Origin of the sequence: Bradyrhizobium sp. SEMIA, assembly GCF_014844175.1 — a bacterium.
GTDB classification, from domain to species: Bacteria; Pseudomonadota; Alphaproteobacteria; order Rhizobiales; family Xanthobacteraceae; genus Bradyrhizobium; species Bradyrhizobium arachidis.
This window is the reverse complement of the sequence record NZ_CP046601.1, coordinates 6365493-6596178: the sequence shown is the minus strand read 5'-3', so window position 1 is coordinate 6596178 and position 230686 is coordinate 6365493. Positions and strand designations below refer to the sequence as shown.

The window sequence follows — 230686 nt, the reverse complement described above, 5'->3', positions numbered from 1 at the left end:
ATTAAGCTTCAAACCGGTCAGAAAGACCCAGGCCGGCGCAGGCCGGTCCGCGAGCAATGCCGCCTTTTCCTCGGGCAGGCGGTAGCGCGCCAGGGCCCTGGCGGCGGGCGAGGCGAGGGCACGAAAACTCTTCGGCGGACGATCGATCACTGCCATCGGCACCTGGGCAGCGATGCGCCGCCAGTCCTGCCAACGATGGAATTGAGCGAGATTATCGGCGCCCATAATCCAGACAAAGCGCAGGCCCGAGAAGCGGCGGCGCAAGGTGTTGATCGTGTCGATAGTATAGCGGGTACGAATGACGGATTCGAGACAGCTCACCTCGATCCGCGGGTCATCAGCGACGTCGCGCGCGGCCTGCATGCGCTCGCCGAGCTCATGCAGATTGCCGTTCTCCTTGAGCGGATTGCCGGGGGTCACCAGCCACCAGACACGATCGAGTTGCAATCGCGTCAACGCGAAGCGGCTGATTGCGCGATGGGCCTGATGCGGCGGATTGAACGAGCCGCCGAGCAGGCCGATGCGCATGCCCTCGGTGTGGGGCGGGACCGCTTGCGCCACGAAACGCGGCACGACGAAATTGTTGCTCAATGCCCGCCCTGCGACTTTACGGCCGCGTCTGCCCGGTGCCGTGAACGCGATACTTGAAGCTCGTGAGTTGCTCGGCGCCGACCGGGCCACGGGCATGGAAGCGACCGGTGGCGATGCCGATCTCGGCGCCGAAGCCGAACTCGCCGCCATCGGCGAACTGCGTCGAGGCGTTGTGCAGCACGATCGCGGAATCGACCTCGCTGAGGAATTTTTTCGCAGCAACCTCATCCGCGCTCACGATCGCGTCGGTGTGGTGCGAGCCGTGATTCTGGATATGTGCGATCGCGCCGTCGACGCCGTCCACGACCTTCGCCGCGATGATCGCGTCGAGATACTCCGTATCCCAATCGTCATCGCTGGCAGGCTTGACACGCGCGTCGGCTTTTTGAACGGCATCGTCGCCGCGCACTTCACAGCCGGCCTCGAGCAGCATCTCGACCAGCGGCTTCAGATTTGTGCCGGCAGCGGCGCGATCGACCAGCAGCGTTTCGGCCGCACCGCAGACGCCGGTGCGGCGCATCTTGGCGTTGAGCACGATCGACTTCGCCATGGCGAGGTCGGCGCTGGCATCGATATAGACGTGGTTGACGCCTTCGAGATGCGCGAATACCGGCACGCGCGCTTCCTGCTCGACGCGCGCGACGAGGCTCTTGCCGCCGCGCGGCACGATCACGTCGATGGCGCCGTTCAATCCTGACAGCATCATGCCGACCGCCGCGCGGTCGCGCGTCGGCACCAGCGTGATCGCAGCTTCGGGCAGGCCGGCGTCGCGCAGGCCCTGCACCAGGCAGTCATGGATCGCGCGGCAGGAACGGAAACTGTCGGAGCCGCCGCGCAGGATCACGGCATTGCCGGACTTCAGGCACAGCACGCCGGCATCCGCCGCAACGTTCGGCCGGCTTTCGAAGATCACGCCGACGACGCCGAGCGGCACGCGCACGCGCTCGATGGTCATGCCGTTCGGCCGCTGCCAGCTCTCGGTGACGATCCCGATCGGATCGGCGATGCCGCGCACGATGCCGATGCCCTCGGCCATCGACTCCACGCGCGCCGGCGTCAGCGTCAGGCGATCGATGAAGGAGGCGGTCATGTTGCTCGACGCGCGGGCTTCGGCGACGTCCTCGGCGTTGGCGGCGAGGATCGCGGCGGAGTTCGCGCGGATCGCCCGCTCCATGGCTTCCAGAGCCCGGTTCTTCTGCTCCGGCGGCGCCAGCGCCAGCACGCGCGCGGCGGTGCGGGCACGGGTGGCGAGATCGGACATCAGCGCCTGGAGGTCGGCATTGCCGTCAACGGCTTTGAGGGGGGCGGCCATGGGGGTCAAAACCTTCTGCTAAGGCGGTGTCCTAGCACGGAAATCCCGCTTTTGCGAAGGGCGGGGAGGGTATGGCTGGGCTTCGGAACGCGGGTTCGGGCCTCGGCCACTGGCCCAGCCGCGGCGTCATGGCCGGGCTTGACCCGGCCATCCACGCACCACCTACGCCGTCATTCCGGGATGGTCCGAAGGACCAGGACCTCAGATGCGCAATTGCGCACCGGGGAATCTCGAGATTCCGGGTTCGGTGCTAGCGCACCGCCCCGGAATGACGGAGGCGGCCTTACCCGCCCACCACCAGATCGTCGCGGTGGATCATCTCCGACCGTCCGCTGATGCCGAGGATGGCCATCACGTCCGGAGAGGAGCGGCCCTTGATCCGCTCGGCATCGTCGGCGTCATAGGCGATCAGGCCGCGGCCGACCTCGCTGGTATCGGGGCCACGCACGATCACGGCGTCGCGCGGGCGACTGGCCCTCGACCTTGATCACGCCGGCCGGCAGCAGGCTGGCGCCGGCACGCAGCGCCGCGACCGCGCCGGCGTCGATGGTCAGCGTACCCTTCGGCTCCAGCGAGCCCGCGATCCAGCGCTTTCGCGAGGTGATGGGATTGGCCGGCGTCAGGAACCAGGTGCAGCGGCCGCCATTGGCGATCGCCTGCAAGGGATGCTCGATCTTGCCGGAGGCGATCAGCATATGCGTGCCGCCGGTGGTCGCGATCTTGGCGGCCTCGACCTTGGTGCGCATGCCGCCGCGCGACAGCTCGGACTCGGCGTCTCCCGCCACCGCCTCGATCTCGGAGGAGATGCTTTCCACCACTGGAATCAGTTTTGCGTTCGGATTGTTCTTCGGCGGGGCGTCGTAGAGCCCGTCGATGTCGGACAGCAGCACCAGGAGGTCCGCGCTCGCCATGGTGGCGACGCGCGCGGCGAGGCGGTCGTTGTCGCCGTAGCGGATCTCGTTGGTGGCGACGGTGTCGTTCTCGTTGATGACAGGGATCGCGCGCCATTCCAGCAGCTTGCCGATGGTGGAGCGGGCGTTGAGATAGCGGCGGCGCTCCTCGGTGTCCTGCAGCGTCACCAAAATCTGCCCGGCCCCGATGCCATGCGCCCCGAGCACCTCCGACCAGATCCGCGCCAGCGCGATCTGGCCGACGGCGGCTGCGGCCTGGCTCTCCTCCAGCTTCAGCGTGCCGCGCGGCAGCTTGAGCCGGCTGCGGCCGAGCGCGATCGAGCCCGAGGACACCACGAGCACGTCGCGGCCCTCGCGGTGCAGCTTGGCCATGTCGTCGGCGAGCGCGGCGAGCCACGAGGCCCGCACCTCGCCCTTGTCGGAATCGACCAGCAGCGCGGAGCCGACCTTGACGACGATGCGGCGGAATTGACTGAGTTCGGGGCTGGCCATGTGGGTATGTGCTGGCGCGTGTAACGAATTGCTCGGGAAACGGCGGAGCGACGGGCGGCGCCGATGAGCCCTGCTTTTGCAGCAGGATGGTGACCGGCGCAAGGCGGCCAGAATGGTAAACGGCGAAGGTCCGCGCTGTCCTTGGGCCTTGTCTTGAGCGCCGGCCCGGCTCTAATGCCGCCAACCAATAATGGGCTGGGGAGGACACGTATGGATCGCCGCAAATTCATCGCCGGATGTATGGGCCTGCCGCTGCTGGCGCAGGCGGGCGAGGTGCAGGCGCAGGCCGGGCTGAGCAAGATCATCTTTCCCTTCGCGGCGGGAGCCGGCGGCGACACGCTGTGCCGGCTGATCGCGCAGGAGATGGCGCCGGTGTTGCAACGGACCATCGTGGTCGAGAACCGCACCGGCGGCGATGGCCTGATCGGCATCAAGGCGGTGAAGGGCGCAAGCCCCGACGGCAGCATGGTGCTGGTGACGACGGGGCCGACCATGTACCTGCTGCCGATGGTGGAGACGACACCGAGCTTCGACACGGCCAAGGATTTCATGCCGGTGTCGCTCCTGGCGCGGTTCGAATTCGCACTGGTGGTCAGTCCGGCGATGGACGTCGCCGATTTCAAGGGATTTGTCGCCTGGCTGAAGGCGCATCCGGACAAGGCCTCGTTCGGCGTGCCCAGCAACGGCACCATTCCGCATTTCATGGGCTCCAAGCTCGAGAAGGATCTCGGCATTCCGCTCACGCGCGTGCCCTATCGCGGCAGTGCGCCGATCCTCAACGATCTCGTCGGCGGCCACATTTCTTTTGGGATCACCACGCTGGCGGATGCGCTGCCGCAGCATCGCGCCAAGGGCGTGAAGATCATCGCGGTCTCGAGCGCCGAGCGTTCGCCATTCGCGCCTGACGTTCCGACGCTGAAGGAAAGCGGCATCGATCTCGTTGCCGACGCCTGGTACGGCATGTGGCTCCCCGCCGGCAGCCGCCCGACTTCGCCAGCAAGCTCAGCGCGGCCGCAAGCGCCGCGCTCGCCAAGCCCGAGGTGAAGGAGAAGCTCACCGCGATCGGGCTGATCCCGGTCGGGAGCAGCGCGGATGGGCTATCGAAGGAGCTGGCCGCCAACACGGCCTTCTGGCAGCCGATCGTGAAGGCGACGGGGTACAAGATCGAGAATTAGAGCCCGATTTTAACTGAGGTGCTGCACATGACTCGGCGCTTGCTCGGTGCTGCCCGGTTATTTGCCAGCAATTATCAGATCGTCGTGTGCGACGATCCATTGAGCTCGCTTGGCAGCGAGGATGACTGGAACTGGGATGCTGCTAAATCCAAATGCGGCTTTGCCGGCGTTCCCGCGTTCCGGATGATCGGCACGGAAGCGGACCTCAACGATCATTGGATTGAGCTGATATCAAGCGATCAGCCGCCTTCGCCGGACGAATGGCAGCGGATTACCTGTGTGCATTTTCATTCCGGAAGCGGACGGATGCATGTCATGTCGGTGATCGACAATAATGCGGCAATCACTGCGGATGTCGAGCTGGGCGATTACGCAATCTATGTGGCCGGGCGAAATCTTGGAATCGATCAGTTGAATCTCGGCGAGAAGACGAAACTCTCGGACGCCGAAATCGCCGAGCGAAAGGATATCGAGTGGTACCGACTCTTTCTGATGCGGGGTAAGCCGGAATTTGAAGGGCACGTGGTTGATCGCTAGCTAGCCGGTGCTCTATTCCTTATCCCGAGGAGCGCGCTCCTGCGCGCGTCTCGAAGGATGGAAGGCCCGGCTGTCGCAGCGGGGTCTGCACGGTTCGAGACGGCGCTGTAGCGCCTCCTCACCATGAAGTCTACATCTTCGCGCGCTGGGCGATGCCGTCCTTGATCGCGGCGAGTTCGGCTTCGTCCCAGATGCCGATCAAGACCCCGCCCTTCACCTGCAGCTGGTTGTCCGCATAGTTCGCGATCTTCTCGCGCGGCGTGGTGATGTGGTCGTTCGGATGCAGCGCCCAGTCGAACAGCTCGGCCTGGAGCCGCGCGATGATCGCGGCGCATTCCGGATCGTCGCCGCGATCGACATATTCTTCTGGATCGGTTTCGAGGTCGTACAGCATCGGGCGGAAGCCGGAGGCGTGGATGTATTTCCAGCGGCCATCGAACACCATGAAAAGGCGGCAGCGCTCGATCGGCTGGTTCAGCTTCAACCGCACGTCCTGCATGGCGTAGTCGTATTCGGAGAACGCCACCTTGCGCCAATCCGTCGGCGTTGGCCCGCGCAGCAGCGGCAGCAGCGAGCGTCCCTCGAGGATGTGGCCCGGCACCTTACCGCCGAAATAATCGACGAAGGTCGGCGCGAGATCGATGCCTTCCACCAGCGCGTCGCTGCGAGTGCCGCGCGTGGCATCCGCCTCCTGCGAGGGATCGATGATGATCAGCGGAATCTTGGCCGACTGTTCGTGGAACAGATCCTTCTCGCCCATCCAGTGATCGCCGAGATAATCGCCGTGATCGGACGTGAACACGATCATGGTGGTGTCCAAGAGGCCGCGCGCCTCCAAAAACTTCATCAGCACGCCCATCTGGTCGTCGATCTGGGTGATCAGGCCCATATAGGTCGGGATCACCTTCTCTCTCGCCTCATCGCGCGCCATGTTGCGGGAGTAGCGCATGTCCATATAGGCGCCGAACACCGGATGCGGATTCTGCCGCTCGCGCTCGGAGCGGATCACTGGGATCATGTCATCGGTCGAATACATGCTGGCGTAAGGCTCGGGCGCGATGTAGGGCCAGTGCGGCTTGATGTAGGACAGATGCAGGCACCACGGCCGGCGTCGGTCTCGGCTTCGGCGATGAAGTCCATCGCGCGCCGCGTCATGTAGGGCGTCTCGGAATGCTCGTCCGGCACGCGGGCGGCCTTGTCGGCGTGCACCAGCAGCCAGCCGTTCTGCAAGGAGCCGTCTTCCGCGGCGCCGGAATTGGCCCAGTGCTCCCAGGGATTTGTCGCCTCGAATCCTTGGCTGCGAAGATATTCGTCATATTTGGGCCGCGGCCGTCCGGTCGGATGCAGGCCGTCGTCGCGCTCATAGGGCTCGAAGCCGCATTCGGCGACGTGCACGCCGATGACCGATTCCGGGGGGATGCCGAGCGCCTTCATGCCTTCGAGGTCGGGCGCCATGTGGGTCTTGCCGACCAGCACGTTGCGGACGCCGATCTTCTTGAGATGATCGCCGAGCGTGGGCTCGCCGACCCGCAAGGGCCAGCCGTTCCAGTGCGAGCCATGCGAGCGCATGTAGCGGCCGGTGTAGAATGACATCCGCGACGGGCCGCAGATCGGCGACTGCACATAGGCCTTTGAGAACAGGACGCCGCGCCTGGCCATGGCGTCGATGTTCGGCGTCTTCAGCGTGGGATGGCCGGTGCAGCCGAGATAGTCATAGCGAAGCTGGTCGCACATGATCCAGAGAACGTTCTTCGCGCGCGCCATGCCTCGCCCCTGCATTTTCTTGATTGTTGGATGCTGCGCTATCGCAGGCGCGATGACAAGCCAGTGATGCGCGTGCCTGTGGCCATAAAACTCCACTGTCGTCCCTGCGAAAGCAGGGACCCATAATCCCAGGGAGTGGTTTGGCGAAGACTCGTCGAGCGGGACTAAAACCGTCCGCAACCGATGGATCACGCGGTATGGGTCCCCGCGCCCCGTGCGCAATTGCGCACTAGGCGGGGACGACGAGAAAAATCAAGCCGACCACGGCTCCGCTTCGGCCGCGCTCTTGGCCTTGGCCGACACCGGGGCCTCGCCGATCACCTCGACGAGCGCGCGCAGCGCTTCCTTGACGCCGTCGCCGGTGACGCCGGAGAGCAGCAGTGGCGTCTTCTTGGCGGCGCGCTTCAGCCGGTCCTTCTGCTTCTTCAGCTCGTCCGGCTCGACTGCGTCGATCTTGTTCAGCGCGACGATCTCGATCTTGTCGGTGAGCTGCCCGCCATAGGCATCGAGCTCCTTGCGCACGGTCTTGTAGGCTTTGCCGGCATGCTCGCAGGTCGCATCGATCAGATGCAGCAACACGCGGCAGCGCTCGACATAGCCGAGGAAGCGGTCGCCGAGGCCGGTGCCTTCATGCGCGCCTTCGATCAGGCCGGGGATGTCGGCAAGCACGAACTCGCGGCCGTCGGCGTTCACGACGCCGAGCTGCGGATGCAGCGTGGTGAAGGGATAGTCGGCGATCTTCGGCCGCGCCGCGCTGACCTTGGACAGGAAGGTCGACTTGCCGGCATTGGGCATGCCGACGAGACCGGCATCGGCGATCAGCTTCAGCCGCAGCCAGATCCAGCGCTCCTCGCCCACCTGGCCGGGATTGGCGTTGCGCGGCGCGCGGTTGGTCGACGATTTGAAATGCGCGTTGCCGAAGCCGCCATTGCCGCCCTCGGCCAGCACGAATTTCTCGCCGACCTTGGTGAAGTCGTGGATCAGCGTCTCGCGGTCCTCGTCGAAGATCTGCGTGCCCATGGGGACCTTCAGCACGATGTTCTTGCCGTTGGCGCCGTGACGGTCCGAGCCCATGCCGTTCTCGCCCTTCTGGGCCTTGAAGTGCTGCTGGTAGCGGTAGTCGATCAGCGTGTTGAGGCCGTCGGCGACCTCGATGATGACATTGCCGCCGCGGCCGCCATTGCCGCCGGAGGGACCGCCGAACTCGATGAACTTCTCGCGGCGGAACGCCACGCAGCCGTTCCCGCCGTCACCGGAGCGGATATAGACCTTTGCTTCGTCGAGGAATTTCATGGGCCATAGGTAGGCCAGAGGCGGGGAAGCGGCAACCCGGACTTGTCCGTGAAAACCAGGAAATTCGGCAAATTTCGGTGCTTGCTTAACCCCAGATCCCGCTCTTGCCTCAATTTGGCGACGGCCGGTCCCGGGCCGGCGCGCCGCCAGCCGGCAGCAGGACGCAGCGAAGTGGGTGCTGACGGGCCGCCGCAAGGTTCTGGATTTTTTCGCGGAAGGCCGCGGCCTCGGTGCGGGGAAAGATCCCGCATGAGCCGCGCTTGCGCGCATGGGTGGAAAATACGATCGCGATGGCGCGCTCGCGGCTCATCCCCAGCACGTTTTCGAGAACGAAGGTCACGAACTCCGATGGCGTATAGGGCTCATTGAGCAGAACGAGCTCCAGATAAGCCGCCTCGCCGCGATCGGCTTCGACATCGGCCGCGACGCCCTTGGCGATACCATGGCTCAGATAAACCAGGGCGTCGTAGCGGGTTGCGCCCTGTGCCGAAAGAAAGCGACCGACCGGCTCGGCGAACAGCTCGACGAGCATGTCGGCACCCGTCACGACCGTCCGTTCGGACAGCTGCGCCTCGTTGAAGGCAAGCTGGAGCAGATGACCGAGGCCCGTCGTTGGCTCCGTCGCGCTCGCAGCCTCGACATCCCTCCGCAGGCGCGTGAGGTCGATGCCGCAGGCCTTCAGCACAGGCGATGCGTCTTCGCCCTCGATCAATGCGATGAGCAAATCCTGCGGGCCCGGATGCGTGCGGCCTTGCGCCCGTGCGGCTGAAGTCGCGCGCTGGAGCGAACGCTTGAATGTCTCGGAGCAGGGCGGAAGCAGTGCCATCGCGGACCATCAGGATGCGGAGTGTGCACGGGGTTTGTCGGCACCTTCTCCGTCGTGGTTCACGCGGTCCCGCTTGCTTCGCTCGCGCCGTGAGACGTGTCCGCTAGCCCGGCCGGCGCCGGATCAGGAATTTCTGCACGCCCTCCAGCACCAGCTCCTTGCGCTGGTTGAACACGGTGCTCTTCAGCGTCACCGCGCCGGTCGTGCGGCCCGGCACCAGTTCGGTGACCTCCAGCGCGGGATAGATCGTGTCGTCGGCGAAAACCGGTTTGAGGAACCGGCTCGACTGCTCGAGGAAGCCGACCAGGGATTCCTCGACCATGAACGGAAACAGGCCGGCGCCGGGCGCGGTGTGGATCAGGGTCTGGAAGCCGTGCGCCAGCAGATGCGGCATGCCGCGGCTGCGGCAATATTCCACATCATAGTGCACGGGATGGGTGTCGCCGCTCGCGGTCTGGAATGCCGCGAACACCGCGGTGGTCTGGGTCCGGCTCGGCAGCACGAAGCGCTCGCCGACCACGAAATCCTCAAACCAGCGTTGCGTGGGGATCATGCGATGCTGGGCTGGATCGAAGTCGGTCATGTCGATGCTCTTTCGTTCGTGGGCGGCCTATCGCTACCGCGCCGCGAAGAGTGCGACAATCCGTTCAATTCGGCGCAAGCGGGCTTGTCGCGGGTGCTCACGTCATTAAAACGACCGCAAGCGACTCTAGTCGCCGGTTTCCGCCGCTGTCTCAGCCGTCATTGCGAGGAGCGAAGCGACGAAGCAATCCAGACTGCCGCTGCGGAGACAGTCTAGATTGCTTCGCTTCCGCCTTCGCTCTTCGAGCTTCGGCGGACAAGCCGCTCGCGACGACGAACTTTCACACTCCGACCAATAGCGATGCCCTTCTTCAAAAACCTCTCCGCCTATGACGACCGCTCCGCGCGCCTGGCCGGCATCGCGCTGATGGTGCTGTCGATCTTCATGTTCTCGTTCGGCGACGCCATGGGCAAATTCCTGGTCGGGACGTATTCGGTGGGGCAGCTCCTGTTCCTGCGCGCCTGCGCGGCGCTGCTGCTGCTGACGCCGCTGATCTGGAAGCAGCGCCACCAGTTCCTGGATCTGGAGCGGCCGGGTCTGCAGCTGTTTCGCGTCGTGCTCTCGACGCTCGAGGTCGCCGCCTTCTTCCTCGCGACGGTCTATCTGCCGCTCGCCGACGTCATCACCTATTATCTCGCCGGCCCCATCTTCGTCACCGCGATGTCGGCGATCTTCTTGGGGGAGAAAGTCGGCTGGCGGCGCTGGACCGCGATTCTGATCGGCTTCTGCGGCGTCCTGATCGCGCTGCGGCCGTCGGCGCAGACGGTGAGCCTGCCGGCGCTGATCGCGCTCGGCGGCAGCCTGTCCTTCGCAACGTTGATGCTGATCACGCGGAGCCTGCGCAAGACGCCCGACATCGTGATGGCATCCTCGCAATTCATCGGCACCTTCTCGCTGGGTGCGGTGCTGTCGGCATTCCATTGGGTGCCGCCGACGCCGGGGAGCCTCGTCTTCTTTGCGCTGGCCGGGCTCATCTCGGTCACTGCGCTGTTCTGCGTCAACCGCTCGCTGAAGCTCGCGCCGGCGAGCGTGGTGGTGCCGTACCAATATTCGATGATCGTCTGGGCCGTGATCTTCGGCTTCGTCGTATTCGGGGATGTGCCACAGGTCGCCACCATCGTCGGCGCGGCCATCATCATCGGCGCGGGGTTCTACATCTATCTGCGGGAGCGCGATTTGGGGCGCGCCAGTGAAGAGGTCAATCCACCGGTGTAGCCACAACGTCGTCCCGGGGCGCGCAAAGCGCGAACCCGGGACCCATACCCCCAGGGCGTGGTTTGACGAAGACTCGGAGTGGGCGCCGCGTCCCGCACTCCTTCCTGTGGTTATGGGTCCCCGCGTGCGCGGGGACGACAGTTGTGAATGTGGTTGCGCTTCTGCCTGCCTCACGGTGATTGCGGCAGCGCCTCCGCCTACCTCATCCGTCTCGCGCTGCTCCAGCTCTTCAGCGACGACCACACGCCGCGCGAGAGACGGAAGCAGTCGACCGGCGTCGAGGAGCCCAGCGCCAGGAAGCGGTGCAGCTGCACGCCGCTCCACTGGAAGCCGCACTTCTCCAGCACCTTGCGCGAGGCCGGGTTGGTGACGCGTGCGCCGGCGTAGAGGTGGTCGTCCTCGAACTCCTCGAAGAAGAAGTCGATCGCGCCGCGCGCGGCCTCGGTGGCAAAGCCCTGGCCCCAATGCTCGACGCCGAGCCAATAGCCGAGCTCGGCATTGCCAGGCGTGGAGCAGTCGATCCCGACCATGCCGACCGGCCCGCTGTCCTGCTCGATCAGGAATACGGTCTCGCTGCCGAGCTCGGACGTGGCCCGGATGAATTCGACGGCGTCGTCCTGCGAATAGGGATGGGGGAGGCGGCGGGTGTTCTCCGCGATGCGGAGGTCGTTGGCGAGCTGGGCGATGGTCCTGACATCGGCGAGGGTCGGCCGCCGCAAGGTCAGCCGCTCGGTGGCGACGACGCTCGGTCTCGCCTCCCGCAAGGTCACGCTCGAGAAATCCTGCAACATGTCCGGCTCCGTGAAAGTCACTAAGTGAAAAGTGAGCAAGTCAAAGAAAAGGGGAGGCCGGTTTCCCGCCTCCCCTTGGAGCCTTCGATCTTTTGATCTCTGGACTCCGCCGGTTTGGTAGGACCCGGCGGACTCCAAATGATCCACCGTCTATTCAGCCGCCTCTGCGATCGGGAGTACCGATACGAAGGTGCGGCCGTTGGCTTTGGCCTGGAACGCAACACGACCTTCGACCTTGGCGAACAAGGTATGGTCCGTGCCCATGCCAACGTTAAGGCCCGGGTGCCAGGTGGTGCCGCGCTGACGCGCAATGATGTTGCCGGGAGTGACGATCTCCCCGCCGAACGCCTTGATGCCGAGGCGCTTACCCTTCGAATCGCGTCCGTTGCGCGATGAACCGCCTGCTTTTTTGTGAGCCATGGCTCGTCTCCGAAATCCTGCGTAGTTCTAGGTCAATTCCTTGACGGAATCATTTCAAAACGTCGCACGCATCAATTCGTGAATTGGCGTGATCGGTTTTCGTTACTCGGCGGCTTCCTTTGCCACCTTCTCCTTCTTCGGCCGCGGGCCCTTGGTGGGCTTGGCGTTATCCGTCAGGATCTCGCTGATGCGCAGCACCGTGATCTCGTCACGGTAGCCGCGCTTGCGGCGCGAGTTCTTGCGGCGGCGCTTCTTGAACGCGATGACCTTCGGGCCGCGCTTGTGGTCGAGCACCTCGACCGCAACGGACGCGCCTGCGACCGTCGGAACGCCCAGCACCGGCGTGTCGCCGCCGAGCACCAGAACTTCATTCAACTGCACGATCGAGCCGACTTCGCCTTCGATCTTGCCTACTTCGAGAACATCATCCGGCACGACGCGGTATTGCTTGCCGCCGGTTTTGATGACTGCGAACATCGTTTTTTTCTCCGTGTTCAATCCCGGCCTCGCGACGAGAATCGTCCGGGCCGGCTTTTTGTCAGTCGCTATGGGTTTATCTGCGTTTTGTGCGGGTGGGAGTTATCCCTTTGAAAACCCACGCAAAAACAAGCGGCGCGAGAAACGCCCCGCGCCGGCTGTGGGACTTATAGCCGCTGGTCTCCGCAAGTCAAGGAAAAGCGGGCGAAACGGCCCGGATTTGAAGGATTTGGGCCCCATCCACGGCCCCAGCGAATCTCGGTCCGCGCTGCAACCATCGGGTTCCCGGGCAGTTAGTCCGCCGGACGGTTAAGCGGGCAAGGGCTCTCATGGCAACAGACGAACTGGTGAATACGACGGGCATCGCCCAGCACGGGGCGGAGCGGCTGCCGTCGGTGGACGTCGACAGCTTCAACCTCGAGATCAAGGACGAGGACGGTTTCCTCGGCGACCGCGCCAGCAAGAGCGCGTTCCGCGAGATCCTCGACCGCTGGCGCAAGCCGCTGCGCAAGACCGGCGAGGACCCGTTCGGCAAGGAGCCGTCGGAGAACATCAGCAAGAAGACGCTGGATGCCATCCTGATCGGCGACGACACCGAGGCCTCCGCAGTGGTGCACAGCGCGATCGAGGATTTTGCCCAGGAGCTCGCCTACGTCACCCGTCGTTTCCTCAAGACTAAGGCCTGGGCCAAGACCGAGCGCATCGTGGTCGGCGGCGGTTTTCGCGATTCCCGGCTCGGCGAGCTCGCGATCGCGCGCACCGAGATCATCCTGAAATCCGAGGATTTCAAGATCGACATGATGCCGATCCGCCATCACCCCGATGAAGCCGGCCTGATCGGCGCGCTGCACCTCGCGCCATCCTGGATCTTCGAGGCCCATGACAGCATCCTCGCGGTCGACATCGGCGGCACCAACATCCGCTGCGGCCTGGTCGAGACCGGCTGGAAAAAAGCCAAGGACCTGTCGAGGGCCAAGGTCGTGGACTCCGAGCTGTGGCGTCATGCCGACGATGAGCCGACGCGCGAAGGCGCGGTGAAGCGGCTGACGAAGATGCTGAAGGCACTGATCACCGGGGCCGAAGCCGAAGGCTTCAAGCTCGCGCCCTTCATCGGCATCGCATGTCCCGGCGTGATCAACGCGGACGGTTCGATCGAGAAGGGCGCGCAGAACCTGCCGGGCAATTGGGAGAGCAGCAAGTTCAACCTGCCGGCGAGCCTGATCGAGGGTATCCCAGAGATCGGCGGGCACGACACCGCGATCGTGATGCACAATGACGGCGTGGTTCAGGGCCTCTCCGAGGTGCCGTTCATGCAGGATGTCTCGCGCTGGGGCGTGCTCACCATTGGCACCGGGCTCGGCAATGCCCGGTTCACCAACCGCCGCAAGGAGGGCAACGGCAAGGACCGGGATTCTACGGAGAACGGCAAGAAAAAGGGCAAGTCGGACTAACCAGCGTTTTCGAGCGAAGTGGATTCCGGTTCGCTCAAGAAAACGCGCAAAAAATGGATTCGGCGCCCCGTTCCGACGTCGTCGGAACAGATGCGGCGCCGGAGTAACCTTGACTGGTTAGGTTAAGGACCGCTTTGCGTTGCGGCGCACCGGCTGCACGCTAGGGTCGCATCGTCGCCTCACCCTGGCCGGCGAAGCCGCCCTTCCTGGCCAGCATTTCAATGAGCGGCACCGGGACCGCCAGTGTTTACCGCGTCTGGCGGTCCCACCCGTTTTTGGGTTTCCGCGAGCCCCAAAGCGCGATGAGATCAGGATGAATCGTCATCGCGCTTTAGGTTATTGTTTGAGCAGGATCTTTTCGGAAAACCGCTGCGCACTTTTCCGGATCATGCTCTAGCTCCAGCCGATGCGCTGAAAGAACGCCGCGATCTCCGCGGCCGCGCGATCGGGGTCTTCCCGGTGCGGGAAGTGGCCGACGCCGGGAAACATCGCGAGATCAAGCGCGCCAAACGTCTCGCCCAGCCGGTCGGTCCAGGCATAGGGAAACAGCGGATCGTGCTCGGCCCAGCGCACGCAGGTCGGCACGATGATCGGCGGGAGAAGCGGTGCTTCGCCCTTCATCATCGCGACGCGCCCGGCATGCGAGGCGCGATAATGCGCAAAGCCGCCGGCGAGGTTGCCGTCCTTGAAGAAGTTGTCGCCGAACGCGTCGAGGACATCGTCGAAGGCATCTTTCCGATGCGCCCAGCCCTTGAGGAAGTGGCTGATGTAAAGCCGGCAGGTCTCGCGGCTCGCACCAACCAGCGCCGGCGCCATCTCCATCTGGTGGAAGGACTGGTACCAGATGTGGTTGAGCCGATCAGGCGCCGCCATGCGCGGCCCGATGCCGGGATAGACGAAATCGAAGAAAAACAGCCCTGCCAGCCGCTCCGCCGCCTGCCGGGCCAGCGGCTGCATCACGGCGCCGCCGACATCATGGCCGACCACGCCGAATCGGTCGATGCCGAGGCGGTCCATCAGCGCCAGCATGTCGGCGGCGTGGCCGTCCGGACCGTACGCCCCGTCCGGCTTGTCGCTGTCGCCGAAGCCGCGCAAATCGGGCGCGATCAGCATGAAGCGGTCCGCCAGGCGGGCCATCACCGGCTTCCAGGTCAGCCAGAATTCCGGCCAACCATGCAGCAAAAGCAGCGGTTTTCGCCTCCGGCGCGGACCACGTGGAAATTGGCCCCGTTAGCCTTGACCGTGAGATGCTCCATGGCGGTTCCTCCAGGGCTGAAGAACGGCGGGCGAAAGAGGCAGCGGATTTTCCCCTTTCGCGCCTTGTCTGGCCAGCCATCCTCGCCTATTAACGCCCCCAACCACAGGGGCCGCAGCTCCTATATGGCGCCTTCAGGAGAGGTGGCAGAGTGGTTGAATGCACCGCACTCGAAATGCGGCATAGGTGCAAGCCTATCGGGGGTTCGAATCCCTCCCTCTCCGCCAGCAGAATCGAGAACAGCCGAAACAGTGAGCCTTTTGATCCGAAAGGACTTTTTGGGCCTCGTTCCGGATCACCGTTGGTACACGGACCAGGGTCAACGCGCTGTTCATGCCGGAGGAGCGTCCGGAAAGCGGAATCTATCTCCGGTCTGGACGCCAAGTTCGCGTGAACGGCCGCGGTCGCCATCGAGGCGGCGCCGACATCCCTCGCGCCTCCAGATTCGAATACGACTTCAGGTTCGAATTCGAGCTCGCCAGCCGCTCCTTCGAGTGCACGATGCCCACCGCCGTGCGCGTGAGCTAATGCGCGGCGATGCCCGCGCTCTCGATAACCCGCTTGTAGCGTGCGGTCTCCTCGACGATGAACGGTCCCATCTCGGCCGGCCCCTTGTCGGCGATCGACACCTGGCCGTTGGTGGCGAGATCGGCAGCGATGCCGGGATCAGCGAGCACGGCGGCCAGCGCCTCAGAGAGCTTGCCCACGATTCTCGGGTCGGTTCCGGCCGGGACCGAGACCCAGGTCGAGCCGACACTGACGGCGTCCGGGTAGCCGGCCTCGAGCACCGTCGGCGCGTCGGGCAGCGCGGCCAGCCGCGCCGCGCCGGTGGTGCCGAGCACCTTGACCTTACCGGTGTCGATCAGCGGCCTGAGCACGGCGAGGTAATCGAAGGAAACGTCCAGGATGCCCGACATCATGTCGGTCATCTGGCTCGAGCCCGACTTGTAGGGCACGTGGGTCAGCTTGATGCCGGCGGCCGCCTGGAACATCTCGCCGGCAAGGTGCTGGGCGGTGCCGGGGCCGGGTGAGCCGAAATTGACCTTGCCCGGGTTGGCCTTCGCGTAGGCGACGAACTCAGCCAGCGTGCTGTAGGGCGCTGCTGCGGTCGCGACGAGGATCTGGTTCGCCGAGCTCACGCCGCGGATATGGACGTAGCTCTTGAGCGGGTCGTAGTTGAGCTTCGCCATCCCCAGGTTCGGCTGGATCGTCATCGGTCCGCCGGAGGCGTAGAGCACGGTGTAGCCGTCCGGCTGGGCCCGGGCAACGAACTCCGTCCCGATGGTCCCGCCAGCGCCGGGTCGGTTCTCCACCACCACGGGCTGCCCAAGCCGCGTCCGCAGCAGCTCCGCGATCTTGCGCGAGACGAGATCGGTGACGCCGCCGGCCCCGAACGGCACCACCCAGGTGATCGCGCGGTTCGGCCAGGATTCCGCGGCCGTCTGGGCCGCCGCGTTGCCCGCCTGAAGCACCAGCGTCGTCGCGGCGACGAGGCAGAGGAGCGCTCTCGTCACCGTCCCTGCGGGACGCCCGCTCAGGCCTGCAGCCGTACACTCGACAATCATTCGCTCATCCCATTCTTAACGATCAAAATTGCGGCAGCGTCCGCAACGAGCCCTGGAAATTGACTGGGGGATCGCCGTCGCCGCTGCGCGTCGCCGAGGTCACGTTGATGCCGACCAGCAGGCCTGGGTGGATCCATGCACAGCGAGATGACGGACCTGACCGTCAACCCGCGTCGCGCCTCGCCAACGCCGGTCGCCTCGATGGCGACGCTCGCCAGTGAGGCCGGCGCGGTGCGCCACCATCAGCAGCGGCGGCACACGCTGCAATTGTTGAAGGGATGTTCGGCATACCAGGCCGTATCGAAACCGGCGGCTTCCGCGGGGCGGTCTGCGCGACCGCGTTGTCGATCACCTGTCGCGAGGTCTCATGATAACCGCGCTGCTGCGCCAGGACGAAGACGCCGAACTCCATGGATGCAGTCCTCCCTCGTTGCAGTGTGGCCGTTTATGGCCATGTTGAGCGAAGGCTACAGTCTCGAGTCTCTTCCAACCATTGGCGCAGTTTGAGCATCTCTTTTGCAGAATATGAAAAGATCGATGGATCGCCTTCGGGCCATAAGCTGCGATCCCTTGGCTCGTTTTGCTCTTGAACTTTTGCCCGACGCGTCACCAATTCCGGCTCGCGCGTAAGTCATTGATCTTGCAGCCGCCGGCTACTGTGCATGGGGTTGTTTTCGGCATTTTTATTTGATCGGCTACGGAAGCGGCGCGCGAGCTGGTCCATCAGTCGCCGGCTGCGGTTGAAGAAGGCTATAATCGCCCCGTCTGCCCGAGGATTCCCCGATGACGGCTAAAATCGACCTCCTCACGCTGCAGTTGTTCGTCGCGATCGTCGAGGAGCAGAGCATCGCGAAGGCGGCGGAGAAAAAGAACATCGCCGCGTCCGCGGTCAGCCGCCGCATCTCTGACATCGAGGACCGCTTCCAGGTCGAGCTGCTGCATCGCCATTCCAAGGGGATCGAGCCGACGCCGGCCGGGTTCGCCCTGCTCGAGCATGCCCGCATCATCCTGGGAAACCTCTCTAGGCTCGAGAGCGAGCTGACCGGATACCGACAGGGCAAGCGCGGGCTGATCCGGGTCTGCGCCAACAAGTCCGCGATCCTCGAAGCGCTCGCCGACGAGCTCAGCCTGTTCCTGGAACGGCATCCGCTGGTCCACATCGACATCGAGGAGGACTTGAGCCCCGCGATCGTCCGCGCCGTGGTGGAGAACCGGGCCGACATCGGCATTTTCGGCGGCAACATCGACGGACAGGATCTGGAGCTGCTGTCCTATCGCAGCGACAGCCTGGTCGCGCTCGTCACGCGCGACCATCCGCTGGCGGGCCGGAGCAGCGTTCGTTTCCGCGAGCTGGTCGATTTCGACTTCGTCAGCCTCGAGAAAGGCAGCTCGATCGAGACGCTGTGCGTCAGGGCCGCTGCGGCGCTCGGGCAGCACCTCAAGGTGCGCATCCGCGTCAGCAGTTTCGATGCGCTGTTCCGCGTCATCGATGCCAAGATGGGAGTGGGGGTCGTGCCGCTCGAGATCGTTCGCGGCCGCTACGGCGTCGACAGCCTCGTCACCATCCCGCTCGATGAGTCCTGGGCGCGGCGCGAGCTGGTCATGGGCGTGCGCGATTACAAATCGCTGCCACCGGTCACGAAACTGCTGGTGGACCATTTGCGCAACCCGGATGGTGCGCGTCTCGCCGCGAGCAGCGGCTCCGACCGCCTGACGGTCGTCCGCAGCAGGAGCTGACCTCGCCCGTGCCGACGGCCAGCCATCGCCGGCCGCGATGGCCGACTGCCCAACCGTCACTGCACATTTGCGGAACGCTCTTTTATCCTCCTTCCCAACATCTCTGCCGGTCGGCATGATCGGCAGCAATACGGCACATCAGATGCCGGATAGGGAGGACGGATCGTGGACACGCACGGTCGTACGCTGCTGGCCAAAATCTGGGACCAGCATGTCGTCGCGCAGCTCAGCGACGATACCGATCTGCTTCACGTGGATCGCCATCTGCTGCACGATCTCGGCGGCTCCCGCGGCCTGATCGACCTGAAAAGCCGCAACATTCCGGTCCACAATCCCGAGCTGACCTTCGCGACGCCCGATCATGCGATTTCGACCGCGTCCGGGCGGGCCGGCACCATCAAGACCGGGTGGGAGCTGCTGGCGGCGTTGCGGACCGAGACAGCAGCCAGCAACATCCAGCTGTTCGACATCGACCAGCCGGGGCAGGGCATCGTCCATGTCATCGGGCCTGAGCTCGGTCTCAGCCTGCCCGGCTGCCTGATCGTCTGCGGCGACAGCCATACCTGCACCCATGGCGGGCTCGGCGCTCTCGCCTTCGGCATCGGCTCCAGCGAGCTAACCCACGTGCTGGCGACCCAGACCATCATCCAGCGCCGGCCCAAAACCATGCGCGTGACGTTCGACGGCAAATTGCCGTTCGGTGTCACGGCGAAGGATCTCATCCTCGCGCTGATCGGCCATGTCGGCGCCGCCGGCGGCACCGGTTATGCCGTCGAATATGCCGGCAGTGCCATCAGGGACATGCCGATCGAAGGGCGGCTCACCATCTGCAATCTGTCGGTCGAGCTCGGTGCCAAGATGGGGTTGATCGCACCTGACGACAAAACCTTCGACTACATCCGCGGCCGTCCCTATGCCCCGAAGGGCGAGATGTGGGAGCGGGCGATTGCGGCGTGGCGGGCGCTTCGGAGCGACAGCGATGCGGTGTTCGATTGCGAGGTGTCGATCGATGTCGGAGCCATCATCCCCCAGATCACCTGGGGCACCAGTCCGGAGCATGTCCTTGGTGTCGATGGCCGCATCCCGGATCCCGCTGATATCGCCGACCCGGCCCGCCGCGGCGCGATCGAGATCGCGCTCGACTATATGGGCCTGACGCCGGGCGCGCCGATCGCCGGCACGCCGGTCGACTGGGTCTTCATCGGCTCCTGCACCAACAGCCGACTCAGCGATCTGCGCGCGGCAGCCGAAGTCGCGCGCGGCCGCAAGGTTGCACCTGGCGTGCGCGCCTGGGTCGTGCCGGGTTCGGAGACCGTCAAGCGCGATGCGGTGGCCGAGGGGCTCGACAAGGTCTTCATCGACGCCGGCTTCGAATGGCGCGAGCCCGGCTGCTCGATGTGCCTTGCCGCCAACGGCGAAACCGTGCCGCCCGGTCAGCGCTCGGTGTCGACGTCGAACCGGAACTTCATCGGCCGGCAGGGGCCGCGTGCCCGCACCCATCTGGCGAGCCCGGCCATGGCCGTCGCGGCGGCGATCTCCGGCGCCATTGCCGACGTCCGGACCATGGAGCGATAGATGGCGCAAGCTTTCACCAAGCTGACCGCGACAGCGGCGCCGATCATGCGCACGAATGTCGATACGGATGTCATCATCAGCATCAACCGCATGATCGGAAATTCCGTTCGCGGCAGTCTCGGCAAATGGGCGTTCGGCTCGCTCCGCTATCTGCCTGACGGCTCTGATAATCCGGAGTTCATCCTCAATCGCGAGCCGTATCGCCAGGCGGAAATCCTGGTCACGGGTCCGAATTTCGGCTGCGGCTCCTCGCGCGAGGCGGCGGTGTGGTCGCTTCAGGAAATGGGCATCCGCGCCATCATCGGATCCGGCTTCGGCGACATCTTCTTCGCCAATTGCTTCCAGAACGGCATCCTGCCGGTGGTGCTGGACAAAGCCATCATCGACAGCCTCGCCGCGGAGATCGAAGCGAGCCAGGGCGCGGGACGCCTCAGCGTCGATCTGGTGGAGCAGACGGTCACCTCGCCGTCGGGGTCACGGCACGTCTTCGAGATCGATCCGCGCCGGCGCGCGGGTCTGCTCGAAGGCTTAGATGAGATCTCGCTGACACTGCGGCGCGACCAGGAGATTCGCGCTTTCCAGGCATCGGACCGCGACGCGCGGCCGTGGATTCACTTTGCAGGACATCAAGCATGAACACGCTCTCGAACATGATCAAGGTCGCCGTGGTCGGCGGCGAAGGCATCGGCCCTGAGGTAACCGACCAGTCGCATCGCATCCTCAAATGGTTTTCGGCGCGGCGCGGCATTCCGGTGGCGCTGCGCGAAGCGCAATATGGTCTCATCCCCTATCTGGCGACAGGCAAGGTATTGCCGGACGATACCGCCGAAGCGATGGAGGAGGCCGACGCGATCCTCTGGGGCGCGACTGGTGGCCCGGAGACCACTGAGGTCCCTGCCGCGGCGCGCAAGGCGGGAAGCCTGCTGTCGTTGCGCAGCAAATACGACCTCTATGCCAATCTCCGGCCCATCGTCGCCAGTCCCGCGCTGGCGGATTCCGCGCCGCTCAAGGCTTCGGTGCTGAAGGATGTCGATTTCATCATCATCCGCGAGCTCACCAGCGGCATCTATTTCGGCGAGCCGCGCGGCATCGAAACGCTGTCCGATGGCCAGCGCCGCGGCTTCAACACCCAGCAATACACCACCAGCCAGGTCCGCCGGGTGGCGCGAACCGCGTTCGAGCTGGCGCGGACGCGCAAGGGCCGGGTCTGCTCCGTCGACAAGGCCAATGTGCTCGAGACCAGCGTATTGTGGCGCGAGGAGGTGACGGCGCTGCATCAAGCGGAATTTACCGATGTGGAGCTGACGCATCTCTATGTCGACAACGCCGCGATGCAGATCGTGCGGGCGCCGTCGCAGTTCGACGTCATGGTGACCTGCAACATCTTCGGCGACATTCTCTCCGATTGCGCCGCGATGGCGTCGGGCTCACTCGGCATGCTGCCGTCGGTCTCGCTCGGGCCGCCGGACCGGCTGGGCCGCCGCAAGGCGCTCTATGAGCCGGTCCACGGCAGCGCGCCCGACATTGCGGGCAAGGGCATCGCCAACCCGCTCGGCTCGATCCTCAGCGTCGCAATGATGTTGCGCATCACCCTCAATCGGCCTGATGATGCGGTGCTGCTGGAGAAGGCCGTGGATACGGCCCTCGCCGCCGGCGCAAGAACGGCCGATATCGCCGAACCCGGCACAAAAAGACTTTCGACCCAGGAGATGGGCGATGCGGTGCTGAACGCGCTCGACAAGGTGGCCGGCAAGGAGAGGGAGCACGCGTGATGAGGACCAGGATCACCAGACGGTCTGCGCTGACGATTGTCGCCGGCGCAGGTGCCTCCATGGCGGCGGGGCGGGCGTGGGCGGATAATCCATCGGGCCGCGTGATCTATCCGGTGGCCATTCCCGTTTATCAATCCCAATTCGTCGCCGACCGGATCGGCTTCTTCAAGGAGGCCGGTCTCGACTGCAAGCTGATCCAGGGCGGCAGCGGCGTGAAGACACGCGAGATCATCGCCTCGTCCCAGGGCGATATCGGCATCGGCGACATCACCCACCCGATGCAGCTCAGCAATCACGGCCGCAGCGCGCGGGTCCTGATGCCGGTCGATACCCGCAGCAACGCCGCGATCTTCATCATCCGCAAGGATCTGTTCGATCAGGGCATCACCACGCTCGACGCGCTGGCGAAGTGGAAGCGGCCCGACGGACGAAAGCCGATCGTCTCGGTGTCGTCGCTGGGCGGCACCAACCACGTCTGGGCCTCCTATTACTTGGAAACCATGGGCCTGGACGACAAGGTGACCTGGATCGGCACCGGCAATGTCGACACCATGATGGGTACGCTGAAAACGAAGCAGGTCGACGTCCTCATCAACTCGCCGTCGATCCTGAAGGATTCGGTCGAGCAGGGCTGGGGCGCATTGTTGTTCGACGGAACGGACGAGGCGGTCTGGACCAAATATATCGGCGGCAAGGTCCCGGTGACGTCGCATTTCTGCCTGCAGTCGAGCATCGACAAGGATCCTCAGAAGATGCAGGCGTTCGTCACCGCGCTGTGGCGCGCGACGCAGTGGATCAAGGGGCACTCTCCCGAAGAGATCTATGACGCGATCGAGCCCTATGTCGGGAGCACGTCGCGCGACGCGAATATTTTCGACTGCGGGGTCATGAAAAAGGTCACCGACTACGATTGCATCATCGATGCGGCCAGCTTCGAACGTGGCCAGAAGGTCTGGTTCCGCGAGATGACCGGCATCAAGCCGCTCGCGATGGCTGATGTCGTCAACACGACCTTCATCGAAGCCGCACGCAAGGCCTATCCGGCTTGAGCGTCCAGGCCTTACAAGCGCCGCAGCTCGATGCGCCGCCAGACATGCGGCGCATCGACGTGCGCGGATTGTGCAAGACCTTCCAATTGGCGGGCACGTCCATCGAGGCGGTGCGCGACGTCTCCTTCAACGTCCGACGCGGCGAATTCGTTGCTCTCCTGGGACCGTCCGGCTCGGGCAAGAGCACCGTCCTCAACATGATCGCGACGCTGCTCAAGCCGACCAGCGGTCAGATCCTGATCGACGGAACGCCCGTCATTCACGGGCAGGCGACGCCGAATGTCGGCTATGTGTTCCAGCGCGATACCCTGTTCCCCTGGCGCACTGTCGCCGACAATATCGGCTACGGCCTCGAGCTCGCAGGTGTCCCGGTGGCGGAGCGGAAGGATCGTGTCAATGCGTGCCTGAAGCAGGCCGGGCTCGAGGGCTTTGGCAACGCCTACCCGTCCGCATTGTCGGGCGGCATGCGCCAGCGCGCCGCCCTGATGCGAACGCTGGTGGTCGAGCCGCAGGTGCTGCTGATGGACGAGCCGTTCGGCGCGCTCGACACCCACACCAAGATCGACATGCACGATGTGCTGCTTCGGATCTGGGAGCGCGAGCAGCAGACCGTGCTGTTCGTCACCCACGATCTCGGCGAAGCGCTGACGCTCGCCGACCGCATCATCCTGTTCTCCGCGCGGCCGGGCCGGATCAAGGAGAGTTTCGAGGTGGACTTTGCCCGTCCGCGCAACGCGGTGAAGATCCGGGAGACGCCGCGCTATGCCGAGCTGTTCCAACTGATCTGGCACTCGCTCGGCGAGGAGTTCATCAAGGGCCGCAAGCCATGAGACGATCGCGCCACGCGGGCAGGACGTTGGCATGGCAGGCGCTGATCTGCGTCGCGCTGCTGTCGATCTGGCAATGGGGCTACGACCTGCACGGCCGCCTTCCCTGGCTGGTGCCGGATCTGCTCGATCCCTATTTCATCTCCAAGCCTTCAGAGATATTCGAGCATTTCCTGATCCTGAGCTGTCTCAAATCCAAGCTCGGTGTCTTCAACGGCTGGTTCAATGGCGAATTCGCCCGCTGCATGGCGCGATCCGAGAACAATCTCTGGATCGCGACCGCCGTGACGCTGAAGAACACCTTCTTCGGCTTCGTGACCGGCGTCAGCAGCGGCTTTGCCGCAGGCCTCGTGCTGGGTCGCTCGGACCGGCTGAGCGCGATTTTCCAGCCGTTCATCACGGCGGTGAATTCGATCCCGCGCATCGCGCTGGCGCCGATCATCGTGCTCGCCTTCGGCATCGGCGATACCTCGAAGGTCGTGACGTCGTGGATCGTGGTCGTCTTCCTCGTGTTCTTCAACACGTTCGAAGGCGCCCGCTCGATCGATGAAGGCTTCATCAATGCGGCGCGGCTGCTCGGCGCCAGCGAATGGCAGATCACCCGCACGGTGGTCATCCCCTCGACCATGGCCTGGGTGTTCGCCTCGCTGACGCCGGCGATCTCCTTCGCCCTGATCGGGGTGATCGTCGGTGAGTTCATCGGCGCGGAACGGGGAATCGGGCGCCTGATCATCGAGTCCGAGGCGCGTGCAGAGGCCTCGGGAATGATGGTCGCAGTCGTCGTGCTGATGCTGGTCGGGGTTGCGCTGTCCGCGCTGATCTGGCGATTGCAGGCCTACCTGCTGCGCTGGCAGCAGCACAATCTCGCCGAATAGCCGGACCGCGGCGGCAAGTCCTTGTCACGGTCTCGCCAACACCGTCCGCGCGGTCGCGACAAACGCGTGCGCCGCCGGCGAAAGCGTGCGGCCCTGCCGCTGGAGCAGCGACACCGGACGGGTGATGGCCGGGCGCACCAGCGGCCGCGCGATCAGTGTCGGAAACTGGTCGGCCGGCAGCATGGTCGCGGGAAGGATCGCAAGTCCCAGCCCCTGAGCGGTCATGGCGAGGGCGGTGTTGATCAGTGTCACTTCATAGGTCGGATCGAGGTGCTTGCCCTGCGCGCCGAGCGCTTGGTCGATCTGGATGCGGATCCGCGTCTCGCGGCGCATCGCGATTGTCGGCATCTGCGCCAGCTCGTCCCATGTGAGAGAACGCCGCGCGGCAAAGTCGGCGGTGCGGCGGCCGATCGCGCTGAGGCGCCCGCTTGTCAACGTCTCGATCGTCATGTCGGCGAATTCGCCTTCGACGCTGCCGATCGCGAACTCCGCATCGGTCGCGGTCAGGCGCGGAACGAGATCGTCGGCGGCAACATCCCGCATGTCGATCTCGATGTCGGGATGGGCTGCGCGGAATATCGCCAGCACCTGAGGCAGCAGCGCCGAGGCGGCGCCGGCCGAGGCGAGGAAGGCGGCTCGGCGGCAGCCCCCTCCTGGCCGCTCACCCCTTTCAGAGGGCTGTCGAGGTGCGTGATGCTGCGCGTCCGGTACACGCCGGTGAAGGCCCGCAGCTGCCGCAAGGTGACATTCATAGGCAACGCTCATGAATTGATGAGTTCTTTCTGGCTTATCTTATAAGCGAGCCTGCAATAAAATGCATGCTGTGCGGACGGTGAAGCCGCTGGGCAAGAGGAAACGAGCATGAGGACACAGGTGCTGGTCGTGGGCGCCGGGCCCGTGGGATTGACCGCGGCGATGGACCTGGCCTCGCGCGGGATCGACGTTATCGTCGCGGAGATCCGCCATGCCGGCGATCCGCCCAGCGTCAAATGCAATCACGTCTCGGCGCGCTCGATGGAGATCTTCCGCCGGCTGGGCGTCGCCGCCAAGCTGCGCGACGCCGGGCTTCCCGCCGACTTCCCGAACGATTGCTCGTACCGGACCACGGCGACCGGCATCGAACTCTGCCGCATCGACATTCCCTCGCGCGCGCGCCGTTACAGCGCCACCGGCGGCCCCGACACCTGGTGGCCGACGCCCGAGCCGCCGCACCGGATCAACCAGCTCTATCTCGAGCCGATCCTGTTCGGCCATGCCGCCGCACAGCCGCGCATCACCATTCTGGCCCGCACCGAGATCACCGACATCGAACAGGATGCCGACCATGTCGTCGCGCAGGCGCGCAATCTCGACAGCGGAGAGACACTTCGCATCGAAGCCAGCTTCGTGATCGGCTGCGATGGCAGCCGTTCCCTCGTCCGCAAATCGATCGGTGCGAGCCTGTCCGGCACGCCGGTGATCCAGCGCGTGCAATCGACCTTCATCGAGGCACCGCAACTGAAGGAGCTGATGGGCGCGCACAAGCCGGCCTGGATGGTGCTCTCGCTCAACCCACGGCGCTCAGGCACGACGGTTGCGATCGACGGCCACGACCGCTGGCTGATCCACAACCATCTGAGGCCCGACGAGCCTGAATTCGATTCTGTCGATCGCGACTGGTCGATCCGCGCCATTCTCGGTGTGGACGAGCGCTTCGAGTACAAAATCCTCAGCAAGGAGGACTGGGTCGGACGCCGCCTCGTGGCCGATCGCTTCCGCGATCGCCGGGTGTTCATCTGCGGCGACGCTGCGCATCTGTGGATGCCCTATGCCGGCTACGGCATGAATGCGGGCATTGCGGACGCCGTCGATCTCTGCTGGCAATTGGCGGCGCATCTCAACGGCTGGGCGCCGGCCGCGATTCTCGATGCCTACGAGGCGGAGCGTCAGCCCATCACCGAGCAGGTGTCGCGCTTTGCGATGGATCACGCGATGAAGATGATGGCGCAGCGCGGCGGCGTCTCAGTGGAGATTGAGGACGACACCCCGCGCGGCCACGCGGCGCGCGCGGCGTTGGCCAGAGCCGCCTACGATCTCAACGTGCAGCAATACTGCTGTGCCGGCCTCAACTTCGGTTACTATTACGATGCCTCGCCGATCATCGCCTATGACGGCGAAACTCCGCCAGCTTATACGATGGGCAGTTTTACCCCCTCCACCGTGCCGGGCGCCCGCGCGCCGCATCTGTTCCTGCGCGATGGGCGGTCGCTCTACGACGCGTTCGGGCCGGGCTACACCTTGCTGCGGCTCGACCCGGCGATCGACGTGGCTCCGCTGAAATCCGCCGCGGCGGAGCGCGGCATGCCGCTCGCGCTGGTCGACATCGCCGCAGACGAAGCCAATGGCGCTTATGCTGAAAACTGGTGCTGGTGCGGCCCGACCAGCACATTGCCTGGCGCGGGCAGCTCGCGCCGGAAAATCCATTGGGCTTGCTGGCGCGCATCACCGCCGCGGCGGCGTAACGAGAACGCATCGAGGAGGGGAACGTGTATCACGTTGCAAGGCGCCGCATCCTGGCCATGCTGACGGCCGCGACTTTCGCCGTGCTGCCGTTTGAGGCCAGCGAGGCGGCCTATCCGGAGCAATTGATCAAGATCATCGTGACCTTCCCGCCCGGCGGCAGCGCCGACACTGTCATCCGTGCGCTCGAGCCGGTGGTCACCGCCGAGCTCAAGCAAGGCCTGGTGATCGAGAACCGCGCTGGCGCCGGAGGCAACATCGGCATGGCCGCGGTCGCACAGGCCGCGCCGGACGGCTACACGCTCGGCGTCGCGCCGGCAGGCGCGCTGACGGTGAACCCGCACCTCAATTCGTCGATGCCGTTCGATCCGAAGCAGCTCGCGCCCATCACGCTGCTTGCGGAAATCCCCTTCGTGCTCGTTGCATCCGCCAACGTGCCGGCGCATTCGGCGGCGGAGACGATCGCGCTTGCCAAGGCAAAGCCGGGTGCGCTGTCGATCGGACATGGCGGCAATTCGACGGCGATGCACCTGACGGCGGCGCTGTTCACGCAGAAGACCGGCATCGCGATGGAGCTGGTGCCGTATCGCGGGACCGCGCCGGCGACGGTCGATGTCCTTGCCGGCCACGTCCCCTTCGCGGTGCTGGATATTCCCGCATCGAAACAGCTGATCCTCGAAGGCAAGCTCAACGCGATCGGCGTGTCCTCGGCGCGCCGTCTGTCATCTCTGCCCGATGTGCCGACGCTGGCCGAGAGCGGCATCGCAGGTTTCGAATCCGTAGGCTGGTTCGGGCTCGTTGCACCGGCCGGCACTCCGCCCGACATCGTCCGCAAGCTGAACGAAGCTTTCGTGAAGGCGCTGAAGGACCCGTCGGTTGCCGAGAAGATCCGGACCCTCGGCGCAGAGCCCGCGCCGACTTCGCCGGAGCAGTTTGGCCGCTTCATCGAGAATGAAAGCACGAAATGGGGCAAGCTGATCAGCGAGGCCGGCATCAAGGCGAACTGAATGTCGTCCGCGGCGCCTTCTCGTCGGCCATCATGCCGGCGCCGCCATCAACGCGCGCCGCAGCACGTCCCAGATCCGCGGCTCGTTCATGTGCGTCACGTTGAACCGCATGAAGTTTTGCGAGGTCTGCGACACGCTGAAGACGTTGCCGGGCGCGAGCACGACATCCTCATTCAGCGCCGCGCGGGCGACCTGCGTGGCATCCTGCCCGCCCGCGAGGCGGCACCACAGGAAGAAGCCGCCGCGCGGCATCAGCCAGGGCTCGATGCTAAGGGCCTGAAGCTTTCGCGCGATGTCGCGGCGCGTGCGCGTGAGCCTTTGCCGGAGCTCGTCCATGTGCTTGCGATAGCTGCCGCCGGCCAGGACATTCGCGATGATCTCGGACGCGACCGGGCTCGGGCCGCCAAAGCTGGTTGCGACCTGGAGATCGACGAGATGCTCGATCCAGTCGGGCCGCGCGGCGATGTAGCCGCAGCGCACCGAGGCCGACAGCGTCTTGGAAAAGCTGCCGATGCGGATCACGCGGTTCAAGCCATCCAGCGCGGTCAGGCGCGGCGAGCGCTCCGGCTCGAAGTCGCCGAAGATGTCGTCCTCGATGATGGTGAGGTCGTGGCTCGCGGCCGCGGTCAGGAGCCGGTGCGCGCTCTGGAGCGAGATCGTCGCGCCGGTCGGGTTGTGCAGCGCTGAATTGGTGATGTAGAGCCGCGGCTTCTCACTGCCGAGGATCTGCTCGAAGCGCGCGATGTCAGGGCCCGACGGCGTGTAGGACACGCTGACGATCCTGACCTGATGCGCGCGCAGCAGCGCGCGAAAATTGAAGTAGCAGGGATCGTCGACCAGCACGGTGTCGCCGGGCCGCAGCAGGAAGCGGCAGATCAGGTCGGTCGCCTGCGTGCCCGAGCCCGTCAGCATCAGCTGGTTGATCGCGGCTTCGATCCCGTCCTCGGCGAGGCGCGCGAGCAGCAGACGGCGCAGCGTGAGCGAGCCGGACGTCGAGCCATAATTGGTCAGCACGCTCGCCTCGGTCCGCGCCAGTGCGCGGGTGGCGCGGCGCAGGGCTTCTTCGGGCATCCAGTCCGGCGGCAACCAGCCGCAGCCGGGTTTGGGCACGGCCGTGTCGGTATCGAGCGATTGCCTGGAGACCCAGAACGGGTCGACCTCGCGGTCGCGGCGCGGCTCGGCCTCGGCAAGTGCCAGCGGCGGCGCAGCCGTCGGCGAAACGTAAAAGCCCGAGCCGCGGCGGGCGCGGATCAGGCCTTCGGCGGCGAGCCGGTCATAGGCTTCGACCACTGTGGACGGCGAGACGCTCATCGTCGCGGCAAGGCTGCGGATCGAGGGCAGGCGATCGCCGGCACTGAGCGCGCGGCCCGCGACCTTGGCGCGGATCGCGCTCATCACATCAAGGGTGCGCGTTCCGCCGCGTCCCTTCGTCTGCGCCGTGCCGTCCAAGGTGTATTGCCTTCCATATCCATACAGTTTTGCCAGATTGTACTGGATTGTCGCTGGTCTCGCCAGCGCAGAACGCCGAGGATGGCGACCCAACAAGCGAGACGAAAATGCAATCTGCGGGCAGTGGCTGGGGCAGCGGAATTGTCGGCGTCATCATCTTCAGCGGCTCGCTGCCGGCGACGCGCGTCGCGGTCGGCGGCTTCTCCGCGCTGTTCCTGACCTCCGCGCGCGCGATCATTGCCGCGCTGATCGGTGCGGCCGTGCTCTTCCTGCTTCGTCAGGCGCGGCCGGAGCGCAAGGATCTCGCCTCGCTCGCGATCGTCTCCATCGGTGTCGTGGTCGGCTTCCCCCTTCTGACCGCACTCGCGCTCCAGCACATCACCTCGGCACATTCGATCGTCTTCATCGGTCTCCTTCCGCTGTCGACTGCCATCTTCGCCGTGCTGCGCGGCGGCGAGCGGCCGCAGCCGCTGTTCTGGCTGTTCGCCGTGCTCGGCAGCGCGACGGTGGCGGGCTTTGCCATGTCCAGCGACGGCTCGGCTTCGCTCATCGGCGATCTCTTGATGGTCGCCGCGATCGTGCTGTGCGGCCTCGGCTATGCGGAAGGCGCCGCGCTGTCGCGCCGCCTCGGCGGCTGGCAGGTGATCTCCTGGGCACTGCTGCTTGCGTTGCCGCTGATGCTGCCGGTCGCGATCTGGGCATGGCCGCCGACGTGGAGCGGCGTCGGTGCGCCGGCCTGGATCGGGCTCGCCTATGTCTCGGTCTTCAGCATGTTCGTCGGCTTCATCTTCTGGTACCGGGGCCTTGCGATCGGCGGTATCGCGCGCGTCGGTCAGTTGCAGCAGCTCCAGCCGTTCTTCGGCCTCGCGCTCGCGGGTCTGCTGCTGCACGAGCCGGTCGCCTGGAGCATGATCGCCGCGACCGCGCTCGTGGTCGCCTGCGTGTTCTTCGCACGGCGGTACGCGTGAGCTCGATACGGCGCAATTTCGGACCAGGCATTGCGAGCACCAACGTTGATCTAGATCAACGTCCGTGCCAGCGCGCGATATCTCATTGCACGAGGAGAGTGACCTCCCCGATGCATCGCGTGCCTTCTTCGCAATGACGTAACAGCACATGGCCGGTAACACCCTGCAGGTTTGCTGATGGGGCTGTGATCGGCATCCTCGCTCGACTGACAGAAATCCGCCTATCGCTGCGGGGGTGTCCATGGTCAGTTTGAGCTTTCGAGATCAGACCAGGTTTGGGAGTAGCGTCATGAACATGACTCGTCGGAATCTCTTGTCTGGCAGTTTGGGAAGCGCGATCTCGGCACTTGCACTCTCGGTCGGCCGAGCGGATTACGACGGTCCTTTGTTGAGCGCGGTCGAAGGTGGCGAAGATTTCTGGCTTGCCACTGATGCCTACGTCTTCGGCTATCCACTCGTGACAATGGAGGTAACGCGACGGGTCATGACCAATGTGGCCTCCGTCGAGGGCACGCGCGGGCCTATGGGGCAATTCATCAAGCTGCGGACCTATCCCGACGCAAGCTTCAGGGATGTGACGGCTCCGAACGCGGATACGCTCTACACCAGTGCGTGGATCGACGTGGGAGACGAGCCCTGGGTCGTCGGGATTCCCGACATGAAGGACCGCTATTTTCTGTTTCCAATGCTTGATGGCTGGACAAACGTATTCCAGGTCCCGGGCAAGCGCACGACGGGTACCAGGGCGCAGACTTATGCGATCACAGGCCCGGGGTGGAAAGGCAAGCTGCCTGCCGGCGTGAAGGAATACAAGTCGCCCACGAGCATCGTATGGATTCTGGGTCGCATCTACTGTACCGGCACACCTGAGGACTACGCGGCGGTGCACGCCGCCCAGGATGAGTGCAAGCTCTTCCCCCTGAGCGCCTACGGGAAACCCTACACGCCTCCAGCTGGCAAAGTCGATTCGGCGATCGACATGACCACCGCGGTGCGCGAGCAGGTCAATCGTATGGACGCCGTGGCCTATTTCAGCCTTCTGGCTCAACTGATGAAGCGGAATCCGCCGGCGGCCGCCGACGCTCCTGAGCTGGCCAAATTCGCGAAGATCGGTCTCGTTCCGGGCAAGGATTTTGACGCCAGCAAACTCGACGCCGATTTTGCGAAGCGCATCCCGCAAGTCGGTTTCGACCGCATCATGATCCAGTTCAAGGTCAACAAGGCCATCAGGAACACGAACGGCTGGGCATTCGACACGGAGACCGGCGTCTACGGCACCGACTACCTCAATCGCGCCCTGGTCACAGCCATCGGGCTCGGTGCCAACCGGATCCAGGATGCCTGCTATCCGACGTCGCAGAAGGACATCGATGGCAAAGATTACGTCGGCAGCAACAAGTATGTGATGCGCTTCCCGAAGGGGCAGCTTCCTCCTGTCGGCGGCTTCTGGTCGCTGACGATGTACGACGAGAAGTATTTCTTCGTCGCCAATCCGATCAACCGCTATTCGATCAGTGCTCGTCAGAATCTCAAGTCGAATCCGGACGGAACGATCGACCTCTATATCCAGAAGGACTCGCCCGGAGCGGACAAGGAATCGAACTGGCTCCCCGCACCCGCCGGCAAGTTCGTGCTGATGCTGCGGATGTATTGGCCGAACGAGAAGGCGCCTTCGATCATCAACGGCAGCTGGTCTCCGCCGGCCGTCAGGAGGGTTGCGAGCAGCTGATCGCAAGGGGCCAGCAGGGCGGAGCCACGCCGGCAGCAGCTCCAGCTTAAGGTCTGGCAGAACCTGAGGAGCTCAGGATGAAGGTTGCGCTTTTGTCGGCGGCACTTCTCGCAGGCCAACCGGTCACGCCTGTTTCTGACCGCGTCCCCCATTTGAATGTGGAGGTGCTGTGCAAGGCGACGGTGGCTGATGACAAGGCAAATGGAGTCGTTCTGGGTCAGAGCCTCCAGGAATGCATGAGCGATGAAACAGACGCGCAGCAACAGCTGAGCGCCCTTTGGACCGCAAATGCCGGTCCTGTCCGGGATCGCTGCGAAGCCGAGGCAACTTCAGTCCCCTACGCTCAAAGCTACGTTGATCTTCTGTCTTGTATTCAGGCTGCTGAATCGGCGAACCCGCGGCCCTCGGCGCCTCTCAAGGGCGCAAGCAAGAACCGAAATGCGAAATAGCTCTGTCAGAAACCTGAAGCGAAGGAGGGCGTCATGCGACACGGAACTCATTTCTGGTTGGCCGGTGCCATTATCGTCTGCGCAGCCATGGGCGCGGTGCAGTGGTCGGAAGACGGTGGCCTTTCATTCTCGATCCAGAGCGCAGAGGCCCGCGTCGGGCGACCGGCGACTCCAGCGAGTGTCGCCGGCGTCGCGCGTCGAACGACGCGCCGTGCCGTCGTCGGTGGAGCAGCGGTGGGCGCAGCGGCCGCGGGAGCCGCTGTCGCGGCGCCAGCTTGTGCCCGCGTGCTGGTCAATGGCGTCTGGGTCTGCCGCTAGGGCATGATCCGGAAAAGTGTGCAGCGGTCTTCCGAAAGATCAGGCTCAAACAACCAGCCGAGCTGTCCTTGAGAGTTGATCGCCGCGACCGCGCGCGCCGCCCTCTGCGTCGCGCGGCGGTTTGAATGAGGCGATAGCCTCACTCCCCTCCCATCACGGTCCGCGTCAGCGCGCTCCGTGCAAACTTCTTCAGTGGCATCGGCTTGCCGAACAGGTAGCCCTGCACGTGGTCGAAGCCGAGCTCGTTCGCGGCGACGAGGTCGGCGCGGCTCTCGACGCCTTCGGCGATGGTGCCCGCGCCGTAGCCGTGCGCGAGCTCGACAATGTGGCGGCACACCGTGCGCTTGAGGCGATCATTGCCGCTGCCGGTAACGAAGTGCCGGTCGGCCTTCAGCTTGATGAAGGGAATCTTGTCGAGGTCCATCAGCGACGGCCAGTTGGCGCCGAGATTGTCGATCGACAGGCCGATATTGTGCAGGCGCACCTCGCGCGCGACCTCGGCGAGAAGATCGAGGTCGCGGATCGCTTCCTCGCTGTCGATCTCGATCGTCAATCCGCCGAAGGCCGGATGCGTCGGCATGCGACGGCAGAGGTCGCGCGCGGCTTGCGGCTCCTTCAGATATGATGCCGGCAGGTTGATCGAGAGATCGACCGGGCTCTGCTGCTCCAGCAGATAGTGCCAGTCCTGCACGGCGCGCTCGATCACGAATTCCGACAGGTCGCGCAGATGCGGATCGTGGGGCTCGGGAATGAAATAGGCGGGCGGTACGACGCCCCAGGTTGGATGCCGCATCCGCACCAGTGCCTCGGCGCCGCTGCGGATCAGCGTGCGCGCGTCGATCTTGGGCTGGTACCAGAGCTCGAGCCAGCCGGCATGCAGGGCCTCGCCGACATATACGGCCGGGCTCGGCGCCGGCTCCTCCGGCAGCAGCATCGCGATGCGCTCGCGCAGCGTCTCCGCGGCAAAGGGCGTCGTCAGCGGCGGCAGCATCGCAAGGCCATATTCCTCGCCGACCTGCTGCACCGCCTTGACGATGATCGACTCGCGGCGCCCACGGCAAGAACCTTGCCGTCGAAGGCCTCGCGCACCAGCGTCTCCAGGAATTTCCCGGGCTCGATGCCGTCGGCGGCGATGCCGAGCAGGATCAGGTCCGGCAAGTCGGCGGTCAGCACGGCTTGCAGCTCTTCGGCGTTGGCGCATTCGCTGGTGACGAAGCCGAGATCCTCCAGCACCTCGGCGAGGAAAGCGCGCAGATGGCGCTTGCTGTCGGCGACGCATGCGCGCGGCATCATTTTTCGCCGCCCGAAGGTTTTGGGCCTTCGTCCGGCGAGCTCTACAAGTTCATCGTTCATCGCAACCACTCCCGTTCCGCGACCGGTGTTAGCGATGGGAGCAGTTTCAAATATGGAGAGCTTCAGCCGATTGTTGAATTATCTGGGTAACGTTAAAGCGCTCAGCACGTCTAAAATTGTACGGATGTCGCTAGAGAAGTTTTTACGTCTGAGCGTGCGTGACGGTTGCGTGACACCGTCATCGCCGAAGATTCCCGCGCGTCGCGGTCCGTGCGCAGGAAGCATCGGTGTCCTGCAATAGGACGAAGCCGTTTGCGTTTCGCCCAATTGAATAATGGACGCCTCAATTGCTTGTGGCCTTGTCGTGTTGCGCCATCCCGACCGCCTTGTAATCGTAGGTCGGATAGAACTCGGTGCGGTAGGGACCCCACGCGGTGTCCTCGATGACGCGATTGACCTCGCGTAAGCGCGAGGCCGGCAGGCGCAGCGTGATCACCTGGCCGATCCCCATCATCACGTACCAGCTCACGACTTCGACGCCGGGCGGCGGGAAGGATTTGTAGTAGCCTTGCTTCTCGAGCTGTGCGTTCAGCTCGTTCAGCGGGCGGGACTGGTCGTGTTTGAAGAAGACGGTGAGCAGCACAGCGTTGTCCGCGGTCGGCGCCGCATTGCCCTGCGGCGGCGACGTCTGCGCCGTCGTCGCCGATGTGAGCGCCAGCGCGCCCGTGAGCAGCGCCACCATCGTCAATGTCAATCGAGCCGGTCTCATCGCGACCTCCTTCTCAATGCTTCTGCGGAGCATCGGAGGATAGTTGCAGCGGCCGTGAGCGACGAACTCATTTTCGCGCGATGCGCGCATGTTCCGTCTGCGCTCGTGACAGTTCTGCGACAATGCGTCCGGCCGCGACGGCCGAAGTGTGAAATACCTCACATGCGCCTTGCTGCACCTGCGCTATTGCTCCGCACAGCCGGTGGTGGGCTGTCGAGGATTACAGCTATGTCGATGCGGCGAATGGTCTATTGGTGGTTCAGATTCGTGCTGTCAGGGCGATTTATGGATCGCTTCCTGTGCCTGCCGCGTTAGCTGCGCGCCTTATCGTTTGAGCATGATCTCGTCGGAAAACCGCTGCACACTTTTCCGGATCATGCTCTAGGTCTGCCCGATCAATTTGCGAAACGCCGCCGCGCCGTCCTGCACGGCGTCGCGTCCCTTCCAGGCCAGATAGGAGAGCTTGCCGCCGAGCGTGTCGTGGCTGCGTAGCCGTCGTGAGCCGAGGATGTGACCGACATTGGAGGGGAAGCGGCTCACCTCGGCGGACACCAGTGCCGCGATCGCGTCCATCAATTGCTGAAGGCGGACGCCCCATTCGCTGGTCTCGATGCCGTCGATGCGGATCTTGAGCGCATGCTCGGTGTCGTAGATCTCGGCAAGCAGGTCGCGCGCGACCAGCACGCGGTTGTGCCGGAGCGCGACCCGCAGGGCGAGGCGCTTGTCGTCGAGCCTGTCGAGCACCATCGGCACAACGCAAGCATAGGGCGTCGCGGCGACGTCGGCGGCGCTCTTGCTGGCGGCCGCCTTGGTGGCGAGGCGCACCAATTGCCAGGACGTCTTCAGGCGCCGTGCCACCAGCGTCAGTGCGTAGGGCAGCGCTTCGGGATGGGCCTTCTTGAAGGCGTCGAGCTGCGCGGTAATCTGCGCGACCTGGCCATCGTCGAATTTCGCGATCTTCTCGGGCAGCTTCTCGTTGAACTTCGGCAGCGCGTCGCCGGCGCGCAGCACATGCTGCATCTTTCTTACGTCGTCGAAGGCGGCGCGCGAGGCGGTGTACTGCGCGAGCTTGCCGCGCGCGAACTCGGTGCTCTCGGCTGAAGCCAGCGTGTTCTCGAGCACCTTGATGACCTTTGTCTGGAAGATCGAGGCCGTCTTCAGCACTTCCTTCGGGTTGTTGGCGGCGACCTGGTCGTTGATCGCCTTGATGTAGTCGCGCGCCATGGTCGGCAGCAGGTCGCGGCAGATCCACTCCCAGATCGGGGTGAGGGTGTTGCGCGAGATCCGCCCGATATTGGCATGCTCGGGCGCGCCGTCGATCAGCAGCAGCTCGAGCGGCGCGAAGAAATAACGCGACGGGCTGGTGGCGCGCGCCTGGTTGGATCCGTCCTTGCGAAACTCGGCGCGCAGGCGCGCCTGGATCTCGGCCGAGCCCGGCATGTCGATGCCGCAGAGCTCGAGCCGCTCGAGCTCGCTGAGCAGGCAGCTGCGCGACAGCGGCGTCAGCCTCTGCAAGAACTCGGACAGCCGATTGATCTCGTTCATGGCACGCAATTCTTTCGCAGCGTTTCCCGCAAGAACCCTGCAGGCCCGAGGCGGGGAGGCATTTGCGCGCTCTCAATCCTGCCAAGAGAAGCAAGTCATTGTTAATTAATCCGTAAAAACCAGGAGCCGCGCGGTCCGGCCGGGACGCCGTGGTTAAGGCGGTTGCCGCGCGCCGGTTCGGGCTTTGACCGGAAATCTCAACTCTGGCGCGGTGAACAGCGGCGACCCGCAAGCACAAATTGTGCCGATGTCGACATTTCAGCACAAAACGGTCAAAATCACCGTAGTCTTACGGAGCAAAAAGTTAACCACAGACCGGGGTGGGTTCCGGTAAACGGATCACATGGGGTCACAGAATGATACGGCCACTGATTCGCGGCCGTCGGAATGGTATGAGAGCGGCGCTGCTCCAACTGATGAGCTCGATTTCGTCCGCCTGCACGCGGCTCGGGCCAAGGCCGCCGACGAAATGGCCGCCGCCATCGCCCGCGAGCTCAACGGGCCCCTGACTGCGCTGCTGCTCTACATGGGCGAGATCAAGCATCACAGCGATCAGCTCGCGCCTGTCACCAGCGACCGCGCCTATTTGCAGCGGGTGGTGGAGAATGCGCTGGCGCAGACCGAGCGCGTTTGCGGCCTCGTCAAGCAGCTTGCCGGTCCTCACAAGGGCGTCCTGCCGGCCCCTTCCAGCACCGAAGACGCCGAATTGAAGCCCGCCCGCGCCGCGCAGCCGCAGCGCCTGCCCAGCGCCGAGCTTATCGGCCTGTCCGGTCAGAAGCGGCTGACCAAGCGCGAGCGCGAAGTTCTGCGGCTGATCAGCGAGGGCTATTCGAACAAGCAGGGCGCGCTGCGGATGCAGATCAGCCCGCGCACGTTCGAGAGCCATCGCGCCGAGGCGATGCGCAAGCTCGGCGCGCGCAACACCGCGGACCTCGTCCGTGCGGCGCTGCTGCATTCGATCGATTGAGATCCTTGTATTGCCCGGGCCTGAGACAGGCCGGAAACCCCGACCGCGCTCAGAAATAGTCTTCCGCGAAGGGACGCGCGCGCGAGCCGGACCGCAGCGGCTTGGGCTCTTCCTTCGGCGCGTTGGGGATGATCGTGATGGTCCAGCGCGGCGGCATGCTCGATTCCTGCTCCAGCACCGAACGGACGAAACCAGTCACCGTCGCCTCGCCAGACTTCACCGTCGCCATGCGGCCGTTGAACTGCGCGATGCGGAAGCGACGGACCTCTTTCTGGTCCGCGGTCTCATAGGTGAACATGGAAACCCTCCTGGTTTCCGGCGACTATCACCACCTATGATTAGCCATCTCTAAAAATCCCAAACCGTAGAAGTACGGCGGGCTTTGCACGCAGTTTTCTACCTCTGCGTCTCCTGCGCGCGCGCCGCGTCAAAGGCGGCATCCATCCGGTCCAGCAGATCGTGGAATTCGCTCTCCTCAAGCGTCTCCGCCGTTTTCTCCAGTCGCAGCGCCAGCGCCGCGAGCCTGATATAGCCGAACGTCCCGGCCGCGCTCTTCAGCGAATGCGCTTCGCGCGCGATCCTGGCGTGCTGCTGCGCGAGCGCGAGCGTGCGGAACGATTGCAGGCGTGCGCAGGTCTCGCTCCAGAACACGGTGCGCACTTCCTGGGCACCGTCCTCGCCGATCTCCGCCACCAGCGCCTCATACGCTCCTGGCTCGCGCGCGGGCTCGGCATCGACCGCTTTCCGAACAGGCGCGACGGTCACTTCAAACATGGCTTTGCCTGTCCTGATTGCGGTTCATCGATCGCGCGGCGCGTGCGGCGCGAGCCCCGTGTCTACGGCATTCGCATTTCAGTTCCGGTAGCAGGACGGAGCGTGTTTGCGCGCCGGCGTTAGCCTGGGGTTTACCATGCGCGGGCGCCGGTCAGTGCGGGCCGAGCAGCCGGTCGTACTGGGCCTTCACGGTGGCGTAGCATTCGCACGCGGTCTGGCGCAGCCCGTCCAGATTGAGGATCTGGATGTGCCCGCGGCTGTAATGAATGAAATTGGCCTGCTGGAGGGTGTTGGCGACCAGCGACACGCTGTTGCGCCGAGCCCCGATCATGTGCGCCATCGCCTCCTGGGTCAGCAGCAGCCGGTAGTCGCCCGACAAATCGTGGGTGTGCAGCAGGCAGCGCGACAGCCGCGACTCCACCGGATGGGCGACGTTGCAGCCCGCGGTCTGCTGCACCTGGGCGTAGACCGCCAGCCCGTGGCGCGTGAGCAGCGTTCGCAGGCTGTTGCTCTGCTCGGCCGCGCCGCGCAACCGGTCGAGATCCATTACCGAGGCGACGCCGGGAACCAGCACGATGGCGGTGTTCAGCGCGCAGGCATCGCCCATGGTCGAGAGCGTCCCGAGCAGGCTGTCGCGGCCGATCATGGCGACCTGCACATGCTCGCCCTTGGCGAGCTTCACCACCAGCGAGATGACGCCGCGGTGCGGGAAGAAGGCGTGCCTGAGCGTCTCGCCGGTCTCGACCAGCACCGCGTCATGCGGCAGGTCCACGGTGCGCAGATGCGGGCGGATCAATTCGTAATCGTCTGCCGACAGCGCGGACAAGAAACCGTTGGATGGGCGCACCATCGTTTCCAAAGCTGTCTCCCGTCTCCCGCACCAGCAAAGTCGGGGCAAGCGAAATCGCTCCCCGCACAGGTAGTTTCATCATCTGCCCGTCGGGATATATTGGCAATTGGGACAAGACGTCCGGTCGCGCCGATCGCCGCGACGCTGTGTGCATCACGGCATGCAGCCGGCGCCATCGTCACGGCAGGGCGCCGACCAGGCGCATATGCTGGGCTTTCACCGCCGAATAGCAGCCGCAGGAGGTCGTCTCCAGCGCCTGCAGGTCGACGATTTCGATCTGGCCGCGGGTGTAGTGGATGATGCCGGCCTGCTGGAGCGCATGTGCGACCAGCGAAATGGCGTTGCGCCTGACGCCCATCATTTGCGCCAGCGCTTCCTGCGTCAGCGGAAGCATCTCGCTGTTGGAGAGGTCGCGGGCCCGCAACAGCCAGCGCGCCAGCCGCGCCTCGACAGGGTGGAGCGTGTTGCAAAGCAAAGATTGCTGGGCGTGCGCGAGGATGGCCTGCTCATGGCGGACCATGAGGCTGCGAAACGGCGCGCTCGCGGCCGCCACCGCCCGGAATGCCGCGATCTCCAGCATGGAGGCAGTTCCAGGGAATAAGACCACCGCGTGCGCCGGCGCGATGCCGTCGGCCAGCGCCGCGCCGGCGCCGACGACGCTGTCGCGGCCCAGCATCGCGACCTCGATCCTCTGTCCTTCGGACAGACCCACCGTGATGGAGACGGAACCGTCATGCGGGAAGTAGACGTGTTTCAGCGCGACGCCCGCCTCGCCCAAGACAGACTCCCTGACCATTGCCACCGTCGCCAGATGAGGACGCAGCAGATCGAAATCGGCCGCGTCGAGCCTTTCCAGCAATTGATTGGGTGGGCGGCTGCTCGCGGTCATGCAGGTCAATCCGGCACATGCGACGGATGATTGGCGCCGCGCACGTTCGTCATCCAGTTGCACGGCGATAAATTCTATTGCAAAGGTTGTGTATCGTCCATATCGCCGTTAGGGGCAGACAGCCTGCCGCATTCGCGGCGAAACAAGAACGGGCGCTGATTCGCTCAAGGGTCTTGCGCACCGCTTCCTGCAGCCATCGCAGGAAAAAGCGGCAAGGGGCTTTCATGCGCCGGGATTACTGCCCGGCGGCGGCGTTGCCACGGCGCGCGGCTGGGTTAGCGCGGGAATGGGCGCCGCGGCCGCGGGGTAACCGTCCGTTTACCGCAAACGCGAACTTCGCAAATCCAGGCAAGCGGGGAACCGATGGCCGCGAGAGCGCTGCCGCTTGCGGGCCGCGCGATCCGGTGTCGCGCGCCTCACGCGTATCGCCCTTCAGAGGCACGGCTTTCTCGCGCGGCTCAGCCCGCCATTGTCATTGCGTTTACCTCACGCGCTTTGCCGCCGCAGCGCGGCGCCGGTTTTGTCGAAAAACGTTTTCGCATCCGGCCGAACGGCAAACTTCTCTTCAATATCCGTATTAGGACGGAGGCTGAAATTAACGGGACCGTGAAAGGGGATGTCTAACGATCCAGAAGCGGACTTCCGTCGATTGCCAGGCGCGACGGCTCGGGCGTCCAGGTGCAGGTCCAGGTCAGTAAGGCGTAGCTCATGGATGATCTGTTGCGGGAGTTTTTGACGGAGACCAGCGAGAGCCTGGACACTACGGCCTGGTCGCCGACCTCTACCAGGCGGTTCCGGAGCTGACGGCCGAACTCGAGAGATAGGAAGGTTATCGTAGGGAATAGCCATCTCAGAGTCTTTTGGCCACTCCTCGGGAGGATAGGTGCCGCTTACCAGTGTATGAGGCGCGCAACAAATTGGTTGATCGGGCCTTACTGATCGCAAAAGTGGTCCTCGATGTGCCCTGAGTTCGACGGTCGGCCGCGCGTAACTTTCATGGAAGCAGCCGAGCTCCTGAACGAGCGAACCGAGCCGTTGGCGGTTCTATTCAGGCGCGGTGACTTCGAGCTGTTCGCGCCGCGCGGGACCGGCACCGAGCCACACGAAAAGGGCGAGATCTATATTGTAGTGCAGGCACCGCCGTGTTCCGCCGCCGTATGGACCCCGTGCCGTTTGGCCCGGGCGACTTCCTATCCGTACGGGCGCGCGTATCCCGCGACGTTTAGCGCGGAATTCAAGACTTCGATCTTCTTTTTCGGCCCTCAGGGCGGCCATTCAACGGCCGCCCTGCGGTTGGAGGCACGCTCGGAAGAGCCAGTCCTCATCCCGGCGTACCCCCGGCCGGCTCCTCGCGGCCAAGCTTTCGCTCACGTAGAAAAATGTAGAGCCCTGCCGCGGTGATGATGGCAGCGCCCGCAAGCGTTGCTACCGACGGCACATCGCCGAAAACGGCAAAACCGAAGATCACGGCCCAGAAGATCTGGGAATACTGATAAGGCACCACAGCGCTCGCCGGCGCGAGCTTCAGCGAGCGGCTCACGCACAAGAGCGCGCAGACTGAGATCATCCCTGCCGCGGCGAATAGAAGCAGGCTTCGCGGCGTCGGAGTTACCCAGCCGATTGGAGCGAGCACCGCGCCCAGGAGGAACGTCCCGACAAACTGCGAGGTGACGATCACGACATCGGGCGTCCCTCGCAACCGCCGTGTGATCAGCATCAAGCCGGCAAAAGAAAGGCTTCCGCAGAGAGCGATCAGTCCCGACCAGCTGAAGCTCTGTGCTGACGGCGCGAGTGCAATCAGGACGCCGGCAAAGCCAACTAGAATAGCACTCCAGCGCCGCCAACCGACCTGCTCTCGCAGCACGATCGCTGACAAGGCGGTGACGAAAATCGGACACGCGAGATAATAGGTCACGACGTCGGCTAGCGGAAGATACACAGTTGCGAGAAAGAACGAGGCGACTTCGGTCGTTGAAAGTGCAACACGAAGAAATTGAAGGCCCGGCCGCTCGAGCTTTGTGAAGTTCTCCTTATTGCGCCAGATCATGGGAGCGAGCACGAGGAGTGCGGCGCATGCTCGCAACCACAGCAACTGACCAACCGAATAGGTTGAGACGATCAGTTTTCCGATCGCATCGCCACAGGAGAACACGAATACTGCCAGGAGCATCAGGCCGATGCCAGCCAAACGCCCGGATTGTTCGTCGCTATGGGGCGAGAGTCTCGTAACCACAAGCATGATGCGCCCGTTCTTCCATTTTCTGTTTGATCGCGCTTCGTCCGCCTACAGCCCGACGCCGCTCCGGCGATCGTTCGTTGGTTCGGTGCCTGGCCGGCCCGCGGTCAGGTAAGCTGATCCAGGCTTAATGCAGCGGGAGACGCGCGATGGCATCTCGCAAGGCTCCGAATAGCTGGCGTATCGAATCGGATCCGACTAATCTGGCAGCCCGGCTCGCAGGGACGCTGCGTCCTCTCCGGCGGTTGCGAAGCTTTACTGCGATCCACGACCTCGGCTTAAATGGACAGAGTGGCGCACCGGAAGTTGGCGGGTCAGGTTCATACTGGCATATGAACCCGCGTACCCCTAGCTAATGCGAGAGATGAGGGCGATCGAAGTGACGGCGAAGGCGTTGAAGGCGATCTCCGATCGCCACATGTGCTTGGTCAATGACGCTAAAAGCATCGCGCTTTGCGCGCCAAGCGCAGGATTACTGCTGGCTTGCCCATCATATTGGTCAAATTCGGATCTGACGCTCGGTAAAACTTACACGGGATCGCCACTTTCCATTAAACGAGCAACAAACCGCGCGAAAGACAAGCAGGGTAGGCGCGGGCATCTTGCCGTCGCGTGGACTGTAGCTCATGGCTACCGCGTTTGCGTTGCTCTCGATGGGAAGCAGTTCAAACATCTAATGCGAAGCGAGTGCCTGCTGGCTAGATTTACGCAGGGCAAGCGCGCTCTATTTTGGGAATGGGAGGTCGGCAGTCTATGCACAGCGTTGAAGTGTTCCGGGAATTGCAGAGCGAGGCAACCGCGTGGCGGCGCTATCTCCATCAGAACCCCGAGCTCGACTACCGGCTACACAACACGGCGGGGTTCGTAGCCGAGAGGCTGGCGTCATTTGGTATTAATCACATCGAAACCGGGATAGCTGAGACCGGTATCGTAGCGTTGATACAGGGCGCGGGCGGAGAAGGCCCGACTATCGGCTTGAGAGCGGACATGGACGCTCTCGCGCTTCTCGAAGAGTCAAACAAGCCATGGTCGTCGAAAAAGCCTGGCAAAATGCACGGCTGCGGCCATGACGGCCACACAGCAATGCTGCTGGGTGCCGCAAAATATCTTGCTTCTACGCGCAAGTTCAAGGGATCTGTTGCCCTGATCTTTCAGCCGGCGGAGGAGGTGCTGCCATCCGGGGCCCTCAGGATGGTCCAAGAAGGAATCATGGACCGTTTCGACATCGCCCGAGTGTTTGGCATGCACAATACTCCCGGCATCGAGGTCGGCAAGTTCGGTATTTGCCATGGGCCAATTCTGGCATCGCTTGACGAGTTCGATCTGGCTGTGATCGGCAAGGGGGGCCATGCAGCCAGGCCGCACGAGACAGTCGATCCAATTGTCATTGCGGGACAGATCATAGTCGGGCTGCAAACCTTGGTCTCGCGCAATACGAACCCGCTGGAGTCGCTTGTTGTTTCCATCACCAAGTTAAATGCAGGCACGTCCTATAACATTGTTCCCGGTCATGCTGGACTGGGAGGGACTGTCAGGACGTTTTCACCCGCTCTGCGAGATTTCGCCGAACGACAGATCTTGGCGTTAACTCAAGGAATCGCGCGCGGATTTGGTGGCGATATCGAATTCAAGTACCGGCGAGATTGCCCGGTTACCTTCAACCACTCGGATGAGACCGATCTCGCGATTAAGGCCGCACGCGATCTCGTAGGGCGCACCTCCGTTAATGACAAGATGACGCCCCGGATTTCGTCAGAGGACTTCGCCTACATGCTTGAGGCGAGGCCAGGAGCCATCATCTACATTGGCAACGGATCGACGGCCGCCCTGCACAATCCCGCATATGATTTCAACGACGAAGCTTTGCCTTACGGCATCGGCTATTGGGTAAACTTGGTAGAGACAGTGCTGGCCCCCTGAAATCAGGGGAGCCTTGCGATGACGAAGCCATTCGGGATTTTGTCAGGTGTAATTCCGCTGCGGAGTGCGCTGATTCATCGAACTGCTTCTGCGCCAGCGCAGAGGCAGCAATTAATGAAAGCTTCAGGTTTCGCCGCTTCGATGCAGAAACTCTGCAGGCGCATTCCTGGGAATTGCATTTGAGGGTGCCGAAAGAGTTGCTCTTAGCTGGCAAGGTGCTCGATTCGTTCGGCCGAAAAAAATGGGACGTTGCTATTCTACAACGCGCCGAGAAGTAAGCGAGCCGCAATCTTCACTGAACAGAACGGAGAGCATCGAGAAAATGAAAAGGCGAACATTTCTAAGGTTTACGACAACGGCTGTGGCCAGCGCCCTGGCTGCACCTTACGTGTGCGCACAATCAAAGAAGTTTGCTGGCATTACGCTGCGAGTAAACGGATTCGGCGGGCTTTACGACGAAACTCTCAAAAAGTGCGTTGGCGCACCGCTCGAGGAGAAATACGGGCTAAAGATCCAGTTTATTGCCGGCAGTCAATCGGCGGACCTCGTCAAATTGATCGCTAACAAGGACAATCCGCCCTTCGATCTTTTTCAAGCCGATAGTGCTTACATGGTCGAGCTCCTCAAAGCCGGCGTCATCGAAGAAATTAAGGCACCGGACGTTCCCAACATCAAGCGAATCCTTCCCGAGTTCCGCGAATACGGTGATCGCGGTGTGCCATACAGCGTCGCGAGCTCGATCCCCGTCTACAATTCAAGATACATCAAGCAGCCACTTATCTCGTACTCTGATATCGCCCGTCCCGACTTAGCGGGCCGCGCCGTGATCCCGACCCCGGTACAGGACAGTATCAGCCTTTATCTTCTGGGCATCGCCGACGAAAATGGTGGCTCGATCTCAAACATGGAGCCGGCATTCCAGGTAATGGCGGCGGCGAAGCCGAATATCGTCGCGCTTGCGCAGACAACCGTGGCCGAGTTGCAGATGTTTGAATCAGAAGAGGTCTATGCGGGCATCTTCTGGGACAGCCGCGCGCACGAACTGCGCACCAAGGGCTTTCCCATTGTCACTGTTATTCCGCCCAAGGGCATCTACTCCATCTGCAGCTACTTCAATGTTGTCAAGGGCATGAAGTATCCGGAAGCCGCACACGCGTTTGCGGAGCAATTGCTCTCCGACGAGGGCATGAGCGGTCTACCTCGGGCCCTGGGAATTGGAGTGACCACAGATGTTAAGTTGCCCGAAGATATTCAGAAAAACCTAGTATACAACTCGCCGGAGCGCATTGCTCTTAAAAAGAAAGTTGATTGGGAAAAGTGGATGGCGGATCGAGGCGCCCGGATTGAGCGGGTCAATAAAATAATTCGAACTTAGGCTTTCCAACAGATTTAGTCCACGCGCCAGTCGGCGCGTGGGAAGTCTAAATTTTGCGCAGCGTTGGAGGTCTCGAGGTTCATCGATTCTCTATTCGTTTGTGGAGGTCGGTAACCTCGAACTGAAAATGATTGGGGACGAGGAAGATGACGACCGCGTTAGCGAGCGTCCTCCGTCCACCCGGCGAGAGGCCGGTAACGCTCCTCCAGTTCTGCCATCACAGCACGGCGGGCACAGGGAGCCTCACTGGTCATTGAGAGCTCGTCAGACTAATTGACCCGTGAAAAAGGGTTGCTTGGTGACGATGTTCCCCTTAACCGGATTTGTCCTCATGACATTCCAAGTAGCGGATCAATGGGCGCCCGAAGACCTGGCGGGCTTGGACACTTAGCGGGCTCGACTTGCAAACATCATCAGCACCCCAATTCGTGACCAGCACAGTTACGCCTCAGTGAAGGGTGTGCGGGAAGACCGGCAATATTTCGCTAACGACGAAACGATAATGGCTGGAGTCGGTCTCAGTGTGGCGCGGGAGACGGCCGCATCGCTTCTAACGCCGGGGCGCCTGAACTCGACAAGAAAGCTTCCAGCCGGACACCGTTTCTGCACGTTCAACTAAGATATTGCCGGAATCCAGCGCGCTTTCTTGTCTATGTGCGTGTAGAGTGCGACGCAGTGCGATAACATGCAGGAGCTTTCCGCCGCTCTCGCGTGACGAGATCGGAAGCGCTGCCGAGGCTTCAGCGGCAACTCGTTGGTGAGCTCACGACAGACGCTGTGATGTTTCCGCCCTAATGTCGCTCGGGGTGATGCGGCTTAGAATCAATGTGGTGAATATCCGGAGATACATCGTATGGAAAAGATGCTGAACTTTGAGCGGGCCGAATTCGATACGCGCCTTGGGGCTGTGAAACGGGAGATGACCAAGCGGGGAATCGACATTTTGCTCGTTTCTGAGCCCCCGAACCAGAACTACCTAACCGGCTACAATGCTTATTCCTTCTATACTCCCCAGATGGCGATCGTGGCGCTTAAGCCCGCTGAACCCATTTTCATCACGCGGGGCATAGACACTACATCAGCTAAACTAACTACTTATCTGGCAGACGAAAACATCAGAGGCATTCCGGATGAGTACATGAACTCGACCACCTTGTCTGCGTACGATTTTATGGCGAGCGTTGTTAAGGAGCTTGGGGGTGAAAAGGCGCAAATCGGCGTTGAGATGGGCGGCTATTATTATTCCGCGCGCGCACATGCTGATCTCGTTCGAGCACTACCGCTGGCGAGCTTTGTAGATGCTGACCTACTGGTCAACTGGATCCGTCTTGTAAAGAGTCCCGCCGAACTGTCTTTCATGCGTCAGGCTGGTCGCGTCGCTGACGCAATGGTGAAGCGGGCCGTGGATATCGCAGAGCCGGGTGTACGTGAATGCGACCTGGCTGCGGCTGTCTATCACCAGCAGATCTCCGGCACGCCTGAATTCGGAGGAAGTTATGACTCTTCATGCCTGCATTTCTGCGTCGGTGAACGCGCTCTCGCGCCCCACTCCACGTGGTCAGACAAGCCGCTGCCTGCTTCAACGACAATCAATTTCGAAGTCCATGGGCTTCGGCATCGCTATCAAGTCAATCTGAGTCGTACGATTTCCATCGGCAAGCCGTCTCCAGCATACCAGAAATTTTCTGAGATCGCTGTCGAAGCTCTGAATGCGGGCCTTGAGAGCGTTCGTCCCGGGCGCACCTGTTCGGAAGTTTTCGGTGCCTTTGCAAAAGTACTTGCCCGCCACGGTATCGATAAGAACGAGAGGATCGGCTACCCCACCGGAATCGGTTATCCGCCATCAGTAGCAGAGCGCACTGCGAGTCTGCGCAAGGGAGACGAGACGGTGCTTGAGCCAGGCATGTGCTTCCATATGATGACTGGTCTTTGGTTGGACGATAAGAGCATCACCATCACGCAACCTTTTGCCGTCACTGAAAGTGGTCATGAAGACTTGACAACGACGCCGCGTAAACTGTTCGTTAAATAGTCGAAAAAAGGTTTGAGACCGCTTCGGTCAACACCGGCAGCAATCGTGCTGCCGGTGCCGCAACGGTTCACCTTCCCCCCCCAATTTACGTCCAATACCAAGTATTGTTCAGAAACAAACCCATCCGGAAGTACATCGGCTGTCCGCTCGGCCGCAGCTTTCTGAGCGCGTTGCGAGCGGTCCTTTCGAGCATGAAAAAGCTCTGGGCGTTTTCTGAGGGGAGCAACACCGCTTCGAGCAGGGCATGCGTCAGCTCTGAAGATGGACCCGCAAACATGTCGCAGGTCTTGCTGGTGCCCTTGGTAGCTCGTTATATAGCTCCGGTGAACAGCTATTGCGCTGTGGCTTTCCGCGCTTAAGCGTCGCCGGTTGAGGGCCCCGTGGTCACAGGGCGGCGAAGAGACGCCTTGTTCAGCTAAATAACTTCGCAATCACGTCGATCGTCGGCGTGAGGTGCCGCCCACGCGCGGAGTTCACGCCTTCTAGGTTTGCGCTGCTACCGATCCCGAGTAGGATCGAGAGGCGGACGGAAAGGGCACAGGCGGCATGCGTCGGGTGGAGCATGCCTTTCAGTGTGGCCGCGACGAACGGCTGACCATTGAAGAACGGTTCACCGCGTTGCCGCGTACCTCCCCGTTTGCTGCTGGAAAGTCGCTCTTGGTCAAAACACGGGGCCGTAGTGGCAAGTCATCCCGCAGAGCCGGTGTCCTGTACGGCACACCGGCCTGCTGGGCCGGCATCATATCGCCTCGCCATCGGGCTTCGAGCTAGGCCTCTCGGCTGGACTTCCGTGTCTGTTTTGATGTGCTCCGTTTGAACGCAGGGCCGATCGGCTGAACAGGGTCTGCTGACTGCGTGCGATACCTCGTCGTCGCCTGAACCCTGTCGAGGCGTGAGCGCGCCCGACCAGCAGTTGGCTATTGAAATCATCATAATTCGCGCCTATGGCGCAGGATTTCTGCTGCTTCAGGCGCTATATCAGTTAAATTCAGATCCAAGGTTCGGTATTTTTTTGCGTCAATAAAACGTTCCGGTTGGCCGAGCTCACGGAAAGGGGGAGATCGGATCGGCAAGTTCACGAACAGGTACGACACGCCTGGGTTGTGGCTCAACGTTGATCGCGGCGGCGTTCTTGAGTGTTCTGTTGGGCTCGCCTGGGGTCATAGTGCTGAATGCTGCGCTTCGAGGCGCGCAACGAGGCGACTTTTGATTGCTCACTTGCCGGGGCAAAGCAGGGTTCAATCCAAGGGCCCTGTCTGGACTATGCGCAGGCCCGAAATTTCTGCTCGAAGCGTGCGGCGAAGGCCGGGCTCGGGAGTGGCCTTACCCTCTGCGGCTTGCAGCGGCGAGTGGCGCCAGCGTGTACCGCCTCTCTGCCCTAAGAGCTGATCCTTCAGCTCGACAGCGGCTTGGCTCGCTTGACGATATGGAAGGTGGCAGCAGAAGGAGGCTACCATCGTCTTCGATGATGCGAATGGAACAGAGGAGATCGGAAATGAAAAGGCGACGGTTTTTAACGTCCGCGGCAGCGGCTGCCGCCTTCGCAGTGGCCGCGCCTTACGTTCGCGCTCAGTCAAAAAAATTTTCCGGCATTACACTGCGTGTAAACGGATTCGGTGGCGTCTGGGACGAAACCCTTAGCAAGAGAGTGGTCGCGCCGCTTGAAGAGAAGTATGGGCTGAAGGTTCAATTCATTGCCGGCACTCAAGCCGCGGACCTGGTCAAATTGATCGCGAATAAGGGCAATCCGCCGTTCGACATGTTTGAGGCCGATAGCGCCTACATGGTCGAGCTCCTCAAGGCCGACGTCATCGAAGAGATCAAGGTCACAGACGTTCCCAGCATCAAGCGCATTCTTCCGGGGTTCCGCGAATATGGCGACTATGGTGTGCCATTCAGCGTTTCGACCGTCGTTCCGGTGTATAATTCAAAATACATCAAGCAGCCGCTCACGTCGTATTCAGATCTCGCCCGGCCGGATCTTAAGGGTCGCGGAGTCATTCTGGCCCCGACGCTGGACACCAGCAGCCTTTACCTTCTTGGCATGGCCGAGGAAAATGGCGGCTCGATCTCGGACATGGAGCCGGCATACAAGGTTCTGGAGGCGGCAAAGCCGAACATTGTCGCGATCGCGCAGACAACGGTTGCAGAACTGCAGATGTTTCAAGCCGAGGAGGTCTATGCAGGCATATTCTGGGATGGCCGCGCCCACGAACTGCGCAGCAGAGGCGTTCCCATCGTGACCGTTGTACCACCTAAAGGCGTTTACTCGATCGCCAGCTACATGAATGTCGTCAAGGGCACGAAGTACCCGGAAGCAGTATACGCGTTTGCAGAGCAGCTGCTCTCAGATCAAGGGATGCTCGGAATTCCTGGAGCGATGCGCTATGGCGTGACCACCGACGTCAAGTTGCCGGAAGAGATGCACAAGGACCTTCTATTCAACTCGCCTGAGCGCAACACTTTGAAAAAGAAGGTTGATTGGCAAAAGTGGATGGCAGAGCGCGGCGCTCGAATCGAGCGGGTCAATAAAATAATGCGAAGCTAGGCTGTGGTCGCTTAGTCGCACTTTGGTAGTTACGCGGATCTTCCGGGATGCGCATACTGCCGCTGCTTACCCAACGGATCCGTACGAACTGTGAAAGGTCGACTCGTGAAGGAGCCTCTCCTCAAACGCCGTATCATAACTGCGGCACTCTTGCTGGCCCCGATGGTCATGCTTCTCGTCGGCTTTATGGTGGTGCCGGTGCTGCAATTGCTGCGATCGAGCTTTCTGCCCTCTAGCCATCTGCTCGACGGCTCCGGTTTTAGCCCAATCCAGTACGTCCGCTTCTTCTCCGACTCATATTATTCCTCTGTGTTATGGGAGACGTTCGTTGATGGGCTCATCGTTAGCGTGATCTGTTTAGTCCTCGGCTTCCCCATGGGATACTCTCTCGCTCGTCTTCCGCCTCTGGCGCGGCGATGGCGAACGATTATCGTGATCATGCCGCTGACGCTCAGTCTTGTGGTTATTGTATTCGGCTGGTTGATCATCCTTGGCCGGAACGGTCTCCTCAATTCAGTGCTCACAAGCGTTGGCATTGTTTCTTCGCCGAAACAACTTCTCTTCACCCGACCTGCCGTATTAGTCGTCCTGGTGCAGCAATTTCTTCCATTCATGATCTTATCCATCATGAGCGTGGTTACCCAGATAAATCCTGTGCTTGAGCAGGCGGCTGCCAATCTGCGCGCCAATCGCTTCGTCACTTTTCGCAAGGTCATCGTCCCACTCGCAGTGCCCGGCATTCTCGTCGGCTTCAATCTCGTCTTTGTACTCTCGATTTCGGCATTCATCACGCCCCGTCTGATCGGCGGAAGTCGCGTTGCCATGCTGGGAAGCCTTATCTATGAACGCATGATGTCGGAACTGAACTGGCCCTCCGGCGCAGCAATGGCTTTTGTCCTTTTTGTGAGCGGACTAGGTTTCACAGCCGCCTTCAATGCTTTGGCTGCATCACGTCTCATTATTGGAGGACGGCGTTATGCGGTCTGATCTCTCTGACTATGCAATGGCTGCTTCCGGCGCTTTCATTCGCGCGGTCGTCTATGCCATGCTCGCGCTGCCAGCAATTCTGGTGATTGTGTCCTCGTTCACCAGCGGCGACACGATGAATTTTCCGCCCAGGGGCTTTTCGCTGCGCTGGTATCAGAAGGCCTTCGAGAATGAACTGTTCATGAGCGCGCTCTGGACCAGCACGTACGTTGCCGTGCTGGTCGCCATCATCGCACTGGTGATTGGTTTTGCAGGCGCATTCGCAATCAACCGATTCTCCTTCCCAGGAAAAGCATTTTTCCAGGGACTGGCCTTCTCGCCACTGATCGTCCCTGCCGTGGTGCTCGGCATTGGACTGTTGCAGCTCTTCGCGTGGCTGGATCTCACTCAGACAATTTATCCGTTGCTGCTGGGGCATCTGGTCCTTGCGATCCCGTACGTCGTACGGACGATTCTCGCGAGTCTTACCCTGCACGACCGAGTACTCGAAGAGGCGGCAATGAACCTCCGGGCCACACAATTGCAAGTCATTCGGCGTATCACCCTGCCGCTCATTCTGCCTGGCTTGCTGTCAGCGGCGATTTTTGCCTTTGTGACGTCGTTTGGGAACGCCACGGTTTCGGTGTTTCTCACGTACGGCGGCAACGTGACCCTGCCGGTACAAATCTTCGCGTATGTCGATACTAGCTATGATCCACTCGTCGCGGCGATATCAAGCATCATGATCGTGGTGACACTGGTCGTTATCTTGGCCATTGAGCGCCTCATCGGCGCGGAAAGACTGGCGCAGTGAGGACAACAGATGCTGGCTTTATCTAAAGAGTATGAGAACATGGTGTCTAAAGGGCATGAAAATGCGGTGCAAGATGTCGGCGATCTTGTCGTTCAATTGCGCTCCGTCTCCAAGCATTACGGTGAAACCGTCGCAGTCGCAGACGTTTCATTGAATGCGCGTCGTGGCGAACTGGTGTGCCTGCTTGGCCCTTCGGGCTGTGGCAAGACTACGACCTTGCGCATGGTCGCCGGCTTTGTAGAGCCGACCTCGGGTACCATAAGCATCAATAACATCGACATGACACATCAACCGCCTTATCGGCGGGATACCGGAATGGTGTTTCAGAGCTACGCGCTGTTTCCGCACATGACTGTTGCCGAAAACATCGCATTTGGCTTGGAAAACTTGAAATGGCCTCGGGCGGAACGGGAAAGCCGCGTCAAGGAGATGCTCAAGCTGGTCGAACTGTCACACCTCGCCCAGCGACTTCCGAGCCAGCTTTCGGGCGGGCAGCAACAGCGAATCGCGCTAGCGCGCGCGCTTGCGATGCGACCAGCAGTGCTGCTTCTAGACGAGCCGTTCTCAAATCTGGATGCGCAATTGCGGGTTCGCATGCGGGAAGAGCTGCGAGAGGTGATCCGAGGCGTCAATGTTACCACCTTGTTTGTCACACATGACCAGGAAGAGGCCCTGACAATGTCAGATCGCATTGTGGTCATGAACGCGGGTCAGGTCGAGCAGGTTGGTACGCCTGGCGAGATCTATGAGGCACCGGCGACGCCTTTCGTTGCGAAATTCATCGGCTGGTGTTCTCTGCTGCAGGGAACGGTTGGATCTGATGGCACCTTTACGTCAACAGTCGGCCTGCGCCTCGCGGGCAATTGGGGCGTTGGGCCTGGGACCGCGGTGATCCGACCGGAGCAGATAAAGCTGGCAACGGATGGAGCTGATGGGCAATCGTTGTCGGGCCGCGTGGTCCAATCTCATTATTACGGCGGGGCAACGCGGCTCGTGCTTGATGTCGGTGGTGAACAACTGACGATGCAGGAGCGGTTTCCGTTTGGGCGCCATCCGACGCCCGGCGATCTCCTCAGCATTACGATCAACACGAACGAGATCCGCATTCTACCATCCACTCCAGTCAAATCTTGAGCGACGCCGTTCGACGAGGCCGGCAGGAACGGCGTGTGCGGCCAGCAGCTATCGGTTATGGACGCGCTGGCCACGCCTATCTTCGTGCGTCCGACGAGGACGCATCTCGTCGGCGGCGACACCGGGTAGCCGTTGCTGCCAGCGATCATTCGCCGGAGACGAGAGATCGGTTGCGCAACCGCTTCGTCCAGCAAAAAGTCTCATGCTCGATGCCTGCGGCGACCCGTGATCCGCTAGTGGTGTGATCGGGCGGAGCACGAACTCGGGATCGCCGGCACGGTGTCAACATAAGCGACACTCTGCGCAGTTATGGTGGCGCTGGTGGGTCGATTAAGCGATCAATTCGACATTTGTTGCCTTCGTGATGAGCCCGGGACGTTGCTGAGTGGCGAACCCTCAAGTCACTCGCCCTGGTGGCGCCACTGCTCTGGGCTCAGGCGATACGCTTCCGACACTCCCTATTGAAGCTTTGCATAAAAAGACCGGTTTGGCGGAAGCTATGCGCAATTTGTGCGCGCTGCCGGACGCCTCTGAGGAAAAGGAGCCCAAATGCGAGCTATCATTTCCAGATGATTTCGCAGATGGCATGCATGGCGAGGAGGCATCTCCTGCCAAATTGCTCGCGCAAACTGCCACGTCGAACGCTGAGAGGTTTGTGATGGAAAGCGGTTCGCTCAAAGGAGGACAAAACGTTTACGGTCATCGGATTGGGATACTGATGATCGAAACGCATATCCCGCGGCCTCCCGGTGCGATTGGAAATGCGTCATCATTCGCTTTTCCAGTTCTGCACCATGTCGTCAAAGGGACTTCGGGGAATGGCACCGTACGCGATCTCGGTGCCCTAGATGCAGAAAGTACGGAGTTCCGGCAAGCCATCGAGCCTTGGATCGACGGTGCTCGTTACCTGGAGCACCAGGGCTGCCATGCCATTACTACGTCGTGCGGCTTCTCCGTCTTGTTTCAGCATCATTTGCTTGAGGCGGTTAGCATCCCCGTATTTTCGTCATCACTCATGCTGATCCCGTTTATCGTTGCCACTTTACAAAGAGAGCGTCGTGTCGGTGTTATTACCGCCGATGCGGCGAGCCTATCCGCACGACATCTCTTAGCGGCGCACATCGACCCCAAGAGAATTCATGTGGTGGGGATGGATGGATGTCCGGAGTTCGCCGCAACGGCATGGGACAATAAGACGACCCTAGACTTTCATCGTATTAGGAATGAGGTGGTTACAGTGGCGAAGCGACTCGTCGATGAGGCTCCTGATACAGGAGCTCTCCTCCTAGAATGCGCGTTACTGCCACCCTATGCTGCAGCAATCCAGGCGGAAATCGACCTGCCAGTGTTTGATTTCACGCACTTGGTGTCTCTCGTTCATAATGCGTGTGCGCGCAATACTTTTTCGGGTCTGATCTGACATCAGACGCCGATGTCGCGAGTCTTGTTCACCATGGCGAAATGCGCGGCGAACCTCCCATTTGTCGTCTCCTCATCTGGTGGAGTGATCAGGCGAAGCTGGATCAGGATCTACATCAGAGTGGTGGCTCTTGTCGGTTCATCATCGCTGTGACTCTCGAAATCGCTCCGTTACAGAAGGGATAGTGAAATGCGCGCTGTCGCAGAGGTGTTCTGGTGCTGAAATTGACGTGGTGCTGGACTGTGTGACTCGAATCCTCGAGCAGCTAGGCATGCGCTGATGCATCCGCGTCTCATGCAGCATCATCTTCGTCTCTGACGTCCAAACGCGGCCTAAGGCCGACAGACACGTACGTGTCGGTGAACAAATTCGGATTCTGGAGAAAATATTCATGACAGCTCAAGGGGAGGTCTTTAGATCGCATCTCCCCGTCATTATGGGGGATCGCGGGATGGTCGTGGCTGGTCATCCCAAGGCCGCGGAAGCCGGAGCCGCAATGCTGCGAAGCGGCGGTAACGCGATGGATGCGGCAATTGCTGCCGCCGCCACACTTGCCATTGCCGTTCCGTTCATGAACGGTCTTGGAGGCGACGCTATCGCGCTGTACGCGACATCAGACGGCGACGTCACGGCAATCAATGGATCTGGTGCAACGCCACGCGCTGCATCACCTGACGAGCTGCGCAAGCGCGGTCTGACTGCAATGCCACAGCGCGGACCTCTCCCGGTCACAGTACCTGGCGTTGTTGCGGCCTGGGGTGAGGCACTTGATCGGTTCGGAACTCGCTCGTTAGCGGAAGTGCTAGAACCGGCCATCGAGCTCGCCGAGCAGGGCGTCGCTCTCGACACATCGTCGATTCAGTTCTTCAACGGAGCCGAATACGCAGACCTCGTGAAACAATTCCCAGCGTTGGCTCTCGGTTTCGGTCCGGCCGGGGGCCGCCGCCTCGGAGAGCGTTTGAAGCAACCCGCTGCTGCCGAAACCATGCGGGTCCTATCAACTCAGGGTTGGCGATCGTTCTATTCTGGTGATCTTGCTCGGAAATGGCTCGCCGAAGCCCGCGATAGCGGCGTGCTGATAGATTGCGAGGACTTGGAGGAGCACGCGACAGTGTTCCAGGGCGGACTGTCAATTTCCTGGCGAGGGCGGGAGGTGCATGTGGCGCCGCCAAACTCGCAAGGACTTGCATTGCTCACGATGCTCGCCCTATCGGAAGTCCAGCCAGCGCCGCCGCCCCCTGACAGGTCGGATCCGCTCATCGATCCTGTTGCCTATCTGGCACGGAAAACCGCAGCATTTTCTATGCGCGACGCTTACTGCGCTGACCAGCGTAGGATCTGTCTGCCGCCGAACCTGCTCTCGCCCGACCGCCTTAGGAAACTGGCGCTTCAAGCAGGACCCGCCATGAGCGTCGCGGGCGGTGGCGACACGTCGACGTTGGTCGTCATAGATGCGGCGGGACGCGCAGTGTCGTGGGTCCAATCCCTGTTCGAATCTTTCGGATCGGGAGTTGTCTGCCCCATTCACGGACTCGTATTGCACAATCGCGCTATGCTCGAGCGCCTCGATAACGACCCGGTTCGCGGCCTCCGTGCCGGGTTTCGTACCTTCCACACGCTCTGCCCGGCTCTGGTGACCGGGAAAAAGGGCGTCGAACTCGCCATAGCCACGCCGGGAGACCATGGCCAGCCGCAGGCACTTTTTCAGGTCATACGACGCCACTTCGAGCAAGGACTCGATATCCAGTCCGCTATTGAGTGGCCGCGCTTGCGTCACGACGACGGACGGGAAGTTATGCTGGAGAGCAGATGCCCCTCCAAGTGGAACGATGCGCTAGCCAAAGCCGGCTGGACCGTGAAGCGAGTTGACAGCTGGTCTCGCTTCATGGGTGGAGTGAATGCAATCCGAAAGAGAGACGGTCTGGTAATGGGCGGCGCAGATCCGCGACGATCCTCATACGCGATTGCGGAGTGATTGTTGCCGGAAGGATCGCACGGGCTGACGCCTATCCGCGAGGGAGCTGTATCATATGCATCGCAACGCTAACACTCCGGCAGCTCGATCCCGGTAGAGCAGCCAACGGCAGCTCGTGGGGGCCGCGCTGCGAGTTCAGGCAATTGGGTAACCCTTTACAACCTCAACTGACTATTGGTACCTATGATGCGTGGGCGAGCGCAGATGTCGAGCCACCCGCGGTCCACGCCAACGACGGTCTAGCTCAGATCTCGGTCGGTGGGATTTCCGTCGTGTACAATATTCGCCGAAGATCACAAATGCGACTTCAGCGCGTCGTCGGGCTTTCGGAGTGTGAAGCGGTTCACCGTGTGATTTAGCCGAGTGATCGCCCGGCCGGCACTAGTGAGTGATGCTTGGCGATTCGCTCGGGCTCGGCTCCCGATCCGTGACGGAGTGCAGGCGAGGCCAATGCGTTCTTCAGGCCTGCCTGGCCAGATGATACGCGGCAGATGACAAAAGCATCGCACCAAGTATCTGTTCACCGCTGGTCACGGCGGCTATCGAGTGCTCCTCGACGCCGTGCCGGCCGCTCACCAAGTTAGCCGAACCAAATCGATCCGGCACTCAATATTCGTCCTCCCGGCGGCGGACTCACTGCCCATCAAACCGGGCGATTTGACCCCTGACGATGAAATTGAGTGTCAGCGGGAAGCGTCGGTCACGCTCGTTGCGCACGCGTATAAAGCTTCATACCGACTGATTGCGCCGATTTTCTTCGACCCAAGCCTGATAATGACTAAAACCAGACTCCGCCACTATTAGTCTTCGAGATAGGTGCAAGCATCTCCTGGGGAGACAAGCGTTTGCAACGAGCAGTTGGGCGTGATCGGGAAGCGGTGCTTGTCCAGCCATCGCAGCGAATTGATAAAATGGCCAGCTAGGAGCTATCCGGGCTGGACGGCAAGCTCAACGGCGCGCGTAGAGTCGAGCACCCCGAGTACCCATTCACAACGACGTCAGCGCCTTAGCACGAGAGCGAACGCCACACCTTTCGAGCGGCGCTCCGTTTCCACGAAACCTGCAATAATTGCTCCATCTAGCAGCGGGTGCAGTTCGTGGAAGGAGTAACGCCTAGCCGGCATCTTCAGAGAGGGAATCGAAGAAAGGAGATTGCAGAAATGAAAAGGCGAACATTCTTGAAGTTCGGGACAGCGGCTGCTGTCGGCGCTCTGGATGCTCCGTTCGTCCATGCTCAATCGAAGAAGTTTGCCGGTATTACACTGCGCATAAACGGATACGGTGGACTTTACGATGAAACATTTATGAAGAGCGTGGGCGCGCCGCTCGAAGAGAGATACGGATTAAAGATACAATTCAATTCCGGTGCGACGGGGTCTGACCTAATCAAACTTATTGCGAATAAAGACAATCCTCCCTACGACATGTACATGGCCGATAGCGCCGTCATGGTCGAGCTACTTAAAGCCGGCGTGATCGAAGAGATCAAGCAGGCAGACGTTCCCAACATCAAGCGTATCCTTCCTGGGTTCCGCGAGTATGGCGATTACGGCGTGCCATTCAACGTCGCGTCGGTGATTCCGGTTTACAATTCGAAATTCATCAAGCAGCCGTTGACCTCGTATTCAGTTCTCGCCAGGCCGGATCTGAAAAGTCGCGTGGTCATTCCAGCTCCGACACAAGACACCGCCAGCCTGTATCTTCTTGGCCTGGCTGAGGAGAATGGTGGTTCAGTCACGAACATGGAGCCGGCATTCCAATTATTGACGGCCGCGAAGCCGAATATAGTCGCGCTCGCACAGACCAACGTCGCCGAGGTGCAGATCTTTCAAAGCGAAGAGGCTCACGCAGGCAGCTTCTGGGATGGTCGCGCGCACGAACTGCGTACCAAGGGGCTTCCCATTGTGACCGTCGTCCCGACCAAAGGCATCTACTCCGTCGTCATCTACATAAATATTGTCAAAGGGATGAAGCATCCTGAAGCTGCATATGCCCTGGCCCAGCAGTTACTTTCCGATCAAGGCATGCTCGGTATACCCCAGGCGCTTCGGTATGGTGTAACGACGGACGTCAACTTGCCGGAGGACCTTCGCAAAGACCTCCTGTTCAACTCCTCCGAGCGAAACGCCCTGAAGAAGAAAGTCGATTGGCAACGGTGGATGGCAGACCGCGGCGATCGGATCGAACGCGTGAACAAAATAATTCGAGGCTAGGTCTTATGCAGTAGTGTGCAGCCACTTCAGGGGCGGACGGGCGCTGCCGCGCTAAGCTCAGTTGGAGTTGGTTCGTTCAAAACAAAGTGCGACGAAACGGCAACGCCGATCGCAGAGCGTCCAGGCCCGAACAAGCAACTTCGCACGCGAGGTCGGGAGCAGCGCTCCTCTGTTCCAAAACGCCCGGCTCAGCACGAGCCAAGGGTCCCATTTCCAGCAACCGCCCGAGGGAGGGCTACATGAACGAACCGAAAAGACCGTTTTCAAATGCCGAAATGACTCAGCGAGTCAGCAACACGAAGCATAGAATGCAAGCGTCAGGAATTGACCTCCTGCTTGTCAGTTGTCCTGCCAACATCTTTTACCTCTCGGGATACGATGCCTGCTCATACTATACTCATCAGATGCTGATCGTTTCTCTCACCGAAGATGAGCCGATCTTGGTGGTGCGAAATATCGATGAGCTTGGTGCACTACTGACGGTTTACATGAAACCGGAGAACGTGCTTTCCTACGGAGACGAATTTGTGGGGTCCAAATCATCGCATCCCATGGAGTTTATCGCGTCTACCATTCGCTCAAGAAAGTTGAGCGCGAAAATAGTCGCGGTCGAGATGGACAACTACTATTATTCGGCCCGCTCTCACGAAGTGCTCACAGCTCAATTGCCGAATTCGCAGCTCAAGGACGCTGATCGGCTCGTCAATTGGGTCAGAGCCGTCAAGTCGTCCACTGAGCTCGAATACATGATGCAAGCGGGAAAGATCTCAAGCCAGGCAATGTATGATGCGGTAAATGAAATCGCTCCTGGCGTAAGGCAAAGCCAGGTCGCAGCGAAGATCTACTATAGAGAGATCTACGGAGACGATGATCATTCTGGAGAGTACATGTGTAAGCCGCCATTGCTCCCGGCGGGTCGGTTATCGGCAACGCCTCATTTGACGTGGATAGATGCTGCACACAAGCAAGGCGAATTGACCAGTATTGAGTTAGGTGCGTGCCGGCATCGTTACCATGCTCCTTTAGCAAGGGCGGTTCACCTAGGCGCGCCACCCAAACAACTGAAGGACACGGCAAATATATTGATTGAAGGTCTCACGACTGTTGTTGAGTCTGTCCGTCCGGGTATGACGTGCGGCGAGGTTGAGGGAATCTGGCGCCGGGTCATCAACCGTTATGGGTTGCTCAAAGAGTGTCGGATTGGTTATCCCATCGGAATTGGATATCCGCCAACCTGGGGTGAGCTCACATATAGTCTACGGCCATCAGACCGGACTGTGCTCGAGCCAAATATGACGTTCCATTGCATACCCGGAATCTGGACGAATGAATGGGGTTTGATGATCAGTGAATCGGTTCGGATGACTGAGAGCGGAGCCCAATGCCTTTGCGAGTTCCCACGAGAACTCATTGTGAAGTAGGGAATCGACCTCGTCAGGATCACGTTCCGCTTCTGTATACCCCGTCCCGACACACCAGCTCTTGCATGACGCCGGGATCGGGGCGGAGCAATTGAAGATCGAGACAAGGCGCGGTGCGCTCGAGGCTGGTCGTTACTCATCTTCTCGACTGCGCACGTGGCTTGAGTAGCCTTCTTGAGGAGTGTTGACATGAAAGCGCCGGATTCGGCCTCTCCGGCGCAGAATTTCTGCTAAATAGAGTGTCCTATCGGATAAATGTAGCTCAGTTGGCGAGCTACTCTCGCGGCGGAATATACCGTCGGATCACGAAGTGTGTGCTGTCTGGTGCACTTCCAGCTCTCGAGATCTGGCGTGGAGACGAGCGAGTACCGCCGGGTAGATCGCGGGGGGGCGAGTGCGCGTATCTCAATCACCTCCCCGCCAGCCGCTGGCCGCTTACAGACCATGGCGCTGACGCTCGATTTCGCCAGCTCCGAGCGAACCGACTATCGATGATGCGTTGTCGAAGAATCAGGCGATCGTCTTCATCAAGGGGAAAAAGGAGGGATCGGAAATGGAAAGGCGAACATTTTTGAAGCTCGCGACGGCTGCCACGGCCGTTCTGGCCACGCCCTACGTTCAAGCTCAGTCGAAAAAGTTTGCTGGCGTTACGCTGCGTTTAAACGGATTTGGGGGCGCCTGGGACGAAGCCCTAATGAAAAGCGTAGCTGCGCCACTCGACGAGAAGTACGGGCTCAAGATTCAAATCATCGCTGGCAATCAATCGGCAGACGTCGTCAAACTAATCGCGAACAAGGATAATCCGCCATATGACCTGTTCCAGGCGGATAGCGCCCTCATGGTCGAACTGCTCAAGGCCGGCATCATCCAGGAGATCGGGCCGAAAGATGTTCCCAACATTCGACGTATCCTTCCGAACTTTCGCGAGTACGATAACTACGGTGTTCCATTCAGTGTTTACACCGTTGTGCCGGTTTACAATTCAAAATACATTAAGCAGCCGCTCACCTCGTATTCGGATATTGCGCGGGCGGACCTGCAGGGTCGCGTGGTCATTCCAGCGCCAACTTTCGACGCTGGCAACCTCTATCTTCTCGGCTTAGCTGAAGAAAACGGGGGCTCAGTCTCGGACATGGAGCCGGCGTATAAGGTTCTGGAGGCCGCGAAGCAGAACATCGTTGCTCTAGCGCAGAGTAGCGTCGCCGAAATACAGATGTTCCAGAACGAAGAAGTGCATGCGGGCATCTTCTTTGACGGTCGTGCGTACGAATTGCGCAGCAAGGGTGCTCCAATTGAGACCGTCGTTCCCGCTAAAGGCCTCTACTCCGTGAGCACGTACATGAACCTGGTTAAGGGCATGAGGCATCCGGAAGCCGCACACGCGTTTGCTGAGCAGTTGCTCTCTGACGAAGGCATGCTTGGACTGCCGCGGGCAATTCGGTATGGCGTAACTACCGACGTCAAGTTACCCGAAGAGATCCGCAAAGATCTGTTGCTCGACTCGCCTGAGCGCAATGCCTTGAAGAAGAAAATTGATTGGGAAAAGTGGATCGCTGGCCGCAGCGCTCGACTCGAGCGGGTCAACAAAATCGTGCGAACGTAGGGGAGGGGCCCCGCGGAGCGCTTTGTTTGGGCACATGGCATTGAAGTTCGCATTTCGATTGAATTGAGTGTGAACAACTGCCGCGCCGGAGGTTTCCGTCTCGGGGGCAGTCGGACGCCCGGCGATCTTTCTGCAATACATGCTCGACGAGAGTCGCGTCTTCCCTCGTTTCTCTAGATACGCTCCGGCGCCAAAGAAGTAGGACAAGCTGAGTATGACATTCTCCACGCCTGCGGTAGCAGATGGCATCACCATTCTCATCCATGATCCCGCCGCCGATCATTATGTGCCGTTGATCCGTGGTCGCTTTCCCGAAATTCGCGTCTTGTGCGCCAAAGATGCGCAGGCTCTTGAATGTCATGTGCCAGAGGCCGACATTATTTTGACCAGCCCCTCGAGTTTTCCTGTTCGGCTCTTTGAGAAGGCGAGTAGACTGCGCTGGATCCAGACCACCGTCGCAGGCGTTGAAGCGTTCCTACCGGTCCGCGACCGTATCAGTGACCTCAACCTCATCATTACGAATGCTCGGGGCATTCATGGCGAACTCATCGCCGATTTTGTAATGACGGGTATCGGCATGATGCAGTGGGATTTCCCGGGGCTCATGCGGGAGCAGTCTCGAAAGGAGTGGCGTCCGCGATGTGTCGCGCCGCTGGCCGAGCGGACGCTCGGCGTGGTCGGGCTCGGTTCAGTTGGTGCCGCAATCGCTCGCCGCGGCAAAAGTGCGGGGATGACGGTAATCGGCTCCAAACGAGACGTGAGCGAGGCTATCGCGGGCGTTGACAAGCTCGTTCCTCCGGATGGCCTTCCTGAACTCCTGCAGCTCTCTGACTTCGTGGTCCTTGCCGTTCCCCGCCTTCCAGAAACAACCAAGCTAATCGGCCGCGATCAGCTTCAACTCATGCGCCGCAGCGCGTTCCTGATTAATATCGCCAGGGGCTCGGTGGTTGTCGAAAGTGAGCTCGTCGCGGCGCTCCACGCAGGCACGATCGCCGGAGCCCTCCTCGACGTATTTGAGCGAGAACCACTTCCGATAGATAGCCCACTCTGGACGATGCCTAATGTCATCGTTGCTCCCCATATTTCTGGTTACCCGAGCGATTACAACACACGTGTATTCGAGATATTCGGCGATAACCTGCAGCGTTTCATTGAGAAGAGACCCCTACTTAATGTTGTCGATCTGAAGCGGGGTTACTGACGGGTCCATTTGCGAGAACTTAACGTCGCGAGAAACCGTCGTTTGGCTCAAGGAGGAGAACAAGCACGTGCGGCGAAATCCTCGCCGCGAACCCAAGGCGGCCCAACGTGAAGCGCTTATCGAGCTATCATAATCGGTGGATGGCTCCCGGCGATACCTGCGCCTCGATAAAGAGCATCAAACCGAAAGGCTACTCGAGTGGGCCGGCAGCCGCAATGCGTTGGCGCAGCGCCGAACCAGACCTTCTATCGCCAGAGACCTCCGAGCAGCAATGCGTCACCAGCGATCCTGTATCAAGCTCTACCGGGAGGGAAAAGGCGAGCGCGTGAAGCTGTGGTTCACCGTGTTTGGACGGATGAAGCAACGACGAGACTTACTCATCGACGCACGGGCGACGCTGGTGGGCAGGCCTACCGAGTGGCGCCCTGCTCTCAAAACAACTGATGCTCGCGACTGAGCGGATCGATTGCGAGCACGCACGCCGCAAGCCTATTAATGCAGACGGCCTCTCAAGCCGGTAGGCTCGAATTTAATCAAACATCGCGTATTGCGCGGAATAGCCGCCGGCAGCGCGGTGGTTAGCGGACCCACGATCCGGAGCGACTGTTACACTCAGCAAGCCTATCCATGAGGTAGTCAGACTTGCCTGGCGATTTGCTTCTTGACGGACTTAGCCGCGGCGCTGAGCGCGACCTGCCAGGGGTACGATCAGCACACCTCCTGGCCTGTCAGCAATCATGAAGTGAGGATGGCGAACGGCGCCAACTGACCGCGCTTTGATAAAGAGCTGAACGGCAGCGCACGCGCGTAAACCCCGTGGCCGTTGAAACTGTGCCAGCGGAAATCAGAGTCATAGTTCGGATCCCAAATTGAACTTCAGCGGCGCAACGCGCTTTCGAGGGATCTCGCGGCGGCGAGTGCCTTGGCATCCTCGCCGAGGCGTGCGATGATTTGCACTCCGACAGGCAAGTGGTTCTCTGCAATATGAGCAGGCACGTTGACGCATGGCGAGCCTAAGACTGTCCAGAGACTGTTGAAGCGCGCGCCACCGGTCGAATCCAAACCCTTCGGTGCCGTGCCAGGCGCGGAATAGGTCAGGATCACGTCGAGATCGGATAGTGCATTGTCGAATGCGGCGCGCGCGTTGTTTGCGATGTGCAACGCCGCACTGTAAGCCGTTCGCGGAATGTCCGTGGTCTCATCCATCCTGGCACGTAGGTTCGGCGCAATCGCGTCGTGAATGCGTCTGGTATTCCCAGGCGAGGGCGCGGTGCAGCTCGAAATCCTAGATGTTAGAACGAACCTGCCAAGTTTCCGCAAAGATAGCGGGTAGCTCGAGGATCTGGACGTCGGCGCCGGCGCGCTGCGCCGCTGAAGTCGCTTTCCGTAATGCCGTTTCGGAGTCTGATTCCGCTAGGCCGGCAAAATCCTGCGTAACTACGCCAATGCGTAGCCGATTGGTCAACTCATAGCCTGCAAGCTCCGGCTGCTTTGTTATCGCTGCAAGCGCGAACCCAAGGTCCTCCGCGGTGGCCGCAAACAGCCCAATTGTATCAAGCGTCCAGGAACAACATTTTACATCGACGGTCGGCAGCAGCCGATAAGACGGCTTGATTGTAGCCACGCCGCAGAACGAGGCGGGGCGGATAACCGAGCCAGCGGTTTGCGTGCCTACCGCGAGTGGAATCATGCCAGCAGCCACTGCTGCTGCTGAGCCTGCCGACGAGCCGCCCGGCGTATGGGCACGATTGCGCGGATTGAGTGTGACGGTGGGATTGTGCCCGGCGAATGCGCTCGTTGTGGTTCTGCCGACGATGGTTGCACCGGCGCGCTTAAGCAGCATCACCACTGACGCATCCGCACGCGGCTGCCAGCCTTTGTAGATCGGCGACCCCATCTCCGTCGGAAGATCTGAGGTATCGCAACAGCAATGCCGCGCAGAGGTCCCTCATTGCTCATTTCTGGAAGCACGTCGGCTAGCACGCGATCCGCGCGCTCAGAATTCGCAGGGAAGAGGTAAAAGCACCGGGCCCTTCAACAAGGCGCCTCAGTAGAGAAGCGCAGGTATGCGCAACGAGGGGACGACGAAATGATTCGATGGAAGCCACTCCCTCGCAGGATTTACTCTCCGAGCGCCACCTCATTGCACAAATTGGTGGCGACGTGTTGCTAATCTAGGAATCAACAGTTCGTGAAGGGGTTGACCTAAATAAAGTTTCTTAACGAGAGAGACGCCTGCAGCATGACCGACCACGTACCCGCCGTCCGCGAAGCACTTGAAATCCCGGGCGCTGCAGCTCTCGCTCGGACCTCCGATGCACATCGGATGCTCCATTGGTCCGGCGCGGTCCGCTCTCCTGCGCGGCGCTTTATTAAAAACGAAATTCTGGCGAAGATTTCCCTTCAAGGGCTCGCTGCGATGGCGGAATTCCTCGAGCCGATCGTTCTAAAAGAACGCATGGTCCTGCAAGAGCCGAAAAAGCCGCTTGACTACGTCTACTTTGTAGAGTCGGGACTTGTTTCGCTCAGGATTGTCGCCGCAGGAAGCGTTCTTGAAACAGCGGTTATAGGACACGGCGGAGCTATCGGCGCTCCGCTCTTATTCGGGCCGCATCTTGCGACACATCAATCTGTTGTGCTCTTTGCGGGAAGCGCACACAGGATACGTGTTGAAGATCTGCGACTCGCGATGCGCGAGCACTCCGAAATCCAAGAACATCTTCTTCGGTACGTCCATGCGCTGAGCTTGCATTGCGCTCAGACCGGGTTGTGCGGCGTAAGACATGATCGCGAAAGGCGGCTCGCGTGCTGGCTATGTTTAGCGAGCGATGCTCTTGATGCTGATGTGCTTCCGGTTACGCATGACTACCTCTCTTCCGTTCTAGCATTGCGCCGGGCTGGGGTAACGGAAACCTTAATCCGATTCGAAGAGCGAGGGTTGATTAGCAAAACTCGCGGCGTGTTGCGGATTGAGGAACGCACGAGCCTCGAGCAAAAGGCGTGCAGCTGTTACAAGCTTATTTCGGGCGCTTATGCCACAAGCGAGCCCGCGATATCGGCCATCGATCCATAGCCCCAGGCGCGAGCCGCGCGCTCGGGTGCGTGCTGCCGTTCATTATGGCAGAGCATCGCAGACGGACGTGTCGCATGTTCGGTTCGCCATGGAGATCGCGCGGCACTGCCGGTGCTGCGGGCAGGGTAATAGTTCCTCGATTAAAAAGCCTTGAGGCGTGACGCTGTGGCATCTGAAATGCGCGATCAACGCACGCGGGCTGACAGGTCATCATGATCAGTGGCAGATTACATCCGACTGAATTTTCCGCGAACAATACCTGACGAGGCCATTCGTTGCTCTCGGCATGCGCGTCACAGCTCGATCTCTGACAGCCGAGTGCCTTTCTTTCGTTCGTCAGCCCCGACGATCAAACGAAGTTCAATTTGAAATGAGGAGTCCACGCTATCGCAAGATCCTCTGTTATTCGCAGAGATCAGTCAAGTCGCGCGCGGAAAGGTCGCGCGGATTGCGCGAGACGCGGCTCTATTCTGCATTCCGCACAAGCTCCTGGACTCTATCGTACCGTCAAGTGCCTTCTAGGCGATGGTGTTTTTTCGATCTTCCGTCGGGGGTTTTCTTAACCTCAGGGTGATCGGCTCACAAAGCGTTGTTCTTACGCCGAGCAAAAGCATAGACCAATGTCCTTGCTGATTGCCCGCCAATCTTCAAACAAAATAGCACGCGAGGCGATCGAACCCAGAGTCCCGATCATTCGTGTGGTGCGCCCGATGTCTTGAGGCGATGTTAGGCCTGGCTCGATAACTCTACCGCAAGCCGGAGACAGTGTGCGTCAGGTGGAAGGCGAAGAAAGCAGGACGTAGATTGTCGTGCCAGCCCCCTCAATTCGGTGCTCAGCGTCCGCGAGCTGTGCGAATTCGACAAGCGGCGGGCGCGGGGTGGTCAGCGCATGGGCGGTTCATACGCATCGGCTCTTGGATGTTCGCCCCCGCAATTCCGATCATCCATAATAGTTCCCGACGCTTCGCACTTCCTCTCGAGTTGTTCTGCCCAAAGCCAACTGTTCGTACTCATTCGCATCGGCGTCGAGACTTGCCTTCTGCGGGCCGCGCGGAGCGGTCTGACCAGATTTGCATATCTCAGCGCGCGGCTCTCGAATTCTCAATGCGAGTGCGAACATTCCCAGCGTGCAGTTAAACTGGGGTAACTGAAACGACGTGCGTACGTAACGTACGTCCATTCGCATGTTTGGTACTAACCGTACGTTTGTGACGCGATTAGAGCACTGTGGTCGAGCGCGGCCATGCGTTTGTGCGTTTCGTACAAAGTTTTCACGCCGATGTCGAACGCAATCTGTCAACGTAACCTTGCGAGCGGCGGAATGGTCCGCACCGCGACGCCAGTGGTTCTTCTAGCAGCGGGCGTTCGAGGAAGGCCCTGTCGGTCGAGAATGATCGGGGGGCGAAGATGGCCAAACTCTGGGGTGAGCGGCCACTCTTCAAGCGATACATCTGGAGGTCTTTTATGAAAATGGCAAAGAGCCTTTTTCTAGGTTCGGCGGCGGCTCTAATCTCGTTGGGCGGGGCACACGCGGCCGATCTTCCGGTCAAGGCTAAAGCGATTGAATACGTTAAAGTCTGCTCCCTGTACGGCGCTGGGTTCTACTACATTCCCGGCACTGACACGTGTATCAAATTGGGTGGCTATCTGCGAGCTGAAACGGCATTCAACACGAGTTACCATTATGCTCCGCCGGACAGCGGTGTGGGTGGCGCGCACAACCGTCTGAGCGAATATTACAGCGCGCGCGTCCGTCAAGACCTCTTGGTCGACACGCGTACAGCCACCGAGTACGGCGTGCTCCGTACGTTCGGTGAGATGGCCTGGACGTATACCGGAGGCGCCTATAGCGGCAACGGGGCGGGCGGCACGACTTATACGACCGGGATTGGCAATCAGGTCGCTCAGGGTACACCCGGTCTCTATTACGCGTTCATTCAATTCGCTGGCTTCACGTTCGGCAAGGCGACGTCTCAGTTCAGCACTCCTTGGGGCCAATATGTGGCGCAATCTTTCGAGCTAACGGGTTCTGGCGGTTGGGATCCCGTGAACCAGGTCGCCTATACGTTTGACTTCGGGCAAGGCATCTCGGCCTCGTTGTCGGCCGAGGATCAGGTTTCGCGCAACCAGCTCGCTGTCTGGAACGTGAGCGCCGCATCAGTTGGAGGACTTGCCGCCGGTGCGTACGGCGCTAACGATTTCGGGGGCGCGAGGGCTCCTGACCTCATCGGATCCGTTACCGTCGACCAGAGCTGGGGCTATTTCAAAGCCTCGGTCGCAGCGCATAATAACCATGTTGCGTACTATGGCGCGACCGAACTCACCGGCCATCCGGATGACAAGTGGGGCGGGGCCGGTCAGCTGGCATTGTCGATCAAGAACATCCCTACCGGTGCGGGGGATACGATCAACCTGACAGCCGTGTATACGAAGGGCGCAAGCCGTTATAACTTCCAAGACTATACGAATGCCCCCAGCTACGCGATGTACGGAAGCACGGGCCTCGCCGGCGCTTACCAGAGCGTCGGGCTCGCTGGTGTGTCTGACTCGGTATTCGTGACGGGCTCGGGCCAGGAGCTGACTACGACATTCGGCTTCAACGGCGGCTATACTCACAACTGGAACCCGCAATGGGCCAGCAGCGTCTTCGGCGCCTGGTCTGCAGTGCGCTACAACGGTACAGCCAAGGGGTATATCTGCGGCGCTGTCGTTCCAGGTCTCGCGCTCTCGACTGGCCTTGCTGGCTGCAACCCTGATTTCAACTACGCGGTCGTCGGTACGAGGACGGGTTGGACTCCGGTCAAGGGGCTGACCTTCTCGGCCGAACTCGCATACACGATGCTGGACCAGAAGTACGCGAGCGGAAGCACGGTCGTTTTGCCGGTGCAGAATTCGATTGCCAAGCCGGGTACTACGTATGAGCTGAAGGACCAGAATGCGCTCACGCTGCTGGTCCGAGCTCAGCGCAATTTCTAATTCTCTAATAACTAGCGGAAGGAGAAAGGAAGCGCTTCTACTCATCTAAGTGTCAACCTCCAAGAAGGCCTTCGGCATGCCCGCCGGAGGCCTTTTCGAACTTAGAGAGATCGTGTCCCATTGGGTGGTGTAGCTGGCGGCGGGGCACCGCGTTCACCGGCAGGAGCCGGGCAGATCCGCTGGCGATTGCCGGAAGGCTGACGGTGGATCATCGCTCAAAGGCGCGATGGTTTCCAGCCTCGTGTAACGGGCGCGTTGGACGGCCCATTCATCGTTCTGTTCGAGCAGGATCGCCCCGACGAGGCGAACGATGGCATCTTCGTTCGGGAAGATGCCGACCACCTCGGTGCGCCGCTTGATCTCACCGTTAAGCTCGATCGGATTGGTAACCAGAATGAGACTTCTCGGTGCCAACGTTCCGCTGCGGTATTCTACATCGTAGCGTATGACCATCGGGACAGAGGCACCGGGAGCACGATGTGCGGGCAGGCCGATACATTCAATGAGCCGAGAGCTCGAGTTAGTAGCTGGTCGCCTCTGCGACTCGCCCGGTTGCGCCGAGAGCGCGAATCCGTAGTTGTCGTGTCGCCCGAAGTTCCCCTCATATGTCTGTCAGGAGGTGCGAGTGCGACGGGTGATTGGCATCGACGTCCACCGAACTTTCGGAGAGGTCGTATTTAGGGAGGACGGCAGGCTCCGACATGCGGGCCGCATTGATATCACGCGGACTGCGCTGGAAGGGTTTGGCAAGACGCTGCTGGCCAGTGATGAGGTGGTGCTCGAGGCGACCGGCAACAGCATGACGGACTCGCGAGGCGCGCCATTCGCCGAACTACACCATCACTGGGGAGTACGTCATGCCAAGCTGATGATTGCTTGTGGGGGCAAGTCCCATCCGGCCAAAGCCGAAGCAGGCAAGCCGGGACCGAGTCTTGCGGGCGTCGTGGTAACGCGGGGTCCGAAGTGTAGACAGGAGCCATGCGGGGTGCGGGAATGAGCCTCGAAAGGTGGAAGTTCGCGGAGGCCGAGTGTGTTCCCTAAGCACGAAGGCAGCACGAGCACCGTCGATAGGCGAGACGATGCCGCTCCGTCGGGGTCGATGGCCGGATCACGCATGGAAGGTAATCATCGGAACATGAGAGGCCCGACCGGGTCCATTGGATTGGTCTCCAGTGGGGGACAGCGGCAAGGCATTGCCAGAGCCGCGGTCCGAGCCGAGGTCGGGAGTCGGACTGGTTCGTAGTACCTGTGAAGTCGTCGAAGGTAACGAGACGCATGGAGGGAAGGGACCAGCCCGAGGGGAGCTTGCACGAGGAGGCCAGGGTCCGGACGCAGAGCCGGGTTACCTTGCTGCCAAACCTCGAGCGGGTGAACGCGGCGGCCAAGCAGGCTGCCCAAACCCGGTTCACGGCCCTGCTGCACCACATCGATGAAGTCGCTCTGCTTCGGGCGTTTTGGCGACAAAAGCGGCAGGCCAGCGCGGGGGTCGATGGGGTGACGGTGGCAAAATACGAAGAAGGGCTCACGGATAACATCCGCGACCTCTGCGCACCGGTCCACACTGCTCGTTACCGGCCACAGCCGGTGCGGCGCGTCTACATTCCCAAAGCCGACGGCGACAAGCGGCCTCTCGGTGTGCCGGCGCTCGAGGACAAGATCGTCCAAAGCGCGGTGGCCGAGGTGTTGAGCGCGGTCTACGAGGTCGACTTCCTCGGATTCTCCTACGGCTTCCGGCCGGGGCGGAATCCTCATATGGCGCTTGATGCCCTGCATACGACGATCATGAGCCAGCGCGTAAACTGGGTGCTCGATGCCGACATTCGCAGCTTCTTCGACTCCGTCGACCACGAGTGGCTGCTGCGGATGGTGGCGCACAGGATCGCCGATCCTCGTATCCTACGGCTCATCGAGCTGTGGCTGCGAGCTGGCGTTCTTGAAAGCGGCGAGAAGCAAGAGACGGACAGGGGCACGCCGCAAGGGGCAGGCATCAGCCCGCTCCTTGCCAACATCTTCCTGCACTACATCCTCGATCTCTGGATCCACCAATGGCGTCGTCGCCACGCACGCGGTCGCATCGTGACCGTGCGCTATGCGGACGACTTCGTCATGGGCTTCGAGAGCAAGGCCGATGCGCAGGAAATGCTCTTGGCCCTCAAGGCGCGGCTGGCCAGCTTCGGCCTGACGCTCCATGAGGACAAGACGCGGTTGATCGAGTTTGGCCGGTTCGCGGCCCTCTCGCGTCAGCGGCGCGGCGAGCGGCGGCCAGAAACCTTCGCCTTCCTGGGCTTCACCCACTACTGCGTGCGGACCCGGGATGGCCGGTTCATCGTGAAGCACAAGACGGAAGGAAACGCCTGACGCGGAAGCTGACGGCGTTGCGCCAGGACGCCTGGCGGCTCATGCACGCGCCACTGGCCAAGCAGCACGAGTGGTTCGCCGCCGTGCTGCGCGGGCACTATGGCTACTATGGCAGGCCGCACAATTATCCAGCGCTCAACGGCTTCTACCGCGAAGTGCGTCGAATCTGGCTGCGTTGTCTGAGACGGCGCAGCCAGAAAAGTCGGCGCATGGGCTGGCCGGAGTTCGAGACCCTGACGGCACGCTTCCGCCTGCCAACTCCACGCATCACTCGCACATGGGCGCAGGCGCGGATATGACGCGGGTTACTCTCGGGAAGAGCCGGGTGCGGGAAATCCGCCCGCCCGGATCTGTGAGGGCAAAGCCTAATGGCCGAGCTACTCGACCACGACCCTCAGAGATCCGATGGGTGAGATGCGGACATACCGGCAGCTCCGTGATTGGTCGTGGCAATACTCGCGTGTCAGCATCACCATCCGATTAACTTTTTGCGCGAATTGGAATCTGCGACTTGGAGCGGAGCCGGCTCTCGCGGGTTTGTAGAACTGCACAGCATGTGTAGCTTATGTCGGATTCGACGTATCTACAGCGGCGTTTGTTCGACGTTGCCCAGGACAGTCCTGCCCTAAAGCGCTCGAGCGTATCGCCGCTCTCTATGCCATCGATAAGTCGATCCGCGTCCGCGGCGCCGATGAGCGCCGTGCCGTCCGGCAGGGCGCAGCAAGCCGCTGGTCGTGGCGTGCAAGGCCTGGTTCAAGCAGTAACTCACCCGCGTCTAGGACAAAGCGATTTTCGCCGAGCACGTCCCTCAAGCCTTGAAATAATGGGCTGCGCGCTTTCTTGAACGACGGCCGCATCGAGCTCGATACCAGTGTTGAAGCATCCGTCCTCTTACTCTCAACCGCAAGAATGCGCTGTTCGCGCGGCATGATGAGCTGGACTTGCCTCGCTTCGCTGATCGAGACACCCAAGCTCCACAGCTTCGAGCCGCAGACCTATCCGGCCGATTCCTCACCAGACCCCTAACCATTGGCAGAGCGCGCGTTTGGATGCCTGGACGTGGAGCGCGAGCAAGCTAACTGCCTCTGCGCTTGATGATCTCGCTTCCTGCATCGTGACCGCTCCAGCGGGCCTCGTGGCCAACCGCTACGCGTTTCGGCAGCTTCAACACCCCGTCGCGTACCGCCAAGCGCCCAACCGAAAAAATACTGCGGTGACGCGGCGTCGCTCGACGTCCGAGAGATGGCGCCCGAAATATAGGATTTCGCAACGATGCGTCCTTGACCTCGCCGCTCCAGCGCTGCCGACTGCTGCGCGTCGACGGCACGCTCGATCATCTTGCAAACTGTCCCTCTTCAAGACGGAAGCGCATATTGCCGGCCTGCTCAACAGCAACAAGGTGCGGGAGACACGCCGCGGATTGTCGCGGAGTGTTGGACATCGTACCACAACTGCTCTTGGTCGCCGCAGAGCACAACCACTCTGGAGACATTCCTCCTACTAGGGTCCAGATCAACTCTGGTGGCTACGTGAGCGCGAAAGCCGACGAAACGCAAAATCGTTGCGTTTGGAGGAGGGCGCGCAGAATTTCTGCTCTGCGACCAGCTTTATTAGCTAAATTCAGGCCCCGTGGCCCAGTAGCATCAAACTTGTAAGGAGTTTCGCCGAACGTTCGTTATCTCGGCATCGCGGGGCTAAAAGTGGCGGTGGTTTAAGCCCGGCGCGCTCCAGGTGCGTTGGGATGCAGTGGAAAGAAGTGGAGTCGCCGATGACACGAAACCCTAGCTTGCTTGATGATCTTCGCCGCAATCTCACACCTGTCGAAAACCATTTGGTCGATGGCTACGTCGATGGCCGCGTGTGTCGGCGCGAGTTCTTGCGGCACGGCAGTCTGCTTGGTCTGTCATTGCCGTTTCTTGGGCGGATTGCATTGGCCGCCGGCTTCGGCGCTGCACCTTCTGTTGCGAGGGCCAACGTTCAGCCAGGTGCCACTATTCGGGTTGCATGCCCTGCGCCGGACCGTGCGATTGACCCCATCTTGTCGGGGGGCTACGGCCCAATATTGATGCTCCAGCAGGTCGGCGAGTTCCTTTGCGTGGACGGTCCGGACCTCCTGCTAAAGCCTGGCCTCGCGACAAGCTGGAAGCCCAATCAGGACGGGACTGTCTGGACCTTCGCGTTGCGCAAAGGCGTCAAGTTCCATTCTGGTGGAGAGATGAAGGCTGATGATGTTGTTGCCACCATAGACCGGCTGGCCGATCCGAAAAATTCCTCGAATGCGCTCTCGGTTTTCAAGGGCATTTTGCAGAAGGGTGCAACCAGGAAGGTGGATGACTACACCGTCGAATTCCATCTCGATAGTCCGAACGGCAACTTCCCCTATTTGGTATCATCTGACAACTACAATGCCATCATCCTGTCGGCGAACTACTCCGGTGACTTCGAAAAAACCTGGGACGGGACCGGTCCTTTCAAGATCGAGAAGTACACTCGGAACGTCGGGGCAAGCTTTGTCCGCAACGAAGACTACTGGGGGGCTAAGGCGCTGCCGGCGAAGACGGTGTTCACCTTCTACCAGGATATCCAGCCGCAAATCCTCGCGCTTCAGGCTGGGGAGGTGGATATTATCGACAAGCTGCCCGCGCTTGCTGGCGTGGCGCTGCTAAGCGACCCGAGTGTCGCCATTATCAGCATTAGGTCGACCGCCAATCAGGCGGTTCATATGCATTGCGACGCAGGCCCCTTCAAAGATGCGCGTGTCCGTCAAGCGGTGGCGCTGACTCTCGATCGCGAAAAACTGGTAAATGGCCTGATGAAGGGCCGAGCTGTTGCCGGTAACGACAGCCCCTTCGCCTCGATCTACCCCTCGACCGATTCATCCGTGCCACAGCGCAAGCGGGACATCCATAAGGCAAAGGAGCTGATGAGTGCGGCGGGCGTCGAGAAGGGGTTCCAGGCGACGCTTACTGCTCCTCATACTCAGGAAATTCCGGCCTTTGCGCAGCTCATCCAGGGCTGGGCGAAAGAAATTGGGATCGACCTTAGGCTTAACATGATGGACCGCGCCTCCTATTTTGGCGACGCGGTTCCGAGAAAGTCGCCTTGGCTAGACGCGGAAATGGGCATCGCTGATTGGGGGCATCGGGGAGTGCCTAATGTCTTACTCAGATCACTTTTGACGAGCGCCGGCAGTTGGAATGCGTCCAAGTTCCGGAGCGAGGAATATGACGCCCTCGTCAAAAGTTACATTGCCTCGTTCGACCTGGATACGCAGCGGGAGGGTGCAAATAAGATACAGCGTCTTCTGCTTCAAGAAACGCCCATGCTCTTCAGCTACTTCTTCGACCACCTGACCGCGACCAAAAAGGGCGTCGTCGGCGTCCAGCCAACTGCTATGGGGCAACTGTTTCTTCATGCTGCGGGATTCGTATGATGTCGGTTCGGCGGACCGGTGAGAGCGGTCCACTTTCCAACCACGCGAGCCATTCAAATGAGCCATTCAAGTGGACGTAATGAACCGCTTCCTTGCCCGGCGTTCCGCCTATTCGTTGGTGACACTCTTCGCGCTAAGTCTGCTCGTGTTCTTTTTCGGGCAGATTCTGCCCGGCGATGTCGGTCGAGCTATACTTGGCCCTTTTGCCGATCAGCAGGCGGTAGATGCGCTGAATCACCAGCTTGGCCTCGATCGGTCGCTCCTCGTGCAATATTACACTTGGATCTGGGATTTTATCCATGGCGACATGGGCCAGTCCTACTTATACCGCGCGCCCGTCGCTGACCTCGTAATTCCTGCGCTCGGCCATTCGCTAAAGCTAGCGGCTGTGGCCTCACTCGTCGTCGTGCCGCTCGGAATCGTTGGTGGTGTAGTGGCCGCGCTGAACGTCAACCGCCCAACTGACCGCATTATCAGTCTCGGCGGTCTGTCAGCGGCCGCTATGCCGGAATTCGTCAGCGGAATCGTGATGATCCTGATCTTTGGCATTTGGCTGCGCTGGCTGCCAATCTCCGCCGCATGGCCGGATGGCGCCGGACCCTTAACGCAGCTCTATTATCTAATCTTACCCGCAATGCCGCTCGTGCTCGTCCTGTTCGGCTATATTGCTCGCATGGCACGTGCGGGCATGATCGAGGCGCTCGATTCTGACTATACCCGCACTGCGGTCCTGAAGGGTTTGCCCTGGCGCAAGGTCATTTGTCGGCACGTACTCAGGAACGCGCTGCTACCGACGATTACCGTAATCGCTAGCCAGACGGGCTACCTAATTGGCGGCCTTCTGGTGGTGGAGACGTTATTCCGCTACCAGGGGATCGGCTCGTTGATCTACAACGCAGCCAAAGGGAAAGATTTCCCCATGCTGGAAGCCTGCGTGCTAATCATCGGAATCACCTATGCCTTGGCGACGCTACTTGCCGATCTGCTGTACTCCCTGCTTAACCCGCGCATTCGGATGGGCGCTGGCCAATGACCGGTATTGCAAGTTCTGCAACGCGTAACGCGCGCCATGAGTTTTTTGCAGCGCTGTTGCGGTCCGGCTCCTTTCTGGCCGGAATGTCGATTGTGATTTTCTGGGTTTTTTGTAGCCTGTTCGGGCACCATCTAGTGCCTTACGATCCGCTAGCCGAGGACGTCCTGAATGCGCTTGGTCCGCCTTCCGCAGTGCACTGGTTCGGGACTGACCAACTCGGCCGCGATATTTTTTCCAGGGTGATCATCGGCTCGCGCGACATTCTCCTCATCGCACCTCTCGCGACGATCCTGGCGACGGCCATTGGCACCGTGCTCGGGCTCCTTACTGGATATTTCCGAGGCATCCTCGATGACGTTATCTCGCGCCTGATAGAGGCCAAGATGGCAATGCCAGGGGTGATCGTATCACTTCTCGCAATCGTGGCGCTCGGTACGTCCGAGAGCACTGTCATCGTCGTCATTGGCCTGTCCTTCGGCCCAATCATCTCTCGCACTGTCCGATCGGCAGTCCTTGTCGAGCGGGAGCTCGACTATGTCGCTGCCGCCACACTGCGCCGGGAGAATTCAGCTCATATCATGTTCATCGAAATTTTGCCCAACATACTACCGCCCATCCTAGTCGAATCCACAGTGCGGTTGGGTTATGCGATCTTCGCCGTCGCCACCCTGAGCTTTCTCGGCTTCGGCCTGCAGCCACCCTCGCCCGATTGGGGACTATCGATCTCAACAAATTATTCCATGATCAGCGGCGGCTGCTGGTGGACGGTGCTTTTCGATGCGGCGGCCATTGCTAGCTTGGTGGTCGGGGTAAATTTGACTGTCGAGGGGCTACACGGGGCGCTCGATGACTGAGCCGACGCTGCGCCTAGACCGTCTCTCTGTCGCCTATCGCGCCGGCCGTCGAAATCGCGCGGTGCTGCGCGAGGTAAGCTTCGAGATTGCCCGTGGTGAGGCGTACGGCCTTGTCGGGGAGTCGGGCTGCGGCAAGTCCACCGTGGCGCTGACGGCGGTGCGGTATCTGCCACGGAACGGCAGCGTCACCGGCGGCTCGGTTATACTCGACGGGGCGGATGTGATGCGGCTCGGGCCCGAAACGCTTAGGAAAGTGCGGGCGAAGACGATCTCGATGGTTTATCAGGACCCCGGGAAAGCGCTAAATCCCTCGCTGACGGTGGCCCGGCAGTTGTGCGAGGTGCTCGAGTTGGCTGGTATTCGGCCGGCCAAGCGCGAAGCTAGTGCGCTCGAGATGTTGAAAAAGGTGCGGATTGCCGACCCCGGTTCTGTGATGCAGCGCTATCCGCATCAGCTATCAGGCGGGATGCAGCAGCGGGTTGCGATCTCCATGGCGCTCGCGAGCGACCCGACGATGCTGATCCTCGACGAACCCACGACCGGCCTTGACGCGACCGTGGAGGCCGAGGTCCTTGACCTCATCACTGATTTACGGCTCGAGCTTGGCACCTCGATCCTGTTCATCAGTCACAACCTTGCCGTAGTGGCGAAAATGTGCGACCGCGTCGGCGTCCTTTATGCTGGAATGCTGATGGAGGAAGGGCTGACGCAGGAGATTTTGCGTGCACCTTGCCATCCCTACACTGTGGCGCTTCTGCGATGCCTGCCGCGGGGCGGCCTCCGAAAGGATCACGGACGGCTTGACACCATTCCGGGCTTCCTGCCAGTGCCCGGAGCGCTGGTGCCGGGTTGCCCCTTCGCCGAGCGCTGTGCATTAGCAGACGACCGGTGCCGAACGGAAATTCCGGAGCTGCGTGATACTGGCGGGCGGCTCGTGCGGTGCCATTACCCGGATCGGGCTGCTGCCCTTCCCAGCAGCACCCCGTCCGGCCCGGTTGTACGGAAGCCTGCAGCGGGCGGCACTCCGGTACTGCGGGTAAGCAATCTTTCGAAGACTTACGGCCAGGGCAGCCACGCGATCCGTGCAGTCGCCGACGTTTCGCTAAGCTTGCAGCGCGGTGAAACACTCGGTCTGGTCGGCGAGTCCGGCTCCGGCAAGACCACGTTAGGCCGAATGCTCCTTGGCTTGGTCCAGCCCGATCGCGGCGGAGCTATCGAGCTGGACGGCAGGCCCCTTGCCGCCACTCTCGAGCGGCGCCGGGATGAAGAGGTGAAGGCAATACAGATCATCTTCCAAAATCCCGATTCAGCTCTAAACCGCGCTCATTCAGTTGCCCGCATAATCGGCCGCGCCCTGCATAGGCTCGGCGGATTTCGAGGCACCAACTTGTCGAGCCAACTCGACGCACTTGTCGAGGCGGTCCGCTTAACGCCCCGTCACCTAAGGCTCCGGCCACGCCAGCTTTCCGGCGGGCTCAAGCAGCGCGTGGCCGTAGCGCGCAGCTTCGCCGGCGACCCACGTGTTGTGGTTTGCGACGAACCTACCTCGGCGCTCGACGTCTCGGTCCAAGCCGCGATCTTAAATCTTCTCGCCGACCTCCAGGTGAAGCGGAATGTCAGTTACGTCTTCATCTCTCATGATCTTGGAGTCGTACGCTATCTGTCCGACCGAATTGCGGTTCTCTACCTCGGACGGATCTTGGAGATGGGACCGTCTGAACGCGTATTTAAAGGACCTAACCACCCCTATACCGAGGCGCTGCTTTCCGCGATCCCTAATTTCGACGACACGCGGGATCTCCGCATTCGGCTCCCCGGGGAAATTCCATCCGCGGCCAATCCGCCCCCTGGGTGCGTGTTCCAAAACCGATGCCCACGCAAGTTTGGCGCCATCTGCGAGACATTGGAGCCACCGCTGACTGAATTGGAGCCCGGTCATGTCATCTCTTGCCATATCCGGGGAGAAGACCTTGAACGCCTCCAGCGGCAATCCAAAGCTAGCATCAAAATGGTTGAAGCCAATCTGGACGGTGTCAGTCTGAGTCAGCTCTCCAAACAAAGAGAACTAAGATGAGATTGAGCGAGTATGTTGATTACGATGCCACGGGTCTGGCCGCTCTCGTGACAAGCGGACAAGTGACGCCCTCCGAGTTAGCGCAGCTCGCCCGTGAGGCTCACGAAAAGGTCAATCCTCGCATCAACGCCGTCCTGGAGTTCTACGAAGATAGCGATGGCGTTGCTGGCGCGAGCGGAGGGCGTTTCCACGGCGTTCCCTTCCTTCGCAAGGATTTCGGGGTCACCGAAGCTGGCCGCCTCCAGGAGAAAGGAAGCCGTCTGTTCAAAGGCTGTCGCTCTGACACTGACAGCTTTTTTTTTCGACGCGCCCGGGAGGGTGGGCTCCGGACACTAGGAAGAACAGCCACCCCAGAGCTTGCGATGTCGTTAATGAGTGAAAGCATTCTTAATGGCATCACTCGCAATCCGTGGAACTTGGAACGGTCGACGGGGGGCTCGTCTGCTGGAGCTGCAGCGGCGGTCGCCGCGGGCATAACTCCTCTGGCTCATGGCAACGATGGCGGCGGGTCAATTCGCATCCCAGCCGCCTGGTGCGGCCTTGTCGGGCTGAATCCGTCTCGCGGACGTATTTCCGGCGGTCCAAATAGGCAGGACGCATCATTTGGCCTACAGCGCGAGTTTGTTTTGTGTCGGTCAGTGCGCGACATGGCCGCCGCGCTCGACGTCTTTTCTGGTCCCCATCCTGGTGATCCGTTTATCATCGTTCAGCCGAACCGTCCCTTTGTAGACGAACTTTCACAACCCACCGCCAGGCTGATAGTGGGGGTGGCAAGGACCAAGTGGGGTGCAATCGATATTGAGCCGGAAGTCCTGAACGCCGTTGAGTCGACCGCCCTGCTTCTTGAGGAGATGGGGCACATCGTGAGGGACATCGACCCGCCATATGAGTCAACCGAGTACACGCGAATTATGCTCGGCAGATCATGTTTCAGTGCGAATTTGCTTAAAGACGAGGCGCGCGAAATGGGACGCACGATCTCTGCGGACACGTTGGAGCCCATCAATCTCAAACTTTACGAATATGGTCGGAATTCGCAGGGACATGCAGGGGAATTAGAAGAACTGTTGCGGAGAATGCGGTTCCGGGTGGGTGAAGCGATTCATTCCTTTGACGTCCTGCTGACCCCCACGATGCCGATGGTGGCTCTACCGCATGGCGGCATCAACAGTACGATCAACGCCACGCTGTCCGCGGAAGAATTCAAGGCGGCGGATGCTGCGAATATCCAGTACACTGGCGTATTCAATGTCTCTGGTCACCCTTCTGTGTCCCTGCCGTTGACGCAAAACGCCGGCGGCCTGCCCATCGGGATTCAGATCGTCGGCCGCTTTGGCGACGAGGCCACACTAGTCCGTATCGCACGCGATCTTGAGGAGGCTAGACCTTGGAGCGATCGGCGACCACCAGTTTGGGCAGGGGACAAATGACGATCACATCAAACAGGTGGGGCTGACAACGGCCTCTGTACCTTTCTCAAAAATGCTTTTCGAGGTCGTTCCCGAAAGGCGTCAGTGTAGCCATCCATGACGGCGGTTGCCAGCCCGATATCTACCGTCGCGCGCGGTCTGGAAGTGACTGCCCACCATCCAGCCCTATCCCAGACCGGCTTCGAAGATGCTCGTCTACACTTCGCGGGTCCCGTCTTTACGGTCGTCGTACAGGACATCCGCGGACGCTTCTGGTCCGAGGGGGCTTCCATGCAGCTGAGGCGATGCGGACGAGCGCCTACAGAGGCACGTGAAGCGCTCGCAGTCTTGGTCCACGGCAAAGGTCCGTGGCTATGGCTGCTCTGTGCTCGGCAGAAACCAGGGTGACGATGTCGCACCGCGAGCCGTCGGCGCTGAAGGCCATTCTAAGAAGTCGCGGGAAGCAATCGGCGTGGTGTCCAGGATGCCAACCAGCGCTCGCAGCTCTACGAGCCGCTGAAGGCCTCCCGCTTGTCGGCGCGGCGGATCGTGCTGGAAGCCCGCCCACCGATTGGCGCGACTCGATCGCACATGATATCAGTGCCCCACCAGCGTACCCGGTCGGCTAGGTGTCGCCGGGACGCCGACCACAAACGGTTTGCAAGTTGCTCGAGCTCAATTGATCGCGTCGTGGCCATGCGCAAGCCTGTTGGCGGAGAACGTCTCTGTAGCAGAGCGAACAGAAGACAGCTCTAGAGCGATAGGTGCGCGACCGCAAGTAGAGCCGGGATAGCGGTGATCTGGAGGGCGACAATAATCTGCTTACTCTGCACCCTGCGTCTCTACCCGACCCGGCGTTGCTTCGCATCAGACCGCGAAATCTGACGCTGGCGAAAGAATGTCTATCCGGACGGCACAGGAGAGTCGGTTCCGACCATCTCCCGAGCCGGGCGCCCTCCCAATTTCGCGCAAAGGATCTCGAAAATACTGACGAGCCGACGACGAAGCTCTGCCGGATCTGTTCTCGGTCCCTTAGGACGAGGCTGGCTGCCTTCTGATGAAGCGGAGACATTACTGCGATTGATAGCAAGGAAGGCATTCGACGACTTCCCGTACCTCTGAGTGCCCGTGATATAAGAGTCATCATTCCTCTTGGAGTCCAGGCAATGATGACGTCAACGTCATGCTGGTTTCAGGTCGGGAAGGACATCGATGTCATGGCTCAACAGCAGCTCGCGCTTGCGAACCGCCACGGACTGACGAAGCATCCCTCCGGCTAAGTCCGGCGGAGCCGCGTAGACATGGACACCAGTATGGACGCTCATGGTCCTCCGAACGCCACAGGCAGTTTTGTAAGTAAGCCTAACGTACCGAGCAATCAATCAAATGACCATGTAGAGTGGGCTCGTAAACACCTGGAAGTCGCCGCGCGCGACTGTGGTGTCCCTAGGCCGGTCCCGTGTACGAGCGGCCAGCTGGAGCTGATTCTGGCCGACGGCCATCATTTGGATTCGAGGCTTCCGATCGGCCGAGCGCTCCCACCTCAGGTGCGCGCCTAAAGCGGTTCCCGACGCTCGCCCCAAGACATGAATGTCGAGACGGCTCTGATCGACAAGGAGGCGATCTACTAGCGCCGCGGCATGGGCCACCGTTTACGCCTTTTTCCTAGCCGACCGGCGCGAAGCCTGGCTCAGAATATTGAGCTCGTACTATGCCTCTCTCCACCGGACGATTGAGAATTCCCGTCTAGGCGGCGCCTATGCCGATAGTAAGGACCACATAATGAACTACCTTGCCGCCGGCATTGAGGTGAAGATGCAACGCAAGCCGATTATCTCATGCGAGAGCGAGCAGCATTTCCCGCGCGCATGATCGGTGGCTTTGACGCCTCGTAATCGGTTTGGGCGATTGAGGCGGTGTCAAGAACTTGATTGCGGCCCGTTCTTCTTTCGCATGCTTTATCTGGCGAGCTGTAGGAGCTGAGTGAACGACGCGATCCCGGACGGCATCGCCGTGCCAATGTTCGCTGGCCGATGCCTCATCAATGATCTCCAGAATGTCGCGCGCGTGCATTGAGCACTGAAAGCTCCCAATCCTCGAAGATGAGTAGTTGAATGCGCCCGAGAGTGTAGATTCCGTTCGATGTCGCCCACCGTTCCGAGAAATTTCGCCCACCATTCCTGGACAATGTCGCTCGGGATGAGGAGGCCTCTTCTAGCTCTGATAGGTCCGCTCGCGAAGGAGTGGACCTGGTTGCCGACGGAGACGATTGCGATGCGCAATGTGCGTGATATGATCAGATTGAAGTCGGCCGAAATTCGATGCGCGAGATCGCGCGGCGGATCGGGGCTGCGCCTTCAATGATGCGGCTGACGATCCGCCGGCGCGAGGCGGCAGGCCTCATCTGGCCGCAACCGAAGGACGTGCTGGAGGCCGGCTGTTTGCCGGTGCCGATACCAAGGAGGGGCATCGGCGCCGCGTCGAGCCCGACTGGGCGACAGTACACCGCCAGCTCAAGCGCAAGCATGTGACGCGGTCGATCCCGTTGGGGATACATCGCAGCCACGCCCGATGGTTACCGTTGCAGCCGGTACTGTGAGTTCTACCGTGCCTGGAAGGCCACTTCTCGGTAACGATGAGCCAGGCTCACGCGGCCGGATTATGCTGGCGACGGCATTCCGGTGGTCATCGACGGCGTACCGGGAAGCGGCGCAACGCCAGATCTTCGTTGCCGTCCTAAATTAAGCGCCTCGAACTTCACCTAATCGCAGGCGACCTTGACCAGGGCTCGCCGACTGGATCAGCGATCGCGTCGACGCTGTCGAGACGGTCGGCGGCGCGCCAGCGCCGGACAACACCAAACGTTGCGGTCATCAAGGCGTGCTTCTACGATCCGCGAATCAATCGCAGCTACGCCGACATACCATCGCATTACGGCACCGCGATTCTGCCGGCACGGCCACGCCGCCCGCGCGAAGGCCAAGGTCGAGCAGGCGGGTTAATCTTCGAGCGCTCGCTTATCGGCCGTCTTCGTCATCGCGACTTCTACAGCTTGGCGGAGGTTAACGCAGCCATCGGCGATGTGCTCGGGAGGCTCAACGACGAACGGCCGAGCCGGCGCCTCGGCGTGACGCGCCGGCAACTGCTTGAACAAATCGATCGGCCAGCTCTCAGGGCTTGCCAGGGCCCCTTACGTCTTCACCAAATGGCGCATGGGATTCGTCAGCATCGACTTCCACGTCGAAGTCGAGGCTCACCACTACAGCGTCCCGCAATCGGTTCGCCCGTGCCGAATTCGAAGAGCCGCTTACGGGCCCCCCCTGTCGAGATCTTCCACAAGGGCGAGCGGATCGCCACTCATCGGCGCAGGAGCGGCAATGCAAGCTGCGTCGGCAGGCCTGTATCGAGAACGTCGACTACCGGACGCCGCGCAGTCTTGGCCGTGCGCTCTTTGCCAGGCTGGCCGAAGGCCTGCATCGATGCCAATCTCCCGATCTGCCGCCCGGCCGGCGTCGGCAAGAGCTGGCGCTCCGCAACAAGGCTTGCCGCAACAATCGTTCCGGGTACACAAGCGCGTACCGCGACTGTTCGCCGCGCTCGCCCTGGCGCGCGGCGACGGTCGCCATCAATGCCTGTTGCGTGGGCTCGGCCGCGTCGAGCTTCTGCTCCTCGATGATTTGGGTCTGAACCGTTCGATGCTGGCGCCCGTCACGACCTCCTGGAAGTCCTCGAAGACCGCTACGGCCGCCGCTCCACCTTGGTCACCAGCCAGCTGCCGGTCGACCAATTGCACGTCCTCATTGGTGACTTCATGATGCTTCACCCTTCGAACGATTGGTGCGTCGTGCCCGATTGGCTGACTATGGTTCGTCTGAGAGCCTCAAATCTCGCCAAGGATTGCCGGTTCGGGCGATCCACAGCACGGCCTCGACAAATTGTCGGTCGTCCTTGTCGCGTCGGCCAGGATCACCGGTCTTGCCAAGACAAAGCCGCTCCATCCTCGCCCATTGGGCGTCAGTCAAAAACGAACGGTCCATCTGCAGCTTGAATCACAGCCAAGCCCGGTTGAAAATCCCGAGTCCCAACAGATCCTACTCGAGCAGGCGCTCGCTTAAGCGGAATGTCAGCGGACCACGTAAATCGTTTGTTGATTGGCTCAGTGGCCACCCCACTTAGCCGCGGAGCGTCACGTTTGAACTCAGCGGAAGAGCGGTGACGCGCATACCGGTGATGCGTAGCTTCGGTAGCTGCGGATGCCGACATCGATAAAGCGAGAGTGCAGCTATGAGATCCGGAAGTTGAAAGCGCCAATTCCGAGTCCACGTGCTGTCAGCCAGATGACGCCGTCGCAAGTTTCATCGCCACTGGGCACGCATAGCGTCCTGTACCGTCTCGCCGACCTGAAGGCAGTAGCCCAGATGCTGCTTTTCCGCGAGGTGCTCCTAATCCAAGCAGAATTTCTGCGTCACGATTGGAAGATCGCCGCAAACCTTCTTCGTGTGGCGCCTTTAATTCCCAAAGGACGCGCTGCTTGCTTTGCGAAGGACTACGCTCGGATGTGGTCGTACAACAACACCGCCTTATACCCCCTCGGGCGGATACTAGAGCTGCTGCAAGGCTATCCCTACGGAGACGTGCTCGATGAGGCGCTGCTCGCACCTCTTGGCATGGACGGCGTCTGCTTCTTCGCCCGCGACCTGCGCCACCGCAATTGCGCCGTCGGGCACGCTGGACGCGGCGAGGAGACATTGATCGCACGGCCGTGGCCGCAGCCCCGCTGCGTCGATCCGTCCGGCGGCGTGGTCACCAGCGCCGCGCATGGAGGCCCAACCGACTGGTTTGGACGCGATGCTCATCGCGCCAGGCGAGCCTGCGCAGCGGATCGGAACCATGCCGCGCGATGCGCATGGCGAGATCAGTTGACTGCGAGTCGACCGGCGGGCCGCGCTCCGTTCAGAAGCTGTCAATTGAGTTGCAACAAATAGAACCGGAGGAAGTGGACCGTGACAATTTCTCGACGCAATCTTGTAACGGCGAGTATGGCCGCTGGAACAGCTGTATTGGTTCCCTCGATTCTGCGGGCGCAAACGATTCCGTCCGCCGCGCGGACAGTGCGCATGGTCAATGGCAACATTACCAACTTCGATCCATACGTTGCGACCTCCTATAGTACTGTCGATCATGCCTTGGCGATTTACGACATGTTGTTTGCGCTCGATTCTAAGTTTGCGCCGCAGCCGCAAATGGTAGGAAAGTGGAGCCGTTCCGACGACAAGAGGACTTATACATTCGAACTGCGTGACGGCTTGGGCTTTCACGACGGCGCCCCCGTCACGGCGGCAGATTGTGTGGCATCGATCCGTCGCTGGTTCCAGACACCTGGCGGACAATTGGTCAACGAACGGGCCAAGGACGTCTCGAAAAATGACGATAAAACTTTCACGATCTCGCTTAAGGAACCGCTGGCGCTATTAATCGACCAGTTGGCGCAGCCCATAAATTACCAATTGTTCGTCATGCGCGAGAAGAACGCGGACCGCCCGCCGACGGAGCCGGTGACCGCGCATATCGGATCGGGGCCGTTTAGGTTCAACGAAGCGCTTTTCAAGCCGGGCGCAAGCGTCGTCTACGACCGCAATGAAAGATACGTCCCGCGCCAGGAGCCGCCTAATGGACTGGCCGGCGGCAAGGTCGTTAAGGTCGACCGCGCCGTCTGGCATGTGATCGCCGATCAGCAGACCGCCTTGGCAGCCCTACAAGCGGGCGAGATCGATCTCCATACCTGGCCGGAGGCCAGTCTTCTTCCGATGATCGACAGCGATCCTAACCTCGTGGTCGAAGATCTCCACAAATCGGGTAGTGATTATATTGTGCGCATGAACTGCTTGCAGAAGCCATTCGACAACGTGAAGGCCCGCCAAGCGTTGCTTCATCTGGTCCACCAGGACGCGTTCCTGCGGGTTATTGATCCGAATCCAAATCCAAAATATAATCGCCCCATTACGTCGTTGTTCGGAACCGATACGCCCTATGTCAATGACGTAAATACCGGATGGTACAAAAAGGGCGGCGATCCGGAAAAGGCCAAGCAACTCTTCAAGGAAGCCGGCTATGCCGGCGAGAAGGTCCTTATACTGCAACCCACCGACTGGCTCTCGGGTAGCAACGTTTCGCAGCTGCTGGCGGCTACGCTAAACAAGATCGGGATCAATGCCGAACTTGCGCCGGCCACTTGGGCTGCGCTAGGCCCGCGCCGAGCCAAAAAGGATTCCGTTGAGAATGGCGGCTGGAGCATTTTCGTCACGACTCCCACCGATCTTAGCTTCAGCGACCCGCTCTCATCATCGTGGATGTTCTTGAATGGCGAAAAGGGCTGGTACGGCTGGCCGAAGAACGACGAATACGAGGCTCTTCGGGCTAAGTGGGTGGACACCGAAACAGTCGAGGAACGCAAGGCGCTGGCCCGCAAGATGCAGGAAATTTGGTGGGACACCGTCGGCTTCGTTTTCATTGGGCAAAATATTCAGCCCATCGCCCGCCGCAAGACTCTGACCGGTCTCATCGGCGTGCCAGCGTTCAACCCGATGTGGAACATGCAGAAGGTCTGAGGCCGCCGTGGGCGTTTACCTCCTTCACAGACTGATCTCAGCCGTCGCCGTCATGGCAATGGTCGGGGTCTTCGTCTTCCTGCTTCTCAGGCTGGCACCCGGCGACCCGGCGGCCATGATCGCCGGCGATATGGCCCCGCAACAGATGATTGACGGCATCCGCGAACAATTGGGACTGAACCAACCGCTGCCGGTTCAGTTCCTCCATTGGGCGCGGGATATCCTGAGCGGCAATCTCGGCACTTCGATTTTTGCCGGGCTACCGGTTCTCAAGTTGATCTCACAACGGCTCGAGCGACCATTTCGCTTTCGATCCTGACGATGGTCCTTTCCGTCGCGGCTGGGGTTTCCTTCGGCATCTTTGCCGCGTGGCGCGCCGGCGGCTTTGTCGATCGTGTGCTGACCGTGTTCTCGGCCTTCGGCTATTCCGTTCCCGTCTTCGTCGTCGGCTTTTTTCTCATATACTTTTTCGCTATCAAAGCTCGTTGGCTGCCGGTCCAGGGATATGTATCCATAGATCATGGCCTCGGTCCTTGGTTCGTGCAGCTGATTTTGCCGACCGTGGCTTTGAGTTTGTCCTATATCGCTTTCATCGCCCGGATCACGCGGGCCAGTATGCTTGAAGTCCTGTCGGCGGACTATATGCGGACGGCCGCGGCTAAGGGCGTCTCGACCTATTCCATGCTTTTTCATCATGCTTTGAAGAATGCGGGCGCCCCGATCCTCACCGTGATCGGGATAAGCTTCGCCTACCTGATCGGAGGCGTCGTCATCACAGAAACGGTGTTCAACATACCAGGTGTCGGTCGTTTAGTCGTCGATGCGATCAACAACCGCGACTATCCTGTTATTCAGAGCGTGCTGATCCTCGTTTCTGGTCTTTGCGTCCTTATCAATCTCGGGGTCGATCTTGCCTACACCTTGGTCGATCCGCGTATCCGGTATTAATATGGCCCTTCTTTTCGCATTGATTGATGCCGCGCCAACGAATTGGCCGCATATATCCGATCTTCCCCGTCTGGCGAGGCGGCACCCTTTGGTCCTTACCGGTGGCGGTCTGTTGGCTCTGGTGATCGTTGTGGCGATTGGCGCCCCGTTTTATGCCGGCGACCCAATGAACATGGACCCGTTCAAACTCCTCCAATCTCCTTCGGCCGCGCTATGGTTCGGAGCCGACAATCTGGGCCGCGATGTCTTTGCGCGAACCATGTTCGGCGCCCGGATCTCCCTTGTGGTGGGATTGGCGTCGACCACGGTGGCGGCTTCGGCGGGTCTACTGATTGGGCTCATCGCCGGCTACAGTCGCAGCTTCGACAACATCATGATGCGAGTCATGGACGGCCTAATGTCGATCCCAACCATTCTGCTGGCCATCGCGCTTGTTTCTCTGACGGGCCCCGGGATCGGCATTCTTATCGTCGCTATCGCGGTTCCCAGCACCCCGACTACCGCTCGGCTGGTCCGTTCCTTGGTGCTGAGCGTCCGGGAACGTCCCTATGTCGAGGCTGCGCTCTGCGGCGGCGCACGCCTGCCGAAGATGCTATTGCGACATATCCTGCCGAGCACTATCCCGCCGCTGATGGTCCAGAGCGCCAATGTGTGCGCGGCCGCGATTCTGACAGAGGCGGGTCTGAGCTTTTTGGGCGTCGGCGTGCCGCCCGACATTCCCAGCTGGGGTAATATGATCGCAAGCTCCCGCCTGTATCTCGCGATCGCGCCATTAACGGTCTTCGCGCCCGGCTTCTTCCTCGCCATGACCGTTCTTGCTGTCAACCTGCTCGGAGACGGCTTACGCGACATGTTCGACCCGCAGTCAAAAGGCGGGCGCTGAGATGCAAGCGCAAAAGACCGCAGGAGATGACGTGCTTCTCGACGCTCGAGACATCGAGACGCATTTTTACGGTGAAGACAGCGTCACCCGCGCGCTGGGCGGCATCAGCTTCCAGATCAAGAGCGGCGAAACGCTCGGCGTCGTTGGCGAATCCGGATGCGGAAAAAGCGTCACCGCGCTTTCGATTCTTCGCTTGCTACCGAAGCTGACAGCCCAGTCCATCAGCGGCGAGATCCGCTTTCGCGGACGCGACCTGCTGCAATTCTCGGAAAAGGAGATGCGAAAGGTCCGCGGCAATCAGATCGCCATGATCTTTCAGGAGCCGATGACGAGCTTGAATCCGGTTCACACTGTCGGGAGCCAGATCGCTGAAGCAGTACGGATCCATACGAAGGCCTCCCGATCGGAAGCGATGGCAAAGGCGAAAGAGATGCTCGGTCTCGTCCGCATCGCGGACCCTGATCGCCGCGTCAAGAATTACCCTCATGAATTGTCGGGAGGCATGCGCCAGCGCGCCATGATCGCTATGGCGCTCGCCTGCTCGCCGGAACTTTTGATTGCCGACGAACCAACAACTGCGCTCGACGTCACCGTACAGGCGCAAATCCTGCGGCTGATCGTCGATCTGAAGGAGCGCACGGGGACGGCCGTGATGTTCATCACCCACGATCTGGCCGTTGTGGCCGAAACCTGCCAACGCGTGATTGTTATGTACGCGGGCAGGATAGTAGAGCAGGCGACTGTCATTGAACTGTTTGCGCGTCCAGCGCACCCCTATACCCAGGGACTCATGCGCTCCGTGCCCGATCCGCGGCATTGCCGGAGGCAGCAGCGCCTTCCAGAAATTCCCGGCATCGTGCCGAGCCTCCGTGAACCTATTGTCGGGTGCAGCTTTGCACCGCGCTGCCCCTTTGCAGTAGGCATTTGCCACGAGAAGACGCCAATTATGCGCGATGTCAGTTCCGGTCATGCCGCAGCCTGCTGGCGCGCGGAAGAGGTCATCGTCGCATGAACGGTCCTCTGCTGAAAGTCGAGAATCTAACCAAGCATTATCCGCTCGGTACGGGCTTTCTGAAGAAGACCGGCTCGGTGGTGCGGGCAGTCGAGGATGTCTCCTTCTGCGTAGTGGCGGGGGAAACTCTCTGCATTGTCGGCGAATCCGGGTGTGGTAAGTCCACTATCGCCCGGCTTTTGATGCGGATCGTGAAGCCAACACGCGGGCGCGTGATCCTCGACGGCACCGACGTCACGGATCTCAAGTCGCATGCGCTCCGTGCGTTTCGCCGTCGCATTCAGATGGTGTTTCAGGATCCGTACTCCTCGCTCAATCCACGTCTCACGGCCGAGCAAATCATCACCGAGCCGGTCGATAATTTCGAGCGCCTTAGCCGCAAGCAACGCCGAGCGCTCGCCGCAGATCTGCTGCAAAAGGTCGGTATGCGGCCTGAAATGATGCATAGGTTTCCCTCCGAGTTGTCGGGCGGTCAGCGACAACGGCTCGGGATCGCGCGGGCATTGGCCCTCCGACCTTCGCTCATCGTCGCAGACGAGGCGGTTTCCGCCCTTGACGTCTCAGTGCGGGCACAAATTTGAATCTGCTGCTAGATATTCAGCAGCAGATGGGCATCGCCTTTGTCTTCATTTCGCATGATCTCAGGGTAGTCGAACATATCGGCCATCGCGTGGCGGTCATGTATTTGGGGCGGATCGTGGAACTTGCCCGGTGCGATGCGCTGTTTGCCGAGCCGGTTCATCCCTATACCGAGGCTTTGATCGCGGCCGCTCCAGTGCCTGACCCCACGCGGGTTCGGTCCCAGGCGCGAGTTGAAGGCGAGGTGCCGAGCCCCATTAATCCTCCAAGCGGTTGTACGTTTCATCCACGCTGCCCACTCGCAATTCAACATTGCCGTGTCGAAGTGCCGTCTTTGGTACCAATGACGGATGGACGCGTCGTGGCTTGCCACGTGCGCGCCCCGGTCTCGGCGATCCAGGCTCAGACGGCTAATTCTTCTCTCAATCCTGTGACATAGCTACAGTCTTTCCCCAGACACACTAATGAGGCTGTTCGCGGCCGCGCTTGCCACCGAAAACAAACCTTTTCGCCTTGCCGACCGGCTTCAACTCCTTCAAGGAGGCCCGGCCCAGGGAGCATCCAAGGAGAGAGGCTTTGCGTCAGACCCGCTAGCATGCCAAGGAGCGGTTGCCGAGGTCTTCACGCTAATCGAGGGGAGTTGCTTCGGCGCCGAGCCCGCGAGGCGGCGACCATGGGTGCATGTGCGGCGAGATTCCATCTCATGGTCAAGCGCATAAGGCTTGCCCAGGTCATCATCCTCTACGAGGAATTTTCCCACGCCGATACGTCAGACCGCGCCGAGGACCTGCTTAATTTCGTATTCGGACACTGCGCGGGCAGATCAAGCCGTTCATGTTGCTATGCGACTGTCGCCAGCTAGGGCTCTGCCCCACGACCTTGCCGCTGATGCGGGGCTTCGTTGACGAGGGTGTCCTCTCGATCTCGATCTGTCATGGATTCTCTGAGGCAGATGTACCTGAAGTGGGAAGCCGCGCTCTGGTCGTCATGAGCAAGAATAAGGTGAAGGGTGATGACTAGCATGGCAAAGAGTTCGTCTCGATGCCTGACAAGACCGCGCCACCATGTTATCCTATCGAATGAGAGGATTGATGCCGGCGCAGCCGTCGTCGTAGTGGCCGGTACTGCCGACAATGCTGGGGCGACCACGCCTTCGGGATAATACGACCATCGAGTGACGTCTCATCGAGCGCCAGGTCGAGAGCGCCGCAGCGGGACAGGCGATCCAAAAGTTCAAGGTTCTGTACCGCGGGGTTCGGATCTCAAAATAGCAACTGGCCGCATCTTCATGGACGTCGACCAGTGCGCGCAGCAGGTAATTTACGACCCATTTGCCGCAAACAGTGACGTGAGCCCCGTCAGTCGACCGAGCACCGCGGTGCAATCCTGAAAACCACGCGGGATCCACGGCGCCGTCTTCGTCAGATTCATCGGCGATGACTGGATCGATGCAATGAGAAGCTGCTCGTCATTGGCCAAGAGTTGAATTGCCTGCACCTCGGTCCACAACGCCTGCCGCAACAATCGTTCACTCCAATATCAGCGCGTTCCGCCGCTTGGTCGAGGCGCTCACTTTGCTCGCGGAGACGGCCGCTGGGGCGCCTGCGGACTCCGACGATCTCGCCCAGGTGTACCGAGATGATGCCGCCTTCACGCGCTGCTTCCGCGACTGGGTGAAGGCGGATATCTAGAAGCGGTTGTTTGACGCCGTGTCCGAGAATCCCAACCTAAAATAAGTCATGGTCGCGCTTCCATCCTCAAGGTCCACCGCACGGACAGGTCGCACAAGGGGGCTCAAACCAGGCGATCGCCCACTCACGTCAAGACAGACAAGATCGATGCCCGCAGGCACCAACTGCAAGCAGCCGGGTATCTCCTGCAGATCTGGAGGCCTGACGCCGCGGCCGAACGCAAGCGCTGGCTGGTCGCGCGGCGCTACCAAGTCGTGCGGCACCTTCGTACTGCAGTACGGTAGGGCGGGCGGATCCAAAACGGCGAGCCACTGCTTCAGTAGCGGTGCACGAGCCGCTTTCCCTCGCGGCGCAGCACGTTGCGTTCCGTGCGAGCCTCGTAGGTCCCCGGCCAAGCGTCGACGCTGGTGCGCACGCAAGCCGGCGGTCTAGACGCCCAGGGCGATGAGATGGGGACAAAGGAGCATTCATGCCGGCCAGACTACGGCGGCCAGACCTCCTCGATCGTGGTAGTGATGCGCGTCTGACTGGATGGTGACGGACACTGATCCATCTCTTCCGCCTGCTGCGACGGAAATAAAGACATGTTCAACCGAAGACATGGCTTCCTCACTGGCAGTAAGGGTCCACGGAAACAAGGGACGTGCCAGCGGATACTGCTCGGCAGCCGATGGAAAAGACCACTTGCGGCTCGCTTTGAACGCAAAACATGACCATGAAATTCACACAAGCCACGAGGCTGTAGCCGATACATTCTCTAGGGATGTCTGTTCGCCCGTAATTCTCTGCGCTAGAAGTTCACCGCAGCCAAAAGACATGGTCCAGCCGAGTTGCCCGTGCCCCGCGTTAACCCAAACATTTTCAAACCTTCGGACTCGGCCTAGATAAGGAGGGCCTGCCGGGGTGGTCGGGCGCAGACCAGCCCAGAATTGAGGCGTGTCCAAATCAATCGCGTCCCCGAAGAATTGCCGCGCATATTCACCTATGTGCGTCATGCTGGCTTCCGAAACAGATCGATCCCGAGCTGCAAATTCGGCGATCGCTGTCACACGAAGCTTTCCGCCGTAAGTTGCTACGCCCAATAGTTCCGTTTCGTCGACATAGGGGATTGTAGGCACACCGGCGGCGTCAATGATCTTCCATGTGCCGGAATACCCCTTCACTGGGTAGATATTGGCGCGAAAGCCAAGGGGGTGGGTTATGTCAGAGGTTTCGACACCCGTCGCTAGGATTACCGCCGAGCATGGTATGTCGCCATCGTTCGTTTGGACGGCCTCAATGATGTTGTTGGCCCGACGGAACCCTGTAGCACGCGTGTTAAAATGCAGCCTTACATTATGTGTTTGGTTCAAATAGGCAGCCGCGCACTCGGTAAACAGCCGGCAATCACCCACGGAGTCTGTTGCACTGAACAGCCCGCCAACTAATCGGGCCGACATACCTGACAAACCCGGTTCGCGCGCGAGTAATGCATCACGCTCCAGTATCTCGATGGAACCGTCGCTATTATTCTTGATGGAGGCCACATAGGTGCTGAACTGCGCCTTGTCCCGAAACAAATAGAGGCATCCCTGATGCCGGATCGCCGCCGACAGATTCATCTGGATTGCGGCGGCGGCCGCGAGATCACGGCTATAACGGCTCAAACGTTGAAGCTTGTCAGTATTCCTGCGATGCGCCGGCGGGGAACAGTTGAGCAGGAACTCAACTCCCCAGTGCCAGAGCGCTGGATCAGTAACGCGGGTTACTTTCACCGACGGGTTACGCCCGACGAAAGCGTTCAACATGGCACTAAGTGCTTCCGGTCCCGCCCAAGCCTTTGCATGCCCGACAGCGATGATGCCTGCATTTGCGCGGCTGCCCATTTCGGCCGGACCGGACAAGGCGTCAATGACAGCCACATTTAGGCCGCGCTTCGCCAAGGCATATGCGGTCATAATCCCGGCTACCCCCGCACCAATCACGACGATGAGATCGCTACCAGTACGAGTTGCGTCACTCATACGACAGCCCTAACGCTACGATCACTCGCGCTTGACCGGCCCGGAACAGGCTGTGGCGCGTTCCTTCGAATAAAAGCTGGGTCACTCGCGGCCCTCGAAATCGTTTTAACCGTTAGAGGAATCGTCTTGGGCGAGGACTCCATGGACGCGGGTAGCTATCCACAAAATCAATGCATCTTCGACGCCAGCCGAGACTAGCGCATGTCCCATAGTCGAATCGAAGTAGCTGCAATCGCCTTGCGCAAGACGAACAGGTGCATAGTGTTCAGTATGCAACACCACTTCGCCTGACAAGACAAAGAAGAATTCTTCCCCCATATGCCCCTCAATTCTGGAGAACTCCGTGATGGAGTGCGCACGCACACGCGTCAGCAGGGGCGTGAACCGCTTGTTTGAAAGCTCGGCGGCGAGCATTTCATATTCGTAATGGGGCGTCTTCTGCAGAATTCCTTCGCCCTCCCTGGTCACGACCAAGCGCCCCGCCGCGTCGCGCTTGTTGGGAGAGGTGCCAAAGAGCTCCGTCACGTCGACATCAAGTCCCGTGGCAAGACGTAGGATTGTGTCGTAGGTGGGTGAAGCCTGACCGTTTTCTATTTTCGATAGGGCGGAAACGGAGACTCCTGATTGTTGGGCCAGATCATTCAGAGTGAGTCTGAACTGCTTGCGTAGCTTTTGGACAGTAACGCCGATCGGCGGGTACTTGTTCTGGTTCACGTATCCCAGCTGTGCCATCATCATTTCACTTCCGTCGCATATTCGGTCAACCTGTTGAACATGGCTGAGGATATCGTTACAGATCCTTTGCTCTGGGTGCGCCACCGACGCAATCCCGGGTAGCCTTCCATTCCCGCGTCTCGAAGCAGGGCAATAAATTGGCTGCTGCGATCGGAAAATCCACCTGCCTCAGAAAAGGCAGGATCGATTCCGATGATGATCTGTCCGGTATGCGGCGTCTGAGCGCCGGGATGTGCTGACCAATCTACTTCTGTGGAAAACTTGCCTCCCGTCAACCCGGCAACCATCAGTTCGACCATCAGAGAAATCGCCGACCCCTTGTGCCCGCCGAAAGGCACGAGCGCTCCGCCGTCGAGGATCTTGTCCGGATCAGTTGTCGGCTCGCCGCTGCTGTCCACCCCAACACCTGGCGGCAACGCGCGGCCTTCATGGGCCGCAAGCTGCACGTCACCATGGGCCATCGAGGTTGTTGCAAAATCAAAAACTAGCGGAGCCTCTCCCCTGATCGGCGCAGCGAAAGCAAAAGGGTTGGTCCCGAGAAGTGGCTTCTTTGCGCCTACCGGAATTGAACAACAGAAGCTATTAACCATAGAAATCGCAATCAGCCCTTGCTGTGCGAAGGGCGTGACATCCGGCCAGAGTGCGGAGAAATGATGCGAACCGCGTATCGATAGCAGTGCGACGCCGTTGTTGCGAATGCGTTGAACGAAAGCGTCGCGGGCCGCGTGCAGGGCGACCTGCGCGAAGCCGTTTTTTGCATTCGCGAAAATATAGGCAGGCGCTTTCGAATATATCTCAGGCACTGCCGCGCCATCAACCCAGCCCGAACGCAGAGAGGAGATGTAACCGTCCACCCGAAATACCCCATGGCTGAACGAGCCAGCCGCTTCGGCGCCAGTGCAGTTGGCGGCGAGAATGCTGGCGGTCACGGAGGAACAGCCGTTTCTCTCAAAGATACGTGCTAGAAGGCCCTTCAACGCCTCCAGGGAAACGTCCACTGTGCCAGTCTGAACATTCAATGGAGTGTTCCTTGTTGTATACTATCGGTGCCACCGAGCGATATAGGACCGATGCTCACAGTTCTCTTCGGACTTTAGTGCCGACCATCAGATCAGGGATGCCGGCACCTGCTCCAACCGTCAGGCGTCGAGTTGAGGAGCAGCGGCATATAAGCATGGTGCGCAACTCGCTCTTGGCGTCAGAAGCAAACCTATGAGACTTAGCCCGTGCAGGGACCAATGTACTCATTCTGCAGCTTTACACACGAGGCCATCGCAAAGGATGCGGCCGGCGTATTGTTTGATTGATCGGCCCAACGCTGTCCTCATTCGCCCCACACGGTTTGGTAGATTCGAAGTAGATTCTCGCCGTAGATCTTGCGAATATCTTCTGCCCTAAAGCCTCGCCGGAGCAGAGCTTCTGTTAGCGCAAGCATAGTGTTCGGTGTCTCAATCCCTTGCGGGTAATAGTGCGGAGGCGGGGGGTATGCCTTCGGACTCCAGCTGCCACTACTCAGCGCCTTTTCATATGCTAACGTCGCTGTTTTCTCGTTAGCGTACGGAGACTGGCCGGCATAGTAGTCAATGCCCAGACTGATATACTGCGTGCCGACCAAGTCGCACATATGTGCAATATGATCGATAAATTGGTCGATCGTCGGGCGCTTGTCGCCGGATACAAAGCCGGGAAAGCCCACCACGCCGACTGTCCCGCCGTTCCCAGCGATCTCCTTGATCAACTCGTCAGAAATGTTGCGTGGTGAGGGATAAATTGATCTGGCATTGGCATGCGAAATGATCACGGGTGCCGACGAATGTTCGATCGCGTCCATGGTCGTTCGGACGCCAGTGTGCGAACAATCGATGATCATGCGAGCTTGGTTCATCCGCTCGACTACTTGCAGTCCAAAACGGCTCAGGCCGGAATCCGTAAGCTCTTCGCAGCCGTCGCCGAGACGGTTTCTCACGTTGTAAGCCAGCTGCATGACGCCAACACCCAGCGCCTTGAAAGCATCGACAAGGTCAAGGCTATCCTCGATCGGCGCCGGCCCCTGGAAATGCATGATAATGCCCGTCTTGTCGAGCGCCTTGGCCTTTCGAATATCGACAGCAGTACGGACCAATATCAGATCGTCGCGCTCTCGCAGCAGTTTGTGCCACGCTCCAATCGTCCGCATCGTTGGCCCAATGCCATCCCACCACCCGACCGTTGGAGCGATTGCGGTCAGGCCCCCGGCTCGATAATCCGCAATCCGCGCCTGGTCATCGAGAAGTGGACACACTGCATCGATGATGATTGCAGCCTCATGCAGTCGCTTTTCCGTGAAATCCATTCGATTCCTAGCTCCCGGGAGCCTTTTTCGATTGAGTCCGCTTTTGATGAATTTCCTTTTGAGAAAAATTTAGCTGAATTGCAACAAAAATTGTCGTTCTTGCAACAAAATTGTCAGTATTTGTAGCATTAGAAAACTGCTAAACGCCCGCGCATCCGATTGCGGGGCGAGGTTTAAATTTAGGGCGATCTGCGCCCGCCACGCGTAGTTCGGTCTCGTGAGGGACCAGACCTCGAATTCAAGTGAGAGCTACGACAGGCGCGAGCGAGCCTACCAGCCCGCATCTTCAAGAAAGTGAGGCGTGCGGACGCATTGTGGCGCTATCCGTTCGAGTTCTCGGGTAGCCAGCGCTTCGCGGTAGACTGAGCGCTTGCCGTCAACCCCAGCATCATCGTCGCTGGCGAGCCGTTCTCGGCGCTCGACGTCGCGGTCCGGGCCTACGTGGTTGAACCTCCTCATGGACCTCTAGGAGGAGCTCAAGCTCGCTTATCTCTTCATCAGAGCGTTAGCCGATCAGGTCGCAAGTAGCCTCCGGCGGCGAAGTAGTGTGTGGATTCTGCGGGCGTATGGGTGTCGATGATGCGATGCGACCGACAGCATCCCAGAGGCCATCGACGGTGCGTTGGCGGCCTTTCGTAAATTTGCTTTGAGCTTGGCGCAGGCATTCTCGATCTGGTTGAAGTCGGCGCTGTAGGGCGGAAGGTAGAGGAGCGTCGCGCCGGCTGCTGAGCTGCTGTCGGTTTGATGGACACCGAGATTGGTGTTTCATGAAGCCGGGGGTGGGCGATGAAGAGACGGAAGTTCAGTCGCGAGTTCAAGATCGAGGCGGTCAAGCTTGTTAGGAAGCGTGGAGTGTCGGTGGCGCAGGCCGGGCGCGATCTGGATGTTCATGAGAACGTTCTGCGCAAATGGGTGAAGGAGTTCGGCTCCGATCCTGTGCAGGCCTTTCCCGGCCACGGGCAGATGAAGCCGGAGCAGCAGGAGATCGAGCGGTTGCGCCGTGAGATCGCCAAGTTGAAGGCCGAGCGGGATATCCTAAAAAACCATCACGGGCCCCGGCCCGCCTGTAGCCGGTAGAAACAGCCAGCGCCGATGCTATCTTCTCGACTTGGAGGGTAGCGGCCGTCAGCTTATTGGAGGCACAGTCCCCGTTAAAAAACGTGGTCCATGGGTGGATGCGAACTTGAGAATGGTGACGCTGTTCGGAGGGCGATCCCGATTAGGAAGATGACGATTGGCATAATCCAGACCCTCCAGCCCCATGGACTGGACGGAGGAGTTGCAATGCCGAAGACGCGTGCCGGTGGCCGCCCGGATTTAAAGGCGGTCAACGTTGAAGCCGCCGCCATCGACATTGGGTCAAAAATGCACATGGCGGCGGTCGATCCAGGGTGCACCGACACGCCGGTGCGTGCATTTGGCACATTCACGCAGGACCTGCACGAACTGGCGGACTGGTTCAAAGCGTGCGGCGTGATCAGTGTCGCGATGGAATCCACGGCGGTCTATTGGATCCCGGTCTACGAGATTCTCGAGCAGCGGGGGTTCGACGTCATTCTGGTCAACGCACGTTACGCCAAGAATGTGCCTGGACGCAAAACTGATGTCAGTGGCGCCGGTTAGCTGCGCCAGCTTCATTCCTACGGTTTGCTGCGCGGCAGCTTCCGGCCTGATGCCGATATCGCGACGCTACGCGCCTATCTCCGCCAGCGAGAGCGGCCAGTCGAATATGCAGCCGCTCATATCCAGCACATGCAGAAGGCCCTGATGGAGGTGAACCTGCAACTTCATCACGTCGTCTCAGACATCACGGGCGCGACCGGGATGCGGATTATCCGAGCTATTGTCGCAGGCGAGCGGAATCCTGACGTGTTGGCGACCTACCCTGACGTGCGCTGCCATTCCTCCATCGAGACCATCCGCGCCGCATTGTAGGCAACGATCGGGACGAACCTGTCTTCGCACTGACCCAGTCGCTGGAGCTCTACAACACCTACTAGGCCAAGATGCTCGATTGTGACCGCAAGCTGGAATCCTTGATCACGGCGCCGACTGACAAAGGAGCCAAGCCGATCGGCAAGCTCTCCAGGCCGCGGGTAAAGACCAAGCAGGTTAACACACCGTCGTTCGACGTCAGGACCGCGCTATACGGCGTCCTCGGCGTTGATCTGACAGAGATCCATGGATGGGCCCATCACTCACGTTGAAGCTCATAGGCGAGTGCGGCACGGATCTGAAGGCATGGCCGACCGCCAAGCATTTCACCTCCTGGCTCTGCCTCGCGCCAGGTAACAAGCTCTCCGGTGGCAAGGTACTATCTTCGCGCACGCGACGATCGTCCAGTCGGGCAGCGGCACTGCTGCGCCTTGCAGCGACGACGGTTGGGCGGAGCGATACGGCGCTTGGCGCATTTTATCGACGGCTGGCTTTGCGCGCCGGCAAGGCAAAGGCGGTCACGGCGACCGCTCGCAAAATAGCAGTTCTGTTCTACAATACGCTCCGGCACGCCATGACCTACAGGGATCCGGGTGCTGATCACTACGAGGAACAATATCGCGGCCGTGTCGTCGCCAATCTGAGGAGACGTGCCAAGTCACTCGGCTTCGTCCTGCAAGTGGACCCCGGCTGCCAATTGGCTGTTTCTTAGGAAGGCCGCAGCCTTCTTCGCAAAGGAAGCGACATGAAGTTCGTCTTCATCGCGAAGCCCCGGGCGATCTGGCCGGTGGCATGGCTACGCGATGCGCTGGGGGTGTCGCGGTCGGCCTTCCATGCCTGGCTGAATCGTTCGCCCAGCGCCAGATCCCGCAGCGACGAAGAGCTCGGCGGCAAGGTGAAGGCAAGTTTCATGGCGAGCGACCGCACCTATGGTGCGCGCCGGGTGTGGCGTGATCTGCTCGCCGATGGGCCGGACTGTGGCCTGCACCAAATCGAACGGCTGATGCGCCTGCAAGGCTTGCGGGCGCGGCCGCGACGCCGGCGCTTGCCGAAGGAAAGCGGCGATCGACAGCTCGAGACCGCGCCCGCGAACCTCCTTGACTCGCAGTTGTGACGAGCGGCCGAACCAGAAGTGGATCGCCGACTTTACGTATCTCTGGACGGCGAGGCCTGGCTCTACGTCGCAGCGGTGATCGACCTGTTCTCACGCCGGATGGTGGGTTGGTCGATGAGCGTCGCCATGACAGCTCAGTTGGTAACCGATGCCCTGCTGATGGCCGTGGCGACGCGGCAAGCCGGAAGCACTGTTGCACCACTCCGACCAAGGCAGTCAGGGCGGATTCAAACGGTCGTCGCAACACCAATTGTTTTCACTCATGACAGTAATTCGTCAAGGGCTTCTGCCGGCGTTTTCCAGCCCAGCGTCTTTCTCGGTCGGGCGTTGAGGGCCGCTGCTACAGCGGATATCTCGTCGGCGCTGTGGATGCTCAGGTCTGTGCCTTTCGGAAAGCACTGCCGCAGCAACCCGTTGGTGTTCTCGTTAGTGCCGCGCTGCCAAGGGCTTTGCGGGTCGCAGAAGTAGACTTGGATGCCCGCATCGATCTTGAGGCGGTCGTGCTGAGCCATTTCGGCTCCTTGATCCCAAGTCAGCGTGCGACTTAGTTCTTCGGGCAAAGTGATGATGGGGCGCGAGATCGCGGCACGGACGGCTTCCGCCCCGTGTCCCGCAAGCGCAGGTCCGTTCTTCTTGCGCGGAGGTTCGCCATGGCCGGCTAATCGGGGAAGGGTGCAATAGCATTGTGAAGCGCGTTGTGCGTTCGACCAATGTGCCGATCGCCGAGCTGCCAAGACCGAGGATGAGGTCTCCCTCCCAATTTCCAAGGCACGGCTCGATCGGCCGCTTCAGCGGGGCGCTCACTGATCATGATCTCCGGCGAGACAAAGCCCTTGCCCCGCCTGCGTACGCGCCCCCGGGGCACGCGCAACACGCGTCCCGTTCGCAAGCACGCCGTCAGTTTGCTGCGTAGTACACCGCGACCCTGAACGAAGAGAGCCTGATAGATGGCTTCGTGGCTGATGCGCATCGTCTTGTCGCCCGGGAAGTCGATCGGCAAGCGTCGGGCAACCTGCTCAGGGCTCCATGCCTTGGCCTATCGTCGATCCTTTCGCCGGCCATGCCGGCGGCCGTTCCACCGAACGGTGGGGCCAGCAATACAAGCTCGCTCGGGGCTACAACCCTACCGGCAAGTCTCTCCTCCACATATGTGCGCAAGGCTGCGTTGCGCGCAAGCTTAGTCGGATTGGGCCGGCGGGCAGATCGGTCTGCATGCCACTGGGCAGTTGTGGCCCGATAATCTAGCCCCCGCCGCGGGTGGCCGCGTTCCGCCGCAATTCACGGGAGACCGTCGAAGCAGCCCCGTCCCAAGCGGCGCCCAATCTCCCGCATGATCTGAACATCGCTGGTGGCATGCCGCCTGCCTTTCGGAACAATCTGCTTCCGACAGGTTCCGATACGCCGGCCTCAAACGCAGCATCTTCGCTGCTCTGGCCTGTGGCAATCGCCCTCCAAAATCTATTCTGTTCATCGCGTCCGGCCACAGACGGCCGGCTGGCGATGGCAATGGCGCTCGTCCTGACCTTGCCGAACGTCGACTTACAACTTTTGTCAAACGCCATCCGGAACTGCCCCCTTTGCGTCATGAAGAACTGCCCCCACCATCGGGTTCATGATGTCGTTTAATGGTTGCTTCCGCCGGCGACGGGACGGAGGGAGGCGGAGCCGACCGGAGGGCCGTCACCGGCGGTTGGCGGCTTGATGAGGCCACTCTTCCGTTTGGCGCGGAGCCGGTAGCTGTCGCCGCGGATCGTCAGCACGTGGCTGTGGTGCAGGAGCCGATCGAGAATCGCGGTGGCGACCACGGAATCGGCAAACACGGTGCCCCATTCGGCAACGCTGCGGTTCGACGTGATTAGCATGGCGCCGGTTTCGTAGCGGCGGCTGACCAGCTGGAAGAACAGATGCGCAGCGTCGGGTTCCAGGGGGCAGGTAGCCGAGTTCGTCGACGATCAGTAGTTTTGGCTTTGACAGCGCGAGCAGTTTCTCGTCCAGACGCCGCTCGCCGTGCGCCTTGGCAAGGCCCGCGACCAGCGTCGTTGCCGTGGTGAACTGCACCGTGTACCCGGCCAGGATCGCCTCTCGCCCGAGTGCAATCGACAGGTGCGTCTTGCCGACGCCTGGCGGACCGAGCAGCAGCACGTTCTCTCCGTTGGCGATCCAACGTGACGCGGCAAGGTCGCGAATCTGCTTTGGGTCGATCGACGGCTGCGCCTCGAAGTCGAAGCCCGCCAGCTCCTTTACGGCCGGGAAGTGTGCGAGCTTTAGCGCCATCTCGATGCGGCGATGATTCTTGCGCGCGATCTCGCGCTCGCACAGTAGGATCAGCGTCTCACGCGCCGACAGGTTCGCGCGCCGCCTCGTCGAGCAAGTTGTCGAGCTGATCGCGGATGCCGGAGAGCTGCAATCTCGCCAGCATGGCGTCGAGTGGATCCGTCGTTGCTTCAATTATCTTCTTTGCCCGCGCCATCAGAAGCCCCCCCCCGATCACGGCTTCGTATTCGGCAAGAGGGCGCAACAACGAGGGCGGTGGAGACGATCCCGGCACCGCCGCCGCGATCTCCGCCCGGCGGACCGCAGCATTGCGCCCAGCAACACCATCCAGATGGCCGGAATCGATGATCCGCAGTCGGCGACCCTCCGATAGCTTGTGGACCGCAACCTGATGAATTCCATGGCGGATCCGAACCTCGCCGGCTGCGACCGTCACCACCACGCGCTCGCCGATCAGCCGCCAGGGCACCGAGTAACTGTTGGTGTCGATCTCGACGGCGCAATCGTTGCCGACAACGCGGGTCAGTTCGCGCACGATCCGAACGACGGCTGGCCGCCGAGCGGTTTCAACCGGTGTGCCTCGTCTCGTGCGAAGCGAGCCATCGGCGCCTCGCCGGTCGTGCCGTGGATGCGCACGTTCGCCACCTCACGCTCCCACTCGGCGAGATGCGCCTCGAAAGCCTCCCAGCTCTGGAAGGAATGACCCGCAATCGCATTCTTCTTCACGTAGCCAACGCCGTTCTCTGTCTTGCCCTTTTTGCGCGCCCGATAGGGCGCGCAGGCGCGAGGACGGAAGCCCCAATGTTTTGCAAACGCGATAAGCTTGTCGTTGAACTGAACCGATCGGCTCACCGCGTCGTGGCGGACCACGAGCGCCCGAGGATTGTCCATCAGCACTTCCTCCGGCACACCGCCGAAGGTCGTGAATGTGCTCTCGAGCCCGGCGAACCAATGTTCCTGCCTCTCGGCCCGGAACGCACGCACATGGAGCCGTCGCGAGTGTCCGAGCGTTGCCACGAACACGAATGCCTTGACTATCGCCCCTCCGATCTCGACCAGGCGCTCCCCGAAGTCGATCTGCAGCTGTCGGCCCGGCGGCCTCTCAAACCGCGTTGTCGCCAGCGCCTCCGCCTCAGCGCCTGGCGATAGGGCTGCACGGCACGTTGCAGCGTACGCCGGCTGACCGTCACACCTTTCTCGGCCAACAGGTCCTGGCGCACCACGTCGGCATTGCCGCGATGCCGAATGAGCCTCTCGCGCAGCCAACCCTCAAGGTCGTCGAGACGCTTCGGCCGCTCATGCGACTTGAACGGCTTCACCCCGCCTGCCGCCAAGTAGTCCTTCACCGTGTGATGGCTGCAGCCCAGTTGCCGCGCAATCCGCTTCAAACCCCATCCGCACGCCTTCAGGCGCAACATCTCCGCCACGTCATCCGGCGTCTTCATCCCTTGCCCCCGTGGATCACTCCACAGCGAGCCTTCAGTGATTCGTTCCTGCTTCATTCACTCTCTCCTCAGCTATCCGAGGAGGGGGCAATTCCTCGTGACGCTGAGGGGGCAGTTTTCCATGGCGCGCGACAACTTTCATCGCAACCTCCAACTTCAGGGTGTTGCGACGATCGTTTGAGTGCGCCCAGTACACCAGCGAGCAGTTCTAGCGTTTGATGGCCGACCACGGCATTATCTGCAGCATGAGCCGTTCCGGTAATGTCTGGAACAACGCGGCGATGGAGAGCTTCTTCTCGTCGCTCAAGACCGAACGGACGGAAGGCAAAACCTACAGGACCAGAGACGAGGCACGAGCCGATGTGTTCGACTACATCGAACGATTTTACAACACGATCCGCAGGCACGCGACCATCGGCTATCTCAGCCCGGTTGAGTTCGAGCGTAAGGTGGGATTAACTTAACCCGGTGTCCATCAAACCGGCAGCAGCTCATGCGTTATAAAGCGTATACTTGGCGATCTACGGATCTCCTTCGCACGTCAGCCATCGCGGCGTTGCGGAAGTCAGGCGGGCGTCAAATGGCAAGGAGCGCTCTTGCAAAACATCGTTGAATCTACAACGACCTGTTCAGAATTGACCTAGCGTGTCAGCGAGCCGGCGGTCCGAAAAAGACGCGCCCAGCCTCGCCCGTCCGCGCTCGCGCAGCCTGCGAATAGAATTGGCTGGAGAATCGAGCCAACTTCCTTGCGGCGAGAGCTACTCTACATGAGTCTGCTCCGCTACTCTAAATGCGCCCACAAAAGCCGGGGGCGCACTTTAGAAACCACCTGGCTCTGCCAGGTCTACGGAGGGATTACATCTAGCTTCGAAGGATTTTATTGACCCGCTCGATCCGAGCGCTGGTATCTGCGCCCCAAGCCGACCAATCAACTTTGTTAGGGGCCTTGAGTATCAGGTCCCTACTAAGTTCTTTCGGCAACTTGACGTCGGTCGTCACGCCATAGCGGATTGCTTGGGGTATTGCGAGCATGCCTTGATCGGAGAGCAACTGCTCTACGAACGCGTGGCCGGCTTCCGGATACTTCATGCCCCTGACAAGATTCATATAGCTGGTGAGCGCGTAAAAGCCTTTAGGCGGAATAGCGATTTCGATAGGAACGCCCATGGTGCGCAATTTGTAGGCACTGCCTGCAAGGAACACGCCTCCATAAGCCTCTTCGTTTTGCAACATCTGCAACTGGGCCACGGTCGTCTGCGCGATCGCGACGATGTTCGGCTTTGCGGCCTCTAGAATTTTGTATGCCGGCTCCATGTTCGTGATGGAGCCGCCATTTTCCTCAGCTAGTCCAAGAAGAAACAAGCTTGTGGTGAGGTTAGGGCTCGGAACGACCGCGCGACTCTTCAGATCGGGCCGGGCGATATCGGAGTAGGACGTAAGCGGCTGCTTGATGTATTTCGAGTTGTAGATTGGGTGGATAGACGCGACATTGAATGGCGCACCGTAGTCGCCGTGTGCACGGAACCCGGGAAGGATTCGTTTAACGTTGGGAACGTCTGACGCGTTGATCTCGTTGATGAGACCGGCCTTAATGAGCTCGAGCATAAAAATGTCATCGGCCTGAAACAAGTCGAATGGGGGCTTCTCCTTGTTGGCCAGCAGTTTCACAAAGTCCGCTGATTGAGAGCCGGCGAAGAATTGAACTTTGAGGCCATACTTCTCCTCGAGCGGAGCGGCCACGCCCTTCATAAGGGCGTCGTCCCACACACCGCCGAATCCGTTGATGCGCAACGTAATTCCAGCAAATTTTTTCGATTGGCCGTGGACGTTGGGTGCGCCTAGAACGCTAGCCGCAGCTGCTGTCACGGCCTTCAAAAATGTTCGTCTTTTCATTTCCTCGATCTCCTATCTGTTGTTCCTGTCTTCGAAGGTGGCACTTACTTGCTGGTCGGCAACTTAAGAGAATAGGTTCGTTTCCGTCGGTTGGAGCGAGCCAATCGCCCGTTTGGCGCGAGCAAGTATTTCAGACCTCTTAATCTGAATTTGACTAAAATGAGCCTTTCTGAAGCGGAAGTGCTGCATCCGATGGACGGAATGTGGTCTTAGTAGCGATGATTTCGCCTTTTGCGAGCACGCGACCGGAGCGATCCGAGCCTTAGAATGATGTTGCTTAATTGCTCGCGGTCCAGCAGTGTTGTGAGGTGAGCTCATGCACGTTCTGCCCTCATTGACAGGCCGGATCTCGAGATCCACGGCTTGCGCGTGCGGAAGCAGATCATGCCCGTGCCATGACGTCACTGATGGGAGGTCACCGCTGATATTCCGGCGGGTCGGAATGCATCAGCCTAACACGACGGACAACCGACGATCTCGTCATCGCTAAAGCGGGTCTGCGACTCGCCCCGTTGCGCCGAGACGCAAATCCCGTGCTGTCGTGTCGCCCGTAGCTCCCGTCATACCTTGCCGGAGCTGCGGACGCGACTGATGATTGATTGAAATTTGGACCCATCTCCGTACGAACGGTACGCTCGCAGCCTCGCTGGTTAGGTCGCGCATAACGTTTATTGAGCCTGCGCTACACCTCGAATCACATAGGGGCATGAACTGCCCCCCCGTTTTGACCGGACACCGGCGTTAGCCGGAGGAGCTAGGCCTAGTCCTCGGCATACGCCTATGTCGGACACGTTTCATCATCGGCGTTGCCCCGGCAGCGGCGGTTTACGACGGAGCCGAAGCTCTTGGTCGTCAACGAGACGCTGCAACCGGGCATGTCGATCAGCTATGTTGCTCGTCGCCATGGGCTCTCCCCGAGCCTGGTCCTCCGTTTGAGGCGGCTGATGAGTGAAGGGGGCAAGGAAGCGGCGCGGGCCGACGAGAATGTGGTCGCCGCGTCCGAGGTCCGGCGGCTGGAGGAACGGGTTCGAGACCTCGAACGCCTGCTGGGCCGCAAGACCATGGAGGTCGAGATCCTCAAGGAGGCTCTTGATCTTGCTCGGGTAAAAAAACCGACCTTGCTGTCGCGATCGCAGGCACCGGAGGATACCCCGTGAAACGGATCGCAGAGACCCTCGGGGTGGCCCGTTCCAACCTGGTTGAGCGAGCGGCTGGCAAGCGTCCGAAGCGCGCTCCCCAGATCCGCGCCGGGGATGCGGAGCTCACGTCTGATATCCGTCGCCTGGTGGATAGCCGCCCAAGCTATGGATACCGGCGGATCGCCGCGCTCCTCAAGCGCGAGCGGCGATCCGCCGGCCACAACCCCGTCAACGCCAAGCGCGTCTACCAACTGATGAAGAAGAGCTGCTTGTTGCTGGCCCGGCATACAGGGCGCCGCATCCCGCGGGCCCATGACGGAACGATCATGACAAGCCGCTCCAACGAGCGTTGGTGTTCGGACGCGCTGGAATCACCTGCTGGAATGGCGAGATCGTGCGGGTTGCCTTTGCCCTGGACAGCCACGACCGCGAGGTCATCAGCTGGGTGGCCACAACGGCTGGGATCTCCGGCGAGATGATCCGGGACATGATGGTCCACTGTGTCGAACAGCGGTTCGCCGACATCCGGGCTCCGCGCAAGGTGCAATGGCTGACCGACAATGGATCCATCTTCGCCGCCTATCGCACCCTTGAGATTGCCGCCGCTCTGAACCGCGAGCCCCTGCTTCACGCCGGTCGAGAGCAACGGCATGGCCGAGGCGTTCGTCAAGTCCTTCAAGCGTGACTATGTTCGGGTGAACCCGATCCCTGACGCGAGCACCGCCCTGCAGCGGATCGACCAATGGATGGAGGATTGCAACTCAGAACACCCGCACTCCCGGCTGGGCTACCGCGCACCGCGGGAGTACATTGCATCACTCAAACCACGCGAGTGTCCGGTCTGACGGGGCAACTCCAGGGCACCACGTCAGCTCGCAGGTGCCCATTGCAGAATCGGCCGCATAGCGAATGTTGAATGGCATTGGCGGATCGTGTCCCTGAGCGTGGTGTAACTGGCGGTGGGACACCGCGTTCGCCGGCAAGAGCCGGACTGGTCAGCTGGCGATAGCCGGGAGGCTGACGGTTGGATCATCGCTCAACGGCGCGATGGTTTCCAGCGTCATGTAGCGGGCGCGCTGGACGGCCCATTCGTCGTTCTGTTCGAGCAGGATCGCGCCGATGAGGCGGACGATGGCGTCCTCATTGGGGAAGATGCCGACGACCTCGGTCCGCCGCTTGATCTCGCCATTGAGGCGCTCGATCGGATTGGTCGAGTGCAGTTTGGTCCGGTGCTGCGGCGGGAACGTCATGTAGGCCAGCACATCGGTCTCGGCCTCGTCAAGGAAGCCGGCAAGCTTCGGCAGCTTGGGGCGGAGCTGGTCGGCGACCTTGCGCCATTGGGTGCGAGCGGTCTCGGCATCATCCTGGGCAAAGGCGGTGGCGATGAAGGCGGAGACGACGCGCCGCCCGCTCTTACCGGCATGGGCCAGTGCGTTGCGCATGAAGTGCACGCGGCAGCGCTGCCAAGAGGCGTTGAGCACCTTGCTGACGGTCGCCTTGATGCCCTCATGGGCGTCGGAGACGACCAGCTTGACACCGCGCAGGCCGCGGCGGGCGAGCTTGCGCAGGAACGCCGTCCAGAATGTCTCAGCCTCCGAAGGTCCAATGTCCATGCCGAGAACTTCGCGCCGGCCATCGCTGTTGACGCCGACCGCGACGATCACCGCGACCGACACGATGCGCCCCTGCTGGCGCACCTTCACATAGGTGGCATCGATCCACAGATACGGCCAGTCGCCCTCGATCGGCCGAGCGAGGAACGCCTTCACCTTGTCGTCGATCTCCGCGCACAGCCGCGAGACCTGGCTCTTGGAGATGCCGCTCATGCCCATCGCCTGCACCAGATCGTCGACCGAGCGGGTCGAGACGCCCTGCACATAGGCTTCCTGCACCACGGCGGTGAGCGCCTTCTCGGCCATCCGGCGCGGCTCCAGAAAGCCCGGGAAGTACGAGCCCTTGCGCAGCTTGGGGATACGAAGCTCGACCGTGCCGGCGCGGGTCTCCCAGGTCCGGTCGCGGTAGCCGTTGCGCTGGGCCAGACGCTCGGGGTTCTTCTCGCCGTAGCCGGCCCCGGTCTGGCCTTCCACTTCCAGCTCCATCAATCGCTGGGCAGCAAAGCCGATCATCTCGCGCAACAGATCGGCATCAGGGGTCTTCTCCACGAGCGTGCGGAGGTTCATCATCTCATCGGTCATCGGTGGTTCCTCGAATCAGGTTGGTGTCAGCAACCCGACCCTACCGGCGAACTGCCGGTGACCACCGCAAAGCCGTCCGCCCGCTACGGCGCTATGTGAGGGCGCGCGTGCGGACGGCTTTGCTCTACCGAGCTACACCATCAATCGGGACACGACCCATTGGCGTTTCGGCAATACGAGGCCAAAGGACCGCATTTTCGCCGGGAAAAGTCTCAGGTGGAGGCAAATTCGGCTGTCGTATTGCGTTAGATGGCCTGCCATAAGAAACGTTGGGGAGAGCTGTTGATGCGCTTATTCGGCGCTGCTGTTTCGATGAAAACCAATACTTTCTCACCTATCCCGAGCAGCCTCACTTCATTCGCTCTTCACTGCTTCCTTCGAGCAGGCGAATATTCCCAAGACAGCCCGCGCTCGGCACCGCTCTGGGTGGCGCGCCGCAGGGCCGCTGCAGAGGAGCTTACTCTTGCCAAGGGAGGCTGCTTCCGCGCAGAGCCCGCAGGTGTCACGAAATTTTGATTACGAGTTTATGGCGACGAGAGCCAACTCAAGGCGGCGCTGCTCGTTGATGGCGTGTTACTGGATCTGGCATGGTGCATGGCTATGACGATGTCGAAGGCGATATATTGGAGCGCGTAGTACCCTCGTCGGTCCGAAATGCATTATCGGCGTTGAGGTCGATCCGCACTGTCATTTAACGACGAAGTGCGTGAAGCTTGCCGATGCGATTGTTCTTTATAACGAGTATCCACTCACCGATGGTCGAGCGCGCCGGGAACTTGTTAGACATTGTGCTTAAAACACTGCGGGGCAGGTGAAACCGGTCATCCCGCTTTATGACTGTCGGCAAATCCACATCTAACCAACGACTCTGCCGCTGATGCGCAGCTTCGTCGACCGGATCCAGGCAATGAGGTAAGGAGCGGGTGCTCTCGATTTCGATCGGTCACGGCTTTTCTCATGGGGACGTACCTGAGTCGTCGAGCCGCGTCCTCATCGTCATGGACAGCGACGGAATCGCCACAAAATTGAAGGAGCTGGTCTCGATGCGCGGCAAGACTGCGCCGCAGTACTATTCGGTCGATCCCGGGATCGACGCTGCCATTTATTTTGACGGGGCGCCCGTCATATTGGCGGAGTATGCCGGCCAACGCCGGGCGCCAGCGCGCCTTCCGGCAACACCACAATCCTGCGCCACTCTACCGAGCGACAGGTCAAGAGTGCTGCGGTGGGACCGGTCTGGGAGGCAGTTGCGGTGCGACTCTGCTTCGAGGCGGCGAAGCTACCGAGTTCCCGCTGCGTTTTGACGGTAATTCGCCCCGCGTCCGGCGCACCGATCGATGCCACCGTCACTGTGGTTGGGCTTAAGCGCAATTGTTGGCAGAACTCACCGTTCGGGCCGTCCGCGCTCAAGCCTTGGTCGTTACATCGACCAACCATTTCATAGCAGGCTATGGCGTGATCGCTAAGAAAGTAATCGATCTCGAAAGCGACGGGCTATAAAGAATCCGCGTGTACGCGTATACACGGGTCAACCGCCCGTTGGCCATTGGATGAAAGAACCAGCCCGGGCCTCGTCCTCCGAGCAAGGAAGGCTAAATGAAGCCGAGTAGTTGGCATTACCGCGAAGGAAATTAGGCCTAAGGATCGTCAAGAGAACATCGAAGATTATCTGATTCGGGCGTCGAACACGCATTGATGCAGTACCCGTGAGTTCTCTCAGGCGTCTGCGGCTCTTTGCGTGGCGACCAACGTTGGCGGGATCCAGCTAATTGATCTAACTGATCCTGACCTGCCATTGAGTTTTCATCCAGCGGCGGGTTAGAGCCTCGGGCTTCTTCACGCCAAGTGGCGCGGTGAGGTGGGCGGCATAGGCCGCGGGGGTCAGGTATTTCAATGACGAGTGAGGCCGCTGGAGATTGTAGTCGGCAATCCAGTTAGCGATCTTGGCGCGGGCATCGTCGAGATCGAAGAACGGGGTCTCGTTGAGCAGTTCGTCGCGCATTCGACCGTTGAAGCTCTCGAAAAAGCCGTTCTGCATCGGCTATCCCGGTGCGATGAAGTGCCAGTCGATGGCTGCGTCCTTGCACCAGGCGAGCATGGCGTTGCAGGTGAACTCGTTGCTATGGTCGGAGACGATCATTCCTGGCTTGCCGCGCCGGTCGACGACCGCCGTCAGTTCGCGGGCCACGTGCCGCCCCGAGATCGATGTGTCCGGATGGCGCCCAGACATTCCTTGGTGACGTCGTCGACGATGTTGAGGATGCGGAAACGCCGACCGTTGGCGAACTGGTCATCGACGAAATTCAGCGACCAGCGTGCGTTGGGCCTCGCCTCGACCAGGATCGGGGCACGGGTCCCTACGGCCTTGCGGCGAGCCCGCCGCTTGCGACGGTGAGCCCTTCTTCCCGATAAAGCCGGTAGATCCGGTTGATCCCCGACGGCTCGCCCTCCCGTCGCAGCAGGACGAACAGCCGGCGGTAGCCGAAACGCCGCCGCTCGTTGGCGAGGTCGCGCAATCGGCCACGCAGAGCCGTGTCTGAAGGCGGCGGGAGCGGTAGCGGATCATCTTCCGATCAGCGCTGACGATCGAGCAGGCCCGCCGTTCCGACAGGCTCATGACGGCCTGCAGATGCGCGACCGCAGCGCGCTTGGCGGCGGGCCCTACCATTTTTTTGAAAGCAGCTCGCGAAGGGCGGTTGCGTCGAGCATCTGCTCGGCCAAAAGCTTCTTCAGCTTCGCGTTCTCCTCCTCCAGCGCCTTCAGCCGCTTGGCCTCGGAGACGTCCATGCCGCCGAATTTGGCCTTCCAATTGTAGATTGTCGCCTCGGAGATTCCATGCTTGCGAGCCAGGTCGGCTGTCTTTGCCCCAGCCTCATGCTCCTTCAACACCGCGATAATCTGCTCTTCCGTGAACCTTGCTCGCTTCATCTGTCCGTCCTTCTTCGGGCCGGACTCTAACTCCTTCTGGAGGAGATACTCAGTGGCAGGTCAGTCCCTCACCCGCAAGCGAGCGCTAAGGCCCGTCCAGCAGTGGCCGCCCTGGCAGGAGTTAGGGCGGCTCCGGCACATAATCTCGTCCATCGCTCACGCGCCCCGAGCGCGCATCACGGAATTGGACCCGCTCCGCGAGCTCTATGCGGGCCGGCGGCATATAACGGCCGCAGCAGAGGGGCCGGACACATGTCAGCCGCCGACCGCCCCTCCTTGCTCATTCGAAGGCTTTCTTCTTGCATCTTTGGGGACGTCCCCACGTCCATTAGGACAGTTCTTAACAATGCAAGGCGGCCGTCTCGGTATTCTTCAGGAAAGCTTGGCGCTTCCCCTGACGATGATACGATCACCCCATGATGAGAGCTCGAGGACGCCCCCGCCTTCCGATGCCTGCAGCGCTCTCAAGTCCGTCCTGCCCAAAACCTTGGCCCAATATGGATAGAGCTTACAATGCGCCGACACGCATACTTGGTCCTCATCGATCGCGATTCTGGGCAAGAAGACTCTTGATACGATGTCGAATTCACCGAGCACTCCGTTTGAATCGACTTGGGCCGTGACAACGATCCCGCGGCAATCGATCTGAGCTATGCTTTGAAAATTCGGGGCGTAATCAAGAACGACACGTTCGTTGTCGACGACAACAATGTAGTCGTCATATGCCTTCCGAATCTCCCTAACCGGGACACCGATGCATCGTTGCACAGCGTCATATTCCATCGGATCTGCGGGCTTCGTATGGATGACCGGAAGCGCGACGTGTATGACGTCGCCTTGCCGCCAAGCGTTAAGAAGCCCGCTGCGAGAATGATAGAAGATTCGATCAATTGGTCCGTAATCAGCACGGAAAAGCCAAAAAGTCGCCGCGAATGTTCCGTGTCCACAGAGATCCAGTTCGGCGTTTTGCGTGAACCAGCGAATTTCAAAATGGCCTGTCTCTTTCAACGGCCGAAGAAACACTGTTACAGGCTGCCGAAATCGTCGCGCGAGCTGCAAGCACTCGGCAGCCGTCGGATACCTGTGATAAAGCACCACTGCCGCCGGATTGCCGGCGAAGCGGCCGTCCGCAAACGCATAAACTACTGAGGGTGAATCGCCATCCGATCGCCCCGCAGCAAGCGTTTTCTCGCTTAAGCACGCTGGCAGAACGAAACCTTTTCTTTCAGCTGTCATATCTCAACTCTTCCGGTCTTGTGCAACACACGTCGCGTTCGTCGAAGCTGCCGGTCGGTGTTAACTCCGATATGCGCGCTGCGCCTCGGCTCTGGCTCTCTCATGTAAGAACCCATATGGTTCGGTCCGCATGACGGGAACGAGCTTGGACTCCATCTTTCTTGCGTTCACGAATCTCGCGTAGGTCCCAGCTATTACGAACTCTCGCAGCACATCTCTCATTTCGCGAACGTCCCGCTCCGTGTCGTGTGCGAGGAACGAGTGTTCGGGCCGGCCCTCAATATCGCGAATATAGATCGGCGCCGAAATATCCATCTCGCCTGCTCCGAAGTCGGCCGCCCCCCTCAAGCTTATGGTCTTGCTGTATGGCGTTTCTGCTAAGACTTCGCACCTATGCACATGAGTAAAACTTGATGTGCCTAGGCCAACTATCAAGCCATCTGAGCGACTTATCTCGCCAAATATTGAATCGTCGCCGAATGGACTGCATTTCCACCAGTCCGTCGCGCACAATTCTCCGGACCTCGGGCCGATCACGACCATCGAATAAGCGGGATGTTTAGTGCGCCCAGAGGGAAGCTCTCGCATCACGAGATCAGCCAGTACGCCTGTCTCGGACCTAGTTTTAGTCCAATGAAAGCACCGCGTCGCGCAGAAGCTCAACGTGAATGCTGGCAGAACGATCGTGGATGAAGCGGAGATTCTGGCTAGCGCCTCTAGAAGGGCGGATTCTACCTCGTTGGCCCTCACGTTCTTCAATGCCATAAGCGATGAATGCAGGACAATTATGTTGGGGGCCTGCGCTTCAATGTGTTCGACAATCTGCGCGAGCTCGTCACTAAACTTGGCAGCTTGTCCGCAGTTGCCGATGAGGCCCGCTTGAAAACTGCTATCATCGACAGGCTGAATTCGCGTTGCCCACTCCTCAAGCGACAAACTTTGCTCTCGATAAACGTCCTCCCGGAACATCAAGCCGCTTTCCGCCAACTTGAGCTGTATTTCTAGGAAATTCAACGAATCAATCTCATGCTCCCAAGCTGTCCTGCTGGGTATTGCCAATCTTCTCGTGACTGCACGTACCGCTTCCAGCAAATGATCCAACGGTGATCCGGTTGCATTTTCGAACTTGGGTGACGTGCGCTTCACATTCGCCCTGAGCGCCTGCTGCGCTGCCTTCTCGAGCGCGCGCTGATCGAGCTTTCCATTGGCAGTAAAGGGAAGCTCGAGCAGAGGTGCGACGAGCCGTGGAATACGATCCTTCGGCAATACATCAAATAGCCGCCGGTGAATTTCATCCACATCGGAACTCGCGGGAGTCACCATGCAGACAAGCACCTGGCTCTCGTCGTCTTCGTCTACAATCACCACAGCCGAATCCGTACATAAGCCCGTCTTGTCGACCGCGCTGGTAATTTCCCCTTTTTCCAATCGGGTTCCGCGATACTTGATCTGATCATCCCTTCTTCCGATGAATAGTAATCCATGCTCTTCCGACGCGACGACATAATCACCAGTGCGGTAGAGCACCTGTTCGCCGCTGGTGGTCATGGATCGAACGAAGCGCAGTTTCGATTGGACCTCGTCAGCCACATAGCGTTGGGACGTCTGCACGCCTCCTACCCAGAGCTCGCCCTCGACCCCTAGCCCAACGTTCATCTGGTTTTCGTCAAGAACATAAAAATCGAGATTGCACCCTGGTTTGCCAATGTACATCGGGATGTCTGCCTCACCACAAGGGCAATGGTGGTAACTAACGGCAACACAGCATTCGGTTGGTCCGTAGCTGTTTATTAGCACTACATTGGGGAGGATGGAGTAAAATCGTCGCCTAATTGGATTTGATAGGGATTCGCCATTGCAAACTACATATTTGAGATCTGTGAATCGTGCCGCCATGTGGGGGAGACGTTCGAGGCTTCCAAGGAAGCGCCGCAGCAGCGTTGGAGCCATCTGAATGACGTTCGTGCCGCTTTGAATTAGGAACTCAATTGTTTGAATGATTTGAACTTGCAGTTGGGTACTGGGCAAGACAATTGTTCCACCAGTTGCAAATGGCACGAAGAACTCTGGAATCGAGACATCGAATGCTGGCCGCGTAAGCTGAGAAATGCTGGCGTTCTCCGAGAACTCGATCATGTCGATATACCAGTCGACCAAGTTTAGGAGAGCTGCCTGCGAGACCGGTACCCCTTTCGGGACTCCCGTGCTTCCTGAGGTGTGCATGACGTAGGCGATGTTTGAGAGAACTGAGTTGTCGTCACCCTGGGCGGAGATGCGCTCGACACATACTGAACCGGCTGCGTCCAAACTAATAACGGCCTGGGCATTCGTGTTGCGGAGTATGTGGTCGAGCCGTTGGCGAGATTCCGCTGGATCCACAGGCACGAAGACAACGCCCAACATTTGGGAAGCTAAGACAGCCGTAACCAATGCAACTGATCGAGGAAGTCTGAAAATGACCGCGTCACCAGGACGGACGCCAACGTCCTCCAAGCTCTTCATGAGGCTAGACGCGGACGCCCCCAGCATCCGATAGCTTATGTCGCCATTCTCGCTCGTACGTACTGCGGTGTTCGAAGGAAAGTTTTCCAAAGTTTTCGCGATGACATCGGCTATCTTGTCGTGGCCAAAACGCAAGGGGCGCCGCCAGCCAGAAAGTGTCGGTATCAAGGTCTGTATCATAGGTGTATTCATCGGTTCTTCCTCGGCGGCGTAGCCAGTTTTCGTGTCCGCTTGTCTCTTTCTCTTTCCTGCTCTTACCTCTTGCCTTACGATACCTAGGTTGGTTCGGGGCGATAAGGGGCCGCAGATTGTTCCTGTCGCTGAAGGTCGGGAATGGTTTGGTCAACCAAGCGGCACGATCGATGGCGCGCTGAACTATGGTTTGAGGCCGGTACCAAGTGTGTTGCCGTCAACCAGGATAAGCGCTCATAGGCCGTTGACCTTCTGTTGCAGACCGGTGGGCGGATACTTCACCTTGTCCCAAGCAACGGGCGTGCCAATGGAAAGAGGTTGTTCGAGCACGAGGAGCAACCATGTGTTTCGCACCGCGCCAACCTCAGTTGCGCCTCGGATGGGCGGGTTCCGAACATAGACGTATTGAGCCGAACACACTTGAGCATGCTAACAACAAGGGCTTCGAAACGCGTTCGGCGGCTAGAGATCGTGAATGCGAGGGCCCACATGAGGTCGCTCGCCGTGCTGGTCTCTGCCGCCGCGGACAAACAGAGACCTGCTGTCACAGTGATTGTGCGGTAATGTACGGTTTGTCGCTTGCAGCGGTGGTCAGGATACTGCGAGTACAAGCGTCTTAGGCGCGGCCTCGAGGCGCTCGATGAGTTGCGGGACGCAGCACCAGCCGCTCCGGCCAGGAATTATGTGAAGAGGCGGACCTTGGGCTTCTTCAATGACACTTCGAAGCGCGCATGTGCCGGCGTCAGGGTCTGTGATATGCTTGCGGAATATGGTGGTGGGAGTTAGGCCGGAGGTGGAGTTGATGGCGTGGGCACGGCTCCGTCGATGATCTGTGGAGTGCAATGGTTCTCGAGCCCGATTGGCATCCAGGTGCTCGGCCAATTGCGGATCGCTCGCACCAGGCGCGCAAATCGATTCCACTCCATCGCTTCGCTAGTCGTAGAATCGTGTCTGCAAACCGTGCTGTGCCAACGTACCGTCACGATTGGCTAGCCGACATATCGTCAATTGCAACGCCGGATCGGGCCCGAAGCAGCGAGCACTGTTCTAGGCCATTTTTTGACGATTGCATCGGAGCGCAGCTGGTCGGTGTCGTGACCGTAGTCATACCCAGCGGTGATCATCTTCATACAGAAGCGAAGCAATCTGAGAGGCTGTGAACCATCTGGTCCGGTTAGCGCGGATTATCAAGCAGCGGGACAGGCCGTCGGCCACACGTTTTCCCACCGCGGCCAGAGTCTTAACAGCGCCGGCGTCGCCACGCGAGAGCCCGGCCGCCTCCAGCGCCGTCGTCGTCGCCTTTCTACAACTCGCGCTCAGCGGGACTGTCCGAGCGATCTCGGCCACGGGTGCGCTCACATTCACGATCTTTGGTAGCCGACCGTCGTGTCCGAAGTCTGTGTTATGCCATCTCTCCAGCTGCGTCCGGTTGAGGACGCCTATGTTCAGAAGCCGACGGGTAAGTATTCCGTTGGCGCGGGCGATCACATGGTTTGCCCTCATGCTCGGCCTATCGCTTCGATGGCACGCCCGTTGCTTGGGGCACCGTCAAGTATTCGTCCGCCGGTACACAACAGAAAGTCAGCAGCCCATGACAAGAAGAGTGCTCATCCTGCTTGAAGGCAACACACTTGGTACTGGTCTGCAATACGCCCAAGCCGCTCGGCGTCTTGGCCTCCATCCAATCACCTTATCTGCTGATCCAACTCAGTACGACTATCTTGCGGCGGACGGAATTGAGACAATCCGTATTGATACAACCAACCTCGATGCACTGATCGGCGAATGTTCCCGGCTGCGTGAAATCTATCGGATCGCTGGCATTACTAGCGCCAGAGAACCGGTCTATGCAACAGCCGGCAAGCTCTGTCGGCATTTCGGTCTGCCGGGACCGAATCCCGCGTCCATCGAACGATGCTGCGACAAATTCACCCAACGTCAGCTCCTTGCCGAGGCGGGCGTTCCTATACCGGCTTATCGTTTAGCATTGGATGCGACGGAGGTAGAACGCTCTGCCGCGGAGATCGGCCTGCCGGTGATTCTTAAGCCAGGCGTAGGCAACGGTAGCTACGGCGTCCGACTGTGCCGCGACGTCGATGAGTTGGCCGAACATACGGCATATCTGTTGGGCGGAAAGCACATATGGCGGTCTTCACCGAGGATCCTTGTCGAAGAATTCGCACGAGGCACCTACTATTGCGCCGAAATAATGGGAGATGAGGTCATTGGAATTACCGCCGGCAACTTCGGTCCCTTACCGCATTTCCTCTTTCGCGAGCTTGCCTTCCCAGCCTCGCTGAGTGATGACGATAATAGACGTATCGCCGATGTTTCGCTCAGCTGTCTGCGAGCTCTCGGACTTGGCTGGGGGCCAACGGCCATTGAATTCCGTTGGACTAAGCGTGGCCCAGTCGTCATTGAAGTCAATCCGCGTCTGGCGGGTGGGATTGGTCCTCGGATGGTTCAACTGGCCTACGGTATCGATCTCATCACCGAGCACATTAAGCTTGTCATTGGCGACGAATGGGATCTGCGCAGAAGGCATTCGCACGCTACAGCCTCGCGGATCTTTCATCCCGATCGCGATGGCACCCTCGATTGGATCGATGGAGCGAGTCGGGCGGCTGCCGTACTCGGCGTGGCCGAGGTCAAATTCTACGTTAAACCTAAAGCGCAGATCGTTATGAAAGGCGATTACCGAGACCGCATAGGCCATGTTATCGCCGTTTCACCCAACCTTGCTCAGAGCGAGGCGGTAGTTCGGCACGCCATCGATTTAATCGATTGGTCGATCAAGCCATTTCCGAGCCTCGGCGAACAGGAGCAATCTGCGGCACCTCACTTCCCGGAACCAGCCCAGGTGTCGCAAGGCAAGAGGTGATCGTCGCCGATCGGTGGTGCAATTGGGGGAACGAAAGTGATGCAGTTCGACGATGCTGCTTCTCTACTTCTGAGCGCCTCCTAAGATGGTAGCACGACCATTGCTGTCTCGAACGAAATCGTCTTCCGGGCACTTATGCATCATCTCACCTTGGCTATGAGAGAGGCGCGGATAGTAAGACCCATTTTCTCACTAGGAAGTACGACTCGGAGATTCGATATGCTCAAGCATTTCGACAGTAGGAGATCGTGACGTTCATGAAAGGGGAGACTAGATAATTACTACTGCCGACGCAACGGACTGGATGTTGAATTGCAAAGGAAAGATTGGAGAGGCATGTCTTCGTTTCTATTAAAGCAAGACTCAGCAAGAGCGAGCGCTGTCCAACTGCTTTCGGCTCGTCGGCTGATCGTGAAGATTGGCTCCGCACTCACCGCCGATGCGGACACTGGGGAGATACGTGGGGCTTGGCTCGAAATGTTGGTAGAGGATGTGGTTCGCTTCTTCGCGCGCGGGCAGCAAGTGATCATCGTCACCTCTGGCGCTGTCGCGGTTGGATCACATCGCTTCGGTCGGTTAGATAGGTGTTTGCAAATGGGGGAGAGGCACGCGGCAGCCGCGATTGGGCAGGTTCAACTCATGCGCGCATATGAACAGAGTTTCAAGCGCCGTGGCTTTGGGGTGGGGCAATTGTTATTAACCGGCGAAGATATCGAAAATCAGCAGCGCCATGCTGATGCGAGATCAACCTTTCAACAACTTCTGAAAGTTGGTGCGGTACCGATTGTCAATGAGAATGACGCGACCGCAACGGCCGAGAACTGTTTTGGCGATAATGACCGGCTGGCGGCACGGCTCGCCCAGATCGTGAACGCCGACGTTCTCATCCTGCTTTCCAATATAGATGGCCTCTTTACGGAAGACCCGCACGACAACGCATTTGCCCGCCTAGTGACAGAGGTGCGATGCATTACCCCCGAAATAGAGGCCATGGCCGGTGATCGCGCCCCTCACCATAGCTCGGGCGGTATGGTGACAAAGTTGATAGCCGCAAGGATAGCCATGGACGCCGGCTGTGAAATGGTCATTGCGAATGGAAACAAATCTTACCCGCTCGCCGCCATCGAGAACGGTGGGCCATCAACATGGTTTGTTCCATTCGCCAAAAACGAGCGCAGCCCGGACGCAGGTACAACAGTTTGCCGCAAACCGGAGGGTCGTCCACCTTAGTTGGCTATGGAAGGTAAGAGAGATCTCCTCCGGGCCGGCAGATATTCACCGAGTGCTGTTGACGTCCGACGGTCTCGCTGCAAGGGCAGGTTAGAGCTCAGTTCGATCAACAAGAGAAAGTCTGCATCTCGCCCCCATGACGAGTACACCCGGCAGCCGCTGCTTCCGTAGGAGGGGTAGCTACATGATCGGCTCATGAAGAAGTATAAAGCAAGAAGCTGACGCGGCGCGCTGGAGAACGACGCCATGACAGGCGCGGCAGGCCAATTTGCGTCGTTGAGTGACGATTACGCGATACTGCGCTGGTAACCACGTCCAGGCTCTGGCTCTCATCGCTGCTAATCTCAGAAAGGACGCTTTCGCCGGACGGCAACAGATTTCAGCGGGCATCAGGGGGGTCGACGATGCGTGGCACATGCTCCGGCAGCTTGCCGCGAATGGTCCTGCGCTCGGCAGTTCCTCTCGCATGTTCCGGGATCGGCGCGATCCACGGCTGCTTCGAGAATCGCGCACGTGCTTTCAGCTGCGGAATCCGAGGCGCGTGCACGCGTGTCCAATCCATGCCGGCCGGGAGCGCGGACGCCTGCGCGGCGTTCATCCGCACGACGCCGGCAACAATGAGACGCCATTTGAAGCCGCTGTCATCGAGCCGCTTCCAATACATCAGAAGGCTGCTGCCATCCGGACGAGAATCTTCACCCGATCGGCGCGCTTCGCACGGAAGACCACCGCCACGCCGTTATCGGGGCACGACCCAGCGTCGCTAGGCCATCCGCACCCATTCCGAAATCCACAGCTTGGGTCGCAACGCAACCATGAGGCTCGCGGGTGGAGTCAGCATGAACGTGCCCGTCGGAACGCAAAAACATATCACTCAACGCTATCAGGCGTCGCGCACCTCCACCCGTGCACCCAGGAACTCGACCGTAACAGTGGTCGCTGCGGGTGATCCGGAGGGCGCCAGAGCCACCAGTAGCGACAATTACGACACCAAAGGCACGAACGATAATTATCCGTCGAAGCCGGCAGCACCGATTGACCTAAACGCGCCCGGCGCGGCCAGTGATGCAGCTGCTGTGGCCGGCAGCCATGGCAGCGTGCGAATCTGTTACAACCACGCCTGGCTCGAGGCTTTCCACAACAATCTGTGTCTTCAAATCATCCGGCTCGTGCTTTCGACTTACGCCACCATACAGTTCGATACGCGACGACATCGGTCGTCTTATGTCGCCCGAACGGTCGTCGATTGTGAGCACCGAAGATGACGCTTCTAGCGACGATCCCGAATCAGTGCACAAACAATCTGAAGGGCCTCGGCGGGACGCTTACAATCTACCGGCTGCTGAAGGGACCTCATCAAGTACTTGACGACTTCTCTCGCTACATTGCAGCAGTCCGTATCATCCCCCCAGAAAGATCGAGCGCTGGTCAAACGTTGAAGAACCGCTTCTGCTCGACAATTACTACCTGTCTGCGATCTCGAATGGCGATACCGGCCTTTCGAATAGTACTATCACGTCCGATATCATGAGAGCATCAACAAGCCGGCGCCGGCTGATGTCTACTTCGCTCGGGCCGAGGCAATCATCGAAGAACGCAAACGCATTATGATCAGTCTCAAATTATCTGACGACGGATAGGCCGGCTCGTCGACGAAAAGTAGCACCTGAAACGGTTCCGACCATGCGCCGCTCTTCATTCCGTTGGTGTCGGTGCATCGCCCCGCTGGGATGTGCATGGAAGCGGCAACGCGGAACGGCAGCATCGGGATTGATGATGCGGTGGTTCGCGCAGCGGCGGGGGAATCCGGCCTGGCTGCGCGATGTGCTGCGGGCCGTGAGCGCGCCGACATGATCGCGGCTTCGGGGGCGAAGATCATAGTCGCGACGCGGCCCGTCGACTTTCGTAAAGGTGCCGATGGTCTCGCGGCGCTGGCGCGCGAAAAACTCAACCATAATCCGTTTGCGAGAACGATTTTTGTCTTTCGTTCGAAGCGGGCGGACCGTTTGAAGATTTTTGCCTGGGGCGGGTCCGGACTCGTGCTGCTGTGGAAGCGGCTGGAGCATAGCGCGTTCCGCTAGCCGAAGGTCCCCGATGGCCTGATGCGTTTGTCGGCCTCACAGCTCGCCGCCCTAATAAACGGCCTGGATTGGTCGCGCCTGCATGCCCGCGACATTGGTCAGCCGAGCGGAACGTCGTGAACCCTGTGACCAACTGAATCATGTCGGCTGCAGTCTTAGATAAGGCCCCGCGAACCAGCTTGAGTACCGGGCGTGAGGGGGACCCAACTTCCGACCGATAGGCGCTGCAGGCGCTAGTTGCGGCGGTACGCGCGGAGCGCGACGCGCAATCGCAAGGTGTGACGCTGCGATCGCCGAACGCGTCAGGTGCTGTCACAAATGGATCTCCTTCAGCATTTCTTGCGTCCGCTGCAACGCGCGCAGTGCGATCGCCGCTCGGAGAAGCTCCATCCTGAGCAGTTGCAGCCGGCGATCGAGGACATCGAGCAGGCATTGCCGGCGATGAAGCGGCTCAGGACAGGAAGAACACGGCAGGCGCACGCCAGCGTGCTGAATGGCGCCGCGCCAGCCGTGGTGCGCTTCCAGCCCATCTGCCGCATATGGACGTCACAAGTGCCGCGGACGCTACGAACGGTCCCCGCTGCCGCGCTCCTCTGCATGTGATCGGTGAGGAGACCTCACTGCGGCTCGACGTCATTCCGGCACAGTTCCGCGTGATCGTCACCCATCCTCACAAATAGAGCTGTCCGGCCTGCACGGATGGCGTGGCTCAGGCGCCGCCCCAGAGCGGCTGATCAAGGGCGGCTTGGCCAAGGTGATGGTCGCCGATGCTCAGGTCGCCAAATATGCCTGGCACCTACCGCTGTATCGGCAGGCTCAGATCCTGCTTGCGCAGGGTATCGACATCAAGCGCTCGGTTTGGCGTTCTGGTGGGCTATGCGGGCGCAGGGCTTCGTCTGCTCTGGCTCGGGCTGCGTGAGATTATTTTGACCGCGAACAAGATTGCGGTGGACGAGACACAGTGCCTGTGCTCGATCCGGCCGCGGCCGCACCAAGAAGGGCCTCTTTTGGGCGATGCGCGCGATGATCGGCCGTGGAGCGGGGCTGATCGGGGGCAGCGGCCGACACTTATGCGCCTGGTCATGGCGCCGTTCACTCGCTCAAGCTGCTCTACTTGTCGCGGCGTCGTGCAATGCGACGTTACACCGTCTACAAGACCATTGCCGACACCGCGCGTGACGCGGCGATCGCGCTCACCTTCTGCTGAGCTCATCTGCGGCGGCGCTTGTCCGGGACGGTCCCGATCGCGAACGAAGCGCGCGAGCGTACCGCTCTCCATGCGATTGAGAAGACGACCAGGGCCGCAGCGTCAATGACCGTCGTGCCATCCGCCAGTAGTACAGGAAGCCGGTGGTGCTGCCGCTCAAGTCCCGACAGAAACTCATCCGCGTCTCGGGCAAAGCGACAATCGCCGAGCACATCCGTTACGCCTTGAATCACCGGGGTTGGCTGATGCCAGTTTGAACTGTCTCAGCTGTCGCGAGTGATGGTTCTGCTGGTCTCCTGATCACGGCTGCTGAAGAATGCGGCCCGCTATCTGTTGTTCTCTGTCGCCACCGGCCGCTTAAAACTTCCAAACGCCGCTTTCTCACATCAATAGGGTCTCACCAAAGTAGGTAGTCGCGAGCCGTTGCTAATGCTGTATCATTCTAGTTGCCGTGGTGCCTATGAAGTAGCTCATCACGATAGGATATGTGCAGTAATGAAAACCGTAACTCAGCCGTTTCGATTATCTCGCTTGCCCCAATTACATAGCGACGCGGCCGCCCAAAGAGGTATCAAGCTTTTTATAGGATTCGACTTTTACGAGTATGTTTCAATCGCAAGAGGCATTCCAACAAAAGGACGGACCACTCCGAACTTCCGACCAGATCGCTCGCCGATTAAATCAGGCGAGGGCTACTGGATTATAGGGGTCAGTCCGAATAAGGAGGCCGCCCTCTCATATGCTGCTCGATTGTATGATCTTTCAGAGACCAACTTTGCGGCACACCTCGAGTCTTTGAAGGCATTTTACGCTGATCCGAGTATACATGCGCATCCTAATGACCATTGTACTTGCACAGCACCAAGCGCAAAAAAGATGACCGGCAAAGTAGCCTACGGCGGGGATCTTTGGGTCCGCAGAGACTTTAGAGGAGGGGGGATTGCCCAAATCACAACACGGATAGCACAAGGCGTTTCGTTGGCGCTGTGGGCTCCTGACTTTCTATGTGCGCTTGCAGCTCGCTGGCGAGTGGATAGGGGAAGCGTTTCGCAATACCGCCATCATGAGCCAGGCGGAGCGATATTGCGGCTGATCGAGGAGGATATAAAGGGGGACGAATGGCTCATTTGGTTGACGGGGGACGAATTGAGGGACGAGCTCGACGGACGAGTCGCGGCACGGTCTGCTGAAAAGATTAGCTCTTGAGGGGCCATCTTCCATGCTATGTCCTGCCATGATGGTGCGTCACAAATCGCGGTGTTTTTTTGTTTCATGTTTGATGGTCGGGCGGAAGTATCTAGTTGCGGCCTGCATCTTCGGAATGCGGAACTTAGGCTGCAGCGGACCATGAAGAAAGAAACAACGAGGTGGCACACTCGACGCCGCTGCGCGGAACCGCCGCCGCATTGATGATCCCCCAGAACACGCGCAGAAAGCAGACATGAGCTCTTTTGCTTTTTCGGGAGGCGGGTAACATGACTCAGAACAGCGGCGCCTTGGGCATATTGCAGCTGGAGAGTACTCCACAGAGCCTACCCGGATCAATCAGCAATCCTGCCACCTTTTCCTTCCCAACCATTTGCCGCCGCGTCCCGGGCGCTTCGGTGGAGAATGTCGTTTTTGGTGCGGGCGACGACCAAATGAAAGCCGCATTTGTAAACACGGCAAAAAGCTTATTGCGCGACGGCGCAGTTGCGATCACAAGCAATTGTGGCTTTACAATCAAGTATCAGACGGCAGTGGCCAAGGTGCTATCGGTGCCAGTTTCCATGTCCTCCCTGCTACTTCTGCCGTATCTCCTTGCGACTATCAAGGGACACGTCGGAATCGTGACGTTCGACTCGAATCGACTGACGTGGGATTTGCTAAAGCTCGCCGGCGTCGGGTCGCGTGCTCGCATAGCAGTAGCTGGCATCGAGAATTCCGAGACATGGAGGGTAATGTCGAAGCCTGAAAACAACACCACGGTTTCACAGATGATCAAAGATCTGCTGGCCGCTATTTCAGTTATGCGCAAGCGACATCACGACGTGGAAGCGATCTTATTTGAATGCGCAGGATTTACAGCAGTGGCGCGGGAGGTGCGCGAGCTCACGAGGCTCCCGGTGTATGATGCCGTAACGAACGCGAAACTATTGATGAGCGGAATTTCCTAAAGCGATAGGCCGATTACCAGCAATTCGCTGCAATGCGGCCCACGCAAGAATGTCGAAGCGCAGCATTTCCGATTGAAATGAACGTCACGCAAAGCGGGTGAGGATGGTTCGCCATCGGCAGGGCTATCGGATATAGCCGAGCGCGGCCCTGAGAAATGCATTGTCCCAGCCGGCGCGCTTGATTTTGGGGCGCAGGGAAGGCCCGGTCTGGGTGCGTTCGTAGGATGCATTAGCGCAGAATGGCGAGATTCTCGGGAGCATGGTCACTGCCGTCCTCCTCAAAATGGACGTCGAGCACCCAATGGAGCTGGTTCTCGATGCCCCAATGGCCGCGGGATGTGGAGCAGCCGCTTGGGAGGAACGGATTTACCAGGAGATAGTGATGCACGACGGATGCATCGGTGCGCTGACACCGCAGCCGTCTGCACAAGGTAATGCGCGCCACGACAGCGGCACTTGGAAAGCCATATGGGCCAGGCAGATTCGTTTTGCGCATGATTGTGACAGGTCGCACTTCGCGCCGATCATGGCTGGAATGGTCGATCTGCTCGGCGCCCCCTTCATTTGCCGTCAATCGCGGATTACGAGCATCCTGGGGTCGGCCGTGGTCGCCAGCACATAGTCGCCGCTGCGCACTGACATACCGCAAGCGCAAACGCGGGTACAATGAAGCGCATCGGCGGTACGATCTCCAACGACCCGAGGGCTAGCAGTTTGATGCGCTTGCGGCCTCGTCGCGGCCAGATGCTTTCTTGAGCTGGGTCCACGCGGGCATCCACCGCAAAGACGTTGCCGCAAGCGCGATGAACAGCATTTAACAGATCCTGCCTAACCAGTCCGCGCGGGTCCGGCAACTGCCGAAGGCTTCCTGAACTTCTGCTTCCGCTCCTCGACGATTGTAAGCGCTGTTCAGCGGACACTTACCGGAATGTTCTGCGAGTCTGCGATTCGGTTCGACCGTTAGGCTTAAAATGAACACAGTGCATATTGCTATCACGGAACCTGTGCGGCGGCTTGAGGTCTTCACCGGAGCCGGTCGTCGGCGGAGGTGGAGCGACGAGAACAAGGCGCGGATCGTCGCGGAGATCGTGTCGAGTGGCGATCGGTGTGTTCGGTGCCGCGGCGGCATGGCCTGTCGCCGCAGCAGCTGTTTGGCTGGCGGCGGCAATTGCGAGAAGCCGCGGGCGGTCATTTCGAGGCGGACGAAGGACAGTTTGTGCCGGCGGTGGTGGACGCCGTGGTGCCGACGCCAGCTCTTGGCCGTGAACGCAAAGAAGTGCTGTGCAAGGCCCGGCCGGATACCGGGATCATCGAGATTGAAGTTGCCGGCATCAGTCGTGGTGCGTACCCAACGACGATTGCGTCGATTGTCCAAGCGCTGAAGGCGAGCGGTGATCGGGCCGTCGGGTGCGGTCTGGTGATGGTAGCGAGCAAACCAGTAGACTTCCGCAAGGGCATGGACGGTCTCGCGACTCTGATGCACGAGAGCATGGGAGCTAACCCGTTCTCGGGAGCTGTCTATATGTTCCAGCCCAAGCGGGCGGATCGGATCAAGCTGGTGTTCTGGGATGGAACAGGCTTGTGCCTGTTCGCCAAGAGGCTGGAGGATGGGATCTTCCGCTGGCCGAAGATCGAGGACGGTGTGATGCGCCTGTCGTCCGCGCGATTGTCCGCGCTGCTGGAACGACTCGACTGGCGCCTTGTGCACGAAGCACGGGAAACGCCACGCTGAAGGTGATGCTGCTCGCTGAACGGCGCGAGCGCGCACGGCTGCGTATGCAGCGACACCGGTTTGGCCGGCGGCGGAGACGGTGCCTGAAGACCAGATGCTGCTGGGCTTGAAAGACTTCGAACAGGTGACAGCGTACAGCGAAACGGCGCAGGACGTCAGCGCACCTGAAGACCCTGAGGCACCGGCTCGTAAGCGCCGCGGCAACCGTGGCGCCTTGCCGACGCACCTGCCGCGGACGAGATCATTGTCGACATCGATTACAAGACCTGTTCCTGCGGCCAAGGCGAGTTACACCGGATCGGCGAGGACAGGAGCCAGCGACTGGGCCTGGACCGTGCGCAGTTCCGGATCCTCGTGATCAGGCGTCCCAAATACGCCTGCCGAGCTTGCGAGGACGGCGTCATGCAGGCGCCGCGGCCAGGCTGATCGCGACGGATTGCCGAGCGAGGCCGTGCTCGCCCTCAGCCTGCTCTCCAAGTATGCCGATCACCTGCCGTTCTACCGGCAGGCGCAGATTTACGCCCGCCAAGGCATTGAGCTCGAACGTTCGACGTTGGCGGATTGGGTCGGGCAGGCCGCCTTCCACCTACGTCCGTTGCATGAGCGCCTCTGGCAAGCTCAGGCAACGGTTAAAACTGTTCGCCGACGAGACGACGATGCCGGTGCTCTATCCGGCCGCGGGCGTACCAAGACCGGTCAGCTGTGGGCCTATGCGGCGGTTGACCGGACATGGTACGGTGCCGATCCGGCAAGCGCCGCCTATGTCTATGCCCCCGATCGCAGGCTTCAAGGGGATCCTGCAGGTCGATGCCTACACCGGCTATAGCAAACTGGCCGGGCGTGACGACGTTCAGCTCGCATTCTGCTGGTCGCACCTGCGGCGTAACTTTTACGAACTTGCCGCCTATGGCCCCGCGCCCATTGTAAGCGAGGCGCTCAAGCATATCACCGAGTTCTATGCCATTGAGTCCGTGGCCGCAGCGCGGAGGAGCGCCATCTCGTTCGGCAAAAGAAAAGCCACCCGCTGGCCGAAGGCTTCGGGCGATGGCTCCGCGCAAAGCTCGCGCTGATTAGCCAAAAGGGAAAGTTGGCCGACGCCATCCGTTATGCGCTCTCCCGCTGGGAAGGCCTGACGCGCTTCATCGATGATGGCAGTATCGAGCTCGACGACAACGCCGTCGAGTGCTCGATCCATCCGATCACGCTCAACCGGAAAAACGCGCTGTTCGTGAGGCTCCGATGACGGCGCCGAGCATTCGGCCACCATCGCCTCCCTGATCGAAACCTGTAAGCTGAATGACGTGATCCGCTTGCCTATCGGGCCGACGCCCTCGCAAGGATCGTCAACGGCCACTAAACAGCGGTATAGATCAGCTGCCTCCTTGGGCCTACCGCGCGCCCTCAAAGCCGTGGCCTGAGAACGACGTTTACCAACGATTCGGGGGGCGTCTTCAGAATCCATCTTGCGTTCCGATCCAGTAAAGCTGGCGGAAATTCCAGCCCCGTCGGGGTGAGTTTTATGCAGTTCCTGCTGCGAGTAGGACCGATTCACGAGCTTCCGCCGGCGGCGCGTTGTGCATCGACTCCAAACGTCGAGGTACGCGCCGCACACCTCGTGGTGCGGCCCCGAAGTCGTACTCGGGACCAGTTTGATCGATTGATCCGCGCCTGGCATCGGCTGGGAAGGTGATGGCCTTCGGCTGCACGGTGGTATCGACCGTGCTGCTTTAGGTCTTGGTTGCGTGACGTGCAGGCACGTGCGCCACCCGCAAGATCTTGGCCAGCAGCACCAGTTCGGCCGAGCCGCTCGCGCCAATGGCTCAGCTCCGAGCGTTCGCGCGGAACGGCGCACTGAACTCTTCGCGGGGGAACTGTAAATGCGGATCGTGCGCGCAGCGCTCGCACACCAGCGCTACAGTGGAGGATGTCGACCCTCGCGAACGCTTCGACGAAACCGCCCTCTGGCAGCGTGCAGTGTACCGCAAACTCTCGTTGGCCATGCTTCGCCGCATCAATTCCGCTACTAAGCGGAGCTTGTTCAGTGAGACCGCGCCGGAAGCTCCCGCCGACGTTTCCCGAACAGGGCCGCGCGATGCGGGCTAAATGTCGTTCATCATCCCACCTTACCGCCCGCGGCTGGGGCTCCCCTTCGTTTACGATCCCCGCCCCTAGGTAGCGACGATGGCCGCCCTCATCGGACAGCCTGCAAATGTGCTCAAGCAACAGCTGGCCGACCGTTCTCGCAATGGAGCGGCGCGATCTCGCCGTCGATCCAGTCCCAATCGACTTTGCAGGCGAGCTGAACCAGCCCGTGCATCTTATTGATAATCTGGTCCAGTCTGCCCCGAAAAATCGCCCGATCCCAAGTCCTGTGCTTCTTCGGTTGCGTCGCCACCTTCGATGCGGCGACTCAGCCTCTTGTGATCCTGAGATCCTAACCGCAATTCCACGCGTTGGCGCAACGCAAAAGGTGCGCTTCGGTCAACTATCAACGTTAGTAATTGATTCAGATGACGGAAGCATGTCATCTTTTCCTTGAAGAAGCCTCGCGATGAATCCACCGGCTCCCGCGTACAAAATTACTCCTCTTTCTGGTCTTTGCCAGCCGTGAGCTTCCTCTAGATGCAAGCGCGCAAGATTGATGCTCTTCTGGCCGATCTCAGCGGGCCCTATATCCGTTCTGCGATATGCGTTCACTCGGAGAGCGGGAAGCTCAGGCAAGGAGTTCCATTGTGGAGGAGATCATCAGCTGAACGGGCGCGCGACGATAGTCTAATTTAAACGGAGGTACGGCATGCGGGATGAAATGAAGCTCGGACTGTTTCTCGTTCAAGCGGGATATAACCAAGGTGCTTGGTGCGATCCGAGTGTGCCTGCGAATGGCGGAGTTGACATCGAGCATTATGCTCATCTTGCTGCGATTGCCGAAGGCGCAGCATTTCACTTCGTCTTTTGCCCCGACAGCCCCAGCGTGTCAGAACGTGACAATGCGACCATCGCTCGTGCTGGCCGAAATGACGGGTTCGAGCCAATCACGCTGCTCTCGGCGCTTTCGTCGAGAACTCAACAAATCGGTCTTGTCGCGACCGCGACGACGACGTACCACCAGCCCTATCATCTTGCACGCATGCTCGCCTCACTTGACTACTTGTCGGGAGGACGTGCGGCCTGGAACATTGTCACGTCGGCAGGTAAGTTCGAAGCGGCAAACTTCGGCGAAGATGAACTTCCAGGCTATGATGCGCGCTATGCTCGAGCGAAGGAATTCGTGGACGTGGCCAAGGGGCTTTGGGATACCTGGGAAGATGACGCGTTCATTCGCGATAAGCAGAGCGGCGTTTTTGCTGATACCAATAAGTTGCACGTGCTTAACCACCGCGGGAACTACTTGTCAGTCAGAGGCCCACTGAATGTGGCAAGGCCGCCGCAAGGGGATCCTGTGTTGGTTCAGGCCGGCGCATCCGACGCCGGAATTCGGTTCGCCGCAGAAGTCGGCGAGGTCGTGTTCACGGCCGAACCGTCTTTAGAAAACGGCGTACGATACTACGCAAATCTGAAAGAGAAAGCTCGCGCCCTTGGGCGTCAGGACGATCAGGTGGTAATCATGCCGGGCATTGTCCCGATCGTTGGAAGGACCAAGCAAGAGGCGTCTGAGAAGCTTCAGAGACTACAATCGTATACGCCCATTGACGTTCTAGTTAGCAGGGCCGATCAATGGCTTGGATTTGTTACGGATCTGCGGTCGGTGGATCTCGACGCATTGGTCCCTGAGGCATTACCGCAGACGAATTTCTTCCAGAGTCGTCAAAAGGTGCTCCTCAACCTGGCCGCTCGCCACAAGTTCACCTGGCGAGAACTGATTCGCCGGATAGCGGACAGCGGAGGGCATCTTTTGGTTGTTGGGACACCGGACGAAATCGCCGACACCATGGTGGATACGTTTGATCAACGTGCGGCTGATGGCTTCAACATACTGCCGGCGACTCTCCCCGGTGGTCTCAAAGATTTTGTTGAGCTCGTTGTTCCCGAATTGCGCAGACGCGGCAAATTCAGATCTGGATATTCTGGACAAACACTGAGAGAGAACCTTGGGCTCAAGCGGCCGCTGAATCAGTTCGCGCAGCCCGGAATAAGAAGCCTTCCGCAAGAGTATACGTAGAACGCATGCGTGGAATTTGACCTTCTGGCTTTTGGAGTGCAAGCGTTCGAGGTTGCAGCCTCAAAGGCATTCAACTCAATTGTTACCATTGAATGAAGCCGCTGAGAATGTCGTCACGGTTGCTCCTCTGCGAGGATGGAGCAGCCTTCAGAGGAGACGATCGGGCGGTAAGCGGCCCAAGCACGATCAAACACATAACGGAATGCGTTTTGACGGCGGGCGCGCAACGATCTATTTCCACGCACGTTGGAGTTAGGCGCCCATGCGATGCGAATCCTTGCGCGCAGGTCTTGTCCAATCTTCAGTTCGCTCTGGCTGCTGGAGTCCCCAGTCGGGCGGGCCAGCGTCCGGGTCCGACCTTGGCCTGCCGCAGTGAGGAGAACAGGTCTCGATCAAAGGTTTTGCGAGGGCTTTGCGCCGGGCGCGATGTGATGCCAGGAGACACCACTCCGATCCCCGATGTCAGAATGGCATTGCTGTTTCGGTGCTATTTTCGCTGACCGTCCTTGGTCTGCCGTCCTCGCACCACCCGCTGAGAGCGAGTGTCATCGGCCATTACCGGCAGGCATTCACGGGTGCAGTCGTCAACAACGGTCTGGTTATGGAAGCAGCCCGTCTGTAAGCTGATCCGACACGGCCAGCAAGGGGAGACGGACCTCGCCTCATCTGGAGTCTCACGCTGTCGCGGAAGCGGCGAATTTGTGGGCAGTGTGCGCTCCTCCTCTGGCGGCGATTTCGTTAGACTCTTGAGGATGGCAAAGGCCTCGCCAACCATAAGAGAAACGATGCGGCGACTCGAGGTTTGTCGGATTCGCGACAGTGTTTCAGCCTGGTTCGCAGAGTCGAACCCACTAAGAAGTGATCGGAAAAGGTTGGCCTGCGCAATCAGCGAACTGGCACGAGTTTTGATGCTTTCCTTGGCGCGGCAGGAGCTGCCGGCTGGCATCTTCGCCCGGGTTAGCGTCATCGGCTGCAGGGAGTAGGGTGCCAACCTCGCTCAAATCGCATGCGATCGAAAGGTGGGCATCGCCGCGTTCACGACCTGCCGACGGTGTGCGCGAGCGATTGTCGAGCTCAAGAGAAGATGTCGAAAACTGATTCCAGTCGCTCTCTTGTAGCGGCGCGAGCTGGCCTAATAGAATCCAAAAGGTTGTGTGCGGGGGTTCTCCTATTTATTTGAGCGTCAGCACCGCGGTCGGCTCCGTCTGTTGGAAGAGTTGCAGGAGATGCCTTATGAACATGGATATTCATCGCAACGGACCGCCGTATGCCAGGCCCGCCGCGGGTCAAGTGTTGCGCGATCTTGGCGTTGAACCGATCATTAACTGCACGGGCGTGCGTGCCTCCTACGGCGGATGCAATCCAACGCGATCTGTACTCGCCGCAATGGAAGCTTCGGGTCGAGGGTTTGTCGTTATGAACGAACTGGCGGAAGCGGTGGGCCGGAAATTGGCCACGCTCACCGGTGCCGAATGGGGGCTCGTGACCGCTGGAAGTGCGGCAGCAGTAAGCCAAGCTGTTGCTGCTTGCGTTGCAGGCAACGATCCGGAAAAGATGCTGAAGCTACCTTCGCGTGGCGAGAAGATCGTGGTTGTCGCTGCTGATCAACGGATGGCTTACGAGCACGCAATTCGAGCAGTCGGCTGTATAGTGCTTCCTATCGGTCGAGCCTCAGAGTTGGACCAGCTTCCAATCGAGAACATTGCGGGAATATGCGTCGTTGCCTCAGATATTCCGAAGTCGGTCGTTCCCTTCGAGGAAATCGCTCTGCGCTCCAAACAATTGGGAATCCCGCTGATTGTGGACGCGGCCGGAGCAGCCCCAAGATTTCCGAGCGTTTGGCTTCGAAACGGGGCCGATCTGCTGATTCATTCGGGCGGCAAGTACATCCGCGGACCGCAATCTACCGGCTTCTTACTTGGCTCGGAACGACTATGTAGAGCAGCGTACCTGAATGGACCTCCTGGCCAATCGTTTGGTCGGTCAATGAAGGTTGGTAAAGACGAGATCATCGGTGCTTACGTCGCGTTAGAGCAATGGCTAAGGGGAGGGGCCGCTCGTGCGATGGAAAGGTGGCGCGAGTGTATTTCGATAATGAAGCGCGAATTTTTGAGTGTGCCTGGCCTGGCTGTCGAAGAGATGGAGCCAGACTCTGCATTCTGCAATCCACGAATTGCCGTTTCCTGGCAGGCTAAAATGTTCCCAGTAAACGCCGACGTGATCGCCAGGAGGTTAGCCACCGGGCGTCCGCGCATTGTGCTGCACGACTGTTGGCAGCGCCAGCAGCGGATCGTAGTCGATCCGACCAATCTGACTAAAGTCGAAGCTGAGATCGTCGGCCGCTCAATCGTTCATGCCATTTCAGAGCCGCCTTTAGCGCCAGCGGCGCCTCAAGAGGCTGGTTTCGAGGAGCTAGCGGGAGCATGGCAGGTCTTTATCGACTTTCTTCACGGTAGCGCGGTCCATGCGTTCATGCTGCTACAGGATCGTCAGAATATTGCGGGCACGCACATCGGCGCTGAGGTCTCGGGTAACTGCCGAGGCAACATAGTTGGGTCGAAATTGAAGCTGTTTTCCCAATTGTCGGGCGATCCCTTGGCCTTGGACTACGAGTTCGAAGGAACGCTTCACGATGGCATTTTGACAGGGGTTGTTTTCTTGGGTGCGTCCGCAGCCAAGTACAGCGGCCTCACCTTTAGGCGGCAATTCGGACGTGCGAGTTGGCGCGCCACGCGTACCCGAACAAATCACAGCGATGGCGTAAGATGTGCAAGTCGTGGCTAAACGGTCCTCTAAAAAAGGAGTCCGAGCAAACTGGAGATAATCAGGAGGTATCATCTTCCGAGGACAAGTTCAGCCCAGTCTATGCTCGCATACTGTTGATAAGCGTCGCTAAGCTGATTGAAGCGTATTTTGCCGCCTCGAAATACAAGGGCAGGCCGGCCGCTTCATATGTGTGTAGTGCAGACTAGGGTTGATCGACACCTACGGGGAAAGTGTGTGGTCGAGACACCACGACTGACACGACCAAACAGCGGTCAAAAGTCGTCTTGCGCCGTAGTCGTGTCATTCACCATCGCTGGAATACTGATCGGCTCTGAGTCGGAGGCAACCAGAGCCTATCGCGCGTGATCTGTAGTAGTTGGGGCACTCGACGGATATGGGACTCGAACCGAGAAGATCGCCGCCCATCCGGGAGAATGAAAGGCTGGTCCTTGTCGCGCTGGGAGGTGCAGGAATTATCAGCTACGGCACACTTTATTATTGCGTGGCGGCCATTGCAAAAGAGGCGTCCCGTGAACTCGTAGTCACAGAGGGCTGGATAATTGGTTGTTTCTCCTTTGCCTTGCTTGCCAGTGCGCTGCTATCGCTGGTTGCCGGTCGCCTGATGGACCGATACGGCGCAGGCAAGACAATGAAAGTCGCTTCTTTCGTTGGAGCTGCTAGCCTCGGAATTGCAGCAACTTCTTGGAATGCGGTCGTTTTTGCAATTGCCCTGTTCGGTATGCAACTTGCGTCGGCATTCCTCTTCTATGAGGCTGCGTTCGTGTTTTTGGTACAGCTAGATGCGGTTCATGCGAAACGGCAAATGGCTACCTTGACATTGATCGTCGGTTTCTCGTCAACGCTGTTTTGGCCGTTGACCTCGTTGTTGCTCACGTCCATAAGCTGGAGACAGGTCTGCTGGATCTACGGAGGTTGCAATGTTCTTCTCGCCCTCCCTCTAATCCAATTGGCTCTTGGCAGGTCCTCCGTAAGACTTGGAAATCAGAACACGGTCGGCGGCCTGCAAGGCCAATCGTCTTCCAAGCTGATTGAGCTCGTGCTCATGGCGGTAGGTTTCTCGCTAACGACATTTGTGTTTTCAGCATTACTTACCCGGATGATACCCATCCTCTCGTCGATCGGCTTGGATCGGCAGGAGACAGCCTTGGTTTCCACGCTCTTCGGCCCGTCACAGCTCGCAGTACGGCTATTTGCAGGGTCGCTTAGCGAGAGGATATCGCCTATTCAACTCACCATTCTGTCAGGCGTTATGCTCTCGTTGGCGACTGTCTCCATCGTGCTGGCGTCTCACTCTCTCGTCGGAATTATATTTTTCATTGCCTTCGTTGGGTTTAGCTCTGGTCTAAACAGCATCTGTCGTGGAAGCTTGCCGCTCTCTGTCTTCGGACCTGATGGGTATGGAGCACGAGTCGGGCTTATCACTGCTGTCCGATTGTCGACGGCGTCGTTTGCGCCATTCTTCTTTAATTTCATCAAAAGCAACTATGGCGTCAGGCTTGCCTTAGCTTCTTTAGCCGTCTGCGCAATAGCAAGCACGGTTTCATTCGCATTTGTGAGTGCCCGATCAAAGTGCGAACCAGGCCGTTGAGGAAGTCCGCTGATTGGCCTGACGGCGAGCCCGACGTGAGCCGGATCGTCAATAAGTGTCCGCCGCCTTAGATGAGCGATCGCAAGGGTCTGAGTTTGGGCTCATCAACCCCGCGCGCGCGACGTTAGCGCGCATTCTGGAGAGCCATGGTGTGCCAGGGGCGATCAACTGGGCGGTCCAACTGCAGCGCCAAATGGGAGACGTATCTCGGCTTCGCCCGGCCAAAGCTCTGAACGACAGATGTCGTCCCGCTGAGGAGTTGCACGTTTGGATTATCTGGTACTCTGGACTTGATTATCGCGATCGGGACCGCCTTTCGCCGCGGTGTGCGGCCCGTTTTGCGTCTTGTCTGGGGCGTGTCAACAAGCGCCCGCTGGCGGTTCTTTCGAGGCGATCGAACAGCAAAGTCTATGGGAGAGAAAGTCAAGGCAGTCGACCACCGCTCGAATCCGCCTTGTGCCCACATTCGCATGAAGGGAGGAGCTGCCGTCTTAGCTCGCGGAACCACTAAGCCGACCTACTAGAACCGGTAGTTTGCGGACATTTGGGGCCTAGCCCAGGTTAAGTTGAGGTTGCCAACCAGCCGCAAGGGCGGAGAATTCGATCGCTCTCGGCAGAAAAAGTAACATCGAGGTTCGATGATCGCATATTTATTTGACCGCGCAAATGCCGTTACTGCCGTGGGGCTCCTGTGTTCTGGCGCAGCGATCGGGCTCGTGGCCAAAGGACAGTATGAGGTGGCAGTAGCGCTAGGACTCTGGGCGATCATCGCTGATGATGTCGACGGCGAAATTGCCCGGCGCAGCAGGAATCGAACGGTGGCCACCAGAACCATTGGTAAAGCTCTCGATGCGTTCTCTGACCTTTTGTTTGGATCAGTCATTCCGGCGATTGTCATCGCATCTTTTATCGAGTTTCCAGCATCTGCGGTGTTCACAGCGCTCGTGATGCTGATCGGAGCTCTTCGTCTGGCATATTTTGACTATTTCGGATTGGACGAGCGTGGTCGTTCGACCGGTCTACCTCTCTCTTACGCTCTGCCGATACTTGCCGCGATCTTGCTGGTTGACCACACTATCGCGTCGCTTGAGTTGGGTGTGGTTCTTCCCGCATTCTTTGTACCGCTATCGTTGCTCCACATCGCCCCGTTCAAGATCAAAGCCTCTGGCAGACTTGTGCATGTGATAACCATCGGCGTGGCGGCCACTGCGTCCGCCGGACTATTGATGACGAGTAGAGCGGGTCAATAAGCGGGCTTGCAGTGTCGTAAGGACGAGAAATGTCGAGCTCATTCAACCGCGTGGTATTTGCCGGCACCAGGGGACTTGCGACCCGCTGTCTTCTGTTTGTCATCGAGACCTGCGGCAAAGACCACATCGCCGGCATTCTCGGCGCTTCTCGGTACGAGAAAACTTGGTGGAGGCACGAAACCCGTGAGGAGCTTTGGGAAGTCGCAGACCGCTTCGGAGTACCCTTTTTCGAGTCGATAGATGATGTTCCTCCTCTCGGGACGTTTCTCGTAAGCGTCATGTGGAACAAGATTTTCCCGCCCCATATCCTCGCACGGTTCGATGGAGGGGGTATCAATCTTCATCCGGGCCCGCTGCCTGAATATCGCGGCAGTTTTGCGCGGACGCATGCCATACTCAATGGCGAGAAGAGCTTTGGGGTAACTGTCCACTATCTCTCAGAGCGGGTCGATAGGGGCGATATTCTCGGCGAATTGCGGTTCCCCGTGCTGCCGTCCGAGACAGCCCTCTCTTTAGATACCAGAGCGCAACTTTATGGCTACGCTCTCTTCTGCCAAGTGTGGCTGCGTTTATTGGACGGATCGGCGTCGCGTCGCTCACAAGACGACTTGATCGCTCAAGAAAAGCGCAAGGCTTGCTTCTATCCCATGCGCATGATGACCGCACTTTTGGATTCGTCAGACGTTCCACGCAGCGGCGAAGAACTCGATCGGCTCTACCGCGCTCTATACCTTCCACCACGCATTGAGCCTCCAAGGTGGCTTGTCGAACGAGTCATGACCAATGAGGTTCGGACGCTCGCTCGGGACGTTCACCTCCAGGGTAAGGCTTGACTTGGCTCGCACCGCGGAAGCTCGCCCGGAATATGAGATCGCGCTTCTCGAGGCCGTCCGCGAAGCCAAAGTGTTGCCCGCGAACTTCCGCTCATTGACTGAACGTGGTCTTAGCTCTGGAGGTTGTTTTTTGCAGCATCCAGCCCATCGAAAGGCGCCGGCGCCCCGACCGCGTGTGAGCCGGCTGGACACGCAGGAGGCGAACTGTGTGTGGGATTTGCGGATTCATCGGACGGGTTACTGATATGTCAGTGACCGAGCGGAACCTCGCGCGTTGCGCTCAGGCCCTGGCCCATCGGGGCCCTGACGCGAGTGGTAGTTGCGTGACCTCTTCCTTTGCCTTTGCGCATCGAAGGCTCGCGATTATCGATCCGGATCCCCGGTCAAACCAACCGTTTCTCGATGAGGAATTCGGCTTGACCCTCACGTATAACGGCGAGATCTACAATTACCGTGATTTAAGGCGGGACCTGCTCCGGCGCGGATACCGATTTCGCACTGAGTCGGATACGGAAGTACTTTGCAAGGCATTTGCTTGTTGGGGGATTGATAGCGTCAAACGTCTGCGGGGAATGTTTGCTTTCGCAATCTACGATCAAAAGACCGCGACAGCGTTCCTTGTCAGAGATCGGCTCGGAGTCAAACCGCTATATTACGCTTGCGTGGATAATGGGTTTGTCTTTGCCTCACAACCGTCAGCCATCCTGCAGTGGCCTAGGGTCCGCTCGAAGATCGATCCGGTCGGATTATCAAGCTTCCTCTCCTACCGCGCCGTTTTCGGCGAGAGGACGTTGTTTTCACATGTTCGAAAGCTGCAACCGGGAACCTGGCTGAAAATCACGGCTCAATCGCACGAGCAGACGTGTTGGTCTGATCCTGCCTACCTCGATGATGGTGGCGATTGCGATTCTCTTGAAACCTTGATTGGCAGCGCCGTGGAGGAACATTTGCTGCCCCACACTCCAGTCGCGGCGCTGCTTTCCGGAGGACTCGACTCCAGTGTCTTGGCTTTCGAGCTTTCAAGGCACTCGTCGCAAAGGCCGACATGCTTTACTGGAATCGTAAGCAAGGATGCGTACGATGAAAGCCCTTATGCGGTTGAGGTCGCGAAATCTCTCAAGCTCGCCCACGTCTTGGTTCGGCTGCCAGGGGCAACGAGCCTGGATGTCGTTACGCGGCTTACCGCGTTGCGTAGTCATCCGGTCGGCATGCACAACGAAGCCGCGATGTATTTGCTTGCGCGGGCGGTCAGCCACTCTCACAAGGTCCTCCTTACCGGCGAAGGTGCCGACGAGATATTCCTCGGATATAGCCGGATCTTCAGATTGCCCTTCGACCTTCGTCGACAGGCGCTGTTGGCCGCTCTGCCAGATGTCATTGGCCGCCCGGTGCGACGCCATCTCGGCCTCCCCAAGTTCAAGGCGGGCGAAGTTGAGTTCTTCCTTGCGCGGTACACTTACTTTCCCCAAGCCGAGAAGCTGTTGCTGGCGACACCGGAATGGAGAAAGGAGATCGTCCACGATGCGGAGCTGATCGATTGGATGAACGATGCCTACCATTCAGGTGGCGCCACCCCGGTCGAGCGCATAAGGCAATTCTTTGTACGGCATCATTTACCGGCGCTGCTTGAAATGGTCGATAACACCACAATGGCGGCGGGCGTGGAGTCTCGCGTTCCCTTCACAGACCACCGAATCGTTGCACTAGCTCTGCGCATGTCGTTCTCAGAACATCTGAGTTGGAAACATGCCTTCGCCCCGTTTCAGGCGGTCCTCCAGCCCATTGCGAAATTTAGCGAAACGCTTGACGTCTCCAAGACCGCTCTGCGCAGTCTTTACCGAGATCATCTACCCACAAGTGTGATCACGAGAAAAAAGCTTGGGTTTCCGCTGCCTCTAGGTAAGTGGGCGACAGAGCAGAGCTCGGCGCCCTTTCGTGACTTAATCTTCAAAGACTCTCCCGCGATCGCTGACTATCTCGACATTGGTGCTCTCCGCCGATGGTATGCGCGCCGCTCTCAAGCGGCGAACGATGCATTCGGAAAACAGCTCTGGTTGATCTGCAATCTGGAGGTCTTCCTTCGTCAACTGCCTTCATAGCTGTTGGTAGGGACCGGATGCGGGGGGAGTCAAGGCAATGCCCCACCGCTTAGCGGAAGACGAGCCGATCGGTCTTTGGAAACAGGAGAATGCCATCCGCCAGAAATGTATGGATGCGCGATCGCGTAATCCAGTGCGGATGAGGCGTTCTGAGTGTGCTGGAACTGGGATGAACTACGCCAGTGGATTAGTACGCGAGAAGAACGTTGATGCTGAGAGACGACCTGTCGTGTTCGCGCGCCCTGCGAAAAGCTCGGTTTGACGGACGCGTGGTAGGAATGCAGGACAGACCATCATGATGGCCGGTTTGCTGCTGTCCAGCTCGGGTGTATACCGGCACCGGACCGCGAGCCCGCTCTATGGCACCATTCGAAGCCACTCACTGCCGCTATATGTCGGGCTTTTCGCGTCCACCGGAGGCATCAGCGTTCGAACCGGAAACGATTGGCGGGTCAGGCCGAGGTTGATGGCTAGCATAAATCCTGGGAAGCGGAAGCGCGACATTCGCCATTTTTGGAAGACCAGCAAGAATGACAGCCTTTTCCCGGTTAGGCCCGAACTCGGTCATGCTGGCAAAGCTCGCGTGGTCAACGCGCGTGGCAGCATCTGCCTCAGTGGGATCTTTGAGTGGATCATTGAAAAATACGTAATCGGCGTCCGTCCCAGTCACCACCACCCAATGAGTGATCATTTTAGCTTCGAACTCAATGCTGACCATCACGATAGGATACCACCCCACCGCCATCCATTTCGAGAGGTCATCGAGGCTGTAGGTGCCAAGATGGACGGGGATGCAGCGCTGGTCTGCCTCGGCTAGATCTCGCTCCTGGAGAATCTGCATCACCTCCACCTCGCCGCCTTGCGAAGCGCGAGATTTGAGAAAGAGCCCATCATGGCTCACGACAACAAGCGCTGCGAAGCCGCGCCGTTTGAGGGCTAGTGCCAGGCCAACCGGTCCGCAGCCGCCGTGAATGGTTGTTGCCTCTCGCCAGATCTCGAGCTCAGCTGTTTCATTCGGCTGATATCGCTCGTCGAGAGCGGACATGACCATCATCAGGGAAGATGGTCCACAGGTGAATTTCCTCTTTTGTCGATACAGAGGAACGTTCCTGACCATGTGATTTGTTGAGCTTTCGAAGTCGGGACGCGACATCATCTCAGGTGAATGTGAAGGAAGCTGAGCGAGATCCCGTCTGGCGCAGCGCCTCGCTGATTGTCATGAGAGCAACCGCTGTCGTTGCGATGACGAGCCCGGGCGCGAGGGCGATCCACCATGCGGTCATCAAATAGTCTCTGCCGAATCCCACCATATTGCCCAGGCTGGACATCGGCGGCTGTATCCCCAGCCCAAGAAAGCTCAGGGTGCTTTCCAGGAGAACCGTCTCGGTGAGACCAAGGGTCATGCCGACCACGAGGGTAGGTGCACAGGCTGGGAGAATATGCCTTGCGTAGATATGAACCCGCGAAGCGTTGTAGGTCCGCGCCGCCGTTACATGGAGCCGATTGCGTGCCGTCAAAGCAAGCCCCCTCGCGATGCGGGCGTGGCGCTCCCAACCGTGCAAGCCGACAAGACAGACAAAGAGTGCCAGCGAATTGCCAAATATCGTGATGACAAGAAGTGCGGTCATCATGAATGGCACAGCAGCCTGCATATCGACCAGTGCCATGACCCCCTCGTCGATCAGTCCGCCGAGCTCGGCAGCGAGGAAGCCTAACGAAACGCCCAGCAGAGTACTGATGAAGGTCCCGCCCACCGCAACGAGCATGCTGATCTGGATTGAATATATCAACCGAGCCAGCACATCCCGACCGAGCTCGTCGGTGCCCAGCAAATGTTCAATCGTGCCGCCGAAGAATAGTGGAGGCGAAAGCCGTGCATCCAAGGAGATCTGTGCTGGATGATAGGGGGAAATCACCTGGGCCAGTGCTGCAATCAACAGACATCCGACAATCCATACGGCGCCAACATAGAGTCCAATTTGGGATGGCTTACGCACATCGCGACGGTCTTTCGAAGAACGGAAGATATTCCGGGTCCATTCATGCGCCCAGGCGGTGCTCATTTAGTTCTCCGAGGATTTCGACCGCGGATCGAGCCAAGCGTAGCCGAGATCGACGGCTAGGTTGGTCATGATCATCGCAGTGCCAGCAAGCAGGACAATAGCCTGCACCACTGGAACGTCCCTGTTGCCGACGGATGTGACGAAGAGGTTTCCGATACCCGGCCATGAGAAGACCGTCTCGACCACTGTCGAACCGGTTACCGCTCCGCCGATGAGAAGGCCAAGTATGGTCAGGATCGGCACCGCCGCATTGGGTAGTACGTGGTGTATCAATATCCGCCAGAACGGAATGTCCCGCGCTAACGCAGCCAACACATACCGGCTGTCCAGCGCTTCGCGAACGGCCACGCGGGTGTAGCGGGCAAGCACGGCGGAGCTCGCGGCCGCCATGGTTACTGCCGGCAGAACCAAGCTGCGCCAGCTCTCGGCGCCGCCGGTTGGCAACCAATTGAGCTGGATTGAGAACACCAGCATCAGCACGATCGCCAGGAAGAAGCTGGGAACGCACAATCCTACGACGGTTCCGATCGTGCACGCACGGCCTATGAAGCTCGACGGAAACACCGCGGCAGTTATTCCTCCCGCAACGCCTGCGAGCGCCGCCAAAGTAAGAGCAGAGCAGGTGAGTGTCAGCGTCAGTGGAAGGTGGCTGAGGACGACACCGAGTGCATCCTGTCGATAGACGTAAGAGACGCCTAAGCTTCCTCGGACGATGTTATGAAGATAGGCCAGATACTGCGCTAGGATCGGGCGGTCGAGCCCCAATTCGCCGGAGTAGGCGGCGCGCATGTCCGCCGTCGCGTCCGGCCCGAGTAAGACGGTGACCGGATCGCCCGCGCAGCGCATAAGAACGAATACGCTTGTTACCATCAAAACGAGTGTGACCAATGCGCGAGCAATTTTGCTCGCAAATATCTTCCGCGTGTTGCGCCTCATGCGGCTATCACCCCTCCGCCGGCAAGTCGCGACGCCCTGCTGGCTGCGAACAAGGCTTTGAAGGTGATGCCGTTTGAAGGCCGAGCCCAGAATTGGGCACCGCCTCGAGTAGGGACTTCATGTAATCCGTCTTTGGGTCGAGCAGCACTTCATCGCGTGAACCGCTCTCAACGATGCTTCCGCGCTTCAGGACGGTGATCTCTGAGCAGAGATAGGCAACGGATCTGATATCATGACTGATGAACAAGAGGGACAGGCCCCGGCTCTCGCGCAGATCCGACAGAAGGTTTAGGATCTGAGCCTGAACGGTCATGTCAAGTGCGGAGACGGGCTCGTCACAAATCAGAAGCTCGGGATCGAGAATAAGTGCTCGAGCTATGTTGACCCGCTGCGCCTGTCCGCCGCTTATCTGATGGGGCAATTTGCCAAGGATCTCGCCCGATAGGCCGACGGCGGAAATTGCTGCAGCGAGCCGAGCCTGACACTCGGAAGATTTCATTTTGAAGTTCACGAGCAGAGGCGCGATGATTTGTTTGCCGATCGGGGTAATTGGGTCCAGTGCGTCGAGAGGGCTCTGAAAGACAGGTTGGACACGAAGGCGGAACGCAGCCAATCGATCCGGCGTCAGCAGCTCGCCGTCAAAAAAGATCTGACCCGCTTCTGGCGCTATCAGCCCAAGCAGAAGCTTGGCGATGGTGCTTTTGCCGCTGCCGGACTCTCCTATCAGCCCATGGGCCTTGCCACGACGGATGATCATGTTGATCTTATGCAGCCTCGAGCCGCCAAGGACCTGCGCAGCGGAGCGCCGAGCAGCCGGGTAGGAAAAATCGACATTGCGCAGCTCGAGAATGGGTTCGGACGACGCGCGCGCTGTATGAACGTGAGGAGGCTCGGTCGGTAATGCCATTCATGCCTCCAAGTTGTGGCATGCCACCACTTGTTGTGGAATGCCCTGCAAGGTAGGCCTTGTGTGCCGGCAAATGTCCAACCTTCCGGAGCACCGAGATGCGAAATTGCAGCCGGCCTGGCGCTGAGTAGGTTCAGGGAGGCTGCCTGCTGGGCTGTGCAGACGCCGGGGACGCCCTGAGAGTGGGGGGACAGCGGAGAATAGCGCGCGCGTATAGGGATGCAGGGGAGTTCGAGCGACGAGATCGGCGCGCCCGATTTCGACCAGCTGGCCGGCGTAGAGAACGCCGATGCGGTCCGATCGTTGTAGGGCAACGCCCAGGTCGTGGGTCACAAAGAGGATTGCCATGTCTGAGCGGAGCTGTTCGAGCAAGTCAAGGATCTGCTTTTGCGTGGTGACGTCGAGAGCCGAGGTCGGCTCGTCAGCGATGAGAAGCTTCGGCTTCATCGCCAGCGCCATTGCAATCATGACGCGCTGATTCATTCCGCCGGACATCTCGTGCGGGTATTTTCTCATCGTCTCATCGGGGTCATCGATCCCCACATCGCGGAGTAGATCTGCAGCCCTTTCGCTCGCCTCTTTCTTGCTCAAGCCGTCGAGCACCTGGACCGTCTCGCGAAGCTGGAAACCAATGTTCCGGACAGGGTTGAGATATAGACCTGGCTGTTGGTAGATCATTGCACGCTGGCGCCGATCGACATCAGAAAGACGCCTGCCTTCGATATGGATGTCGCCGAGACATCTCAGTTCGGAACTAGCTACTCCCATGATGGTCGAACACAGCACGCTCTTTCCGCTGCCGCTTTCGCCGACAAGCGCGAAAAACTCACCTTTCCGCAGCTCGAACTGAACGGCATCCAGTAGGCGCGTCTCGGGCCGGTCTGCAAGGACAACGGTCAATCCAGTAATGCTGAGGAGCGGCAGGTTGCCAGCCGCCATGGCTGGGCGCCCGACATTCCCTTGCTCAAAAGTTTGGACAAAAGGTGCTTCAAGCGCATGCGCTGTGGTTTGGTCCATGATTCCACCTTCCGAGCACCATACTCTTGTACGTCTGGCCCAAGGCGTCTTCTCGGCTAGACGTTGATTGCGCCTGGCCGAAAATCCATCAAACCGGTTGGCGTCGGTGTCCACTTGATGTTGGCGCGCTTCCCGAAGAACTCGCCAAGCGAATGGAGCACCGTTCCTGGTGGATCAATCTCGTCGAATATGTTGAGCATCTCTTGATAGGCGACTCGCCTTTGGGCCGGGTCCTGCGCCGTCAGCAAAGTCGTCTCCAGCATATTGAATCTGTCGTTCCGCCAATACCCACCCCGCTGAAAATTGCTTTGAGACCCCCAGCGCGAGACGAAAGATGCGGTGGGGTCGGGATAGTATGTGCCATCTGACGAGTTGTTCACGCCGCGGCCCAAACGCTCTTCGACTTGGGCCCAATTCTCTTTCATTTGAATATCGACGTTCAGGCCGACAGCCCTCCACATTGCCGCGATAGCTTGAGTTTCGATAAGCTCGGCCGTGTAATAGTTGCCGACCGTTTTGAAAGGAATTGCTGCCCCTTTGTAACCAGCTTCGGTAAGAAGCCGCTTGGCCTCTTCCGGATTGTACCGTGGGATTGGCCGGTCAGGATTGTAGAGAGCGCCGTAAGCAAGGTGTTGATGGGAAGGCGGCACACTGATGCGCTTGCGCCAGACACTATTGACAATGGTCTGCCTGTCGATCGCTAGATTCATGGCGCGCCTCATGCGCGGATCCCGCAGCACCTCATTGGTCGTCGAATCATAGACCAGCGTGCGGAAGGACATTGTGTCGCCTCCAACCACGTCCAGCCGGTTGTCCGCGGCGAGGATATCGAACTGATCCGGCGCTACGGTTGTGATGATGTCGAAATCGCCAGCGCGAAGGCCGGCGACGCGTGCTGCCGGCTCCCGCACCATCCGAAACTCGATCCCCTTCAGCGGCGGCCTTCCACCCCAGTAGCCCTCGTGCGCCTCGAGGCGTATGTAGCGGTTTTCGACGGCCTCAACGACGCGGTAAGGCCCCGCCGCGACGGGTGCTCTGGCCCATTGATCGAATGTCGCCGCCTTCAGATAGGCCGATTTCGAGACGATGCCGCCTCCATAGGAGGTCAGTCGTTTGACGAAGACAGGATCGGGCGCCTTCGTGCTGAACTCGACAGTGTGTCGACCGGTTGCCCGCACCGCGCTCATCGACGGAAAGCTGATCTGGCCAACGCCATAACCCGGGCTGTCCTTTGCCAGCATACGCTCCGCGCCGAAGGTAAATGCGACGTCCTCTGCCGTTAACTCTTCACCATCGTGGAATTGAACCCCTTTCCGCAGAGACACGCGATATGTGGTGCTGTCGAGAGCCTCGATGCTTTCAGCCAACATCGGCCGAATCTGCCCGTCCCGTTGATAGTCGATTGCAAAGAGCTTGTCGTAAATGCTCTCGAGCACCCGAAAGCTCACGAGCGCCGTGGCACGGGGATGGAGCGGATCGAGCTCGACGCGCAGATCCTGCATTGCGATCCGCAGTGCCGTCCGGCCAGCGTTTTGGGCAAAGACAGAGGTCGATGGAAGCAAGCTCAGCCCACCGACCAATTTGAGAACCGTGCGTCGATCACAGGTCTTCATCACACATCTCTTCTTAGTTGCACAAACCATTGCGTGCCGAGCTCTGAACCATGCAGCTTTGCGTGCTCACGCTCGGGCCGGGCGGTCTCGGACAATGGTTTTCTGAGGAACGGTTCGACTACTGCGAGATATAATTCACACCGTGTGACACCATCATGACAGGCCTAGGTGCCTAGGTAGCTAGACAACGGCGTTGCCACTCCCGTAGGTTGAGGCTCGGAATCGGAGCTGGAAGGTGGCGGAATGAAATTTGTAATTGTCATGCTGGATGGTCTTCGTCCTGACCAGCTAAACGAAGCAGTTACGCCCAATCTCGCCGAGCTGTCCAAAATCGGCCTTCGACTTGCCCGCCATACCTCATCTTTTCCCAGTGAGACGCGGGTTTCATCGGCCGCGTTGGCCACGGGCGGACATAGCGCGGCGCACGGAATCATCGGCAACCGCTTTGTGGCGAACGGTCGATCCATCGACGGATCTTCGCTCTCGGAGCTCCTGACACTCGGCGGCGAAAGCGGTGGCGTTCTCACCGCCACGACGATCGGCGAAGTCTTGGCGGCTCATGGAAGGGCGATGTTGTCGATCGGATCTCAATCACAGGGCTCTTTTGGACTTTCCAGCTGGGGGAGTTGGCAGGCGGGGGCGCCGGCGTTCTGGGTCCATGACCCGTCAATGTTCGGTGGCAACGCTGCCGTTCGCCGGATTGCGCCGTCGTTTCCGATGCTCCCTCCCGACGAGCGACCGGCGCGTGCGACCATTGAACGCGTCGTCGACCTATTCTTCTCGTTCCTGAAGAAAGAAGCACTTCCGGAGGTCAGCCTGCTCTGGCTTTCCGAGCCGGACATTACATATCACATGTTCGGACTTCAGCATCCTAGAGCGCGTGAGGTGCTCCACGAGGTCGATCGCCAGTTTGGGCGTATTTTCGCTTGGTGGAACGAGAAAGGAGAGCGGGAAGGAGTACAGCTTATTGCTGCATCCGATCACGGACACGCCATCATTGGAGAAAAGGTCTCCGTATTGAAACACCTGCGGCGGTCGGGTTTCAAGGTCGGATACGAACTCACGCCCGACGTAGACGCCGCAATAACCGCTCAACGCGCTGTCAACATTTGGGCCCGGGACAGAGAGGGTCATCTTCTGACAGAGCTGTATCACGCCATGTGCGAGGAGCCATGGTTTGGCGTTGCTTTCTCACGTCAGGCTCCCGATGGCTCTCCAATTGTCGCGAGCACCCTTGCGCTTTCGGCTGTCATGGCCGAACACGAACGAAGTGCAGACCTGTCGTTTGTTCTCGCCGATTGCGGCGCGGCTAATCGGAGCGGTTCGCGCGACGCCGTGTACTACGATGGGACCTATCCAATCGGCGTTGGTATGCACGGAGGGCTTTCGGCGCACGAGCTGTCTTCATTATGCATCCTTGCTGGCGATGCCTTTAGAAGGGGAGTTGTTGCGGCCCCAACCAGCATCGTTGATCTGGTGCCGACGATCCTTTCCAGCTTGGGACTGCCGTTACCGTCGACGTTGCACGGCCGTATCATCGATGAAGCTTTGCAAGATCGGGAGGACAGAAGCCAGTATAATGTCGAAGATGCGAGCGTCTCAATTGCCTCTTCAACACGCCGGTCAACTGTCTTCCGGGAGCTTTACCGACAACGTCTTTATCTGAGGGGAGCGGCCGTAACACGGCTGGCGCAGGTTAAAAATGATAAAGCTGGTGCTAATCCGCGCAATTGAAAGCCTGAACCACGGAACATTTGACCTATGTATCAAGGAAAGCGCTGGGAGTTTGTTCGGTCGAACATCGAAGAAGCCATTGCCTCGAGCCGATTTCGGCCAGGCGAAAAACTTCCGAACGACGTAGAGCTTGCTCTCGAATATGGTGTCAACCGGCACACCGTAAGGTACGCCATTCGGGCACTCGAGCAGGAGGGACTGCTCCGCGTCGAGCAGGGGAGAGGCACTTTCGTTGTCGAACATCCAACACCCTATCTGCTTTCCCCTCAAACCCGGCTGACCGATAATCTCATCTCGCAAGGCCGCTTGGCGCGTCGTAAGATCCTGTCTGCTGCAACGATAAAGGCAGACGAGCGGCTCGCCGGCTACCTCGATTTGCAAGCTCGTGACGATGTGCTGCGCATCGACACACTGAGCTACCAGGACGAGATCCCAATCGTCATTGCTCATAGCTACTTTCCGGCGAAGCGCACTCCCGGACTGCTGGACAAATTCTCTGGCGCCAACTCGATCTCGATAGCTCTCAGGCGCATTGGAATTGAAGACTACTCGCAGCAATGGGTGACGATAAGTGCGCGTCTGCCCTCTGCGCAGGAGGCGCGCCTCCTTGAAATGTCGACTTCAGCACCGGTCTTCGTCAAAGAGAGCCTTGATTGCTCCGGCCGTATTCCGATCAAATTTGGCGAGAATGTACTGTGCGCACCGAGAATCAGCTTCAGGTTCGACTTTAAAGAGATGAGTTCCGCGGAGCAGTCGCTTGCAGGAAAGCCTCGATCCGGAAAAGCGCAAGCGAGGAAATGGAAAACATCTGCCTCTGTGAAGGTCTAGGTCCCGTCCGATGCCTCCCTCAAAGCGGCTGGAGGGAAATAACTGTTTTGCTAGCACCATTGCTTCTGGGGGTGTGTTTCACGCATCATGCCCGGACGAGGTGCTCGCGTTTTGCTGAGACACTAGGAGGCCGCGTTGGTTGCGACCCCTTCAAGCTTGCGGGCCTTGGCGTTGTTAGGCGGCCAGGCTCAGAGGCAGCGGCGCAGGTCGTAAAGAGGCGCCGCGTCAAACCTTCCGTGATCGTGGGCGTTGTATCAAACGTCGGCTTTTGCGAAGATGCGCTCGGCGGTATGCAGATCGTCGGCATCATCGATTTCGTACCACCTGAGATCATCGCATCTCACCGCAGCAAGCAGCAGGCCTTGCCTTTCCACGAGATAGGAAAGAAGCTCCTCGGTGTAGGCCTGGGTAGCTCCGGCCTTGATCATATCGTCTAGGGCCGGAACGACCTCTGTCCGCAGAGTAGACGCGGACAGGCGAAACAGATTCATCGTCTTGTAAAGAGGCGGCCCATCCGTGATGAGATTTCCCGCTGTTTGTTTCAAGCGAAATTCTGAAATGAAGCCAAGATCGGACAATAGGACCGCTGATCCCTGCATCAGCTCACCGAAGGGAGCGACAGCAGCCGCATCTGGCTCTTCACTGATGAGCAGCCGCCGCAATACATTTTCCTCGAAGAAGACGTCGCCCTCAAGAAGCAGGTGGTCCCCGGAAACGAGCGCGTCACGCGCCAGCCAGAGCGAATAGGCGCTCCCAGTACGGTCGTAAACGGGGGATTCGACGTATTTGATTGCAACATCGCCCAACCGACTGCCGCAAGCGCCTCGGATCGCCTCTTTGCGATACCCGACAACAATCGTCACCTGTTCCACGCCGACACGCCCAAGGTTATGTAGCGCGTTGTGCAGGATGGGAGTGCCATGGATTTGGACGAGAGGTTTTGGGTTTAGATCCGTTAGCGGTCGCAGTCGAGAGCCCACTCCAGCGGCGAGAATGAGAGCATGCTTGGGGGCATTCAGAGGCATTTCATTCGCCTTATTCATCCCGAGTTTCGCTCCTCGAGCATCGTGAACGCCTCTGTTCAGTGTTACGTGCCGCAGACTTGTCCGACCAGCCCAGATTTTGAATGGCGTAGCTGTGAATTGTCATCGACGCATACACCTGCATCAGCCGCTGTGTGATCCTTAAGCGTTAGGGACAGATGTTTAGCCCTATCCGGAGCTGTCGAGGATGTTAGGTCGCGGGCTTGCTGGGTCACACCGGAGCGAGTCCGACGAGGGGCCCGCGGCGCATCGGGCGGGTTTTGAAAGAGAAGCTGTAGGTGCCAACTCTGCTGACATGGACTAGCTGGGCTGCAGATATTGCTTTTCGGCCACGGCGAGCTCGTCATACCTCAGGAGCTCGAATATCTCACTGAGCGGCGCGATATGAGATTCAATGTTCGCAACGCTCTCTTGAGCTGCGATGCTATCGCAGATGCGCCGCATTGCAGCTGCCGCAGCCCGCATGGAGTGATTGGCCCAGACGACTGTGGAGATGCGCGCATCACGATAGGCAGAGACTGGCGTTCGAAAGTACGTCGTCGGAACGATCACGACAGGGAGCCGGTTCCGCCACTCGGTGACAAACGAAAGCATCTCGTCCGCGGTACTCTTTCGCGAGTGAATCAAGATTGCATCGGCTCCCGCGTCGGCATAAGCGTGAGCACGCAAGATGGCTTCATTCAACCCGTGCCCGGCGATCAGCGCTTCGATCCTAGCCACGAGAACCAAATTGTCAGCGACTGCATCCTTTACAGCCCGCAGACGACCGGAGAATTCATCGATATTGGCGAGCGGATGCCGCTCACCAATAAGCGAGTTCAGCTTTGGAAAGCAGCTGTCCTCAAGCGAGATGCCGGCGGCGCCCGCCTGATGAAGTTTGCGTGCGAGGAGACGAGCATTGTTGAAATTACCGAAGCCGCCATCCCCATCAACGAGCACAGCGAGCTCTGTCGAGTCCACTATGCGTTCGACGCTCTGCACGAGCTGGGTCCATGAGGCTTCATTGGCATCGCGATAGCCGAGCGAGCTGGCAATCGACAAACCAGAGGCCCAGAGCCCCTTGAATCCTGAGCGCTGGGCGATCGTGGCAGACAGGCCATCATGCGCTTCCATCAGAAACGAGAGCTCATCATTCGAGCAGACCTGGGCGCGAAGCATTTCGACGGGCGACGGCCCTGCGCATTGACGACCTGCCGTAGCCCGAACAGCTTGTGGTTGATACTGCATGCCTAGATCCTGCAAGCCGATCCTCGATTGGCGCCAACGTCACCGTTCATATCTTTTCGGGGGAATGCCGATCAATGACCAGCATTGGTAGTTTTTTGAGACGCGCAGATTCGCATAATTGCGTAGGAATGGCGCCGAACGCAAAGCTGTTCGCTATGGGTTGATTGGGATCCTTAAAGGCTAGAAAGAGGAGCCTTGGTACGAATGGATGACCTGGGTTCGCGAGCCTGGTCCTGCAGCCCCAGGGAGAACTCTCCCACTCCTTGACGGGGACGAGTGCTTAGCGAAAGGGTGATATCCGCCTCACATGGAGTTGGACACAACATCGACAGCCACGGTTGTCGTAATGCTGATGTCGTGTTTACGACACATGTCGCGATCCCATCGACAGGGCTGTAGTGGGATGGCGGTTTTGCGCGAATGTCGCGGCAATCGCCGAAGATCCGTCCTGCCTCGCCGATGTTGCTGGCCGCCACTGAGTGGCATGGCACTTGCTGATGCCTCTCCTGTTCTCTCGAGTCCAGGAGAAATTCATGGCGGATGAGAAAGAAGTTGTGCTGTCGGAGCGGGAAAGACAGTGTTTGCGATGGGTCGAGGAGGGGAAGTCATCCTGGGCTATCGGCGTCATTCTGAAAGTGAGCGAGAACACCGTCAACTTTCATATCAAGAATGCGATGCGAAAGCTGGAAACGTCCAGCCGGACTCAGTGCGTCGTCAAGGCGCGACGTTACCGTCTTATTGAGTAACGGTCGCGGTTCCGTTGCCGCTCATACAGATCTAGCCAAATGTAAGGGGCGACTGCGGCTTGCTCCGGCGGAATGCGACGCGAATGACGCGGCCGCGGCCGTAGAGCCATAATATAGGCGCTGTTACTATGAACCGGGACGTGCTTCTATTTCGTCGCCGATCGTCACGGGGCTCCGTGGACCATTAGGGGAGGTGAGCTAACAGGCTCATGACCCCCTTGTAAGCTCGACGGCCGGTCGGATGTCTATGTTAACGATGTGATCGGTCCGTCCCCCCTGCGCGGCTGCGGCGGTCGTATGCGTGGCGTAAATTGAAGAGAGTTTATGGTAGCGGCTTACGTACTGAAGTCGTGGTCGTTCGGAAAGGCGGCGTAGCCGGTTGGGCCGGACACGAAGAGGGCACTCATAGTGCGTGAATCCATTTCCAAAAGCGTGCTGCTGGTAGACGTTTCATCATATTCTAGCGCTCTGTGCGGTCAACGATGTGCGCGCGATCCTCACGAAGCGTAGCTAGCTTGTTGAACGGCCTTTCCGCGGACACCCGGTGCGACTGTTGCGTTCTTCAGATGATGTGGTGGATTCGAGATAAGCTGAAGTTGTTTGCGGCGGACGGCGCGATCCCGGTGTTTTCCGAGGCGGGCGACTCGAAGTCGATGTGGCTGAGTTGGGCCACGACCAGAGGGCGTCATTCATGATTTGGAAACTTGGCAGAACCGGGAACGGCGTTGAGGAGGATTCGAGGCGCGCAACGCGACCACGAATCGGTGCGCAATGTTGAGCTCATATGCATTCTCCGCGTGGTGGGGACGACAAGTACGGGGCCGTTAACGACGCACGCTCCTACCATCCTGGTCAAACTTCGAGCTGCAATTTCGTTTGCTCTTGCATAGTGGGGAGTCGTTCGCATTGTTTTTGCCGCCGGGCAGAGCATCAAGCCGACCACATCGGAGGTATCCTCCTCAGGGTACGAACAGGGGCATGTCATGGAAGCGGATCGTATCACCGCGTAGGGGCACAATCTCATAGACCAAGGTAGTGGGCCGCGGCAGCTTGAAGGAAGCTTCTCTGCAGGTGTCTACCTCGTATTCGGATGCCCGATGAGCCGCCGCGCGGACCACGCCAGCAGCCCTATGATGCCCGTTTATATCCTACCGTCGGGGTGCCGGAGCGCGCGGCCGATGTTGGCAAAAGATCTCCGGCATCCAGACAATTGACTACTCCATAGACTTGTCAATGCGCGCTCGCGCCATGCAAATGGTGCCGATAGGACGGTGACCTCGTCACACCGCCTGAGTCTTCCTCCCATCGAGCCCCATTACGCGTCGCCGGCAACGACGGCAACGCTCTGCTTGCACTCATCAACTCGATGAAGCCAAACGTCATCTTGCCCTAATTTGGGATCTCGTCGCCTCATCCGCCACGACCGCCTTGAAATCCCGATTGGATGCAGCAATCCGATGATTTTGCTCGACTGGTCAGATTCCGGAAAGCTGGACCTGCCATCGTGCGTAATGGAGATATCTCGGGGCTGATCTGCGACTGCATCAAACGCAAGCATCGTCAAAGGGAGTTACGAGATGGTTCGGATCCATGACGCGATCGACACCGCAACGTTGGCTTCCAGCAGCACATCAGGCACGACCCAGCAAGATGAAACCTTAAGCCAAGCGGCCTTTGACCTGCAGCTGCACGACATGCCGTTGGAACAGGAGCAACAAGGAGGTGCAGGTCCTTCCGATGCTGTTGTTTCGGCTGACATGGAGGACGGCCTCGATACGGTCAACCAGAAGCCCGAAATGAAGCTGGTTGTCATCTCGAACCGGGTTGCCCCCTTCGACCCTAACAGGCCTCAGATCGGCGGGCTTGCGGCAGGTCTCGAACCGGTCGTTCAACATTCCGGTGCACTCTGGGTGGGTTCCTCGGACACCCAAGGAGATGGTAACGACCAGCCCTTGCCGCTGGTGAAGACCGGTGCAGGCGACGTGGCGAGGCTAGACCTGCCAGAGGCGGACTATGCCGGCTATTATCGAGGTTTTTCGAATTCGACCCTGTGGCCGGCACTGCACTCCCTGCTTGAACGGATGTCGGGCTCCGAAGGCGATTATGAGAGCTATCGAAATGTGAACGCGTTTATAGCGCGAGCGGCCTTCGACGTACGGGATCGTGACGCATTCTGGGTCCATGATTATCATTTACTTCCGCTCGCGGCTGAACTGCATAGGCTCGGCATCGATCGGCCGACCGGCTTTTTTCTGCACACGCCATGGCCGTCACCCGACATGATCGAGCGCGTACCCCACCATCGCGAACTTATGAAGTTGATGCTGGAGTACGATCTGCTCGGCTTTCAGACAAACCGAGATCTCAACAATTTTCTGGCCTGTCTGCAGGTATATTTCGGGCTGAAGAGCAAGGATGGCATCCTGACAACGGAGCGTGGCCAGACGCGGCTCCAAAAATTCCCGATCGGCATCGATCCCAAGCAGTTTGCGGAGTATCTTTCGGCAGAGGTTTCACCCGCTGAGGAAGAAAAACTCTCGTCATTATTGCAGAAGTTCGCGGGCACCAAGTTTGCGGTCGGCGTAGACCGGCTCGACTACACAAAGGGTATCGATAAGAGGGGCGATTCGTTCAACCACCTTTTAGCCGCGAAGCCTGGCAGCATCTCGTTGCTGCAGATCGCGCCGTCCTCTCGTGCGGACGTCGTCGAATATCAGAAGTACAAGGAGGACGTGGAGAATGCGATCAGCCAAGTCAATGCTGAGCATGGCACGGACGAGTGGAAGGCGATCCACTACACGAATGACTCGTTCAGCCAGGCTGCACTCGCCCGTGTTTACCGCGCCGCAAATGTAGGTCTCGTCACGCCGCTGCGTGATGGCATGAATCTCGTGGCGAAAGAATATGTCGCCGCCCAAGACCCAAATAATCCCGGCGTTCTTGTACTATCGAAGTTTGCAGGGGCGGCTGAAGATTTCAACGAAGACGAGGCACTGCTGATTGACCCAAACAATCCCGAAGAGATTGCTGATGCTATTTCGAAAGCGGCCAACATGCCGCTTGAGGAGCGTGTCAAGCGCTGGCGGTCGATGATGGATAAGATTGAATCCTACACGATCCACGACTGGTCGGCGAACTACCTCCGGGAGCTGGACGAAAGCCGCGTCATGATTCCGGCTGATCACATCCTCCTTCCCGGTTTCGGCTGGAGCAACGAGGCTCAAATGCCCTTATATCAAAGTTATGCGGCGGCGCTGACCGCCTATAACGAGATTGATCCCGCTGATGCCGCTTTGAAGCAGGCTGCCTATGCAGACGTCGAGTCGGCCTTTGAGGCTTTAGCGGCCCCACTGAAGCATACACAGGACAGACTCTGGGATCTGCAGGCGGCGACAGCTTCACGCGATGGTCGTCGCGGACAACAGCTCGGTGCCCGCGACGACTGACCGGGCGAAAAGCATAGCACGGCGGTTGACAGGCCTCTGTAGCAGGACAGAGGAGCAATCCAGGTCTTTGGCGCTGACGCGTGCACGAAACCAAGACGTCATGCGAGTGGTCCATGACCAGAATAGGGCGATACAGTCAACTCATGCTCCATCTGTAAACGACGCTGATGCGAGTGGTGGCGGCGACAGCCGGCGGGCCGCTACTCGTTGATCGCTCCGCGAAACGGCGCTTGCTCTGGGGCCGCAACAGCAACGTTACGAAACAGTTCGCAGTGAGGGTTGCACTAGCCTTGGACCGGCCCGGATGATCCGGCAGCAGCGGGCATTCTCGATCGAAATCTCGCCCTTGGTCTCGTTTGTGTAATCGGGCGTCGTCGATGAGACCACCGCTCGTGCGTCGGTCCAAACCGGGTGAATCAGGATCGTTTAAGCTGGACCGTGGCTCCTCAATTGCTGCTGATGCCAGCCTCATTTCGCCATCTTGTTGCGCAGAAGAACCTGATCTGGTGCTTGTACCTGTGGTTGATTGTTGGCTCAATCTCAAGAGGTGTTGCTACGTAGGCCGTTTCGGGGGCGTTCCTACTCTCCTCGTCTCGAGCGCAATCCTCTCGGCAACCAGTTAACGGCCCGAGTTATCGGTGTGACTTCGTGTGTTTTCGTAAGGAAAAAGCTCCTCCAAACTCAGCAATGCTTACAGCCGACGGGTCGGAGATCGCCATGCATACCACCCTTAGCCCGATGTCGATCTGGCTGCTGATCAATGCGCTGGACTTCGTCCTGATGATGCCCGTCGAGAAGTCCGCTCGGTGACGCCGACCAGGAGGACCTCAGCAGCATCGCTGCGCCCCCGGGCTTGCCACTGAAAATCGAAAATGCTGGTGCTCTCTCGGCGGTCCGCCGACACGCTGTGATGTCTGCTTGGCGACCAATGGCGGCAACCGAACATGGTCGCGGAGCCCCGAACGGCTGAAACTTGCGGCTCTTTAGCCGGCACGCAGCTTGCAGTGAGGGAACGCGACATAGCGCAAGCCGCGCTACGTCATGCGCTTGCGTGCTTCCCGCCGCTTCTGCTTGACGCTCCGCGGCCCGCGAGCGTGGCCGCTCGACCTCAGCCAGAGCAAATTTATGAAGACATCACTCCTCTTCGCCACACTGATCTCGATTGCCTGCTTCATCTCCACGACGCTTTCACAGGAGCGAACCGATGTGGCACTGACGGATGATCCATTCCGTTGGCTCGAGGAGATCGAAGCGCCAGCCGCAGTGGCTTGGGTTCGCGCCGAGAACGAGAAGACGCTCGGGGTGCTTCAGTCAGATCCTCGCTATCGGCACTTCTACGAACAGGCGCTCTCCATCCTGCAGAAGGATCGGATCGCAGATATTCCATTGGAAGGGCGCGGTCCGGAGCATTTCTGGCAAGACGAGAACCAGGTACGCGGCGTCTGGCGGCGCACCACGCGTGAGAGCGATCGTGGCCAAGACCCAAAGTGGGAAGCCATCCTCGACGTGGACGCCTTGGCCGTCGCCGAGAACAGAAATTGGGTCTTTCGAGGTGCCAGCTGCCTTCCGCCTGAACAGCGCCTCTGCCTAATTAGCCTTTCCGATGGCGGCAAGGATGCCGTGTCCATACGAGAGTTCGATAGCGTCGCCAAGACCTTCGTTGCGGGCGCTTTCATCTCCAAGAGGGAAAGCAGGACGTCAGCTGGGTCGATGGTGACACACTCCTTGTTGCACGGGACTGGGGCGAGGGGACTTTGACGGGGACCGGCTACCCGTTTGTGGTGAAGGAGCTCAAACGCGCTCAGTCGCTCAGTGAGGCTCGCGAGATCTTTCGTGGCGAGCCCACCGACAGTGAGACGCAGCCCCTCGTGCTTCGTGACAGCGAGGGTCATATTCGTGCGACCGGCGCGGTGCGCGCAATCAGCTCTTTCGAGTCCGAATATGTGGTCTTCCGCCCTGATCGGGCCGTCAAGCTCAAGCTGCCGAAGAAGGCCGAGATCGTCACGATCGCGTGCGGCCGCCTGCTTGTGAAACTTGACGAGGACTGGACGCCCTCAGAGGACAGCCGCTTCACGGCGGGCTCGGTGATCTCGTATGACCTCGACGAATGGAAGAAGGATCCGCTGCGCGCCAAAGCCTCGCTTGTATTTCAACCTGGGCCCCGCCAGGCCGTGAGCGAGTTAACCGCCACAAAGAAGTTTTTGATCCTGACGATCCTTGAGAACGTTCAAAGCAAAGCGTTCGTTTATAAGTACGATCATGGAGCTTGGTCCGCGACGCCCATACCGCTGCCGGAACAAACAGGTGTCAGCCTGTCAGTTACCTATGATGAAGCGGACAGGGTCAAGTTTACCGTCTCGAGTTATCTCGGACCAACGTCAGTCTGGTATTTTGATGCGCAAAGCAAAAGGCTTGAGGAACTGAAGAAGGCCCCGTCTGCCTCCGATGCGTCCAACCATGTCGTGGAGCAGCTCGAAGCCACTTCGCCTGATGGCACGTCAATTCCCTATTTTCTGGTGCGACCAAAGAACGCAAAGTTTGATGGCGCAATTCCGACACTTCTCCATGGCTATGGCGGCTTCCAGATCCCGCTTCTGCCCTCGGATCTGGGGCCGGGGGCGCGGCTCTGGCTCGAACAGGGCAATGCCTATGTCGTTGCGAACCTGCGCGGGGGCGGCGAGTTTGGCCCACAATGGCATCAAGCCGCGCAAGGGGCAATGAAGCAGACGACATGGGATGATTTCATTGCCGTTGCCGAGGACCTGATCCGCCGCAAGATCACGAGTCCACGCCGGCTTGGAGTAATTGGCGGCAGCCAGGGTGGGCTCCTCGTTGGCGCGGCAATCACCCAACGTCCCGAGCTCTTCAACGCGGCGATCATCGAGGTACCGCTGCTTGACATGCTTGGATACACCAAACTGGGCGCGGGCGCCTACTGGATCGGCGAGTACGGTGACCCCGCCATTGCCGAGCAGCGTGCGTGGATCGAACACTACTCGCCCTACCAGAAGCTGGTGGCGGGCAAGACCTATCCCGGTCCCTTAATTCTTACCTCCACCAAGGACGATCGTGTGCATCCAGCGCACGGCCGCAAGGCTGCCGCGAAGCTCGCTGCGCTGGGCCAGGCTTACCTTTATTACGAGAACATCGACGGGGGACACAGCGCCGCGGCCAATCTCAGAGAACACGCGCGTCAACTGGCCCTTGAATACACCTATGCATCGAGGCGGCTTTGTTCCGAGTAAACTTTCGGTCGACGGGCTGATCGAAGCAGAGAAAATCGAGACCATTGATTATCTCAAACGTCTTCACGTTGACTCGCTGAATTCATCGAAGTTCGTCAGATGCGGAAGCTACCGGTTGAACAGGCTCCGCCGTTGTCGAGCGGGTTTGCCAGCTCGCAAAACCGTGCGGATAACTTGCCAAATGCGCTTCCTTGAGGATTGTCTCGGCGGGCCCTGTTCATTCGACAGGACGCGATGTGCGGTTGACGTCCGAAGACGAACAGCCCAAGGGCAGCCATGCAAGCCTCTTCGTGCTTGAGAAAGCACTTCAGGTTGCTTCAATGCAGGCAGGCGCGGTAATCCTGCTCCACGTGCGCAAAGGAGTTCAAGGCCGCCCTGTTGTTCGATCTCCATGAAGAGCATTTGCCGGCTTTGGGTGAGAGTGGCATGTTCGAGGCTCCGCAAATCTTCTGTAAGCCGTTGGCGCGCGAAGGGTGAAGCGAAGATCAAAACGTCATCTGGACCTGTCGTCGACGTCAGGATTTTTGTCGCTTGCACGATGCGGCCGCAGCTAGACCACGCTATAAAAAAAAACGAGCACGTGATCGGCGCAGAGGCGCTGGGTATCTCTTGCCGACCGTCTTGATGGCCGGAAGACTCTTCGCTAGATCACAACGGTTCACTATGGAGATGCCGCCGTGGCAATGGGTACTGTGAAGTGGTTCAACTCGACCAAAGGTTATGGGTTTATCAGGCCTGAGGACGGAAGCCCCGATGTCTTCGTGCACATCAGTGCAGTCGAAAAGGCCGGTTACACCACTCTCGAAGAGGGGGCCCGGGTAAGTTATCAGCTCAAGACCGGGCGTTCGGGTAAGACGTCAGCTGAGGATCTCCGGGTTGGCTGATCTGACCCGCCTCCGGAAACTGCTCTCTGCAAAGCTTGTTGTCGCACCTATCCGGCGATGCCTTGTCACGGCGCGCCGCGCGTTCGGCCTTTCGACCGTCTCTTCTAGGCGTGGGGCTGTCTCGCAAACCGCTTGAGAGCCTCGATCTTCTGAAGCCATTGACCAATAGTTGCAGCCAGAGTTACAGCTGTACCAGTCACGTCGCAGTGCCGGCGGTGCCGCTGTGGAAACATATTTCGGCGAGCTAACCACGAACAGTTCGAGCCGTACGCTCGTGGACACGCCGTGAAGTGCATGTCGCGCACGTCACGAACACGGGCCGGATCCCGGCGGACTTTGTGTTTCGCGATGCTCTTGGCTGGGAAATGCGCAAGACCGGCGGCAATTCCTGTCTGCGCTCGAAAAGGAGCTTCGCCGATCAAAGAGAGTGGCCCCTCAACCAGGGCTTCAGCTTGACGTGCGCGCCGGCCTCGAGTGCCGCCGGGTTGGGCCAATTCCTCGCCGAGCGAAGTCGCCGCGCGAGCGATCACGGATGCCGCAATACCTATTCCTCCGCAGTCGCTGTCAGAGGGCGCGGGGTCGTCGCAGGAGAAGCGGACCCGCTGGAGCGCCTCGACTGTCGCCGTGGCTGGGAGGAGCGCGGCACCTATGTTAGGCTAGAGTTCTGTCGCGCGCAGCATCAATCAAATCGACTGCGGTCGTTCATGGCCACGAAATGATTGTCGGAGCAAGCGCGCGCGTAATCTTCGACAGCTAGAGCAGGTGTTGATCATATTTGCTCAGCTGTCACCCTGCTGCGCCTGTGAGGTATCGCAGCAGAGCGTGCAGAATTGACGGGCGGCTCTCCATCGCCTCTTCCTGTCCGTGATCGCCCTCCCAGGCGGCACTTCTGTTCTTGTCACCTCGGTGTGACGACCTCGCATGGGCTAAAAGCGAGTTGTGATCCAACGCGGCAATTGTCCGTCCTCGGGACGCAGAGGTTTCGCCAACTTGGTGAAAGGCCCCGATGATATTTTTCATTGGTGTTGGGTTATCCATGCCCGACGCGCAGCAGCTGCCTTGACGGCGCCGTCGATCAGGCTGGCCTCCTCTTCAGAGCGAAGGTTATCTCGCCGTTGTGGGGCCGGTAGCGCCGCTCGACATCGAGCGGACGCTATGGACTGCTTCGTTCGATGGGAATTAGCGGGCATTTCCCGGCCGGTCTTCGTCGATCTCCTCTTCATGAACCCCGCTCGTATTTGGGAGCAGAATTCCCGATCGGTAACTTCCCCGGCCGCTCCGCGTCGCTCTGGAAAAATGTTCCCGCTCGGTAACTTTTATGCTCTCTCCCTCGGAAATGGAGCGAAAAGTTCCCGCTCAGTAACTTTTCGCTAGACATTTGCTGCTTCAGCACGAGGCCTCGGCAATTCTGCGGCGGCAAATCTGCTCCCGGAGAACGCAACTCTCGGGACCGTAGGTCCTATGCTCGGCAAGTCGCCGGCCGATGTCATCGGTCTTCTTGCCGAAATGGTCCGCGACACCGCCGGCGCGCTCTCCATCGGACAACCTGGCACCGCGTTGATCGCCGGCAAATGGCGAGAGATCCCCGACCAGGCCTCGCTAGAGCGCATCCTCAACGAGCTACCCCACAAGCCCTTCCTCGTCGGCGAGGACGGCGTGTCGATGTCGCTTGCCGGTGTGCAGACGAAGCTCGCCATCGCGCTGGATGGCGACACCCTGTATATACCGATCAACGGCGCGCCATCGACCCACATCATCAAACCCGATGGCGAGCGTTTGCCCGGCGCCGTCCAGAACGAGGCATTCTGCCTGACGCTCGCGCGCATGATCGGAATCCCGACGCCGAAGGTGACGACCGGGACGGCAGGCGGACGTAGCTACCTGCTGGTTGAGCGATATGACCGCCGTCATGACGGCAAGCGGTGGCGGCGGCTGCATCAGGAGGACTTCTGCCAAGCCCTGGGCCGACCGCCAGCTGCCAAGTACCAGAACAACGACACAGGCTTAAAAGGACCATCATTGGCCGACATGCTCGGCGTGACCCTGCGCCACATGACAGCACAGCAGACCGCCCGCTTCGTCGATCTTGCCATCTTCAATCCGATGGCTGCTTGCAATCGACCCGAATTCGGCGGACAGCTACACGCTTCGTGTGCAGCGGCAGGCAACTGCGACGGAAGAAGCGGGTACATGGTCCACTCTCGGCGAGGATCGCAAAAATGCCGATTCGCTACCTGCAAAACGCTTATCACGCGCTGGACAGCTTTCTCCATGTCCCGACCATTCGTCAGTCCAATCTTGAACGGGATGCCGCGATAGTTTGCGTGCGGGCCCTCGAAATCCATAAACGCATATCGGACGTACTCGCCCGCGGTCGCGTCATCGGAAATCTCGGAAATTTCTACCACTGCAATTGTAGCTAACGCGAAGTGCCGGTAGCACGGTGTCGGGAGTTCCTGCTGGCCGGTGCGCTGCGGATCATTTGAGGATATCGCGCAGAGCAAGGCAAAAGACCGGACTGACGTAAGCTGTTCCGCTTGCGCTTTGCCGATCACGCTGCGTTTCATCAACGACGGACGGATTGAATATGACGCAAGCTTGCTTGCGGGCCCCGGCGACGTCCAAACGAACGCCCGTAGGCACCGAACTAGTATTTCGTGCGAACATACGCGCCGTAAGTACCATAGCACTGGTAGCCCGCTCGGTTCTTGTGAGATCGCAGCGTGCTGTCGTGCGTCTTGCGTTGGAACAGCTTGCCGCACACCGTGCAGCGAAAGACATAGGTCGGCCGTCGCTCGATGCCCCCGACCGGCGCCGGGCCGAGGTTCGTGGCGCCACAATTCCCGTCGATCGCGCGGTCGCCGGAATGGATTGGAAGCCGGATGGCGTCAGCTCAACCGGATAGCGCGGGGTAAACGTTCTCTGCATCGGCGTTACGCCTAGAATGCTGTTCAGCAAATAGCTGCGTGGCTGGCCGTCATCGGCGCGCACGGCCATAAGAAGAACATCGCCTGCTTTTGACCGACGCAGAGAATAGGCCTCGATCGCCCGTGTCGAGCGCTTCCCCTTCTGATCGCGATAGTCGATTTCGACTACTAGCCGGTTAGCGCCAGCGAACCGGATGGTCTCGATGAACGACTGACCGTGCGTACCCGCCGGGAAGTCAACAATACGCTCGTGAATGAGAGGCGCGCTGGCCGCCATGGCCATCACTGGTAAGACCGACTCAACGACCTGGCCATGGAGCCAGTCAAATATTTCAGGCAGAGCATCCCAAAACGAAGCTATCGGGAGCAGGGCGGGAAGCTGATGGTTCAACATGCCGATCCAGCCAGCCTCCACGTCACCGCGATGCGGTGCAATGTCAACCAGTCGTGGCAGGTTAATACCCTTGAATGCGCACTTCTGGCGCAGCACGTCGACGAACTGCACGCGCTCTGGCCTTGCATCGGCGTTCCGGTACAGATTAACAACATCATAGAGATCGCGCGGTCGAGTACGCTCGGCGAGAGCTCTAAACTTCTCGGCGAAGGCCTCGACGTAATCATAGGCCAGGACCTCGATGCCCTCCTCGGGGGCATCGGAATAAGGATGGAAGATTTCTACTGTCTCGGGCGGGAGAACGACATGTTCGTCGGCGGTCAGATCGAGCTTGATGCGAGGCAAGGGCCGGGTTGGTGAAACCGGCCCCTTGTAGCTAATCTTGCCCTGGCAGGAGAGACTGCCACGCGGATTCCGATAGATATCAAACTCCTGCTGGTCGGCGGGGACTTCGATGCCGGTCTCCTCATAAACCCAGGCTCCGACGTCGGCGAAGACCCGCTTGAGGAGCGCCTCATCGAGCTGGGCCTCGTCGCGGAGCGTGAAGTCGAGATCCTCGGAAAAGCGATAGGTTTCGAAGAAACATTTCTTGAGACAGGTGCCGCCTTTGAAAATCCATTTCTCGGCAAGCTCCTCGTGAGCGTAGATGCCGGCAAGCATCCAGCCGAGAACATAGTCCTTTTCGATGACATGCGGTGTGAGCGAAGTCTGCGCAGCAAGATCAAGGATTTCGCGCTTGTCGATCAACTAGCGTCTCCGGTGGCCCAGGATAAGGGAACAAGAAGCCGCCATCTTGAGATGAGTCGCTTGCATTCCAAAGCAGGATCAAGCTTGGCATTACCGGCCGAGAGCCTTGTGCGACATTGCTCCGCAAGCGCGCCTTCATCATCCTGCCGGTCGGCCAGGAAGCCGAGGCGTTTGAAAACGGCTCCATTCCCGAGCTGGTCTGCGTATTCGATCAATTTCTGGTCGCTGCGATCAGCTCGTTTGAAATAGGCGCCCAGACAGTCGGCGACTTGCTGGATGCCGCCGCCCAGGGCGGGATCGTCGAGCATATCAACGATGGTCCGGTGCACATCGGAAACCGGCACCTTCGTGTGATGCCGCCAGACGGGCTTGGTACCGAAGATCTTCTCCGCCTTCACGTGTTTGAGCGAAAAATAAAAGCCATGCCGTTGTTGCTGTTTCGTACGGATGGCCCGACCGGTGACCACAACGATGTCTTTGAATATTTGCTCGGTAAGGTCCCAATGCTCGGCAGCGGTGCGGCCAGCGACATAGGCTGGCGCGAAAAGCGCCGGCACGAGAACCCAGCCATCATCAAGAACACGTTCCGAACCGAGAGTATCGATGGATGCCGGAACGTAAGCACCAGTTCCGACCCGACTTAGCCAGCCTTGCTCGCGCCAGCGAGCAAGCCGCTTGGCCGCCTCGACCCTTGAAACGGCAAGAGCCTTGGCGACATCGGCGATATGGACGACATCCCCCGATGCAGCGAGAACACGCTGGAGCAGCGCGCGGCCATGGGGGAGACGGGGACTTTTCATATGAATAAATTCGCAAAAATATGGAAAATCTGCATGTAGAATACACTAATTCCAGGCCAGGTCAAGCTATCTACGTTGTTCTTCGCAAACATTGCGAAATCACGCATACGTAATATGTGTCCCGTCAGTCTCTTTGAAATCAAAAGAGGCTTTCCGCGATCAGGTGCATCGCAGCCTTATAGTCATCCGACTTGAACAGATGGCCGCAGCGATCCATCGTGACCTGGAGAGTGAGTTGCAGCAGCCTTGCGATACATCTCGACTGAGGTATCCCCTCGGCGGATTCTGAGTGCCGGGGCGACAAGCTGCATCGCTTGTTTTGATGCCGCCGATTCAGGGAGTGATAGCGATTGTCCTTGTTCCGCCATTTGCATGACGACGCGTTTTTAGCCTTCTCCCGCGATCACAAGCACCTGTACGCGGCCTGTCTGCTCGACCTCCATGAACGCTTCTTTTCAGGCGTGCCGTCGTTTCCAACCCCCCAACAGGTCGTCCATGCCATCTACGACGTCATGCGCGCCCACCCCGCCCTCTGGAATGAGGGCGATGATTTCGGCAGCCTGCCGGAAATGATCTCCGCGGGACGCCGCCGGATCCGGAAGGCCGACGTCGCGCTCGCTTCCGAGAAGGGCGACAAAGCGCTCGGTCTTGCCCGACAACTGTACGCCCGGCTGCTCGCCTGGGGATGGCTTGAAGAGGAGGAATACGGGCTTCGCGTTACCGTGGACATGGCTATGGGACCGCTGCTCGTGATCCAGCGGCTCGCGAGCCTCAATAAGGATCTCTCGCAAAGATTCGGCGGCTTGATCGTGCAAATCCGCCTCAACCTGGAGGCCGTCGAAAAACTGAGGCCCGAGATCACCGACCGCAAGCAGCGCGAAGCCGCGCTCGCCGTCCGCGAGGCGCGCAATCAGGCCGACCAGTTCACGAGGAGCCTGCGGGCCATTCTCGCCGACCTGAAGCGCGTCCGACGGACGGTCATGGAGTCGAAAACAGTCGCTACCCGGCTGGAAGCCTTTTTCGAGGAGTTCGTCGATCAGCTCCTGCTGAAGGATTTCGAGTCCATCCTCACCGTCAACCATCCGTACCGCTTCCGAGACGCTATCGTCGATCTCGCCCGGAGGATCTCCTATACCCCAGAAACCATGCAGGTCCTCGCCGAGGAGTACACAGCTTCCAGCATGGCAGCCGACATCGAGGACGGTCGAATGGCCGCGGCCGACGACCTACTGGCCATCGAAAGCATCTTCGAACAGATCGGGGAGATGTTCGATAGGATCGAGGCCTTCCGCAGGCAACTCGAAGCCCGGGTCCGCAACACCATTAAGTACGCGGAGCGGGGCGGGCAGGGACTCGTCGGACGGGCCGGCGACTTGGTGCGGCGCCTGGATGCCCTACTGCGGGACGGCAGACACCACAAGGCCACTATCGAATGGAGCATCGAACCGCTGCGGTCCGCCTGGTCGGAGCACCATCAGGCGCCGGCCAGGCAGCCGCGTCGCCCCGTCGAAGCAAGGGAGCTCGCCGAGCCGCCATCGGACCCGCTGTACGAACTGCGGAAGAAGCTCCGCCTCGAGTACATCGCTCGTATCGCGCCCCGCCCCGAGGACGTCAGACGATTCCTCGAGGGCCAGGTGCCGCCATTCGCGACCAGAGAAGCCCGCTTCATGGAAATCGATAACGTGGACGATTTTCTCGCCTTCGATTGCGCCCGCCGATACGCGTTGACGGGCGAAGTTCCGGCGCAGGTCGCGGCCGGGTTCGATCTGGAGCCGCGTCCAGACACGCCGCCCCACGACAGCGAATGGCTTCGGTGTGCGAACTTCGTGGTCAGGCGATCCGGCCACTTCCGGAAAGCAGAGGCAGCCCGTGCTCAGTGAGTTCGAAAACGCCGAGCGCTCCTTCGGCGCGGAAAAAGCAGCCGACCTCCGCAAAGCTCTGCACTTCCTGCTACGGCGGCAGTTCGTGTTCGCGGGAGATCCCCGGACTGGGACAGTCTACAACACGATCATGGATGGCCGCTTCCGCGACGTGGTCGACGGCTTTTTCGATAGTTGCGGATACCGCCTCCATCGCGATCCGGAGGCGCAATGGGCCGGCATCGTCGCCATGGATGAGGACGTGCCGCTGCCTCGAATGAAGCTCGACGAAACCATTGTTGTGCTGGTGCTGGCAGCATACTGGCAACAGGAGGTGAACGTCGGAGCGGTCGAGGACCGGGCCGTCGTAGTGGCCACTTTGAACGACCTGTTCGATCGCTACCGCGAGATGGCGCAACACGGCGGCGGAGGCGCGATCTCGGCCGCCCGCTTCCGGGACATCCTGCGCGAGGCCGCCCAACGCAGTTTGGTCGAGATCGGTGATTTTGACGACGAGGAGCAGGACTGCGAGATCAGGATCCGCCCGATGATCAAGCTGATCAGTGGCGGCGATGCCCTCCAACGGCTTGAGCGCTACGTCCGTAGCGAGGAGGCGCGGTTTCCGCAGCCGGCAGGAGACGAGGCATGATGGAGCTACGCCACCTGACGATGGTGAACTGGCACCTGTTCGACGTGGCCGACATCGACGTGACAGGACACGTCGGGGTCTTGGGCGAGAACCGGTCCGGCAAATCGACAATCCTCGACATGGCACAGGTCGTTCTCACCGGCGGGAGCCGGCGGTTCTTGCGCCTGAACGCCGTCGCCGGCGACAGCGGAAAATCGCGCAGCGGCTCCAAACGCAGCGTCGTCGATTACTGCCTTGGGACGCTCGGCGAAGACCAGCGCCGGCGCGACGAGGCGCGCACCTACGTGGCGCTAGGGTTCGAAGACAAGGAAGGCGATCGACCGCCGGTCACGATCGGCATGGCGCTTGAGGCGCGCAAGTCCGACAGCAGGGAGACCGTGCTGGCACTGTTCGTCGCCGTCGGGACCGTTCTGAGCTCCAAGGACTTCATCGAGCAGCGAGGAAAGTCGCAATTCCCGGCGCCTTGGGAGGACGTGCGCGCCCGGATCGTCGCTGCGGTCGGCGAAGGCAACTTCGTCAATCATCGCGATCGGGCAAGCGACTACGTCCGCGAGTACATGCGCCATCTTCTGCCGCATTCGCCCTATGGCGAGCAGAACGCCAGCGCCCTTCAGAAATCAATCGTCAACGCGATGACGCTCGACCACAACCAGACGGCCACGCAGTTCGTGCGGAACTACATCCTCGAGGACAGCCCGATCGGCATCAAGGAGCTGCGCGAGTCGATCCAGACATACCGCAACATCAGCGAAACCATCCGAAAGATGCGCCTCAGGCTCGAAGCCCTGAGGGCGCTTCGTGTCGTCCTCGGCACTCTTGAAGAAACGCTCGAGACCAAGTTTAGGGAGGAGTGGATCGCAAAACGCGGGACTTGGCTCGCGGCACGCGCGACAAACCTGGACTTCAAGACCAAGCGGCGTACCGAGATGGCGCGCCGGGACGCTGCAGCAAAAGAACTCGATTTCATCGACGACGACGTCAAAGCCATCGATAACGAGATCGAACGCCTCACGGCCGCGATCGCCGAGCACGATGCCAAGACCGGCAGAAAGTCCCTGCAGCAGACCGCCGATGTGGCCGGGCAGGCGGCGCACCGCGCCTCCGTGGACTTCAAGGCTCGCATGGAGAACATCCGTCGCCTGGAGCCGCTACGCGCGATGTGCGCGGACGGTTTCGAGGACTTCGTTCCTGCGCTTGAGCGTCTTCTGACTGCCACCGCCGGGGCCGAGATCGGGCACGTCTCCGACGAGCTCTCCGCGGCCGAGAAGTCCTTCGCCGCAAGCGGCACGAAATGGCTGCCGAAGATCGACGAAGCGCGTCAAACGATCATCGCGGAGCTTTCCGGGCTCCGAGGCCGGCGCGACGAGGTGCTCGAACGGATCCGACAGCACGCCGCCGGAGGGGCACGGGCCTATCTCGGCGACGACACTGAACTCCTCTGCCGCAGGCTGCGGCAGAGCGGAATGGCCCCGCGCGTGCTCTGCGACATCATCGAAGTCGCCGAACCCGAATGGGTAGGAGCCGCCGAGGCGCTCCTCGGCCGCGACCGTGAAGCCGTGTTCGTGGACAGAGCGGATATCAGCGCCGCCACGTCAATCTTCAAGGAAGGTCGCCGCGAGTTTCGCCATGCATCGCTCGTGAGCCTAAACAAGCTCGAGCAGTTCAGGGCCAAGCCGGAGCGCGGTACTTTCCCCTCGATCTTCCGGAGCCAGGATCCGGACGCGATGGCCTTCATCATGCGCCGCTACGGCACAGTCCGCCTCGCGGACACGCTCGATCAGTTCAACAGGCCGGCCGGGCTATCATGAAGGACGGCCTCTATGACGACGGCCTCGTAAGGACCCATCGCTGGATCGAAGCCTCGCAGCATAAGATTGGAAAGGCGGCCCAGGCGAACGCCCTGCGCTCGCTGCAGGATCAGGCCGAGGAATTGGATCGGCTCCAAAGGGAAAAGAGCAAGGAGGCCCAGGCGGCAGAGCAGGCCTTTGCCGCTCTGAAGAACATTTGCGAGGGACGTAACGATCTGAACGCTAGCGCCGCTGCCTTCGCAGCCGCGCAGACCGAGATCGCCGAAGCCCAGGCGAGGCTTGAAGCGCTCGACGGCGCGGGCGACGGCGGACTTCGCGACAAGAAACGAGCGCAGCAGAAGCTGAAGGAGAAGAGGCTCGATGAGCGAAAGATCCAGCAGAAGGCTTTCGGCGAGCATGACGGTGAGGTCAGATCGGCAGAAAGGAGACTCGGAGAGGGCGAAAACGTACCCGGCTCCGAGCTTAACCTGCGGGTCGCCCGGTCGATCTATCGCAAGACCTTCCCGCTCTACTCCGCCGCGAAGGGCAGGATCGTGTACCGCGAGCGCCTCAATGCCGCGGCCCAGAAGGGCTTCGCGGAGAAACACCGCGCCATCGCCGACAGAGCGCTCAAAGATGCGGCCGCCTCCGACGCCGAACGCCTCCGGATCGAGCGACGGGTCCGCGAACTCCTTTACGATTACTTCGACCAGTTCGGGATGAGCTCGCAAGTCGGCGCGGAGAGCGAGCCGCTGCGGGAGGTGAAGCCCTGGATGGAACAGCTCATCTCGGACATCGAATCCAACGAGCTACGCCAGTACGAACGGCAGGCTCGGGAAGCGGCGGAAAAGGCCTGCACCCTGCTGCGCGGTGAGTTCATCAACGCGCTAACGGCCCGGATCGGCAAGATGGAGCGGGAGCTGCAGTCGTTGAACCGCAGTCTCTACGCACATCCCTTCCACAACGAGCGCTATTCATTCCACCGCACCCAGGTCGTGGAATTCCAGCCCATCCTGAAGATCATCGAGATTGCCAAAACCTCTCCGGAGGCGCTCGATATGCTGTTCCGGGGCGACGTGCCCGATGACTTCCCGCACAAGGACACGATCCTTGCGCTCGAGGCATTGCTCGAGGATCAAGACAAGGACTTCACGCAGTTCGAGGACTACCGCAACTTCTACACCTTCGAGATTCACATGGAGGATGTCGCTACGGGCCGTTCAACCCGCTGGGAGCAGCGGCGCGGCACCGGATCCGGCGCCGAACAGCAGGTGCCCATCTACGTCGCCATCGGCGCTTCGCTGGCCGCCGTCTACGGCAGCGCGGAGCGTCGTGTCGGCAAGCCCGCCGGCTTCGCCCTCGCCATGTTCGACGAGGCCTTCTCCAAGATGGACGGCAAGAACCAGCGGCAGATGATGAGCTTTTACAAAAAACTCGGCCTGCAGTTCGTGATCGCGGCGCCGTTCGAAAAGCGGGTCGCCGTGCTCGAGCACATGGACACAATCGTGGAGGTGGACCGCATCGGCGAACAGTCCAGAGCCACAGTGGTGGAACTTAAAGAAAAGGCCAAGCGCGAACTGATGGCCATCGATCCGGACCTGATGTCCGAAGATGAGCTCGCCACCCGTCTCGCCGCCGAGTAGTCATGGCGCGACGTTTCACGGACGCGATCGGCCTGCTGAACGACCTGCTCGATCGCTTCGAGGCCGGCGCCGCAAGTCCAATCGCCCACCCCGACTATGCCGCTTTCTCGTCGGTAGTCGCGGCGGACGCGTTTCTGAACCAGATCAGGAAAGCCGAAAGTGCCGGCGCGGTGTCCATTGGCTGGGGGCGCGGCGCGAAGCGGGACCAAGTGGCGCACGTGCGGTTGACCTCGGCGGAGATCTTATACCGATACCTCGACCGCACGCCGGCGTCACGCATCGCGGAGGACGCCGCCGCGCGGCTTGTAGCCGGAGTGGCGCTGGACGAGTCCCTGAACAACAGCGGCTCTCAAATCGCGGAGGTGTGGGCGCGGGGTAAGACGTGGCACGGATTCGGTTCGTCCGAGGTCGACACGTTGCGCCATGCATTCGTTCTCGCCCAGGCGATCCTCGATAACAAGCATCTGGACGTCGACTACAAAACTTTCTCGCGACGTACGGTGGGGCACAGCAAGATACTCGAGCGCATCGAGGGTGCCGTGGTCCGGCTTTTGAGCGGCGTAATGGACTTTCCGCCTGGTGCCCGCCCCCGCGAGGCACTGCGAGCGATCGGACTGGAGCGTTTTGCCCCGCCGCTTCTGATCGCAGGCAAGATCGACCTTGATGGAGCCGACCTGTCCGGTATCTCTCCGCATTATCTCGGCATCAGTCCCAAGGAAGCAGATCGCGTCCGCTTCCGGGAGCCGCCGGCCTACATTCTGACAATCGAAAATTTCGCAAGCTTCAACCGGCACATCGCCGAAGCGGACCCCGGCCGATTAGGTACGACCATGTATGTCGGCGGGTACCCCTCGCTTGCCACCCAGCAGGCGCTGCGGACCATCGCAGGATTGGTATTCGAACAGACGCCGATCTTTCATTGGTCGGACATCGATCCGGACGGCACCTGGATCTTCCACACCATCGAGCGCGCCGTCGATCGACCGATCCGTCCCCACCTCATGAGCGTCGAAGTCGCCGAGCGCTTGGGACAAGTGCCCTTCAAAAAATCGGCACCCGCTCGATGTCCACCGAACTCCGGGATCGCGGCTCTGGCAGCGTACCTGGCGGAAGATGGAGCCAAGACACTCGAGCAGGAAGAACTCGATCCAGTCCTGCCGGAGCTTCATTAGAAAATGCGCGCGGATCAACGCGGTGCCGATCCCGATGAGCTTGCTCGGCCGACGACCTCCGTCGGCCTTTGTGAACAACACCTGCGTTCCGCAGCGCGAACGCCATAAGTAGGGCGGGCGGCTCCTTGCCGTGCTTCGACACAACGCACCAATCAAAAATGGTGGGAGCATTCTGGCCGCCGCACGCAAAATCTTTTCTATTGAGCGCTGCCAGGGTGAGCGCTGCTGTGGACGTCGTGGTTGCGGATTCGGATGTCTCGTTCAAGACGTGGTTTGTTCAAACGCGACAACAGCACCGCCTGCAACTACGTGCTACGGGAAACCGACATCGGTTCTTCATAAAACGCTCAACCGGCATTGGCATGCCGGTTGCTTGAACATGTGACCAACCACTTCTGACTATGATGCTCGTTCAGCATTCGGTCGAGGTATTCAGATGAAACTTGCCCGGTTGGTTGGTGGCAGAGGTCTCCTGATGCGCTTTCCAAACCATGCGGCTGCGCCGCGAACTCTGACTGGCGGTCCTCAACAAGATGGTGCAGGCCAACGTAAAAGCGTTATACCTCAGGACCATTGGTTGCGTCACTTTTCGCTGGGGCTCAAGCGCGGGCATCTGCGAGATGCCGAGTCTGGGTTTGTAAAGCTAAGCGGCGGCGTTCAATCGGCGCTTTGCAGATGGTCAATAAGCTGATGCAGGACGATTGGGATCTCGAGAAAATAGTCAGGCAACAGGACGAACTCAAGGTCAAGCTGCTTCGCGCCCACTCGGTTGTCGAGGAATGTAAGGCAGGATTGGCGGATCTCGAGAGGAGGCTTGAGCGTCGAGCGGTTTCATCATCGATCGATAAACGCCAGCGCAACCCTGCGGCGAACAATTCAATACGTAACGCGCGACCGCGCAAATCCCGACGCTTCGATGATCCTGTTGATCAGAATGCTGGTGTGACGTTTTCGAGTCGAACATGGGATCGCTGAAAGTGCTGCCGCGCACGTTGGCAGCGAACGGTTTTGTCGCGGAATTGGTGAAGATCTTGCGACGCATGGGGTTGCGCGCCCGGCGGGCGAATTGGACAGCGGCCCTGTCGATAGGCGCGTTTGGTTGACCGCGGTGTGTTGGCAAGGGGATGCGCGCAGAGTAGCACCACATACGGGACGTATCGCCGCGTCTTTGGCTAGAGTCTCCTGCTTCGGGGCTATTCAGCAGATGTTCTGAATCGAATATCAAAGCTCTACAGCTTGAGCCAGCCAATTCGGTCGTTTTGTCCGTCTTAAGGTGTTCAAATTACCGGTAGACGTCTCTGGACCGGGCGCGAGGGGCGCGTTCAATGACGCGATGGTCGGCTATCGCCGTGGGGCAAGGCATGCGAGTGACGGACGGTGCTGACCGCGGAAGCCGACCATGCCTCACGGCCATCGCATGGAGGATGATGAGAACCGGCTGACTATGTCCGCATACGATCACAATTCACCGAAAGACGGCAGGTAACGGCGGTCACCTAAATTCGTGAGACGCCAGGAACAGGGTTCTCGGTGAGAATGCGATCTGGGGCGGGCCGCAGCCTCGTCAGCTTCTCGAAAGCTTCTCCGTATAGGGACTAACCCAGTGATCCTTGACGGGGAGGCTGGCATGGACTCGCACGATTGCGCCATATCCAATGCCGCACCTCCGCCATCGGTACAGCACGCCGTTCCAGACGATCAACCGAACCAGGCGGGAGCAGACGCCTTTGAGCAGCAATTAGATGCGGCGGGCTTACGGCGAACCGGCTTCGCGTCCATCCCTTGCTGAGCGAGCGCCAGCTGGCGCGAAATATCGCGCCGCATTTTCGACTGTGATTGGAGTGCTGGATGTTTAGACCCCTTGCCGATCTGGCAGCGGCCAAGTAGCCGGGGCTCAATCGAAGCGCAGCGGATCGCCTTGGATAAAGTTTAGCGCCAGAGGCGGTGAACAGTTCTTGTCCCTAACCCTGCGGCGCTCGACCTCGATCTCGCCGCCATGAAAGCTGATCCCCCACGTTCGTCCGGGACGTGTCGCTACTAATCTTGCGGTGCGCCTTCCTGGCTGTACGGTGTCAAGTGACCGTGGGCGCTCCTGACACTTCTTGTAGGCGGGTCTTTGATCGAACGCCGATGCGGCGGAGTGCGGATTCTCCCGCACTTGAGATGCCGCTTCGGGCGCTTAAACACTGTGAGAACGCCGAGAAGCTGTTTGGATTTTGGACTATCGCACAACGCTTCGTCTTATTCGCGCATAGGCAAGGTGCTGCGGCGCGATCGCAAAGTCGAAGACTCTGCTGCGTCTTATAAATGTCATCTTGCGCGGGCCAGTGACGCGCGCGACGGCTCGATCGAGCCAGCGCTCAAATACCAGAAAAGGCACGCGGCAAGGATGCGTGCGACAAAGCACGAGCAGGTCAATGATAAAGCGTTTTCGCAACTGGATCCTATTGTCCATACTCACCTCCATGGTTGTCTGCCCCGCCGCAAAGGCGCAAGACCGCCGGACTATCGCCGAACCTGTTGCACCTCATACGGTCTGCGACCGCCCTGTGCCTTCCGGCAAGAACGATACAGTTAGCCTACAAGACGCCATTGAACATTGCCCCGCTGGGGCTGCAGTTTATCTCGGGCGCGGCGAGTTTCACTCAGGTCCACTCGACATGAAATCGGGCGTGACCTTATGGATCGGACGCGGTGCGACGCTGATCGCCATTCCCGAACCTGCTGCTTACGACAAGGGCCTCGGACAATGTGGCCGCATCGCGGAAAAGGGCGACGGCTGCCGGCCATTCATCAGCTTTTCAAAAACGCGTGGCGGCGGCATCTACGGAGAGGGCATCATCGACGGTCAGGGTGGAGCAATTATTGGCGGCGGCGCGGAAAGCTGGTGGCAGCTAGCGCGTCGCGCTCAAGCTCAGGGCGGCAAACAGAACGCCCCGCGCTTGATCCAGATCGATCATGCGCAGGACATCACGTTCTCTGGTGTCACCTTGCGCAGCGCTCCCAATTTTCATGTCGCGATGAGCAGGGTCGAAGGTGCCACGTTCTGGGGCCTCACGATTGATTCGCCGGCGGATGCCCGCAACACCGACGGCATCGATCTTGGCGCGAGTCAGGATGTGACCATCACTCACAGCTTGATCCGTACGGGTGACGACAACGTCGCAATCAAAGCCGGCGATAATGGCTCGAGCAGCCATATCTCGATCATTGATAATTATTTCGGCTGGGGACATGGCATGTCTATCGGCAGTGAGGTGAATTCCGGGGCCAGAGACATATTGGTGCGTAATCTGACGCTGGATGGTACGACGTCTGGCCTGCGCATCAAGAGCGATGTTAGCCGAGGCGGTCTGGTAGAGAGCGTGACTTATGAGTACGTGTGCCTGAGGGGCAACAGGTGGCCGGTGGCTTTCGATACAAAATATGATCCGCGCGCACGAGGCACGAGGATTCCGGTCTATCGGCAAATCGTTCTCCGTCATGTGCATGGCGACACCGGTGTGTTGCTGATGCGCGGCCTAGACGAGGGGCATGCGCTTGACGTGACACTCGAAGATGTCCGATTTGCCAGTTCCGCGACTTGGCAAGTTGAACATGCGAACGTTACCGCATCTGACGTATCACCGCCGCTGCCCGGACGAGTTGCAAAGCCGCTGCGGCGCGGATCGGAGGTATGTTCCAGCGCATTCCGCGACGGCGGTTGGTAAAGCACTACACCCGGTGTCGAACTCGCTGCTGAGTTCCGCATTTGGGGCAAGATGACCGGTGTGACGAAGGTCAGCCTCATGCCCCGAGTTGGTTGCACTTGTCCGACGGTTTGCAGGGCCGGGAAAACGAAGGTGACGCGCAGGTTCTGATTCTGTGCAAAAAATGTGTTTGACCATGCACGGCGACTATCCCGCGGCGGTATCTCATATCGACCGCGTCGAACGTGTCGCGAACTCAACGACGAGTGAGATCACATGCGAATTTTCGTGCCTTCCGCTGCGCTTCTGGCCGGGTGTTTCTGCATCCCGGCAGCGTATGCTGAGCCACTATTCGTGTCGCATGCCGGAAATGCAGACTATCACTCCGTGCAGCAAGCCATCGACGCATTGCCGGCGGAAGGCGGAAATGTCCGGATCGCGCCGGGCGTCTATCGCGAGAAGGTCAAAATCTCCAAATCCGGCATTCATATCGAAGGGACTGGCAGGAAGCCGGAGGATACGATCATTGTGTATGGCGACGGCGCGATCAATGTAGGAGGAACCGCCCGTTCGGCGACGCTGGATGCCGCTGGCGATGACTTGCGGCTCGAGAATCTGACCATCCAGAACGACTACGCTCTCAATCCGGCCAATCCCCCCTCGCAGGCCGTAGCATTGTCCGTTACCGGAGACAGGGACCTCGTTACGCGCGTCCGCCTGCTCGGTGCCCAGGACACGCTATTTGCTGGCAAGGGACCAAACGGCAGAATGTCACGACAATACTTCTCGAACTGCTACATCGAAGGGCATGTCGATTTCATCTTTGGTAACGCCAAGGCCTGGTTCCGGCAATGTGAGTTGCACGGCATCGCTAATCAAGCGGTCATCTATACCGCTCAGAGCAAGGCAGCGCCGGATGAGGACAGTGGCTATGTTTTTGATCATTGCAGGTTAACTGCCGCCCCTGCTGCGGGCTATATCGCACTTGGCCGCCCTTGGCGTCCCTACGCCACAGTGGTCTTCTTGTCAGCGAAGATAGATGCCCCCGTGATCGCGGAAGGGTGGCGCGAATGGACGCCCGGCAAGACCGATACCTTGAGGACAAGCTACTATGCTGAATACAGATCCTTCGGCCTCGGGGCCAACCCCTCAGCCCGCGAGCCCCACTCCCATCAACTGACAGATGGCGAGGCTGCGAGATGGTCGCTGAGCGTGTTCTTCGGAGGCGCCACAGATTGGTTGCCAAAGGGGACCATATCGATGGAAGACAAAGCAACGGTGACGAGACGACGGCGATCGTCGGATGAATGACGGGGGAGCGCGGATATGACGGCGGCGTAAGCTGTCACCGACATCGCGCTGGGCACCATATTTGTGGACAATCGAACACCTCACCAGACGGTTACTCACGAACAGGAAAACGCGCAACTGCGTGCGATAGCCCAGTGCTTGACGAACGCGATGCATGTGTGGAGCGCATCAAGTTCACGGTGCATGCCTTGCCTCGCGGCGATCGGCAGAGCCCTGAAATAGGTCGGTGGCGAGGGGCGCTACAGCCCCTGGCTATATCAGAAATGGCCGTGAACGCCGCGATCCATCGGCCTCTTGATCGATCATTAATCCGGCGGCAGCGAGCGAATAGGCCTGGACGGCTCGCTTCTGCGCCGAAACCCTTTCCATGAAGCCGCCGAGTATCCCCGGAAAGGTCTGTTCTTTCATGTTGTCTCTCGAACAACGGAGGGATCGATCGTGCGCAACTCCTGTTGAGCTTCTCAGGTGGAACCGGCGGTAATAGCGACCTCGCCGTCAGGAGTGGAAGGAGCCGTTTGGCATTTCCACGAGCTCACCGCTTCGCCGATGCAGCCGCCACGTGCGCAGGATCTTGCCGCATCCCTTTTTCCGGCCCTTCTTCCTGACCGCTGCGCGGAACAAACGAACAGGTCATCGCGTCGATTGTCCGCCATGGTCACCGGAAAGCGTTAGGGCAGGGAAGTCAAACTGCTCGCGTAGCCAGAGCAAAGCTCTGGATGGTTCTGTCCTCCACTTACGATGCGCCGTTGAGGCCCGCTGAGATGTACGGGCGAGCTCTAGCGCACCACGGTCTTCAGGTACTGGTAGGCCTTGATGATCTCGACCAGGCGATCCTCCGTGGAGCGGTCGCCGCCATTGGCATCGGGATGGTGCTGCTTGACCAACGCCTTGTACTTCGCCTTGATCTCGCCGAGCGTCGCATTGGCATTCAGACCCATCACCTGCAATGCTTTGCCCTCGCCATTGAAAATCTTACGCGCCTCAGCCTTGGCCTTCGGGCGGTGGCGGGCGCCGCCGCGTCCGTTCAGCTCGGCGAGCGTGCAGAGTGTATGCCAGTCGTCCTCGAAATCAACAGTGCTGCCGGTCATTTTGTGTGCGCTGATGTTCTCGCCCATCTTCCAGGTCGGACGATGGCCGATCAGCGCGTCCTTTTGGTAGCGCGCAACCGCTTCGGCGTCCATCCCCGAGAAGAAATCGTAGGACTGATTGTATTTGCGAACATGCTCGATGCAGAAGTGCCAATAGGCGCGCGCATTGTCGCGGCCCTTGGGCGCGGGATGGGTAGCCTTGTTCTGGCAGCCAGGCCATTCGCATAGCGCCGCGGGCTGTCGCTCCTGCGCTTCCTGCTTATTGATGCGAATGGAGTCGAAGATTTCGGACGTGTCGATCAACATGACCTGGCTCCATTGGCGCAGCGGCAGTTACAGCGCCGCTTCTATGCTAGAGACTTGGTTTGGACGGCACGCCGGGTCTGACTCGGCCTTTGCGTCCAGTCAGTCGCATGATGTAACAGGCATTTCCTAGCAATGGACATGCCAAGACGCGCGAGCTTGGTTCAGACCATCATCTCTTTGCGATTTCAGATTAGCTCAATCGCAATTTGCTGTCGGGTTCTGCACACGGACGTCTTTAATGGGACCGGTGCGAATACTCTCAAAGATCCAGCGAAGGGCAATGCTCGGCGGTAATCTGCGCAGCGAGGAACGCGAGCGGCGTCTTCTTAATTTTGTTTAGAAGCTCGAAAAGTCTTCCGTCTTCGTAGCGAAACAGAAAGCGCAATGTCGCGATCTGAAGGGAATTCGGCCCCGCTCGTTCGCGGGTCAATGCAACTCACAGTACCCGCCCGCCGCTGACAAAGCCCCCCTGCTCACCAGCCGACCCAGCAAAGTCTCGAACGATTCGCACTGTTAGGGCAGGTGGGTGCTGGCACTGGCACGGCAGCCGGGATTGTAGGAGGTGCGTGGCAAAGCGCTGGTCCACGTCCCGGATGCAGCTCTAAATGGCTATGTCGAGGCAATTCGTTTGCGGCGCGGGTCGGTGCAGCCGGATCCTATAAAACACCGATTTATCGCCAATTGCCTCAAAGCATCGTGTGCCGAAGCCCTGGCGCTTTTGGCGGCTTGCGACGACGGGACATGCACCGTGAATAAGAAATTGGATCTCGATTATGCCGTCGTCGGGTACTGGAATGCATGAGCCAAACAAGCGAGATGAAATAATCGTGCCGATCAGTCAGCGAATATCCGTCGTGAATGATCGGGCAGAAGAGCATTTCAGACATCGTGCATGAGTAAAACCCGCCTGTTGTCGGAGTTGCACCCTATGCGCATTCGGCGCTGCCGGCCCGCTGCCGGCCCGCAGTGGCGGCGATGGCTTTCGGCAGCGCAACTGTATTTGCCCGAAAAGTTGCAGAGCCTGGACCTCATGCCTTTGTAAGAAACAGCTCTACCATTCTAGAGAGCGACCGCGCTCAGGACGAGAAATTGCAATCGGGCGAATCCGTCATTAGGTCGAAGCCCATGATCTGCGGCTTGACGGTGACAATCATCGTTGCCGCCGCTAGCCCTGCCCAATAGAAGGTCACCATGATCCGAGGGCGTCGCGTTCGCCTGTCGCGCCGTCCGCCCGCATTCTATTTGCAGATCAGTATCTGCGGTGATCCGGCGGTCCAGAGTAGGAACCCAATAGAGGATGGCGCAGCTATCGGCCTGCGAGGCGCTTTCGGCCGGCAACCCGTCAAAACAACTGGTTTGCATCCGGAAAGACCGGTTCGCAGCGACCCCCGGGGACCTTTGCGTCTGTCATGTACAAGTGCCCCATTGCCTACACGTCTGCTTGCACCGTCTCATCATCGGATGCCGAACGCCCAGCTTCCCCGCAGTAAGAAGTCATATCGAGAGACATAGGGTTGGATGCCGCGCGGTATGCGGCGCGGGCGCCGACCATGAGGGGCAGCCGGGCCGTTGGATCTCGGTCAACTCAATGCCCCTTCGTCGACTGCCTGTCGGCAATGCAATAATTTTTTGCGGGGTCGTCGGTGGCTGGATTAACCGCTCAAACCCACGTGGTACATGCTCGGAGATACTCTAATGCGTTTTGACTGCGATTTGTCGCAAGCCACGAAGATTTTCTGCGCAGCTCAGGTTGCGGGCGCGGTAATTCAACGTTCGTGTTGCCAGTGGACCCTGCAATTCAAAACGAAGTATGCGGTCAGTCGTTGATGCGCGCAAAGCGGACGACCTGCATTTAAAGAAATTTGTTAACTTCGGCCGACTTACAACCGGAGCGAACACGCAGCCGCTGCGCATGCAGTCGAGTTATCCGCAGAACCATTCGCATGACTGCGACACTCGTATTTTTGAGTCACTTTGGTCGAGGTTCAAGATGCTCAATGTCGTGAAGTTTCGTCGACCTGGTGCGCCCATGCGGCGCACTGAGTCAATGCAAACGATGGCGATTGCTAAGCGTGACGCGCCATTAGCGCCGTTCGCAATAGCATGTGATTCCGGTCGAGGTGCAAATCAGCGGCTCAAAGCCGCCCGCGCCAACGCCAAGCTCACGATCGCGCATGCGATTGCCACGCTGGAGGAGAACCATCGTCAGATACGAGCGCTCATACATAAGATGGCCGATTCGTCGGCTGGGGCCAGGCTGGAAGCGGATCTCGATCTAATCGAGCGAGAGCTTGCTCTCGCCAAACGAAAATCTGCCAGCCTTTAGAGCTGACGTTCCTCGTTTTACGATGGGATCGCTGAAGTACATTTCGAGGTAAGACGGCCACCCTTTAGCAGAGAGCCACAACAAGTGTTCGCAAACATCAAAATCACCGGTCGATTGATAGCTGGGTTTGGATCGCTTCTTCTGATGTCCGTTGCAATTGTCAGTTACTCGATCCATACCTCCCGGAGCGCGAACGGATTGTTGGCGACTGTGGTTCGCCAAAAAGACCACGTGGCCGAAGATGAGCGCATCGAAAAGCAAGTATTTGAAGCTCGGATGCATGTATGGATGGCCTTGGCAACCGATGATCCGTCGCATTGGGAGAAGGCCGCAGACACCTATAGGCGAACATTTGCGCGGCTTGAGGATCTCGCTGCCGACACCAAGGACTTAGGACGCCGGGTGCGAGTGCTGGATCTCAAAAGAGCCATCGAGGACGATGAAACGAAGGCGCTCGGACTGAAGGAATTTAGAGGAAGAAATAGCGCGCTAGATACGCCCGCGGCGAAATCGGCCGTAAGTTCCGCACTCGCGGCCGGTGGTCGGGTTGACGAACTCTCAGAGCCGCTCGCGATTGATTACGAGAAGGCTTCGAGAGCCACTGCGTTAAAGGCGGAAGATGACCTTGGATTGGGTGTGATGATAGCCTTGATCCTTGGCGCTCTCAGTTTGCTGCTGGGTGTCCTCCTCGCTGTGTTTACCTCGCGCAGCATTAGCAGCCCGATTCGGAATCTGACAGCATCGATGCTCGAACTGGCCGAGGGCAATTTCGATGTTGTACTCCAAGGTCTTAGTCGCAAGGACGAAATTGGGGAAATCGCGAATGCGGTCGAAAGGTTCAAGGTGAGGTCGGCCGAGAAGGCGGAGGCGGAAACCCAAGCCAAACTTGCTCATGATCGTATCGCTGCTGAGCAACGAAAGTCCGACATGCGCGGGCTTGCAGATGCGTTCGACGTGGCCATCGGGGAAATTGTCGAAACCGTTTCCTCGGCGTCCACAGAACTGGAAGCGTCGGCTCGCTCACTGGCAAAGACTGCCGAATCGACACAGCGACTCTCGACCGCTGTAGCGTCGGTCTCCGAACAGGCGTCCGCGAACGTTCAGTCCGTTGCATCGGCCACAGAAGAAGTGTCGATTTCCGTAAATGAGATTGGTCGGCAAGTCCAAGAGTCAGCTCGTATTGCCAGTGAAGCCGTTCGAACAGCCGCGAGCGCTGACAAGCGGGTTCTGTCTCTCTCCGAGGCCGCCGGCAAGGTCGGTGACGTCATCCAATTCATCAACACAATTGCATCTCAAACAAATCTCCTGGCCTCGAACGCGACAATCGAGGCTGCCCGCGCCGGAGACGCTGGGCGCGGGTTCGCGGTTGTTGCATCAGAAGTCAAAATGTTAGCGGACCAGACCGCGAAGGCGACCAAGGAGATAAGTGATCAGATTTGTGGAATTCAGTCATCCACCAAGGAATCGGTGGCAAGCATCAAAGAAGTCACTAGCGTTATTGGCCGAATCTCAGAAAGTTGCTCGGCCATCGCATCTGCTGTGGAACAACAAGGCGCTGCAAACCAAGAGATTGCCCGGAATGTGCAGCAGGCGGCAATTGGTACGACCCAGGTCGCCACGAATATCGCCGAAGTCAATCGAGGTGCGGATCAGACGGGCACCGCGTCAACGCAGGTGCTTTCCGCTGCCAGGTCCCTAGCTGAGGATAGCAATCGTCTGAAGCTGGAAGTGCAGAGATTCCTGGCCAGGGTAGCGGACGCTTAGCAAAGCTTTGACGCTTTTGAAGAAGCGCTGCTCCAGTGCGCAATGTTCCTTTATCTTACCGGAGACCCACGCCTCATTGCAGAGGTCGAGAACGGCGCCTATAACAACAAGGCCCGGCTTCCCGATCTCATCGAGCTGGGGCGGGTCATGTTCCGCATGGACGCGCTTGACAGAATCGCGCGCGAGAAGGTTCGCGCGCTAGGCGCGGGCAACAGATTCGTCAACTGATTGTGGCTGGCGCGGAGAAACTGCAGCGAAGCACGGAGCACCTCCGGCAGTTCCTGCAGCTGATTGTGGCTGAGGTCGAGAAGCTCGAGCTCGGCAGGTAGGACCGCAGGCAGGCTCGTCAGCCGGTTTGAGCTCGCGTCGAGGCCTCTGAGCTCGATCGGAAGTTCGGGCAGGGTGGTCAGCTGATTGCCCCTAACGTCAAGACGCCGGAGCGAAGCAGGGAGGCTATCTGGCAGTCAACCGATTGGAGAGCACATCAAGCGAAACGACAGCGTTGCGCAGACTCAGCTCACGGTGACAATGCTCTAGGACCTTAGCTTTCGATAAACTGACAAACTGTCGCCGTAAGTTGCATGGCAACAAAGCTGGCATGACCTTGGATGCAAGATTTGATCGGCCCCGTAAGATACTTCCGCTGACGCGTTTCCGCGCATAACCACGCGGCAGGGGCTCGAGTATTAAGCCCGCGCGTGGCGGCGGTGCCTTTCTCCAACTGCGTGCGAAGCAAGAGCGCACGCTCTCCAACGGCCAACGTCCGCGTTGGTTCTTTCTCGTGCCAAGACAATGCCGTGCTGGTATTTGCCGTTGGGGGCGAGCGCAGCCCATCTGGGTGCCTTTGCCGCGACACACGTCAGCTGATCGACAGGTGGTCCTGCTAAGGGCGGAGGCTGCCACCGTTGACGGATCTCCGGACTTATCTGGCGAGCGAGATGGCAGACTGCGGGCAGCAGTATCGATCTGTTGTGCAGGTTGGGCTCATATCGGCCTGTGTGGAAGAGGCGCTGGACGGCAGTCGCGGCCCACGCGCACAGGCCTTCGAATGATCATTGCTCTGCGAACCTAGCGGCTTCGCGGCTTTGGGAAGCGGAGGTGTACTCGTTAGTTCTGACGATGGAGAGATTGATGGACACAGGACACGCACAGCGGAGCGCGGCTTCCTTCCGGGACGCATTTGAAGAGGTGGAGCAGGAAAGCTACCTCGGCGGCTTCAATCGTGCCGTCGCGAATTTGGTCGAAACCTTGACAGGCTATCGGACCCCAGCCTCCGCGCGCGCGCAGATCTTGGACAATTGGGTTGCCGAAGAGGGGCAGGGCGAAGCGGAGAATAGGCGACTGGGGCGCAGACGAATCAGGAATTCGGATGACACAGGCTCGCCCTCGCTGGATTTGTCCTCGCTCTCCCTGACCGCTCTGCCCGCCGCCCTGCCGCCAAGGTTGCAGGAGCTGCGCGCCAGGCACAACGAGCTAAGCAGTCTGCCCGCTATTTTGCCACCCGGTCTCCAGCGTCTTCTCATTAGCCATAATCGCTTGACGAGTTTGCCGGACGATCTTCCGGCGACCCTCTCTCAGCTGGAGGTCGCTGACAACAGCTTGACCAGTCTGCCAGCAAACCTTCCGGCCCGACTCGAGATCCTGAACGCAAATGACAACCGGCTAACCAGCCTGCCGGACGTTCTGCCGAGCGGGCTCACCTTGCTTGCGGTCTGTGGCAATCAGCTGACCAATCTCCCGGAGTTCATCCCCTCGCGGCTCATTGAACTCAATGTCAGCGGCAATCAATTGGCCAGCCTTCCCGACTCTCTTCCGAGCACGCTGCAATCACTCAATGTCAGCGGTAACCGGCTGACCAGCCTGCCTGAAGGTCTTTTAGATGCTCTTGTGCCGAATAATAGCCTCTACTACCCGCATCTGGAGAGCCTCGAATTGGAGGATAACGCGCTGCCGGACGACATCCTCGCTCATCTGGCGGCGGCTGAAGCGCCACCGCAGCTTGCGCAGCAATCCCCGCACCAAGCTGCCGCACACTGGCTCGCAGACGACCCGGCCACGCTGGCCGAATGGCAGCACTTTGCGGATGAGCCCGGCGCCCAAGACTACGCACAGTTCCTGGAGAGGCTACGAGGCACGGTCAACTACGGCAATAACGAGTTTCGGCAGGCAGTGGCTGATGATCTACGGCACGCGGCCGCCAATCCGACATTGCGCGAACAGTTCTTTGCGCAGGCTTCCGAGGCCAACACGAGCTGCGAGGATCGCGTCACCTTGCACTGGAATGGTATGCAGACCGCGCGCATCAACGCTGACGTCAAGGACGGGGTATATGACGATCGGCTTGGCGATCTGATTCAGCGCGGACGTGTCGCCTTCCGCTTGGAGGCGTTGGACGAGATCGCGCGCGACAGGATCATCTCGCTCGCGAGCGGCAACTCGAACGTAGACGACATCGAAGTCTATCTGGCCTATCAACATCGGCTGCGCGAGCCGTTGGAGCTCAATCATCTCGCCCCTGACATGCGCTTCCTAGAGGTCTCTCACGTTAGCGAGGATGATGCGACGGAAGCGCTCGACCTGGTCCGGGAGCGGGAAGCAAGCCAGTTCAACGACTACATGGCAAGCCGCTGGCAACCCTGGGAAACGGTGCTGAGGCGCATCGCTCCGGACGAACATGCAGCGATGCAAGACCGGCTGGTCGAAGCGATGGGCGAGGAGTTTCAGACCCGCTTGGATCAGCGACTGGCCGAACATGATCTTCGAGGCGATCCGGATGCCGAGCGGGTGCTCGGAGCCCAAGTCCGAAAGGAGATCGCTGGCGAGATCAAACGCGAGGTCATGCAACGTGTGCTCGCAGAGCGTGGCCTCGAACTATGAGGCTCCCAAACCGCCGCAGCGATATCTATTATTGCTCCGCGGCGGTACCTAAAGATCGATCGTGAAGGCTCGGTCATCGCTGCCTAGGTGCTTTTGCGCCTTGGCAATGCGCTCCCGTCGATGAGGGTCTGGCACGTTAGAAGGGTCAAAATTTTGGGGGTCCGCGCTAAGCTCACTCCAGGATCACCTGAACAGCTCTGCCTAGTTCGGCAAGCTTCCGAGAACCTGGCTTGGCTAAGGTTCCGCGGCGAAGCCAAAATGGCACTTGCGATGATCAGAAGAATATCAACGTAGATACCAACAGATTGAGCGCGTGTTCCGTTTGGGGCGTGTGCGTGATGCTTGTGGGGTTATGAATGTATGATAATCCCACGCCTGCATATATTCCCGGAGCAAGACGGGCGGTATATGTTCCGGTAATTGCCGTGGTATCACGATGCGCAAGCTGGCCTTTAGCGAGAGCAGCATCCACCGCAAATTTGCTCCAGTTCGTCTTGCTAGCAACGATCGCAATCAGATCACTCGGCCGGCTATCAAAAGGCCCTTTCGCATAAAGACGAAGCTCGTAATATCGGCTGATCCTGTTGAGGTCAGGCGGAGCTCCCATGATAGAGAAGCCGCCATAGATGCCGCGAGACGGCAACCCAAGGGCGTCGCTCTGCCAGAGCTGCCTGTCCGCAGCGATGTAGTGAAAATGATTCCCAGTCTCCCTTTGTTGCTTGGGGTCCGCCAAATTCGTGTAGCGGCTATTGTTCAAACCAACGCCCGCCCGCAGCCACGTCTCGGGTACGCCGGGAGCCGACTTGCTCTTGTAGCCGGCTTCGTCAACGAGAAGGGTGCCTGCATTGGCCGTGCTCCAGGTCAGGCCGGTGGGATTCTCGATTATGTGGGAATAGGCACCATCTGGACTGATTGAGCGCTGGACGGAAACCTTGTTGTACAAGCGATCGTCAAAATTGTACTTCAAGTTGACCGCCGGCGTCGGCGTAGCATTGGTGCTCATCCCTGCCTGGAACAAGGCAGACATGTTCGATCCTGTAATCCCTCCGAACAATGTGCCGGTGAACTCATTTTGGTTTCTGAGGTAGCCAAGCTTGAGTTCTAGCGTCCTGTCGAAGAAAGTCTGGTAGTAGGCGAGCGTATTGATTCCTACTCGATCTGGTCCCGGGCGATCCCACGTCCAGTATTGCTGCTCGGCTCCTACGACAATCTGTCCGTCGGCAATGCCAAACCGGCTGAGATCGTAGGTGACGATCATGAGGTTTACCGACGCGAAGGTCGGATTCTGGCCCATATAGAGCTGGTTTGCGATAGTGCTTCTGGCCGCATTCGGCAGCTGGTTGTTTACAAAGCTGTTGTGTGTCCAGCCGATGTAGCCGATGCCGACATCTGCCAGCGCCGATCTAACGCTGTCCTTGTCCTGATCAATCGTGTCCGCAGGGCCAGGTATGTTGAACCACAACCCTTTTTCACGCAGCTTGTCGTACCTTTCGAAGGGATCGATCGTCTGTTGCGGTCTCGTCTGAGCACCCCTGCCCGCATTGCCGCGCTTCTCGAAAGGCAATCCGAGACCTGCTGCTGGAGCCGAGGCAGAAGGGCGGATTTCCTGACGGATCAGGTCGATCGGGAGCCTTGCGGCCCGATCGGGGGTCTTTCCTCTTTTGCCGGCCTGATCCACGGAGTAGCTACTCGGATCAAACCTACTAGCGGTTTGTGCCCGTACGGAATTGCCGACGAGACAAGCCGCTAGCGAAAGCGCGATAACAAGCCAAAATTGCTTTCCCCTGTATTTCAAATTGAACGAAAGTGCCGCCGTAGCCGAGTGTGTCCGAGGCGAGCTCGTCGCAAGTAGGCAATCACGCGTGGCGTACTTCGGGTCAATGTCTGCCGGAGATGAATAGATTGAACTGCGGCCTGATTGGCCAGAGTGAGCTCCCGGCGTTTGCGCGTCCGAGGGCGAGGGGGACGAGCCAGAACACGATCTATCCGAAGAGGACCACTCAGGTTTCCTGAACCTCTCACCCCGTGGCACGACGATGATCTGGTCCGAAACTTTTCTGGTGCATAAGGCCGGTGCGCCGAGGGCCAGAGCAGGGCGCTGGCTCGGCAAATGCTCACGACGAGCGCGCGGGGGCTTGCTGTCCTGGCCAAGAAAACATTGCGAATGTCCGCCCTGCTCACTGTGAGTCTGGCGGTGTCGCGCGTCTGCATCGAAGGTGGCTTTCTGGACGAAGCGGCAGCGACCGGCAAGCAAGGCTCTCCGTGCAAGAAGCTTGGATTCACGAAGCGCTTTCGCGGTATCGTTCTCAGCGAAACACAAGACAATAGCCAGGCTTGAACTTGCTCGCGCGCCAACCTCACCACAACATCCATAGTGATGGCCCAGGAGACCGGAGAAATCAGCTATCGAGCAGCTTTGGCGAGTATCGGCGAACAGTTGCTGGCTACCGTGAGTGCGGCACAACCGGTCCTGCATCCGAATCCTTGACGTACGCGGCGTTCGTGGTCACCCTTGCCACGAGCCCGTCATCTCGAACAATCTGCCGAAATTGGTAGTTGACCAGGTACAGTGCTTGCCGTTCCAATCGGCCATTGCCGCTTGGCCGATCAGCCGTGGCCGCCCCGGATGAGGTTGCTGTCCGGCAAGAGGGGCTCCACCGAACACTCTGCAGGAATGAGTGGACGGTTTGCATTCGTGCCGCGGGTAAGAAAATCGCCTAGGTTCTCCTGAATGGTGAGAAACGGCTGCGCCATCGCCGGCGAAGATGAGCACCGTTGCTCGCTGGTGACGCTATCATGGAGGACGCGCGCAAATTGTCGCGTTGCGTTCCTCAAGAAGCAGCGTTTCATAGGAGCAGGGTGGCCGATCAGGAGGCTCGGCAAGATTGATTTATTGTCAACGCTCGCAGCTCCTGGAGTGCGTGAGCATCGCAGCCTATCGCGTCGACGAAACAAGACTGCTGGAATGGGATCTTGAGCGAGGGACAATGGACTTGATGGATCAAGCGGCCGCTTCAGACTTGCGGCCGCTTTTGCGCGGGCCAAGACGGATCCTCCCGGTTTTGGTGCTCCCGCTTGTCCTCGTTGGCTCGTGTGCTGCTGGCGCCTGGCTTTGGGCTAACCTAGAAGCCTTCGTCGAGACGCCGGAAGCTTCAATGATGAGCCTGTCACTGGAGGACAGGGCATCCTTGTTTGAGATAAAGTGGGCACAGCAGAAAACCGCAGATGAGATCGCAGTACTCAACAGCCGGATCAACGCTCAGCGGGATGACCTCAAAGGGATCCTGGATCAGATCACCATTCTGGCTTCGCGGATCGATTCGCTGCAGAGTTTAACAACTGTTCCATCTGCTTCCGAGCCTCCTTTGTCGCCAGCCCGGGCTGCTTCGAGCGTCGCCAGGAAACGCTTCAGGCGATCCAAACCACAGGGACCTGTTTCCGTCGGAGGCGCGCCAGTGATCGCCGCACCGAAGGCAGCCGAGCCTTGAGGTCTGAGACGCGGCAGGCGTGGTCGAGTCTCCAACTGTGCTCGATGAAGTGGCCCGTAGGGTCGCAAAGCTGCCTCCGGCGGTAAAATACCCGGAGCTTGTGCGGGCGCCGTCGTCTCCAGCGGCATGTAGTGAGGCCGTCACTATCATCGAGAGCACTTCAGGGCAGGTGGTGCAGAGCACTTTCCGCATGATCGAGCGGTGGCCCTGAGCGGCGCAATACTGCGCCTTTCCTTTAGATCAGCTCTCTTCCAATCAGCCCTCGCCAGTTTTGAGAATCATATCTGAAAGGTCGTGTCATCACGCCAATCTGGCGTGCCCGCCCGATGGCTTCTTCGGATAGCCCCCGCGAAGAGCTTAGAAGTTTGGGATCTGCTCACATGCGTGGCTTAGTTAATAGGGATGCGGTCGAGATAAGTGTCGAACGCGGCAGCAACAGCGCGAACGACAAACCGGTGCTCCTGCTTGACCCGAATTAATCCCTCTTCAATGTCCACTACCCCATCTTCTGCAAGCATTCCCAGGCGGTCGGCCGAACCGAGAAGAGGAATCAGATCAAATCCGTGAGCAGCGCAGATCGCTGGTACGTCGGCCTGCAAATCGCACATCAGACGCTCGATGATTGCTGCGCGGAGGCGATCTTCGGCGGTGAGACAGCAGCCTTTTGAGGTTGCCAGGCGGCCAGCCTGAATGTGTTGGTGATAGGAAGCCGTTGCGATCTCGTTCTGGACGTAACCGTCGCGCAGACGGCCGATGGCTGACGGACCTAAGCCGATTACGGTTTTGCAGGTATCAGCCGAATAGCCCAGAGAGTTGCGGCGCAGCCGACCAGCTTTCTGGGCCAGCGCGAGCTCGTCATTGGGCAGGGCGAAATGGTCGAGCCCGATCTGGCGGTAGCCGGCCGAGACCAGCGTATCTGCAATGGCCGCGGCTTGCTCAGCGCGGGCGACATTATCCGGCAGCGCCGTCTCATCGATCTGGCGCTGACGTTTCATGTAGGAGGGGACGTGAGCATAGCCGAAAACCGCAAGCCGGTCTGGCCGCATGGCTAGAGCCATTCGCGCGGAGTCAACACAGGACCGCACCGTCTGATGCGGCAGTCCGAAGAGAAGGTCGAAATTGATGCGCCTTATCCCATGCTGGCGAAGCCTTTCGACGACAGAAGCCGTCTGTACCTCGCTCTGGACTCGGTTGACCGCCCTTTGAACCACGGGGTCGAAGCTTTGCACGCCTATGCTCGCGCGGTTGATCCCCGCCGCTTGTAACATTTCGACCATGTCGGCCGTGACCCCACGCGGATCGATTTCTATGGCGATGGTAGCTGATTTACTGAACGCAAAGCAGTGGCGCAGGAGTTCCATCAAGGCGAGAAAATCGCTCGGTGCAATGGTGGTCGGCGTCCCGCCGCCGAAATGCACGTCGTGCACCGGCAGAGCGCGTGGCACTTGCTCTGCGACCAAGCGTATCTCGTCACGCACTGCTGCCAAGTAATTGCGGACCGGTCGCTCGCCGCGCGTGAGGCTTGTAGGAAAACCGCAATACCAACAGATAGAGCGACAGAACGGAACGTGGATGTAGAGCGATACGGGCTCGTCGGGAGGCAGCCGCCTCAGCCATGTCTCACAAGTCTTGGCACCGACCATCGCCGAGAAATCCGGTACGGTTGGATAGATGGTGTACCAAGGCAGGCGAGCATCGCAATACTTGTTTAGAAGGGAGGTCTGCAAGACTTAACTTTCCCATGCTCAACAGCATGAAGCTGACCGATGCCGTCAATTGTGTCTTTGCGTTATGTCAAACGTAGTGGTTTCTGAGATCTGGCCCCGTCTTTTTCGATGCTACTGCCAACGCGGCTTAGGGGCAGAGCAAGGAGTGAGAGCCGCTCGATGGCGATTATTTGGACGTTTAGGTATGAATTTTCTCGTCCGGGCACGGTTGAAGCAGCTAGAGAGCCGGCGCGAGCGATCAATCGATCATCCGAGGGCACGCCGGTTCGCATCCGCTGACGGCGCGTCATTTTTGCGACCAACACAGGGACTTGTCGGTCTCACCAAGAGCAGCTCGCCTTCTCGATCTTCAAGCAAAGCCGATTGGTTACTCACAGAGTTCGACGGATGCCTCCGTCAAAGGCCGGCGTGACACAAAAGATAAGTTGCTTGCTAGATGAGAGCGCGAGGAGCGCAATAGTACAAAACCTGACGCGACGTGCGATTCAAAGTCCTTTAGCGCGGCCGACGAAGCCATTCTTAATCTCTAGTATCGAACGCATAAGCCTCAATTCCGCCACGCTGGTTGTCTCATTGCCACAAGCATCATCACGGATGTACTGATGGTGTTGGGGCGACCCCAGCGCACTTTTCAGCCCCCCGGCGAAGTGCGTCGGGGCGCCTTGTTTCGGCGGCGTGTCGTCGCTGTCTAATGCAGCTCACCAACTCACAACGACTTTTGGGCGGCTGCTGATGGCAAGCAAATCCCGGCCGGATGCAATCGGCCGAGACACTATCTGCGATAGTTTCTATTCTGCTTCAAACTGGGTTGTTTTCTTTTTACATCGGCTTTGGAGCTATCGATCCCTGCCAGATCGCGCATATCTATTCCGTCAGCCTGCATTGGCGTCGTATCGATGCGATGCACCTGCAGTTCTCAGCTTCACATAGATGGCCTGGTCAGGTTTCGACCGACCGTCACTATGTTCTGATGCTGCGAGCTGGAGCTGCCAAGCAGGAGCCGACTGGGATATGATCTTGCGCCTGTTCATTGCATGAAAGTAGCCTTCGCGGTCTGGCATTTCAGTCCATTCACAACGAATCGAGGAAGTTTGTGGTTCGGTAGGCCACCGAACCTGGAGCTCGCCTCGCGAAAATGAGAGCTGAGCCTCGCCAGGCCTGAAGGAGATGGCGGCCAAACAGCTCGAGCAGTCGAAAGTGGGCACCCCACCCAAGCTCTGTTATCCACGCCGAAGGCATCGAACTCATTCGGCATCGGTAAAAGGATGAGTATATTGGCGCGGCTGATTTCAACGGCAGCGCGCGCAACATTTTGACGGCTTCGTGGCCGAGGCGGCTCATTGCCGCGCCTTTGCATCCATGCGCTCAAGAATTGCCTGCGTCTTTCTGGCGCGCAGCACATCATCTTCCCTGACATTCTCCATGAGAACGTAACCCACACACACGCGCGGCATTGCAGTTCTACATTGAAAGTTTCCAGGCCCCGACCGCTCTTGAAGAAGTCGAATGCGCCCCCTGCGCGATCCGCAGGGTAGCGAGAGCGTGCCCGATCGCCTCCCATCAGATGCTCTTCTTCCCGCGTTCTTGCGCTCTAGATGAGAGGGCAGCGCAAGCCATAGACGAGATGGAGGTACGCTTCATACCGCTCGCGCGCCGCGCCGACATTGACCCTCCCGGCAACTGGCGAGCGCGAACGGGATGTGATTAAGCACCGACCGCTCGGCTCATGACGATCAGCTGGGATGCACGAGGTGATCCGCCCCATCGCCGCTGGACCCGACAGCTTTTCGTGTTCGCGATTGGCGCCCTTCAAAGTTAGCCAAGGCCGCGGACAGACATAAGCTGCCGCCTCCATCATGTTGCACCCCGATCTGACCGTGCTTCATCACCTGCCGAACCACGAAAGATGGGAGTTGAGACTTTCAAGCGAGAACCAATTGGATGCCGGCAACGAGCATAACGGCAACGAGGATAAATCTGATGCCCGCTGGGTTCAGGCAGTTCAGGCTGACTATCGTTCCAGCGACCGCACCCGCCAGCGCGAAGATAGCGTAAAGAACCAAATCCGGAGAGGGAAATTGGCCGCTGAAAAGAGCTCCGACGAATCCGACTGTGGAATTGGCCAGAATAAAAGGGGGTGATAACGCGACGGCGTGCTTCGGTGATGCCCAATTCAGTGTGATGAGCGTCGGCGCGAGGAACACTCCACCACCCACGCCGGTCAGACCGGAAACCAGGCCAAGGGCCGCGCCAATGCTCACGATTGCCATGAGCGGAGTTTCACGAACACGATCAGCCGCGCGTCCCCGCTGCATGATCATCACGGCGCTCGCCAGAAGAAGAACGAGCCCGGTCAGCGTCTTATACATGTGGTCATCGAGCGCAATCAAGCCGCCGGCAAGCGACGCTGGCACGGACGAAAAGAGAAGCGGGCGCAGGATGGTCCAATCAACGACCTTGTTGCGGTTGAAGAGCCACGTAGAATAAGCCGCGATGACAATGTTGAGACCAAGTGCCGTCGGGCGCATCTCTGTCGATGACATACCAAAAAATGCCATTAGCGAGAGGAATGCAGTGCCACCAGCCTGGCCAACGCTCGCATAGAGCAGTGAGATGATCGCGATGAGCAGACAAGCCATGCTTCACCGATCTTGGCGACGATCTTCGCCGTTTTCCACCGAGCCCATCATGAGTCGCGCAATCAGGTGCGGTCTGACTGTTTTTCTGCTTAGGGACGGATCGACCCGCTTCGCCGGAATAGCTGGGCAAAGGTCCAGTCAGTTCAAGTTCCTTTAGCGAGTGCCATGTTTGGACCGCCCAATCAATTGCCGTACTTGGTACTTGACTGGCGGGAATAGGACTGTGTTGCGCCCTGAGGAAGCAGCACGCGACGGCCGCCGAGGTGAGCTGCATTTCTTGCTGTAATAACCTCGTGTCGCGTCTCGCGACGTGCTGTCGGCTTTCCGCATGTCATGAATGCTTCGACGGACCGACGTCGCGCCAACCATGCGCGTTCGAAGCTCTTTCTGGTCTGTTTTTGTGAAATCAGCAGTTGGTATGACACTTGCTAGTCTGGCGCGGGTCGTCTCCCTGCTGGAGAAGCGCATGCAATATGTCCTCCGCATCAAGCAGATCTCGCAGTTACGAGTATCTATCGTTGCGCCGTTAAGGTGGCCCCTTTCTGCACGTTCGGTACGTTTGCGCCAGGCCTGCCGGACGGATTCGATGAGACGGCGCACAATGATGCGGGGAGTATGGCTTCTGCCTCGACTGTTCCGTGTTGCTCATCGATCCCGTCCCCGGCGCCGTCGCACGGAGAAGAATCGGCGAACGGTTAGCGATGGCAATTCGCTAGATTGGGAAAAGACATGAATCTCGTATTGTTCGTCCCCAAGCAAAGAATGGATGCTCACAGGACGCTCCTCACGTCCCGCGCCGCCAAGCCCCTTGAGCTTAGCCGTATCGCGCAGATCAGAGCCTAGGATCTCGTCGTGCTCGGCCCTCGAGACAAACCAAAGCGTCGTTCGGCTGCGTTCTCTCGCCATGCAAGCTGAACAGAGCCAAACCTCTAGCCGGCGGAGCTGTTTGGAAGCTCAGTCCGGGACCCGCGGACGATCAGGGCCGCCTTGATCAAACGGGACACCGTTGGTGTGATATCGATGGCATCATCCTTCACGGATCACGGGCGATGATTTCCGATTTGGCCAGTGCGTTATCGGCAAACTGGACGATCACTTCAGCTCAGCCTCGGAGACAGGGATGATGGCGCTATATCTGGTGGTGTTTGATGCGATCATGCCGGCGCATTCGGCCGGGGCGCAACGAATTCGTCCAATGGGCGTCCAGCATAGCGCGAGCGCTCAGACTGGACGAATAAACTAACCCTCGAGTTCAGCTCATGGACTGGAATTTGGCTCGGCCTGAAGCAAGCGCAATCGAACACGGTGAAGGGGAGCTTGATTGTCGTACTGAAGCGCCCAGCATGGACCTCTTTAGCTTCACCGAATGCGCTAACCAGACTCATTCACTCAGAGCACTATTCGAGCTTCTTGTAGGCTGTGCCACGAGGGAAGGCTTCAGTGAAGTTGCATACGGCGCTCTCAACTTCGTTGAGCCACTTCGGCTGGCGGAGTATCCACCCCCGACTGTGGCTGTGAAGTGGCCGCCAGACTGGTGCGACCGATACTTCAAGCGCAAGTACCATACTATCGATCCGGTGGTCCGGCTTACGCCGATGCTTTCGCGGCCGTTCTTGTGGGATCAACTCGCCGACGTCTATCAGCTTCAACCGGACGAAAGACGCGTACTTGACGAGGCGAGAGAGGCGGGGCTGAAGCACGGCATGAGCGTCCCGTTGTTTGGCCCGTTGGGTCGGATATCTGTGGTGTCGTTTGCATCTGCGTTCGATGATGCTGATCCTCAGGATCGCGTCGGGCATCTCAACGCGCTGGCCTGGCAGTTTCACACCGCCTATGGCGACATCGCTCGTCCCTGCGATAATGGTTGCGACAGAAAAGTTGCACTGTCGCCGCGGGAGACTAGTTGCATGCGGTGGGTGGCAGAGGGGAAGTCGTCATGGGAAATTGGGAAGATCCTGGGAATCAGTGTTAATACAGTCAACTTTCATGTCAAGAACGCAATGCGAAAGCTGGGGGCAGCCAGCCGGATTCAAGCGGTGGTTGTGGCGGTTCGCCTAAATGTTCTTTGAATTTGAGAACGGGACACTAGCAGCCAAATCGTGGGCTTCCAGCTTCTGACATAGTGCATGGCACCTTCGGCGAGCTCGCAACACGCCTTGGAGCAAGTCCGTTATCTCACGCTGCGTGAGGTTGTGGGACTTTCACGAGATCGATGAATTCTCGAATCGACTGACCTGTTCCTCCAGTGTGTTGGCGGCTTCTCGGCCACACTCCAACTGGCCTCTGGATTCCATTACTCAGACGAGCGCGCACCTGGTGCTTCGGAACTGATTGGGGCCGGCAGGGTGAGGAGCAGCTGAGGAAAGAACCCCGACCGGGGGTCGGGGTTCCGATTCACGTGACTGCGTGGAGGTCTCTATTTGGCAAAGGGCGAGCCAAACTTATAATTGAGTCGCGCCGTGATGAGATCGACGTCCTGGTGCACGCGATCCGCGCCAAGAGCCGCTGGGAAGCTTATGTTACTGCGTTGCATGAACAAGTGGTTATACTCGACGCCAGCTGACCAGTTTGGCGTGAAGCTGACTTCGGCACCGGCGCCCAGCACGCCACCCCAACGCACATCATTGTTTTTGCCAATCTCCGCGCCAGTCGCCACCGAGTTGACGTGATAGATGTTGCTCGTCACCGCAGCGCCGCCCTTGCCATAAAGGAGCACAGCATTGAACGCGTATCCGATATGGCCCGTGAGCAGACCGAATGCATCTGTCGTGGTGCCAACGGTGTCTGCCGGGAACGCGGTGCTGACATTGGAACCGTTGAAGTCGGCCCAGTTGCCCTGACCCTCAATGCCGTAGACCATGTTGAAGATTTGCCAACGATAACCAATCTGGCCGCCAATGGTCCCACCAGTCGAATTATGGCAGCCCTCGGGGGTAACACCATTGAAATCCCAGCAGTTGCGGCTCGTTCCCCAGCCACCATTGACGCCGATATAGTAACCGGACCAATCGGTGATCGGGGCTGCGGCTGGCAGCGGTACCGCCTTGACCTTTGCAGGTTGCCCCGCCAAGTCGGTGCCGAATGAGGGAGCGGCGGCACCGAGTGCGCCGATGCTTGCAGTCAGAATGAGAATCTTTTTCATTCGAGTGTTGTTTCCTTTCGGTGCCCCCCGGCGCCGTGCGTTTAACAATATGAACGCGAATTGCTGTAACTTCCGCACAACATGTCTTCGAAAGAAACGGGTCCAATCGTACGCCGCGTTAGATTGTGGAGCGCGCAACTTGCCATGCGCTGCCTCGACCGAAATGCTGGGGCCGGGACACTGGTCGCTTCGTGCAGAGGATTGTTTGAATACGATCCGTTCATGATGGCCTATGACGGGACGCAGTGCTACGAGCTGTTTGCCTCTCTCTTTCGCTGACTAGCGACAAAGCCAGGCTGCGCCAACACGTCCCGGGCATGCTCGTTCAGAGAGTTCGGCAAATGAAGACCGCTGATCCAGAACGCGTCTCTTGCGATCAGGCTCACTTCCCGGCAGGACGATCGTGCTGCCGCTTGCAATCGTGAGTGATACGGCGATGATCGATCGCAGGCTTGGACCGCTCTGGCGCAGGACCTAGCGCAAGTTTAGCACGATGTTCCTCAACCTCGACGTCGATCGACGGGTGTCAAGGAGCCGATGCGGCTGTGCTTGACGAGGCTCTTGCTTGAACTTGCGGGACCTCGTGCCGAGCCAAAAGTCAGGAAAGGAAACGGTATGGCTCTTCCTGGCGGCAGCGAATATTAGGGCGCTGTCCCGCCTCTAGGTGGCTGGTCTGGGGTCACCATAAGAGCTGCATAGGCGATAGTCGTCGCGAACGTGCTCCTCTTCAACGGGCTGAAGATGACTGGAGGGGAAGCTCCACCACGCTCTGCCCCGGTGTTTTCCGCCGCATAAGGGTCCCAAGACCCTCAACAAGCCAAGCTTATGTGGCAGTACGGGGGCAGGTGCCTATTGCTCGGTCGACCGCGCCAGCTCAGCCCGCAAGTTGCGTATCGCCTCGTTAGCCAGATTCAACGTATTCCGTTCGCCCTTCTTTATCGAAGACTCAAGGAAAGTGCACAACCGGCTATGGAGGACCGTCTTGCGATTATGCGCCAGCAACGGATCCTTCTCAACAAAGCGCCAGGCTTTATCAAATGCGACGCTCACGATAGCATCTTGCATCTGCTGATCCATCTCAACACTCCACGCCGTCCTGATACAAGGAAGTACCTTCGCAAAAGCAAACCGAGCGTCTGTGGCTTGTCCCAGCTAGTAAGACATCAGAGCCGCAGTACGCTCGGACATCGAGCTGCTCTCGATGTTCAATGAATTTACAGATGTTTGTTGAAGTTCCGATGACCCGGCGTGTCGGATTGCCAGGCGCATTCGAATAATTCTGAAGCGGCTGAAACGAGCTCGCGCTGTTCGCGCGGCTTCGTTGCCGAAGTGCTCTTGTTGCTCGGTATCGGTCGATAATTGAGGCTCTTCTTCCTGCAATCGGAAGATCGGGCCATGCCAATCACGAGTACAGCCGAACATCGATGAAAATGGATCGTTCCCCTCCTTTCCCAGTCTCTAGCTAAGACGTGTTCATCGAAGGGTGTGGCGTTTTCCGGCCACCGCTTGTTTGCTTTCTGACATGTGTCCGCGGGGCGTCGTTCTTTGCTCGACCCTTCGCGGCCTCCTCTCGGTGCGGCCTCCCGCTTTTGAGCGTGGTGGCGAACAGTTGTGATTCGGAAAGGCCAGCGGAACCGGCTCGCTTACGGGACGGTAGCCCATAAACACCCAGTCGCCGATTCCTGGCGCGTACGACCGTCGCAGTCAGCCCAGCGATAAACGTTCAATAAAAGCGGCATCAACCACAGAGAAACCCAAATGAAATCTCAGTCTACTGTTGCACGTGACAGAATTAGTTTCGCGATCTTCATTTGATTAGCGGGAGTTCGGAGCACTTCGGGTAATGCCGCCACGGCCTGATCGAAAAGGCGTCCCAAAATTTGAAGGTCTTCTGGGTAGTAAACGCCACGGTCTCGCGAGAGTCGCGTCGCTTGCTGGTCGCGGGCGGGGTCCCCGGTTTTGGCATCCCCGAGCTGCCCGAGCTCCAGTTCCGCCATGATCATTTGGTTTGTCAGGGCGTTTAGCAGTCGGACCGCTTCGAGCTCGTTGCCTTCTTCGCGTGCGAGGGCGGCCACGAGGTCGAGTTGCACGTCGATGCGATCCTCGAGGTCCTCTGAGCGTGAATTGGAAGGGTCAAGTTCCACGGTGTTTGCTCCGGTTAGTTAAATGCAGGAAGTAGGCTGAGTAAGGGTTGTGTCGTGCTTTCCCGGCCGCGAGACCGCAGACGCGGCGAATGAACGAATGGCTGCTGCACAAGCCAAGGTGCGCACGCGCGCTCGCCGAAGGGATAGGGTTGCAGGCATGTGCGGCGAAGAGAGCGCAAAGGCGGAATCGACCAGAGGACGCTGTGAACTGTCATGTGATTCGACCATTGAGCCGATCCAGCGCCGACAGTCGCAGTAACTCCAGCCGGCGGGGACGCCGCGATGACGGCAAGTCGAGAATTGCGGCTTGAACTACTGCACGATTGCTTGTCGCCTGACATAGCAATCCAGACGTAACCGGAGGCCTTGCCAGGCAGAGTGCCACAAAGAGCGTTCGGCGCTGGACGAAGCTGTTGCTGAAGGCGCGCCGTCAGCCGGTCCAGACCGGTCTCGTCATCATGCCAGACGTTTATGGCCCAGCTCATGCCAGGCAACCCAGAATTAACATCCGCTTCACATGTCTGCGGTTTCTCTCTGCATTCGTTGACAGGCGATGCCTCGCCCGGCGAGGGGGCGGATCGGCCCCTGGAAGGGGGGCGCGATAAGAGACAAGACCGGCAGATCGCGTCCACCCCTCGTTCCGGTGGCGATGTAAGGATTGCAGAGAAGGGATAACCGCGCCGGGATATGGTCGAAGAGGGCCGGCGCATAGAATGAGATAGGGAAGCGTCAGGCTGTAGGAAATGGGTGCGGGAGCCGCCCGTCGACGAAGACTGAGGACGCGAGCAGAGTGAGAATCCACGATCACACCACGTGTAGGGGTGGGCAGTAAGATCGCGAGGCTGGTCGCATCACACCGATCGACATCAGTGCCTCGTCCTGGCCGGAGAATAGCGTGGTCAGATAGCCAACTGCACTGCTTTGTTTGGAGGCCGTAACAGCGTCGGATCGTCGGCGCTGCCCGCCTGGTCAGGGAAAAAAGTGCAGCCTGCACCGGTTTAGCGGACGGTTCGCCTGCCCCAATTCTATGCAGCGCACGCATTTGCCTTGGCCAATCAGTGTGCGTGAGAGTCGATCTTCCTGGAGGGCCTTAGTATGATTGCAAAGGAGGAGGCGCCAGCGCGACAGATTACGCGCCAGACGTTGCGATTAGCGATCTGACCGCATTTACGCCGCTCGTGCGTCGATTCCAAAGATCGATAGCTGTCGTTGGCGAAGCAGCCACGAGAACCTTGAAGCGCCCTGCGACTATGCTGAAAGTAAAATGGGCTCATTTCTCAAACGACATCCGTGGAATGTGCTTTCCGGAAACCGGCGATCGACTTATGGGTATTTGGCTGAAATTGGTAAAATCGAAAGTGTCGATGGGATGCATCCAGTTCGTGGATCGCGGACGGGCGTAATCTCACCTCTTACATCGAAAGCGGGTCAGTTAGTTGTTTCCTGCCGGCTTGGTGGAGTGAGCTTATGGGCCTCTTAGACGAGCTTGCTGATTCGTTGATGACCGGCGGCCTAGAAGGGTCCCAGCAGCGAGCGCAGGCGAATACCTCTAAATTGGACTCCAGATCTCACGAAGGTGAGAGAAACTCCTCGATCCTCATAAGGAAGGGGGGGTCATAGAGTCTCGTCCGGACTGTCCGACCAGCTCCGGCCTCCCGCAGATGCAGGACGAGCCCTGAGCAATCGCAGGTCTCCATTGAAAAGGTCCGCGTGATCAAAGCGGACGAAGAGCGTTCGGCCGCGGATAAGTTGATAAAGCGGTTCGCAGACAACTTAGCCAAAGCTGTCCCCAAAATAGGAGCGCGAGGCGGTCAGATATCGCCGCCATTGAGGCTGACGGTCGCCTTTGCGCCCGGCGCAACGACAACCAATATGGCTACCAGCCTCGGATAACCTCAGTGCGTCGGTATACTTGCCACGCATACGATCCCCCAACGCAGACATTATCCGCCGAAGCTACCGAAAATTTCAGCTTTAATTGCAGTTGCGGTGTACAGGGAAATCTCCAGCGGTAGGTTTCCGAATGCAAGCTGGCAAAGCAAGTAGTTGGCACCCGCCACTTCCATCTGCTGGAGAAGGACCTGTCGGACGGAAGCCGGCGTTCCAACGACGCACAATTCGCTCTCAAGTGCTGCATCGAAGGTCAGCGGAAGGGCGGGCGGCGTCGGAATGGCGTTAAGCTCGTAAAGAAACTTAAAGCTCTCCAGCCATCGGCGATACGCAGTTTCGGCCGCCGCATGAGCGTCCTGATCAGACTTCGCAATCACGACCATGCGGGCCAGCCCGAGAAGTGGCTCGCGGCCGTGTGCGGCCGTGTCGTGGGGTCGATGGGAACGGTAGGCGTCCGTAACGTTCCGGACAGCGCAGGCGGGGCCTATGCACGCCAGATTGGCGCCATTTGCCGCGGCCCACTGCGCCGACTCTGCCCGATTGCTTGCGATCCAGATGGGCGGATATGGACGTTGATGGGGCCTCAACGCTAAGGGTACGTCGCTCAACTCGAAGTGGTCTCCCTGATAAGATAGCGTGTGTCCCTGCAGCGCAATATTCAAGATTTCACTGGCTTCCGCATAACGACTTGGTGCAGCGTCTGCACTGATGCCGAAATAGCCCCATTCAATCGGCTGGGAACCGCGGCCTATCCCGACCTCGAGCCTGCCGCCGCTCAATTGGTCAAGCATGCAGATCTCTTCGAATGCGCGCAATGGATGATAAAGGTTGAGCAACAGTACGAGCGGACCGAGCCGTAATCGCCGGGTGCGCTGCGCGACACTTGATAGGAACAGGTGCGGCGAGGGCCCTCTGCCATGAGGTGTGCAGTGATGTTCGGCCAGGTGATAAGCGTAGAATCCGAGCGCGTCGCAGACCTCGATCAGCTTGAGACGATCTTCATATTGTCGTGCGGCATCTTGGCCGTCGTCATCCAAATGGTCGAAAATGCCGCACCTTAGTCTTGAAGAAAGGCCACTCTTCACTCGATCAATCTCCGATTACGGTCAGATGGTGGGTCCTGGTTGCTTCGTGCCTTTGCGGCTCAAAGAGGTCTCGTTCGTCTTTGACCGGTCAGGCCGTTTTTCTTTGAGTGCGTGGATCTGGGCTTGCACCATGTGAGCGGGTGACGAGAATGCGAGATGCCGTCGCCGCGCCGTTGATAGACGTCCGCGAACCGCCTCCAAAGGCGAGTTATGCTCGACCAGAAGCATCGTTACTCGCTTCAGAGGTCCTGTGCCTCGCGAGCCAGATCAGCCCGGCACGGCTACTATTTGTCTATCATCGGACGTAGCGTCTCCGTCAGGGCGACGTCGGGTAGCTCTGCAAGCGCTGCAACGAATGCGAAAAACGCTCCGAAGGCTGCAAGTATGAGAGAGCTTGCGAGTATCGCCTCTCCGATCTGAGCGCGTCTCATTATCCGTGTCGCTTTGGCTTCGGGGAGATGGCGATGACGCCAATCAGTTCTGCTCGACAGTTTCAACACGGCCCTCTCGCCAACGGTAAACCAGAAAGCCAGGAGCCGCATTGTCTCCCTTTCTATCGAACCGGACTGGGCCAATCACGGTAGCGGTCGGCCGTGAACGAAGTGCGCTAGCTACGCGCACAGCATTGAAAGAACCGGTCCGGTTCACCGCCTCTGCCCATGCTTGCACGGCCGCATAGGCGTAAAGCGTGTAGCCTTCAGCGGACAGGTTGGAAGCTTTGAGTGCGGCCACCACGCCGGCCGCATTGGCATTCCTGGCGGGGTCCGGCATGAAGGTAAACAACGTGCCATTTCCGGCGCTGCCTGTAATGGCCCAGAATTCAGAGGTCATCAAAGGATCGTTCGCCATGACCATAAGTTCCGCTCTTGCTTCTGACGCCTGGCGTACGAACAATCCGATTTCGGTATGATAACCGCCGATATAGGCGACACGCACCCGTTCCTTCTTCATCCTTGAGACCAGCGCCCTGTAATCCTTTTCACCGGCTACATAGCTTTGCCGAATGACTTGTTCACCGAATCTCCGAAGCTGTGCTTCAACGACGTCGGCGATACCCTTGCCTGCGGTGCTCTTGTCGTCGAGCACTGCGATCTTGTCGTTAGGGAAGGTCCGGTGAATATACTCTGCGGCAACGATGCCCTGTTGGTCGTCGCGGCCGCAGATCCGAAAGACGGTGTCAAGGCCCCGTTCTGTTAGCTGAGGATTTGACGAGCCTGGTGACACCTGAATGATGCCTGCTTCGGCGTAGATCTCGGAGGCCGGGATCGACGCCGAAGAGCAAAAATGGCCAACGACCAACCGGACCCGCTCTGTTGTGAGCTTATTCGCGACTGCGACAGCTTGCTTCGGGTCGCACGCGTCGTCGGCGACAGTCAATATCACCTTGGTATCGAGAAGTAGGCCAGAAGCGTTCAACGCCTCGACTGCCGCAGCTGCACCATCGCGCATTTGTGCGCCGAACGCAGCGCTGCTTCCGCTCATTGGGCCGGCCACGGCAATATTGACGTCGGAGCCGCGCGCAACAGAGGCGAGGGCGCAGAAGAGAAGCGCGACACTCGCAGCAGGCGCACAACGATTTAACATTGTAGAGCTCCCAATGTTCACCTGAGGTGTAACCGCCGGCAGCTGTGATCAGACGCGTATACACGGTGAGATTGTCTGTCAAAGCGAAGCTTGCGTTGGTCGCCAGATTGCGACCACGGTAGAACTTACAATTTGACGTTAGGTGCGTTTCAAGGCCCTTTTGAAGGAGCCTCGACGGTGCATCAGGGAGCGTGGATTGACGGGGTCACGACGACTGTCCGGTTTTAGTCCATAAAACTGTTGGCCCGCATCAGAGCCGACGAGCGCCTATCGGCAATGCCGTGCGGAGCCGGCCAGGAGGACGTCAGTACGGCTGATCCTCCAACCCGCCAAGGGCCAGATCAAGATATTGCATGAGGCAGGGATCCCAACCAGCCAGACTACGGGGGGCGCTTAATCGTGCAAGTACCTTCAGGATCATCGAAACGCGTGAATCGGCGCCAGCGATTTCGCCGATCAGCAAGCGTGCTGCAACTGCGACAGCCTTTGCCCGCTCGCCGCAAGGATGCTCGCCTCGATCCATACAATCACGCAGGTCTCGCGGATCCGCCGCCACCGCTCCTCGCGATCTGCAGCTAACTTGCAGGTGCATCGGGACGTCTGATTATGCGTCTCGACCCGCGACATGGCATTGAGGGTGGCAGGCAGCTCATCCACACTTACCTGGATATCACTGTCGATGGTCATGTTGCGCAAGCGATCTCGCAGCAGAGTTGCTCGAGCGACTTGAAGTTCTATCCGTTCTAAATGTTTGCGCAGAAGATCGGTAAGTGAGGTCGTGCCCTCCATAGCTTTACGGATCTCGACAAGGGAGAAGCCAAGCTCACGTAGCGCTCGAATTTGGTGAACCCGTTGCACACTTTCGCGGTCGTACATCCGGTGGCCGCCGTCAGTACGCTCTGAAGCTGCTAGGAGCCCGGTGTGTTCATAATGATGCAGCGTGCGTACCGTTACTCCGGTCGCCTCTGCAAGTTCGCCAATGCGCCATCGACGCCTTCGTGGTGTAGCTTTGCTCATGTTGTTCATTTCAAAGCCTACAACCTGACGTCACGTGTGATTCAAGCTATTTCAAAGCTCTAGCTGGATCGTCTTCCATTCCAGCGCGAGACTGGTGACTATCCTCAGAATGGCGTGGGATCAACCCTGAGGGGAAATGGTGATCAACAAGTTCGTCAGGCATGCCAGTTGAGCCTCGCCAGCCGCTGTACGCTCCAGGATGAGTTTGGCGATTGCTGTGCGATTTTCCGGACTTCGCATCGATGGGGGTAGCGCGGTGATCGCACTATCATAAAGGCGTCCCAGGACGGAAAGCTCTTCCGGATCGAATACGCCGCTGCATTGCTCCAAGTTCAGCTCCTTGTTTGTCATTGCGTCATGGCAGCGCACGTCGTCAAGACGTTTGGCTGCGATAGGGCCAAAAGAAGTCAGACCCGCGGCGCGGAGCGACGAAGATGCGATGTGCTCCCATGTGATGCGACAGGGCAACATGCGTGCGCGATGCTTGCCTCGACGGCGCAAGAGACCGTGGTCATGTGCATGATCGATGACCATCACGCGCACGGTGCGTGATGGTACGGCTTCCGAAGAAGCTGAAGCGTCTCCGCTCTTTGGGAGCCACTGCTGATTCGGAGAGTTGACGAGAGCAGCCCAGCGCCGCTTCTACTGTATCGACAGCAGGTGCGCCCGGCGGCCGGGTGCAACGTACGTCCCTGTCTCTAAAACCAGGCCAGCAGTCTGACCCGCCGCTCGCACGTCGAGCCTATTGCCAACGTGCGGAAGACGTACGCAACGTCGTCATGATAGCCGTCTGTTGCGATGATCTTTATAGAGCGACCATGAATTCGAGCGCGGCGAGCGAAAACTGTATGCGTTGAGACATTCGTTGGGATATGAGGCTGGCAGATCTTGCGAACGTCCTTACGACAACGGCGAGGCAGATCGTGCGAAATCTCCGGCAGAATCAGCCCGTTCCGAAGTGCAGATGATGGAGGCCTCTTGCCCAGTTGCCATGCGGGTAGCTTCCTGCAACAATATCTCTCGCATCCACAGGCTTTCCGGGTCGCTATTGTGAAGCACGGGCCATTGAACCGCCTCAGTGAAGGCGGGAAATGGCTGCGGGAGCTCCGCAATGCGAAGGGGCATTGTTCTTTGGAAATGCTTTACGAGCCCTAATGGCATCGTCCCTATGCGGTTGGTGCCCACCAGCAGGGGCGGGATCATGCTGAAGCTCTGCACGAGAATGTCGATGCGCCGATTGAGTCCTAAATCGAGTAAAAGGGATTCTTCGACCGGCGTCTTGCGCGCGCCTTTGACCTTAACCGCAACGTGGCCCATCGACATATACCCATCAAATGTAAGCCCCCGTAGTAGTTCGCTGTTCGTGGAGCAGCCTACGCAGACGAGTCTCTCCTCGAATAGGGGCGCCCTGGGGTGCGCGCCGGACATGAATAATTCCGGCAAGATAACAAAATCGACTTCGCCGCGGCGGAGAAGCTCATCGTGCTCATCGGTGAGCGCGACCAGTTCGAAGCTGACGGCCGGTGCTTCTCGCGCGACGCGCTCCACGACGTTTCGGAAGAATACGACTGTTATAAAATCAGAAAGGCCGATCCTGAATCGCCGGTTCAATCGAGCTGGATCGAACACCTCCCGCGCGATAATTGAAAGATCGATGTGCGTTAGAGCCTCGCGTACAGGGGCTGCGAGTCCTTCCGCGCGTGAGGTCGGGACAAGTTCCCGCCCCCTCATCCCAAACAGCTCGTCACGGAAGTAGGATCGCAGCCGGGCAACGGCTGCGCTCATGGCCGGCTGACTAAGATTAATCTTGCGGGCCGCTGCGCTGAGGTTGCGCTCAGTCATTAGAGCATCCAGCGCGACGAGAAGATTTAGATCCAGACCTTTGAAACGCATGTCTTCTTATCCGGCACGAACGTAATTGGGCGCATACACCAAGCGATGACGGCTGCGTCTGGAGAGGTCCTTGGCTCGCACGTGTGGACATCGTTTCCATCCTACGACCGCGAAAAAGACGCTCGTGCAATGACCGCAACGATGGAGAGCAAAGCGGTAGGCCGACCAGCAGCGGCCGGAAGCCGTCAGAAGTCCCAAAGGTGATCGGTGTCGCCGGTTCCGGCGACCCAGGCGACAGGACCCGGCCGGTTGGGTAATGGCAGATCAACCCAATGTCCGGCCAGTGCTGTCAGTTCGCCACAGCGTCCAGTCGAGAGCCGCCTAGGCCAGCTTTCATCACGGCGGCCAACCTACAACCTGACGCAGTGTGCGGTTCAAGCGATTTTATGCGGCAAGCCAAACATTATTTTACTGGAGGGGGCGTGTTGTGCCGCGATAGTGCCGGGCGTCGCCTGTTTGCGGTGCAAGCGCCTCATCTGCGAGGTCACCACGCTCACGACACGGCAAGTCTTCGCAGCCGATCGCCCGCCGCTGGCAGCTTGGCCTCAGAGACGTTGAAGTGACGAAAGCGGCCGAGTAGGTCGAAGGATTGTTGGCGTATTTGGGACTTGCCGAGAGTGGCTTACGGTGAGCCTAGCAGCGCCTGCGAGTTGGAGGCTCCAGATGCCCAGATGCGATGTTGGATGCTTCCTCCAGCAATATCCGCCGCATCCAAATGCTCGCCGGATCGGTATTGTGGAACGCAGGCCACTGCACAGCCTCGGTGAATGTCGGCAGGGGGATCGGCGGTTCGACGATCCGCAGTGGCATCCGCTTTTCGAAATGTTTGGCGAGTCGCAAGGGCATTGTGCCGATACGGCCTGTGTCTAACAATATGGGCGGAATCAGGCTAAAGCCCTGCACAACGATCTCAATGCGTCTCTTGACGCCGTGCTCAAGCAAGAACCACTCTTCGATGTTTGGTCTGAGCGCCCGTCCGAACTTCGCCGTAACGTGCCCCATCGAAATGTATTTCTCGAATGTCAGCTGCCGCGATAGCTGCTTGTTCTCGCGGCATCCGACGCATACGAGGGTCTCGTCAAACAGCATCGCCTTAGGATGCGCGCTCGACATGAACAGCTCCGGCAGAATGAGAAAGTCCACCTCGCCCCGGCGGAGCAGCTCATCGGGTTCATCGGAAAATGGCAGCAATTCGAAGCGCACCGCGGGAGCTTCCTGCGCAATACGGTCCACAATTTTCCGAAGAAAGACGATCGTCATAAAATCGGAGAGGATGAACCTGAAGCGTCGGCTCGACTGAGTAGGGTCGAACGCGTCCCGCGATATGATCGAGAGTTGGATATGCAGCAGAGCCTCGCGCACCGGACCTGCAAGCGCCTCCGCGCCAGGTGTCAGGACGAGCTCGCGACCTCTCATGGTGAACAGTTCATCGCGGAAATAGGTGCGCAGCCGGGCGATCGCAGCGCTCATAGCGGGCTGGCTCAGGTGAATTTTGCGCGCCGCCGCTGTGAGGTTGCGCTCCGTCATCAGAGCATCAAGCGCAACGAGAAGGTTTAGATCAAGTCCCTTGAACCGCATGTTGTAAGTCTATCCATCGTGTGGATGAGTTCCATCGGAACAATCGATTTTACCAAATTGCTGGACGTTGGATAGCAAACATCAGTTTGCAAAATTAATCAGGCATACCACGATGGCTGCTGCTCGCTCACGCTGGCTCAGAGAAAAGCTCCTGGACGTGCGAGCAGCCGGCGCATCCGCTTCGAGGGCGGCCATGGGCGCGCCGTGCGCGCCGCGTCGCTTCGTCTCGATGCGAAAGTCGCTCGATCGAGACGCCAGGCAGATCTCCATAAACCTTGGTATGCGTGTTTCATCCGTTTCCATATTGCAGGTTTACCCGCGTACACTTGAGAGCGCGTTCAGCCGCGTTCTAGTGTCGGGAAATAGCGGCAGGCGCAGATTGCGGATGCCCAGTCATTCAGGCAGCTCTCCAAATGGCTCGCCTGTCCACCGCATTCAGGGCGTGTCGAAGATGAAGAACCAGTGTGATCTGATGCCACTCGGCAGCGCCATCGATGAGGCGCCGCGCATCGAAGGCCTGCCGGCAGACGTCAAAACGTCGACAGAGATGTTAGACGAGGCCGAAAAGCTCCGTGGTGCAGACAGGATCTGGCTAGTCCACTCGCCTCACCGGCATCTTCCGGCCTATCTCGCGCGGGGCATTGGCCGGATGACGAGCGCGAACCATGAGATTGCTTCGTCGCGAGCGAAGGCGCATGGCGCGGTGCAGGCGAGGAGTGCCGCGCTCCGAGGGGGCATGGCAGCGCATTTCAGTATTGATCAGCGGTTCGGCGACTAGCGAATTCTCGTGACCATCTCCGCTCATAATTCCACCGGCGCAAGGAAGCCCGCCATGAACATTGCCGCATCCCGGACTGCGGGAGCCCCTACTGCGCGCGCTCAAGTGCAGTGGAGCCTCCGCTGGGAAAGCGAACTGCGGCTCTCTGATCATGCCGAGCTCGCCGAGTTCTTCCGCAAAAGTTACGGGCCGACCGGTGCGTTCAATGCGCAGCCATTTGAGGGCAACCGAAGTTGGGCTGGTGCAAGACCTGAGGTCCGCGTAATCGGTTACGACGCGCGCGGGATAGCTGCTCACATCGGGCTACTACGCCGTTTCATTAATGTTGGTGGGGTCGATCTTCTCGTTGGCGAACTGGGGTTATATGCGGTGCGCCCGGATCTTGAAGGCCTGGGAATTAGCCAGGCAATGCGCGTGATGTATCCCATGCTGCAGCAGCTTGGGATTCCATTCGGCTTTGGCACGGTTCGGCCTGCGCTTGAGAAACATATGACCCGGCTGGTCGAAAGGCAGGGGCTCGCCACCCTCATATCTGGCATTCGCGTCCGCTCCACGCATCCGGATGTCTATCCCAATTTGTCGCCGATCCGCATCGAAGACGTGATCGTGGTGGTTTTTCCGGTTGGACGCTCGATAAGCGAGTGGCCGGCCGGGACGCTCATCGATCGGAACGGGCCCGAGTTATGAAAGAGCGTTTCCCCCTGTCTGCTGTCCGTTGCGACTACGCTGACGTGAGTGGAAGTCACGCCGTGCATTTGACCTTTGATGATGGGCCAAATCCATTTTGCACGCCAGAGGTGCTCGATGTGCTGGCGCAACATCGGACTCAGGCGACGTTCTTCGTGATCGGCACGTACGCGGCCGAACAACCTGAACTCATTCGACGAATGATCGCGGAAGGGCACGAGGTCGCGAACCACACGATGACGCATCCGGATCTATCCAGATGCGGACCAGCGGAGGTACGCGATGAAGTTCTGGCGGCGAGCGAGGCGATCCGTTCGGCGTGCCCGCAGGCCTCACCCAGGCACATGCGAGCACCTTACGGCATGTGGACACAAGAGGTGCTCGCTGTGTCAGCGAGCGTTGGTCTCACAGCTGTGCACTGGTCGGTCGATCCGAGAGATTGGTCCCGCCCCGGGGTTGATAGAATTGTGAATTCAGTACTGGCGAGCGTTCGCCCGGGTGCAATTGTGCTCCTGCACGACGGATATCCTCCTGATGAGGAGCGACCGTGCACTGATGCCACGCTGCGCGATCAGACCGCCATCGCGCTGTCACATCTGATCCCGGCGCTACAACGGCGCGGGTTTGTAATCCGTCCACTCCCTCAACTTCACTGAAAAAAACTGACACCCTATGGACCTGCTCGCTACAACAAGCGCTGTCGCTGTTTCGTCTTATGCGCTGCTCTCGACGATCTACAAGAGCGCGCAAGCGCTTTATGCCCAACCGGCGACGAACCCATCGCTGCGGGACAACCTGGGACGATCGGAGCCGATCCTTCCCAGTGTAGACCTCATCGTACCGTGCTTCAACGAGGATCCAATCACGCTCGCCCAATGTCTGGAGTCGCTTGCGAGTCAAGACTACACCGGAAAGCTACAGGTGTATGTGGTCGACGACGGATCGGCAAATCGCGACGTTGTCGCGCCTGTACACAAAATCTATGCGAACGATCCGAGGTTCAGCGTCATCTTGCTGGCAAACAACGTTGGAAAGCGCAAGGCGCAGATCGCCGCAATACGCAGCTCATCCGGTGACTTGGTCCTCAATGTCGACTCGGATACGATACTTGCCGCTGACGTTGTCACGAAGCTTGTATTGAAGATGCACGACCCGGAAGTCGGTGCGGCCATGGGTCAGTTGATAGCGAGCAACCGCAGCCAAACCTGGCTGACCAGGTTGATCGATATGGAATACTGGTTGGCATGCAACGAGGAGCGCGCGGCGCAGGCGCGTTTCGGTGCCGTCATGTGCTGCTGTGGCCCGTGTGCCATGTATCGTCGCTCCGCGCTCGCCTTGCTTCTCGATCAATACGAAGCCCAATTCTTTCGTGGGAAGCCGAGCGATTTCGGCGAGGATCGCCATCTAACGATCCTCATGCTCAAGGCGGGATTTCGAACGGAATACGTCTCGGACGCGATCGCAGCAACAGTCGTCCCGGACAGCCTTGGGCCATATCTACGCCAGCAACTCCGCTGGGCGCGCAGTACCTTCCGGGACACGTTCCTTGCATTACGCCTGCTGCCAGAACTCGATGGCTATCTGACGCTAGACGTTGTCGGGCAAAATCTCGGCCCGTTGCTTCTCGCCCTGTCATCACTGGCTGCGCTCGCACAGCTCCTAATCGGCGGCTCTGTACCCTGGTGGACGGGATTGACGCTTGCAGCAATGACAATGGTCCGCTGCAGTGTGGCAGCCCTTCGTGCTCGCGAACTGCGGTTTCTCGGCTTCGCGCTCCACACACCGATCAATATCTTTCTCTTACTTCCTTTGAAGGCCTATGCGCTTTGTACGTTGAGCAACAGCGATTGGCTATCGCGCAAGGTCGCCAATGTGCCGGCCGAAGGGGAAAAGCAGTCTGTCATCCTGCACCCGAACGCTGGACCAAGTGCTGCAAGTAAATGGGGAATGTCTGGAATAATTCATAAGGCGGGGCTTTCGAGCCCTGAGTCGCGCCTGACGGCAACGAAGAGTGTTTGCGGTTGCGATCGTTCGACCGCCTGCAAGTAGGTGATAGGCTCATGATCCCGGACGCAAACCATCAGCTATTAGAGCGGGAGTTGTCTGCCGACGATCCATGGCGCCTCGACAGCAGTTCCTTCGAGCAGGAGCGATACGCGCAAATGCTCCGGATGTCGCGTTGCAATGGAGACGTTGCGTGTGCCCTCGAAGTGGGATGTGCAGCCGGTGCATTCACCGGCATGCTGGCGCCGCTATGCGAACGGCTCACTGTGGTCGATGTCATGCCGCAGGCCATCGAGCGAGCGCGACGACGGACCAGGAAGTGGTCGCATATCACGTGGGTGACGTCCGACATCCAGCGGTTCTCGACCACCGAGCGGTTCGATTTGATTGTCGTGGCCGAAGTTCTTTACTACCTCAAGGACATTGTTGAGATGCATGCGGCTATCCGCAACCTAGTGAGTATGCTTGCGCCAAATGGAGCTCTGATTTTCGGGTCCGCACGTGATGCCACATGTCAACGATGGGGCCATGCTGCTGGTGCCGAAACGGTGATCGCTCTCTTCAACGAGAGCCTATCGGAGGTCGAGCGTCTGCATTGCCACACCGAGTCGGTCAACGAAGACTGCTTGATCGTCCGGTTCCGGAAGCCGGGTCATTCGTCAGAACAATCAAACGTCGGCCACTAGACCAGGGGATCGTATGCGCATCTGCGGCATCAAGTTAACACATGACGGCGCAATTGCTGTCGTCGAGGACGGGCGGCTTGTCTTTTGCACCGAGCAAGAGAAGCGCGGCAACAGTCCACGCTATCAATCCGTCGAGAATCTCGATGCAGTCGTGCTCGCCTTGGCGGAGCATGGCCTGGATCCGCGGGATATCGATCAGTTCGTCATCGACGGCTGGGATGGGGAGATTGAGTCGCAGTTCCAGGTCCTAAGTGGCGCTGTGCCGATCGCGCTGAAAGGGGCGCCGTATGTCGAGCGCCATGCTGAGGGCCTTCTTGATTCCGTCGACGGCTTTGGCCTGATCCTCGGAGGCAAGGTGTTTCCATATAAGAGCTACCCGCACGTTACGGGCCACGTCGCGTCAGCATATAGCACCAGTCCCTTTGCCAGCGCGGGAAAACCCGCGTTCTGTCTGGTATGGGATGGCTGCATCTTTCCGCGTCTTTATTATGTGGAACCCGGGGGGGCACGGTTCATCGCATCCCTGTTTCCGATGATCGGCCATGCCTATGCCGCCGCGGGTCTTCACTTCGGCCCTTACAGGCAGCCGAACCGCTCCAGTTGGGATTTAGGCATCGCCGGCAAGCTGATGGCTTACATCGCGCTTGGTTCTGTCGACGAAAGCATTGTGGCAGTGTTTCAGGAGCTCTATGCAAAGCGCTTCGCCGCTGACACGGAGCAGGCTCGTCGCTACCGCGCAGACATCAACAACGCAGAATCGTCGCTTGCAGCTGTGCACGACTTCTTCGAGGCAAGCGCATTGCGCCTGACGGCCAAGCGAGGGGAGGACGTCCTTGCGTCGTTTCATGTGTTCGTGGAACGTCTTCTTGTCAAGGAAATGGCGGTGGTTTTGCTGCGATACTCGTCGCTTCCAGGAGCGCGAAATCTATGTATCGCCGGAGGTTGCGGTCTCAATATCAAGTGGAACAGCGCGCTTCGTGCGGCGGGATTGTTCGATGATGTTTGGGTGCCGCCGTTTCCGAATGACAGCGGCTCGGCAATCGGCGCTGCTTGCGGCGCGATGGCAGCGCAAAATGGCTTCGGGCCATTGGAATGGTCAGTCTACAGTGGTCCGGCCCTGCAGGACAGCGAACTTCCGCCGGATTGGGAGGCGGCGCCATGCAGTCTGCGTGAACTTGCGGTGATTCTGGCCGACAACAAGCCGGTCATCTTCCTTTCGGGGCGCGCCGAGCTTGGGCCGCGGGCGTTGGGCGGCAGAAGCATTCTTGCAGCGCCGACCTCCCCGGCAATGAAGGATCATCTCAACGACATTAAGCGTCGCGAGCACTTCCGGCCGGTGGCGCCGATCTGTCTGGAGGACCGGGCGCCAGAAATTTTCAGCCCAGGTACGCCAGATCCTTACATGCTGTTCGATCACCAGACCCGAGCGGAATGGCGCGACAAGGTCCCCGCTGTGGTCCATCTTGACGGCTCCGCTCGGCTGCAGACCATCTCCCGCAACTCTCCGCACAAAATCGCCGCGCTTCTCGTCGAATTTGAGCAACTCACGGGGTTACCGCTGCTCTGCAACACGAGCGCCAACCTCCACGGGCGGGGCTTCTTCCCGAATGCTGCCGCGGCCTGCCAATGGGAGCGTGTCGAGCATGTGTGGTGCGACGGCCAGCTCTGGACCAAAACGGTGGTAAGAAAGCCATTGTCGCCCGAGCGACTTTTGTCAGCCTAAGGGTGACCATGTCCACCGTAGCAATCGAGCTTGCCGACGTGAAAAAGTCATTTGGCGACAAGGTCATCGTCAATGAACTATCGTTCTCGGTTGCGCGCGGAGAATGCTTCGGCCTGCTTGGTCCAAATGGAGCTGGCAAGAGCACGATTGCGCGTATGCTCCTCGGCATGATTTCGCCGGACGCAGGCAAGATTACGGTCCTCGATGAGCCTGTGCCTTCCCGCGCTCGTGTGGCGCGCGTGCGCATCGGCGTGGTGCCGCAGTTCGATAACCTTGAACTCGAGTTCACCGTTCGAGAGAACCTGCTCGTGTTTGGTCGCTATTTCGGCATGAGCGCTCGCAAGATCGAGGCGGTTGCGCCATCGCTGCTCGAGTTTGCGCGCCTCGAAAGCAAGGCGGACGTGCGCGTGTCCGAGTTGTCCGGTGGTATGAAACGGCGGCTGACGCTGGCGCGTGCGCTAATCAATGACCCGCATCTGCTCGTGATGGACGAGCCGACGACTGGTTTGGATCCGCACGCCCGCCACCTGATTTGGGAACGTCTGCGAGTTCTGCTTGCGCGGGGCAAGACGATTCTCTTGACCACTCACTTCATGGAAGAGGCCGAACGCCTGTGCGATCGGCTGTGTGTCCTCGAGGGTGGACGCAAGATCGCCGAAGGCAAGCCGGACGACCTCATAGCTGAGCATATCGGCTGCAACGTGGTCGAAATCTATGGCGGTGATCCACATCAGCTCTGCGAGCTGATCAGGCCGCATGCACGGCACCTTGAAGTGAGTGGAGAGACGCTCTTTTGTTATGCGCCATATCCGGACCAGGTACGCGTGAAACTGCGCGGGCGAGCGGGCCTTCGTATTCTGCAGCGTCCCCCGAATCTCGAAGACGTGTTTTTGCGGCTGACCGGGCGCGAGATGGAGAAGTGAGCGATGGGTGAAAGTTATGCGGCAGTGATGCCCGCTAACGCGTACAATTGGATTGCGGTATGGCGTCGGAACTTCCTAGCATGGAAGAAAGTCGCACTTGCATCGATGCTCGGCAACCTCGCAGATCCTATAACCAATCTGTTTGGCCTCGGCTTTGGGCTTGGACTGATCGTGGGGCGCGTTGAGGGGACGTCGTACATCGCGTTCCTGGCGGCAGGCATGGTCGCGACCAGCGCCATGACGTCCGCGACCTTTGAAGCCATGTATGCAGCCTTTGCACGCATGGACGCCAAGCGCACCTGGGAAGCAATCCTCTCCACTCAGCTCACGCTTGGCGACATCGTTCTGGGTGAACTGGTGTGGGCGGCCAGTAAGTCCGTTCTGGCCGGAACAGCGATCTGGATCGTCGCTGCCACGCTGGGTTATGCGTCATGGCCATCCATTCTGTATGCGATGCCAGCAATCGCCCTTACTGGCCTTGTCTTCGCCAGCCTGGCGATGGTCGTCATATCTCTTGCGCCAAGTTACGATTACTTCGTGTTTTACCAGACACTTGTCCTCACTCCTATGGTGTTTTTGTGTGGCGCGGTCTTTCCGACGAGCCAACTGCCCGGCTCATTTCAGCATTTCGCTGGCTTGTTGCCTCTCGCACATTCGGTCGACCTTATTCGCCCAGTGATGCTTGAGCGCGGCGCTGACAGCGCTGCCCTGCACGTAGCTGCGCTCTGCGTCTACGCGGTCTTGCCCTTTTTCGCGTCGACAGCACTATTTCGGCGCCGCCTGCTGCGTTGACGTGAGTTCCGCGAAAATGGAGAAAGTCACATCGATGCAATGTCACATGCGTTCTGCGGTAGCTCGGGATGACCTGGTCTGTCACAGCAGCTGCTGCAATGGCCTTAAGAGGCCCCGATCGAGCAAGGTCTACGGCCGTCTGTTCGGTCGATCGCGTGGACGCCGGCACCGTTACTTTCTGAGCGCCTGTCGCTAGGCGCCTAGACGGACTTTGCCAAATTGGGTTGTGCTGTCTGGCCCGCGCACCCGACGGAGCGTGACTGTACAGATTAGATAGGTGGGACGCAGTAGGCGTTCCAATGATCATGTGGAGAACGGGATGTTGTGCCTGGGAGTGAGTGGCGGACTTGATAGAATCTATGAAAGCACGCCGGAGTTGCCGAATACATTTCTTCACGATGGCGCTGCGGTTCTTGTGCAGGATGGCCGCGTGATTGCTGCTGTCGAAGAGGAGCGCCTCAACCGAGTCAAGCACTCCAACAAGTTCCCGAGCAATTCGATCCGATACTGCCTTTCTACCGCTGGAGTTGAGCTCGGCGAGATTGACCGTATCGCGTTCTACGCGACTGAAGCCTACTGCAACACCATGCTCGAGCGTCTTTCTGTGTCTCAGCCCGTTCCGTTGGACGCCAAACTGTTGCTGCGCCAGCTGCTGGCACGGGAGTTCGGCGCTGAGATCGATCCGTCGCGCCTTTCCTTCGTGAATCACCACGAAGCGCATGCCGTGAGCGCGTTTGCCATGTCCGGCTTCGAGCAAAGTCTCGTTTTTGCCGTCGACGGCGGTGGCGATTTTCTCTCCGGCTTATTGGCGGTGGGGTCTGGCACCGAAATTGCGCAACTAGCAAGGTTCCCGGAACATAACTCCCTGGGGCTGTTCTATCTCGAGACGATCCGATATCTCGGCTACGGGTTGTTCGACGAGTACAAAGTGATGGGGCTTGCCCCGTATGGTGATCCCGCTCCCTATCGCGAGCTCTTCGCGCAGTTCTACGAGTTGTTGGAAAACGGTGGCTATCGCGTTCACCTGGATCGGGTCGGTCCGGCCCTGGTCCGCAACATCGAGGTTCGGCGAAAAGGAATGCCATTCACCCAACAGCATCGAGATGTCAGCGCTTCGCTGCAGGAGGCGCTGGAACGGATCGTGTTTCACATCCTACGACACCATCGTGAGGCGACGGGCATTACACGCCTGTGCTTGGCCGGGGGAGTAGCCCATAATTGCACGCTGAATGGTAAGCTGCTTTATTCCGGGCTATTTGACGACATCTTTGTTCAACCCGCGGCGCACGACGCCGGTTGCGCGCTCGGCGCTGCGTTGATGCTGTCAAACGAGCTGGGCAGGCCGGCGCCGCGGGAGCGACTGCCGGACGTTTATTGGGGGTCCGATCTCGGCAACGAGCAAGCCGTTGAGCATGAGCTCAACGCATGGTCAGGCCACCTCGACATTCAACGAAGTGATGACATAGCATCCAGTGCGGCAGACTGGATGGCGAATGGCGATGTAATCGGCTGGGTTCAGGGCCGCTCTGAGTTCGGCCCACGTGCGCTTGGTAACCGCAGCATTCTTGCGGACCCGCGGCCTGCGGAAAACAAGGACCGCATCAACGCGATGGTCAAGAAGCGCGAGGGCTATCGCCCATTTGCGCCATCTGTACTGGAGGAGGATGCGAGCGAGTTCTTTGAGCTCCCGGACGGCACGCGGCAGCTCCCCTTCATGAACTTCGTGGTTCGTGTGCGTGAAACCAAGCGTACCGTGCTCGGTGCGATCACACACGTTGATGGGACCGCTCGGCTGCAGACAGTATCGCGCAAGGCAAACCCCACCTACTGGGATGTAATTAATGCGTTCAAGAGGCGAACGGGAATCCCAGTTCTTCTGAATACCTCATTTAACAACAATGCCGAGCCGATCGTGGAGTCCGTGGCAGATGCGATCACCACGTTCTTAACGACTGACCTGGACGGACTTGTTGTTGGGCCGTTCCTCGTCAGAAAGCGGCCAGCATTACTGCAGGATTGGAGTGCACTGGGCGTTTCATTGCCGCCGTATGCATCCCTTCATCGTGTTCGCTCCCACACAGCGCCAGATCGTCAGGAAACGGTCTGCGAGATCCGCACAGGACATTCCGCCCGCGATGGTATGCGTATCTCACATGAGCTTTTCGAGATCTTGATGCGGATCGAGGGCGAGGCGTCGCTCGGCTGGCTTCTCGACGCAACCATGCAGGACCAGGCCAAGCGTGAAGATCTCGTGAGGGAGCTGCGGCTCGTGTGGGAGCTGCGTGGCGTTCGGCTTCATCCGCCGCGCGCGGCTTGCGGCTGCAATAAAGTGCAAAGCGAAACATAGCCGGAACTCATGAGCATGGCCATGCCTATGCCTGCAGCATGTGAAGAGGCCAGACCATCCGACGCACGGGGGTCATCGGGCATCCGACTGAAATCGGGCACGTCGACGCAACACCGATCAAGAAAAGACGAAAAGTGTTGCGAGAACGCGGCCCATCACGGATAGCGCTGCTATGAAGTTCTACCGACGCAGCTCGCCGGCACCGCGGTTTCAGACTGTGACGTCGGACAAGATGATACGTGAGACGTCTGCAATGACGTCTCTTGTCCAACCAGGAGCCCGGGAAGAGGCAATGCAGAGCGGTTCGAAGAATGATAGGTTCGTAGTTTCCCGGCGACGCACGGGGTTCGGCGACTGCCTGTGGTCACTGGCGGCAGCTTGGCGTTTTGCAAAGCAGACAGGACGGACGCTAGCCATTGATTGGCGGGGATCTTGTTATCTCGATGAGCCATCCACGAACGCCTTTCCAGTCTTCTTCGAACCGGTTCAAGCCATTGCTGGCGTGCGGGTGATTTGCGACGACGAGATCAATCATTATTCATTTCCGGGACCATTCTTCCCGGCATGGTGGAATAAGCCATCCATCGATTGCATCTACCGTCCGGACGAACAGATTTTCCGAGAACGCGACGAACTCGATCAACTGTTCCAAAGTCGGAAAGATAGTGACGCTAACACGGTTGTGTGTGACGCCTGCCTGATGTGGCGCTGCGATCAGGAGGCCGAACGAGAAATCTTCCGGAGCATCAAGCCACGACCTGAAATTCAGTCTCGGATTAATGCGATCTACCGCGAGCACTTTGAATCGTACAGCGTAATCGGAATCCATGTCCGGCATGGCAACGGCGAGGACATTATGGGGCATGCTCCCTACTGGGCTGACCCGGAGCGCGCCTTGCGACAGGTCTGTAATGCCATTGATAAGGCTAGGGAGTTACCCCACGCAAAACCCGTGAAGGCTTTCCTGTGCACGGACAGCGCGATCGTCCTTGAGAAGGTTTCGACCATATTTCCTGATGTTTTCACGATTCCAAAACAGTTCCAGGCCCCTCAGGCCGGCCCATTGCACAACGCCACGCTCGGAGCCGAGGGCGGCTTTTCCGCCCTCATCGATATGTACCTCCTTGCGCGCTGCGACACTGTGATTCGTTTTCCCCCGACGAGCGCCTTTACGCGCTATGCGCGTCTCTTTGCCCCACGCGTTATAGAATTCGATTTGAACGATCCGAGCCGATTGATCCTGATTGAAGAATCCTCGCAAGCGCTCGTGGCTTCATGAGAGCCGTTGCCCGCGTGATCGATCTGATTGCCGCTTTTTGCATCCAGCAGTATTGGCAGATCTTTTCGGGGCGGGAATTGTCTGGCCGAAGTGATGCTCTGTCGCGAACTTCCACCGGAGAACAGAGCGACGCGGGGGCCGAATGTCTTCCGCTGAAGCTCGACGTCGACAACAATGACCTTAGTGTGGCTGCCGCCACGGTAAACAGGTGTAACACGTCCTCGCTTCGTGGGCGCAAGTCGACGCTAATCGGTCGTCCATCGCGGATGAATATATCGAAAGGCTCTCCGTTCATCCGGTGAGCTCCGTCTTGGCGGTCGGTACTCGCTGGTGTGAACGGGCGCTCTCGAAATCCACTATTTTGAAGAAACATTCAGTACGCCAGGTCGCGGTCCGGAATCAATCCGCCCGGCGATGTGCCAGTGCTGGATACGTCCGAGCAGGCCGCGATGAAGTCGGCATCAGTTGCCGACGAATCTAACGTACGACTCTGGTAACGTCAGCTTTCGAGTTGGGGCGCTGCTCGCAGCCTTGTCTTTACGACGGCGAGTGTGCTCGCTAGTTTACGTAGCTGATGCACCATCACTGTCGCAAAGCACACGCACTATGTCTTGAACGAACCGAGCATTCCGCGTGCGCGACACTAGGACGCAAAACGGAAGCGGATTTACATGCATCGCAGTGGCCCAAATCCTGCTACGCATGCTGCACGCAGCAGGAGAGGAGGCGGGCGTGGATCTCGATCTGCCAAAGAACGATCTGATCGAAGGCCAGGTGCCCGACACAAATTTAGCTTGCCCTTTTCAGACCGATAAAGCCCGTGTTCATGGCAGAGAACAGAAAGTGATGTTGCTCACCGGAGCATCGCGCGGAATTGGTCACGCCACTGCCAAGCTGTTCTCTGAGGCGGGCTGGCGCATCATTTCTTGCGCGCGTCAGCCGTTCGACGGCCAGCGATGCCCCTGGGAGGCAGGGAACGAAGATCACGTGCAGATCGACCTCAGCAATCATCGAATGCTGCCGCGCGCGATCACTGAGGTCAAAAAGCGCTTGGCCGGTGCACCTTTGCACGCACTGGTGAACAATGCCGGCGTCTCGCCGAAAACGCCCGCTGGCGATCGGATGACGTCGTTGACGACGTCAATCGAGACCTGGATGAGGGTGTTCCATCTCAACCTGGTGGCCCCGATCCTCCTGGCGCAGGGGCTGTTTGACGAGCTAAGAGCCGCGTCAGGATCGATCGTGAATGTGACTTCGATTGCGGGCTCGCAGGTGCACCCGTTTGCGGGCAGTGCCTATGCGACGTCGAAAGCTGCGCTCGCGAGCCTGACACGCGAAATGGCCCACGATTATGCACCGCATGGTATTCGCGTGAATGCGATCGCGCCCGGCGAGATCAGGACGGACATGTTATCGCCCGACACAGAAGCGCGTCTCGTGCCAAGTATCCCGCTTCGCAGAGTGGGAACCCCGGACGAAGTGGCCAAGGTCATCTTCTTCCTGTGCTCGGATGCGGCGAGCTATGTCGCGGGGGCCGAGGTGCCGGTCAATGGTGGGCAGCATCTGTGAATCAGCCGGCCTTGGGGACACCGCTGACTTGAGCTGCAGCAGCCGTAGTTATGTTCTCCGCTGACGACGCGTGCGCAATCTGCAAAATAGAATGAAAGCACACCGTAAGTTTACCGTCGTGCCATGAAAAGGTGTTACGGCTCTATGTCATCTCGTGAACACTTGGCGTGAGATCGAGAGTGACATGCAAAACGAAGCTCGCCAACCCGGACAAAGTACCAGGGAGGATGATCGAGAGAACGGAGACCGCCTCATGCTGGATATACCTTCCTCATGCGAACGACCCGCACCGCAACCGGAGCCGGAACGTAAGCTCTCGAGCGAGCCGTTGCGTGAGAGCGCGCTGACCGGCATCTTCGAGATATCGAAAATACTCACCGCTCCTTGTCGGCTCGAGGTCACGTTAGCCAACGTTCTTGATCTTCTGCAGTCGTTTGTGCAGATGCGCCACGGCATCGTTTCACTGTTCGATGACGACGGCATGCCGGACATTACAGTGGGGGCGGGCTGGAGCGAAGGCAGCGACGAACGTTACCGGATGCGGCTGCCGCGGAAAGTAATCGACCAGATCATCGCGACGGACAGGCCTGTTGTCGTCGAGAACGTGGCCGCCGAGCCGGTATTCAGCGCTGCCGACCGGGAAGTGCTCGGCGCCTCTGATGATATGCCAGTTTCGTTCATCGGGGTTCCGATTCGCATTGAGCCGAAGGTCGTGGGTACGCTGACGGTTGATCGTATCCGGGACGATAGGTCGAGTCTCGGGATCGAGTACGATGCGCGACTGCTCGCCATGATCGCCAACCTGGTGGGACAAACAGTGAAGTTACATCGCTTGTTCGCCTGCGATCGCGAACGATTGATGGCGGAGAAAGACCGGCTACAAAAGCAAGTACTCGACCTCAGGCAACCCCCTCGGGAGCGCAAGAAGCTACACGCCCATGGAATCATTGGCGACAGTCCGGCCCTCCGCGGGCTGCTGGAGAAGATCGCGATTGTAGCCAGATCTAATAGCACGGTTCTGCTGCGTGGCGAATCCGGTACCGGAAAGGAACTCGTAGCCAAGGCCATTCACGAATCATCGTCCCGCGCCAGGCGCCCGTTTGTTAAGCTGAATTGCGCGGCGCTTCCTGAGACCGTCCTGGAATCAGAATTGTTTGGACATGAGAAAGGCGCCTTTACCGGTGCGTTCAGCTCGCGCAAGGGACGCTTCGAACTTGCTGACAAAGGAACGCTGTTTCTTGACGAGATTGGCGAGATCTCAGCTCCGTTCCAGGCGAAGTTGCTGCGCGTTCTCCAAGAGCAGGAGTTCGAGCGCGTCGGCAGCAACCAGACTGTTAAGGTCGATGTTCGAGTGATAGCTGCGACCAACAAGAACCTTGAAGAGGCTGTCGCAAGGAGCGAGTTCCGCGCGGACCTTTACTATCGCATCAGTGTAGTTCCCCTGCTGTTGCCGCCCTTGCGCGAAAGACGCAGTGATATTCCGCTTCTTGCCAGGGAGTTCCTCAAAAATTTCAATAACGAGAACGGTCGTACTCTGACCTTGGAGGCGAGCGGGATCGATGTACTGATGAACTGCGGCTTTCCGGGAAATGTCCGCGAACTCGAAAATTGCATCGAGCGGACAGCGACGCTGTGCGCCGGATCATCGATTGTGAGAAGTGACTTTGCATGCTGCCACGGCCAGTGTCTTTCTGCGATGCTGTGGAAAGGCACCTCCGACGAGAGACTGGAACAGCCCGCACCCACGCCGTCGGTGCCTGCAAAATCCACCATTCCGCTAGCTGAAGCGACCCAGCCGGTCCAGTCTGTCGGCGGCGAACTGGCCTCACTGGGGCCTCCCGGCACAGTTCTCGTTAGTGGCGCCAAGATGGCCGATCGCGAACGGGTCATTGCGGCCATGGAAAGATCTGGATGGGTGCAGGCAAAAGCAGCGCGCCTGCTCGGACTAACGCCGCGTCAAATTGGCTACGCGCTGAGGAAATATGGAATAGAGATAAAGCGGTTCTGAACGACGACATCGGTCGGAACTGCTACTGCCAAATAGCTATACGAGAACGATCTCCGATAGGCATTCTCATCACAATCTGAAGGAAATGGGTCCGCTCACGGGGGCAACTTGGCCCCGAGCATCCCGCGCGCGGGACTGCTGTCGAAGGGCGGGCTCACCTGGTTCGATGACAAAGGGACTTGCTCACAATGACATACTTAGCGTCATTGCGGGCCATGCAATCGCGAACAGTCGGTTGCGGATCATGTAACGAGCGTCATGCCTATCCGTCGATCAAGCTCCGGACTAATGAGCGCCAATGCTCAATGAACGTCACCCGGTCAGCCGGTCGCCGGTGATTGGCGGGGTAATCTGTCGCAAGCCGTCCTAGCATCACTCAGCTGGCGCGGCCCGCTGAAAAACGTTGTCGCAGTTCTGACAGTGTTAGGATTCGTTCGTCGGGGAGCGGCCTAGAGGCGCGCATTACCGGGACTAAGCCCCTGTGATGGCAAGCCGATCCCAAAGGACGGGCGATGGTACGACACTTGCTGTGCTCTCCGCAGCTGTCGCAGCTTTTGGGAGCAACACCGTGCACAACGTCGTTTGCATCAAACAGGTTCCGGACTCGGCGCAGATCCGCGTGCACCCCGTGACCAATACAATCATGCGTCAGGGAGTGCCGACCATCATTAACCCATATGACCTCTTCGCCCTCGAGGCCGCGCTGGAGCTGCGCGATCGGTTCGGCGGCGAAATTACGGTGCTTACAATGGGACCGCCATCGGCGGAAGATTCTTTGCGAAAGGCGCTCACTTACGGCGCCGATCGCGCCGTCCTGCTCACCGATCGCTGCTTTGCGGGCTCCGACACCCTGGCCACGACGTATGCACTTGCAACTGCCATCCGAAAAATTGGTAAGGAATATGGCCCGACAAACCTCATCTTCACGGGGAAGCAGACCATCGACGGCGATACCGCGCAGGTTGGGCCCGGCATCGCAAAGCGGCTGGGCGTATTGCAGCTAACCTACGTTGCGAAAGTCAGATCTTTAGATCTCGCCGCTCATACAATTGAAGCAGAACGACGCTCCGAAGGTGGTGTCCAGGTGCTGCACACGAGGCTGCCCTGTCTCATCACCATGCTGGAGGCAACGAATCAGATTCGGCGAGGCGCGATGGCGGATGCCTTGCGCGCCGCGCGCGCCAAAATCGTGAAATGGAGCGCAAACGATGCCGGTATTGAGGACGTCTCCAAATGCGGCCTCAAGGGATCGCCGACTGTCGTCAAGCGAGTGTTCGCTCCCTCTGCGCGGGCTGAGAAGGCAGCGCTGGTCGAGGCCGGCGAGCAACCGGCGCAGGCGTTGATAGACGCGATTTTCAAGCGTCAGCCGAAGCTCGAAGCCGATCTTGCTGCGCTTGCCCGTGCCGCTTGATCTGGAGCGAAACGGTCAAAGATGTACCAACACCATGAGGCACTCGCGTGGGCGCGCAAGATCTAGCTAGGTATTTCGGCTCGCGACCTGCGCGTTCTGGTCCACGGCGTTCTTCAATTTCCAAGGGCATCGGGGACCGCGTGTTCCCTAGACCGCGTCATGGCCTCGATCAATGCCCGGAGTTTGTCGCGATTGTCAGGCGCATCGACAAAGGGCTGCGAATGCGTCCAGATCCCACTATATGGTCGTGTTCGATGGCGTTGAGGCAACTGCTTAGCGCGTAGTTGTCGCGAGCGAAGATGGATCACGTCAGCGGACGGGATCACCATGCTAGCGCCCGCTCCCCAAAGCGCTTGTCGCGCTGTTCAAGGCGCGAAGCCGACTTTTGTGGCACTTTGGGCCAATCTCCGCGATTCAGTATCCCTAACTCATTGGCCCGTTGTGAGTGGCGGCCGGCTCTTCGCCGCCTGGTGTCCGTCAGCCGTGCAAGCGCTGTCGGGTTCAATTCACTTGCGACGTCGGTCGCGATTTTGTCAATGTACTCAAAAATCTTTGGAGCGAGTGCACGAGTTGGCACGGTGATTGCTGTAAGCGTGCAAGAAGACATTGTGCTGGCACTCGCGAACGTGAAACATAGCGTCGGTCTCTTTGAGAATCTCGTGGCGGCCAGCAGCGAGCCAGGTAGATGCGGATAATCCTTGCAATGCTGTACGAAGCTCATAGCGGTTCGATCGACTGGCAGGAGCAGCAACAGCGAGGGCCTGCGCGGCGTAATATCTCACCATGACGCTGAAAGCGTATGATGGCCGGCCCGGAAATTCGCGGCATCGAACGTTTCGCGGACCTGAATCCGTCTTGATCGCCGCCGCTCAGTTGATCTACGTGCTCCGTTCGATGCGGGTGAGCAGCACTGAACATGCCGCTGTCTGCTGCCGCGAAGGCGCAACCAAAAATGTCGCCTGGATGGTGAACGCGAAGACAAGCCCATCGAAACCAACGAACTCGCGGTGGCCAATAGCTAGCGCGATGCTCCGTCAAAGACCGTTCTCTCCTCATCACCAGGAGTCACATGACATCTCAAGCGTCTCGATTGACACCCGATCAGTCTCCGCAAATATGCTGCAAGTATTTGACTGAGCAAGCACGAGCCCTGTTCGGCCCGCACCCGTTCGCTGCGGAGATGTCCGAGGACCAGGCCGCTCGCCTCCTGCCTGACTATCTTGCGATGTCACAGGCGTTCCCGTACCTGCAGGCGGGGTCGCAACGGGATCTCATTTTCGATGCAATGAATCACAATCGAGATATTGCGAGGGAAATCGAACTGACCAGCGTGGTTGGAAATTTCATCTGTTGGGATGAGACGGGCGGTTATGGCCAAATTCTCCAGGGAGGCAAGGCGGCGCTACCCGACATTCTGGTGACTGAGAACTTCCACTCCAACCTGCTTAGAAAGGATGCGTCGCAACTACTCGGCAGAGCAATACGGCCCAACTACAGCGCCACGACCAAGCGGTACCTGCATTCTCTCTATGCCGGATTGTCATCGAAAGATCCCTTAGTGCGTTGCGCCTACATGGTCGCTTTTGAGCTACATGCCGCGGACATGATCGAGTCGCTATGGACCACTCTGGTCAAAACCTTTAAGGCGCGGCCTGACGATCTTGAGTACTTCCGCAGCCACGTCGGCGGAGAAGATCCTGCGGAGAAGTACCACGGAGAAATGACAGGCCGGCTGATTGGCGAACTTATCCCGGCTGATAGGAATAACCGCTTTTTGGATGAATTCGATCGAGCCTATTGGCTCAGCCTACAGTGGTGCCGCGATCTGCGCCGAATTGTCTCACTGAAGGGAGATGATCACTCGGAGGTCGAGCACCATGGCCGTTGTCATTGTGGTTCTGTCAAGTTCTACGTCAAAGCACCGCGAGAGCTCTCTGCAGTTCGATGCAACTGTTCAATCTGCGAAATGTCTGGATTTCTGCACTTGCTCGTACCCGGCAATAAGATTCGCATTGAGTGCGGCGAAGAATTCCTCACGACGTATCAGTTCAATAAGAACATCGCTCGGCACACGTTTTGCCGGGTTTGTGGCGTAAAGCCATTCTATAGGCCGCGCTCAAACCCCGACGGAGTCAGCGTAAATATTCGATGCCTTGATAAAGGGACGATCGAACGCATAACAGTGAGCGAGTTCGATGGCGAGCATTGGGACCAAGCCTTCCGCTCGCTGCACCAGGACCTTCAGTCCTGCGTCGAAGATAAAACCCTGGAGTGAACTCGAATGGCACGCGCAATGAATCATAAATCTCGTCTTCTTTCAGAAGAAGCTTTGACAAAATACCGCATAGAACTGCTGGTAAAGGGGACGGTCGTGATCGGCCCCCAGATATTGTTCACCCAAGATGACTTGTCCAAGATCGATCAGCTGCAGGCTGAGATTTCCGAAGAAGAAGTGAGGCAGGGAGATGCCGGCGACTCGCACAATGTTTTCGTCAAGCGCGTGAGGGTAGACCCGCCCGGCCGCGCTCCTAGCGACGTGGGCGGTGCAGCTCCACGGCAGATCATGGAACTACTTGAAAGGAAAGACCGCAGCTTCGCGGTAAGAAAGATCTTGGGGGCCACGTCGGATCACGTGATTCGCAGATGCCAAATGCATCGGATGCCTCCTGGTTCGTTTGTTGGCATTCATCTGGATTCTGCGAGCGATCCGGATTTCGAGTACGCGGTCATCGTGCAGCTGGCGAGGGACTTCGAGGGCGGGGAGTTCGTGGTATATCCAAGCGGGTACGAACACCAGGTATTCCGACCGCCATTTGGCGCGGTGCTTGTCACCACATGTAAGCTCCGGCACGAGGTGAAGCCTGTGCTGTCCGGCGAGCGCCGATCGCTGGTCTACTTCTGTTCAAAACGTAGCGGCGCGAACCGCCGGATCATCGAAAGTTCTACCGCTGGCACATGAGGTGGGGTGGCTGAGAAGGGGTGAGCTCTCAGGAGAGGGTAGTAGCTTGGCATCTTGCTCAGACTGGTTCTGGCAAAAGCTGCCGGGGCGATGAGCATGTGGAAGAAGAGTTGCTTTGGAACGAACCGGATCTCGCCGCCCGGACCCGATTCGTTCAACCTGCGCAAGCCCAGCTGCCGCGCTTGATCCCGAGCCACCGCGACCGCGTACAAGCCTCCAGCAGGTCGTCAATGATCAGGATGGTACGATGCCGCCAATTTCCGGTTCGTGCCTGTGAACGATGCGGGCGTTACTGATGGCGGCGCCCACTGGTCGCTTCTGTTGGTTGAGGCGCGTGCCTACCGCCCCGGTTGCCTATCACTATGACTCCGCCCAGTCTTCCAACAGTACCGTTTGCAGAACAGCTCGCAGCACGTCTTAGCTTCCGCCTGCAACCGGCCCGCTGGCCCGGCAGCAGAACGGCCTGGATAGGGTACCCAGGTGGTAGACGCGACGCCAGCGCTGATTGGACGATTGGCGCAGGGCGAGCGGCCAGTCCATGAGCGGCTGCACCTCGAGCACCTCATCGCGATCGGCACTTCAGTAGCGACTTAAGGGTGGTCCCGATTGGGGCTGCTAGACGAGGCAAACATTCACGTCCCGTCGTCAGGTATCTCGCGCGATCGAAAGCAGGGACAAGTTCAGATCATGAGCGGTCGAAGATATGGTCGCTGGGATCTCAATCAAACCATTCGCAGTAAGTGATACTGCAGATCGCGGGCCGCTGCCCTATCGCGCGCAATCACAAGGCACTCCACGGTGCCAGCCTCTGGGTCGGCAGCAAGCGGGATCACGCCCTCCTTGCGTGTGCGGTCGAACAGAAATCCTTCCTTGACCAAACGATCATGCGCTATTTGTAGGGATCCTGATCGAACATTTCTTACGGATAAAAGAACGTTGCAACCGGAATAGTCGAAACCCAGCAGCCGGACGGCAATGGTGTGTAACACCGAGCCGCCACCCCAACGGCCGTTCGCTTCGTTAAACAGCAGCCGTCCGTCATCCGCGAAAATGGCGTCAATGTTGAGCATTCCGCGATATCCCAGGTTTCGCGCAAGCGCCACAAATCGGTAGGCATGCGCCTGGGCAGTCAACCATTGTTCGTTCCTCAGGTCGCTTGGTAGCTCAAGTCCTGTCCAGATCAGAGCTCTTTCGGATCGGTCGGCGCTTTTACGCAGACGTATGTTTCCACTACTCATGAAAACGATTGAACCATCATCCTCGATTTCATACTCGAGATAGAACAAAGACGTCGCCAGGTGGTACGACTCCACGACCAGCGTCTTACATGACGCCGTTGTCATCTCGGACCAAAGCGCATCAGGATCAAACGACGTCCATGGAATTCGCCGGGTATCTCTTGCCCCAGGTAGTGGATCGCTTTCATTGCCGGTCAGGATGACATTTCCGACTCCGCCGGCTCCATTGTCCAGCTTTACAATGACGCTGCCGGTTGCGGTTCTAAGTGAAGTGACCGCTCTGAATAACTCGTTTGAGTCTGTCGTGATAGATCCATTCGGCAGTGGAAGTGCGACGCTTGTCGCCAATTGACGGAAGTGGCTCTTGCGGTTCAACAGATCAGGCCCCCGCTGCAGAGCGAAGTCGTTGCCTGTCTGCGGTATGCCCAGCATGTCCGCCAGGCGTGCGACGCCTTCAGTAGAGTAGCAGGGATTCAATCGCCAGGTTGATTTCTGACGAATATGTCTGTTGATTCGCTCAACAACAGTCTTGGACAGGAGTGTGCAATCATCAAGCACCGACGATTGGCTGCCGCCTTGAGGTACAAGCAGACAGAGACTCGATGCGTCGAAATTGAGCGTCGCGCCAATGAAGGATAGCAGATCCGCGGGGATGACCACAGGAGAGACTATCAGGTCACCCTCATGAGCGAACCACGCTGAACGGTATGCCGAATTGGCGGCCAGCGAAAGTTGAGCTGGTGTCAGATCGGAGCCCGACATTTGAGCCGTACCGGCATTCATGATCAGGATCCGCGGCATCCGCGACCTCCGGGCATTTGGGCGTGATCAGACAGGAATCGTGATGCCAACAATGGTGAACCTGCTGCGCCGCGTTGAGCACTGAGCGAAGCTTGATTTGGCGCCGTCCTGCTCCGAGAGAGGCGAGGTCGGTGAGCGCGAGCGATATGGTCAGTCTGTCGGCCGAGGCCGACGTAGCTGAGAGGCTGCCCTTCGAAATGGATCGCAGTTTCGCGGGGAGTATACGCAGCTTTTCGGTCGGTGAGGCTGCGGAGAGTCAACTCGATATTCAAGCGCCTCACGCCCGCATAGTACGCTTGCAGCGAGTGGCTTCCGCCGCAACCCGGAATTGCTTGGCGAGTCTCCGATGACATGATTCGGGGCCTTTATACAGGCTATGATCAGACGGCCTTGGAGGGATGATGGTTCTCATGGGTTGCGAACAATGAATATTGCTTGAGGGATCTCGGCCGATTGATCACTCTCTCTGTTCTGCTGGGCGACGGTCGTGTGCATCTGTCCGTAGTGATAAAGACACCACGAAGACAGTTTCTTGCCGCGTCTTTGATATACAGGCTCGCCGCACATATAGGCCTCTCTGGCATCTCCATCTTTGAAGCCGATGATGCAGCGGCATTGGCCTTCAATATGGTCGATCAACAGGACCTTCTTGAGGCCGTCGGGCTCTTTCAACTTGCTGCTCCATAATGCCAAGCAATATTTTGCGATGCCCCGCGGGCCAAGCGGAGCGACAATTGCAGCTCAGGCTCCTTGAAAACCTGCGCAGGCCAGCCATCTGTCGCACCTTTGCGCGATCGCCATGCCTTGCCACCACGAGAATGCAGTGACAGAGCGGAAAGCCAGTTCGGCGAACTGATTTTGGCGCGGTGTCGCGCCAGAGGAGGGGCTTTGTTCAGCTTCGGCCGGCAGCGTCCCCGACTTAGGGGGGCGGATGGAGGTCTACGTCGCTCAACTCTGACCTCGTCGGTTCTCTGGTGCCCCGGGCCAGAACAGCCACGTGGTCTCGCTTTCGGAATGGCGGGCCTTTCAAAGCTACGTTCGAGCCATAGCGCCGCAATTAGGACTGGCTGCAGAACGCTTCCGACCGCCCCGCCACGGGCGATCATGATTGACCGTGGGAACGATGATCTGACCAGCTGAGACATTCGCAATCCTTCACGATCTCGGCAGCAGACCGAGACAGGTGCCCACCTCAAGACCGTACGACTTAACGTTACGTCCGATTCAAGCCCTTTTATGCACGGTGTGAGCGTGGCCAAGCTCTTAAATCGGCTCGCCGGCCGGTCTGGTGTCGCACGCATTCAGCGTGCGATTTGCGTCAAGAAAGTTCGTTTGCCTTTGAGATGAGGGCCGCTGCCGATAAGCCAATTCTCGGAAACGTTCGCCCTTTCGCGACCAAGGGCTCGCGCCCTTTGCAGCCGATTGCCCGCCTGACCTCCGCTGCCGTCATTGGATAGCTCGGTCACTTCTATGATTTTGCAATGCCAAATCCGGCATCTGACCGATAGTTTTCGATGAGTGCCGTGAGGGTGGGCGAGGAACGGTCCTGCGAATGTGCCGGCGGCCGTCATCAAACGCACGTCGCGGTCACTGATTTCGCTTGGCGTCAGGATTATCGCAGCGTCTGATACAGGCGGTACAGCAAACGCGCGCGAGGTTCAATCGACGAGATGTAGAGTTGCTCATGATGCGTATGCGCGCCCATGCCGTCAACGCCAAGGCCATCAAGAGTCGCGGTATGCGGCGCGGTGAAATTGCTGTCGGAGCCGCCGCCGCTGAACGCGTCGAGCAGCTCGAAGCCAAGTTCGGCGGCAAGCGTTTTGGCGTGTGCGTAAAGTGCGGCGCCGGCGCTGGTCTTCTCATATGGCGGACGGTTCAATTCGCCTGATACCTTCACGCTGACGCCGTCGGAGCGCGAGGTGATGCCGAGAATCTTCGGCACCAGCTCGTCGGCATGTGCCATGGTGGGGACGCGCACGTCGACTTGCGCATAGGCCAGTTCCGCGACGACGTTGGGCCTGGTGCCGCCGCGGACGACGCCGACATTGACGGTGATACCGCGCGTGAGATCGTTCATCGCCTCCAGCGTCTGGATCACATGGGCGAGTTCCCGGATCGCGCTGCGGCCGTCCTCGGGCCGCGTACCTGCATGCGCCGGAGCGCCCTTGATGAATACGTCAAAGCGCGCAACGCCCTTGCGTCCCGTGATGACCTTGCCCCCGTCGCGAGCGGGTTCGGTTACCAGTACGTATTTGGCCTTGCGGCCCTCGGCCTCGATTAGCGCGCGCGAGGTTGGGCTGCCGATCTCTTCGTCCGAAACGTAGAGGTGCGTGATGCCGAGCGGCGGGCGTGCATCATCGGCGCAGATTTGCCGGAAGGCGTGATAGGCGAGGTAGGCACCGCCTTTCATGTCGTAGATGCCAGGGCCGAACGCACGGTCGCCCTCGATCTTGAATGGTAGCCGTTCGATGGACCCCATCGGATGAACTGTGTCGAGATGGCTTAACACCAGAATGCCCGGTACGCCCTGCCCCCAAGAAGAGCGGCTGACC

Annotated in this window: 160 protein-coding genes, 1 tRNA gene and 27 pseudogenes (2 of these 188 only partly in view); 114 read left to right on the top strand and 74 right to left on the bottom strand. The window is 59.3% G+C overall.

The window, feature by feature from the left end:
• The 3 genes and pseudogenes from FOM02_RS31770 to proB (FOM02_RS31760) form a co-directional block, all read right to left on the bottom strand.
• A protein-coding gene (locus FOM02_RS31770) for a nicotinate-nucleotide adenylyltransferase (protein WP_027561890.1) crosses the window boundary here: on the bottom strand, positions 1-591 show its 5' portion. It extends 54 nt beyond the left edge of the window; only the first 591 of its 645 coding nucleotides appear in the window; its start codon is at positions 589-591; the stop codon falls past the left edge of the window.
• 16 nt (positions 592-607) lie between these two features.
• A complete protein-coding gene (locus tag FOM02_RS31765; RefSeq protein WP_027561891.1) occupies positions 608-1903 on the bottom strand; it encodes a glutamate-5-semialdehyde dehydrogenase in 1296 nt (431 codons plus the stop codon).
• Positions 1904-2186: 283 nt separating this feature from the next.
• Positions 2187-3306: pseudogene (gene proB / locus FOM02_RS31760) on the bottom strand (glutamate 5-kinase).
• A gap of 210 nt (positions 3307-3516) precedes the next feature.
• On the opposite strand from proB (FOM02_RS31760), the gene FOM02_RS31755 reads away from it, so the two are divergent.
• The 3 genes from FOM02_RS31755 to FOM02_RS31745 are packed head-to-tail and all read left to right on the top strand — an operon-like array spanning position 3517 to position 5018.
• Complete coding sequence (locus tag FOM02_RS31755; protein ID WP_265440557.1) at positions 3517-4350, top strand: tripartite tricarboxylate transporter substrate-binding protein; 834 nt, start codon at positions 3517-3519, stop codon at positions 4348-4350.
• Positions 4347-4481 (top strand): hypothetical protein, encoded by a 135-nt coding sequence (locus FOM02_RS46950; RefSeq protein ID WP_322596920.1) that lies wholly within the window; start codon positions 4347-4349, stop codon positions 4479-4481. The genes FOM02_RS31755 and FOM02_RS46950 overlap by 4 nt, the downstream gene beginning before the upstream one ends.
• Before the next feature lie 27 nt (positions 4482-4508).
• Positions 4509-5018 carry a hypothetical protein gene (locus FOM02_RS31745; protein ID WP_028146487.1) on the top strand — a complete coding sequence of 170 codons (510 nt, stop codon included), beginning with the start codon at positions 4509-4511 and terminating at the stop codon, positions 5016-5018.
• A 130-nt stretch (positions 5019-5148) separates the two neighbouring features.
• On the opposite strand, the gene FOM02_RS31740 is transcribed toward FOM02_RS31745, so the two are convergent.
• The 5 genes and pseudogenes from FOM02_RS31740 to FOM02_RS31720 all read right to left on the bottom strand — a co-directional run bounded on the left by FOM02_RS31740 (position 5149) and on the right by FOM02_RS31720 (position 9484).
• Positions 5149-6237, bottom strand: a complete 1089-nt coding sequence (locus tag FOM02_RS31740; RefSeq protein ID WP_265442228.1) for a sulfatase-like hydrolase/transferase — start codon at positions 6235-6237, stop codon at positions 5149-5151.
• Positions 6238-6521: 284 nt separating this feature from the next.
• A pseudogene (locus tag FOM02_RS31735) lies at positions 6522-6752 on the bottom strand (sulfatase-like hydrolase/transferase); the annotation flags it as partial.
• A 282-nt stretch (positions 6753-7034) separates the two neighbouring features.
• Positions 7035-8075, bottom strand: coding sequence for a GTPase ObgE (obgE, locus tag FOM02_RS31730; protein WP_265440555.1), 1041 nt, complete (start codon positions 8073-8075; stop codon positions 7035-7037).
• Between the two features lie 109 nt (positions 8076-8184).
• Positions 8185-8901 carry an ATP-dependent Clp protease adaptor ClpS gene (locus FOM02_RS31725; RefSeq protein ID WP_265440554.1) on the bottom strand — a complete coding sequence of 239 codons (717 nt, stop codon included), beginning with the start codon at positions 8899-8901 and terminating at the stop codon, positions 8185-8187.
• A gap of 103 nt (positions 8902-9004) precedes the next feature.
• Entirely contained in the window at positions 9005-9484 is a 480-nt protein-coding gene (locus FOM02_RS31720; protein WP_027561898.1) for a MaoC family dehydratase, read from the bottom strand.
• Positions 9485-9784: 300 nt separating this feature from the next.
• Here FOM02_RS31720 and FOM02_RS31715 point away from each other — a divergent pair, with 300 nt between their 5' ends.
• Positions 9785-10699 (top strand): DMT family transporter, encoded by a 915-nt coding sequence (locus FOM02_RS31715; RefSeq protein ID WP_027561899.1) that lies wholly within the window; start codon positions 9785-9787, stop codon positions 10697-10699.
• A gap of 197 nt (positions 10700-10896) precedes the next feature.
• Here the strand turns inward: FOM02_RS31715 and FOM02_RS31710 are convergent, their stop codons facing one another.
• The 3 genes from FOM02_RS31710 to rplU form a co-directional block, all read right to left on the bottom strand.
• Entirely contained in the window at positions 10897-11490 is a 594-nt protein-coding gene (locus FOM02_RS31710) for a GNAT family N-acetyltransferase (RefSeq protein ID WP_027561900.1), read from the bottom strand.
• A gap of 150 nt (positions 11491-11640) precedes the next feature.
• The gene (rpmA, locus tag FOM02_RS31705) at positions 11641-11910 is read right to left on the bottom strand and encodes a 50S ribosomal protein L27 (protein ID WP_018643862.1); all 270 of its coding nucleotides are present in this window, start codon (positions 11908-11910) and stop codon (positions 11641-11643) included.
• A gap of 102 nt (positions 11911-12012) precedes the next feature.
• The gene (gene rplU / locus FOM02_RS31700) at positions 12013-12387 is read right to left on the bottom strand and encodes a 50S ribosomal protein L21 (RefSeq protein WP_027561901.1); all 375 of its coding nucleotides are present in this window, start codon (positions 12385-12387) and stop codon (positions 12013-12015) included.
• 329 nt (positions 12388-12716) lie between these two features.
• On the opposite strand from rplU, the gene FOM02_RS31695 reads away from it, so the two are divergent.
• Entirely contained in the window at positions 12717-13838 is a 1122-nt protein-coding gene (locus FOM02_RS31695) for an ROK family protein (protein ID WP_027561902.1), read from the top strand.
• A 393-nt stretch (positions 13839-14231) separates the two neighbouring features.
• On the opposite strand, the pseudogene FOM02_RS31690 reads toward FOM02_RS31695, so the two are convergent.
• A pseudogene (locus FOM02_RS31690) lies at positions 14232-15094 on the bottom strand (alpha/beta fold hydrolase).
• A gap of 136 nt (positions 15095-15230) precedes the next feature.
• Here FOM02_RS31690 and FOM02_RS31685 point away from each other — a divergent pair.
• Positions 15231-15320: transfer RNA gene (locus tag FOM02_RS31685), tRNA-Ser, on the top strand.
• 297 nt (positions 15321-15617) lie between these two features.
• Here FOM02_RS31685 and FOM02_RS31680 read toward each other — a convergent pair.
• Both FOM02_RS31680 and FOM02_RS31675 read right to left on the bottom strand, forming a co-directional pair.
• The gene (locus tag FOM02_RS31680; RefSeq protein WP_035731961.1) at positions 15618-16607 is read right to left on the bottom strand and encodes a Bug family tripartite tricarboxylate transporter substrate binding protein; all 990 of its coding nucleotides are present in this window, start codon (positions 16605-16607) and stop codon (positions 15618-15620) included.
• A gap of 267 nt (positions 16608-16874) precedes the next feature.
• Positions 16875-17070, bottom strand: a pseudogene (locus FOM02_RS31675) (LLM class flavin-dependent oxidoreductase); the annotation flags it as partial.
• A gap of 371 nt (positions 17071-17441) precedes the next feature.
• Here FOM02_RS31675 and FOM02_RS31670 point away from each other — a divergent pair.
• The 7 genes from FOM02_RS31670 (at position 17442) to FOM02_RS31640 (ending at position 24493) form a co-directional block, all read left to right on the top strand.
• A complete protein-coding gene (locus FOM02_RS31670) occupies positions 17442-18395 on the top strand; it encodes a LysR family transcriptional regulator (protein ID WP_027561904.1) in 954 nt (317 codons plus the stop codon).
• Positions 18396-18560: 165 nt separating this feature from the next.
• A complete protein-coding gene (leuC, locus tag FOM02_RS31665) occupies positions 18561-19970 on the top strand; it encodes a 3-isopropylmalate dehydratase large subunit (protein ID WP_027561905.1) in 1410 nt (469 codons plus the stop codon).
• Positions 19971-20606 carry a 3-isopropylmalate dehydratase small subunit gene (gene leuD / locus FOM02_RS31660; RefSeq protein WP_027561906.1) on the top strand — a complete coding sequence of 212 codons (636 nt, stop codon included), beginning with the start codon at positions 19971-19973 and terminating at the stop codon, positions 20604-20606.
• Complete coding sequence (gene leuB / locus FOM02_RS31655; protein WP_027561907.1) at positions 20603-21742, top strand: 3-isopropylmalate dehydrogenase; 1140 nt, start codon at positions 20603-20605, stop codon at positions 21740-21742. Before leuD ends, leuB begins: the two co-directional genes overlap by 4 nt.
• Positions 21742-22791, top strand: coding sequence for an ABC transporter substrate-binding protein (locus tag FOM02_RS31650; protein WP_027561908.1), 1050 nt, complete (start codon positions 21742-21744; stop codon positions 22789-22791). The genes leuB and FOM02_RS31650 overlap by 1 nt, the downstream gene beginning before the upstream one ends.
• 44 nt (positions 22792-22835) lie before the next feature.
• Positions 22836-23621 carry an ABC transporter ATP-binding protein gene (locus tag FOM02_RS31645; protein ID WP_027561909.1) on the top strand — a complete coding sequence of 262 codons (786 nt, stop codon included), beginning with the start codon at positions 22836-22838 and terminating at the stop codon, positions 23619-23621.
• Positions 23618-24493: an ABC transporter permease gene (locus FOM02_RS31640; protein ID WP_027561910.1), complete on the top strand. Its 876-nt coding sequence runs from the start codon at positions 23618-23620 to the stop codon at positions 24491-24493. Before FOM02_RS31645 ends, FOM02_RS31640 begins: the two co-directional genes overlap by 4 nt.
• Before the next feature lie 24 nt (positions 24494-24517).
• Here the strand turns inward: FOM02_RS31640 and FOM02_RS31635 are convergent, their stop codons facing one another.
• Entirely contained in the window at positions 24518-25258 is a 741-nt protein-coding gene (locus FOM02_RS31635; protein WP_265440553.1) for a LysR substrate-binding domain-containing protein, read from the bottom strand.
• A gap of 96 nt (positions 25259-25354) precedes the next feature.
• Here FOM02_RS31635 and FOM02_RS31630 point away from each other — a divergent pair.
• Both FOM02_RS31630 and FOM02_RS31625 read left to right on the top strand, forming a co-directional pair.
• Positions 25355-26994: pseudogene (locus tag FOM02_RS31630) on the top strand (FAD-dependent oxidoreductase).
• A 24-nt stretch (positions 26995-27018) separates the two neighbouring features.
• Entirely contained in the window at positions 27019-27999 is a 981-nt protein-coding gene (locus FOM02_RS31625) for a Bug family tripartite tricarboxylate transporter substrate binding protein (protein WP_027561913.1), read from the top strand.
• Between the two features lie 30 nt (positions 28000-28029).
• Here FOM02_RS31625 and FOM02_RS31620 read toward each other — a convergent pair whose 3' ends face one another.
• Positions 28030-29448 (bottom strand): PLP-dependent aminotransferase family protein, encoded by a 1419-nt coding sequence (locus tag FOM02_RS31620; protein WP_027561914.1) that lies wholly within the window; start codon positions 29446-29448, stop codon positions 28030-28032.
• A 107-nt stretch (positions 29449-29555) separates the two neighbouring features.
• Between FOM02_RS31620 and FOM02_RS31615 the strand changes: the two genes are divergently transcribed.
• The 4 genes from FOM02_RS31615 (at position 29556) to FOM02_RS31600 (ending at position 32912) form a co-directional block, all read left to right on the top strand.
• Complete coding sequence (locus FOM02_RS31615; protein WP_027561915.1) at positions 29556-30416, top strand: DMT family transporter; 861 nt, start codon at positions 29556-29558, stop codon at positions 30414-30416.
• Positions 30417-30705: 289 nt separating this feature from the next.
• Positions 30706-32145, top strand: coding sequence for a DUF1254 domain-containing protein (locus FOM02_RS31610; protein ID WP_027561916.1), 1440 nt, complete (start codon positions 30706-30708; stop codon positions 32143-32145).
• Positions 32146-32222: 77 nt separating this feature from the next.
• A complete protein-coding gene (locus FOM02_RS31605; protein WP_084334622.1) occupies positions 32223-32594 on the top strand; it encodes a hypothetical protein in 372 nt (123 codons plus the stop codon).
• A 33-nt stretch (positions 32595-32627) separates the two neighbouring features.
• Positions 32628-32912: a hypothetical protein gene (locus FOM02_RS31600; protein ID WP_035730514.1), complete on the top strand. Its 285-nt coding sequence runs from the start codon at positions 32628-32630 to the stop codon at positions 32910-32912.
• A gap of 139 nt (positions 32913-33051) precedes the next feature.
• Here FOM02_RS31600 and FOM02_RS31595 read toward each other — a convergent pair.
• The 3 genes and pseudogenes from FOM02_RS31595 to FOM02_RS31585 all read right to left on the bottom strand — a co-directional run bounded on the left by FOM02_RS31595 (position 33052) and on the right by FOM02_RS31585 (position 36519).
• A pseudogene (locus FOM02_RS31595) lies at positions 33052-34265 on the bottom strand (EAL domain-containing protein).
• 283 nt (positions 34266-34548) lie between these two features.
• Positions 34549-34974, bottom strand: coding sequence for a hypothetical protein (locus FOM02_RS31590; RefSeq protein WP_027561918.1), 426 nt, complete (start codon positions 34972-34974; stop codon positions 34549-34551).
• Between the two features lie 381 nt (positions 34975-35355).
• Positions 35356-36519, bottom strand: coding sequence for a hypothetical protein (locus FOM02_RS31585; RefSeq protein ID WP_027561919.1), 1164 nt, complete (start codon positions 36517-36519; stop codon positions 35356-35358).
• A gap of 343 nt (positions 36520-36862) precedes the next feature.
• Between FOM02_RS31585 and FOM02_RS31580 the strand changes: the two genes are divergently transcribed.
• Positions 36863-37486 (top strand): helix-turn-helix domain-containing protein, encoded by a 624-nt coding sequence (locus FOM02_RS31580; RefSeq protein WP_027561920.1) that lies wholly within the window; start codon positions 36863-36865, stop codon positions 37484-37486.
• Positions 37487-37535: 49 nt separating this feature from the next.
• Here FOM02_RS31580 and FOM02_RS31575 read toward each other — a convergent pair whose 3' ends face one another.
• From FOM02_RS31575 to FOM02_RS31555, 5 genes are all read right to left on the bottom strand, one after another.
• Positions 37536-37784 carry a hypothetical protein gene (locus FOM02_RS31575; RefSeq protein ID WP_027561921.1) on the bottom strand — a complete coding sequence of 83 codons (249 nt, stop codon included), beginning with the start codon at positions 37782-37784 and terminating at the stop codon, positions 37536-37538.
• 98 nt (positions 37785-37882) lie between these two features.
• A complete protein-coding gene (locus tag FOM02_RS31570; RefSeq protein ID WP_027561922.1) occupies positions 37883-38260 on the bottom strand; it encodes an Hpt domain-containing protein in 378 nt (125 codons plus the stop codon).
• A 151-nt stretch (positions 38261-38411) separates the two neighbouring features.
• Positions 38412-39110: a Crp/Fnr family transcriptional regulator gene (locus FOM02_RS31565; RefSeq protein ID WP_181411738.1), complete on the bottom strand. Its 699-nt coding sequence runs from the start codon at positions 39108-39110 to the stop codon at positions 38412-38414.
• Between the two features lie 178 nt (positions 39111-39288).
• A complete protein-coding gene (locus FOM02_RS31560; RefSeq protein ID WP_027561924.1) occupies positions 39289-39999 on the bottom strand; it encodes a Crp/Fnr family transcriptional regulator in 711 nt (236 codons plus the stop codon).
• Positions 40000-41320: 1321 nt separating this feature from the next.
• Entirely contained in the window at positions 41321-42238 is a 918-nt protein-coding gene (locus FOM02_RS31555) for a DMT family transporter (protein ID WP_265440552.1), read from the bottom strand.
• Positions 42239-42988: 750 nt separating this feature from the next.
• On the opposite strand from FOM02_RS31555, the gene FOM02_RS31550 reads away from it, so the two are divergent.
• The 13 genes from FOM02_RS31550 (at position 42989) to FOM02_RS31490 (ending at position 62857) form a co-directional block, all read left to right on the top strand.
• The gene (locus FOM02_RS31550; protein WP_265440551.1) at positions 42989-44155 is read left to right on the top strand and encodes a M20 aminoacylase family protein; all 1167 of its coding nucleotides are present in this window, start codon (positions 42989-42991) and stop codon (positions 44153-44155) included.
• Positions 44156-44516: 361 nt separating this feature from the next.
• On the top strand, positions 44517-45530 hold the full coding sequence (locus tag FOM02_RS31545; protein WP_265440550.1) for an extracellular solute-binding protein: 1014 nt from the start codon (positions 44517-44519) through the stop codon (positions 45528-45530).
• 853 nt (positions 45531-46383) lie between these two features.
• On the top strand, positions 46384-47562 hold the full coding sequence (locus FOM02_RS31540) for a M24 family metallopeptidase (protein ID WP_265440549.1): 1179 nt from the start codon (positions 46384-46386) through the stop codon (positions 47560-47562).
• Between the two features lie 1495 nt (positions 47563-49057).
• The gene (locus FOM02_RS31535) at positions 49058-50110 is read left to right on the top strand and encodes an extracellular solute-binding protein (RefSeq protein WP_265440548.1); all 1053 of its coding nucleotides are present in this window, start codon (positions 49058-49060) and stop codon (positions 50108-50110) included.
• 105 nt (positions 50111-50215) lie between these two features.
• A complete protein-coding gene (locus FOM02_RS31530) occupies positions 50216-51097 on the top strand; it encodes an ABC transporter permease (protein WP_265440547.1) in 882 nt (293 codons plus the stop codon).
• Positions 51087-51890 (top strand): ABC transporter permease, encoded by an 804-nt coding sequence (locus FOM02_RS31525; RefSeq protein ID WP_265440546.1) that lies wholly within the window; start codon positions 51087-51089, stop codon positions 51888-51890. The genes FOM02_RS31530 and FOM02_RS31525 overlap by 11 nt, the downstream gene beginning before the upstream one ends.
• A 9-nt stretch (positions 51891-51899) precedes the next feature.
• On the top strand, positions 51900-53024 hold the full coding sequence (locus FOM02_RS31520) for an ABC transporter ATP-binding protein (RefSeq protein ID WP_265440545.1): 1125 nt from the start codon (positions 51900-51902) through the stop codon (positions 53022-53024).
• Positions 53025-53409: 385 nt separating this feature from the next.
• Entirely contained in the window at positions 53410-54444 is a 1035-nt protein-coding gene (locus tag FOM02_RS31515) for an aspartate/glutamate racemase family protein (protein ID WP_265440544.1), read from the top strand.
• A 391-nt stretch (positions 54445-54835) separates the two neighbouring features.
• Positions 54836-56419 (top strand): gamma-glutamyltransferase family protein, encoded by a 1584-nt coding sequence (locus tag FOM02_RS31510; RefSeq protein WP_265440543.1) that lies wholly within the window; start codon positions 54836-54838, stop codon positions 56417-56419.
• A gap of 1160 nt (positions 56420-57579) precedes the next feature.
• Complete coding sequence (locus tag FOM02_RS31505; protein WP_265440542.1) at positions 57580-58632, top strand: extracellular solute-binding protein; 1053 nt, start codon at positions 57580-57582, stop codon at positions 58630-58632.
• 239 nt (positions 58633-58871) lie between these two features.
• Entirely contained in the window at positions 58872-60053 is a 1182-nt protein-coding gene (locus FOM02_RS31500) for a M24 family metallopeptidase (RefSeq protein ID WP_265440541.1), read from the top strand.
• Positions 60054-60552: 499 nt separating this feature from the next.
• Positions 60553-61656 (top strand): extracellular solute-binding protein, encoded by a 1104-nt coding sequence (locus FOM02_RS31495; protein WP_265440540.1) that lies wholly within the window; start codon positions 60553-60555, stop codon positions 61654-61656.
• A 214-nt stretch (positions 61657-61870) separates the two neighbouring features.
• A complete protein-coding gene (locus FOM02_RS31490) occupies positions 61871-62857 on the top strand; it encodes a D-2-hydroxyacid dehydrogenase (protein ID WP_265440539.1) in 987 nt (328 codons plus the stop codon).
• 876 nt (positions 62858-63733) lie between these two features.
• Here the strand turns inward: FOM02_RS31490 and FOM02_RS31485 are convergent.
• Together FOM02_RS31485 and FOM02_RS31480 are read right to left on the bottom strand one after the other, a co-directional pair.
• Positions 63734-64063, bottom strand: a complete 330-nt coding sequence (locus FOM02_RS31485; RefSeq protein WP_322596919.1) for a hypothetical protein — start codon at positions 64061-64063, stop codon at positions 63734-63736.
• Positions 64064-64142: 79 nt separating this feature from the next.
• Positions 64143-64754, bottom strand: a complete 612-nt coding sequence (locus FOM02_RS31480) for an amidase family protein (RefSeq protein ID WP_265440537.1) — start codon at positions 64752-64754, stop codon at positions 64143-64145.
• Between the two features lie 345 nt (positions 64755-65099).
• Between FOM02_RS31480 and FOM02_RS31475 the strand changes: the two genes are divergently transcribed.
• Entirely contained in the window at positions 65100-65930 is an 831-nt protein-coding gene (locus FOM02_RS31475; RefSeq protein ID WP_265440536.1) for a Crp/Fnr family transcriptional regulator, read from the top strand.
• 1464 nt (positions 65931-67394) lie between these two features.
• Positions 67395-68906, top strand: a complete 1512-nt coding sequence (locus FOM02_RS31470) for a porin (protein ID WP_265440535.1) — start codon at positions 67395-67397, stop codon at positions 68904-68906.
• A gap of 178 nt (positions 68907-69084) precedes the next feature.
• Here the strand turns inward: FOM02_RS31470 and FOM02_RS31465 are convergent.
• Positions 69085-69296: pseudogene (locus tag FOM02_RS31465) on the bottom strand (transposase); the annotation flags it as partial.
• 235 nt (positions 69297-69531) lie between these two features.
• Here FOM02_RS31465 and FOM02_RS31460 point away from each other — a divergent pair.
• The 9 genes and pseudogenes from FOM02_RS31460 (at position 69532) to FOM02_RS31420 (ending at position 80088) form a co-directional block, all read left to right on the top strand.
• Positions 69532-69903 carry a hypothetical protein gene (locus FOM02_RS31460; protein ID WP_265440534.1) on the top strand — a complete coding sequence of 124 codons (372 nt, stop codon included), beginning with the start codon at positions 69532-69534 and terminating at the stop codon, positions 69901-69903.
• Positions 69904-70211: 308 nt separating this feature from the next.
• Entirely contained in the window at positions 70212-71264 is a 1053-nt protein-coding gene (gene ltrA / locus FOM02_RS31455; protein WP_265440533.1) for a group II intron reverse transcriptase/maturase, read from the top strand.
• Between the two features lie 17 nt (positions 71265-71281).
• Positions 71282-71563 (top strand): hypothetical protein, encoded by a 282-nt coding sequence (locus tag FOM02_RS31450; RefSeq protein ID WP_265440532.1) that lies wholly within the window; start codon positions 71282-71284, stop codon positions 71561-71563.
• 281 nt (positions 71564-71844) lie between these two features.
• Positions 71845-72357: pseudogene (locus FOM02_RS31445) on the top strand (IS66 family transposase); the annotation flags it as partial.
• Between the two features lie 675 nt (positions 72358-73032).
• Positions 73033-74697, top strand: coding sequence for an ABC transporter substrate-binding protein (locus FOM02_RS31440; RefSeq protein ID WP_265442227.1), 1665 nt, complete (start codon positions 73033-73035; stop codon positions 74695-74697).
• A gap of 79 nt (positions 74698-74776) precedes the next feature.
• On the top strand, positions 74777-75730 hold the full coding sequence (locus FOM02_RS31435) for an ABC transporter permease (RefSeq protein WP_265440531.1): 954 nt from the start codon (positions 74777-74779) through the stop codon (positions 75728-75730).
• Positions 75727-76584: an ABC transporter permease gene (locus tag FOM02_RS31430; protein ID WP_265440530.1), complete on the top strand. Its 858-nt coding sequence runs from the start codon at positions 75727-75729 to the stop codon at positions 76582-76584. Before FOM02_RS31435 ends, FOM02_RS31430 begins: the two co-directional genes overlap by 4 nt.
• Positions 76577-78658 carry an ABC transporter ATP-binding protein gene (locus tag FOM02_RS31425; RefSeq protein WP_265440529.1) on the top strand — a complete coding sequence of 694 codons (2082 nt, stop codon included), beginning with the start codon at positions 76577-76579 and terminating at the stop codon, positions 78656-78658. Before FOM02_RS31430 ends, FOM02_RS31425 begins: the two co-directional genes overlap by 8 nt.
• Positions 78655-80088 carry an amidase gene (locus tag FOM02_RS31420; RefSeq protein ID WP_265440528.1) on the top strand — a complete coding sequence of 478 codons (1434 nt, stop codon included), beginning with the start codon at positions 78655-78657 and terminating at the stop codon, positions 80086-80088. The genes FOM02_RS31425 and FOM02_RS31420 overlap by 4 nt, the downstream gene beginning before the upstream one ends.
• A gap of 2275 nt (positions 80089-82363) precedes the next feature.
• Here FOM02_RS31420 and FOM02_RS31415 read toward each other — a convergent pair.
• Positions 82364-82594, bottom strand: coding sequence for a hypothetical protein (locus tag FOM02_RS31415; RefSeq protein WP_265440527.1), 231 nt, complete (start codon positions 82592-82594; stop codon positions 82364-82366).
• Positions 82595-83409: 815 nt separating this feature from the next.
• On the opposite strand from FOM02_RS31415, the pseudogene FOM02_RS31410 reads away from it, so the two are divergent.
• Positions 83410-83875 (top strand): annotated as a pseudogene (locus FOM02_RS31410) (ATP-binding protein); the annotation flags it as partial.
• Positions 83876-83927: 52 nt separating this feature from the next.
• Here FOM02_RS31410 and FOM02_RS47305 read toward each other — a convergent pair.
• On the bottom strand, positions 83928-84104 hold the full coding sequence (locus FOM02_RS47305; protein WP_416207728.1) for a transposase: 177 nt from the start codon (positions 84102-84104) through the stop codon (positions 83928-83930).
• 261 nt (positions 84105-84365) lie between these two features.
• Between FOM02_RS47305 and FOM02_RS31405 the strand changes: the two genes are divergently transcribed.
• The 6 genes and pseudogenes from FOM02_RS31405 (at position 84366) to FOM02_RS31380 (ending at position 90536) form a co-directional block, all read left to right on the top strand.
• On the top strand, positions 84366-85052 hold the full coding sequence (locus tag FOM02_RS31405; protein WP_265440526.1) for a serine hydrolase: 687 nt from the start codon (positions 84366-84368) through the stop codon (positions 85050-85052).
• A gap of 18 nt (positions 85053-85070) precedes the next feature.
• Positions 85071-86675 carry an ABC transporter substrate-binding protein gene (locus tag FOM02_RS31400; RefSeq protein ID WP_265440525.1) on the top strand — a complete coding sequence of 535 codons (1605 nt, stop codon included), beginning with the start codon at positions 85071-85073 and terminating at the stop codon, positions 86673-86675.
• Between the two features lie 52 nt (positions 86676-86727).
• Positions 86728-87623, top strand: a pseudogene (locus FOM02_RS31395) (ABC transporter permease).
• Position 87624: 1 nt separating this feature from the next.
• The gene (locus tag FOM02_RS31390; RefSeq protein ID WP_265440524.1) at positions 87625-88506 is read left to right on the top strand and encodes an ABC transporter permease; all 882 of its coding nucleotides are present in this window, start codon (positions 87625-87627) and stop codon (positions 88504-88506) included.
• 1 nt (position 88507) lies between these two features.
• A complete protein-coding gene (locus FOM02_RS31385; protein ID WP_265440523.1) occupies positions 88508-89518 on the top strand; it encodes an ABC transporter ATP-binding protein in 1011 nt (336 codons plus the stop codon).
• Positions 89515-90536: pseudogene (locus FOM02_RS31380) on the top strand (ABC transporter ATP-binding protein). The gene FOM02_RS31385 and the pseudogene FOM02_RS31380 overlap by 4 nt, the downstream one beginning before the upstream one ends.
• Before the next feature lie 881 nt (positions 90537-91417).
• Here FOM02_RS31380 and FOM02_RS31375 read toward each other — a convergent pair.
• From FOM02_RS31375 to FOM02_RS31350, 6 genes and pseudogenes are all read right to left on the bottom strand, one after another.
• Positions 91418-91621: a hypothetical protein gene (locus FOM02_RS31375; RefSeq protein WP_265440522.1), complete on the bottom strand. Its 204-nt coding sequence runs from the start codon at positions 91619-91621 to the stop codon at positions 91418-91420.
• Positions 91622-92510: 889 nt separating this feature from the next.
• Positions 92511-93791 carry an FAD-dependent oxidoreductase gene (locus tag FOM02_RS31370; RefSeq protein WP_265440521.1) on the bottom strand — a complete coding sequence of 427 codons (1281 nt, stop codon included), beginning with the start codon at positions 93789-93791 and terminating at the stop codon, positions 92511-92513.
• A gap of 105 nt (positions 93792-93896) precedes the next feature.
• Positions 93897-94529: a helix-turn-helix domain-containing protein gene (locus FOM02_RS31365; protein WP_265440520.1), complete on the bottom strand. Its 633-nt coding sequence runs from the start codon at positions 94527-94529 to the stop codon at positions 93897-93899.
• Positions 94526-95545 carry an Ldh family oxidoreductase gene (locus FOM02_RS31360; protein WP_265440519.1) on the bottom strand — a complete coding sequence of 340 codons (1020 nt, stop codon included), beginning with the start codon at positions 95543-95545 and terminating at the stop codon, positions 94526-94528. Before FOM02_RS31360 ends, FOM02_RS31365 begins: the two co-directional genes overlap by 4 nt.
• 305 nt (positions 95546-95850) lie before the next feature.
• Complete coding sequence (locus FOM02_RS31355; protein WP_265440518.1) at positions 95851-96858, bottom strand: membrane dipeptidase; 1008 nt, start codon at positions 96856-96858, stop codon at positions 95851-95853.
• Between the two features lie 505 nt (positions 96859-97363).
• Positions 97364-97584, bottom strand: a pseudogene (locus FOM02_RS31350) (transposase); the annotation flags it as partial.
• Positions 97585-97644: 60 nt separating this feature from the next.
• On the opposite strand from FOM02_RS31350, the pseudogene FOM02_RS31345 reads away from it, so the two are divergent.
• The 3 pseudogenes from FOM02_RS31345 to FOM02_RS31335 form a co-directional block, all read left to right on the top strand.
• Positions 97645-97899: pseudogene (locus FOM02_RS31345) on the top strand (transposase); the annotation flags it as partial.
• 243 nt (positions 97900-98142) lie between these two features.
• Positions 98143-99505, top strand: a pseudogene (locus tag FOM02_RS47300) (IS110 family transposase).
• Positions 99506-100127: pseudogene (locus tag FOM02_RS31335) on the top strand (IS3 family transposase); the annotation flags it as partial.
• Between the two features lie 40 nt (positions 100128-100167).
• Here the strand turns inward: FOM02_RS31335 and FOM02_RS31330 are convergent.
• The 3 pseudogenes from FOM02_RS31330 to istA form a co-directional block, all read right to left on the bottom strand.
• Positions 100168-101414 (bottom strand): annotated as a pseudogene (locus FOM02_RS31330) (IS30 family transposase).
• A gap of 115 nt (positions 101415-101529) precedes the next feature.
• Positions 101530-102377 (bottom strand): annotated as a pseudogene (gene istB, locus FOM02_RS31325) (IS21-like element helper ATPase IstB).
• A 6-nt stretch (positions 102378-102383) separates the two neighbouring features.
• A pseudogene (gene istA / locus FOM02_RS47295) lies at positions 102384-103683 on the bottom strand (IS21 family transposase); the annotation flags it as partial.
• Between the two features lie 125 nt (positions 103684-103808).
• Between istA and FOM02_RS31310 the strand changes: the two are divergent.
• A pseudogene (locus tag FOM02_RS31310) lies at positions 103809-104090 on the top strand (IS3 family transposase); the annotation flags it as partial.
• 397 nt (positions 104091-104487) lie between these two features.
• On the opposite strand, the gene FOM02_RS31305 reads toward FOM02_RS31310, so the two are convergent.
• Entirely contained in the window at positions 104488-105519 is a 1032-nt protein-coding gene (locus FOM02_RS31305; protein ID WP_265440516.1) for an ABC transporter substrate-binding protein, read from the bottom strand.
• An 806-nt stretch (positions 105520-106325) separates the two neighbouring features.
• On the opposite strand from FOM02_RS31305, the pseudogene FOM02_RS31300 reads away from it, so the two are divergent.
• A pseudogene (locus FOM02_RS31300) lies at positions 106326-107503 on the top strand (IS3 family transposase).
• Between the two features lie 150 nt (positions 107504-107653).
• Here the strand turns inward: FOM02_RS31300 and FOM02_RS31295 are convergent.
• A complete protein-coding gene (locus FOM02_RS31295; protein ID WP_265440515.1) occupies positions 107654-108853 on the bottom strand; it encodes an IS256 family transposase in 1200 nt (399 codons plus the stop codon).
• Between the two features lie 622 nt (positions 108854-109475).
• Here FOM02_RS31295 and FOM02_RS47290 point away from each other — a divergent pair.
• A complete protein-coding gene (locus tag FOM02_RS47290) occupies positions 109476-109649 on the top strand; it encodes a M81 family metallopeptidase (protein WP_416207793.1) in 174 nt (57 codons plus the stop codon).
• Positions 109650-109979: 330 nt separating this feature from the next.
• Positions 109980-110297 (top strand): MlrC C-terminal domain-containing protein, encoded by a 318-nt coding sequence (locus tag FOM02_RS47285; protein WP_416207792.1) that lies wholly within the window; start codon positions 109980-109982, stop codon positions 110295-110297.
• 330 nt (positions 110298-110627) lie between these two features.
• On the opposite strand, the pseudogene FOM02_RS31290 reads toward FOM02_RS47285, so the two are convergent.
• The 3 genes and pseudogenes from FOM02_RS31290 to FOM02_RS31280 all read right to left on the bottom strand — a co-directional run bounded on the left by FOM02_RS31290 (position 110628) and on the right by FOM02_RS31280 (position 115711).
• Positions 110628-111781 (bottom strand): annotated as a pseudogene (locus FOM02_RS31290) (IS3 family transposase).
• Positions 111782-112153: 372 nt separating this feature from the next.
• Positions 112154-113017, bottom strand: coding sequence for a PhzF family phenazine biosynthesis protein (locus FOM02_RS31285; RefSeq protein WP_265440514.1), 864 nt, complete (start codon positions 113015-113017; stop codon positions 112154-112156).
• Between the two features lie 60 nt (positions 113018-113077).
• The gene (locus tag FOM02_RS31280; protein WP_265440513.1) at positions 113078-115711 is read right to left on the bottom strand and encodes an AMP-binding protein; all 2634 of its coding nucleotides are present in this window, start codon (positions 115709-115711) and stop codon (positions 113078-113080) included.
• 1591 nt (positions 115712-117302) lie between these two features.
• On the opposite strand from FOM02_RS31280, the gene FOM02_RS31275 reads away from it, so the two are divergent.
• Both FOM02_RS31275 and proB (FOM02_RS31270) read left to right on the top strand, forming a co-directional pair.
• On the top strand, positions 117303-118592 hold the full coding sequence (locus FOM02_RS31275; RefSeq protein ID WP_265440512.1) for an ATP-grasp domain-containing protein: 1290 nt from the start codon (positions 117303-117305) through the stop codon (positions 118590-118592).
• A gap of 336 nt (positions 118593-118928) precedes the next feature.
• Positions 118929-119822 carry a glutamate 5-kinase gene (proB, locus tag FOM02_RS31270; protein WP_265440511.1) on the top strand — a complete coding sequence of 298 codons (894 nt, stop codon included), beginning with the start codon at positions 118929-118931 and terminating at the stop codon, positions 119820-119822.
• Between the two features lie 222 nt (positions 119823-120044).
• On the opposite strand, the pseudogene FOM02_RS31265 reads toward proB (FOM02_RS31270), so the two are convergent.
• Positions 120045-120343, bottom strand: a pseudogene (locus FOM02_RS31265) (IS66 family transposase zinc-finger binding domain-containing protein); the annotation flags it as partial.
• Between the two features lie 318 nt (positions 120344-120661).
• Here FOM02_RS31265 and FOM02_RS31260 point away from each other — a divergent pair.
• From FOM02_RS31260 to FOM02_RS31245, 4 genes and pseudogenes are all read left to right on the top strand, one after another.
• Positions 120662-121087: a hypothetical protein gene (locus tag FOM02_RS31260; protein ID WP_265440510.1), complete on the top strand. Its 426-nt coding sequence runs from the start codon at positions 120662-120664 to the stop codon at positions 121085-121087.
• 471 nt (positions 121088-121558) lie between these two features.
• Positions 121559-121903 carry an IS66 family insertion sequence element accessory protein TnpB gene (gene tnpB, locus FOM02_RS31255; protein ID WP_265440509.1) on the top strand — a complete coding sequence of 115 codons (345 nt, stop codon included), beginning with the start codon at positions 121559-121561 and terminating at the stop codon, positions 121901-121903.
• A 224-nt stretch (positions 121904-122127) separates the two neighbouring features.
• Positions 122128-123358, top strand: a pseudogene (gene tnpC, locus FOM02_RS31250) (IS66 family transposase); the annotation flags it as partial.
• Between the two features lie 1227 nt (positions 123359-124585).
• A complete protein-coding gene (locus FOM02_RS31245) occupies positions 124586-125266 on the top strand; it encodes a hypothetical protein (RefSeq protein ID WP_265440508.1) in 681 nt (226 codons plus the stop codon).
• A 232-nt stretch (positions 125267-125498) separates the two neighbouring features.
• On the opposite strand, the pseudogene FOM02_RS47280 reads toward FOM02_RS31245, so the two are convergent.
• Positions 125499-125669, bottom strand: a pseudogene (locus FOM02_RS47280) (ISAs1 family transposase); the annotation flags it as partial.
• Between the two features lie 711 nt (positions 125670-126380).
• On the opposite strand from FOM02_RS47280, the gene tnpB (FOM02_RS31235) reads away from it, so the two are divergent.
• From tnpB (FOM02_RS31235) to tnpC (FOM02_RS31215), 4 genes and pseudogenes are all read left to right on the top strand, one after another.
• Positions 126381-126998, top strand: a complete 618-nt coding sequence (tnpB, locus tag FOM02_RS31235) for an IS66 family insertion sequence element accessory protein TnpB (protein WP_265440507.1) — start codon at positions 126381-126383, stop codon at positions 126996-126998.
• Between the two features lie 94 nt (positions 126999-127092).
• Positions 127093-127356: a hypothetical protein gene (locus FOM02_RS31230; RefSeq protein ID WP_265442225.1), complete on the top strand. Its 264-nt coding sequence runs from the start codon at positions 127093-127095 to the stop codon at positions 127354-127356.
• Positions 127296-127424 (top strand): IS66 family transposase zinc-finger binding domain-containing protein, encoded by a 129-nt coding sequence (locus FOM02_RS31225; RefSeq protein ID WP_322596998.1) that lies wholly within the window; start codon positions 127296-127298, stop codon positions 127422-127424. The genes FOM02_RS31230 and FOM02_RS31225 overlap by 61 nt, the downstream gene beginning before the upstream one ends.
• A gap of 25 nt (positions 127425-127449) precedes the next feature.
• Positions 127450-128241 (top strand): annotated as a pseudogene (gene tnpC, locus FOM02_RS31215) (IS66 family transposase).
• Positions 128242-128665: 424 nt separating this feature from the next.
• On the opposite strand, the pseudogene FOM02_RS31210 reads toward tnpC (FOM02_RS31215), so the two are convergent.
• Together FOM02_RS31210 and FOM02_RS31205 are read right to left on the bottom strand one after the other, a co-directional pair.
• Positions 128666-128905 (bottom strand): annotated as a pseudogene (locus FOM02_RS31210) (IS5/IS1182 family transposase); the annotation flags it as partial.
• A gap of 314 nt (positions 128906-129219) precedes the next feature.
• A pseudogene (locus FOM02_RS31205) lies at positions 129220-129393 on the bottom strand (IS5/IS1182 family transposase); the annotation flags it as partial.
• Positions 129394-129792: 399 nt separating this feature from the next.
• On the opposite strand from FOM02_RS31205, the gene FOM02_RS31200 reads away from it, so the two are divergent.
• The 6 genes from FOM02_RS31200 (at position 129793) to asnB (ending at position 139714) form a co-directional block, all read left to right on the top strand.
• Entirely contained in the window at positions 129793-131157 is a 1365-nt protein-coding gene (locus FOM02_RS31200; RefSeq protein ID WP_265440506.1) for an LLM class flavin-dependent oxidoreductase, read from the top strand.
• 1233 nt (positions 131158-132390) lie between these two features.
• On the top strand, positions 132391-133941 hold the full coding sequence (locus FOM02_RS31195; RefSeq protein ID WP_265440505.1) for a hypothetical protein: 1551 nt from the start codon (positions 132391-132393) through the stop codon (positions 133939-133941).
• A gap of 376 nt (positions 133942-134317) precedes the next feature.
• Positions 134318-135532 (top strand): MFS transporter, encoded by a 1215-nt coding sequence (locus FOM02_RS31190; protein ID WP_265440504.1) that lies wholly within the window; start codon positions 134318-134320, stop codon positions 135530-135532.
• Between the two features lie 638 nt (positions 135533-136170).
• Entirely contained in the window at positions 136171-136782 is a 612-nt protein-coding gene (locus FOM02_RS31185; protein ID WP_265440503.1) for a CDP-alcohol phosphatidyltransferase family protein, read from the top strand.
• 29 nt (positions 136783-136811) lie between these two features.
• Entirely contained in the window at positions 136812-137615 is an 804-nt protein-coding gene (locus FOM02_RS31180) for a formyltransferase family protein (RefSeq protein WP_265440502.1), read from the top strand.
• Positions 137616-137821: 206 nt separating this feature from the next.
• Complete coding sequence (gene asnB / locus FOM02_RS31175; RefSeq protein WP_265440501.1) at positions 137822-139714, top strand: asparagine synthase (glutamine-hydrolyzing); 1893 nt, start codon at positions 137822-137824, stop codon at positions 139712-139714.
• Between the two features lie 388 nt (positions 139715-140102).
• Here the strand turns inward: asnB and FOM02_RS31170 are convergent, their stop codons facing one another.
• Genes FOM02_RS31170 through FOM02_RS31145 form a run of 6 tightly spaced genes read right to left on the bottom strand, consistent with a single transcriptional unit; the run spans position 140103 to position 146250 of the window.
• Entirely contained in the window at positions 140103-140831 is a 729-nt protein-coding gene (locus FOM02_RS31170; RefSeq protein WP_265440500.1) for a peptidase C39 family protein, read from the bottom strand.
• A gap of 40 nt (positions 140832-140871) precedes the next feature.
• Positions 140872-141777, bottom strand: coding sequence for an ABC transporter permease (locus tag FOM02_RS31165; RefSeq protein ID WP_265440499.1), 906 nt, complete (start codon positions 141775-141777; stop codon positions 140872-140874).
• Positions 141778-142713, bottom strand: coding sequence for an ABC transporter permease (locus tag FOM02_RS31160; protein ID WP_035730188.1), 936 nt, complete (start codon positions 142711-142713; stop codon positions 141778-141780). It lies immediately after the preceding gene.
• A gap of 7 nt (positions 142714-142720) precedes the next feature.
• Positions 142721-143620, bottom strand: a complete 900-nt coding sequence (locus FOM02_RS31155; protein ID WP_265440498.1) for an ABC transporter ATP-binding protein — start codon at positions 143618-143620, stop codon at positions 142721-142723.
• Positions 143621-144637, bottom strand: coding sequence for an ABC transporter ATP-binding protein (locus tag FOM02_RS31150; RefSeq protein ID WP_265440497.1), 1017 nt, complete (start codon positions 144635-144637; stop codon positions 143621-143623). It abuts the gene before it with no gap.
• Positions 144638-144693: 56 nt separating this feature from the next.
• Positions 144694-146250, bottom strand: coding sequence for an ABC transporter substrate-binding protein (locus FOM02_RS31145; RefSeq protein ID WP_265440496.1), 1557 nt, complete (start codon positions 146248-146250; stop codon positions 144694-144696).
• Between the two features lie 243 nt (positions 146251-146493).
• On the opposite strand from FOM02_RS31145, the gene FOM02_RS31140 reads away from it, so the two are divergent.
• Positions 146494-147984, top strand: coding sequence for an alkaline phosphatase family protein (locus FOM02_RS31140; RefSeq protein ID WP_265440495.1), 1491 nt, complete (start codon positions 146494-146496; stop codon positions 147982-147984).
• Positions 147985-148011: 27 nt separating this feature from the next.
• Positions 148012-148812, top strand: a complete 801-nt coding sequence (gene phnF / locus FOM02_RS31135) for a phosphonate metabolism transcriptional regulator PhnF (RefSeq protein WP_265440494.1) — start codon at positions 148012-148014, stop codon at positions 148810-148812.
• 254 nt (positions 148813-149066) lie between these two features.
• Here the strand turns inward: phnF and FOM02_RS31130 are convergent, their stop codons facing one another.
• On the bottom strand, positions 149067-149837 hold the full coding sequence (locus FOM02_RS31130; RefSeq protein ID WP_265442223.1) for a phosphocholine cytidylyltransferase family protein: 771 nt from the start codon (positions 149835-149837) through the stop codon (positions 149067-149069).
• Between the two features lie 318 nt (positions 149838-150155).
• Entirely contained in the window at positions 150156-151013 is an 858-nt protein-coding gene (aepX, locus tag FOM02_RS31125; RefSeq protein WP_265442222.1) for a phosphoenolpyruvate mutase, read from the bottom strand.
• A 602-nt stretch (positions 151014-151615) separates the two neighbouring features.
• Here aepX and FOM02_RS31120 point away from each other — a divergent pair.
• From FOM02_RS31120 to FOM02_RS31095, 6 genes are all read left to right on the top strand, one after another.
• Positions 151616-151828 (top strand): response regulator transcription factor, encoded by a 213-nt coding sequence (locus FOM02_RS31120; RefSeq protein WP_027562785.1) that lies wholly within the window; start codon positions 151616-151618, stop codon positions 151826-151828.
• Positions 151829-153405: 1577 nt separating this feature from the next.
• Positions 153406-155274, top strand: a complete 1869-nt coding sequence (locus tag FOM02_RS31115; RefSeq protein ID WP_265440493.1) for an alpha,alpha-trehalose-phosphate synthase (UDP-forming) — start codon at positions 153406-153408, stop codon at positions 155272-155274.
• Between the two features lie 1125 nt (positions 155275-156399).
• Positions 156400-157032, top strand: coding sequence for a hypothetical protein (locus FOM02_RS31110; protein WP_265440492.1), 633 nt, complete (start codon positions 156400-156402; stop codon positions 157030-157032).
• Positions 157029-158519 carry a prolyl oligopeptidase family serine peptidase gene (locus FOM02_RS31105; protein WP_265440491.1) on the top strand — a complete coding sequence of 497 codons (1491 nt, stop codon included), beginning with the start codon at positions 157029-157031 and terminating at the stop codon, positions 158517-158519. The genes FOM02_RS31110 and FOM02_RS31105 overlap by 4 nt, the downstream gene beginning before the upstream one ends.
• A 677-nt stretch (positions 158520-159196) precedes the next feature.
• Positions 159197-159403, top strand: a complete 207-nt coding sequence (locus FOM02_RS31100) for a cold-shock protein (RefSeq protein ID WP_265440490.1) — start codon at positions 159197-159199, stop codon at positions 159401-159403.
• A gap of 1461 nt (positions 159404-160864) precedes the next feature.
• Entirely contained in the window at positions 160865-161722 is an 858-nt protein-coding gene (locus FOM02_RS31095) for a HipA domain-containing protein (protein WP_265440489.1), read from the top strand.
• 159 nt (positions 161723-161881) lie between these two features.
• Here FOM02_RS31095 and FOM02_RS31090 read toward each other — a convergent pair whose 3' ends face one another.
• Together FOM02_RS31090 and FOM02_RS31085 are read right to left on the bottom strand one after the other, a co-directional pair.
• A complete protein-coding gene (locus FOM02_RS31090) occupies positions 161882-163471 on the bottom strand; it encodes a nucleotidyl transferase AbiEii/AbiGii toxin family protein (RefSeq protein ID WP_265440488.1) in 1590 nt (529 codons plus the stop codon).
• Complete coding sequence (locus FOM02_RS31085) at positions 163468-164271, bottom strand: type IV toxin-antitoxin system AbiEi family antitoxin domain-containing protein (protein ID WP_265440487.1); 804 nt, start codon at positions 164269-164271, stop codon at positions 163468-163470. The genes FOM02_RS31090 and FOM02_RS31085 overlap by 4 nt, the downstream gene beginning before the upstream one ends.
• 350 nt (positions 164272-164621) lie before the next feature.
• Here FOM02_RS31085 and FOM02_RS31080 point away from each other — a divergent pair, with 350 nt between their 5' ends.
• The 9 genes from FOM02_RS31080 (at position 164622) to FOM02_RS31040 (ending at position 176381) form a co-directional block, all read left to right on the top strand.
• Complete coding sequence (locus tag FOM02_RS31080) at positions 164622-166151, top strand: Wadjet anti-phage system protein JetA family protein (RefSeq protein ID WP_265440486.1); 1530 nt, start codon at positions 164622-164624, stop codon at positions 166149-166151.
• Positions 166141-166779, top strand: a complete 639-nt coding sequence (locus FOM02_RS31075; protein ID WP_265440485.1) for a DUF4194 domain-containing protein — start codon at positions 166141-166143, stop codon at positions 166777-166779. Before FOM02_RS31080 ends, FOM02_RS31075 begins: the two co-directional genes overlap by 11 nt.
• 44 nt (positions 166780-166823) lie before the next feature.
• Complete coding sequence (locus FOM02_RS31070; RefSeq protein ID WP_265440484.1) at positions 166824-168587, top strand: AAA family ATPase; 1764 nt, start codon at positions 166824-166826, stop codon at positions 168585-168587.
• A complete protein-coding gene (locus tag FOM02_RS31065; RefSeq protein ID WP_265440483.1) occupies positions 168584-170209 on the top strand; it encodes an SbcC/MukB-like Walker B domain-containing protein in 1626 nt (541 codons plus the stop codon). Before FOM02_RS31070 ends, FOM02_RS31065 begins: the two co-directional genes overlap by 4 nt.
• 2 nt (positions 170210-170211) lie before the next feature.
• Positions 170212-171381 (top strand): Wadjet anti-phage system protein JetD domain-containing protein, encoded by a 1170-nt coding sequence (locus FOM02_RS31060; protein ID WP_265440482.1) that lies wholly within the window; start codon positions 170212-170214, stop codon positions 171379-171381.
• A gap of 675 nt (positions 171382-172056) precedes the next feature.
• Positions 172057-172356, top strand: a complete 300-nt coding sequence (locus FOM02_RS31055) for a hypothetical protein (protein ID WP_265440481.1) — start codon at positions 172057-172059, stop codon at positions 172354-172356.
• Complete coding sequence (locus FOM02_RS31050; protein ID WP_265440480.1) at positions 172344-172484, top strand: hypothetical protein; 141 nt, start codon at positions 172344-172346, stop codon at positions 172482-172484. Before FOM02_RS31055 ends, FOM02_RS31050 begins: the two co-directional genes overlap by 13 nt.
• A gap of 1314 nt (positions 172485-173798) precedes the next feature.
• Positions 173799-175091 carry a glycoside hydrolase family 28 protein gene (locus FOM02_RS31045; protein WP_265440479.1) on the top strand — a complete coding sequence of 431 codons (1293 nt, stop codon included), beginning with the start codon at positions 173799-173801 and terminating at the stop codon, positions 175089-175091.
• Positions 175092-175346: 255 nt separating this feature from the next.
• On the top strand, positions 175347-176381 hold the full coding sequence (locus FOM02_RS31040; RefSeq protein ID WP_027562775.1) for a pectinesterase family protein: 1035 nt from the start codon (positions 175347-175349) through the stop codon (positions 176379-176381).
• A 252-nt stretch (positions 176382-176633) separates the two neighbouring features.
• On the opposite strand, the gene FOM02_RS31035 is transcribed toward FOM02_RS31040, so the two are convergent.
• Both FOM02_RS31035 and FOM02_RS31030 read right to left on the bottom strand, forming a co-directional pair.
• Positions 176634-176789: a hypothetical protein gene (locus tag FOM02_RS31035; protein WP_156950884.1), complete on the bottom strand. Its 156-nt coding sequence runs from the start codon at positions 176787-176789 to the stop codon at positions 176634-176636.
• 368 nt (positions 176790-177157) lie between these two features.
• Positions 177158-177775 (bottom strand): J domain-containing protein, encoded by a 618-nt coding sequence (locus FOM02_RS31030; protein ID WP_265440478.1) that lies wholly within the window; start codon positions 177773-177775, stop codon positions 177158-177160.
• A 562-nt stretch (positions 177776-178337) separates the two neighbouring features.
• Here FOM02_RS31030 and FOM02_RS31025 point away from each other — a divergent pair.
• The 5 genes from FOM02_RS31025 to nopM all read left to right on the top strand — a co-directional run bounded on the left by FOM02_RS31025 (position 178338) and on the right by nopM (position 184742).
• Positions 178338-178577, top strand: a complete 240-nt coding sequence (locus FOM02_RS31025) for a hypothetical protein (protein ID WP_265440477.1) — start codon at positions 178338-178340, stop codon at positions 178575-178577.
• 1008 nt (positions 178578-179585) lie between these two features.
• A complete protein-coding gene (locus FOM02_RS31020) occupies positions 179586-180101 on the top strand; it encodes a hypothetical protein (protein WP_265440476.1) in 516 nt (171 codons plus the stop codon).
• Between the two features lie 144 nt (positions 180102-180245).
• Positions 180246-181865: a methyl-accepting chemotaxis protein gene (locus FOM02_RS31015; protein ID WP_265440475.1), complete on the top strand. Its 1620-nt coding sequence runs from the start codon at positions 180246-180248 to the stop codon at positions 181863-181865.
• Positions 181866-181907: 42 nt separating this feature from the next.
• Positions 181908-182093: an NEL-type E3 ubiquitin ligase domain-containing protein gene (locus tag FOM02_RS31010; protein ID WP_265440474.1), complete on the top strand. Its 186-nt coding sequence runs from the start codon at positions 181908-181910 to the stop codon at positions 182091-182093.
• Positions 182094-182996: 903 nt separating this feature from the next.
• Positions 182997-184742: a T3SS effector NEL-type E3 ubiquitin ligase NopM gene (nopM, locus tag FOM02_RS31005; RefSeq protein WP_265440473.1), complete on the top strand. Its 1746-nt coding sequence runs from the start codon at positions 182997-182999 to the stop codon at positions 184740-184742.
• Positions 184743-185016: 274 nt separating this feature from the next.
• Here the strand turns inward: nopM and FOM02_RS31000 are convergent, their stop codons facing one another.
• A complete protein-coding gene (locus tag FOM02_RS31000; RefSeq protein WP_265440472.1) occupies positions 185017-186420 on the bottom strand; it encodes a carbohydrate porin in 1404 nt (467 codons plus the stop codon).
• Positions 186421-186852: 432 nt separating this feature from the next.
• Between FOM02_RS31000 and FOM02_RS30995 the strand changes: the two genes are divergently transcribed.
• Both FOM02_RS30995 and FOM02_RS30990 read left to right on the top strand, forming a co-directional pair.
• Entirely contained in the window at positions 186853-187080 is a 228-nt protein-coding gene (locus FOM02_RS30995; protein ID WP_167336469.1) for a hypothetical protein, read from the top strand.
• 583 nt (positions 187081-187663) lie between these two features.
• On the top strand, positions 187664-188230 hold the full coding sequence (locus tag FOM02_RS30990) for a hypothetical protein (protein ID WP_265440471.1): 567 nt from the start codon (positions 187664-187666) through the stop codon (positions 188228-188230).
• Between the two features lie 389 nt (positions 188231-188619).
• Here the strand turns inward: FOM02_RS30990 and hemN are convergent, their stop codons facing one another.
• Both hemN and FOM02_RS30980 read right to left on the bottom strand, forming a co-directional pair.
• Complete coding sequence (hemN, locus tag FOM02_RS30985; RefSeq protein ID WP_265440470.1) at positions 188620-189957, bottom strand: oxygen-independent coproporphyrinogen III oxidase; 1338 nt, start codon at positions 189955-189957, stop codon at positions 188620-188622.
• A 1922-nt stretch (positions 189958-191879) separates the two neighbouring features.
• Positions 191880-192596: a sulfite exporter TauE/SafE family protein gene (locus FOM02_RS30980; RefSeq protein ID WP_265440469.1), complete on the bottom strand. Its 717-nt coding sequence runs from the start codon at positions 192594-192596 to the stop codon at positions 191880-191882.
• Positions 192597-193939: 1343 nt separating this feature from the next.
• On the opposite strand from FOM02_RS30980, the gene FOM02_RS30975 reads away from it, so the two are divergent.
• Positions 193940-194665, top strand: a complete 726-nt coding sequence (locus FOM02_RS30975; RefSeq protein ID WP_265442221.1) for a LuxR family transcriptional regulator — start codon at positions 193940-193942, stop codon at positions 194663-194665.
• A gap of 347 nt (positions 194666-195012) precedes the next feature.
• Here the strand turns inward: FOM02_RS30975 and FOM02_RS30970 are convergent, their stop codons facing one another.
• The 9 genes from FOM02_RS30970 to nodD1 all read right to left on the bottom strand — a co-directional run bounded on the left by FOM02_RS30970 (position 195013) and on the right by nodD1 (position 206929).
• A complete protein-coding gene (locus tag FOM02_RS30970; protein ID WP_027562763.1) occupies positions 195013-195738 on the bottom strand; it encodes an outer membrane protein in 726 nt (241 codons plus the stop codon).
• 849 nt (positions 195739-196587) lie between these two features.
• The gene (locus FOM02_RS30965) at positions 196588-196815 is read right to left on the bottom strand and encodes a hypothetical protein (RefSeq protein WP_027562761.1); all 228 of its coding nucleotides are present in this window, start codon (positions 196813-196815) and stop codon (positions 196588-196590) included.
• Between the two features lie 689 nt (positions 196816-197504).
• The gene (locus tag FOM02_RS30960) at positions 197505-197882 is read right to left on the bottom strand and encodes a NolY (RefSeq protein ID WP_265440468.1); all 378 of its coding nucleotides are present in this window, start codon (positions 197880-197882) and stop codon (positions 197505-197507) included.
• A gap of 1943 nt (positions 197883-199825) precedes the next feature.
• On the bottom strand, positions 199826-200857 hold the full coding sequence (locus FOM02_RS30955) for an LLM class flavin-dependent oxidoreductase (protein ID WP_027562758.1): 1032 nt from the start codon (positions 200855-200857) through the stop codon (positions 199826-199828).
• 474 nt (positions 200858-201331) lie between these two features.
• Positions 201332-202441 carry a branched-chain amino acid ABC transporter substrate-binding protein gene (locus tag FOM02_RS30950; protein WP_265440467.1) on the bottom strand — a complete coding sequence of 370 codons (1110 nt, stop codon included), beginning with the start codon at positions 202439-202441 and terminating at the stop codon, positions 201332-201334.
• A 456-nt stretch (positions 202442-202897) separates the two neighbouring features.
• Positions 202898-203467 (bottom strand): MerR family transcriptional regulator, encoded by a 570-nt coding sequence (locus FOM02_RS30945; RefSeq protein WP_265440466.1) that lies wholly within the window; start codon positions 203465-203467, stop codon positions 202898-202900.
• 111 nt (positions 203468-203578) lie between these two features.
• Positions 203579-203992, bottom strand: a complete 414-nt coding sequence (locus FOM02_RS30940) for a hypothetical protein (protein ID WP_265440465.1) — start codon at positions 203990-203992, stop codon at positions 203579-203581.
• Positions 203993-204358: 366 nt separating this feature from the next.
• Positions 204359-205351, bottom strand: a complete 993-nt coding sequence (gene nodD2, locus FOM02_RS30935) for a transcriptional regulator NodD2 (RefSeq protein ID WP_265440464.1) — start codon at positions 205349-205351, stop codon at positions 204359-204361.
• 633 nt (positions 205352-205984) lie between these two features.
• On the bottom strand, positions 205985-206929 hold the full coding sequence (nodD1, locus tag FOM02_RS30930; RefSeq protein ID WP_027562754.1) for a transcriptional regulator NodD1: 945 nt from the start codon (positions 206927-206929) through the stop codon (positions 205985-205987).
• Positions 206930-207371: 442 nt separating this feature from the next.
• Between nodD1 and FOM02_RS30925 the strand changes: the two genes are divergently transcribed.
• The 15 genes from FOM02_RS30925 (at position 207372) to FOM02_RS30855 (ending at position 226095) form a co-directional block, all read left to right on the top strand.
• Complete coding sequence (locus tag FOM02_RS30925) at positions 207372-207707, top strand: hypothetical protein (RefSeq protein WP_265440463.1); 336 nt, start codon at positions 207372-207374, stop codon at positions 207705-207707.
• Positions 207708-207761: 54 nt separating this feature from the next.
• Positions 207762-208394 (top strand): NodA family N-acyltransferase, encoded by a 633-nt coding sequence (locus tag FOM02_RS30920; protein WP_265440462.1) that lies wholly within the window; start codon positions 207762-207764, stop codon positions 208392-208394.
• The gene (gene nodB, locus FOM02_RS30915) at positions 208391-209050 is read left to right on the top strand and encodes a chitooligosaccharide deacetylase NodB (RefSeq protein ID WP_265440461.1); all 660 of its coding nucleotides are present in this window, start codon (positions 208391-208393) and stop codon (positions 209048-209050) included. The genes FOM02_RS30920 and nodB overlap by 4 nt, the downstream gene beginning before the upstream one ends.
• 16 nt (positions 209051-209066) lie before the next feature.
• Positions 209067-210443, top strand: coding sequence for a chitooligosaccharide synthase NodC (gene nodC, locus FOM02_RS30910; RefSeq protein ID WP_265440460.1), 1377 nt, complete (start codon positions 209067-209069; stop codon positions 210441-210443).
• An 11-nt stretch (positions 210444-210454) separates the two neighbouring features.
• A complete protein-coding gene (gene nodS, locus FOM02_RS30905; RefSeq protein WP_027562751.1) occupies positions 210455-211084 on the top strand; it encodes a nodulation methyltransferase NodS in 630 nt (209 codons plus the stop codon).
• A 13-nt stretch (positions 211085-211097) separates the two neighbouring features.
• Positions 211098-212807, top strand: a complete 1710-nt coding sequence (nodU, locus tag FOM02_RS30900; protein WP_265440459.1) for a nodulation protein NodU — start codon at positions 211098-211100, stop codon at positions 212805-212807.
• Positions 212808-212815: 8 nt separating this feature from the next.
• The gene (gene nodI / locus FOM02_RS30895) at positions 212816-213730 is read left to right on the top strand and encodes a nodulation factor ABC transporter ATP-binding protein NodI (RefSeq protein WP_265440458.1); all 915 of its coding nucleotides are present in this window, start codon (positions 212816-212818) and stop codon (positions 213728-213730) included.
• Between the two features lie 3 nt (positions 213731-213733).
• Positions 213734-214522 (top strand): ABC transporter permease, encoded by a 789-nt coding sequence (locus FOM02_RS30890; protein ID WP_265440457.1) that lies wholly within the window; start codon positions 213734-213736, stop codon positions 214520-214522.
• Between the two features lie 319 nt (positions 214523-214841).
• Complete coding sequence (locus tag FOM02_RS30885) at positions 214842-216869, top strand: carbamoyltransferase (protein WP_265440456.1); 2028 nt, start codon at positions 214842-214844, stop codon at positions 216867-216869.
• Positions 216870-217041: 172 nt separating this feature from the next.
• Positions 217042-218148 (top strand): nodulation protein NodZ, encoded by a 1107-nt coding sequence (locus FOM02_RS30880; RefSeq protein ID WP_322596915.1) that lies wholly within the window; start codon positions 217042-217044, stop codon positions 218146-218148.
• Between the two features lie 732 nt (positions 218149-218880).
• On the top strand, positions 218881-219717 hold the full coding sequence (locus FOM02_RS30875) for an SDR family NAD(P)-dependent oxidoreductase (RefSeq protein WP_027562745.1): 837 nt from the start codon (positions 218881-218883) through the stop codon (positions 219715-219717).
• Positions 219718-219901: 184 nt separating this feature from the next.
• Positions 219902-221725: a nif-specific transcriptional activator NifA gene (gene nifA / locus FOM02_RS30870; RefSeq protein ID WP_265440454.1), complete on the top strand. Its 1824-nt coding sequence runs from the start codon at positions 219902-219904 to the stop codon at positions 221723-221725.
• A 568-nt stretch (positions 221726-222293) separates the two neighbouring features.
• Positions 222294-223136, top strand: coding sequence for an electron transfer flavoprotein subunit beta/FixA family protein (locus FOM02_RS30865; protein ID WP_265440453.1), 843 nt, complete (start codon positions 222294-222296; stop codon positions 223134-223136).
• Positions 223137-224316: 1180 nt separating this feature from the next.
• Positions 224317-225411 (top strand): GFA family protein, encoded by a 1095-nt coding sequence (locus FOM02_RS30860; RefSeq protein WP_265440452.1) that lies wholly within the window; start codon positions 224317-224319, stop codon positions 225409-225411.
• 6 nt (positions 225412-225417) lie between these two features.
• Entirely contained in the window at positions 225418-226095 is a 678-nt protein-coding gene (locus FOM02_RS30855; RefSeq protein WP_265440451.1) for a 2OG-Fe(II) oxygenase, read from the top strand.
• A gap of 722 nt (positions 226096-226817) precedes the next feature.
• Here FOM02_RS30855 and FOM02_RS30850 read toward each other — a convergent pair.
• From FOM02_RS30850 to FOM02_RS30840, 3 genes are all read right to left on the bottom strand, one after another.
• Entirely contained in the window at positions 226818-228134 is a 1317-nt protein-coding gene (locus FOM02_RS30850; protein ID WP_265440450.1) for a peptide ligase PGM1-related protein, read from the bottom strand.
• A 408-nt stretch (positions 228135-228542) separates the two neighbouring features.
• A complete protein-coding gene (locus FOM02_RS30845) occupies positions 228543-228806 on the bottom strand; it encodes a hypothetical protein (protein WP_265440449.1) in 264 nt (87 codons plus the stop codon).
• A 940-nt stretch (positions 228807-229746) separates the two neighbouring features.
• Positions 229747-230686, bottom strand: partial view of a M20 family metallopeptidase gene (locus FOM02_RS30840; protein WP_265440448.1) — the 3' portion only. 218 nt of this gene lie beyond the right edge of the window; the window shows 940 of its 1158 coding nt (coding positions 219-1158); the start codon falls outside the window, past its right edge; the stop codon is at positions 229747-229749.

Excerpts from the sequence above, each read along its gene's own strand:
- FOM02_RS31555 (WP_265440552.1), bottom strand. The coding sequence starts at position 42,238 with ATGCTTGTGGTTACGAGACTCTCGCCCCATAGCGACGAACAATCCGGG.
- FOM02_RS31645 (WP_027561909.1), top strand. The coding sequence starts at position 22,836 with ATGCGGCGCATCGACGTGCGCGGATTGTGCAAGACCTTCCAATTGGCG.
- FOM02_RS31650 (WP_027561908.1), top strand. The coding sequence starts at position 21,742 with ATGAGGACCAGGATCACCAGACGGTCTGCGCTGACGATTGTCGCCGGC.
- leuB (WP_027561907.1), top strand. The coding sequence starts at position 20,603 with ATGAACACGCTCTCGAACATGATCAAGGTCGCCGTGGTCGGCGGCGAA.
- FOM02_RS31040 (WP_027562775.1), top strand. The coding sequence starts at position 175,347 with ATGCGAATTTTCGTGCCTTCCGCTGCGCTTCTGGCCGGGTGTTTCTGC.
- FOM02_RS31030 (WP_265440478.1), bottom strand. The coding sequence starts at position 177,775 with ATGTTGATCGACACGTCCGAAATCTTCGACTCCATTCGCATCAATAAG.
- FOM02_RS31580 (WP_027561920.1), top strand. The coding sequence starts at position 36,863 with ATGGGGTCACAGAATGATACGGCCACTGATTCGCGGCCGTCGGAATGG.
- FOM02_RS31200 (WP_265440506.1), top strand. The coding sequence starts at position 129,793 with ATGCGGGATGAAATGAAGCTCGGACTGTTTCTCGTTCAAGCGGGATAT.
- FOM02_RS31590 (WP_027561918.1), bottom strand. The coding sequence starts at position 34,974 with ATGAGACCGGCTCGATTGACATTGACGATGGTGGCGCTGCTCACGGGC.
- FOM02_RS31015 (WP_265440475.1), top strand. The coding sequence starts at position 180,246 with ATGTCCGTTGCAATTGTCAGTTACTCGATCCATACCTCCCGGAGCGCG.
- FOM02_RS31720 (WP_027561898.1), bottom strand. The coding sequence starts at position 9,484 with ATGACCGACTTCGATCCAGCCCAGCATCGCATGATCCCCACGCAACGC.
- FOM02_RS31245 (WP_265440508.1), top strand. The coding sequence starts at position 124,586 with ATGACTCAGAACAGCGGCGCCTTGGGCATATTGCAGCTGGAGAGTACT.
- FOM02_RS31435 (WP_265440531.1), top strand. The coding sequence starts at position 74,777 with ATGAACCGCTTCCTTGCCCGGCGTTCCGCCTATTCGTTGGTGACACTC.
- FOM02_RS30980 (WP_265440469.1), bottom strand. The coding sequence starts at position 192,596 with ATGGCTTGTCTGCTCATCGCGATCATCTCACTGCTCTATGCGAGCGTT.
- nopM (WP_265440473.1), top strand. The coding sequence starts at position 182,997 with ATGGACACAGGACACGCACAGCGGAGCGCGGCTTCCTTCCGGGACGCA.
- FOM02_RS31370 (WP_265440521.1), bottom strand. The coding sequence starts at position 93,791 with ATGAGTGACGCAACTCGTACTGGTAGCGATCTCATCGTCGTGATTGGT.
- FOM02_RS31120 (WP_027562785.1), top strand. The coding sequence starts at position 151,616 with ATGGCGGATGAGAAAGAAGTTGTGCTGTCGGAGCGGGAAAGACAGTGT.
- tnpB (WP_265440509.1), top strand. The coding sequence starts at position 121,559 with ATGGAAGCGGCAACGCGGAACGGCAGCATCGGGATTGATGATGCGGTG.
- FOM02_RS31550 (WP_265440551.1), top strand. The coding sequence starts at position 42,989 with ATGCACAGCGTTGAAGTGTTCCGGGAATTGCAGAGCGAGGCAACCGCG.
- FOM02_RS31560 (WP_027561924.1), bottom strand. The coding sequence starts at position 39,999 with ATGACCGCGAGCAGCCGCCCACCCAATCAATTGCTGGAAAGGCTCGAC.
- nodB (WP_265440461.1), top strand. The coding sequence starts at position 208,391 with ATGAAAGAGCGTTTCCCCCTGTCTGCTGTCCGTTGCGACTACGCTGAC.
- FOM02_RS31570 (WP_027561922.1), bottom strand. The coding sequence starts at position 38,260 with ATGTTTGAAGTGACCGTCGCGCCTGTTCGGAAAGCGGTCGATGCCGAG.
- FOM02_RS31085 (WP_265440487.1), bottom strand. The coding sequence starts at position 164,271 with ATGAAAAGTCCCCGTCTCCCCCATGGCCGCGCGCTGCTCCAGCGTGTT.
- FOM02_RS31640 (WP_027561910.1), top strand. The coding sequence starts at position 23,618 with ATGAGACGATCGCGCCACGCGGGCAGGACGTTGGCATGGCAGGCGCTG.
- FOM02_RS31565 (WP_181411738.1), bottom strand. The coding sequence starts at position 39,110 with ATGGTGCGCCCATCCAACGGTTTCTTGTCCGCGCTGTCGGCAGACGAT.
- FOM02_RS31575 (WP_027561921.1), bottom strand. The coding sequence starts at position 37,784 with ATGTTCACCTATGAGACCGCGGACCAGAAAGAGGTCCGTCGCTTCCGC.
- FOM02_RS31710 (WP_027561900.1), bottom strand. The coding sequence starts at position 11,490 with ATGTTGCAGGATTTCTCGAGCGTGACCTTGCGGGAGGCGAGACCGAGC.
- FOM02_RS31605 (WP_084334622.1), top strand. The coding sequence starts at position 32,223 with ATGAAGGTTGCGCTTTTGTCGGCGGCACTTCTCGCAGGCCAACCGGTC.
- FOM02_RS31180 (WP_265440502.1), top strand. The coding sequence starts at position 136,812 with ATGTCGAGCTCATTCAACCGCGTGGTATTTGCCGGCACCAGGGGACTT.
- rplU (WP_027561901.1), bottom strand. The coding sequence starts at position 12,387 with ATGTTCGCAGTCATCAAAACCGGCGGCAAGCAATACCGCGTCGTGCCG.
- FOM02_RS30890 (WP_265440457.1), top strand. The coding sequence starts at position 213,734 with ATGGGTGAAAGTTATGCGGCAGTGATGCCCGCTAACGCGTACAATTGG.
- FOM02_RS31505 (WP_265440542.1), top strand. The coding sequence starts at position 57,580 with ATGAAAAGGCGAACATTCTTGAAGTTCGGGACAGCGGCTGCTGTCGGC.
- FOM02_RS31615 (WP_027561915.1), top strand. The coding sequence starts at position 29,556 with ATGCAATCTGCGGGCAGTGGCTGGGGCAGCGGAATTGTCGGCGTCATC.
- FOM02_RS31285 (WP_265440514.1), bottom strand. The coding sequence starts at position 113,017 with ATGACAGCTGAAAGAAAAGGTTTCGTTCTGCCAGCGTGCTTAAGCGAG.
- FOM02_RS31035 (WP_156950884.1), bottom strand. The coding sequence starts at position 176,789 with ATGAAAGAACAGACCTTTCCGGGGATACTCGGCGGCTTCATGGAAAGG.
- FOM02_RS31095 (WP_265440489.1), top strand. The coding sequence starts at position 160,865 with ATGCTCGGCAAGTCGCCGGCCGATGTCATCGGTCTTCTTGCCGAAATG.
- FOM02_RS30940 (WP_265440465.1), bottom strand. The coding sequence starts at position 203,992 with ATGGTCATCGATCATGCACATGACCACGGTCTCTTGCGCCGTCGAGGC.
- FOM02_RS31635 (WP_265440553.1), bottom strand. The coding sequence starts at position 25,258 with ATGAGCGTTGCCTATGAATGTCACCTTGCGGCAGCTGCGGGCCTTCAC.
- leuD (WP_027561906.1), top strand. The coding sequence starts at position 19,971 with ATGGCGCAAGCTTTCACCAAGCTGACCGCGACAGCGGCGCCGATCATG.
- FOM02_RS31365 (WP_265440520.1), bottom strand. The coding sequence starts at position 94,529 with ATGATGATGGCACAGCTGGGATACGTGAACCAGAACAAGTACCCGCCG.
- FOM02_RS31055 (WP_265440481.1), top strand. The coding sequence starts at position 172,057 with ATGGTCAATAAGCTGATGCAGGACGATTGGGATCTCGAGAAAATAGTC.
- FOM02_RS30970 (WP_027562763.1), bottom strand. The coding sequence starts at position 195,738 with ATGAAAAAGATTCTCATTCTGACTGCAAGCATCGGCGCACTCGGTGCC.
- FOM02_RS31385 (WP_265440523.1), top strand. The coding sequence starts at position 88,508 with ATGCAAGCGCAAAAGACCGCAGGAGATGACGTGCTTCTCGACGCTCGA.
- FOM02_RS31765 (WP_027561891.1), bottom strand. The coding sequence starts at position 1,903 with ATGGCCGCCCCCCTCAAAGCCGTTGACGGCAATGCCGACCTCCAGGCG.
- aepX (WP_265442222.1), bottom strand. The coding sequence starts at position 151,013 with ATGCTTCGCGCCCAGGTCTGCTCGAATGATGAGCTCTCGTTTCTGATG.
- nodD2 (WP_265440464.1), bottom strand. The coding sequence starts at position 205,351 with ATGCGTTTCAAAGGTCTGGATCTAAATCTTCTCGTCGCGCTGGATGCT.
- FOM02_RS31045 (WP_265440479.1), top strand. The coding sequence starts at position 173,799 with ATGATAAAGCGTTTTCGCAACTGGATCCTATTGTCCATACTCACCTCC.
- FOM02_RS31485 (WP_322596919.1), bottom strand. The coding sequence starts at position 64,063 with ATGGATGAGACCACGGACATTCCGCGAACGGCTTACAGTGCGGCGTTG.
- FOM02_RS30850 (WP_265440450.1), bottom strand. The coding sequence starts at position 228,134 with ATGCCGCGGATCCTGATCATGAATGCCGGTACGGCTCAAATGTCGGGC.
- FOM02_RS31275 (WP_265440512.1), top strand. The coding sequence starts at position 117,303 with ATGACAAGAAGAGTGCTCATCCTGCTTGAAGGCAACACACTTGGTACT.
- FOM02_RS31520 (WP_265440545.1), top strand. The coding sequence starts at position 51,900 with ATGCTGGCTTTATCTAAAGAGTATGAGAACATGGTGTCTAAAGGGCAT.
- FOM02_RS31065 (WP_265440483.1), top strand. The coding sequence starts at position 168,584 with ATGAAGGACGGCCTCTATGACGACGGCCTCGTAAGGACCCATCGCTGG.
- FOM02_RS31525 (WP_265440546.1), top strand. The coding sequence starts at position 51,087 with ATGCGGTCTGATCTCTCTGACTATGCAATGGCTGCTTCCGGCGCTTTC.
- FOM02_RS31060 (WP_265440482.1), top strand. The coding sequence starts at position 170,212 with ATGGCGCGACGTTTCACGGACGCGATCGGCCTGCTGAACGACCTGCTC.
- FOM02_RS31440 (WP_265442227.1), top strand. The coding sequence starts at position 73,033 with ATGACACGAAACCCTAGCTTGCTTGATGATCTTCGCCGCAATCTCACA.
- FOM02_RS31145 (WP_265440496.1), bottom strand. The coding sequence starts at position 146,250 with ATGAAGACCTGTGATCGACGCACGGTTCTCAAATTGGTCGGTGGGCTG.
- FOM02_RS31425 (WP_265440529.1), top strand. The coding sequence starts at position 76,577 with ATGACTGAGCCGACGCTGCGCCTAGACCGTCTCTCTGTCGCCTATCGC.
- FOM02_RS30920 (WP_265440462.1), top strand. The coding sequence starts at position 207,762 with ATGAACATTGCCGCATCCCGGACTGCGGGAGCCCCTACTGCGCGCGCT.
- FOM02_RS31600 (WP_035730514.1), top strand. The coding sequence starts at position 32,628 with ATGCGACACGGAACTCATTTCTGGTTGGCCGGTGCCATTATCGTCTGC.
- FOM02_RS30950 (WP_265440467.1), bottom strand. The coding sequence starts at position 202,441 with ATGTTAAATCGTTGTGCGCCTGCTGCGAGTGTCGCGCTTCTCTTCTGC.
- FOM02_RS31670 (WP_027561904.1), top strand. The coding sequence starts at position 17,442 with ATGACGGCTAAAATCGACCTCCTCACGCTGCAGTTGTTCGTCGCGATC.
- FOM02_RS30860 (WP_265440452.1), top strand. The coding sequence starts at position 224,317 with ATGTCCGAGGACCAGGCCGCTCGCCTCCTGCCTGACTATCTTGCGATG.
- FOM02_RS47305 (WP_416207728.1), bottom strand. The coding sequence starts at position 84,104 with ATGGACCGTTCGTTTTTGACTGACGCCCAATGGGCGAGGATGGAGCGG.
- nodS (WP_027562751.1), top strand. The coding sequence starts at position 210,455 with ATGATCCCGGACGCAAACCATCAGCTATTAGAGCGGGAGTTGTCTGCC.
- FOM02_RS31540 (WP_265440549.1), top strand. The coding sequence starts at position 46,384 with ATGGAAAAGATGCTGAACTTTGAGCGGGCCGAATTCGATACGCGCCTT.
- FOM02_RS31280 (WP_265440513.1), bottom strand. The coding sequence starts at position 115,711 with ATGAATACACCTATGATACAGACCTTGATACCGACACTTTCTGGCTGG.
- FOM02_RS31115 (WP_265440493.1), top strand. The coding sequence starts at position 153,406 with ATGGTTCGGATCCATGACGCGATCGACACCGCAACGTTGGCTTCCAGC.
- FOM02_RS30995 (WP_167336469.1), top strand. The coding sequence starts at position 186,853 with ATGCTCACGACGAGCGCGCGGGGGCTTGCTGTCCTGGCCAAGAAAACA.
- FOM02_RS30855 (WP_265440451.1), top strand. The coding sequence starts at position 225,418 with ATGGCACGCGCAATGAATCATAAATCTCGTCTTCTTTCAGAAGAAGCT.
- FOM02_RS31170 (WP_265440500.1), bottom strand. The coding sequence starts at position 140,831 with ATGGTCAGGAACGTTCCTCTGTATCGACAAAAGAGGAAATTCACCTGT.
- FOM02_RS31130 (WP_265442223.1), bottom strand. The coding sequence starts at position 149,837 with ATGCCTCTGAATGCCCCCAAGCATGCTCTCATTCTCGCCGCTGGAGTG.
- proB (WP_265440511.1), top strand. The coding sequence starts at position 118,929 with ATGTCTTCGTTTCTATTAAAGCAAGACTCAGCAAGAGCGAGCGCTGTC.
- FOM02_RS31050 (WP_265440480.1), top strand. The coding sequence starts at position 172,344 with ATGGGATCGCTGAAAGTGCTGCCGCGCACGTTGGCAGCGAACGGTTTT.
- FOM02_RS31755 (WP_265440557.1), top strand. The coding sequence starts at position 3,517 with ATGGATCGCCGCAAATTCATCGCCGGATGTATGGGCCTGCCGCTGCTG.
- FOM02_RS31510 (WP_265440543.1), top strand. The coding sequence starts at position 54,836 with ATGACAGCTCAAGGGGAGGTCTTTAGATCGCATCTCCCCGTCATTATG.
- rpmA (WP_018643862.1), bottom strand. The coding sequence starts at position 11,910 with ATGGCTCACAAAAAAGCAGGCGGTTCATCGCGCAACGGACGCGATTCG.
- FOM02_RS31305 (WP_265440516.1), bottom strand. The coding sequence starts at position 105,519 with ATGAAAAGACGAACATTTTTGAAGGCCGTGACAGCAGCTGCGGCTAGC.
- FOM02_RS31110 (WP_265440492.1), top strand. The coding sequence starts at position 156,400 with ATGAAGACATCACTCCTCTTCGCCACACTGATCTCGATTGCCTGCTTC.
- FOM02_RS31160 (WP_035730188.1), bottom strand. The coding sequence starts at position 142,713 with ATGAGGCGCAACACGCGGAAGATATTTGCGAGCAAAATTGCTCGCGCA.
- FOM02_RS31195 (WP_265440505.1), top strand. The coding sequence starts at position 132,391 with ATGAACATGGATATTCATCGCAACGGACCGCCGTATGCCAGGCCCGCC.
- FOM02_RS31155 (WP_265440498.1), bottom strand. The coding sequence starts at position 143,620 with ATGGCATTACCGACCGAGCCTCCTCACGTTCATACAGCGCGCGCGTCG.
- FOM02_RS31260 (WP_265440510.1), top strand. The coding sequence starts at position 120,662 with ATGAACGTGCCCGTCGGAACGCAAAAACATATCACTCAACGCTATCAG.
- FOM02_RS31185 (WP_265440503.1), top strand. The coding sequence starts at position 136,171 with ATGATCGCATATTTATTTGACCGCGCAAATGCCGTTACTGCCGTGGGG.
- FOM02_RS31480 (WP_265440537.1), bottom strand. The coding sequence starts at position 64,754 with ATGGGGTCGCCGATCTACAAAGGCTGGCAGCCGCGTGCGGATGCGTCA.
- FOM02_RS31715 (WP_027561899.1), top strand. The coding sequence starts at position 9,785 with ATGCCCTTCTTCAAAAACCTCTCCGCCTATGACGACCGCTCCGCGCGC.
- FOM02_RS31190 (WP_265440504.1), top strand. The coding sequence starts at position 134,318 with ATGGGACTCGAACCGAGAAGATCGCCGCCCATCCGGGAGAATGAAAGG.
- FOM02_RS31230 (WP_265442225.1), top strand. The coding sequence starts at position 127,093 with ATGCTGCTGGGCTTGAAAGACTTCGAACAGGTGACAGCGTACAGCGAA.
- FOM02_RS30965 (WP_027562761.1), bottom strand. The coding sequence starts at position 196,815 with ATGGATCAGCAGATGCAAGATGCTATCGTGAGCGTCGCATTTGATAAA.
- FOM02_RS31470 (WP_265440535.1), top strand. The coding sequence starts at position 67,395 with ATGAAAATGGCAAAGAGCCTTTTTCTAGGTTCGGCGGCGGCTCTAATC.
- FOM02_RS31355 (WP_265440518.1), bottom strand. The coding sequence starts at position 96,858 with ATGGATTTCACGGAAAAGCGACTGCATGAGGCTGCAATCATCATCGAT.
- FOM02_RS31150 (WP_265440497.1), bottom strand. The coding sequence starts at position 144,637 with ATGGACCAAACCACAGCGCATGCGCTTGAAGCACCTTTTGTCCAAACT.
- FOM02_RS30880 (WP_322596915.1), top strand. The coding sequence starts at position 217,042 with ATGAAGTTCTACCGACGCAGCTCGCCGGCACCGCGGTTTCAGACTGTG.
- FOM02_RS31500 (WP_265440541.1), top strand. The coding sequence starts at position 58,872 with ATGAACGAACCGAAAAGACCGTTTTCAAATGCCGAAATGACTCAGCGA.
- FOM02_RS31295 (WP_265440515.1), bottom strand. The coding sequence starts at position 108,853 with ATGACCGATGAGATGATGAACCTCCGCACGCTCGTGGAGAAGACCCCT.
- FOM02_RS31020 (WP_265440476.1), top strand. The coding sequence starts at position 179,586 with ATGCGGTCAGTCGTTGATGCGCGCAAAGCGGACGACCTGCATTTAAAG.
- nifA (WP_265440454.1), top strand. The coding sequence starts at position 219,902 with ATGCAAAACGAAGCTCGCCAACCCGGACAAAGTACCAGGGAGGATGAT.
- FOM02_RS31430 (WP_265440530.1), top strand. The coding sequence starts at position 75,727 with ATGACCGGTATTGCAAGTTCTGCAACGCGTAACGCGCGCCATGAGTTT.
- FOM02_RS30885 (WP_265440456.1), top strand. The coding sequence starts at position 214,842 with ATGTTGTGCCTGGGAGTGAGTGGCGGACTTGATAGAATCTATGAAAGC.
- FOM02_RS31140 (WP_265440495.1), top strand. The coding sequence starts at position 146,494 with ATGAAATTTGTAATTGTCATGCTGGATGGTCTTCGTCCTGACCAGCTA.
- FOM02_RS31390 (WP_265440524.1), top strand. The coding sequence starts at position 87,625 with ATGGCCCTTCTTTTCGCATTGATTGATGCCGCGCCAACGAATTGGCCG.
- FOM02_RS31415 (WP_265440527.1), bottom strand. The coding sequence starts at position 82,594 with ATGCTTGCGCTTGAGCTGGCGGTGTACTGTCGCCCAGTCGGGCTCGAC.
- FOM02_RS31010 (WP_265440474.1), top strand. The coding sequence starts at position 181,908 with ATGTTCCTTTATCTTACCGGAGACCCACGCCTCATTGCAGAGGTCGAG.
- FOM02_RS30975 (WP_265442221.1), top strand. The coding sequence starts at position 193,940 with ATGGACCTCTTTAGCTTCACCGAATGCGCTAACCAGACTCATTCACTC.
- FOM02_RS31535 (WP_265440548.1), top strand. The coding sequence starts at position 49,058 with ATGAAAAGGCGACGGTTTTTAACGTCCGCGGCAGCGGCTGCCGCCTTC.
- FOM02_RS31475 (WP_265440536.1), top strand. The coding sequence starts at position 65,100 with ATGACCGACCACGTACCCGCCGTCCGCGAAGCACTTGAAATCCCGGGC.
- obgE (WP_265440555.1), bottom strand. The coding sequence starts at position 8,075 with ATGAAATTCCTCGACGAAGCAAAGGTCTATATCCGCTCCGGTGACGGC.
- nodC (WP_265440460.1), top strand. The coding sequence starts at position 209,067 with ATGGACCTGCTCGCTACAACAAGCGCTGTCGCTGTTTCGTCTTATGCG.
- FOM02_RS31165 (WP_265440499.1), bottom strand. The coding sequence starts at position 141,777 with ATGAGCACCGCCTGGGCGCATGAATGGACCCGGAATATCTTCCGTTCT.
- FOM02_RS31610 (WP_027561916.1), top strand. The coding sequence starts at position 30,706 with ATGAACATGACTCGTCGGAATCTCTTGTCTGGCAGTTTGGGAAGCGCG.
- nodD1 (WP_027562754.1), bottom strand. The coding sequence starts at position 206,929 with ATGCGGTTCAAGGGACTTGATCTAAACCTTCTCGTTGCGCTTGATGCT.
- FOM02_RS30945 (WP_265440466.1), bottom strand. The coding sequence starts at position 203,467 with ATGAACAACATGAGCAAAGCTACACCACGAAGGCGTCGATGGCGCATT.
- nodI (WP_265440458.1), top strand. The coding sequence starts at position 212,816 with ATGTCCACCGTAGCAATCGAGCTTGCCGACGTGAAAAAGTCATTTGGC.
- FOM02_RS31490 (WP_265440539.1), top strand. The coding sequence starts at position 61,871 with ATGACATTCTCCACGCCTGCGGTAGCAGATGGCATCACCATTCTCATC.
- FOM02_RS31745 (WP_028146487.1), top strand. The coding sequence starts at position 4,509 with ATGACTCGGCGCTTGCTCGGTGCTGCCCGGTTATTTGCCAGCAATTAT.
- FOM02_RS31585 (WP_027561919.1), bottom strand. The coding sequence starts at position 36,519 with ATGAACGAGATCAATCGGCTGTCCGAGTTCTTGCAGAGGCTGACGCCG.
- FOM02_RS31420 (WP_265440528.1), top strand. The coding sequence starts at position 78,655 with ATGAGATTGAGCGAGTATGTTGATTACGATGCCACGGGTCTGGCCGCT.
- phnF (WP_265440494.1), top strand. The coding sequence starts at position 148,012 with ATGTATCAAGGAAAGCGCTGGGAGTTTGTTCGGTCGAACATCGAAGAA.
- FOM02_RS31695 (WP_027561902.1), top strand. The coding sequence starts at position 12,717 with ATGGCAACAGACGAACTGGTGAATACGACGGGCATCGCCCAGCACGGG.
- nodU (WP_265440459.1), top strand. The coding sequence starts at position 211,098 with ATGCGCATCTGCGGCATCAAGTTAACACATGACGGCGCAATTGCTGTC.
- FOM02_RS31725 (WP_265440554.1), bottom strand. The coding sequence starts at position 8,901 with ATGGCACTGCTTCCGCCCTGCTCCGAGACATTCAAGCGTTCGCTCCAG.